221 protein-coding genes and 5 pseudogenes (2 of these 226 running past the window's edge) are annotated in these 225738 nt (G+C 68.4%); 87 read left to right on the forward strand and 139 right to left on the reverse strand.

Annotation, left to right across the window (positions count from 1 at the left end; all coding sequences use genetic code 11):
* The 3 genes from recX to K3G64_RS23385 form a co-directional block, all read right to left on the reverse strand.
* On the reverse strand, positions 1–351 hold the 5' portion of the coding sequence (gene recX / locus K3G64_RS23375; RefSeq protein WP_238887703.1) for a recombination regulator RecX. 174 nt of this gene lie to the left of the window's left edge; 351 of the gene's 525 nt are visible here — the first part of the coding sequence; its start codon is at positions 349–351; the stop codon falls past the left edge of the window.
* Entirely contained in the window at positions 317–1369 is a 1053-nt protein-coding gene (gene recA / locus K3G64_RS23380; protein ID WP_238887705.1) for a recombinase RecA, read from the reverse strand. The genes recX and recA overlap by 35 nt, the downstream gene beginning before the upstream one ends.
* 168 nt (positions 1370–1537) lie before the next feature.
* Positions 1538–2014, reverse strand: coding sequence for a VOC family protein (locus K3G64_RS23385; protein WP_238887706.1), 477 nt, complete (start codon positions 2012–2014; stop codon positions 1538–1540).
* A 120-nt stretch (positions 2015–2134) separates the two neighbouring features.
* Here K3G64_RS23385 and K3G64_RS23390 point away from each other — a divergent pair, with 120 nt between their 5' ends.
* The 21 genes from K3G64_RS23390 to K3G64_RS23485 all read left to right on the forward strand — a co-directional run bounded on the left by K3G64_RS23390 (position 2135) and on the right by K3G64_RS23485 (position 21096).
* Positions 2135–2464: a hydrogenase maturation nickel metallochaperone HypA/HybF gene (locus tag K3G64_RS23390; protein ID WP_238950961.1), complete on the forward strand. Its 330-nt coding sequence runs from the start codon at positions 2135–2137 to the stop codon at positions 2462–2464.
* A gap of 2 nt (positions 2465–2466) precedes the next feature.
* On the forward strand, positions 2467–3297 hold the full coding sequence (hypB, locus tag K3G64_RS23395; protein WP_238887708.1) for a hydrogenase nickel incorporation protein HypB: 831 nt from the start codon (positions 2467–2469) through the stop codon (positions 3295–3297).
* Positions 3298–3449: 152 nt separating this feature from the next.
* Positions 3450–4505: a hydrogenase expression protein HypE gene (locus tag K3G64_RS23400; RefSeq protein WP_238887710.1), complete on the forward strand. Its 1056-nt coding sequence runs from the start codon at positions 3450–3452 to the stop codon at positions 4503–4505.
* Positions 4506–4578: 73 nt separating this feature from the next.
* The gene (locus K3G64_RS23405) at positions 4579–6375 is read left to right on the forward strand and encodes a nickel-dependent hydrogenase large subunit (protein ID WP_238887711.1); all 1797 of its coding nucleotides are present in this window, start codon (positions 4579–4581) and stop codon (positions 6373–6375) included.
* A gap of 3 nt (positions 6376–6378) precedes the next feature.
* On the forward strand, positions 6379–7329 hold the full coding sequence (locus K3G64_RS23410) for a NifU family protein (RefSeq protein ID WP_238887712.1): 951 nt from the start codon (positions 6379–6381) through the stop codon (positions 7327–7329).
* Positions 7326–7958 carry a DUF5947 family protein gene (locus tag K3G64_RS23415; RefSeq protein WP_238887714.1) on the forward strand — a complete coding sequence of 211 codons (633 nt, stop codon included), beginning with the start codon at positions 7326–7328 and terminating at the stop codon, positions 7956–7958. The genes K3G64_RS23410 and K3G64_RS23415 overlap by 4 nt, the downstream gene beginning before the upstream one ends.
* Complete coding sequence (locus K3G64_RS23420; protein ID WP_238887716.1) at positions 7955–8593, forward strand: DUF6084 family protein; 639 nt, start codon at positions 7955–7957, stop codon at positions 8591–8593. The genes K3G64_RS23415 and K3G64_RS23420 overlap by 4 nt, the downstream gene beginning before the upstream one ends.
* Positions 8590–9927 carry a hypothetical protein gene (locus K3G64_RS23425; protein WP_238887717.1) on the forward strand — a complete coding sequence of 446 codons (1338 nt, stop codon included), beginning with the start codon at positions 8590–8592 and terminating at the stop codon, positions 9925–9927. Before K3G64_RS23420 ends, K3G64_RS23425 begins: the two co-directional genes overlap by 4 nt.
* Positions 9918–10037, forward strand: a complete 120-nt coding sequence (locus K3G64_RS25750) for a DUF6893 family small protein (RefSeq protein ID WP_441338861.1) — start codon at positions 9918–9920, stop codon at positions 10035–10037. Before K3G64_RS23425 ends, K3G64_RS25750 begins: the two co-directional genes overlap by 10 nt.
* A gap of 12 nt (positions 10038–10049) precedes the next feature.
* On the forward strand, positions 10050–10526 hold the full coding sequence (locus tag K3G64_RS23430) for a hydrogenase maturation protease (RefSeq protein ID WP_238950963.1): 477 nt from the start codon (positions 10050–10052) through the stop codon (positions 10524–10526).
* A gap of 3 nt (positions 10527–10529) precedes the next feature.
* Positions 10530–10784, forward strand: a complete 255-nt coding sequence (locus K3G64_RS23435) for a HypC/HybG/HupF family hydrogenase formation chaperone (protein ID WP_238887724.1) — start codon at positions 10530–10532, stop codon at positions 10782–10784.
* Positions 10781–13093, forward strand: a complete 2313-nt coding sequence (gene hypF, locus K3G64_RS23440; RefSeq protein ID WP_238887726.1) for a carbamoyltransferase HypF — start codon at positions 10781–10783, stop codon at positions 13091–13093. Before K3G64_RS23435 ends, hypF begins: the two co-directional genes overlap by 4 nt.
* Positions 13090–13812 carry a DUF6390 family protein gene (locus K3G64_RS23445; RefSeq protein WP_238887727.1) on the forward strand — a complete coding sequence of 241 codons (723 nt, stop codon included), beginning with the start codon at positions 13090–13092 and terminating at the stop codon, positions 13810–13812. Before hypF ends, K3G64_RS23445 begins: the two co-directional genes overlap by 4 nt.
* Positions 13809–14546 (forward strand): HypC/HybG/HupF family hydrogenase formation chaperone, encoded by a 738-nt coding sequence (locus K3G64_RS23450; protein ID WP_238887729.1) that lies wholly within the window; start codon positions 13809–13811, stop codon positions 14544–14546. The genes K3G64_RS23445 and K3G64_RS23450 overlap by 4 nt, the downstream gene beginning before the upstream one ends.
* Complete coding sequence (locus K3G64_RS23455) at positions 14546–15220, forward strand: D-sedoheptulose-7-phosphate isomerase (RefSeq protein ID WP_238887730.1); 675 nt, start codon at positions 14546–14548, stop codon at positions 15218–15220. Before K3G64_RS23450 ends, K3G64_RS23455 begins: the two co-directional genes overlap by 1 nt.
* An 8-nt stretch (positions 15221–15228) precedes the next feature.
* Complete coding sequence (gene hypE / locus K3G64_RS23460; RefSeq protein ID WP_238887732.1) at positions 15229–16311, forward strand: hydrogenase expression/formation protein HypE; 1083 nt, start codon at positions 15229–15231, stop codon at positions 16309–16311.
* A gap of 13 nt (positions 16312–16324) precedes the next feature.
* The gene (locus tag K3G64_RS23465; protein WP_238887734.1) at positions 16325–16597 is read left to right on the forward strand and encodes a HypC/HybG/HupF family hydrogenase formation chaperone; all 273 of its coding nucleotides are present in this window, start codon (positions 16325–16327) and stop codon (positions 16595–16597) included.
* Positions 16598–16607: 10 nt separating this feature from the next.
* Positions 16608–17735: a hydrogenase formation protein HypD gene (gene hypD, locus K3G64_RS23470; RefSeq protein ID WP_238887736.1), complete on the forward strand. Its 1128-nt coding sequence runs from the start codon at positions 16608–16610 to the stop codon at positions 17733–17735.
* 52 nt (positions 17736–17787) lie between these two features.
* Complete coding sequence (locus K3G64_RS23475; protein ID WP_238887744.1) at positions 17788–18078, forward strand: hypothetical protein; 291 nt, start codon at positions 17788–17790, stop codon at positions 18076–18078.
* A 330-nt stretch (positions 18079–18408) separates the two neighbouring features.
* On the forward strand, positions 18409–20595 hold the full coding sequence (locus K3G64_RS23480) for an MMPL family transporter (RefSeq protein ID WP_238887746.1): 2187 nt from the start codon (positions 18409–18411) through the stop codon (positions 20593–20595).
* Between the two features lie 69 nt (positions 20596–20664).
* On the forward strand, positions 20665–21096 hold the full coding sequence (locus tag K3G64_RS23485; RefSeq protein WP_238887756.1) for a DUF3060 domain-containing protein: 432 nt from the start codon (positions 20665–20667) through the stop codon (positions 21094–21096).
* Between the two features lie 37 nt (positions 21097–21133).
* Here the strand turns inward: K3G64_RS23485 and K3G64_RS23490 are convergent, their stop codons facing one another.
* Positions 21134–21328 carry a DUF3046 domain-containing protein gene (locus K3G64_RS23490; protein ID WP_238887757.1) on the reverse strand — a complete coding sequence of 65 codons (195 nt, stop codon included), beginning with the start codon at positions 21326–21328 and terminating at the stop codon, positions 21134–21136.
* Positions 21329–21338: 10 nt separating this feature from the next.
* Positions 21339–22511, reverse strand: a complete 1173-nt coding sequence (locus K3G64_RS23495; RefSeq protein ID WP_238887759.1) for a glycosyltransferase — start codon at positions 22509–22511, stop codon at positions 21339–21341.
* Between the two features lie 42 nt (positions 22512–22553).
* Here K3G64_RS23495 and K3G64_RS23500 point away from each other — a divergent pair, with 42 nt between their 5' ends.
* Positions 22554–22994 carry a limonene-1,2-epoxide hydrolase family protein gene (locus tag K3G64_RS23500; protein WP_238887761.1) on the forward strand — a complete coding sequence of 147 codons (441 nt, stop codon included), beginning with the start codon at positions 22554–22556 and terminating at the stop codon, positions 22992–22994.
* 5 nt (positions 22995–22999) lie between these two features.
* Here K3G64_RS23500 and pspM read toward each other — a convergent pair whose 3' ends face one another.
* From pspM to pgsA, 4 genes are all read right to left on the reverse strand, one after another.
* Entirely contained in the window at positions 23000–23830 is an 831-nt protein-coding gene (gene pspM, locus K3G64_RS23505; RefSeq protein WP_238887762.1) for a phage shock envelope stress response protein PspM, read from the reverse strand.
* A gap of 29 nt (positions 23831–23859) precedes the next feature.
* Positions 23860–24678: a phage shock protein PspA gene (pspA, locus tag K3G64_RS23510; RefSeq protein WP_238887764.1), complete on the reverse strand. Its 819-nt coding sequence runs from the start codon at positions 24676–24678 to the stop codon at positions 23860–23862.
* A gap of 108 nt (positions 24679–24786) precedes the next feature.
* Positions 24787–25107 (reverse strand): transcriptional regulator ClgR, encoded by a 321-nt coding sequence (gene clgR, locus K3G64_RS23515; protein ID WP_238887766.1) that lies wholly within the window; start codon positions 25105–25107, stop codon positions 24787–24789.
* Between the two features lie 101 nt (positions 25108–25208).
* The gene (pgsA, locus tag K3G64_RS23520) at positions 25209–25805 is read right to left on the reverse strand and encodes a CDP-diacylglycerol--glycerol-3-phosphate 3-phosphatidyltransferase (RefSeq protein ID WP_238887768.1); all 597 of its coding nucleotides are present in this window, start codon (positions 25803–25805) and stop codon (positions 25209–25211) included.
* 41 nt (positions 25806–25846) lie between these two features.
* On the opposite strand from pgsA, the gene K3G64_RS23525 reads away from it, so the two are divergent.
* Entirely contained in the window at positions 25847–26356 is a 510-nt protein-coding gene (locus K3G64_RS23525) for an amino-acid N-acetyltransferase (protein ID WP_238887769.1), read from the forward strand.
* Between the two features lie 94 nt (positions 26357–26450).
* Here K3G64_RS23525 and K3G64_RS23530 read toward each other — a convergent pair whose 3' ends face one another.
* Entirely contained in the window at positions 26451–28937 is a 2487-nt protein-coding gene (locus tag K3G64_RS23530; RefSeq protein ID WP_238887770.1) for an FtsK/SpoIIIE family DNA translocase, read from the reverse strand.
* Between the two features lie 144 nt (positions 28938–29081).
* On the opposite strand from K3G64_RS23530, the gene K3G64_RS23535 reads away from it, so the two are divergent.
* Together K3G64_RS23535 and K3G64_RS23540 are read left to right on the forward strand one after the other, a co-directional pair.
* Positions 29082–29396, forward strand: coding sequence for a putative quinol monooxygenase (locus K3G64_RS23535; RefSeq protein ID WP_238887772.1), 315 nt, complete (start codon positions 29082–29084; stop codon positions 29394–29396).
* Entirely contained in the window at positions 29396–30208 is an 813-nt protein-coding gene (locus K3G64_RS23540; RefSeq protein WP_238887773.1) for a mycofactocin-coupled SDR family oxidoreductase, read from the forward strand. The genes K3G64_RS23535 and K3G64_RS23540 overlap by 1 nt, the downstream gene beginning before the upstream one ends.
* Before the next feature lie 34 nt (positions 30209–30242).
* On the opposite strand, the gene K3G64_RS23545 is transcribed toward K3G64_RS23540, so the two are convergent.
* The 3 genes from K3G64_RS23545 to thyX are packed head-to-tail and all read right to left on the reverse strand — an operon-like array spanning position 30243 to position 33606.
* Entirely contained in the window at positions 30243–31919 is a 1677-nt protein-coding gene (locus K3G64_RS23545; protein ID WP_238887775.1) for a ribonuclease J, read from the reverse strand.
* Complete coding sequence (dapA, locus tag K3G64_RS23550) at positions 31919–32821, reverse strand: 4-hydroxy-tetrahydrodipicolinate synthase (protein WP_370647023.1); 903 nt, start codon at positions 32819–32821, stop codon at positions 31919–31921. The genes K3G64_RS23545 and dapA overlap by 1 nt, the downstream gene beginning before the upstream one ends.
* Positions 32822–32844: 23 nt before the next feature.
* Positions 32845–33606: an FAD-dependent thymidylate synthase gene (gene thyX / locus K3G64_RS23555; RefSeq protein ID WP_238887778.1), complete on the reverse strand. Its 762-nt coding sequence runs from the start codon at positions 33604–33606 to the stop codon at positions 32845–32847.
* 138 nt (positions 33607–33744) lie between these two features.
* On the opposite strand from thyX, the gene K3G64_RS23560 reads away from it, so the two are divergent.
* Positions 33745–34044 carry a DUF4193 domain-containing protein gene (locus tag K3G64_RS23560; protein ID WP_238887779.1) on the forward strand — a complete coding sequence of 100 codons (300 nt, stop codon included), beginning with the start codon at positions 33745–33747 and terminating at the stop codon, positions 34042–34044.
* Between the two features lie 67 nt (positions 34045–34111).
* Here K3G64_RS23560 and K3G64_RS23565 read toward each other — a convergent pair whose 3' ends face one another.
* From K3G64_RS23565 to K3G64_RS23575, 3 genes are read right to left on the reverse strand one after another with little or no spacing between them, the layout of a single operon-like run.
* Positions 34112–35326, reverse strand: a complete 1215-nt coding sequence (locus tag K3G64_RS23565; protein WP_238887780.1) for a winged helix-turn-helix domain-containing protein — start codon at positions 35324–35326, stop codon at positions 34112–34114.
* 29 nt (positions 35327–35355) lie between these two features.
* Positions 35356–35844 (reverse strand): dihydrofolate reductase, encoded by a 489-nt coding sequence (locus K3G64_RS23570; RefSeq protein ID WP_238887782.1) that lies wholly within the window; start codon positions 35842–35844, stop codon positions 35356–35358.
* Between the two features lie 22 nt (positions 35845–35866).
* Positions 35867–36724, reverse strand: a complete 858-nt coding sequence (locus K3G64_RS23575) for a thymidylate synthase (RefSeq protein WP_370647024.1) — start codon at positions 36722–36724, stop codon at positions 35867–35869.
* Between K3G64_RS23575 and K3G64_RS23580 the strand changes: the two genes are divergently transcribed.
* Positions 36723–37463, forward strand: coding sequence for a dienelactone hydrolase family protein (locus K3G64_RS23580; RefSeq protein ID WP_238887785.1), 741 nt, complete (start codon positions 36723–36725; stop codon positions 37461–37463). The two genes, K3G64_RS23575 and K3G64_RS23580, sit on opposite strands and share 2 nt — an antisense overlap.
* 36 nt (positions 37464–37499) lie before the next feature.
* A complete protein-coding gene (locus K3G64_RS23585; RefSeq protein WP_238887786.1) occupies positions 37500–38423 on the forward strand; it encodes an HpcH/HpaI aldolase/citrate lyase family protein in 924 nt (307 codons plus the stop codon).
* Here the strand turns inward: K3G64_RS23585 and K3G64_RS23590 are convergent.
* From K3G64_RS23590 to dapB, 4 genes are all read right to left on the reverse strand, one after another.
* Positions 38417–38878, reverse strand: coding sequence for a hypothetical protein (locus K3G64_RS23590; RefSeq protein WP_238887788.1), 462 nt, complete (start codon positions 38876–38878; stop codon positions 38417–38419). The genes K3G64_RS23585 and K3G64_RS23590 overlap by 7 nt on opposite strands.
* A complete protein-coding gene (locus K3G64_RS23595; RefSeq protein ID WP_238887789.1) occupies positions 38879–39337 on the reverse strand; it encodes a flavodoxin family protein in 459 nt (152 codons plus the stop codon).
* A complete protein-coding gene (locus K3G64_RS23600; RefSeq protein ID WP_238887796.1) occupies positions 39334–39801 on the reverse strand; it encodes a hypothetical protein in 468 nt (155 codons plus the stop codon). The genes K3G64_RS23595 and K3G64_RS23600 overlap by 4 nt, the downstream gene beginning before the upstream one ends.
* Before the next feature lie 63 nt (positions 39802–39864).
* Positions 39865–40599 (reverse strand): 4-hydroxy-tetrahydrodipicolinate reductase, encoded by a 735-nt coding sequence (gene dapB, locus K3G64_RS23605; protein WP_238887798.1) that lies wholly within the window; start codon positions 40597–40599, stop codon positions 39865–39867.
* 64 nt (positions 40600–40663) lie between these two features.
* On the opposite strand from dapB, the gene K3G64_RS23610 reads away from it, so the two are divergent.
* Together K3G64_RS23610 and K3G64_RS23615 are read left to right on the forward strand one after the other, a co-directional pair.
* The gene (locus K3G64_RS23610) at positions 40664–42043 is read left to right on the forward strand and encodes an HNH endonuclease signature motif containing protein (protein WP_238887799.1); all 1380 of its coding nucleotides are present in this window, start codon (positions 40664–40666) and stop codon (positions 42041–42043) included.
* Positions 42044–42066: 23 nt separating this feature from the next.
* Positions 42067–42969, forward strand: coding sequence for an NAD-dependent epimerase/dehydratase family protein (locus K3G64_RS23615; RefSeq protein WP_238887806.1), 903 nt, complete (start codon positions 42067–42069; stop codon positions 42967–42969).
* 2 nt (positions 42970–42971) lie between these two features.
* On the opposite strand, the gene K3G64_RS23620 is transcribed toward K3G64_RS23615, so the two are convergent.
* The gene (locus tag K3G64_RS23620) at positions 42972–43487 is read right to left on the reverse strand and encodes an Lrp/AsnC family transcriptional regulator (RefSeq protein WP_238887808.1); all 516 of its coding nucleotides are present in this window, start codon (positions 43485–43487) and stop codon (positions 42972–42974) included.
* A gap of 91 nt (positions 43488–43578) precedes the next feature.
* On the opposite strand from K3G64_RS23620, the pseudogene ald reads away from it, so the two are divergent.
* Positions 43579–44707: pseudogene (gene ald, locus K3G64_RS23625) on the forward strand (alanine dehydrogenase).
* Between the two features lie 198 nt (positions 44708–44905).
* Here the strand turns inward: ald and K3G64_RS23630 are convergent.
* The 4 genes from K3G64_RS23630 to K3G64_RS23645 form a co-directional block, all read right to left on the reverse strand.
* Positions 44906–46183, reverse strand: a complete 1278-nt coding sequence (locus K3G64_RS23630; RefSeq protein ID WP_370647025.1) for a M16 family metallopeptidase — start codon at positions 46181–46183, stop codon at positions 44906–44908.
* Positions 46184–46223: 40 nt separating this feature from the next.
* A complete protein-coding gene (locus tag K3G64_RS23635) occupies positions 46224–48494 on the reverse strand; it encodes a polyribonucleotide nucleotidyltransferase (RefSeq protein WP_238887817.1) in 2271 nt (756 codons plus the stop codon).
* Positions 48495–48810: 316 nt separating this feature from the next.
* Positions 48811–49080: a 30S ribosomal protein S15 gene (rpsO, locus tag K3G64_RS23640; RefSeq protein ID WP_238887819.1), complete on the reverse strand. Its 270-nt coding sequence runs from the start codon at positions 49078–49080 to the stop codon at positions 48811–48813.
* A gap of 122 nt (positions 49081–49202) precedes the next feature.
* Entirely contained in the window at positions 49203–50183 is a 981-nt protein-coding gene (locus K3G64_RS23645; protein ID WP_238887821.1) for a bifunctional riboflavin kinase/FAD synthetase, read from the reverse strand.
* An 80-nt stretch (positions 50184–50263) separates the two neighbouring features.
* On the opposite strand from K3G64_RS23645, the gene mntR reads away from it, so the two are divergent.
* Positions 50264–50968, forward strand: a complete 705-nt coding sequence (gene mntR / locus K3G64_RS23650; RefSeq protein ID WP_255727856.1) for a manganese-binding transcriptional regulator MntR — start codon at positions 50264–50266, stop codon at positions 50966–50968.
* A 10-nt stretch (positions 50969–50978) separates the two neighbouring features.
* On the opposite strand, the gene truB is transcribed toward mntR, so the two are convergent.
* The 3 genes from truB to K3G64_RS23665 form a co-directional block, all read right to left on the reverse strand.
* Positions 50979–51818, reverse strand: a complete 840-nt coding sequence (gene truB, locus K3G64_RS23655) for a tRNA pseudouridine(55) synthase TruB (protein ID WP_238887822.1) — start codon at positions 51816–51818, stop codon at positions 50979–50981.
* A gap of 65 nt (positions 51819–51883) precedes the next feature.
* Positions 51884–52564 carry a 4'-phosphopantetheinyl transferase PptT gene (gene pptT, locus K3G64_RS23660; RefSeq protein WP_238887824.1) on the reverse strand — a complete coding sequence of 227 codons (681 nt, stop codon included), beginning with the start codon at positions 52562–52564 and terminating at the stop codon, positions 51884–51886.
* Positions 52561–53514: a metallophosphoesterase family protein gene (locus tag K3G64_RS23665; RefSeq protein ID WP_238887826.1), complete on the reverse strand. Its 954-nt coding sequence runs from the start codon at positions 53512–53514 to the stop codon at positions 52561–52563. Before K3G64_RS23665 ends, pptT begins: the two co-directional genes overlap by 4 nt.
* Positions 53515–53645: 131 nt before the next feature.
* Here K3G64_RS23665 and K3G64_RS23670 point away from each other — a divergent pair, with 131 nt between their 5' ends.
* Positions 53646–54215 carry a DUF3558 domain-containing protein gene (locus tag K3G64_RS23670; RefSeq protein WP_238887828.1) on the forward strand — a complete coding sequence of 190 codons (570 nt, stop codon included), beginning with the start codon at positions 53646–53648 and terminating at the stop codon, positions 54213–54215.
* Here the strand turns inward: K3G64_RS23670 and K3G64_RS23675 are convergent.
* Both K3G64_RS23675 and K3G64_RS23680 read right to left on the reverse strand, forming a co-directional pair.
* On the reverse strand, positions 54212–55273 hold the full coding sequence (locus K3G64_RS23675; protein WP_238887829.1) for a hypothetical protein: 1062 nt from the start codon (positions 55271–55273) through the stop codon (positions 54212–54214). The genes K3G64_RS23670 and K3G64_RS23675 overlap by 4 nt on opposite strands.
* A complete protein-coding gene (locus tag K3G64_RS23680) occupies positions 55270–56394 on the reverse strand; it encodes a sulfotransferase family protein (protein WP_238887831.1) in 1125 nt (374 codons plus the stop codon). The genes K3G64_RS23675 and K3G64_RS23680 overlap by 4 nt, the downstream gene beginning before the upstream one ends.
* A gap of 43 nt (positions 56395–56437) precedes the next feature.
* Between K3G64_RS23680 and K3G64_RS23685 the strand changes: the two genes are divergently transcribed.
* Together K3G64_RS23685 and K3G64_RS23690 are read left to right on the forward strand one after the other, a co-directional pair.
* A complete protein-coding gene (locus tag K3G64_RS23685) occupies positions 56438–57055 on the forward strand; it encodes a TetR/AcrR family transcriptional regulator (RefSeq protein ID WP_238887833.1) in 618 nt (205 codons plus the stop codon).
* 10 nt (positions 57056–57065) lie between these two features.
* A complete protein-coding gene (locus K3G64_RS23690; protein WP_238887835.1) occupies positions 57066–58727 on the forward strand; it encodes a CocE/NonD family hydrolase in 1662 nt (553 codons plus the stop codon).
* Here K3G64_RS23690 and K3G64_RS23695 read toward each other — a convergent pair.
* A pseudogene (locus K3G64_RS23695) lies at positions 58716–59275 on the reverse strand (DUF1802 family protein). The gene K3G64_RS23690 and the pseudogene K3G64_RS23695 sit on opposite strands and share 12 nt — an antisense overlap.
* Positions 59272–59547 (reverse strand): DUF2277 domain-containing protein, encoded by a 276-nt coding sequence (locus K3G64_RS23700; protein WP_238887843.1) that lies wholly within the window; start codon positions 59545–59547, stop codon positions 59272–59274. Before K3G64_RS23700 ends, K3G64_RS23695 begins: the two are co-directional and overlap by 4 nt.
* A 22-nt stretch (positions 59548–59569) precedes the next feature.
* On the opposite strand from K3G64_RS23700, the gene K3G64_RS23705 reads away from it, so the two are divergent.
* Positions 59570–60322, forward strand: a complete 753-nt coding sequence (locus tag K3G64_RS23705) for an enoyl-CoA hydratase (RefSeq protein WP_238887845.1) — start codon at positions 59570–59572, stop codon at positions 60320–60322.
* A gap of 103 nt (positions 60323–60425) precedes the next feature.
* Here the strand turns inward: K3G64_RS23705 and K3G64_RS23710 are convergent, their stop codons facing one another.
* From K3G64_RS23710 to rimP, 7 genes and pseudogenes are all read right to left on the reverse strand, one after another.
* Positions 60426–61739, reverse strand: coding sequence for an MATE family efflux transporter (locus tag K3G64_RS23710; protein WP_238950967.1), 1314 nt, complete (start codon positions 61737–61739; stop codon positions 60426–60428).
* Between the two features lie 16 nt (positions 61740–61755).
* Positions 61756–62754, reverse strand: a complete 999-nt coding sequence (locus K3G64_RS23715) for a DHH family phosphoesterase (protein ID WP_238887846.1) — start codon at positions 62752–62754, stop codon at positions 61756–61758.
* On the reverse strand, positions 62729–63235 hold the full coding sequence (rbfA, locus tag K3G64_RS23720; RefSeq protein ID WP_238887848.1) for a 30S ribosome-binding factor RbfA: 507 nt from the start codon (positions 63233–63235) through the stop codon (positions 62729–62731). The genes K3G64_RS23715 and rbfA overlap by 26 nt, the downstream gene beginning before the upstream one ends.
* A 60-nt stretch (positions 63236–63295) precedes the next feature.
* Positions 63296–65991: pseudogene (gene infB / locus K3G64_RS23725) on the reverse strand (translation initiation factor IF-2).
* A 78-nt stretch (positions 65992–66069) separates the two neighbouring features.
* Positions 66070–66462, reverse strand: coding sequence for a YlxR family protein (locus K3G64_RS23730; protein ID WP_238887850.1), 393 nt, complete (start codon positions 66460–66462; stop codon positions 66070–66072).
* 57 nt (positions 66463–66519) lie between these two features.
* A complete protein-coding gene (gene nusA, locus K3G64_RS23735; RefSeq protein WP_238887851.1) occupies positions 66520–67563 on the reverse strand; it encodes a transcription termination factor NusA in 1044 nt (347 codons plus the stop codon).
* Positions 67564–67566: 3 nt separating this feature from the next.
* Positions 67567–68100 carry a ribosome maturation factor RimP gene (gene rimP / locus K3G64_RS23740; protein WP_238887853.1) on the reverse strand — a complete coding sequence of 178 codons (534 nt, stop codon included), beginning with the start codon at positions 68098–68100 and terminating at the stop codon, positions 67567–67569.
* A gap of 133 nt (positions 68101–68233) precedes the next feature.
* On the opposite strand from rimP, the gene K3G64_RS23745 reads away from it, so the two are divergent.
* Positions 68234–68743, forward strand: coding sequence for a hypothetical protein (locus K3G64_RS23745; RefSeq protein ID WP_238887855.1), 510 nt, complete (start codon positions 68234–68236; stop codon positions 68741–68743).
* Complete coding sequence (locus K3G64_RS23750; protein WP_238887857.1) at positions 68740–69207, forward strand: ferritin-like domain-containing protein; 468 nt, start codon at positions 68740–68742, stop codon at positions 69205–69207. Before K3G64_RS23745 ends, K3G64_RS23750 begins: the two co-directional genes overlap by 4 nt.
* A 76-nt stretch (positions 69208–69283) precedes the next feature.
* Here K3G64_RS23750 and K3G64_RS23755 read toward each other — a convergent pair whose 3' ends face one another.
* The 9 genes from K3G64_RS23755 to mqo all read right to left on the reverse strand — a co-directional run bounded on the left by K3G64_RS23755 (position 69284) and on the right by mqo (position 81494).
* On the reverse strand, positions 69284–71038 hold the full coding sequence (locus K3G64_RS23755; RefSeq protein WP_238887859.1) for a proline--tRNA ligase: 1755 nt from the start codon (positions 71036–71038) through the stop codon (positions 69284–69286).
* Between the two features lie 23 nt (positions 71039–71061).
* On the reverse strand, positions 71062–72588 hold the full coding sequence (locus tag K3G64_RS23760) for an MFS transporter (RefSeq protein WP_238887861.1): 1527 nt from the start codon (positions 72586–72588) through the stop codon (positions 71062–71064).
* Between the two features lie 42 nt (positions 72589–72630).
* Positions 72631–74178 (reverse strand): MFS transporter, encoded by a 1548-nt coding sequence (locus tag K3G64_RS23765; protein WP_370647253.1) that lies wholly within the window; start codon positions 74176–74178, stop codon positions 72631–72633.
* Between the two features lie 65 nt (positions 74179–74243).
* A complete protein-coding gene (gene cobA / locus K3G64_RS23770; RefSeq protein ID WP_238887864.1) occupies positions 74244–75449 on the reverse strand; it encodes a uroporphyrinogen-III C-methyltransferase in 1206 nt (401 codons plus the stop codon).
* Positions 75446–76912: a cobyrinate a,c-diamide synthase gene (locus tag K3G64_RS23775; RefSeq protein ID WP_238887866.1), complete on the reverse strand. Its 1467-nt coding sequence runs from the start codon at positions 76910–76912 to the stop codon at positions 75446–75448. The genes cobA and K3G64_RS23775 overlap by 4 nt, the downstream gene beginning before the upstream one ends.
* A 160-nt stretch (positions 76913–77072) precedes the next feature.
* Positions 77073–77711: a cob(I)yrinic acid a,c-diamide adenosyltransferase gene (gene cobO, locus K3G64_RS23780; protein WP_238887868.1), complete on the reverse strand. Its 639-nt coding sequence runs from the start codon at positions 77709–77711 to the stop codon at positions 77073–77075.
* 32 nt (positions 77712–77743) lie between these two features.
* Complete coding sequence (locus K3G64_RS23785; RefSeq protein ID WP_238887869.1) at positions 77744–79567, reverse strand: magnesium chelatase subunit D family protein; 1824 nt, start codon at positions 79565–79567, stop codon at positions 77744–77746.
* On the reverse strand, positions 79564–80010 hold the full coding sequence (locus tag K3G64_RS23790; protein WP_238887871.1) for a GNAT family N-acetyltransferase: 447 nt from the start codon (positions 80008–80010) through the stop codon (positions 79564–79566). Before K3G64_RS23790 ends, K3G64_RS23785 begins: the two co-directional genes overlap by 4 nt.
* Complete coding sequence (gene mqo, locus K3G64_RS23795; RefSeq protein WP_238887872.1) at positions 80007–81494, reverse strand: malate dehydrogenase (quinone); 1488 nt, start codon at positions 81492–81494, stop codon at positions 80007–80009. The genes K3G64_RS23790 and mqo overlap by 4 nt, the downstream gene beginning before the upstream one ends.
* Before the next feature lie 139 nt (positions 81495–81633).
* Here mqo and K3G64_RS23800 point away from each other — a divergent pair, with 139 nt between their 5' ends.
* Positions 81634–82644 carry an alpha/beta hydrolase gene (locus K3G64_RS23800; RefSeq protein ID WP_238887874.1) on the forward strand — a complete coding sequence of 337 codons (1011 nt, stop codon included), beginning with the start codon at positions 81634–81636 and terminating at the stop codon, positions 82642–82644.
* 4 nt (positions 82645–82648) lie between these two features.
* The gene (mtr, locus tag K3G64_RS23805) at positions 82649–84064 is read left to right on the forward strand and encodes a mycothione reductase (RefSeq protein ID WP_238887875.1); all 1416 of its coding nucleotides are present in this window, start codon (positions 82649–82651) and stop codon (positions 84062–84064) included.
* A gap of 15 nt (positions 84065–84079) precedes the next feature.
* Here the strand turns inward: mtr and K3G64_RS23810 are convergent, their stop codons facing one another.
* From K3G64_RS23810 to K3G64_RS23870, 13 genes are all read right to left on the reverse strand, one after another.
* Entirely contained in the window at positions 84080–84811 is a 732-nt protein-coding gene (locus K3G64_RS23810) for an energy-coupling factor ABC transporter ATP-binding protein (protein ID WP_238887877.1), read from the reverse strand.
* Entirely contained in the window at positions 84808–85581 is a 774-nt protein-coding gene (cbiQ, locus tag K3G64_RS23815) for a cobalt ECF transporter T component CbiQ (RefSeq protein WP_238887878.1), read from the reverse strand. The genes K3G64_RS23810 and cbiQ overlap by 4 nt, the downstream gene beginning before the upstream one ends.
* 2 nt (positions 85582–85583) lie before the next feature.
* The gene (locus tag K3G64_RS23820) at positions 85584–85973 is read right to left on the reverse strand and encodes a PDGLE domain-containing protein (RefSeq protein WP_238887880.1); all 390 of its coding nucleotides are present in this window, start codon (positions 85971–85973) and stop codon (positions 85584–85586) included.
* Complete coding sequence (locus K3G64_RS23825; protein WP_370647254.1) at positions 85970–86647, reverse strand: energy-coupling factor ABC transporter permease; 678 nt, start codon at positions 86645–86647, stop codon at positions 85970–85972. The genes K3G64_RS23820 and K3G64_RS23825 overlap by 4 nt, the downstream gene beginning before the upstream one ends.
* 95 nt (positions 86648–86742) lie before the next feature.
* Entirely contained in the window at positions 86743–87579 is an 837-nt protein-coding gene (locus K3G64_RS23830; RefSeq protein WP_238887882.1) for a class I SAM-dependent methyltransferase, read from the reverse strand.
* Between the two features lie 93 nt (positions 87580–87672).
* Positions 87673–89145 carry a hypothetical protein gene (locus K3G64_RS25580; protein WP_305071267.1) on the reverse strand — a complete coding sequence of 491 codons (1473 nt, stop codon included), beginning with the start codon at positions 89143–89145 and terminating at the stop codon, positions 87673–87675.
* A 116-nt stretch (positions 89146–89261) separates the two neighbouring features.
* On the reverse strand, positions 89262–92093 hold the full coding sequence (locus K3G64_RS23840; RefSeq protein ID WP_238887889.1) for a BTAD domain-containing putative transcriptional regulator: 2832 nt from the start codon (positions 92091–92093) through the stop codon (positions 89262–89264).
* Positions 92094–92170: 77 nt separating this feature from the next.
* Positions 92171–92500 carry an ArsR/SmtB family transcription factor gene (locus K3G64_RS23845; RefSeq protein ID WP_238887891.1) on the reverse strand — a complete coding sequence of 110 codons (330 nt, stop codon included), beginning with the start codon at positions 92498–92500 and terminating at the stop codon, positions 92171–92173.
* Between the two features lie 713 nt (positions 92501–93213).
* On the reverse strand, positions 93214–93945 hold the full coding sequence (locus tag K3G64_RS23850) for a FadR/GntR family transcriptional regulator (RefSeq protein ID WP_238887897.1): 732 nt from the start codon (positions 93943–93945) through the stop codon (positions 93214–93216).
* 4 nt (positions 93946–93949) lie between these two features.
* The gene (locus tag K3G64_RS23855; protein WP_238950969.1) at positions 93950–94726 is read right to left on the reverse strand and encodes a 3-oxoacyl-ACP reductase; all 777 of its coding nucleotides are present in this window, start codon (positions 94724–94726) and stop codon (positions 93950–93952) included.
* On the reverse strand, positions 94723–96099 hold the full coding sequence (locus tag K3G64_RS23860) for an aldehyde dehydrogenase family protein (RefSeq protein ID WP_238887899.1): 1377 nt from the start codon (positions 96097–96099) through the stop codon (positions 94723–94725). The genes K3G64_RS23855 and K3G64_RS23860 overlap by 4 nt, the downstream gene beginning before the upstream one ends.
* Positions 96096–96860, reverse strand: a complete 765-nt coding sequence (locus tag K3G64_RS23865) for a gamma-glutamyl-gamma-aminobutyrate hydrolase family protein (RefSeq protein WP_238887901.1) — start codon at positions 96858–96860, stop codon at positions 96096–96098. The genes K3G64_RS23860 and K3G64_RS23865 overlap by 4 nt, the downstream gene beginning before the upstream one ends.
* Positions 96847–98214: a glutamine synthetase family protein gene (locus tag K3G64_RS23870; RefSeq protein ID WP_238887903.1), complete on the reverse strand. Its 1368-nt coding sequence runs from the start codon at positions 98212–98214 to the stop codon at positions 96847–96849. Before K3G64_RS23870 ends, K3G64_RS23865 begins: the two co-directional genes overlap by 14 nt.
* A gap of 194 nt (positions 98215–98408) precedes the next feature.
* Here K3G64_RS23870 and K3G64_RS23875 point away from each other — a divergent pair, with 194 nt between their 5' ends.
* The 3 genes from K3G64_RS23875 to ngg are packed head-to-tail and all read left to right on the forward strand — an operon-like array spanning position 98409 to position 103624.
* Positions 98409–99977 carry an amino acid permease gene (locus K3G64_RS23875; RefSeq protein WP_238887905.1) on the forward strand — a complete coding sequence of 523 codons (1569 nt, stop codon included), beginning with the start codon at positions 98409–98411 and terminating at the stop codon, positions 99975–99977.
* A 57-nt stretch (positions 99978–100034) separates the two neighbouring features.
* Positions 100035–101840, forward strand: coding sequence for an N-acetylglutaminylglutamine amidotransferase (locus K3G64_RS23880; protein WP_238887907.1), 1806 nt, complete (start codon positions 100035–100037; stop codon positions 101838–101840).
* A complete protein-coding gene (ngg, locus tag K3G64_RS23885; protein WP_238887908.1) occupies positions 101837–103624 on the forward strand; it encodes an N-acetylglutaminylglutamine synthetase in 1788 nt (595 codons plus the stop codon). Before K3G64_RS23880 ends, ngg begins: the two co-directional genes overlap by 4 nt.
* A gap of 3 nt (positions 103625–103627) precedes the next feature.
* Here ngg and K3G64_RS23890 read toward each other — a convergent pair whose 3' ends face one another.
* The 4 genes from K3G64_RS23890 to map form a co-directional block, all read right to left on the reverse strand.
* Complete coding sequence (locus tag K3G64_RS23890) at positions 103628–104191, reverse strand: alpha/beta fold hydrolase (RefSeq protein WP_238887910.1); 564 nt, start codon at positions 104189–104191, stop codon at positions 103628–103630.
* Positions 104192–104252: 61 nt separating this feature from the next.
* On the reverse strand, positions 104253–104915 hold the full coding sequence (locus tag K3G64_RS23895) for a hypothetical protein (protein ID WP_238887912.1): 663 nt from the start codon (positions 104913–104915) through the stop codon (positions 104253–104255).
* Positions 104912–106396: a cobyric acid synthase gene (locus K3G64_RS23900; protein ID WP_238887914.1), complete on the reverse strand. Its 1485-nt coding sequence runs from the start codon at positions 106394–106396 to the stop codon at positions 104912–104914. The genes K3G64_RS23895 and K3G64_RS23900 overlap by 4 nt, the downstream gene beginning before the upstream one ends.
* 70 nt (positions 106397–106466) lie before the next feature.
* The gene (map, locus tag K3G64_RS23905; protein ID WP_238887916.1) at positions 106467–107327 is read right to left on the reverse strand and encodes a type I methionyl aminopeptidase; all 861 of its coding nucleotides are present in this window, start codon (positions 107325–107327) and stop codon (positions 106467–106469) included.
* Between the two features lie 41 nt (positions 107328–107368).
* Here map and K3G64_RS23910 point away from each other — a divergent pair, with 41 nt between their 5' ends.
* Entirely contained in the window at positions 107369–107842 is a 474-nt protein-coding gene (locus K3G64_RS23910; protein WP_238887919.1) for a nuclear transport factor 2 family protein, read from the forward strand.
* Between the two features lie 8 nt (positions 107843–107850).
* Here K3G64_RS23910 and K3G64_RS23915 read toward each other — a convergent pair whose 3' ends face one another.
* The 3 genes from K3G64_RS23915 to K3G64_RS23925 form a co-directional block, all read right to left on the reverse strand.
* Positions 107851–108429, reverse strand: coding sequence for a DUF1707 SHOCT-like domain-containing protein (locus tag K3G64_RS23915; protein ID WP_238887921.1), 579 nt, complete (start codon positions 108427–108429; stop codon positions 107851–107853).
* Between the two features lie 36 nt (positions 108430–108465).
* Positions 108466–110268 (reverse strand): penicillin-binding transpeptidase domain-containing protein, encoded by a 1803-nt coding sequence (locus tag K3G64_RS23920; protein ID WP_238887923.1) that lies wholly within the window; start codon positions 110266–110268, stop codon positions 108466–108468.
* Between the two features lie 79 nt (positions 110269–110347).
* Complete coding sequence (locus tag K3G64_RS23925) at positions 110348–111004, reverse strand: GNAT family N-acetyltransferase (protein ID WP_238887925.1); 657 nt, start codon at positions 111002–111004, stop codon at positions 110348–110350.
* 71 nt (positions 111005–111075) lie between these two features.
* Between K3G64_RS23925 and K3G64_RS23930 the strand changes: the two genes are divergently transcribed.
* Positions 111076–111630, forward strand: a complete 555-nt coding sequence (locus tag K3G64_RS23930; RefSeq protein ID WP_238887926.1) for a peroxiredoxin-like family protein — start codon at positions 111076–111078, stop codon at positions 111628–111630.
* On the opposite strand, the gene K3G64_RS23935 is transcribed toward K3G64_RS23930, so the two are convergent.
* The 4 genes from K3G64_RS23935 to dxr are packed head-to-tail and all read right to left on the reverse strand — an operon-like array spanning position 111627 to position 116093.
* Positions 111627–112481: a GNAT family N-acetyltransferase gene (locus K3G64_RS23935; protein WP_238887927.1), complete on the reverse strand. Its 855-nt coding sequence runs from the start codon at positions 112479–112481 to the stop codon at positions 111627–111629. The genes K3G64_RS23930 and K3G64_RS23935 overlap by 4 nt on opposite strands.
* 46 nt (positions 112482–112527) lie before the next feature.
* Complete coding sequence (gene ispG, locus K3G64_RS23940; RefSeq protein ID WP_238887928.1) at positions 112528–113688, reverse strand: flavodoxin-dependent (E)-4-hydroxy-3-methylbut-2-enyl-diphosphate synthase; 1161 nt, start codon at positions 113686–113688, stop codon at positions 112528–112530.
* Between the two features lie 9 nt (positions 113689–113697).
* Positions 113698–114924 (reverse strand): M50 family metallopeptidase, encoded by a 1227-nt coding sequence (locus K3G64_RS23945; RefSeq protein ID WP_238887930.1) that lies wholly within the window; start codon positions 114922–114924, stop codon positions 113698–113700.
* The gene (gene dxr, locus K3G64_RS23950; protein ID WP_238887937.1) at positions 114921–116093 is read right to left on the reverse strand and encodes a 1-deoxy-D-xylulose-5-phosphate reductoisomerase; all 1173 of its coding nucleotides are present in this window, start codon (positions 116091–116093) and stop codon (positions 114921–114923) included. The genes K3G64_RS23945 and dxr overlap by 4 nt, the downstream gene beginning before the upstream one ends.
* 164 nt (positions 116094–116257) lie before the next feature.
* Between dxr and K3G64_RS23955 the strand changes: the two genes are divergently transcribed.
* The 3 genes and pseudogenes from K3G64_RS23955 to K3G64_RS23965 all read left to right on the forward strand — a co-directional run bounded on the left by K3G64_RS23955 (position 116258) and on the right by K3G64_RS23965 (position 119321).
* Positions 116258–116944: a fasciclin domain-containing protein gene (locus K3G64_RS23955; protein WP_238887939.1), complete on the forward strand. Its 687-nt coding sequence runs from the start codon at positions 116258–116260 to the stop codon at positions 116942–116944.
* 89 nt (positions 116945–117033) lie between these two features.
* Positions 117034–118646 (forward strand): annotated as a pseudogene (locus tag K3G64_RS23960) (cytochrome c biogenesis protein DipZ).
* A 93-nt stretch (positions 118647–118739) separates the two neighbouring features.
* Positions 118740–119321, forward strand: a complete 582-nt coding sequence (locus K3G64_RS23965; protein WP_238887941.1) for a fasciclin domain-containing protein — start codon at positions 118740–118742, stop codon at positions 119319–119321.
* A 99-nt stretch (positions 119322–119420) separates the two neighbouring features.
* Here K3G64_RS23965 and K3G64_RS23970 read toward each other — a convergent pair whose 3' ends face one another.
* The gene (locus K3G64_RS23970; protein WP_238887943.1) at positions 119421–120296 is read right to left on the reverse strand and encodes a TIGR03619 family F420-dependent LLM class oxidoreductase; all 876 of its coding nucleotides are present in this window, start codon (positions 120294–120296) and stop codon (positions 119421–119423) included.
* 39 nt (positions 120297–120335) lie between these two features.
* Here K3G64_RS23970 and K3G64_RS23975 point away from each other — a divergent pair, with 39 nt between their 5' ends.
* Positions 120336–121628, forward strand: coding sequence for a cryptochrome/photolyase family protein (locus tag K3G64_RS23975; RefSeq protein WP_238887944.1), 1293 nt, complete (start codon positions 120336–120338; stop codon positions 121626–121628).
* 3 nt (positions 121629–121631) lie between these two features.
* Here K3G64_RS23975 and K3G64_RS23980 read toward each other — a convergent pair whose 3' ends face one another.
* Positions 121632–122459, reverse strand: coding sequence for a mycofactocin-coupled SDR family oxidoreductase (locus K3G64_RS23980; protein ID WP_238887946.1), 828 nt, complete (start codon positions 122457–122459; stop codon positions 121632–121634).
* Between the two features lie 114 nt (positions 122460–122573).
* On the opposite strand from K3G64_RS23980, the gene K3G64_RS23985 reads away from it, so the two are divergent.
* Positions 122574–122828: a DUF2631 domain-containing protein gene (locus tag K3G64_RS23985; protein ID WP_238887947.1), complete on the forward strand. Its 255-nt coding sequence runs from the start codon at positions 122574–122576 to the stop codon at positions 122826–122828.
* Here K3G64_RS23985 and K3G64_RS23990 read toward each other — a convergent pair.
* Positions 122825–123376, reverse strand: a complete 552-nt coding sequence (locus K3G64_RS23990) for a hypothetical protein (protein WP_238887949.1) — start codon at positions 123374–123376, stop codon at positions 122825–122827. The two genes, K3G64_RS23985 and K3G64_RS23990, sit on opposite strands and share 4 nt — an antisense overlap.
* A gap of 116 nt (positions 123377–123492) precedes the next feature.
* Positions 123493–124920: a WS/DGAT/MGAT family O-acyltransferase gene (locus K3G64_RS23995; protein WP_238887951.1), complete on the reverse strand. Its 1428-nt coding sequence runs from the start codon at positions 124918–124920 to the stop codon at positions 123493–123495.
* Positions 124921–125028: 108 nt separating this feature from the next.
* Here K3G64_RS23995 and K3G64_RS24000 point away from each other — a divergent pair, with 108 nt between their 5' ends.
* Positions 125029–125712: a DUF427 domain-containing protein gene (locus K3G64_RS24000; RefSeq protein WP_238887952.1), complete on the forward strand. Its 684-nt coding sequence runs from the start codon at positions 125029–125031 to the stop codon at positions 125710–125712.
* Positions 125713–125769: 57 nt separating this feature from the next.
* Here K3G64_RS24000 and K3G64_RS24005 read toward each other — a convergent pair whose 3' ends face one another.
* Positions 125770–126687 (reverse strand): LLM class F420-dependent oxidoreductase, encoded by a 918-nt coding sequence (locus K3G64_RS24005; protein WP_238887954.1) that lies wholly within the window; start codon positions 126685–126687, stop codon positions 125770–125772.
* 114 nt (positions 126688–126801) lie between these two features.
* Here K3G64_RS24005 and K3G64_RS24010 point away from each other — a divergent pair, with 114 nt between their 5' ends.
* A complete protein-coding gene (locus K3G64_RS24010; RefSeq protein WP_238950971.1) occupies positions 126802–127734 on the forward strand; it encodes an LLM class flavin-dependent oxidoreductase in 933 nt (310 codons plus the stop codon).
* Here K3G64_RS24010 and K3G64_RS24015 read toward each other — a convergent pair.
* Positions 127731–128888 (reverse strand): acyl-CoA dehydrogenase family protein, encoded by a 1158-nt coding sequence (locus K3G64_RS24015; protein ID WP_238887956.1) that lies wholly within the window; start codon positions 128886–128888, stop codon positions 127731–127733. The genes K3G64_RS24010 and K3G64_RS24015 overlap by 4 nt on opposite strands.
* A 67-nt stretch (positions 128889–128955) precedes the next feature.
* Between K3G64_RS24015 and K3G64_RS24020 the strand changes: the two genes are divergently transcribed.
* Complete coding sequence (locus K3G64_RS24020; protein ID WP_238887958.1) at positions 128956–129423, forward strand: SRPBCC family protein; 468 nt, start codon at positions 128956–128958, stop codon at positions 129421–129423.
* Between the two features lie 2 nt (positions 129424–129425).
* Here the strand turns inward: K3G64_RS24020 and K3G64_RS24025 are convergent, their stop codons facing one another.
* The 7 genes from K3G64_RS24025 to K3G64_RS24055 are packed head-to-tail and all read right to left on the reverse strand — an operon-like array spanning position 129426 to position 136218.
* Positions 129426–130337 carry an alpha/beta hydrolase gene (locus K3G64_RS24025; protein WP_238887960.1) on the reverse strand — a complete coding sequence of 304 codons (912 nt, stop codon included), beginning with the start codon at positions 130335–130337 and terminating at the stop codon, positions 129426–129428.
* 4 nt (positions 130338–130341) lie between these two features.
* Positions 130342–131868: a flavin-containing monooxygenase gene (locus K3G64_RS24030; protein WP_238887962.1), complete on the reverse strand. Its 1527-nt coding sequence runs from the start codon at positions 131866–131868 to the stop codon at positions 130342–130344.
* Positions 131850–132575 (reverse strand): SDR family NAD(P)-dependent oxidoreductase, encoded by a 726-nt coding sequence (locus K3G64_RS24035; protein ID WP_238887964.1) that lies wholly within the window; start codon positions 132573–132575, stop codon positions 131850–131852. The genes K3G64_RS24030 and K3G64_RS24035 overlap by 19 nt, the downstream gene beginning before the upstream one ends.
* Entirely contained in the window at positions 132572–133318 is a 747-nt protein-coding gene (locus tag K3G64_RS24040; protein ID WP_238887966.1) for an HpcH/HpaI aldolase family protein, read from the reverse strand. The genes K3G64_RS24035 and K3G64_RS24040 overlap by 4 nt, the downstream gene beginning before the upstream one ends.
* A complete protein-coding gene (locus K3G64_RS24045) occupies positions 133315–134283 on the reverse strand; it encodes a zinc-binding dehydrogenase (RefSeq protein ID WP_238887967.1) in 969 nt (322 codons plus the stop codon). Before K3G64_RS24045 ends, K3G64_RS24040 begins: the two co-directional genes overlap by 4 nt.
* A gap of 1 nt (position 134284) precedes the next feature.
* A complete protein-coding gene (locus K3G64_RS24050; protein WP_238887969.1) occupies positions 134285–135517 on the reverse strand; it encodes a cytochrome P450 in 1233 nt (410 codons plus the stop codon).
* Positions 135514–136218, reverse strand: a complete 705-nt coding sequence (locus K3G64_RS24055; protein WP_238887971.1) for an NIPSNAP family protein — start codon at positions 136216–136218, stop codon at positions 135514–135516. The genes K3G64_RS24050 and K3G64_RS24055 overlap by 4 nt, the downstream gene beginning before the upstream one ends.
* Positions 136219–136299: 81 nt before the next feature.
* On the opposite strand from K3G64_RS24055, the gene K3G64_RS24060 reads away from it, so the two are divergent.
* The 3 genes from K3G64_RS24060 to K3G64_RS24070 all read left to right on the forward strand — a co-directional run bounded on the left by K3G64_RS24060 (position 136300) and on the right by K3G64_RS24070 (position 138906).
* Entirely contained in the window at positions 136300–137118 is an 819-nt protein-coding gene (locus K3G64_RS24060; RefSeq protein ID WP_238950973.1) for an SMP-30/gluconolactonase/LRE family protein, read from the forward strand.
* Positions 137115–137930, forward strand: coding sequence for a thioesterase family protein (locus K3G64_RS24065; protein ID WP_238887973.1), 816 nt, complete (start codon positions 137115–137117; stop codon positions 137928–137930). Before K3G64_RS24060 ends, K3G64_RS24065 begins: the two co-directional genes overlap by 4 nt.
* 106 nt (positions 137931–138036) lie before the next feature.
* A complete protein-coding gene (locus K3G64_RS24070; protein WP_238887975.1) occupies positions 138037–138906 on the forward strand; it encodes a hypothetical protein in 870 nt (289 codons plus the stop codon).
* Between the two features lie 46 nt (positions 138907–138952).
* Here K3G64_RS24070 and K3G64_RS24075 read toward each other — a convergent pair whose 3' ends face one another.
* The gene (locus tag K3G64_RS24075) at positions 138953–139144 is read right to left on the reverse strand and encodes a ferredoxin (protein ID WP_238887977.1); all 192 of its coding nucleotides are present in this window, start codon (positions 139142–139144) and stop codon (positions 138953–138955) included.
* Between the two features lie 8 nt (positions 139145–139152).
* Positions 139153–140394, reverse strand: coding sequence for a cytochrome P450 (locus K3G64_RS24080; protein ID WP_238887978.1), 1242 nt, complete (start codon positions 140392–140394; stop codon positions 139153–139155).
* Between the two features lie 38 nt (positions 140395–140432).
* Between K3G64_RS24080 and K3G64_RS24085 the strand changes: the two genes are divergently transcribed.
* A complete protein-coding gene (locus tag K3G64_RS24085; RefSeq protein ID WP_238887979.1) occupies positions 140433–140969 on the forward strand; it encodes a TetR/AcrR family transcriptional regulator in 537 nt (178 codons plus the stop codon).
* On the opposite strand, the gene K3G64_RS24090 is transcribed toward K3G64_RS24085, so the two are convergent.
* Positions 140950–142116 (reverse strand): CaiB/BaiF CoA transferase family protein, encoded by a 1167-nt coding sequence (locus K3G64_RS24090; protein ID WP_238887980.1) that lies wholly within the window; start codon positions 142114–142116, stop codon positions 140950–140952. The genes K3G64_RS24085 and K3G64_RS24090 overlap by 20 nt on opposite strands.
* A gap of 44 nt (positions 142117–142160) precedes the next feature.
* Here K3G64_RS24090 and K3G64_RS24095 point away from each other — a divergent pair, with 44 nt between their 5' ends.
* Genes K3G64_RS24095 through K3G64_RS24110 form a run of 4 tightly spaced genes read left to right on the forward strand, consistent with a single transcriptional unit; the run spans position 142161 to position 145792 of the window.
* Entirely contained in the window at positions 142161–143264 is a 1104-nt protein-coding gene (locus K3G64_RS24095; RefSeq protein ID WP_238887982.1) for an ecdysteroid 22-kinase family protein, read from the forward strand.
* Positions 143265–143311: 47 nt separating this feature from the next.
* Complete coding sequence (locus K3G64_RS24100; protein WP_238887984.1) at positions 143312–143857, forward strand: TetR/AcrR family transcriptional regulator; 546 nt, start codon at positions 143312–143314, stop codon at positions 143855–143857.
* Positions 143858–143889: 32 nt separating this feature from the next.
* Entirely contained in the window at positions 143890–145377 is a 1488-nt protein-coding gene (locus tag K3G64_RS24105; RefSeq protein WP_238887985.1) for an aldehyde dehydrogenase family protein, read from the forward strand.
* Positions 145370–145792 carry a nuclear transport factor 2 family protein gene (locus K3G64_RS24110; protein ID WP_238887987.1) on the forward strand — a complete coding sequence of 141 codons (423 nt, stop codon included), beginning with the start codon at positions 145370–145372 and terminating at the stop codon, positions 145790–145792. The genes K3G64_RS24105 and K3G64_RS24110 overlap by 8 nt, the downstream gene beginning before the upstream one ends.
* Here K3G64_RS24110 and rlmN read toward each other — a convergent pair.
* The 5 genes from rlmN to K3G64_RS24135 all read right to left on the reverse strand — a co-directional run bounded on the left by rlmN (position 145783) and on the right by K3G64_RS24135 (position 149937).
* Positions 145783–146916 (reverse strand): 23S rRNA (adenine(2503)-C(2))-methyltransferase RlmN, encoded by a 1134-nt coding sequence (rlmN, locus tag K3G64_RS24115; protein ID WP_238887988.1) that lies wholly within the window; start codon positions 146914–146916, stop codon positions 145783–145785. The two genes, K3G64_RS24110 and rlmN, sit on opposite strands and share 10 nt — an antisense overlap.
* A gap of 39 nt (positions 146917–146955) precedes the next feature.
* Positions 146956–147834, reverse strand: a complete 879-nt coding sequence (locus tag K3G64_RS24120) for a phosphatidate cytidylyltransferase (protein WP_238887990.1) — start codon at positions 147832–147834, stop codon at positions 146956–146958.
* Entirely contained in the window at positions 147834–148391 is a 558-nt protein-coding gene (gene frr / locus K3G64_RS24125; RefSeq protein ID WP_238887992.1) for a ribosome recycling factor, read from the reverse strand. Before frr ends, K3G64_RS24120 begins: the two co-directional genes overlap by 1 nt.
* A gap of 15 nt (positions 148392–148406) precedes the next feature.
* A complete protein-coding gene (gene pyrH, locus K3G64_RS24130; RefSeq protein WP_238887993.1) occupies positions 148407–149174 on the reverse strand; it encodes a UMP kinase in 768 nt (255 codons plus the stop codon).
* Positions 149175–149259: 85 nt separating this feature from the next.
* Positions 149260–149937 carry a class I SAM-dependent methyltransferase gene (locus K3G64_RS24135; RefSeq protein WP_238887995.1) on the reverse strand — a complete coding sequence of 226 codons (678 nt, stop codon included), beginning with the start codon at positions 149935–149937 and terminating at the stop codon, positions 149260–149262.
* Positions 149938–149973: 36 nt separating this feature from the next.
* Here K3G64_RS24135 and K3G64_RS24140 point away from each other — a divergent pair, with 36 nt between their 5' ends.
* Positions 149974–150408, forward strand: coding sequence for a MarR family winged helix-turn-helix transcriptional regulator (locus K3G64_RS24140; RefSeq protein WP_238887997.1), 435 nt, complete (start codon positions 149974–149976; stop codon positions 150406–150408).
* A gap of 19 nt (positions 150409–150427) precedes the next feature.
* Entirely contained in the window at positions 150428–151555 is a 1128-nt protein-coding gene (locus K3G64_RS24145) for a glycerate kinase (protein ID WP_238887999.1), read from the forward strand.
* Here the strand turns inward: K3G64_RS24145 and K3G64_RS24150 are convergent.
* Complete coding sequence (locus tag K3G64_RS24150; protein ID WP_238888000.1) at positions 151552–152361, reverse strand: YhjD/YihY/BrkB family envelope integrity protein; 810 nt, start codon at positions 152359–152361, stop codon at positions 151552–151554. The genes K3G64_RS24145 and K3G64_RS24150 overlap by 4 nt on opposite strands.
* Before the next feature lie 45 nt (positions 152362–152406).
* On the opposite strand from K3G64_RS24150, the gene K3G64_RS24155 reads away from it, so the two are divergent.
* Positions 152407–153084: a CDP-alcohol phosphatidyltransferase family protein gene (locus K3G64_RS24155; RefSeq protein ID WP_238888002.1), complete on the forward strand. Its 678-nt coding sequence runs from the start codon at positions 152407–152409 to the stop codon at positions 153082–153084.
* Here K3G64_RS24155 and K3G64_RS24160 read toward each other — a convergent pair.
* Both K3G64_RS24160 and K3G64_RS24165 read right to left on the reverse strand, forming a co-directional pair.
* Entirely contained in the window at positions 152993–154537 is a 1545-nt protein-coding gene (locus K3G64_RS24160) for a phytoene desaturase family protein (RefSeq protein WP_238888003.1), read from the reverse strand. The two genes, K3G64_RS24155 and K3G64_RS24160, sit on opposite strands and share 92 nt — an antisense overlap.
* Positions 154534–155541, reverse strand: coding sequence for a glycosyltransferase (locus K3G64_RS24165; protein ID WP_238888005.1), 1008 nt, complete (start codon positions 155539–155541; stop codon positions 154534–154536). Before K3G64_RS24165 ends, K3G64_RS24160 begins: the two co-directional genes overlap by 4 nt.
* Positions 155542–155733: 192 nt before the next feature.
* Here K3G64_RS24165 and K3G64_RS24170 point away from each other — a divergent pair, with 192 nt between their 5' ends.
* Positions 155734–156525 (forward strand): carotenoid biosynthesis protein, encoded by a 792-nt coding sequence (locus tag K3G64_RS24170; protein ID WP_238888007.1) that lies wholly within the window; start codon positions 155734–155736, stop codon positions 156523–156525.
* Positions 156522–158078, forward strand: coding sequence for an FAD-dependent oxidoreductase (locus K3G64_RS24175; RefSeq protein ID WP_238888008.1), 1557 nt, complete (start codon positions 156522–156524; stop codon positions 158076–158078). Before K3G64_RS24170 ends, K3G64_RS24175 begins: the two co-directional genes overlap by 4 nt.
* On the opposite strand, the gene K3G64_RS24180 is transcribed toward K3G64_RS24175, so the two are convergent.
* The 3 genes from K3G64_RS24180 to rpsB form a co-directional block, all read right to left on the reverse strand.
* Positions 158075–159481, reverse strand: a complete 1407-nt coding sequence (locus K3G64_RS24180) for an amidase (protein WP_238888010.1) — start codon at positions 159479–159481, stop codon at positions 158075–158077. The genes K3G64_RS24175 and K3G64_RS24180 overlap by 4 nt on opposite strands.
* 112 nt (positions 159482–159593) lie before the next feature.
* The gene (tsf, locus tag K3G64_RS24185; RefSeq protein WP_238888012.1) at positions 159594–160409 is read right to left on the reverse strand and encodes a translation elongation factor Ts; all 816 of its coding nucleotides are present in this window, start codon (positions 160407–160409) and stop codon (positions 159594–159596) included.
* Positions 160410–160421: 12 nt separating this feature from the next.
* Entirely contained in the window at positions 160422–161285 is an 864-nt protein-coding gene (rpsB, locus tag K3G64_RS24190; RefSeq protein ID WP_238888014.1) for a 30S ribosomal protein S2, read from the reverse strand.
* A gap of 288 nt (positions 161286–161573) precedes the next feature.
* On the opposite strand from rpsB, the gene K3G64_RS24195 reads away from it, so the two are divergent.
* Positions 161574–162062, forward strand: a complete 489-nt coding sequence (locus tag K3G64_RS24195) for a M23 family metallopeptidase (RefSeq protein ID WP_238888016.1) — start codon at positions 161574–161576, stop codon at positions 162060–162062.
* Between the two features lie 93 nt (positions 162063–162155).
* Positions 162156–163121: a TIGR03621 family F420-dependent LLM class oxidoreductase gene (locus K3G64_RS24200; protein ID WP_238888018.1), complete on the forward strand. Its 966-nt coding sequence runs from the start codon at positions 162156–162158 to the stop codon at positions 163119–163121.
* Here K3G64_RS24200 and K3G64_RS24205 read toward each other — a convergent pair whose 3' ends face one another.
* The 6 genes from K3G64_RS24205 to K3G64_RS24230 all read right to left on the reverse strand — a co-directional run bounded on the left by K3G64_RS24205 (position 163122) and on the right by K3G64_RS24230 (position 169384).
* The gene (locus K3G64_RS24205) at positions 163122–164024 is read right to left on the reverse strand and encodes a tyrosine recombinase XerC (protein WP_238888019.1); all 903 of its coding nucleotides are present in this window, start codon (positions 164022–164024) and stop codon (positions 163122–163124) included.
* A 32-nt stretch (positions 164025–164056) separates the two neighbouring features.
* Positions 164057–165217 carry a lactate 2-monooxygenase gene (locus tag K3G64_RS24210; protein WP_238888021.1) on the reverse strand — a complete coding sequence of 387 codons (1161 nt, stop codon included), beginning with the start codon at positions 165215–165217 and terminating at the stop codon, positions 164057–164059.
* A gap of 25 nt (positions 165218–165242) precedes the next feature.
* Entirely contained in the window at positions 165243–166097 is an 855-nt protein-coding gene (locus K3G64_RS24215; protein ID WP_238888023.1) for a siderophore-interacting protein, read from the reverse strand.
* A gap of 273 nt (positions 166098–166370) precedes the next feature.
* Positions 166371–167507, reverse strand: coding sequence for a DNA-processing protein DprA (gene dprA, locus K3G64_RS24220; protein WP_238950974.1), 1137 nt, complete (start codon positions 167505–167507; stop codon positions 166371–166373).
* Positions 167507–169015, reverse strand: a complete 1509-nt coding sequence (locus tag K3G64_RS24225; RefSeq protein WP_238888025.1) for a YifB family Mg chelatase-like AAA ATPase — start codon at positions 169013–169015, stop codon at positions 167507–167509. The genes dprA and K3G64_RS24225 overlap by 1 nt, the downstream gene beginning before the upstream one ends.
* The gene (locus K3G64_RS24230) at positions 169016–169384 is read right to left on the reverse strand and encodes a YraN family protein (protein WP_238888026.1); all 369 of its coding nucleotides are present in this window, start codon (positions 169382–169384) and stop codon (positions 169016–169018) included.
* 217 nt (positions 169385–169601) lie between these two features.
* Here K3G64_RS24230 and K3G64_RS24235 point away from each other — a divergent pair, with 217 nt between their 5' ends.
* The 3 genes from K3G64_RS24235 to K3G64_RS24245 are packed head-to-tail and all read left to right on the forward strand — an operon-like array spanning position 169602 to position 173227.
* Positions 169602–170624, forward strand: coding sequence for an iron ABC transporter substrate-binding protein (locus tag K3G64_RS24235; protein WP_238888027.1), 1023 nt, complete (start codon positions 169602–169604; stop codon positions 170622–170624).
* Positions 170625–172196, forward strand: coding sequence for an ABC transporter permease (locus K3G64_RS24240; RefSeq protein WP_238888029.1), 1572 nt, complete (start codon positions 170625–170627; stop codon positions 172194–172196).
* Positions 172193–173227, forward strand: coding sequence for an ABC transporter ATP-binding protein (locus tag K3G64_RS24245; RefSeq protein WP_238888031.1), 1035 nt, complete (start codon positions 172193–172195; stop codon positions 173225–173227). Before K3G64_RS24240 ends, K3G64_RS24245 begins: the two co-directional genes overlap by 4 nt.
* Before the next feature lie 2 nt (positions 173228–173229).
* On the opposite strand, the gene K3G64_RS24250 is transcribed toward K3G64_RS24245, so the two are convergent.
* Positions 173230–174852 carry a lysylphosphatidylglycerol synthase domain-containing protein gene (locus K3G64_RS24250; RefSeq protein ID WP_238888033.1) on the reverse strand — a complete coding sequence of 541 codons (1623 nt, stop codon included), beginning with the start codon at positions 174850–174852 and terminating at the stop codon, positions 173230–173232.
* A 60-nt stretch (positions 174853–174912) separates the two neighbouring features.
* Here K3G64_RS24250 and K3G64_RS24255 point away from each other — a divergent pair, with 60 nt between their 5' ends.
* Both K3G64_RS24255 and K3G64_RS24260 read left to right on the forward strand, forming a co-directional pair.
* Complete coding sequence (locus K3G64_RS24255) at positions 174913–175803, forward strand: NAD-dependent epimerase/dehydratase family protein (RefSeq protein ID WP_238888034.1); 891 nt, start codon at positions 174913–174915, stop codon at positions 175801–175803.
* Positions 175800–177194, forward strand: coding sequence for a hypothetical protein (locus tag K3G64_RS24260; RefSeq protein ID WP_238888036.1), 1395 nt, complete (start codon positions 175800–175802; stop codon positions 177192–177194). The genes K3G64_RS24255 and K3G64_RS24260 overlap by 4 nt, the downstream gene beginning before the upstream one ends.
* Here K3G64_RS24260 and K3G64_RS24265 read toward each other — a convergent pair.
* From K3G64_RS24265 to K3G64_RS24295, 7 genes are all read right to left on the reverse strand, one after another.
* Entirely contained in the window at positions 177144–178556 is a 1413-nt protein-coding gene (locus tag K3G64_RS24265) for a protoporphyrinogen/coproporphyrinogen oxidase (RefSeq protein ID WP_238888037.1), read from the reverse strand. The two genes, K3G64_RS24260 and K3G64_RS24265, sit on opposite strands and share 51 nt — an antisense overlap.
* Positions 178557–178582: 26 nt before the next feature.
* Positions 178583–179386, reverse strand: a complete 804-nt coding sequence (locus tag K3G64_RS24270; RefSeq protein ID WP_238888039.1) for an acyl-CoA thioesterase — start codon at positions 179384–179386, stop codon at positions 178583–178585.
* Positions 179383–180603 carry a CoA transferase gene (locus K3G64_RS24275; protein ID WP_238888041.1) on the reverse strand — a complete coding sequence of 407 codons (1221 nt, stop codon included), beginning with the start codon at positions 180601–180603 and terminating at the stop codon, positions 179383–179385. The genes K3G64_RS24270 and K3G64_RS24275 overlap by 4 nt, the downstream gene beginning before the upstream one ends.
* Positions 180604–180657: 54 nt before the next feature.
* Positions 180658–181434, reverse strand: coding sequence for an HAD-IIA family hydrolase (locus K3G64_RS24280; RefSeq protein WP_238888042.1), 777 nt, complete (start codon positions 181432–181434; stop codon positions 180658–180660).
* Between the two features lie 42 nt (positions 181435–181476).
* On the reverse strand, positions 181477–181821 hold the full coding sequence (locus tag K3G64_RS24285) for a heme-binding protein (protein ID WP_238888043.1): 345 nt from the start codon (positions 181819–181821) through the stop codon (positions 181477–181479).
* Between the two features lie 42 nt (positions 181822–181863).
* A complete protein-coding gene (locus tag K3G64_RS24290) occupies positions 181864–182163 on the reverse strand; it encodes a hypothetical protein (protein WP_238888045.1) in 300 nt (99 codons plus the stop codon).
* 116 nt (positions 182164–182279) lie between these two features.
* Positions 182280–183065, reverse strand: a complete 786-nt coding sequence (locus tag K3G64_RS24295) for a spirocyclase AveC family protein (RefSeq protein WP_238888047.1) — start codon at positions 183063–183065, stop codon at positions 182280–182282.
* A 180-nt stretch (positions 183066–183245) separates the two neighbouring features.
* Between K3G64_RS24295 and K3G64_RS24300 the strand changes: the two genes are divergently transcribed.
* Positions 183246–183905 (forward strand): TetR/AcrR family transcriptional regulator, encoded by a 660-nt coding sequence (locus tag K3G64_RS24300; protein ID WP_238888048.1) that lies wholly within the window; start codon positions 183246–183248, stop codon positions 183903–183905.
* Between the two features lie 4 nt (positions 183906–183909).
* Here K3G64_RS24300 and K3G64_RS24305 read toward each other — a convergent pair whose 3' ends face one another.
* Positions 183910–184788, reverse strand: coding sequence for a mycofactocin-coupled SDR family oxidoreductase (locus tag K3G64_RS24305; RefSeq protein ID WP_238888050.1), 879 nt, complete (start codon positions 184786–184788; stop codon positions 183910–183912).
* Positions 184789–185102: 314 nt separating this feature from the next.
* Here K3G64_RS24305 and K3G64_RS24310 point away from each other — a divergent pair, with 314 nt between their 5' ends.
* Together K3G64_RS24310 and K3G64_RS24315 are read left to right on the forward strand one after the other, a co-directional pair.
* Positions 185103–186371, forward strand: a complete 1269-nt coding sequence (locus K3G64_RS24310; RefSeq protein ID WP_238888052.1) for a TetR/AcrR family transcriptional regulator — start codon at positions 185103–185105, stop codon at positions 186369–186371.
* 152 nt (positions 186372–186523) lie between these two features.
* Complete coding sequence (locus tag K3G64_RS24315; RefSeq protein ID WP_238888053.1) at positions 186524–187333, forward strand: lysophospholipid acyltransferase family protein; 810 nt, start codon at positions 186524–186526, stop codon at positions 187331–187333.
* 6 nt (positions 187334–187339) lie between these two features.
* On the opposite strand, the gene K3G64_RS24320 is transcribed toward K3G64_RS24315, so the two are convergent.
* The 9 genes from K3G64_RS24320 to K3G64_RS24360 form a co-directional block, all read right to left on the reverse strand.
* Positions 187340–188722, reverse strand: coding sequence for a WS/DGAT/MGAT family O-acyltransferase (locus K3G64_RS24320; RefSeq protein ID WP_238888055.1), 1383 nt, complete (start codon positions 188720–188722; stop codon positions 187340–187342).
* 36 nt (positions 188723–188758) lie between these two features.
* On the reverse strand, positions 188759–190036 hold the full coding sequence (locus K3G64_RS24325) for a cytochrome P450 (protein ID WP_238888056.1): 1278 nt from the start codon (positions 190034–190036) through the stop codon (positions 188759–188761).
* 61 nt (positions 190037–190097) lie between these two features.
* The gene (locus K3G64_RS24330; RefSeq protein WP_238888058.1) at positions 190098–191315 is read right to left on the reverse strand and encodes a cytochrome P450; all 1218 of its coding nucleotides are present in this window, start codon (positions 191313–191315) and stop codon (positions 190098–190100) included.
* Positions 191315–192817 carry an aldehyde dehydrogenase family protein gene (locus tag K3G64_RS24335; protein WP_238888060.1) on the reverse strand — a complete coding sequence of 501 codons (1503 nt, stop codon included), beginning with the start codon at positions 192815–192817 and terminating at the stop codon, positions 191315–191317. Before K3G64_RS24335 ends, K3G64_RS24330 begins: the two co-directional genes overlap by 1 nt.
* On the reverse strand, positions 192810–193823 hold the full coding sequence (locus tag K3G64_RS24340; RefSeq protein ID WP_238888062.1) for an SDR family oxidoreductase: 1014 nt from the start codon (positions 193821–193823) through the stop codon (positions 192810–192812). Before K3G64_RS24340 ends, K3G64_RS24335 begins: the two co-directional genes overlap by 8 nt.
* Complete coding sequence (locus K3G64_RS24345) at positions 193816–194952, reverse strand: spirocyclase AveC family protein (RefSeq protein WP_238888064.1); 1137 nt, start codon at positions 194950–194952, stop codon at positions 193816–193818. Before K3G64_RS24345 ends, K3G64_RS24340 begins: the two co-directional genes overlap by 8 nt.
* Positions 194953–194956: 4 nt before the next feature.
* Positions 194957–196075 (reverse strand): ABC transporter substrate-binding protein, encoded by a 1119-nt coding sequence (locus tag K3G64_RS24350; protein WP_238888066.1) that lies wholly within the window; start codon positions 196073–196075, stop codon positions 194957–194959.
* 86 nt (positions 196076–196161) lie between these two features.
* A complete protein-coding gene (locus K3G64_RS24355) occupies positions 196162–197013 on the reverse strand; it encodes a CbbQ/NirQ/NorQ/GpvN family protein (protein ID WP_238888073.1) in 852 nt (283 codons plus the stop codon).
* Between the two features lie 150 nt (positions 197014–197163).
* Positions 197164–198810 (reverse strand): nitric oxide reductase activation protein NorD, encoded by a 1647-nt coding sequence (locus K3G64_RS24360; RefSeq protein ID WP_238950976.1) that lies wholly within the window; start codon positions 198808–198810, stop codon positions 197164–197166.
* Between the two features lie 175 nt (positions 198811–198985).
* On the opposite strand from K3G64_RS24360, the gene K3G64_RS24365 reads away from it, so the two are divergent.
* The 5 genes and pseudogenes from K3G64_RS24365 (at position 198986) to K3G64_RS24385 (ending at position 203793) form a co-directional block, all read left to right on the forward strand.
* The gene (locus K3G64_RS24365; RefSeq protein WP_238888075.1) at positions 198986–199960 is read left to right on the forward strand and encodes an SDR family NAD(P)-dependent oxidoreductase; all 975 of its coding nucleotides are present in this window, start codon (positions 198986–198988) and stop codon (positions 199958–199960) included.
* A gap of 11 nt (positions 199961–199971) precedes the next feature.
* A complete protein-coding gene (locus K3G64_RS24370) occupies positions 199972–201252 on the forward strand; it encodes an amidohydrolase family protein (RefSeq protein ID WP_238888076.1) in 1281 nt (426 codons plus the stop codon).
* Between the two features lie 9 nt (positions 201253–201261).
* Complete coding sequence (locus K3G64_RS24375) at positions 201262–201903, forward strand: nitroreductase family protein (protein ID WP_238888078.1); 642 nt, start codon at positions 201262–201264, stop codon at positions 201901–201903.
* 14 nt (positions 201904–201917) lie between these two features.
* Positions 201918–202451 (forward strand): nuclear transport factor 2 family protein, encoded by a 534-nt coding sequence (locus K3G64_RS24380; RefSeq protein WP_238888085.1) that lies wholly within the window; start codon positions 201918–201920, stop codon positions 202449–202451.
* A 129-nt stretch (positions 202452–202580) separates the two neighbouring features.
* Positions 202581–203793 (forward strand): annotated as a pseudogene (locus K3G64_RS24385) (cytochrome P450).
* A gap of 31 nt (positions 203794–203824) precedes the next feature.
* Here K3G64_RS24385 and K3G64_RS24390 read toward each other — a convergent pair.
* Positions 203825–205021, reverse strand: a complete 1197-nt coding sequence (locus tag K3G64_RS24390) for a cytochrome P450 (RefSeq protein WP_238888087.1) — start codon at positions 205019–205021, stop codon at positions 203825–203827.
* A gap of 212 nt (positions 205022–205233) precedes the next feature.
* Between K3G64_RS24390 and K3G64_RS24395 the strand changes: the two genes are divergently transcribed.
* Positions 205234–206343 (forward strand): NAD(P)H-dependent amine dehydrogenase family protein, encoded by a 1110-nt coding sequence (locus tag K3G64_RS24395; RefSeq protein WP_238888088.1) that lies wholly within the window; start codon positions 205234–205236, stop codon positions 206341–206343.
* A 16-nt stretch (positions 206344–206359) separates the two neighbouring features.
* Here the strand turns inward: K3G64_RS24395 and K3G64_RS24400 are convergent, their stop codons facing one another.
* From K3G64_RS24400 to rplS, 4 genes are read right to left on the reverse strand one after another with little or no spacing between them, the layout of a single operon-like run.
* A complete protein-coding gene (locus K3G64_RS24400) occupies positions 206360–206665 on the reverse strand; it encodes a DUF2469 domain-containing protein (RefSeq protein ID WP_059099649.1) in 306 nt (101 codons plus the stop codon).
* A 41-nt stretch (positions 206666–206706) separates the two neighbouring features.
* Entirely contained in the window at positions 206707–207429 is a 723-nt protein-coding gene (locus K3G64_RS24405; protein WP_238888090.1) for a ribonuclease HII, read from the reverse strand.
* Positions 207430–207461: 32 nt separating this feature from the next.
* Positions 207462–208295, reverse strand: coding sequence for a signal peptidase I (lepB, locus tag K3G64_RS24410; RefSeq protein ID WP_238888092.1), 834 nt, complete (start codon positions 208293–208295; stop codon positions 207462–207464).
* A 44-nt stretch (positions 208296–208339) separates the two neighbouring features.
* The gene (gene rplS, locus K3G64_RS24415; RefSeq protein ID WP_238888093.1) at positions 208340–208681 is read right to left on the reverse strand and encodes a 50S ribosomal protein L19; all 342 of its coding nucleotides are present in this window, start codon (positions 208679–208681) and stop codon (positions 208340–208342) included.
* Positions 208682–209006: 325 nt separating this feature from the next.
* On the opposite strand from rplS, the gene K3G64_RS24420 reads away from it, so the two are divergent.
* On the forward strand, positions 209007–209951 hold the full coding sequence (locus K3G64_RS24420) for a class A beta-lactamase-related serine hydrolase (protein ID WP_238888100.1): 945 nt from the start codon (positions 209007–209009) through the stop codon (positions 209949–209951).
* A 9-nt stretch (positions 209952–209960) separates the two neighbouring features.
* On the opposite strand, the gene trmD is transcribed toward K3G64_RS24420, so the two are convergent.
* The 5 genes from trmD to K3G64_RS24445 all read right to left on the reverse strand — a co-directional run bounded on the left by trmD (position 209961) and on the right by K3G64_RS24445 (position 212606).
* Positions 209961–210659 carry a tRNA (guanosine(37)-N1)-methyltransferase TrmD gene (trmD, locus tag K3G64_RS24425; RefSeq protein ID WP_238888102.1) on the reverse strand — a complete coding sequence of 233 codons (699 nt, stop codon included), beginning with the start codon at positions 210657–210659 and terminating at the stop codon, positions 209961–209963.
* Between the two features lie 3 nt (positions 210660–210662).
* Entirely contained in the window at positions 210663–211178 is a 516-nt protein-coding gene (gene rimM, locus K3G64_RS24430) for a ribosome maturation factor RimM (RefSeq protein WP_238888104.1), read from the reverse strand.
* 3 nt (positions 211179–211181) lie between these two features.
* Positions 211182–211424, reverse strand: a complete 243-nt coding sequence (locus tag K3G64_RS24435; RefSeq protein WP_003881089.1) for an RNA-binding protein — start codon at positions 211422–211424, stop codon at positions 211182–211184.
* An 8-nt stretch (positions 211425–211432) separates the two neighbouring features.
* Complete coding sequence (gene rpsP, locus K3G64_RS24440) at positions 211433–211975, reverse strand: 30S ribosomal protein S16 (protein ID WP_238888105.1); 543 nt, start codon at positions 211973–211975, stop codon at positions 211433–211435.
* A gap of 190 nt (positions 211976–212165) precedes the next feature.
* Entirely contained in the window at positions 212166–212606 is a 441-nt protein-coding gene (locus K3G64_RS24445) for a nuclear transport factor 2 family protein (RefSeq protein ID WP_238950978.1), read from the reverse strand.
* Between the two features lie 32 nt (positions 212607–212638).
* Here K3G64_RS24445 and K3G64_RS24450 point away from each other — a divergent pair, with 32 nt between their 5' ends.
* Both K3G64_RS24450 and K3G64_RS24455 read left to right on the forward strand, forming a co-directional pair.
* Positions 212639–213517, forward strand: a complete 879-nt coding sequence (locus tag K3G64_RS24450) for a D-alanyl-D-alanine carboxypeptidase family protein (RefSeq protein WP_305071268.1) — start codon at positions 212639–212641, stop codon at positions 213515–213517.
* An 84-nt stretch (positions 213518–213601) separates the two neighbouring features.
* Entirely contained in the window at positions 213602–214444 is an 843-nt protein-coding gene (locus K3G64_RS24455) for a D-alanyl-D-alanine carboxypeptidase family protein (RefSeq protein WP_238888107.1), read from the forward strand.
* On the opposite strand, the gene K3G64_RS24460 is transcribed toward K3G64_RS24455, so the two are convergent.
* A complete protein-coding gene (locus K3G64_RS24460; RefSeq protein WP_238888109.1) occupies positions 214434–215543 on the reverse strand; it encodes an amidohydrolase family protein in 1110 nt (369 codons plus the stop codon). The two genes, K3G64_RS24455 and K3G64_RS24460, sit on opposite strands and share 11 nt — an antisense overlap.
* A gap of 1 nt (position 215544) precedes the next feature.
* The gene (gene ffh / locus K3G64_RS24465) at positions 215545–217104 is read right to left on the reverse strand and encodes a signal recognition particle protein (protein ID WP_238888111.1); all 1560 of its coding nucleotides are present in this window, start codon (positions 217102–217104) and stop codon (positions 215545–215547) included.
* 122 nt (positions 217105–217226) lie between these two features.
* Here ffh and K3G64_RS24470 point away from each other — a divergent pair, with 122 nt between their 5' ends.
* Complete coding sequence (locus tag K3G64_RS24470) at positions 217227–219965, forward strand: helix-turn-helix transcriptional regulator (RefSeq protein WP_370647035.1); 2739 nt, start codon at positions 217227–217229, stop codon at positions 219963–219965.
* Between the two features lie 531 nt (positions 219966–220496).
* Positions 220497–220934 (forward strand): hypothetical protein, encoded by a 438-nt coding sequence (locus K3G64_RS24475; RefSeq protein WP_238888115.1) that lies wholly within the window; start codon positions 220497–220499, stop codon positions 220932–220934.
* Positions 220935–220939: 5 nt separating this feature from the next.
* On the opposite strand, the gene K3G64_RS24480 is transcribed toward K3G64_RS24475, so the two are convergent.
* The 4 genes from K3G64_RS24480 to ftsY form a co-directional block, all read right to left on the reverse strand.
* Positions 220940–223405 (reverse strand): [protein-PII] uridylyltransferase, encoded by a 2466-nt coding sequence (locus K3G64_RS24480; protein WP_238888117.1) that lies wholly within the window; start codon positions 223403–223405, stop codon positions 220940–220942.
* 79 nt (positions 223406–223484) lie between these two features.
* On the reverse strand, positions 223485–223823 hold the full coding sequence (locus K3G64_RS24485) for a P-II family nitrogen regulator (protein ID WP_003881099.1): 339 nt from the start codon (positions 223821–223823) through the stop codon (positions 223485–223487).
* A gap of 33 nt (positions 223824–223856) precedes the next feature.
* Positions 223857–225224 carry an ammonium transporter gene (locus K3G64_RS24490; RefSeq protein WP_238888119.1) on the reverse strand — a complete coding sequence of 456 codons (1368 nt, stop codon included), beginning with the start codon at positions 225222–225224 and terminating at the stop codon, positions 223857–223859.
* 196 nt (positions 225225–225420) lie between these two features.
* On the reverse strand, positions 225421–225738 hold the 3' end of the coding sequence (ftsY, locus tag K3G64_RS24495; RefSeq protein WP_370647036.1) for a signal recognition particle-docking protein FtsY. The gene runs 1056 nt beyond the window's last position; the window shows 318 of its 1374 coding nt (coding positions 1057–1374); its start codon lies off the right edge, out of view; it ends in the stop codon at positions 225421–225423.

The following is a 225738-nucleotide window of genomic DNA, read 5'->3' on the forward strand; positions in this document are numbered from 1 at the left end:
CCGTGACCGCTCGGCGTCGGCGTCGACGTCCGCCAATGCCGCGGTGATCACGTCCTTGTCCACGCCCTTGGTTCGCAGCTCGGCGGCTAACGCACGCTTGCCTTTTCCGGCATTCGCCTGACGCGAGCGGACCCACTGCTCGGCGAAGTCGGCGTCGTCGACGAGACCCACCTTGGTGAGCCGGTCCAGCACCCGGGAGCTGACGTCGTCCGGGTAGCCGCGCCTGGCCAGCTGACCCTCCAACTCCGCACGCGTGCGGGCCCTCGCGGTGAGCAGGCGCAGACAGAGGTTATGCGCCTGCTCCTCGCGAGAGACCTCAGAAGTCGACGGGGGCGGGCAGGGGCTCGACACTGTCGGACTCGTCGGTCAGCACGGCACCGATGCCGAGCTTTTCCTTGATCTTCTTCTCGATCTCGTTGGCCACGTCGACGTTCTCGATCAGGAACTTACGGGCGTTCTCCTTGCCCTGGCCCAGTTGCTCACCCTCGTAGGTGAACCACGACCCGGACTTGCGCACGAAGCCCTGCTCGATGCCCATGTCGATCAGTGAGCCCTCCTTGGAGATGCCCTTGCCGTAGAGGATGTCGAATTCGGCCTGCTTGAACGGAGGCGAAACCTTGTTCTTGACGACCTTGACCCGGGTCCGGTTGCCGACCGCATCAGTGCCGTCTTTCAGCGTTTCAATTCTTCTGACGTCCATGCGGACTGAGGCGTAGAACTTCAAAGCCTTTCCGCCCGTTGTCGTCTCAGGGCTGCCAAAAAAGACGCCGATCTTCTCGCGGAGCTGGTTGATGAAGATGGCGGTGGTGCCCGAGTTACTCAGCGCGCCGGTGATCTTGCGCAGTGCCTGACTCATCAGCCGGGCCTGCAGGCCGACGTGACTGTCACCCATCTCGCCTTCGATCTCGGCACGCGGTACCAGCGCCGCCACCGAGTCGATGACCAGGATGTCCAGCGCACCGGACCGGATCAGCATGTCGGCGATCTCCAACGCCTGCTCACCGGTGTCGGGCTGGCTCACCAGCAGCGCATCGGTGTCCACGCCCAGCTTCTTGGCGTACTCCGGATCGAGCGCGTGCTCGGCGTCGATGAACGCCGCGATGCCACCGGCGGCCTGGGCGTTGGCCACCGCGTGCAGGGCGACCGTGGTCTTCCCCGAGGATTCCGGGCCGTAGATCTCGATGATGCGTCCACGCGGCAGCCCGCCGAGGCCCAGCGCCACATCCAGGGCGATGGACCCGGTCGGGATGACCGAGATCGGCTGGCGAACCTCTTCGCCGAGCCGCATCACCGACCCTTTGCCGTGACTCTTCTCAATCTGCGCGAGAGCCAGCTCGAGGGCCTTCTCGCGGTCGGGTGCCTGCGCCATGGTGATCTCCGTCCTGGATGGTCTAGCTGTTCGGTGATCGGTGTCGATCAATTGGCCGTGACGCTAGAGGCAGCCACCGACAAGTCGCCTTGACCAGCATCTAGCCGTCGAACATCACCCACAGTAGCGAACGTGTGTTCGATGGCAAGGAGGCGCGCCGCAGGCGTGTCACTCCGCTGCCGGCCGCCAGAGCTCATCGGTCGTGGCCGCGCCGCCGGGCAGCTCGACCAGCTCGATCGGGGTGTCGTCGGGGTCGTAGACGAACATCATCCGCACGCCGCCGATCTCCACCGGCGGCAGGCACCGCACGCCGTCGAACGCCTGCAACTGCCGGTGCGCCGCGTCGACGTCGGCCACCCGCAGGGAGATGTTGGTGTACCCGATGTGCGGGCCCTCGGCATACCGCGGGACATCGCCGAGCGCCAGCAGCTCGACCATCATGCCGCCGATCAGGCCCCCGACCATGCGTCCGCTCTCCCCCGCACGCCCGGTCACTGCCGACAGGCTTGCCCCGTCGAGCGCCACGTCGAAGACGACGTCCATACCGAGCACTTCCCGGTAGAACCGCAGCGACCTGTCGATCTCAGACACCCCGACGCAGACATGGGAGAAGTTCTCGATACGGATCGGCCCTGGCTCGGTCATCAGACCTCCTCCCCAGCGAGTGTGCCGCAGCAGGCCCGGCCCGACGGCGAGATCGTCCGTCTCATGACGCACGTCGTTTCCGCGTCTATGGTGAAGACATCCCCAGAGGACGGGCTTCGCGTGCACGAAATGGCGATAACACAGAGTGTTGTCGACGCGGTGTGTGAGCACGCCGCGGGACGCCGGGTGCACAGCGTCAAGCTCGAAGTCGGGGCGCTGTGCGCGGTAGTGCCCGACTCCATGCTGTTCTGCTTCGAGCTGGCCACCGCGGGCACCGTCGCCGACGGCGCGCAGCTGCAACTCAATGTCGAACCGGGCGCGGCCCGATGCCGCACCTGCGGTGAGAACTTCGTGTTGCCCGACTTGATCTTGTTGTGCCCGTGCGGAAGTGCCGATGTGGAGGTCGTCGCCGGGCGCGACCTACGGATTCTTTCGATGGAAGTGAGCTGACCATGTGTGCCACCTGCGGCTGCGACGGCGACGGCGACGCGACGACTATCACCGCGCCCGGACCTGGACATGAGCACACACCCGACCACGTCCACGGCCATGTCCACGACCACGTCCACACCCACGACGACGACCACACCCACGACCACGACCACGACCACGACCACGAAGGGCACGTTCACACCGAGACGGTCACGCTCGAGCAGAAAGTACTCGCGAAGAACGACGAACTCGCTGAGCAGAATCGTCGCTGGTTCGCCGAACGCGGCATTCTTGCACTGAACCTCACCAGCTCGCCGGGCGCCGGCAAGACGACGCTGCTCGAGCGCACCATCCGTGACCTCAGCCACGATCGCCCGGTGGCGGTGATCGAGGGGGACCAGGAGACCCTGCTCGACGCCGAACGCATCAGGGCGGCGGGGGCCCGCGCCATTCAGGTCAACACGGGCGCGGGCTGTCATCTGGATGCGACCATGGTGCGCCGGGCGCTCGATGCCCTCAATCCTGAGTCCGACTCGACGCTGTTCATCGAGAATGTCGGCAATCTCGTATGTCCGGCCTTGTTCGATCTCGGCGAGCGCAGCAAAGTCGTCGTCATTTCCGTCACCGAGGGTGACGACAAACCGCTGAAGTATCCGCACATGTTCGCCGCGGCCGGGCTGGTGATCGTCAACAAGATCGATCTGCTGCCGTACGTAAGCTTCGATCTCGACAAATGTCGAGACGACCTGCGGTCGCTGAACCCCGACGCAGATGTTTTGCCGATGTCGGCGTTGTCGGGTGAGGGTAGCTCGCGTTGGTACGAATGGGTTGCGAATCGCGCAAACGCATGAATGTTCGAACCACCGTTGACAAGGCATAGCGCCCGGAGTAGACCGGGAAATAGCGCCGAGTGATCTGCGCCACAATGAGAATTGACGTTGGGAGCAATAGCCCGGCTCCCGGTCGTGAGGGCCCCAGCCCGGCCCCCAGAAAGCTGTGACCCATGCCAACTGAGGCAGCAGTCAAAGCAGAAGAGGCCTTGATACACGTTCTGTGGATCAACGCCGGATTGAGTTGTGATGGCGATTCCGTGGCGTTGACTGCCGCCACCCAACCCAGCATCGAGGAGATCGCCCTTGGCGCACTTCCCGGTCTACCCAAGATCGCCGTCCATTGGCCCCTGATCGATTTCGAGTGCGGACCGAACGGGGGCGCCGACGATTTCCTCGAATGGTTTTTCAAAGCCGACCGAGGTGAGCTGGAACCGTTCGTTCTGGTCGTCGAGGGGTCGATCCCGAACGAGAAGATCAAGGACGAAGGGTACTGGTGCGGGTTCGGCAACGACCCCGCCACCGGACAACCCATGACGACCAGCGAATGGCTGGACCGGTTGGCGCCCAAGGCCACTGCGATCGTTGCCGTCGGAACCTGTGCCACCTACGGGGGCATTCACGCGATGGCAGGCAACCCGACCGGAGCCATGGGGGTGCCCGACTATCTCGGCTGGGAGTGGAAGAGCAAAGCAGGCATTCCGATCGTCTGCGTGCCCGGCTGCCCGATTCATCCGGACAACCTCTCCGAGACATTGACCTACCTGCTCTACATGGCGACCGACCAGGCCCCGATGATTCCGCTCGACGACGCATTGCGTCCCCAGTGGCTGTTCGGCGCAACCGTGCACGAGGGTTGCGACCGAGCCGGTTACTACGAGCAGGGCGATTTCGCCACCGAGTACGGTTCGCCGAAATGCATTGTGAAGCTGGGCTGCTGGGGCCCGGTAGTCAAGTGCAACGTGCCCAAGCGCGGCTGGATCAACGGCATCGGCGGATGTCCCAACGTCGGCGGGATCTGCATTGGTTGCACGATGCCCGGTTTCCCGGACAAGTTCATGCCGTTCATGGACGAACCTCCCGGCGGCAAGGTCTCCACGACCGCATCGGGTTTGTACGGGTCGGTCATCAAGAGCCTGCGCAAGGTCACGGGTCGGACCGTCGACAAAGAACCCAAGTGGCGCCATCCCGGCACGCAACTGACGACTGGAGCGACTCGCACCTGGTAGGTGCGTTCGTCCCGGCGCACCTGCAGGTCGCTCAACATCCTGTGACGCTTCTCAATCGACGAAAGAAACTTCGATGACAACAACCATCCCCGAGCCGTCACACGTGAAGCGGGAGCCCGGCCAACTGGTGGAAATGGCTTGGGATCCCATCACCCGCATCGTCGGCAGCCTCGGCATCTACACCAAGATCGACTTCGACAACCGCGAAGTCGTCGAGTGCCACAGCACCTCGTCGATCTTCCGCGGTTACTCGATCTTCATGAAGGGAAAGGATCCGCGCGACGCCCACTTCATCACCAGCCGCATCTGCGGCATCTGCGGTGACAACCACGCGACGTGTTCGTGCTACTGCCAGAACATGGCCTACGGAGTGAAGCCGCCACACCTCGGCGAGTGGTTGATCAACCTCGGCGAGGCGGCCGAGTACATGTTCGACCACAACATCTTCCAGGAGAACCTGGTCGGCGTGGATTACTGCGAGAAGATGGTGGCCGAAACGAACCCGAGCGTGCTGGCCAAGGCCGAGAACACGCAGGCCCCGCACGCCGACATGCACGGGCACCGCACGATCGCCGATATCATGCGATCGCTGAACCCGTTCACCGGCGAGTTCTACCGGGAGGCGCTGCAGGTCAGCCGCTGGACGCGAGAGATGTTCTGCCTGATGGAGGGCCGCCACGTCCACCCGTCGACGCTGTATCCCGGCGGCATCGGTACGACTGCGACCGTTCAGCTGATGACCGACTACATGACGCGGCTGATGCGTTACGTGGAGTTCATGAAGAAGGTCGTCCCGATGCACGACGACCTTTTCGACTTCTTCTACGAAGCGCTTCCCGGTTACGACCAGGTGGGCCTGCGACGCACGCTGCTGGGCTGCTGGGGCTCGTTCCAGGATCCCGAGATGTGCAACTTCGAGTACAAGGACATGGAGAAGTGGGGCAACGCCATGTTCGTCACGCCCGGCGTGGTGATCGACGGCAAACTGCACACCCACTCGCTGGTGGACATCAATCTGGGCATCCGAATCCTGTTGGGCCACTCGTACTATGACGATTGGACCGATCAAGAGATGTTCGTGAAGACCGATCCGCTGGGCAATCCGGTGGACCGGCGACACCCGTGGAACCAGCACACGAATCCCAAGCCGCAGAAGCGCGATTTCGACAACAACTACAGCTGGGTGATGTCTCCACGCTGGTTCGACGGCAAGGACCATCTGGCGCTGGACACCGGAGGCGGTCCGCTGGCGCGGCTCTGGTCCACGGCGCTTGCGGGGCTGGTCGACATCGGCTACGTCAAGGCCACCGGCCGCAGCGTGCAGATCAACCTGCCCAAGACCGCGCTCAAGGGGCCGGTCGAACTCGAGTGGAAGATCCCCGATTACGGGAGCAACACCCTCGAGCGGAACCGCGCGCGCACGTACTTCCAGGCCTATGCGGCCGCCTGTGCCCTGCACTTCGCCGAGAAGGCGCTTGTGGAGATCCGCGCAGGCCGGACCAAGACTTGGGAGAAGTTCGAGGTACCCGACGAGGGCATCGGCTGCGGCTTCACCGAGGCGGTCCGTGGCGTCTTGAGCCATCACATGGTGATTCGCGACGGCAAGATCGCCAACTACCATCCGTATCCGCCGACACCCTGGAACGCGAACCCGCGCGACAGCTACGGCACGCCGGGACCATATGAGGATGCGGTCCAAGGTCAGCCGATCTTCGAGGAGAACGACAGAGAGCATTTCAAGGGGATCGACGTGATGCGCACCGTACGCAGCTTCGATCCGTGTCTGCCCTGCGGCGTACACATGTACCTGGGTGAAGGGAAGAAGCTGGAGCTTCTGCACTCCCCCACCCAGTCCATCACCGGGGAATAGGGTATGTCCCCGTCGACACTGCCGGGCCCGGAAGAGATCCAGGACGACGCGCAGTGGCGCACGGCGGGCGACCGGATACAAACCCTGCTCGACGCGTCGGCCGCGGGCGGCTTGGCCGCGCAGGAGCGCGCAGTGCAGCTCGTCGGAGAGGTGACCGACCTCTACGGTGCCGCGCTGGCGCGGATGATGCGCATCGCTACTCGCGCCGACCCGCAGCTGGCGGACGCGTTCGCCGGCGACGACCTCGTCGCAAGCCTGCTGCTGGTCCACGGACTGCACCCGCATGCCGTCGAGCGCCGAGTCGAGGAAGCGCTGGACGGCGTCCGGCCATATCTCGGGTCTCATGGCGGCGATGTGAGCCTGCTCGAAGTCGTCGACGATGTCGTGCGCCTGCAGTTCACAGGCAGCTGCAAGAGTTGTCCGTCCTCGGCGACGACCCTGGAGCTCACCGTCGAGGACGCGGTGCGGGCGGCGGCTCCAGAGATCGTCAGCATCGAGGTGGTCGCCGCCGAGAGCGCACCCGGTGTCAATGTGATTCCCGCGGATTCGCTGCTGCGCCGCGTTCACCAGGACGCTCGGCCGCCTGCGGACTGGCATCCGCTGCCCGATCTCGCCGATCTGGCACCGGAAGAAGTCGGCGGCTTCAGCGTGGCCGCAACGACGGTGCTGGCGTGCCGTGTCGGCGACGAGCTGTTCGTCTACCACGACCGGTGCGGCAACTGTGAACAATCCCTGGCCGGCGCCGTCCTGCACCGGCCGATGGGGTCGCCGGTCGGCGCGGCGATACTTCGGTGTCCGAAGTGTCGGGCGCATTTCGACGTCGTGCACGCCGGCACGTGCGTCGATCGAGATGCTGATCCGACTGCGCATCTGGAACCGATTCCCTTGTTGGTCCGTGACGGGAACCTGTCCATCGCGGTGGCAGGTGTGCGGACGGGAGCGGGCATGGCATGACAGGCGCGTACGACGTACTGGCGCGGATCCGAGCCAATCGCAGCGCTCCCCAGCCGGTGGGTGAGCGCTGTGAGATGTGCTCCGAGCAGATCGCCGACGAGCACCAGCATGTCGTCAATGTCGAGGGCCGACAGTTGATGTGCGTATGCCGAGGGTGCTATCTGCTCTTCACCGACACCAACGCCGAGCTACGCTTCCGTGCGGTACCCGATCGCTACCTGTCCTTTCCGAACTTCGCGCTCGGGCGACGGGAATGGCAGCTGCTGCAGATCCCGGTCGGGCTGGCGTTCTTCCTCCGCAACTCGGCGATGGACCGCACGGTGGCGTTCTATCCCGGGCCGGCGGGCGCGACGGAATCCGAGTTGGATCTCTCAACCTGGGACGGCATCCGGGTCGCGGACCCACGGGTGGAACTGCTCACCGCCGACACGGAGGCGTTGATCATCCGGGTCCCCGACGACGAATCCCAGCCGCCCGAATGCCATCTGGTGCCGATCGACGCCTGCTATGAGTTCGTCGGCCGGTTGCGGATCCTTTGGCACGGCTTCGACGGCGGCCAGGGAGCGCGTGAGTTCATCGACGAGTTCTTCGAGATCGTCGCTGCGCGCGGCAGGGTGGTGACGTCGTGACCGAGGTGACCTTCGCGGTGCTCGACGTGTCACCCGAACCGTATGCCGTGACACCGGTCCTGACCGCACGCGTCGGCATCGTCGCCGACGCCCCGGTTCATGCCATCGCGCTGCGGTGCCAGGTGCGAATAGAGCCGCTGCGCCGCGGCTACACCGACGAGGAGGCGGCCGGACTGCTCGATCTGTTCGGCCCACGCGAGCGCTGGAGCACCACTCAACGCAACTTCCTCTGGCAACACAGCAGCACGATGGTCCAGGGGTTCAGCGGAGCCACCCAGGCCGATCTCCCGCTCGAGTGCACCTACGACTTCGAGGTGACCTCGGCCAAGTACTTCCACGCCCTGCGTGACGGCACGATTCCGCTGCAGTTCTTGTTCAGCGGAACGGTTTTCGCAAAGGGTGAACGAAGCTTCTCGGTGCAACAGGTGCCGTGGGACCGCGAAGACCACTACAACCTGCCGGTATCGGCGTGGCACGAGCTCATGCGGCTGCACTATCCGGGCACCGGCTGGCTGCGACTGAACCGCGACACCATCGACAGGCTGGCGGAGTTCAAATCGGCCCGGGGACTACTGAGTCTCGACGATGCCGTCAGCTCGCTGCTGGCGACTCGTGCCGCGGAGGAGGTTCGATGAGCGCTGACTGGGATCGGGCGCGCGCCGTCGCCGACGCGGTGCTCTACGAGGGTTATCTCCTGTACCCCTACCGCGCCAGTTCGAGTAAGAACCAGTCCCGCTGGCAGTTCGGCGTCGTGGGCCCGCCCGGCGCGGCGGAAGCCGGCATCGGCGAGGACTCCTCGCTGTCGGCTGAGGTGCTGATCGCTTCGCACGGCGCTCCGATGGTGATGGGAGTGGTGCGATTCCTCCAGCTGCAGCACCGCAGTGCAGAACGCGATCTCGGCGGCGGCCGGTTCGAGCGGGTCACCGAACTGGTGACCGGGGCGGATGCCTGGGTCACCTGGGACGAGGCCGTGGAGTGTGAGATCCGGATCGACCCGTGTCCCGTCAGCAGTTTGCCTCGCTGCGTTGATATTTCGATCGCCGGGGGCAGCGAGGTCGAGACGGTCGATGGCGGCAGGCTGGTTCGCAGCCGACGCCAACTGCACGGTCGGCTCGACATCTCCGCTCAACCGGACGGTGAGCTAGTGCGGCTCGCCTTCGAGGTGCAAAACTCGGCTGCGCCCGCCGAGGACAAGGACGAGGCCATCGCGGTCTCGATGATCGGCACTCACCTGCTGCTGGAGGTCGCCAACGGGGAGTTCGTGTCACTACTGGAGCCCCCGGACACCGCGGCCGATGCGGTCGCGCGATGCACGCAGCACCGCTGCTTCCCGGTGCTCGCCGGCCCCGCGGGCGAGACCGACCTGGTGCTGGCGTCGCCGATCATCCTCTACGACCACCCGGAGATAGCCGAACAGAGCAAGGGCGCGCTCTATGACTCCACCGAGATCGACGAAATCCTCACCCTGCGGGTGATGACGATGACAGACGAGGAGAAGGCGCAGGCCCGGGCCACCGACCCGCGCGCCGCGACGATCATCGACCGGTGCGACTCGATGTCCCCCGAAGCGATGCTCGACCTCCACGGTGTGTTGCGCAATCCGCATGTGCCGACGAAAGAGCCGGGGCCGATCCCGGAGGTCCCCGCCGATGTGGACTGGTGGGATCCTGCGGCCGACAGTGCGGTGCGTCCGGATCTGGACGCCGTTCTCGTCAACGGCACCGCCGTCGCCCGCGGCAGCCGAGTTCGACTGCGACCGTCCCGGCGCGCGGACGCTCAGGACCTGTTCTACGCGGACAAGATCGCACGTGTCACCTCCGTGCACGAAGACGTCGACGGCGAACAGCACATCGGCGTGGTCATCGAGGACGATCCCGCCGCCGACATGCACGACTGGTACGGCCGATACCTGTACTTCGCGCCAGATGAAGTTGAACCACTCACCGAAGGGAGTTCGAGATGGACGTAGTGGGATGGGTTGCCGTCGGAGTCGTCGCGGCGGTCGTCGTCGGCGGCGTGGTCGTCGGCCTGGTCAATCTTCCGGACGCACGCCGCTACATGAAGATGCGCCGGATGTGAGGACGGAGTGAGATCACGTCTCGAATTCTGGTAGCCGGAATCGGCAACATCTTCCTCGGCGACGACGGCTTCGGTTCCGAGGTGCTTCGCCATGTACCCGAGTTGCCGAACGTCGAGTCCGTCGACTACGGCATCAGGGGCATGCACCTGGCCTACGACCTGCTCGACGGTTGTGATGCGCTGGTGCTCGTCGACGCGATACCCAGCAAAGGGTCGCCGGGCACCCTTCATGTGTTCGAAGCCGACCACGAAACGCTCAGCGCCGCTGCAGGTATCGACGCACACGCGATGGACCCCGGCGCGGTGTTCGCCAGCCTGACCGCACTCGGCGGTACTCCGCCCCACACGGTGGTGATCGGCTGCGAGGTCGACAACGTCGAGGAGCACATCGGCCTCTCGCCACCCGTCGCCGCGGCCGTTCCCGCGGCGGTGCACGCGGTCGCCGACGTCGTGGCCGACCTGCTGGCGCGACCGAAGGTGCAGGGCTGAGCGATGTGTCTTGGCATTCCCGGGCAGGTGGTTTCGATGCTGGAGGGCTACGGCGGTCAGCTCGCACTCGTCGACGTCGCAGGCGAGCACCGCAAGGTCAACGTCGGCATGCTGCCGGAGGAGAGCTTCGCGCCCGGCGACTGGGTGATCATCCACATGGGTTTCGTCGTCGACAAGACGGACAAGGCCGGTGCCGACGCGGCGATGGCGGGCCTGGAGCTGATGGGCAGAGGTCAAAACAACGAGGACCCGCCATGACGGGCCGGAGCCGCTTGCGTGTCTGCGTCCGCGGCGTGGTGCAGGGCGTCGGCTTCCGGCCCTTCGTCTACGCCGCCGCTTCTGCCCTGGGCCTGGCCGGCTGCGTGCGTAATGACAGCACAGGGGCTGTCGTCGAGGTCGAGGGCGACATGGCGGATCTCGACGAGTTCCTGCGCAGACTGCGCGATCAGCCGCCGCCCTTGGCGGTGATCGACTCCCTCGACATCCGCCGTCTGCCCGCCGCGGGCGGGACGGGGTTCGTCATCGGGGACACCACGCGTACTGACGGCGGACGCACCCTGACCTCGCCCGACGTCGCGATGTGTGCCCAATGCGCCGCCGAACAACGCGATCCCGCCGACCGGCGTTACCGGCACCCGTTCGTCAATTGCACCAACTGTGGTCCCCGGTTCACGATCATCGGCTCACTGCCCTATGACCGCGAAGCCACGACGATGGCGGGTTTCGCCATGTGCGCCGACTGTGCTCGCGAGTACCGCGATCCCAGCGACCGGCGATTCCATGCCCAGCCGGTGTGCTGCCCGAACTGCGGGCCGACGCTGACCTACCGTGACCGAACCGCCCGCCTCTCGGAGGGCGAGTCAGCATTGCGAATGGCACGCAAGCTGTTGCGCGACGGCGGCGTGCTCGCTGTCAAGGGCATCGGCGGCTACCACCTGGCCTGCGACGCCACCGACGAGCGCGTCGTCGCCGAACTGCGTGCGCGAAAGCGGCGCGGGGACAAGCCGTTCGCGGTGATGGCGCCGGACCTGTCGATCGCGCGTCGCATCGTCGAGGTCGGTGACGCGTCCGCGCGGATACTGTCCGGGCCCCAACGACCGATCGTGCTGCTGCCACGTCTTCGCGACGCCCCGGTCGCCGAGTCGGTGGCACCGCACAACGCCGACCTCGGTGTGCTACTTGCCTACTCGCCACTGCACACACTGCTGTTCGGACTGCCCGGCGACGAGCCGGGACCGGTGCTGCTGGTGATGACCTCGGGCAATCTGGCGGGTGAGCCGATCTGCTTCACCGACGAGGCTGCGTGCGAACGGCTTTCCGGCCTGGCCGATGGCTGGCTGATGCACGACCGCGCAATCCTGGTGCCGTGCGACGACTCGGTCGTGCGGGTGCTCTTCGTCGGCGAGGCCGACAATCGGGGCGAGGCCGTCGAAGTGCCGATCCGGCGCTCGCGTGGCTACGCACCTCTGCCCATCGCATTGCCGACGCCGGTGCCGCCGACGCTCGCGGTCGGCGCCGATCTGAAGAACACCATGGCCATCGCCGACGGCAGATACGCATGGTTGAGTCAACACATCGGCGACATGGACGACCTGGCCACGCTGTCGGCGTTCGACAAGGCTCAGGCGCACCTGCAGGAGCTGACGTCGGTCACAGCTGAAGTGCTGGTGGCCGACGCGCATCCGATGTACCGGTCCACCGGGTGGGCGAGGCGCAACGCGATGGGCCGACCGGTCAGGACGGTGCAGCACCATCACGCGCACCTCGCGGCGGTGATGGCCGAGCACGGATGTGACGGATCCACACCGGTGCTGGGATTCGCCTTCGACGGAACAGGATACGGCTCGGACGGGGCGGTGTGGGGCGGGGAGGTGTTGCTCGCCAACTACAAGGGTTTTCAACGGCTCGCACACCTGAAGTACGTGCCGCTGGCGGGTGGTGACGTCAGCGTCATGCGTCCGTATCGGATGGCGCTGGCACATCTATGGGCGGCGGGAATCGACTGGGCCCATGACCTCCCACCGGTATCGGCATGCCCGCCCGCCGAGCGAACGGCACTCGCGCACGCACTCGAAACCGGCTTCGGCTGTGCCCCGACTTCGAGCATGGGCCGACTGTTCGACGCGGTCTCGGCGCTCAGCGGTGTGCGCCAGGTGGTGGACTACGAGGCGCAGGCCGCCATCGAACTGGAGGCTCTCTCGCGCGACGTCGACTGCGGCGCAGACGCGTACGCGTTCGAGGTTGCACTCGGGGACCCGACGACGATCGACCCGGCCCCCGTGCTGCTGGCAGTGATCCGCGATCGTCGCGCGGGCGTTCCCGCAGGCGTGATCGGCGCGAGGTTCCACCGCGCGGTGGCCGATCTCATCGTCGATCTTGCCGTCGCACAGCGCGAGGCGGGCCGAACGGTCGCCCTTTCCGGCGGTGTGTTCCAGAACGCCATGCTGCTGCAACTGACGTTGACCGGATTGCGGGAACAAGGGATCGAGGCGATCTCGCACCGGGTGGTACCGCCCAACGACGGCGGTATCGCATTGGGCCAGTTGCTGGTGGGGAACTCCTCGTGAACGTCTCGAAGAGCGGGCAGACGCTTTTCGGCCGGTATGCCTACCCCCCTAACGAGCTCGGGTACTGCGGTCCCACCGAGCGCGGCGGGGCGGCCGGGCTGGCCTCACATGCACAGGAGTTCGACGGCGCATGGCCGTACCTGACGGCTATCGCCGACGCATGCGGCGCCGGGGATGCCCTCGACGAGGAAGTCGTCAACAGTTATTGGGTCGGCGGCCCGGCCCTGTACAAGGTCGATCCGGGACAACTGCTCGGCCGGCTTCGCGCGGCGTTCACCGGCCAGCTCACCGGTCTTCTCGATACCGTGCCCGCCAACGCGGATGTGCTGGCGCACCACAGCTTCCACGTCTTCGTCGTATACCCCTGGATCAGGTTCGTACGGCGGGACCCGCGAACCGCCTTGGGGGTCATGCAGGACTGCCGCATCCGGTGGGGAACCGTCGACTCGGTTTCCGGCGAGCACGCGCTGGTCTCGTCACGGCCGTTGCAACTCGACGACGGCATGCTGGTCCTCGGACCGCCGCGCTCCGAGGAGGTCCGGTGGCGCCAGGGTGACCTGTCGCTCACACCCGCCCCGTCGCCAGGGGCGACCGTCTCCGCCCATTGGGGCTGGCTGTGCGCAACCCTGACCGAGACCGACTGCGAGGCATTGGCAGCCGCCACACAGACCACGCTCGACCTCGTCAATTCATGTCTCGAACAGGGAGTCCGGTCATGACAGCTACCGCAGTACCGGGTGGGTCGTACGTCGATGCCGAGTTGTCGGCCGACGTCGCGGCCGCCGCCCTTGACCTCGCCCGCCGCTTCCATGACGGCGCTACGCTGTGGGTCGTCTCACCGCAGTGGGAACCACACGCCCATCACGTCGCCGTCGAGTTCGTCCACCCCGTGGTCATGGGGAAACGGGCCCTCCCGTCGGTGGCACTCGTCGGACCGGATCCGGTCGCGCAGGCGAGGGTCGCGAGTCAACCGGGCGACATACTGATCGCCGTCGCATCCGCCGACGAGCCCGCGGTGCTCGACGGCATGCGCCGCGCGCCGGCCTGGGGTGTGATGACCGTGTGGATCGGTTCGGGCCCGCGCCCTGAGGCGGGCGCGGCCCACCACATTCTGTGGATCGACTCGGGCGACCCGATGGTTCCAGCCACCGGAAGTTTCGTGCTGATCTACCACTTGCTGTGGGAACTCACCCACGTCTGCTTCGAGCATCCCGGCCTGCTGAAACCGGCGACGAAGCAGTGCGCCGACGACGTCTGCGTCACGTGCAGTGACGAAGGCCGGATCGGTGAGGTGCTGCTCGAACCCGCCGACGCAGGCGAGCCCGCACTGATTCGTACCGCAGGCGGCGAGGAATGGGTAGACGTCACGATGCTCGGTGGAGTCCGCATCAACGATCTCGTGCTCGTGCACGCCGGCGCGGCGATCACCCGGCTGGATGGTGAGGAGTACTGATGACCGAGCCCGAAAGCACCGCGTTCCTTTATCCGTTCATCGAGTCCGAGGAAACCGACGCGACGAGTCTGCTCGACGACCTGGCGGCCTCGGCACGCGGCAAGGCGGCCGAAAGCGCTCACCTACAACGTCAGTCCCTCGACGAGTACGGCGACGCATTGACGGCGGCGGGAACCCTGATGGCCGAGCGGTTCCGGCGCGGGGGCCGGCTGTACACCTTCGGCAACGGCGGCAGTTCCACGGACGCCGCGACGCTGGCGTCGCTGTTCAGCCGCCCGGCGCGGGGCCGTCCCGTCGCGGCGTGGTCGCTGGCCGCCGACAACGCCGTCGTCACCGCGCTGGGCAACGATGTCGGGTTCGAATTGATCTTCAAGCGCCAGATCATCGCCCACGCCCGTGACCGCGACATCGCCATCGCGCTGTCCACGTCCGGTAACTCCGACGATCTGATGACGGCGATCACCGAAGCCAAGAAGCGGGGCCTGCTGACCATCGGCTTCTCCGGGCACGACGGTGGGCGAATGGCGGTCGCCGAGGATCTCGACTTCTGCTTCACTGTGCACTCCCAGAGCATCCACCGCATCCAGGAAAGCCACGCCATGCTCGGCTACCGACTCTGGTCGGTGGCGCAGGAACACATGGCACGCAAGGTGAATGGAGCACACGCGACATGACACGAGCAATGAGCGCAGCAGAACGCGAGGACCGCGTGCTGGAGCGCATCGACAAGTTCCGGCAACGAAGGCCGCGACTGCTCGACGACGTGGTGACGCTCGCGCACGGAGCAGGCGGCAAGTCGTCGGCGGCACTGGTCGACGCGGTGTTCCTCGAGGCCTTCCGCAACGACGAACTCGAGCAACTCGGTGACGCTGCAGCACTGCGGACTCCGTCGGGCGAACGGCTGGCATTCTCCACCGACTCATACGTCGTTTCCCCGCGCCGCTTCCCCGGCGGCTCCATCGGCCACGTCGCCGTCCACGGCACGATCAACGACCTCGCCGTGTCGGGTGCGCGCCCGCAATGGTTGTCCGCCGCCTTCGTGATCGAAGAGGGATTCCCGATCGCCGAACTGCGCGAGATCGTCGCCGACATGAGCGAGGCAGCGCTGGGCGCGGGCGTGCAGATCGTCACCGGCGACACCAAAGTCGTCGGCAAAGGCGCTGCCGACGGTGTCTACATCTGCACCGCCGGGGTGGGTGTGATCCCCCACGGCAGGCAACTGTCGCGCGAACTCGTCGAGCCCGGCGACAAGGTCATCCTGTCCGGAACGATCGGAGAGCACGGCATGGCGGTCATGCTGGCGCGGGGCGACCTCGCCATCGACGCCGACATCGCCTCCGACACCGCACCGGTGCACGAATTGGTGGATGTCCTTCTCGGTGCCGCACCGTCGACGCGGTGGATGCGCGACGCGACGCGCGGCGGTGTCGGCACGGTCGCCAACGAACTCGTCAAGGACCGCCCCTTCGCCCTGATCCTCGACGAGGCGGAACTGCCGATACAGCCGCAGGTGCTCGGCGCTTGTGACATGCTCGGCATCGACCCGTTGTACGTGGCGAACGAGGGCAAGTTCGTCGCCATCGTGCCAGCGGACGAGGCCGAGGCGGGGATCGCCGCGCTGCGCGCACACCCGCAGGGCGCTCACGCCGCGGTCGTCGGCGAGATTGCCCCGGAGCCCCACGGAATCGTAGCCCTACGAACGTCTTTCGGCGGTAGCCGGATCGTCGACATGCTTGTTGGCGACCCGCTACCGCGGATCTGCTGAAAGGAGATTGACGATGTGTCTGGGCATTCCCGGCCAGGTGGTCGACATCGTCGACGCCCAACAATGGCTGACCAAGGTAGACGTCAACGGCGTCCGCCGCATCATCAGCGTGCGACTGCTGGCCGACGACAACCTGCAGGTCGGCGACTGGGTGCTGGTCCACGTCGGCTTCGCGATGGCCAAGGTCGACGAACACGAAGCGAAGCTGACGCTCGATCAGGTGCAGAAGATGGGCGCCGACTATGTCAACGAGATCGAAGCCTTCAACTCCTCCGAAATAGCTTGAGAGGTCTGCCATGAAGTTCGTCGACGAATTCCGCGACCCGGCGGCCGCACGCGCGTTGGTCAGATCGATCACCGAACTCGCGGCCGGTGATGAGTTCAAGTTCATGGAGGTCTGCGGCGGCCACACCCACACGATCTACCGCCACGGCATCGAGCACCTTCTGCCGAAGGCGGTGGAGTTGGTGCACGGCCCCGGCTGTCCGGTCTGCGTGATCCCGATGGGCCGCGTCGACGACGCCATGTGGCTGGCCGAACAACCCGACATCATTTTCACGACGTTCGGTGACATGATGCGAGTACCCGGTTCAAGGGGAAATCTCATCGAGGCCAAGGCCCGCGGAGCCGACGTGCGGTTCGTGTACTCGCCGCTGGATGCGCTCAAGGTGGCCGTAGACAACCCCGACCGTCATGTGGTCTTCTTCGCGGTCGGGTTCGAGACGACTGCGCCCTCGACCGCGGTGACGCTCGTGCGTGCCCGCGCCCTCGGCGTGACGAACTTCAGCGTGTACTGCAACCACGTCACGATCGTTCCGCCGATCAAGGCAATCCTGGAATCGCCCGACCTTCGGCTGTCCGGATTCCTTGGGCCCGGCCATGTCTCGACGGTAGTGGGGTTGCGACCGTACCGGTTCGTTCCCGACGTCTACGGCAAACCGATGGTGGTGGCGGGATTCGAGCCACTGGACATCCTGGCCTCGGTACATATGCTGCTGCGACAGATCCGCGACGGTCGCTGCGAGGTCGAGAACCAGTACACCCGCGTCGTGCGCGCCGAAGGCAACACCCAGGCGCTGAAGCTGATGGCCGAGACATTCGAATTGAGGCCGCACTTCGAATGGCGCGGGCTGGGGTTCATCTCGCAGAGCGCGCTCAAGGTGCACCGCGATTACGCCGACTTCGACGCGGAATTGAGGTTCGAGATGCCCGGGGTCCGGGTGGCCGATCCGAAGGCGTGCCAGTGCGGTGAGGTCCTCAAAGGCGTCATAAAGCCTTGGGAATGCAAGGTTTTCGGCACTGCCTGCACGCCGGAGACGCCGATCGGGACGTGCATGGTCTCCCCGGAAGGGGCATGCGCGGCTTACTACAACTTCGGTCGATTGCATCGTGAAACGGCGTTGGTGCTGGGCCGGCGCACCTAGCGCCCACAGTTGGAAGCGTCGCCGCAGCCCATGCGGCGGGTGAGGAGTAGTCATGACGAAACCGGAGAAACGGGGATCGCGCGACACCGGATCTGACGAGCCGTCTGGCGGGCCGGTGAACCGGCCGTCAGACTCGTACGAAGGCGACGAGTCCGTCCCCCAGCACGACGACGGCGGAAAGCCCGACTTCGAGACGGGCTTCACCACCGAAGCCCCCAAGGATGCCGAACCCGCAGTGCCGCCCTACGAAGGGCGTCAGACATCGGCCAAACCGCCCGACGGCGGGGACGAAGGCGGCGCCCGGACCGGTGGGGCGGTCAAGCCCGTCGACGACGGGGGGTGAAGGATCCCGCTCCAGGCAGCCCAGCGGCCCCTTGTTGAGCACACCAGAGACAATCCAGGTGCGGAACGCCTCGACCGTGCGCGGATGTTCATCAGCGATCTCGACGACGACGTCGCCGGGCCGCAGGTCCGCGTCTGCCGATGACACGTCAACCGGTCCGGAAGGCACGGATCGCTTCGCCGTTTGAGGGTAACCCGCTCGCAGCGGTCCCCGATGACGGCAGGCGGGCACGATGGCAGGACACCGAGTCAGGTGGGCGGTACCGACGCGCCGACTCGACGCCCGTCCGGCGATCGGGCCTGCGAGACGTCCGAGCCCGAGTGAGCCCACATGACGGAGCCCGAGAACGTCGGCAGACTCAGCCGGGCCTACGCCGTGTGGATCGTGCGGCTGCGGTGGTTGGTGGTCGTGGCGATGGCCGCCGCGGCGACCTTGGCCACCATGCATCTGCCCGGGCTGCAGAGTGACGCCGGACTCGAAGTCACACAACAGAATTCACCTGCAGTGCAGAGCGAGCAGCGGGTTCTCGAGGCATTCGGTCTCCCGCTGCTGAGCCTGGCCGCCCTGGTCCAGCACGACAGCGATGGGCTGAACACGACCGCGCTGGAAAGGTCTGCGCGCAGAGCCGTCGAGGTCAACGTCAAGACCTTCAACGAGGGCCTTCCGGCCACTGGCATCGCAGGCGCCCTGCCGATACCGAACGCGGTCCCGGTGCCACTGCGGCCCACGACCGTCGTGACGTACCTGTGGGGCGGCTCCACACTCAACAGCGGCGAACTCGTCGCGGCGGCACGACAGTACGGCGAGGAACTCGGCCCGCAGGCAGACGTCGTCGGGGTCACCGGCGTGGTTCCCGTCCAGGTCGAACAGGGTCTGGTGGTGAAGTCGCGACTGGGAGTGGTCGAGATCGCGACGCTGCTCGCCGTCGCGCTCATCCTCGCCATCTCCTGTCGCTCGTTGGTGGCACCGCTGATCACCCTGTCCGCCGCGGTCGTCGCTTACCTCATCACGATCCGCCTCATCGGCGCGGCCGCCGCGCAGCTCGAGATCTCCGCACCCAGTCAGCTCGAGCCACTGGTGGTGGCCCTGACCCTGGGCCTGACAACCGACTACGCGATCCTGTTCGTGACCGGTATGCGCTACCGTTCCTCACTCGGCTGGGACCATCGCGATGCCCTGCGGTCGGCGATCACCCACAATCTCCCGATCGTCTTGGTCGCCGGACTCATCGTCACGGCGGGGGTGGGGAGCATATCGGTCGCCGAACTGCCCCTCTTCCGCGCATTCGGACCCGGCCTCGCCATCGTGGTCGCTGTCGCGCTGCTGGTCTCGATCACCCTCGTCCCGGCCCTGCTCGCGATCTTCGGCCGGTTGGCCCTCTGGCCGGGAACACCGCGGCGCAGCGACGCCGAACGACGAAGCGCCCTCAAGAGCGAACGTTTCGCGCGGATGCTGACCAAGCGGCCCGTCGCCGCCGTCGCCGTGGCGGTGTCGCTTGCCGCACTGATCGCCGCCGGTTACCCGCTGACGGCGTTCCGCCCGGCGGTCTCGTCGCCGGATACGTTGCCGGTGGGCAACGAAGTGCGGGTGGCGGCCGACGCGGCCGCCGAGGGCTTCCCGGCCGGCGTGCTGGCACCCACCGAGATCCTGCTGGAGGAGCCGGGAATCACCGCTGAACAAGGCGAACTCGTCGCGCTGCAAGACAAGCTCGCCGCCCAACCGGGCGTCGCGGCGGTCGTCGGTCCGCAACAGCAGCCGATCGATGTCTCGTTGAACGGCGCCGGTCTGTTCCTGGCGCCGGGCGGAGACGCCGCCCGCTACCTGGTGATCTTCGACCAACCTGGACTCTCGGCGTCCGGCCTGCAGTCACTGATCGACCTGCAGAGCGCGATGCCCGTACTCCAGGAGGAAGCGGGTCTGGCCGGTGCCCGCGTCGAGTACATCGGTGCCGGGGCGTTGGGCGCCGAGTTCGTCAGCACCGCCCGCTCCGACTTCGTCCGCGTGGGAATCGCGGTCGGAGTGGTCAATCTCGTTCTGCTGATGGTGTTCCTGCGGGCGTTCGTCGCGCCGGTCTACCTGCTGGCGTGCAGCTATCTGTCTGTCGGCGCCGCGCTGGGCCTGACCACCCTGGTCTTCCAGCAGGGCGCCGGATACGACGGTCTGATCTTCTACGCGCCGTTCGCGGCGGCGGTGCTGCTGATCTCGTTGGGCTCCGATTACAACGTCTTCACGGTCGGTCAGATCTGGGACGAGGCGAGGTCCCGCTCGCTGCGTGACGCGGTTGCTGTCGGCCTACCGAGGTCGGCTCGGCCGGTCACCATCGCCGGGCTGGCTCTCGCGACGAGCTTCGCCTTCGTGGGATTGGTGCCGGTTGCGCCGTTTCAGCAACTGGCGTTCGCGGTGGCCGTGGGGGTGCTGATCGACACCTTCCTGGTCCGGTCGCTGCTCGTGCCGGGCCTGATCGTGTTGATCGGCCGGGTCAGCGGCTGGCCCGGCAGACGGCTGGTGACCCGCTGATCGGCGTATCAGGAAAGGCCGATTGGGTAATCGATCTGCTCATCGATATTGGAACAGAAAGAAGGAATCATGCGTGCGCATAGCCTACGGCTGACTGCCGGTTGCGGGGTCGCAGCGGCCGCGCTCGCTCTCAGCGGTTGCGGGGCGCAGGCCCCGGCTGCCGACCTGGTAGCGCAGACCGAAGCCACCGTCCAGGACAACGGGGCACAGGTGGAGGTCGGCAACACCATCTACTACGGATCGTTCGGCACCACTGCCGAAGTCGACTGCGGCGACGGCAAGACACTTAACGTCGGCGGTTCGAACAACACCCTCGACGTGAACGGCACCTGTTCGTCGGTGATCGTCGGCGGAGCCGACAACAAGATCACGCTGGCCACGGTGCAGGACGAGATCGACGTTGTCGGGGTCAACAACACCGTCACCTACGCCGACGGCGATCCGCGAATCGACGACGTCGGCAGCGGAAACACCGTCGAGAAGGCACCGGTCAGCGAGTAACCCCCGCGCGTCGCCCGCTTTGCCGTCGGCCGACGGCTCACCACTGATCGCGTGGGACGTCGAAGTCGGCGCACAGGGCCCGCCACACCTCACGCGGATCCACGCCGTCCTCGATCGCCTGCTCGGCGGTGCGCCCACCGAGGCCGGTGAGAACGTGGTCGACGAGTAGCGACGCACCGCGCACCGGGCCGAACCGGCCGTCGACGAGCTCACGGAATTCGGTCAACCGCACGAGTCCCAACCTACGCGGTGCGGATGAGCGCTTCCTGGCACACCCGTACCGGATCGGCGACTTCGGCTACCGACGCCCCGGCCCGTCTGGCCGCTTCTCGGTAGCCGGGCCCGGCCAGCACCTCGCGGACCGCCTCGGTCAGCGTTTCGGCGCGCAACGGCCGCACCAACTGCGCACTGCCTTGGCGCACAACTCGATTCGCGAGCTCCCATTGGTCGCCGCCGCCGGGCACGACCACCATCGGCACCCCGGCCAGCAGCGCCTTGGACACCAAGCCATGACCTCCGCCGCAGATCACCAGGTCGGCCTGCGCCAACAGTTCGTCCTGCCTGCCCAGCCCGACGACCGCCCACGACGGCACCAGTACCTGCGACCCGCCGAGCCGCGATACCGCGACCCTCGACCCGGCCGGCAGGGTCTCGTTCGGAATCAGGCTCCGCAGGGCGATTTCGGCCACGCCCTCCGCACCCGTGGTTGCGGTGGACGGCGCGACGACGACCAGCGGACCGGTGCCGGCCGGGATGTCGAGCGTCGCGGTCGTCGGTTCGAAGTGCAGCGGGCCCACCACCACCGCCTCGGCCGGCCAGTCCGGGCGCGGCACCTCCAGCGCGGGCAGCGTGGCGATCAGCCGCCGACGCGGCCCCGGGTCATCGGCCGGCAGACCGATGCCGACCCGGGCGGCCGCGCGCTGTTGGACACCCTGTCGCCACGAGCGGGCCGACAACGTTCGCAGCACCGCATCGCGGGCGCGGCCCCGCACGCCGACGCCGGGCGCCAGGCCACTGCCGATCGGCGGCAGCCCCTTCGACGGCCGGTACAGCGGGTGCGGGTTGAGTTCGACCCAGGGATACCCGAGCAATTCGGCACACAGCCCGCCCGCGCTGGTGATGACGTCCGAAACCACGAGATCCGGCGCGAGTCGCCGCAGCACAGGCGCGTTGAGCACCGCCATCCGGGCACCCCGTTGATGGATCTTGGCGCCCGCGTCGGTGTCGTCGTCGGCGCCGGTGGGATCCAGGCCCAGTAGTTCGACGGCGGGGACACCAACCGCGGCCGCCGTGTCGAGCCACTGGACACCGGTGAGCAGCGTCGGCGAGTCGCCGTTGGCTTGAAAGCGCAGGCACAGCGCGATGGCCGGAAAGGCGTGGCCTGGATCGGGGCCGGCGATCACGGCGACGCGCATTGGGCTACCCTGTCACAGCCGCTGGCCACTACGCTGAGGACCATGACCGACCAGGTTTCCGGTGTGCGCACCGATGTCGACAACGTCCGTGCGGTGGAGAACTTCCTCTACGCGCTGGCCGACGAGGACTTCGAGACCGCCGAGGCTCTGCTCGCCGACAATGTCGCCTGGCAGAACGTCGGACTACCGACCATCCACGGTCGCGAACGCATCGTCAAGATCATGCGTCGCGGTGAAGGCCGGATGCGTTTCGAGGTGAAGATCCACCGCATCGCCGGTGAGGGCAACACCGTGCTGACCGAGCGCACCGATGCACTGGTCTTCGGACCGGTGCGCATGCAGTTCTGGGTGTGCGGGGTCTTCGAGGTGCACGCCGGCCGAATCACGTTGTGGCGCGACTACTTCGACTTCGCCGACTTCACCAAGGCACTGCTGCGCGGGCTCGTGGCGACGCTGTTCCCGTCGCTGCGTTCCTCGATGTAGGGCGGTTACGCGCCGCGGGCGCGGCCGAGTTCGTCGAACGCCTGCGCCCAACCGGTGAGACGGTCGGTGGCGTTGGACAGTTCGTCGCGATAGCGCTGCTGCCACATCGGTGAGCTCGACATCGGCCCGGCGCCATTCGACTGGTTGGCCGCCGACACCAGTTGCGCTGCGGCGTTGACCATCTCGTTGTACTGGCGGGCACCCTGGTCGAGCTGGGCGGTGAACGCTTGGACGGTCGCGGTCAGATGCCCGCGCGACTGCGGCGCCGAACGCATCGCCCGCTCCATCGACATCACCTCGTTGGCGGTGGCGGCCATCGTCGCCGAGGTGTGCTGGGCCGCCGCGCTCAGCTCGCGCAGCTCGTCGGCGGGCAGCATCCGGCCGCGCTCCATGACGCCCAACAGCGAGTGCATCCCGCGTTCGGAAGCCGCCAGCGCCGCCATCGGCTGCCGGGCGGCCGATCCCCACGGCGGCAGCCGGCGGGCGAACCGCGACTGCTGTGGCGGCAGCGGTTCTCGCTTGAGCCAGCGGTAGCGCAGGAACGCCAAGGTCGCCAGGAACGCCGCCCCGACGGCGATCGGAGTCGGAATGAACAGTGCCCACCACGGCGTGCTCCACGCCGCCAGCAGCGCCGTCACGCCGATCCAGAACACGCTGGACACGCCGAAGAACAACGTCAGCCGCAATGCCCAGCGCCGCTTGCGCAGCAGCTTGGCGCGCGGGTCCGCCGCCGAGTTGAGCCTGGCGGCCAGCAAGTCGGACCATTCAGCGGCGGTGTCCACACCCCGCTGCAGCAACGAGCGCCAGGCCTCTGGCCGACTCGGTTGCGAATTCACGCCCTCTCTCCTGCCGATCAATCAGTCGGTTACTGCGACAACGGGTTTTCCGGAGTCGACTGCGGATTGGCCGCCGGAGTCGCGGGCTCGGTGGCCGGCGTGGCCGCTCCCCCTGCCGGCAACTGCTCGCCGCGCATCGAGGCGCGGATCTGCTCGAGCCGGGAATGTCCGGCCATCTGCACGCTGGAATGCTGGACCTCCATCATGCGGCCCTGCACCGAGTTCTGCGCGAGTTCGGCTGAGCCCAGCGCGTTGGCGTAGCGGCGCTCGATCTTCTCGCGCACCTCGTCGAGGCTCGGGGTCGTACCCGGCGCGGACAGCTCACTCATCGACCGCAACGACGCCGAAACCTGCTCCTGCATCTTGGCCTGCTCAAGCTGGGACAGCAGCTTGGTGCGTTCGGCAATCTTCTGCTGCAGCACCATGGCGTTCTGCTCGACCGCCTTCTTGGCCTGTCCGGCCGCGTTGAGCGCCTGATCGTGCAGACCCTTGAGATCCTCGACGCTCTGCTCGGCCGTCACCAGCTGAGCGGCGAACGCTTCGGCGGCGTTGGTGTACTCGGTGGCCTTGGCGGCGTCACCGGCCGCGGTCGCCTGGTCGGCCAACGTCAGCGCCTGCCGAACGTTGACCTGCAGCTTCTCGATGTCGGCCAGCCGCCGGTTGAGCCGCATCTCGAGCTGACGCTGGTTGCCGATCACCTGGGCGGCCTGCTGGGTCAGCGCCTGATGCTGCCGCTGCGCCTCCTCGATGGCCTGCTGGATCTGCACCTTCGGGTCGGCGTACTCATCGACCTTCGAGCTGAACAGCGCCATCAGATAGCGCCAGGCCTTGACGAACGGATTGGCCATGAATCACTCCGCCTTCGTGTCTTGAGGTTGTGTCGGCCTCGCCGGCAACCGGCTCACCGTGCTGCCCAATCTATCGGTTCGGCCCGCATCGCCACACCCACAACGGGCTCAGGCCACCGCCATCGAGACGACCTGCGGAATTACCACCTTCGTGGCCATGTCGATGTTCGCGGCGCCGGCGAAGGCCGCACGTTCCTCGCGCTCCATGTCCTGACCGGCGGCGGAGAGCACCCGCGACAGCGGGATGTCGAGCGCACCGCAGATGGCGTTGAGCAGTTCGCTGGAGGCTTCCTTGCGTCCGCGCTCCACCTCCGACAGGTACCCGAGGCTGACCCGGGCGGTGTCGGACACCTCGCGCAGGGTGCGGCCCTGGTCGGTGCGGGCACGGCGCAGCACGTCGCCGATCACCTCGCGCAGCAATGCCGTCATCGTGCTCTCCCTCCAGGGGGTCAGTGGGCGTCCAAGGCGTGTACTAGGGCAACGCCGCACGCCGCCGGGTTGGTTCCCGGGGACGCAAACTGCGTGGAAGGTCACCGACCAGCCGGGCGTGCACGAGAATCCCTGACCGCCGAGATCACGTAGTCGATGCCGGTGAGCACCGTCAGGACGATCGCCGCCCACATCACGACCCAGGCCCCCGACAGCCACGGACCCGACAGCGGCAGCACGAACAGCCCGATGGCCACCGCCTGGACCAGCGTCTTGAGCTTGCCGCCGCGGCTGGCGGGAATCACCCCGTGCCGGAGCACCACGAATCGCAGCACCGTGATGGCGAGCTCCCGCGTCAGGATGACGACGGTGGCCCACCACGGCAGGTCACCCAGGACGGACAACCCGATCAGCGCGGCTCCGATGAGGGCCTTGTCGGCTATCGGATCGGCCAACGTGCCGAACTCGGTCACCATGCCGTAGCTGCGCGCCAGGGCGCCGTCGAGCCGGTCGGTGATCACCGCAACCGCGAAGACGACGAATGCCGCCACCCGCCAGACCGTTTCGTGGCCACCGTCGGCGAAGAGCACCAGCAGGAACACCGGAACCAACACCATCCGCACGCCGGTGAGCACATTCGCGATGTTCGCTACCCGGGCGCGCGGTACCAGCGGATCGGTATGGGGTTGGCCCGACACCGCAACAGAATATCCGTTGCCCGAGCGGCTACCCTCCAGGTGTGAGTGCGGAGTCCCCGCAGCTCGTCGTCCGACGGGCGCGAACCTCGGATGTGACCGCGGTCAAGGGCCTGGTCGATATCTACGCCGGCAAGATTTTGCTGGAGAAGAACCTGGTCAACCTCTACGAGGCCGTTCAGGAGTTCTGGGTCGCCGAGATCGACGGCGAGGTCCTCGGTTGCGGCGCGCTGCACGTGCTGTGGTCGGACCTGGGCGAGGTGCGCACCGTCGCCGTGCATCCGAAGGTACGGGGACAGGGCGTCGGTCACGCGATCGTCGAACGACTTCTCGACGTGGCACGCGATCTGCACCTGGAGCGGATCTTCGTGCTCACCTTCGAGGTCGAGTTCTTCACCAGGCACGGCTTCGCCGAGATCGACGGCACGCCGGTCACCGCGGAGGTCTACGAGGAGATGTGCCGCTCCTACGACGTCGGCGTCGCCGAGTTCCTCGACCTGTCCTACGTCAAGCCCAACATCCTCGGCAACACCCGAATGTTGTTGACGCTCTAGCGACTCGTGCCCACCTTTCTGCGCCCAAACCGACATTTGGGTGCAGAATCGGGCGATATACGCACCCATGCGTCGGTTTGGGCGTCGAGGGGGGCTAGAAGTCGGAGGTGTCGTCCTCACCGTTCGCGTCACCGCCACCACGGATGAGCGCCAGTGTGCCGGCCAACTCGTCCGGTTTGACCAGCACCTCACGCGCCTTGGAACCCTCGGACGGCCCGACGATGTTGCGGGTCTCCATCAGGTCCATCAGCCTGCCGGCCTTGGCGAATCCGACCCGCAGCTTGCGCTGCAGCATCGACGTCGAACCGAACTGGCTCGACACCACCAACTCGACCGCCTGCAGGAAGACGTCCATGTCGTCGCCGATGTCGGGGTCGACGTCGGTGCGCTCACCTGTGGTCTTGGCGGTGGTGACACCCTCGGTGTACTCCGGCTCGGCCTGAGCCTTGGTCGCCTCGACGACGGCGTGGATCTCCTCGTCGGTGATGAAGGCGCCCTGCAGACGGATCGGCTTGTTGGCGCCCATGGGCAGGAACAGCCCGTCCCCCATGCCGATCAGCTTCTCGGCGCCCTGCTGGTCGAGGATGACGCGGCTGTCGGTCAGCGACGACGTCGCAAACGCCAGCCGCGAGGGCACGTTGGTCTTGATCAGGCCGGTGACGACGTCCACCGACGGCCGCTGGGTGGCCAGCACCAGGTGGATTCCCGCCGCGCGGGCTTTCTGCGTGATGCGCACGATGGCGTCCTCGACGTCGCGCGGTGCGGTCATCATCAGATCGGCCAACTCGTCGACGATCGCGACGATGTACGGGTAGGGCTTGTACTCGCGCTGGCTGCCCAGCGGCGCGGTGATCTCGCCCGAGCGCACCTTCTTGTTGAAGTCGTCGATGTGGCGCACCCGCGAGGCCTGCATGTCCTGGTAGCGCTGCTCCATCTCCTCGACGAGCCACGCCAGCGCCGCGGCGGCCTTCTTGGGCTGGGTGATGATCGGAGTGATCAGATGCGGGATGCCCTCATACGGCGTGAGTTCCACCATCTTCGGGTCGATCAGGATCATCCTGACCTCCTCGGGCGTCGCACGCACCAGCAGCGACACCAGCATCGAGTTGACGAAGCTCGACTTGCCCGAGCCGGTCGAGCCGGCCACCAGCAGATGCGGCATCTTGGCCAGATTGGCCGAGATGTATTCGCCCTCAATGTCTTTGCCGAGGCCGATCACCAGCGGATGATGATCGCCACGGGTAGCCGGATCGGTCAGCACGTCGGCCAGCCGCACCATCTCGCGGTCGACGTTGGGCACCTCGATGCCCACCGCGGACTTACCGGGGATCGGCGCCAGCATCCGGACGCTCTCGGTGGCGACCGCGTAGGCGATATTGCGTTGCAGGGCGGTGATCTTCTCGACCTTCACGCCGGGGCCCAGCTCGACTTCGTAGCGGGTGACGGTCGGCCCCCTGGTGCAGCCGGTAACGGCGGCGTCCACCTTGAACTGCTGCAGGACCTCGGTGATGGCCTCGATCATCCGGTCGTTCCCGGCGCTGCGCCGCTTGGGCGGATCCCCGGCGACCAGCAGCTCGAGCGACGGCAACGCGTACGGGCCGTCGACCACGCGGTCCAGCGAGAGCGCCTGCCTGGCCGTCTTCTTCCTGCGCGGCTTGGCGGTCGGCTCCGGGACGGTCGGCGACTCCTCCTCGATCGGGTAGTTCTCCATCGGCGTGGCGCCGTTGAACGTCGCGGTGCCCGACGGCCAGGCCTTCGATTCGTCGTCCGGCGGGAGGTGGTCGTAGTAGCCGTCGGAGAAGTCATCGTGGTCGAGCACGACGGTGTCCTCGTCGTCGTAGTCCTCGACGTCGTACTCGTCGTGCCACGCCCGCCCGGTGAACAACGTCCGCATAGTCGACGGGACCTCGCGGATCGTGGTGCCGGTCACCAGCAACACGCCGAACAGGACTCCGATGAACAGCAGCGGCGCGGCGATCCAGGGCGTCAACCCGTCGGACAGCGGACCGCCGATCGCGAAACCGAGGAAGCCGGCGGCGTGCTGGCGCGCGGTCGGATCGTGCGGCGAGCCGGCCCACAGATGCCACAGACCGAGCGCGGGCAGGGCGATCATCGCCGACCCGAGGAACAACCGGGGCCGGGAATCCGGGTCGGGTTCGGTCCGCATCAGCGTGACCGCGATGGCCGCTGACGCAATCGGCAATAACACCACCGCAGAACCGATGAGAACCCGCACGACGGTGTCGATCCACGCCCCGACCGGTCGGGCCGCGTCGAACCAGGAACTGGCCGCGATCACCACCGCGAGCCCGAGAAGCCCGAGCGCGATGCCGTCGCGGCGGTGGCCGGGTTCGATTTCGCGGGCGCGCCCGACCGACCGCGCGGTCGTCCCCGCCCCCTTGGCCACCATGAGCCAGCCCGCCCGCACGCCACGGCCGACGGAGGCCCCCGCCGCCGACACCGGGGAGGCGTTGCGGCGCGGCGCCGGCTTGCGCCGGGGTGCCGACTTCACGCCCGCCCGCGAACCAGCCTTTGACCTGCTCGAACGGGTGCCGGAACGGGCGGCGGTCTTATTGGGCATGCATGCAAGACTAGTCGCTTTGGCCCCAGAACCACCATGTGCCACACGGGTCACAAGTCGATATCGATCCCGCGGCCCGATCTTGGTGACGGCCCCGCAGTAGGCTGTGCACCCGTCCAGCAGCACTCACCGAGGAGTCGTCATATGCCCGTCGTCGTCGTCGCCACCATGACCGCCAAGCCCGAGTCGGTCGACACCGTCCGCGACGCCTGCAAGAAGGCCATCGAGGCGGTGCACGAGGAACCGGGCTGCGAGCTGTACGCGCTGCACGAGGCCAACGGCACCTTCGTGTTCGTCGAGCAGTGGGCCGATGAGCAGGCGTTGCAGGCCCACAGCACCGCGCCCGCCGTCGCGACGTTGTTCGGCACTGTCGGCGAACACCTCGACGGCGCACCGGACATCAAGATGCTGCAGCCAGTGGTCGCGGGTGACCGCAGCAAGGGCACGCTGCGGTCCTGATGGCAGGCCTCGCAGGCAGGGTCGCGTTCATCACGGGCGCCGCCAGGGGGCAGGGTCGGGCGGAGGCCGTCCGGTTGGCCGCCGACGGTGCGGACATCATCGCCGTCGACATCTGCGACCAGATCGCATCGGTGCCCTACCCCCTGGCCACCGCCGACGACCTCGCGGCCACCGTCAAGCTCGTCGAGGACACCGGCGCGCGGATCGTCGCGCAGCAGGCCGACGTACGGGATCAACAGAGCCTCGCCACCGCTCTGCAGACAGGGCTCGACGAGTTCGGCCGTCTCGACATCGTGGTCGCCAACGCGGGCATCGCGCCGATGCAGTCGGGCGCCGACGGTTGGCGCGACGTCATCGACGTCAACCTCACCGGCGTGCACCACACCGTCGAGGTGTCGACTCCGGCGATGATCGCGCAGGGCGACGGCGGGTCGATCGTGCTGACCAGTTCGGTCGTGGGCCTGGTCGGGATGGGCAGCGCCGATCCCGGTGCGATCGGGTACGTCGCGGCCAAACACGGCATCGTCGGGCTGATGCGGCTCTACGCGAACCTGCTGGCGCCGCACAGCATCCGGGTCAACTCCGTGCATCCGGCCGGCGTCGACACCCCGATGATCAACAACGACGCCACCCGGGCATGGCTGGGCAGCATCGAGGAGAAGTCGCCGCAGGACATGGGCAACGCGCTGCCGGTGCAGGTGCTGCAGCCCGAGGACATCGCCAACGCCGTCGCGTGGCTGGTGTCCGACGAGGCGCGTTACATCACCGGGGTGGCGTTGCCCGTCGATGCGGGGTCGGTCAACAAGCGGTGACCATCACGGCTCGCCGGGACCGCCTTGGGTCCGGCTAGACCTCGATGACCGTCGGCACGATCATCGGTTGGCGGCGGTAGGTCTCACCGACCCACTTGCCGACGACGCGGCGCACCGCTTGGGCGATCCGGGTGACTTCGGTGATGTTGTCCGCCGCAAGCACTTCCAGCTCTTCTTCGACCTTGCGCGCCACCGGCTCCAAGGCCTTCGGATCCTCGGAGAAGCCCCGCGAGTACAGCTGAGCGGGCGCGGCGGGCTTGCCGGTGCCGCGGCGCACGACGACGGTCACCGCGACGAAGCCGTTCGACAGGACCAACCTCTCCCCGAGCGTGACGTCGCCGACGTCACCGGTGATCAACCCGTCGACGAACATCTTGCCGGTACTGACCGCACCGGCGATCGACGCGCGCCCGCCGACCAGATCGACGCTCACGCCGTTCTCCGCCAGCATCACCGCGTCGGGATCGACACCGGTGCGGGCCGCCAAAGCCGCATTGGCCCGCAGCATCCGCCAGGTCCCGTGCACCGGCATCACGTTGCGCGGCCGTACGGCGTTGTACAGGAACAGCAACTCACCCGCATACGCGTGACCCGAAACGTGAATGCGCGCCTGCGCATTCGTCACCACCCGCGCACCGATCTTGGCCAGCGCGTCCAGCACTCCGAAGATGGCCTCCTCGTTGCCCGGGATCTGCGACGAGGACATGATGATCAAGTCGCCGGCGGTCAGCGTGATGCTGCGATGCTCGCCGCGCGACATCCGGGACAGCGCGGCCATCGGCTCGCCCTGGGTTCCGGTCGTGACCAATGTGACCCGCTCGGGGGCCATCATCTCGGCCGCCCCGATGTCGACCACGTCGTCGTCCCCGACGGTGAGGTAGCCGAGTTCCTTGGCGATCCCCATGTTGCGCACCATCGACCGGCCCACGAACGCGACCTTGCGGCCGAGTGCCACCGACGCGTCGACGATCTGTTGCACACGGGCGACATTCGAGGCGAAGCAAGCGACGATCACGCGGCCTTCGGCACTGCGGATCAGCCGATGCATGTTCGGTCCGATCTCACTCTCGGACGGACCCACCCCGGGAATCTCGGAATTGGTCGAGTCGCAGAGGAACAGGTCGACGCCGTTGTCGCCGAGCCGTGACATGCCGGGCAGGTCGGTCGGCTGGTCGTCGGGCGGGAGCTGGTCGAGCTTGATGTCGCCGGTGTGCAAGGCGGTCCCCGCGCCGGTGTGGATGGCTATCGCCAGGCACCCAGGAACCGAGTGGTTGACGTGGAAGTACTGACATTCGAAGACGCCGTGTGTGCTGCGTTGTCCGGCTGCGACTTCCACGAATCTTGGCTTGAGCCGGTGCTCGCGGCACTTCTCCGCGACCAGGGCCAGGGTGAACTTGGAGCCGACTACCGGGATGTCGGGGCGCAGCTTGAGCAGGAACGGGATGGCGCCGATATGGTCCTCGTGCGCGTGCGTCAGCACCAGCGCCTCCACCTCGTCGAGGCGGTCCTCGATGAGGCGCAGGTCCGGCAGGACCAGGTCGACGCCGGGCTCGTCGTGCGACGGGAACAAGACGCCGCAGTCGACGATGAGGAGCCGGCCGAGATGCTCGAAAACAGTCATGTTGCGACCGATTTCGTTGATGCCGCCGAGCGCGGTGACCCGCAGTCCGCCCGGAGCCAACGGCCCCGGTGGATTGAGTTCTTCGTTCACTACCGCAGCACCGCTGCGGCTCGCATATCTGCGGCGAGCGCCTCGAGTTGCTCGGGTGTGGCCGGCATTTGGGGTAACCGTGGATCACCGACCTCGAAACCCTTGAGCCGCAAACCCGCCTTGGACAAGGTGACGCCGCCCAGCCGGGTCTGGGCGTGGTTCAGCGGCGCGAGGGTGACGCTGATCTTGCGCGCCGTCGCCAGGTCTCCCGACGTGAAGGACGACAACATGTCTCGAAGTTGGCTCGCCGCGAGGTGACCCCACACGCTGACGAAGCCGACCGCACCCATGGCCAGCCAGGGCAGGTTGAGCGCGTCGTCACCCGAGTAGTAAGCCAGCCCGGTCTCGGCGATGATCTGTGCGCCACCGTGCAGGTCGCCCTTGGCGTCCTTGACCGCCACGATGTTCGGATGTTCGGCCAGTGTGCGCAGCGTGTCCCAGTGGATCGGGATGACCGAGCGCGGTGGGATGTCATAGAGGATGACCGGAAGGTCCGCGGCGTCCGCGATGGCGGTGAAGTGCGCCACCAGCCCGGACTGCGGCGGCCGAGAGTAGTACGGCGTCACCGCGAGAAGACCGTGCGCACCGGCGGCCGCGGCCCGCTTGGCGCCGTGGACGCTGTGGGCGGTGTCGTACGTGCCGACACCCGCCACGATGCGCGCCCGGTCGCCGACCGCCTCCACGACAGCGGTCAGCAGCGCGACCTTCTCGTCGTCGGTGGTGGTCGGCGACTCACCGGTGGTCCCCGAGAGCACGAGGCCGTCACAGCCCGAGTCGACCAGATGGGTCGCCAGCCGCGCGGCGGTGTCGGCGTCCAACGAGCCGTCGGGCTTGAACGGAGTCACCATCGCGGTCAGCACGGTGCCCAACTGGGCGGTGACGTCGATTCCGCTGGTGCTCACGCGCACAGATTACTCGCTCGGCCTCATACTTCGGTCGCCAGCGGGCTGGTCGCGACCTCCGTGCCGTCGGCGAGCGTATGGATCTCGAAATCAGAGAACGCCTGCGGAGCGACCTCGACGAGTCGGCGCAGGCAGGCGATGGCCAGCCGGCGGATCTCGACGTCGGCGTGCTCGCTGGCCCGCATCGCGATGAAGTGGCGCCACGCGCGGTAGTTACCGGTGACCACGATGCGCGTCTCGGTGGCGTTGAGCAGCACCGCCCGCGCGGCCTGCCGGGCCTGTTTGCGCCTGAGCGCTGATCCTCTCCCGGGCTGGTCGCCTGTGAGCTTGGCCTCGAGGCGGTCGAGTAGTTCGGTGTAGGTCGCGCGGCTGGCGTCGACGGCCGCGGCGAAGATCTCCGTCAGCTCGGGGTCCTCCTCGATGCCCGGCGGCACCACCACCTGGGCGTCACGTTCGGGGACGTAACGTTGCGACAGCTGCGAATAGGAGAAGTGGCGGTGCCGGACCAGCTCGTGCGTGCACGAGCGGGAGATACCGGTGATGTAGAAGGACACCGACGCGTGCTCCAGCACGGAGAAGTGCCCGACGTCGATGATGTGTCGGATGTAGGCGGCGTTGGTGGCGGTGCGCGGATTGGGCTTGGACCAGCTCTGGTAACAGGCGCGCCCGGCGAACTCCACGAGCGCGGGACCGCCGTCGGCGTCGGTGCTCCACGGCACGTCCGGCGGCGCCAGGAACTCGGTCTTGGCGATCAGCTGGACGCGCAGAGGCGTGGTCTCGGCCACGGCTCACCCTAACGTGGCAGGCGCTTCGGCCAGCGCCGGAGGCCGACGCGTCGAGCCATGTTTGAGCGTGGCTTTCTGGGGAACAAACGGGTTCCTGGTCGGCGTTACCCAATCGCTGATCTTCAAGGAGTGTGATCAATGGCCACCGATTACGACGCCCCTCGCGTCAAGGACACCGACGAGACCGCCGAAGAGTCGCTGGACGCCATCGCCGCCCGGCGACGCGAGGTCGACGTGGCGGTGCTCGACGTCGACGACGGTGATGCGGTCGATTCGATCGACCTGCCCGACATCGACCTCTCGGGCGAGGAGCTCACCGTCCGGGTGATCCCGAAGCAGGCCGATGAATTCACCTGCTCGAGCTGCTTCCTGGTGCATCACCACAGCCGGCTGGCACTGCAGTCCGGCGACCGAATGGTGTGCACCGACTGCGCCTGAGCCTCATCGACCGACGTCCCCCCGTCCGGTGTCGGGTTGCTTCACGCGTAGTCGCTGGAGACGTCGATCAACCCTTCACTCGGCGCAGGGCTGGCGCCAGGTCGCCCTTCTCTCCCACCGCCACCGTGCCCAAGCCCAGCCACGACGCCATCGACCACAGCTCACCCGCCAGAGCCCGGGCCACCCGCGCCCGCTGCTGGCCCGGCTCACTGAACGCGCCGACGACGTGTAGCACCCCGGCCGCGCGGTCGGCCTTCAGATCCACCCGGCCGACCAGTGCGCCGTCGAGCAGGAACGGCCACACGTAATAGCCGTAGCGGCGTTTGGGCGCCGGGGTGTAGATCTCGATGCGGTAGTGGAAGCCGAACAGCCGCTCCACCCGGGGCCTGAAGAAGATCAGCGGATCGAACGGACACAACAGCGCTGTCCCGCGGTCGCGACGCGGCACGATCTGCCCCGACCGAAGGTAGGCCGGCGCCGACCACCCGTCGACCTCGACGGGTTCCAGTTCGCCGTCGGCGACGAGTTTGGCGATCGCCGGTTTGGCCTGCTTCGGCGACAGCCGGAAGTAGTCACGGATGTCCGGTTCGGTGGCCACCCCCAATGCGCCCGCCGCACGCAGGGTGAGTTCGCGCACGGCCTCCTCGTCATCGACCTCGCGCGCCAACACCCGCGGCGGCAGCACCCGTTCGGAGAGGTCATAGTGCCGCGCGAAACCGACCCGCGTCGCGGTCGTCAGAACCCCCGATGCGAACAGCGCCTCGGTCACCCACTTGGTCTCGCTGCGGTCCCACCACGGGCCCTTGCGAGCGCGTTGCTCGGCGCCGAGGTGCGCCTCGATCTGGCCGGCCGTCGCCGGGCCCAGCTCCGCCACCGCGGCGACCACCTGCTCGGCCAGTTCGGCGTTCTTCCTCACGATCTCCTTGCCCCACCGCCCGTGCGTGTACTCGCGCATCCGCCAGCGCAGCAGCGGCCAGTCCTCGACGGCCATCAGCGCCGCCTCATGCGCCCAGTACTCGACGAGCAGGCGAGGGGATCGCGCCGAATGGCTCCACGCCGCGCGGTCGAGCACGTCGCGGTCGTAGGGTCCGAGCCGGCTGAACACCGGCGCGTAGTGCGCCCGCACCGCCACCGAGACCGAGTCCAGCTGCAGTACCTGGATCCGCGATATCAACCGCCGCAAGTGTGCGCGGGTGACCGCGCCGCTCGGCTTCGCTTCGGCGAAGCCCTGTGCCGCGACGGCGACCCGTCGCGCCTGGGCGGACGTCAGTCTCGTCGGCACCCTGCCATCGTGCAGGACAGCACCGACAATCAGCCGCGCCGGTAGCTGTGGAACCGGTAGCGCAGGCCGGAGGCGCTGGTGAGCCAGTCCCCCGACGTACCGGCCCACGATTCGTCGAGTACGGGCGCCATCACATCGCCGTCGTCGCGGTGCAGATCGATCTCGACCTCGGTGATCTCACACCGCGTCGCCAGCGGCAGCGCCTCCAGGTAGACCTGCGCACCGCCGATCACCCAGATCGGACCGTCGGCCAGGGCGTCGTCCAGCGTGGCGACCACCTCGGCGCCGTCGGCCTGGTAGTCGGGGCGGCGCGTCAGCACGATATTGCGACGTCCCGGCAGCGGCCGCACCTTCGCAGGCAGCGACTCCCACGTCAGCCTGCCCATCACCACCGCGTGGCCCGTGGTCAACTCTTTGAAACGCGCCTGGTCCTCGGGCAGCCGCCACGGGATGCCGCCGCCGCGACCGATCACCCCCGAGGTCGACTGGGCCCAGATCAGCCCTACAGTCCGCGTCATGGTTCGGACCTGCGAGCAGTCCTCACACCGCCACCGGCGCTTTGATCGCCGGGTGCGGGTCGTAGTTGAGGATCGCGACGTCGTCGTAGGTGTAGTCGAAGATCGAATCGCGCGGCGCGAGAACGAGTTCCGGATACGGGCGGGGTTCGCGGCTGAGCTGCTCGGTGACCTGCTCGACGTGGTTGTCGTAGATGTGGCAGTCACCGCCGGTCCAGATGAACTCCCCGACCCGCAGGCCGGCCTGGGCCGCCATCATGTGCGTCAGCAGCGCATAGCTGGCGATGTTGAACGGCACGCCCAGGAACAGGTCCGCACTGCGCTGATACAGCTGGCAACTCAACCTGCCGTCGGCGACGTGAAACTGGAAGAACGCGTGGCAGGGCGGCAGCGCCATCTGAGGGATCTCGCCGACGTTCCAGGCCGAGACGATGTTGCGTCGCGAGTCGGGGTCGGTCCTGAGCAACTCGAGCGCGGCGCTGATCTGGTCGATGTGCCGACCGGAGGGGGTGGGCCACGACCGCCATTGCACACCGTAGATCGGACCGAGATCCCCTGTCTCGCTTGCCCATTCATCCCAGATCGTGACACCGTGATCCTGGAGCCAACGCACGTTCGAGTCACCGCGCAGGAACCACAGCAACTCGTAGACCACCGACTTGGTGTGTACCTTCTTGGTCGTGATCAGGGGAAATCCGGCCGCCAGGTCGTAGCGCATCTGGTGCCCGAACAGGCTGCGGGTTCCCGTCCCCGTGCGGTCGGCCTTGGGCGTCCCCCGCTCCAACACCAACCGCAGCAGATCCTCGTACGGCGCGCTAACAGGTCCAGCGATGGGCACGCCGGTCAGCTTACTTGTCGAGGCGGCGAGTAGAACGGAAGCCATGCCGAGCATCTCCGCGACCGTCAGCACCCCCGACGGCACCTGCCCCGTCACCCTGCACACTCCCAACGGCACGGGTCCGTGGACCGGCGTGGTGATGTACGTCGACGCCGGCGGCGTGCGCGACACCTTTCAGGAAATGGCGGCGCGACTCGCCGGCTTCGGACACGCCGTGCTGCTGCCCGACGTCTACTACCGCCACGGTGACTGGCAGCCCTTCGACATGAGTACCGCCTTCACCGACGAACAGGAACGCAAACGCCTGTTCGGGATGATCTCCTCGATCACGCCCGACATGATGGCAGGCGACGCGACGGCGTTCTTCGACTTCCTGGCCGGACGGCCCGAGGTCAAGGGCGACACGTTCGGCGTCTGCGGATACTGCATGGGCGGCCGCACCTCGGTGATCGTGGCCGGCCGGGTACCCGACAGGGTCGCGGCGGCGGGGTCCTTCCACGCCAGCGGGCTGGTGGTCGATGACGCCGACAGCCCGCACCTGCTCGCCGACCGGATGAAGGCGACGGTGTACGTCGCAGGCGCCGCGAACGACCACGGCTTCACCCCGGAACACGCCGAGGCCCTCGACAAGGCGCTGACTGCGTCGGGTGTGGCCCACACCGTCGAGTTCTACCCCGCCGGACACGGCTTCGCGGTCTCCGACAACCCGCCCTACGACCAGGAAGCGGCCGAGCGGCACTGGATCGCGCTGCAGGAGCTGTTCGAGTCCGCGCTGCCGAATTGACGGCGGGCCCGCATGCCGATACGCAACGATGAACAGATGCCCGACACAGAACCCGGCAACCAGTCCGTCGACGGCGACGTCGGATTCCGCATCGACCCCGTCCTCGCCCGCAGCTGGCTGCTGGTCAACGGCGCGCAGTACGAGCGGTTCGCGCCTGCGGGGCGGTCCCGCGCCGACGTCGTGGTACTCGACATCGAGGACGCGGTAGCCCCCAAGGACAAGCTCGCCGCCCGCGACAACGTGGTCCGCTGGCTGAGCGACGGCCACACCGACTGGGTGCGTGTCAACGGGTTCGGCACCGCCTGGTGGGCCGACGACCTCGACGCGCTCGCCCCGACGTCGGTCGGCGGGGTGATGCTGGCGATGGTCGAATCAGTCGACCATGTGACCGAGACCGCCAAACGGTTGCCGAACGTGCCGATCGTCGCCCTCGTCGAAACGGCGCGCGGCCTGGAGCGCATCACCGAGATCGCAGCAGCCAAAGGGACATTCCGGCTGGCGTTCGGGATCGGCGACTTCCGCCGCGACACCGGGTTCGGCGAGAGCCCGACCACCCTCGCCTATGCGCGGTCGCGGTTCACCATCGCGGCCAAGGCCGCACACCTGCCCAGCGCCATCGACGGTCCGACGGTCGGCTCGAGCGCGCTCAAGCTCAGCGAGGCGACCGCGGTGTCGGCCGAATTCGGCATGACCGGCAAGATCTGCCTGATGCCCGAGCAGTGCCCGATCGTCAATGACGGGCTCTCCCCGTCGCTCGAGGAGATCGGTTGGGCGAAGGAGTTTTTCACCGAGTTCGAACGCGACGGCGGCGAGATCCGCAACGGGTCGGACCTACCCCGGATCGCCCGGGCCAGCAAGATCCTGGACCTGGCCCGCGCCTACGGCATCGAGGTCTCGGAGTTCGACGACGTCGACGACCCGGCGCACATCCCGGCGCCGTCGGACACCTACCACTACTGACTCTCGGCGCGCCGTCGCCGGCGGAGAGCACGCAGACTGCGGATCAGCCCGCGACTCGCATAGACGCCTGCGATGACCGTCAGGATGATCAGCACGATGAACATGACCAGCCAGTTCGACCGGCTGTGGCTGACGTGCCACCACACGATCGTGAAGAGGATCGCGCAGACGAACACCACGATGTCGCGCCAATTGCCTTCGTAGGAGGCGGCGGCCATGCGCAGTTGGCGGGTCTTCTCGGCGGTCGCGATCAGGTCGTCGATGCGCTGATCGATGGCCCGCTGCAGCCGTTCCCGGCGCTCGGTCTGCTCGGGTGGAATCCGTGCGAGCAGATCGAGGTCCTTGACGATGGCACCGCGGACGTCCGGCCCCTTGATGCTGCCCGCAGCAATGCCCAACAACGCCCCACCGGCGATCGGCGCTGCGCCCATGGCGATTTCAGCGATTCCCGGCATTCAGTCCTCCATCAACGTCGCGGCCAGCGTGCCGCCGAGTTCGTAGGCCCGCTCACGCACACCGGCGTCGACGCGGCCGACCACCTCGAGCACGTCGGCGGCCTTGGCCAGGGCCAGCCCGGTCGCAAGCTTTTCTACCGCGTCGACCGCACCCACGGTGTCGTTATTGCCATGCACCCATACTCCGTAAGGGCGGCCGGCGACGTGGTCGAGGCTCGGGTAGTACACCGTGTCGAAGAAGTGCTTGAGTGCGCCGCTCATGTAGCCGAAGTTCGCGGTGGTGCCGAACAGGTAGCCGTCCGCGTCGAGCATGTCGGGCAACGTGGCGGCCAGCGCCGGGCGGACCACCACGTCGACGCCCTCGATGTCGGGGTCGTTGGCGCCGTCGAGAACCGCCTCGAGCAGTTCCCGCGTCCCCGGCGACGGGGTGTGATGCACGACCAGCAGCGTCTTGCTCACCTGCGCTCCTCCATCTCGACCGCCTTGCGCATCGTCTCCCTGGCGCGGCTGCGGTCACCGGCGTAGTCGTAGGCCCGCGCCAGCCGGTACCAGCGCACCCAGTTGTCCGGGTCGTTCTCCAACTCGTCGCGAACCTTCACGAACAGCGCGTCGGCCGCCTCCCGGTCGATGCGTCCGGAAGCCCTGCGCGGCAACGCGCTGACGTCGAGCTCCATGCCGTGCTCGCGGGCGAGCCGGGCGAGCCGCTGATGGGCCAGCCCCGCGCGCAGCGTGCTGACCATAGCCCAGGCGCCGATCAGCGGCAGGATCATCAGCGCCAGCCCCAACCCGATCGCCGCCGGCTCCCCCGTGCCGACGAACGCCATCGCGATCCGGCCGAGCAGCACGAAGTAGACGACCAGCGCGACGCACATGAAGACGATGAGCACTTGGATGCGCACCGCGTTGCGTCCGTCGTCGGCCATCAACGCGCTCGGTTCTTCGCGCGAGCGCTCATCGGTGCCCTCGGTTCTTCGCGCGAGCGCTCATCACAGGTCGAGCAGGGGTTCGATTCCGACGGTCAGTCCCGGCCGCTCGGTGACTCGTCGCACGGCGAGCAGGACGCCGGGCACGAACGAGGTGCGATCGATGCTGTCGTGGCGGATCGTCAACGTCTCCCCCGCAGTGCCGAACAACACCTCCTGATGGGCGACCAGACCGGCCAGCCGAACCGAATGCACAGGGACACCGTCGACGTCCGCACCCCGGGCGCCGTCCAGGCCGGTGCTGGTGGCATCGGGGTTGGGCGGCATGTCTTTTCGCGCCTCGGCGATGAGCCGGGCGGTCCGTGCCGCGGTGCCCGACGGCGCGTCGGCCTTGTGTGGATGGTGCAGCTCGATCACTTCGACCGATTCGAAGTACCGGGCGGCCTGCTTGGCGAAGTGCATGCACAGCACCGCGCCGATCGCGAAGTTCGGAGCGATGAGGACCGAGACACCCGGCGCCTCGGTCAGCCAGCGCTCGACCTGGCTGAGCCGATCGTCGGTGAAGCCGGTGGTGCCGACGACGGCGTGTATCCCGTGCTCGACGAGGAACCGGAGGTTGTCCATGACGACATCCGGATGGGTGAAGTCGATGACGACGTGGGTGTCGGTGTCCACCAGTCGGTCGAGCGGCTCGTCGGCGTCGATCCCGACGGTGAAGGTCATATCGTCGGCGGCCTCGACGGCCTCGACCATCGTCGTGCCGACCTTGCCTTTGGCGCCCAGAACTCCGACTCGCATGCCGTCACCCTAGGCGATCAGGCATTACGCAGACTTGTCGGAGGTTCGAACTAGTGTTCGAGTTATGGCGATTGCGCGTGATTCGGTCGATGCGGTGGTCGCTCGGCTGCGTGCGGTGCGTGAGCAGATCTCCGGTCTGAACGTCGACGCATTGACCCCGGTCGAGCGCCTCGAGCTGCTCGGCGAGCTGGAAGTCGATCGGCGCAGTCAACCCGCTGCCGAGCACCGGTTGCTGCAAGCTCTGGTCAACCAGAGCACCGCCGGGGAGATGGGCGGTGCGAACTGGCCGCACGTCCTTACCGAGCGGCTGCGGATCAGCCGAGCCGAGGCGCGTCGGCGCCTGGCCGAGGCCGCCGACCTCGGCCCGCGCACCGCATTGACCGGTGAGGCGTTGGAGCCGATGCTGCCCGAGGTCGCCAAGCGTCAGGCCGCGGGCGAGTTGGGTGCCGAGCACGTGCGCATCATCCGGACCTTCTTCGCGGAGCTGCCCGTTGGCGTCGATCTGCCGACCCGGGAGTCCTGCGAACACACGCTGGCTGCACTGGCGGCCGAACACACCCCCGAGGTCCTGGCCAAAGCCGCCGCGCGGCTGGCCGCCTATGTCAACCCCGACGGCGAGTTCAGCGACCGCGACCGCGCCGCCAAACGCGGGCTCAGCATCGGGCCACAGGGCGCCGACGGTATGAGTGCGATCCGCGGGCGCCTCGACCCCGAGGCCCGCGCCACCCTGGACGCCGTGCTGGCCAAGCTGGCCGCCCCGGGCATGTGCAACCCCGACGACGAAAAACCCTGCGTCGACGGCGAACCCGACGAGGAGACCGTGCGCCGCGACTACCGCAGCCCAGCCCAGCGCAATCACGACGCGCTGACCGCGATGGGCCGAGCCCTGCTGGCCTCCGGCCGGCTCGGTGAGCACAACGGGCTGCCGGTGAGCCTGATCGTCACCACCACCTTGCAGGACCTCGAAGCCGGTATCGGCCACGGGATCACCGCCGGCGGCACCATGCTGCCAATGCGCGAGGTCATCAAGCTGGCCAGCCACAGTTACCACTACCTGGCCGTCTTCGACAAGCACACCGGCCAAACGCTCTACCTGGGCCGCACCAAGCGCCTGGCCAACCGGGCCCAGCGCATCGTCCTCTATGCACGCCATCGCGGCTGCACCAAGCCCGGCTGCCCGGTCCCGGCCTACTGGACACAGGCGCACCACGCCGCTGCGGACTGGATCGACGGCGGCGAAACCAATGTCGACGACCTCACGTTGGCGTGCGGGCCCGACAACCGGCTGGTCGAAACCGGCGGCTGGACCACCCGCATACGGGATGACGGACGCACCGAGTGGATTCCGCCACCGCACCTCGACCGCGGGCAATCCCGCGTCAACAGCTACCACCACCCCGAAGAACTCCTCGACTGCGACGGCCGAACCGGTGATGACCCGTGACGACGCGACCTACCATCAGCGCCATGCGTGGCTTCAAGATCTTGATCACCGGGGTGACCGGTCAGGTCGCCCTGCCCGCTGCGCGCGCGCTGGCCGCCGAGAACGAGGTCTGGGGCATCGCGCGGTTCACCGATGCCGGGGCCCGCGAGCGGCTCGAGAAAGCCGGTGTGCGCTGCGAGACCGTCAACATGGCCGCGGGCGACTTCGCATCCCTGCCCACCGATTTCGACTATGTACTCAATCTCGCGGTAGCCAAGAGCGGCCGGTGGGACAAGGACCTGGCGGCGAACGCCGAGTCGGTCGGTCTGTTGATGGCGCACTGCCGTGGCGCGAAGGCATTTCTGCACTGCTCCTCGGCCGCGGTCTACGACCCGCCGGACGACGAGCTCCGCACCGAACGGACGGCACTGGGCGACAACCACAGACCTCTGCTGCCGACGTACTCCATCTCGAAGATCGCCGGGGAGACGGTTGCCCGAACGATGGCCCGGGTGCTCGGTATGCCGACGACCATCGCGCGGCTCAACGTGCCCTATGGCGACAACGGCGGGTGGCCGTTCTTCCACCTGGAGATGATCCTGGGCGGCATGCCGATCCCGGTGCCCCCCGGCGGTCCCGCCCGCTACAACCCGATCCACGAGGACGACATCATCGCGATGATCCCGAACCTTCTTGCCGCCGCCTCCGTTCCGGCCACCACCGTGAACTGGGCCGGTGACCAGGTCATCAGCCTGCAGCAGTGGTGTGAGTATCTCGGCTCGCTGGTCGGCAGCGAACCGGTCTTCGAGGTGAGCCCAGAGGCGTTGCGCGGCAACCCCGTCGACGTGAGCGCCATGCGCGAACTGGCCGGTGGCACCACGGTGGACTGGCGCGACGGGATGCGGCGCATGGCGGCCACGTTTCACCCCGAGCTGATCGGGTCATAGCGTCACAGCGGCGATGCGCCCCGCAGGTGCTCGAAGATCAACGACGTCTGCGTACCGGCCACATCCGCGTCGGCGTTGAGGTTGTCCACCACGAAGGAGCGCAGATCGTCGGTGTCGCGCGCGGCGACGTGCAGGATGAAATCGTCGGCCCCTGCGAGGAAGTACACGTCCATCACCTGGGGCATGCGCCGGATCTGCTCGATGAAGCTGCTGATCTTGCCGCGGGCGCTGGACTGCAGGCTCACCGAGATCATCGCCTGCAGGTGCAGCCCGATCGCCGCCGGATCGATGTCGGTGTAGAACCCGCGGATCACGCCCAGATCCTGCAGCCTGCGCACCCGCCCGTGGCAGGTCGACGGCGCGATGCCCACCTGGTCGGCCAGCGTGTTGTTGGAGACCCGCGCGTCGCGATGCAGAACGGTCAGGATCCGGCGATCGACATCGTCGAGCGCGACCGGCCGAACATCCTTCAACGAGCCGGCCTGCCGACCCCTCGATGTTGACGATCTTTCGCTCATAACCCCAGAATATTGAACTTTACGCGGCCTCATTGCGCTATGTCCGAATTTTCTTCACAGTGGTTCAAGCCCGCGATTCGAGGAGCGGATCATGCGAGTCGGCGTCCCGACCGAGATCAAGAACAACGAGTACCGCGTTGCCATCACCCCGACGGGGGTCGCCGAACTGGTGCACCGAGGCCACGAGGTTCTCATCCAGTCGGGCGCGGGCGAGGGGCTCGTCGCTCTCCGACGCCGACTTCAAGCGCGCCGGCGCTCAGCTGATCACCAGCGCCGATCAGGTGTGGGCCGAAGCCGAGCTGCTGCTCAAGGTCAAGGAGCCCGTCGAGGCCGAGTACCACCGGATGCGCCGCGGTCAGACGCTGTTCACGTACCTGCATCTGGCCGCGTCCAAGGGCTGCACCGACGCGCTGATGGCTGCGGGCACAACCTCGATCGCCTACGAGACCGTTCAGACCACCGGCCCAGACGGATCACGTGCCTTGCCGCTGCTGGCGCCGATGAGCGAGGTCGCCGGGCGGCTGTCGGCGCAGGTCGGCGCCTATCACCTGATGCGCAGCCACGCCGGCCGCGGCGTGCTGATGGGCGGCGTCCCCGGCGTCGCACCCGCCGAAGTCGTGGTGATCGGCGGCGGTGTCGCCGGCTACAACGCCGCCCGGATCGCCAAGGGCATGGGCGCACACGTCAACGTGTTCGACGTCAACGTCAACACGCTCCGCAAGATCGACAACGAGTTCAACGGCAGCATCGAGACCCGCTATTCGTCGTTGCTCGACCTCGAAGACGCCGTCAAGGGCGCCGACCTGGTCATCGGCGCGGTGTTGGTGCCCGGCGCCAAGGCCCCCAAGCTGGTGACCAACTCGACCGTCGCACGGATGAAACCCGGCGCGGTGCTCGTCGACATCGCCATCGACCAGGGCGGATGCTTCGAGGACTCCCGACCGACCACCCATGACGACCCGACCTTCGCGGTGCACGACACCGTCTTCTACTGCGTCGCCAACATGCCGGGCGCGGTGCCGCGCACGTCGACGTTCGCGTTGACCAACGCGACCATGCCCTACGTGCTCAAGCTCGCCGATTTGGGCTGGCAGGACGCCTGCCGGGCCGATGCGGCGCTGGCCGAGGGCCTGTCCACCCACGACGGTGCGTTGTTGTCCGAGCAGGTGGCACGCGATCTGGATCTGCCCTGCACCGACCCGGTGTCCGCGCTTGCCTGACACCTCGCGCAGGCGACATTGACCGCTCCATGGGTCGCCGTCGGCAAACCATAGGGATTCGCCTGATTCCTTCCGACTCGGCCATCCCATACCGTTTAGTCCAGCGGCTGGCGCTGGGGGGCGCGTGGGGGGACAGCCGCTCACCAGTCGCCCCCGGCCACGGGGGGTGGTCGGGGCGACCTGGGGAAATGTCTGAGGTCAGCCCGCGATACTCCGAAGCGGTTGCGGCAACGCCCTTTTCGATGTTTGCGGACCGAGGACTGCACCGCCGAAGGGTCGGGTCAGCAGCCGGTGCGCGACGGCGTTCACCTCTTCGAGGGTGACCGCGTCGATCCTCGCCAGCGTCTGCTCGATGGTGCGGTGTTCGCCGTAGTGCAGTTCGCTGCGACCGATGCGGTGCATCCGCGAGCCGGAATCCTCCAGGCCGAGGACCAGACCGCCACGCAGGGAACCCTTGGCGATGCGGCACTCCGATTCGGTGAGCCCGTCGCGGGCCACGGTCTCCAGCACATCGGTGGTGACCCGGACGACCTCGTCGAACCGCTCCGGCAGGCATCCGGCGTACACCGACAGCGCACCGCCGTCGGAGAAGGTGTCGACCGTTGAGTACACGGAGTAGGCCAGCCCGCGCGTCTCCCGGATCTCCTGGAATAGACGCGAACTCAGCCCGCCGCCGAGCGCGGTGTTGAGCACCGACAGTGCCCAGCGATGCTCCCAGTGGCGGCCCGGCGTGCGGACGCCCAACGTCAGATGCGTCTGCTCGCAGTCCCGGTTGACCAGTTGCAGGCCCGGCTGCCCGCTCACCCGGCCCGTGCCTTTGCGCGGCGGCAACGGGGCACGATCACGCATCAGTCGCGGACCGAAGTACTCGCGCGCCAGCGACACCACCTCGTCGTGGTCGATGTTGCCTGCGACCGCGAGCACCATCCGCTCGGGCCGGTAGCGCCGGGTATGGAAGGACCGCAGTTGATGCCGCGTCATCGCCGAAATCGACTGAACACTGCCGATCACCGGCCTGCCGACCGGGTGACCGCCGAACATCGCCGACAGGAAAACGTCGCCCAGCGTGTCCTCGGGATCGTCGTCGCGCATGGCGATCTCCTCGAGCACGACGTCACGTTCCACCTCGACGTCGTCGGCTGCGCACCGGCCACGCAGCACCACGTCGGCGACCAGGTCGACTGCCAACTCCAGGTCGGAATCGATGACATGCGCGTAGTAGCACGTGTGCTCGCGTGCGGTGAACGCGTTGAGCTCACCGCCGACCGCGTCGACCGCCTGCGCGATGGCCACCGCGGTGCGCGTCGGGGTCGACTTGAACAGCAGGTGCTCCAGGAAGTGCGCCGCGCCCGCCACGCTGCGCCCCTCGTCGCGGGACCCGACGTTGACCCAGACGCCCACCGATGCCGAACGCACCGATGGGACGTACTCGGTGACCACACGCAGCCCACCGGGCAGCACGGTGCGGCGCACCATCGCTGACGAACCGTCGCCGCTGCCGGCGCGGCGCAATGCCCTAGCTGTTGGCCGCGGCGGCATCTGCCGGTGCAGTCTCAGGACTGGACGCCGACGCTCCGTCTTCCTGTTCGTCGACGAGGATCAGCGAGATCTTGCCGCGGTTGTCGATGTCGGCGATCTCCACGCGCAGCTTGTCGCCGACCTTGACGACGTCCTCCACCTTCGCGATGCGCTTGCCGCGGCCGAGCTTGGAGATGTGCACCAGCCCGTCACGGCCCGGCAGCAGCGACACGAACGCACCGAAGTCGGTGGTCTTGACCACGGTTCCGAGGAACCGCTCGCCGACCTTCGGCAGCTGCGGGTTGGCGATCGCGTTGATCTTGTCGATCGCGGCCTGCGCCGACGGGCCGTCGGTCGCGCCGACGAACACGGTGCCGTCGTCCTCGATCGAGATCGACGCGCCGGTCTCCTCGGTGATCGAGTTGATCATCTTGCCCTTGGGCCCGATCACCTCGCCGATCTTGTCGACCGGGACCTTGATCGTGGTGATCCGCGGCGCGTACGGGCTCATCTCGTCGGGGGCGTCGATGGCCTCGGCCATCACCTCGAGGATGGTCAGCCGCGCATCCTTGGCCTGCGCCAGCGCACCCGCCAACACCTGCGACGGAATGCCGTCGAGCTTGGTGTCCAACTGCAGGGCGGTGACGAATTCCTTGGTGCCCGCGACCTTGAAGTCCATGTCGCCGAACGCGTCCTCCGCGCCGAGGATGTCGGTCAGCGCGACGAACCGGCGCTCGGTCTTGCCGTCGGCGCCCTCTACCTCCACGTCGTCCGAGACCAGGCCCATCGCGATACCCGCGACCGGAGCCTTCAGCGGCACACCGGCGTTGAGCAACGACAGCGTCGACGCGCACACCGAACCCATCGAGGTGGACCCGTTGGAGCCCAACGCCTCGGAGACCTGACGGATGGCGTACGGGAACTCCTCGACACTGGGCAGCACCGGCATCAGCGCCCGCTCCGCCAACGCGCCGTGGCCGATCTCGCGGCGCTTCGGCGACCCGACGCGACCGGTCTCACCGGTCGAGTACGGCGGGAAGTTGTAGTGGTGCATGTAGCGCTTGCTGGTCTCGGGGCCCAGCGAGTCGATCTGCTGGGCCAGCTTCATCATGTCCAGTGTGGTGACGCCCAGGATCTGGGTCTCGCCGCGCTCGAACAGCGCGCTACCGTGTGCCCGCGGGATGACGGCGACCTCGGCGCTCAGCGCGCGGATGTCGGTGATGCCGCGACCGTCGATGCGGAAGTGGTCGGTCAGGATACGTTGCCGCACCAGCTTCTTGGTGAGCGAGCGGAACGCGGCACCGACCTCTTTCTCACGACCGGCGTACTGATCGGCGAGCCGTTCGAGCACCTCGACCTTGATCTCGTCGGTGCGGTCGTTGCGCTCCTGTTTGCTCGCGATGGTCAGCGCCTCAGAAAGCGCTTCGGTGGCCACCGAGGCCACCGCGTAGTAGACGTCGTCGCCGTAGTCGGGGAACACCGGGTAGTCGCCCACCGGCTTGGCGGCGCGGTCGGCCAGTTCCTGCTGCGCCTCGCAGAGCGTCTTGATGAACGGCTTGGCGGCCTCCAGACCCTCGGCCACAACGGCTTCCGTCGGTGCCTGGGCGCCACCGGCGATCAGCTCGACGACCTTGTCGGTGGCCTCGGCCTCGACCATCATGATGGCTACGTCGTCCTCATCGAGCACCCGGCCCGCGACGACCATGTCGAACACGGCACGCTCGAGCTGCTCGACTGTCGGGAACGCCACCCAGGTCCCGTCGATCAGCGCGACCCGCACCGCGCCGATGGGCCCGGAGAACGGCAGACCCGCCAGCTGGGTCGACGCCGATGCGGCGTTGATGGCCACCACGTCGTACAAATCGTTGGGATCCAGGCTCATCACGGTGACGACCACCTGGATCTCGTTGCGCAGGCCGCTGACGAACGACGGACGCAGCGGCCGGTCGGTCAGTCGGCAGGTCAAGATCGCGTCGGTCGACGGGCGACCCTCGCGGCGGAAGAACGAGCCGGGGATGCGCCCGGCGGCATACATGCGCTCCTCGACGTCGATGGTCAGCGGGAAGAAGTCGAAATGGTCCTTGGGGTTCTTGCTGGCCGTCGTCGCGGACAGGAGCATGGTCTCGTCGTCGAGGTAGGCGACGGCCGAGCCGGCGGCCTGCTGAGCGAGCCGGCCGGTTTCGAAGCGGATGGTGCGGGAGCCGAAGCTTCCGTTGTCGATCACGGCGGTCGATTCGTAGACGCCGTCTTCAATTTCAACTACAGACATGGGTGTCCGGTTGGCCTCTCTGGTTCACTGTTCAGCTGTTTCGCGTCGTCACAGCGGTCGAACCATCGGCCTCGATGCGGCTACGGCCGTCGATCGAAGCTGCCGGCAGTCAGATCCGGCAGCCACTACCGAAGACCGCGCGATCGAGCGGGGTCCGATATGACGCTCGCGGGAGCGGTACTCGCGGAACTGCGAAACCGCACCCGAGTCGTTCGCGCCGAGGCGGCTGACGAACCAGACCATCGTACTCTGCCGCAGGTACCGGGCCGAAATCCCGACGGGCCGGGGCAGGCCGCCCGGAATGGGTGCCTCGTCGTCAGCGACGCAGGCCGAGGCGCTCGATCAGCGAGCGGTAGCGCGCCACGTCGACCTGTGCGACGTACTTGAGCAGCCGGCGCCGACGGCCGACCAGCAGCAGCAGACCGCGCCGCGAGTGGTGGTCGTGCTTGTGCACCTTCAGGTGCTCGGTCAGGTCGGCGATGCGCCTGGTCAGCAGGGCGACCTGAGCCTCCGGGGAGCCGGTGTCGGTGTCATGCAGGCCGTACTCGCCCAGGATGGTCTTCTTCTGTTCGGCGGTGAGCGCCACGAAATCAACTCCGTCTGTTTCAGTCCGCGGGATCATCTGACGGCGTGGCCGCCGCGGACTGCAGCGCACACCAGGTCGGCCAGGAGTCTAACAGCGCGCCGGTGACGCGGTGAAATCGCAGCTCAGCGGGACAGGATAGTGCGGGCGTTCTCGGTATCGGCGCCCATCTGCGCGACGAGGTGCTCGACCTCGGCGAACTTCTCCTGCCCACGCAGGCGGGCCACGAAGTCGACCGCGACGTGCTGGCCGTACAGGTCGGCGGTGGTGTCCAGGACGAACGCCTCGACCGTGCGGGTGCGACCGGAGAACGTCGGGTTGGTGCCCACCGACACCGCGGCCTGGTAACGCTCCCCGGGGACGACGGTGCCGGTGATCGGGCCGTGGCCGAGCACGGTGAACCACGCCGCGTACACACCGTCGGCGGGAATCGCCGAGTACATCGGCGGCGCGACGTTGGCGGTCGGGTAGCCAAGCACCTTGCCGCGTCCATCGCCGCGCACCACCACGCCCTCGACGCGGTGCGGCCGGCCCAGCGCTTCGGCGGCGGCGACCACGTCACCGGCGTCCACGCAGGACCGGATGTAGGTCGAGGAGAAGGTGACGGACTCGTCCTGGTTCGTGTCGGCGACCTCCGAAACCAGCGTCATGCCCTCGACCGCGAAGCCGAACCGCTCACCGGCCTTGCGCAGCAGCGCGACGTTGCCCGCTGCCTTCTTGCCGAACGTGAAGTTCTCCCCCACCACGACCTCGACGACGTGCAGGCGCTCGACCAGCAGCTCGTGGATGTAGCGCTCGGGGGTCAGCTTCATGAAGTCCGAGGTGAACGGCACGACCAGGAACACGTCGATGCCCATCTCCTCGACCAACTCGGCGCGCCGCGTCAGCGTGGTGAGCTGGGCGGGATGGCTGCCGGGAAAGACCACCTCCATCGGGTGGGGGTCGAACGTCATCAGCACGGTCGGCACCCCGCGCGAGCGGCCGGCCTTCACAGCATGGTTGATCAGCTCCTGATGACCGCGGTGCACACCGTCGAACACGCCGATGGTGAGGACGCATCGGCCCCAATCGGTCGGGATCTCGTCCTGTCCCCGCCAGCGCTGCACGGGGCTAGCCTACGGCGCGAACACGGCCCGCCGCTTCGCTGGATGCCCAGATGAGGTGACCGTTGCCTAAACTTTGTCCTGTGAGTCCTGCCGGCGATGCGCGCGACCTGACGACGGTCGCCCAGGACTACCTGAAGGTCATCTGGACCGTGCAGGAGTGGTCGATGGAGAAGGTCAGCACCAAGCTGCTGGCCGAGAAGCTCGGCGTGTCGGCCAGTACGGCCTCCGAATCCATCCGCAAGCTGGCCGACCAGGGCCTGGTCAACCACGAGAAGTACGGCGCGGTGACGTTGACCGACGCCGGCCGGGCCGCCGCGCTGGCGATGGTGCGCAGACACCGGTTGATGGAGACCTTCCTGGTGCGCGAACTCGGCTACAGCTGGGACGAGGTGCACGAGGAGGCCGAGGTGCTCGAGCACGCGGTCTCGGATCGGATGCTGGACCGCATCGACGCCAAGTTGGGCCATCCGACGCGCGATCCGCACGGCGACCCGATTCCGGCCACCGACGGCCAGGTGCCGACCCCCGACGCGCGGCAGCTGTCGGTGTGCCGCGACGGCGACACCGGGGTCATCGCCCGCATCTCCGATGCCGATCCCGAGATGCTGCGCTACTTCGACAGCGTCGGCATCAGTTTGGATTCCCGCCTGCACGTGCTGGCCCGCCGTGACTTCGCCGGCATGATCTCGGTCGCCATCAAGTCCGCCGATGCCGGCGAGGACGACCCCGGCACCACCGTCGACCTGGGCAGCCCTGCCGCGGAAGCGATCTGGGTGGTCAGCTGAGCAGCGCGCGTCAGAGCGTGGCGGGCCGGATCACGACGACCGATTTCGTTCGCGTGCCGCGATCTTCGAGCAAGGCCACCACCCGGCCGTCGGAATCGGTTGCGGCATAGACGCCTTCGATCCCGGCAGGCGTCAGAGGTCGCCCGTGGCTGGCGCCGTCGGCCTCCTCGGCGGTCAGCACGCGCCGCGGGAAGGCCAGCAGGCACGCCTCGTCGAGCGAGTAGCTCAACCGGGGTTCGTCGGCCAGCTCCTCAAGCGTGCGGGCCTCCTCGAGTCCATACCGTCCCACGCGGGTGCGCCGCAGCGCCGTCAGATGCCCGCCGACACCCAGGGCGTCGCCGACGTCGCGGGCGAGCGCGCGGATATAGGTGCCGCTGGAGCAGTCGACCTCCACGTCGACATCGATGAGTGCGGAATGCCTGCGCACGGCCACGACGTCGAACCGGCCGATGCGTACCCGGCGCGCGGCCAGTTCGACGGTCTGTCCGTCCCGGGCCAATTTGTAGGCACGCTGGCCGCCGACCTTGATCGCGCTCACCGCCGACGGGATCTGGTCGATCTCGCCGCGCAGCGCTGACACCGCCTGCTCGATCTGGGTATCGGTGATATGCCTGGCCGACATCGTCTGCAGCAGCTCACCTTCGGCGTCCTCGGTCGACGTCGTCTGGCCCAGCCGGATGGTGGCCGCATACGCCTTGTCGGCCGCGGTGAGCAGGCCGAGGATCTTGGTGGCGCGCTCGATCCCGACGACCAGCACGCCGGTGGCCATCGGGTCCAGGGTGCCCGCGTGCCCGACCTTGCGGGTGCCGAAGAAACGTCGGCACCGGCCGACGATGTCGTGGCTCGTCATCCCGGCGGGTTTGTCGACGACGACCAGGCCTGGCCCTAATCTGCTCCTCGCGTGCGCGGCATCCGTCACAGCACGATCGCCGTCAACGCGATCCCGTCGCGTACCGACCAGCGACCACGCAACGTCTCCAAGGGCGGGCCGTGCTCGGCGGTCGGGTCGATCAGGACTCGCGACACGAACCCGCCCGCGGTGCCGCTGTCGTCGACGTCGAACACGATGTGGGCGTCCTCGAAGCCCAGCCAGCGCCGAGTGAGCGGGAACCAGGCCTTGTACGTCGCCTCCTTGGCGCAGAACAGGATTCGATCCCAATGCAGGCCCGGGGGTAACGCGCGCAGCTCGGTCCGTTCGACCGGCAGGCTGATGGCGTCGAGCACACCGTTGGGCAGTACCCCGTGGGGTTCGGCGTCGATGCCGACCGAGCGCACGCCTGCCCGAAGGCCCACCACCGCCCCGCGGTAGCCCTCACAGTGCGTCAGGCTGCCCACCACCCCGTCCGGCCAGCACGGTTCGCCCTTCTCCCCCTTCAGGATCGGCACCGGGCCGACCCCGAGTGCGTCGAGTGCCTGCCGCGCGCAGTGCCGCACGGTGATGAACTCGTTGCGGCGCTTGGGCACCGACCTGGCGATCAGCGCTTCCTCCTCGGGCATCGGCGCCAGATCCGGTGGGTCGCTGTACACCTCGGCCGCGGCCAGTGCATGTGTTGGGCCGGGCAGCACACCGGCCAGCAGCGCTGCGGCCGTGGTCACCGGTTAAGCCGTTCGGACACTCGCTGCTGCACCTTCTGAGCATGTTCGCGCATCTCCTGGGTGATCTCGAAGTGGCCGCCGAACTCGTTGAGGTAGCCGGGCGCGTACTTCGGATCGGGCAGGATCTGGCGCAGCCATCGATAGGGCCTGCGGCGCCGCCATTCCCGCGGATAGCCGACCGACACCTCCTCGAAGCGCACGCCGTCGTACCACGTGGTGCGCGGGATGTGCAGGTGCCCGTACACCGAGCAGATCGCGTTGTAGCGCGTGTGCCAGTCGGCGGTCGCGGTGGTCCCGCACCACAGCGAGAACTCCGGATAGAACATCGCTTCGCACGGTTCCCGCACCATCGGGAAGTGGTTGACCAACACCGTCGGCGTCATCCAGTCGAGATCCTCGAGCCGCTTACGGGTATAGGCGACGCGGTCGCGGCACCACGCGTCGCGGGTGGCATACGGTTCGGCCGAGAGCAGGAACTCGTCAGTGCCGACGATGTTGCGCTCCTTGGCGAGCGCGAGACCCTCGGCCTTGGTGGCCGTCCCCGCAGGCAGGAAGCTGTAGTCGTAGAGCAGGAACATCGGCACGATGGTGGCGGGGCCGCCTTCTTCGGTCCACACCGGGAACGGGTGCTCCGGGGTGATGATGCCCATCTCGTCGCACATGTTGACCAGGTAGTCGTAACGGGACTTGCCGAAGATCTGCATCGGATCGCGGTTGGTGGTCCACAGCTCATGGTTGCCCGGGATCCAGATCACCTTGGCGAATCGCTTGCGCAGCAGGTCGAGCGCCCACCGGATCTCGTCGGTGCGCTCAGCGACGTCGCCGGCGACGATCAGCCAGTCGTCGGGCGAGGCCGGATGCAGCGACTCGGTCACCGGCTTGTTGCCGGTGTGACCCGTGTGCAGGTCGCTGATCGCCCAGAGGATGGGCCGCCGGCCGTCGCGTGTCACAACCGACCAGCCTACTTAAGCGGCGGCGCGCGGCTCGCCCGGCAACTAGAACAGGTTCTCGTTTCCTCTCCAGCCCCCCGCCGGTGACCGCTACACTCCCCGCAGGGTCGGACCGACGAACAGGGGGCTTGATGCTCGCCAAGCTGCGCTTGGTCTCTGCGCTGTGCGCGTTGCTCGCGGCGGTGGTCGTGGGCTGGCACGCGACGCCGACCGGCGCCCCCCGGGTGGACGCCGACGACATCCCGATGACCAACGTCACCACCTCGATCAAGTGGCCCGTCATCGAGACCACCGATCCGTCGCCGTTCAACCCGTGCAAGCAGATCCCGCTCGACGCCGTCGCCGCCCTCGGGCTGGCGTTCACCCCACCGACCCCCGAGGATCAGCTGCGCTGCAAGTACGACGCAGGCAACTACCAGATGGCGGTCGAGGCGATCGTGTGGCGGACCTACGAGCAGACGCTGCCGCCGGACGCCGTCGAACTCGACATCGCCGGGCACCGCGCCGCGCAGTACTGGATCATGAAGCCGACGGACTGGAACAACCGCTGGTGGATCACCTGCATGATCGCGTTCGACACCGAGTACGGGGTGCTGCAGCAGTCGCTGTTCTACTCACCGATCTACTCCAATCCCGACCCCGACTGCATGCAGACCAACCTGCAGCGCGCTCACGAACTCGTGCCGTTGTACAAGTTCTAGCCTTCGATCCGGTCCATCGGGCTGGAGCGTTCGAGCATGCCGATCGCCTGTTCGCCGTCCCACCGGTAGCGGACCCCGGCCTGTTGCAGCGCGGGAAACGTCCAATTCGCCATCAGTGCCAGCTGATCGGCCGGGACCTCGCTGCGATCGGTGATGTCATGGGTCGACACCACCGTCTCGCCCTCGATCCGCACGGTGCCGCGGTCGGTGTCGAGCACCATGGACACGTCCTCGCCGCGGGGCCTCAGCCGGCGCAGCCACGGCGCCTCGACGACTCGGGCGGGCACCAGTTCGCCGTCACCGAAACACACATAGCCCTCGTTGTAGTTGGGCTCCCCGTCCGGGCGCGGCGGGTAGGCGATGTAACCGAACGCCCGGCCGCTGCCGAACAGCGCCGACTGCCAGCAATGGCCCCAGAACCCCTCGAGCTTGCGCACTCCCCGGCGCCGGATCCGCAACCCGCTGCCCGAGAACGACCGGTGCTCACCGGCGACCTCGACCGCTCCGGTGGCCCGGAACAGTTGCTCGTAGCGGGCGCCGCCCATCAGGTCGCCCACCACCGTCGTTCGCAACTGCTCGTCGGCGTCGGCGCGCATCGACCCCTGCACCCACGGCGGCACCGCCATCGTCGCCTCGACCTCGAACCGCACATCGACCAACGGACCGTCCTTGCGTCCCGCGGCCAGTGCCGCCGAGGAGGTCTGCACGGCCTGCCCATCGAAGGCCATGGTCCACACCGCGAAGGGCGCCACACACGCGAAGGCCAACGCGCCCGCGCCGAGCACCGTGGGTCTGCCGTCGGGTCCCTCGACCGGCTTGCTGGGGCCCTCTGTGCGCAGCCGGTACACCCGGCCGTCGGCGAAGGCGACGTTGACCTGAATGCCGTGCGTGTCCCAATTCGACGCGACGGCCTCGATGCCGATCCGCGGCAGGCCGAACTCACCGCGTTCGTCGAACACCCAGAAACTCACCGAGTCACGCATCTCTGGGTTGTCGGGCCTGCGCGCGAACATCAGCTCGCGGGCGGGGTCGATGCCGCCGGTCAGGTCGAGCTTCATGCGCTTCTGGCATACGTGTCGGTGTAGTCGGCGAACAACGGCCGAATCGCGTCGAAGTCCAGCCCGAAGGCCGCCGGTTCGGCTTTGGGGTGCGGCTCGCGGTGGTCGGCGTTGTCGGCCCACCAGGCCCGCATCCGTGCTTCGAACTCCTCGGTGACCGGTTCGCCCAGCCACGCGTACAGCCCCCTGACCTGCCCGATCGGATCGGCCTGCATGGCGCGGAAGTCGATGTCGTAGAAGCGGTCCTCGGCGCCGCCTGCGCGGAAGGCCATGGTGCGCCCGATACCGGTGGACCATTGAGCGACGTTCAGTTCCCCGAGATAGCGCCGGTCGAGGTGGTCGGTGAAGCCGCCGACGATGTCGGCGTAGACGTCGACCACCGACAACATCACGTCGGTGGGGTCGCGGTGTGTCATGACGAACCGGGCGTCCGGGAACGCGCGGTTCAGGTGCGGGAGCGACAGGACGTGCGCCGGGGACTTCAGCCGCCACGGTCGCGGCCGCTCGCCCCACTGCAGGAGCTTGAGCACGCGGCGCTCGTACAGATAGGTCGAGGTGAAATCGGCCTCCTCGCACAACCATTGGGAGTACGACGGGATCTGGGCGTAGGCCTGGAAGATCTGGGACTTGAAGTCCAGCGCCATCAGGTCCAGGCACTCCATCGGCCCGCGGATGTCGGTGGGCACATGGTGGCGACTGCCCACGACCAGCGGGCGCGCATCCGGCGGGACGCGGGGATCGTCGCCGGGCACGGTCGAAGGTGGCGGGCACGGCTGCGCCGACTCCCAGCTGCGCAGGTACCGCACGTCGGGGTCCTGTGCGAGCAGGAACGACAGCGCCGTCGACCCGGTGCGCGGCAGGCCCAGCCCGAACAGCGGCGCCGCGACGGTTTCGTCGCCGATCTCCGGATGCCTGCGGTACCAGTCCTCGACCTGCAGGCGCTGTGACAAGTGCAGTTCCAGGCGGCTGTAGACGAAACCCTCGCCGCGAGGGTTAAGCCGGGCCTCGTCGCGCAGCGCGCGGGTGAGGATCTCCAGACCTTCGCGGAACGCGTCGTCGCCGAAGTCGTCGAGACCGGTGCGTTCGACAGCGCGGGCCATCAGTTCAGTCGCTGACGCCACGCCGCACCTCCACCGCAATTGATGACAGTACACTGTCATCATTATGGGCGAGCCGTCAAGAGCGTCGAGGCGTCCCTACGACAACAGCGCCCGTCGGCGGAAGGCCGCCCAGACGCGCGACCGCATCGTGCGCGCAGGCAGCGAGTTGGTGCACGAGTTCGACAGCTGGGACTGGCGGGGACTGACGTTTCGCGCAGTGGCCGAACGCGCCGGCGTCGGCGAGCGAACCGTCTATCGGCACTTCCCCACCGAACGCCATCTGCACGCCGCGGTGATGCAGCGGCTCGAGACCGAGGCCGGAGTGTCCTACGAGGACGTGACACTCGACAATCTCGGCGCGGTCACGGCCCGGGTGTTCGCGTCGCTGCAGCGGTTCGCCGTCCGGGAGATGGTCCCGGCACCGAGCGACCCGGCGTTCGTCCGCTCCGACGAGCGCCGCCGCGAGGCACTGCTGCGCGCGGTGGCCCACGCGGCCCCGGCACTGCCGCAGGCACAGCGCCGCCGGGTGGCCGGCCTGCTCGACGTGCTGTGGAGCCCGGCCTCCTACGAACGGCTGGTCGGGGTGTGGGGAATCGAAGCCGACGCCGCCACTGCGACCATCGATTGGGCGATGACGGCGGTTGTCCAGGCGCTTGACCCCGACGGCGGATCGCCTGCGTAAATTCGACGGGGTGACCTCCGTCGACACTCAAGCCCGTCCACGATCCACGAAGTTCGCCGGACGCGCCCTGTCGCGCCTGCTGCGGCTGCCACCGCACAGGAACGACTTCGAGGTGCACAAGGTGTGCGTGCCCATGCGCGACGGGGTCGAGCTCAAGGCGGACCACTATGCCCCCCTGACGGACACGCCCGCGGGCACGCTGCTGGTCCGCTGCCCGTACGGTCGGCGCTTCCCGTTCGCGGCGCTGTACGCGAGTGTGTACGCCTCGCGCGGTTACCACGTCGTGTTCCAGAGCGTGCGTGGCACATTCGGCTCGGGTGGGGAGTTCCAGCCGATGGTCAACGAGATCGCCGACGGCGCCGACACCGTGGCATGGCTGCGCGAGCAGAACTGGTTCGCCGGGTCGTTCGCGACGATCGGGCTGTCGTATCTGGGCTTCACGCAGTGGGCCTTGCTGATGGACCCGCCGCCGGAGATGAAGGCGGCCGTGATCACCGTCGGCCCGCACGACGTCAGCGGCCCGCGATGGGGCACGGGCACCTTCGGCCTCAACGACTTCCTCGGCTGGAGCGATCTGGTGGCCCGCCAGGAGGAGCCCAGCCGGATTCGCGCACTGGTCGCACAGGTGCGGGCCCGCCGCGCCCTGGGCCGCGCGACCACCGGGCTGCCCGCGGGCGAGGCGGGCCGGAAGCTGCTCGGCACGGGTGCGCCGTGGTGGGAGTCCTGGCTCGAGCACCCGGAGGCCGACGATCCGTTCTGGACGTCGCTGAACATCTCCGAAGCGTTGGACCGCACCGAGATTCCGGTATTGCTCATCGGTGGTTGGCAGGATCTGTTTCTCGAGCAGACGCTCACCCAGTACCACCGGCTGGCCGCGCGCGGGGTGCCCGTCGGACTGACCATCGGCTCGTGGACGCACACCCACCTGATGACCAAGGCCGCGCCCACCGCGATCCGGGAGTCACTGGACTGGTTGGGCACCCATCTGAACGGGGACGTCGGGCGCCGGCGCCGTCCGGTGCGCGTCTTCGTCAACGGACACGGCTGGACGGAGCTGCCGCACTGGCCGCCGGAGATGCCCGAGCAGGTGCGCTATCTGCAGCCGGGCGGCCGGCTCGGGCAGGCGGTGCCGCCGGAGACGGCCCCGGCTGCAACCTTCACCTACAACCCGGCCAACCCGACGCCGACGGTGGGCGGCCGGCTGCTCTCGCCGGAGGGCGGCTACCGCAAGGACACCACGCTGGCCCAACGGGCCGACGTGCTGAGCTTCACCGCCGATCGACTGCCGAACGACCTCTACGTGGTCGGGTCGCCGGTGCTGGAGCTGTCACACTCCTGCGACAACCCGCACAACGACCTGTGGGTGCGCATCAGTGAGGTCGACGCCCGCGGCCGGTCCCGCAACGTCAGCGATGGTTACCTCGGCGGGGCGCCGGACTCCGGTCTGGTGCGGGTCGAGCTGGACGCCGTCGCGCACCGGTTCCGGGCCGGCTCACGGATCCGCGTGCTGGTGGCCGGCGGCTCGCATCCGCGGTTCGCCCGCAACCTGGGCACCGGCGAACCGCTCGGCACGGGCCGCAATGTGGCGTCGGCGACCCACAGCGTGCATCTCGGCGACGGTGTCTCGCGGCTGGTGCTGCCCGCGGGCCCGCGCCCGCCCTCAACCGACTGAGCGCCGCACCTCCTCGGCGACGTCACGCAGCTTGGCGTCATCGGTGACGGGCGGGCCCCATCGTGGGTCGACAGGCAGTTGCACCCAGCTGGTACAGCCCGCGTAGTCGGGAGTGCGTGCGATGCGCACCGGCTGTAGCAGCGGGCTGGTGCGCACGACCAGCGCGGTGAGCCGATGCCGGGCCGGAAGCCCAGCCGGTCGGTCTTCACCGACTCGTCGGTCCAGATGTGTTGGCGGGCAATGCCTTCGAGCCGGTCGGGCCGGGTGACTTCGATCGCCGCGACGACGTCGGCGCCGGCGCGGATCACCACGGCGTCCTCGGTGCTGTCACGCGCCGCAGCATCGAGCAGGTCGCGGTGTTCGGGGCGGACCCGCTCGGCATGGCTGTGCGCGACGGTGGGAAACAGCAGAAAACGCGACGCGCTGACGGCGAACCGCTTCTCACCGATGCCGCCCTTACGCAGCAACACGGTCTGCCTGCCGTCGAGCAGCGCGTGCACCGCCGCGCTCCACTCCTTGAGCGCGGGACGGGTCGGCGTCGCGGTTATGTCGCCGCCTTCGCCGCTATGCGGGCCCGCACCTCCGGCCTGCGCAGCGGCGGCACGGTCTTGGGCGGCTGACGCCGGGGCGGCAGCGTGGCCAACAGCCGCCGGGTGGCCGCAGTGACTTCGGCGACAGCGTCCTCGAAAGCGTCGGCGTTGGCCGCCGTCGGACGGGTGATGCCGCTGACCTTGCGGATGTACTGGCGGGCCGCGGCCTCGATTTCCTCGTCGGTGGCCGCCGGCTCCAGCCCGCGTAGCTCGGTGATGTTTCGGCACATGCGTCCACGATAGGTTCAACCGGTGACCGACACCTTGCTGATCGACACCCAGGACCGGGTACGGACGCTGACGCTGAACCGGCCGCAGTCGCGCAACGCGCTCTCGGCGGAGCTGCGCAGGCACTTCTACGCGGCACTGGGTGACGCGCAGGCCGACACCGAAGTCGACGTCGTGATCGTCACCGGAGCCGACCCGGTGTTCTGCGCGGGTCTGGATCTCAAAGAGCTCGGCGACACGACCGAGCTGCCGGACATCTCACCGAAGTGGCCGCCGATGACCAAGCCGGTGATCGGGGCGATCAACGGCGCGGCGGTCACCGGTGGCCTGGAGATCGCACTGTACTGCGACATCCTGATCGCCTCCGAGCGGGCGCGCTTCGCCGACACCCACGCCCGCGTCGGCCTGCTGCCGACCTGGGGACTCTCGGTGCGGCTGCCGCAGAAGGTCGGAGTCGGCATGGCCCGCCGTATGAGCCTGACCGGCGACTACCTGTCGGCCGAAGACGCGTTGCGCACCGGCCTGGTCACCGAGGTGGTGCCGCGCGACCAGCTGCTGGCGACCGCCCGGCGAGTCGCGTCCTCGATCGTCGGCAACAATCAGCGCGCGGTGCAGGCGCTGCTCGCGTCGTATCACCGCATCGACGAAGCGCAGACCAACGAGGGACTCTGGATCGAGGCCGCCTCGGCCCGCGAGTGGATGCGCAGCGCCAGCGGGGACGACATCGCCGCCAACCGCGAGGCCGTGCTCGAGCGGGGACGCTCCCAGGTGCGCTGAGTCACCGCGTCCGACCGCGAGCGCGCGCAAAGTGCTGAGTTTTCGCGGCGTGTCATGTGCAGACACGCACGCTCGCCGAAACTACGGGAGCTTGCGGCACGCATCAGGTGGTGCCGGGGATTAGCCAGCGTCCGGAGAAGGCGCGCCAGCCGACGAACGCCAGTCGCAGCACCATGAAGGTCGAAAGCCCGGCCCAGACGCCGAGCAACCCCCAGTCGAACAACAGCGACAACCAGATCAGCGGCAGGAAGCCGACCACGGCGCTGACCAGCGTCGCGTTGCGCATGAACGGCGCGTCCCCCGCGCCGAGCAGCACGCCGTCGAGCGCGAAAACGATTCCCGCGATCGGCAGTTGGGCCACCATGAACCACCACGGCACACCCATTGCGTCGAGTACCGCCCGATCGTCGGTGAAGATGGCCGGGAACACCGACGCGCCGAGCGCGAACACCACCGCCAGCACCGCCGCCGCCAGCGTCGAGAACACCGTGACCCGCCACGCCACCGTCTTGGCGTGGGCCACAAGCCCGGCACCGAGCGCCGCCCCGACCAGTGACTGCGCGGCGATGGCCAGCGAATCGAGCACCAGAGCAAGGAAGTTCCACAGCTGCAGCACCACCTGGTGCGCCGCGACGGCGGCTGCGCCGAAGCGGGCCGCGACGGCTCCGGCGGAGACGAAGCAAGCCTGGAAAGCCAGCGTGCGCAACACCAGGTCGCGGCCCATCACCACCTGCGCGCGCAGCACCGCCGGGACGACGCGCAGGGGCACCCGCTCGACCAACAACGCCCGGCAGAACAACAGCGCCGCCAACCACTGCCCCACGACGTTGGCGACCGCGGAGCCGGCCAGCTCCAGCCGTGGCATTCCCAACCAGCCGTACACCAGCAGCGGACAAAGCACCGCCGACACCGCGAAGCCGGAAACCACGTAACGCAACGGCCGCACCGTGTCCTGCACGCCGCGCATCCAGCCGTTGCCCGCCGCCGAGACCAGGATCGCCGGAACGCCGACGATGGCGATGCGTACCCACGGCAACGCCTCGTCGGCGATGTCACCGCCGTCGGAGGAACCCGCGAGGACCGACACCAACGGCACCGCGAAGGCTTGCACCGCAACGACGATCACGGCGCCCAGACCGAGCGCCAGCCAGGTCGCCTGCACCCCCTCGCCCACGGCTGCGGTTCGGTCGCCTGCGCCGAAGAAGCGGGCCGACCGCGCGGTGGTGCCATAGGACAGAAACGTCATCTGCGAGCTCAGCGTGGACAGGATCAACGCACCGATCGCCAACCCCGCCAATGCCAGAGCACCGAGGCGGCCCACGACCGCCAGGTCGAACAGCAGGTAAATCGGTTCGGCCGCGAGCACGCCCAGCGCAGGCAGTGCCAGGGCGGCGATCCGGCGCCCGGTGACCGGGATTTCCGGTGTCGGCCGCTCAACCAAGGGTGGTCAACAGCGCCTGCACCACGTCGTCGGCCGACCCGGTGGCCGAGTACCCGGCGGCCAGTCGGTGCCCGCCGCCGCCGAAGCCGCTGGCCACGGCGGAGATGTCGTAATTCTTGGCGCGCATCGACACCGACCAGTGCGACGGCTCGACCTCCTTGAGCACCGCGGCGACCTCGGCCTGCTGGGTCGTGCGGACGATGTCGACGATGCTCTCCACTTCCTCCGGCCGGGCGTTGGCCCACTCCTGGTGCGCCACAACGGCGTACACCAGACCGCGACCGCCGACCGCGTCGGGCAGCAGCTGCGCCGACCCCAGCACCCGCGAGAGCATCGGCAGCCAGGCGAACGGGTGCGTGTCGAGCAGTGCGCGGCTGATCTCGGCATTGTCGACGCCGAGTTCGACGAGGCGGGCGGCCAGCCGGTGCGCGCGGGGGGTAGCCCACCGGAACGAACCGGTGTCGGTGGTCAGACCGGCGTACAGGCAGTGCGCCACCCCGATGTCGATCGGCTTCTCCCACGCGTCGAGCAGGTCGGCCACCAGCATCGTGGTGGAATCGGCCGACGCGTCGACGTAGTTGGCGCTGCCGAACAGCTGATTGGAGGCGTGGTGGTCGATCACCAGGACCTCGCGGCCCGGCTCGGCGAGTTCGCGCAGCGCGCCCAGCCGGTTGATGCTCGGGATGTCGACGGTCACGACCAGGTCGGCGTCGCGTCGCACCTCGTCGGGGGCGACGAGCAGGTGACCACCCGGCAGCGACTGCAATGACTCCGGCAGTGTTGCCGGCGCGGCGAAGCTGACCTGCACCGTCGTGCCGGACTGATCGAGGATCAGCGCCAGCGCCAGACCGGCACCGATCGTGTCGGCGTCGGGATGCACGTGACACACCACGCTGACGACCTCGGCCGCTGCAAGCAGGTCCGCTGCTCCGCGCGCGTCGACGCGGAAGCCCGATTCGGGAACGTCAGTCGTCTTGTCGATCGCGGTCACGGCTGTCCTCGGAGTCGTCCGGCCCCACAGGAACCTCTTGGCCTTCTTCTCCCCCAGGGACACGGTACGGGTCGGCCTCGCCGGCGGGTTTGGCACCCTGCCGAACTCTCGCCAGGTCCTCGTCGGCGGCGCGCGCGCGAGCGAGTAGCTCCTCCATCCGGTGCGCGGAATCCGGCACGGTGTCGCGCTCGAACGACAACGTCGGGGTGAAACGCACGCCAAGGGCGGCGCCGACCTTCGACCGCAGCACGCCGTTGGCCGATTGCAGCGCGGCGGCCGCGCCGGCGTAGTCCGGCTCCTCGGCAAGCGAACTGCCGATCACCGTGTAGTACAGCGTGGCGTCGTGCAGATCGTTGGTGACCTTGGCGTCGGTGATCGTCACGCCTGCCAGTCGCGGATCCTTGATCTCGTACTCGATCGCCGAGGCGACGAGGGTGGAGATGCGTTTGGCCAGCCGGCGTGCCCGGGCCGGATCAGCCATGATGCTCCGCCCCTGCGCAGCGCGCGGGAGGTGCCCCCACCGACGAGCGGTCGCCGGCCATTAGGTCCGCTCTTTCTCGACCAGCTCGTAGGTCTCGATGACGTCGCCTTCCTTGATGTCGGAGTAGGTCAGCGTAAGACCGCACTCGTAGCCCTCGCGGACCTCGGTGACGTCGTCCTTCTCCCGGCGCAGCGACGACACGGTGACGTTCTCGGCGACCACCACGTTGTCGCGCAGCAGCCTGGCCTTCGCGTTGCGCCGCATGATCCCGGACTGGACCAGGCAGCCGGCGATGTTGCCGACCTTCGACGACCGGAAGATCGCGCGGATCTCGGCGCGGCCGAGTTCCTTCTCCTCGTAGACCGGCTTGAGCATGCCCTTGAGTGCGCTCTCGATCTCGTCGATGGCCTGGTAGATCACCGAGTAGTAGCGGATCTCCACACCCTCGCGGTTGGCCAGCTCGGTCGCCTTGCCCTCGGCGCGGACGTTGAAGCCGATGATGATCGCGTCCGACGCCGACGCCAGGTTGACGTTGGTCTCGGTGACTCCACCGACGCCGCGGTCGATGACGCGCAGCTCCACCTCGTCGTCGACCTGGATGCCCAGCAGGGCCTCCTCGAGCGCCTCGACCGTACCGGCGTTGTCGCCCTTGAGGATCAAGTTCAGCTGACTGGTTTCTTTGAGCACCGAATCCAGGTCCTCGAGGCTGATGCGCTTGCGGCTGCGCGCGGCCATCGCGTTGCGCTTGCGCGCGTTGCGCCGGTCGGCGATCTGCCGGGCGATCCGGTCCTCGTCGACCACCAGCAGGTTGTCGCCGGCACCCGGCACCGACGTGAAGCCGATGACCTGCACCGGCCGCGACGGCAGCGCCTCGTCGACGTCCTCGCCGTGCTCGTCGACCATCCGGCGCACGCGGCCGTACGCGTCACCGGCGACGATCGAGTCGCCGATCCGTAGCGTCCCGCGCTGCACCAGCACGGTGGCCACCGGACCGCGTCCGCGGTCGAGGTGCGCCTCGATCGCCACACCCTGGGCCTCCATGTCGGGATTGGCCCGCAGGTCCAGGGCGGCGTCGGCGGTGAGCAGCACCGACTCGAGCAACTGCTCGATGTTGACGTTGTTCTTGGCGGAGATGTCGACGAACATGGAGTCGCCGCCGTACTCCTCCGGGATCAGCCCGTACTCGGTCAGCTGGCCGCGGATCTTGGCCGGGTCGGCGCCCTCGACGTCGATCTTGTTGACCGCCACGACGATCGGCACCTCGGCGGCCTGCGCATGGTTGACCGCCTCCACCGTCTGCGGCATCACACCGTCATCGGCGGCGACGACCAGGATCGCGATGTCGGTGGCCTTGGCGCCGCGGGCACGCATGGCGGTGAACGCCTCGTGGCCCGGGGTGTCGATGAAGGTGATCGGGCGCTCGGCACCGTCGTGCTCGACCGAGACCTGGTAGGCGCCGATGTGCTGGGTGATGCCGCCCGCCTCGCCCTCGCGGACGTTGGCCTGGCGGATCGTGTCCAACAGGCGGGTCTTGCCGTGGTCGACGTGGCCCATCACCGTCACCACCGGCGGACGGAACTCCAGGTCGCCTTCGTCCCCGGCGTCTTCGCCGTAGGACAGGTCGAACGACTCGAGCAGTTCGCGGTCCTCGTCCTCGGGTGAGACGACCTGCACCTTGTAGTTCATCTCGTTGCCGAGCAACTCCAGGGTGTCGTCGCCCACCGACTGCGTCGCCGTGACCATCTCGCCCAGGTTGAACAGTGCCTGCACCAACGACGCGGGGTTCGCGTTGATCTTGTCGGCGAAGTCCGACAGCGATGCGCCGCGGGCCAGCCGGATGGTCTCGCCGTTGCCGTGCGGCAACCGCACACCGCCGACGACCGGAGCCTGCATGTTCTCGTACTCGGCGCGTTTCGCCCGCTTCGACTTGCGACCCCGCTTCGGCGCGCCGCCGGGACGGCCGAATGCACCGGCCGCGCCACCGCGCTGACCGGGACGGCCGCCGCCGCCGGGACGGCCACGGAAGCCACCGCCCGCGGGCGCGCCGCCGCCACCGCCGCCGCCGCCACGGTAGTTACCACCGCCGCCGCCACCGGGACGACCGCCCTGGCCTGCGCCGGGACGCGGACCGCCACCGGGACCGGGGCGCGCGCCGCCGCCGGGACGCGGCGGCCGTGGACCGCCGGGACGCGGCGGCATGTTGTTCGGTGACATGCCCGGTCGCGGCGCGCCGGGTCGCGGCGCGCCCGGGCGGGGAGCCTGCGGACGCGGCATCGGCCGGTCGACCGGTTGCTGCGAGGAGAACGGGTTGTTGCCGACGCGCGGGACGCGTGGGGCCGGCTTGGGCGCACCCGGACGCGGGCCGGGCGTAGGACCGGGGCGAGTGGGCGGCGCGGCGGGAGGGGCCGGGGCGCGGAGGCCGCCGGCGGAGGCGCGGCCGGTGCGACGGGCGGGGCCGGGGTCTCGACGACGGGCGCTGCCGGCTTGGGCGCCGGCGCCTTCGCCCCGGGCTTGGGGGCCGCTGCGGCGCTCTCGGTGGCCGCGCCGGCCGCCGAGCCGTTGCCTGCGGCCTTGGCCTTCTCGGGGGCGGCCTTCCCGCCGCCGAAGGATTCGCGCAGTCGGCGCGCGACCGGAGCCTCCACGGTGGAGGACGCCGATTTGACGAATTCGCCCTGTTCGCTCAGTCGGGCGAGCACTTCCTTACTGGTGACACCGAGTTCCTTGGCCAACTCGTGTACACGGGCCTTACCTGCCACTACTTCTCCATCTCTAGAGGCGTCAGCGGTGGTAGGCGCCGCGCCTCGGGTTAGCTATGACGCATGGTCATCGGGACTTCACGGTGTGCTCATGTTCTTCGCTACCTGTTCTCTTGCCGGGTGGATGGGCGCTTCGGCGCTGCTCACAGCGCTGACGTGCTCGACCACCGCGGTTACGTCCGGTGAACCGGTGATCCGCAACGCTCGAACGAACGCCCGCCGTCGGATTGCCGCGTCAAGGCACTGCGGATCGGGATGCAGCCACGCACCCCGCCCCGGCAGCCTTCTCGCTGAGTCAACGGTCACGACGCTGGGACCGTTCCCAGGGCCGTCAACAGCGTCGACAGCGACCACACGAAGCAGTTCGACGGCCAGCTCTCGCTTTCGACAGCCGACGCATGTCCGCACCGGTCCGACAGGCTCGTCGGGGCTGCGTCGATGCGCCGAGGCCGAAGTCTCGCGCTGGATCACAGCTGAGTCTACCGCCCCCGCCGCGCCGATCCGAACCGGCCGTGCAGGTCGCCGGCGCTACCGGTCGCGGACCGCCCCGTGCGCGGCGTCGGCGCCGGACTCGGCCCTCCCGGTGGGCACGGCGTCGCTGCGGATGTCGATGCGCCAGCCGGTCAACCGGGCGGCCAACCGCGCATTCTGGCCTTCCTTCCCGATGGCCAGCGAGAGCTGGAAATCGGGCACCACGACGCGGGCCGCGCGGGCCGCCTCGTCGATGACGGTCACCGAGACCACCTTGGCCGGCGACAGCGCGTTGGCCACGAACTTCGCGGGGTCGGGGTCGTAGTCGATGATGTCGATCTTCTCGCCCGACAACTCGCTCATCACGTTGCGCACCCGCTGGCCCATCGGCCCGATACAGGCGCCCTTGGCGTTGAGGCCGGACACCCTCGAAGTGACCGCGATCTTCGAGCGGTGGCCCGCTTCACGGGCGACCGCGACGATCTCGACCGACCCGTCGTTGATCTCGGGAACCTCCAGCGAGAACAGCTTGCGCACCAGGTTCGGATGCGTGCGCGACAGCGTGATCAGCGGCTCGCGGGCACCCCGCGTGACGCCGACGACGTAGCAGCGCAACCGGTCGCCGTGCTCGTAGCGCTCGCCGGGGACCTGCTCGGCGGCGGGGATGACACCTTCGGAGCCCTTCGACTCGCTGCCCATCCGCACAACGACCAGTCCCCGCGCGTTGGCCCGCGCGTCACGCTGGATAACGCCGCCGACGATGTCGCCTTCGCGCGCGGAGAACTCCCCGAAGGTCTTCTCGTTCTCGGCGTCGCGGAACCTCTGCAGCATGACCTGGCGCGCGGTCGTGGCGGCGACGCGACCGAACCCCTCGGGGGTGTCGTCCCATTCGCTGATCGGGTTGCCGTCCTCGTCGAGTTCGGTCGCGATCACCTTGACCTCGCCGGTCTTGCGGTCGATCTCGATGCGCGCGTCGGCCGCGTGTCCCGCGGTGTGCCGGTAGGCCGTCAGCAGGGCCGACTTGATGGTCTCGACCAGCTCGCCCACCGGAATGCCGCGGTCCACCTCGATGGCGTGCAGCGCTGCCATGTCGATGTTCACGCCTCAGGCCTCCTTCCCAGATCGGCCGACCAACTCCAGCTCTCGCGGATTGGGAGGTGAGAACTCGACTTGGACAACGGCTTTGGTGATCGCGTCCAGGGGCAGCTCGCGGACGCTGAAGCTGGGCTGGCGGCCCTCGCGCACCACCAGTCGGACGACACCGTCGTGGGTCTGGCCCAGTCGGCCTGACACCTGCGACCCGTCGGACAGCGTCAGTTCCACCTTGCGGCCACGGGCCCGGCGATAGTGCTTCTCGGTGGTCAGCGGCCGGTCGACGCCCGGCGAGGTGACCTCGAGGACGTAGGGCGCGGCGCCGGCGTCCACCTCGTCCAGCAGCGCGGAGGCCGACCGCGACAACTCGGCGATCGCGTCGAGGTCCAGACCGCCGTCGGCGTCGGCGACCACGGTGATCCGCGGTGGCTGCGCGGCGGCGTCGATGAGGACGTCCTCGATGTCGTAACCGGCACGCGCGAAGTGGCCGCCGAGTAGCTCGATCACCTGATCCTGCGACGGCAATCCCGCAGAATGCTCCGTCACGGCGAGCTCCTCGTCTTGAATTGTCCGGACCCGATTCCTCGCGGCACCACATGGAATCAATTCCCCACGATACGCCAGCGGTGCCGCCGCAATCGCCGAACGCGCACCGGGGCTGCGCTGCCGCAGTGGCAAGATGTTGCTCGTGCCGAGCCGACCGCCGACCCTCAGCAGGAGACGGGTACTGGCTTCGGCGGCGGCGCTGGCGCTGGTCAGCGTGACCGCGGCCGGCTGTGCATCCCCGCCCCCGCCGCCGGAGGTCGACGAACTCGCCGCGCAGCTCGAGCGGGCCCGCACCGACAGCCGGCTGGCCACCGACGCCGCCGCACGCGAGCGCGGTCCGATCGTCGCGGCCCTGACCGCGGTGGCCGCGGAGCGATCGGCACACGCGCAGGCGCTCTCCGACGAGCTCGTGCGGATGCGCGGTGCGGAGGCGCCGACCGGAACACCAACCAGCACCACGGCCGCACCGGCCAGGCCGCCCACCGCCAAGGACGCCGTCAACGCCCTGCGGGCGTCGGCGGAGAGCGCCGCGGAGCTGGCGGCCACCCTGTCCGGCTACCACGCGGGGCTGGTCGCCTCGATCGCGGCGGCGTGCACAGCGGCCTACTCGGTCGGCCTCGTGGTCCCCGGTAGGGCGCGATGACGTCGGCCGAACCGACCCCGACCCGTCCGGACAACGCCGCCGACGGCGCGCTGTTCGACGCGATCGCCACCGAGCACGCCGTCATCTACGGCTACGGCGTCGTGTCGGCCCGCTCGGCCCCCGAGGACAACTACCTGGTCGCCGAAGCAATCTCCGAGCACCGGGAACGTCGCGAGGCCGCACTGACGATGTTGGAGGAGCGGTCGATCGCCGTGCCCCTGCCCGCCGCGGGGTATCAGCTTCCGCTGACGATCAACTCCCCGGCCGACGCGGAAACGCTCGCGGTGCGGATGGAGGAGGACACCGCCGAGGCGTGGCGGGCGGTCGTGGAGCAGGCGAGCACCGAGCAGGACCGGGCGTTCGGTGTGACCGCGCTGTGCCAGAGCGCCGTGATGGCCGCCCGCTGGCGCCGGCTGCTCGGTGTCTCCCCCGTCACCGTCGCGTTCCCCGGGGGCAACGAGTAAACGCGCCTGGCGCGAACGGGACGCTGCCGTCCCCATCGCCGGAGGGGGTGACTGCGGCGTCACGTTCGCGGTCGCATCAGGTACGCAGGGCGGTCGAAATCTCGGCAGCCGCAGTTCCGATCGTGTCGCCGACCGCGATCTCGCGTGTCTCTCCGCTGAACCGGTTGCGCAGTTCGACCACACCGTCGGCCCAGCCGCGGCCGACCACGACGATCCACGGCACACCGAGCAGTTCGGCGTCCTTGAACTTGACGCCCGGCGAGGCGGCGCGGTCGTCGAGCAGCACATCGAGACCCAGCGCGTCGAGTCCGTTTGCCAACTGCTCGGCGCCGGCGCGCGCGGCGTCGTCCTTGTTGGCGATGACCAGGTGGACGTCGAACGGCGCCACCGACGACGGCCAGCGCAGCCCGATCTCGTCGTGATGCTGTTCGGCGATCACCGCGACCAGCCGCGACACCCCGATGCCGTAGGAGCCCATCGTCAGCCGCACCGGCTTGCCGTTCTCGCCGAGCACGTCGGCGTCGAACGCGTCGGTGTACTTGCGCCCCAGCTGGAAGATGTGGCCGATCTCGATACCCCGCGCCGACACCAGCGGCCCCGCCCCGTCGGGCGACAAGTCACCGTCGCGCACGTCGGCGGCCTCGATAATGCCGTCGGGCACGAAGTCGCGTCCGGCGACCAGCCCGACGACGTGCCTGCCCGGTTCGTCGGCGCCGGTGATCCAGGACGTGCCGTCCACCACGCGTGGATCGACGAGATAGCGAACACCGTTGGCCTGGAGGGCTTTCGGGCCGATGTAGCCCTTGGCCAGGAATGGGTATCCGGCGAAGTCGGCGTCATCGAGCAGTGCGTACTCGGCCGGTTCGAGCGCCGCCCCCAGGCGTTTGTCGTCGACGTCGCGGTCGCCGGGGACACCGACGGCCAACAGTTCCCACTCCCCGCCGGGCAGGCGGGTCTTGAGCATCACGTTCTTCAGCGTGTCCGCGGCGGTCACCTCGCGGTCGAGGGTGCGGTTGGCCCAGTCGACCAGCGTGGCGATCGTGGGAGTCCCGGGGGTGTCGTAGACCGTGGCCTCCGGGCGGCCCTCGATCGGCAGGGCGGCGGGCACGGCGGTCGTGACGGCTTCGACGTTGGCGGCGTAACCGGACTCCAGGCACCGCACGAAGGTGTCCTCGCCGATGTCGCTTTCGGCCAGGAATTCCTCTGACGCGCTGCCGCCCATCGCGCCCGACACCGCCGAGACGATGACGTAGCGGACGCCGAGCGTGTCGAAGATCCGCTGGTAGGCCTCGCGGTGACGCTGGTACGCGGCAGCGAGGCCGTCGTCGGACACGTCGAACGAATACGAGTCCTTCATGACGAATTCGCGGCCGCGCAGGATGCCCGCCCGCGGCCGCGCCTCGTCGCGGTACTTGGTCTGGATCTGGAACAGCAGCAGCGGGAAGTCCTTGTAGCTGCTGTATTCGCCCTTGACCGCCATGGTGAAGAACTCTTCGTGCGTCGGGCCCAGCATGTAGTCGTTACCGCGGCGGTCCTGCAGCCGGAAGACGCCGTCGCCGTACTCGGTCCAGCGGTTGGTGGTCTCGTAGGGGGCCCTCGGCAGCAGCGCCGGGAAGAGGATCTCCTGACCGCCGATCGCCGCCATCTCGGCGCGCACGACGTTCTCGATCTTGCGCAGCACCCGAAGCCCCAGGGGCAACCAGCTGTACAGGCCCGGGCCGATGGGTCGGATGTAACCGGCGCGGATCAGCAGCTTGTGGCTGGCCACCTCCGCGTCGGCCGGGTCGTCACGCAGGGTGCGCAGGAACAGCTCCGACATGCGGGTGATCACAGCCGATCACCTTACTGATCGGGCTAAAGCTCGCCTGCCTCCACCGCCTCGCGGGTGTGCTGCGCCCTGGCGATCTGCCGGGCCGAGAAGCCGATCCAGAACGCGACCACGCCCACGATCACCGCGACGCCCGCCACCCACAGCAGCGAATACGTGTAGCCGGCTCCCAGGGCGTCGAGCTGGGCGGGCGTCATGTTCTTCACCGGCCCGGTGGTGCCGCCCAGATACAGCGTGCGCGACGTCTGCACCGCCTGGATCACCACGAGCACCACGGGCCCGCCCAGGTTCTGCACCATCAGCGTGATCGACGCGACGGGGCCGATCTCGCGCGGGCCGACTTCGGCGACCGCGCACAGCGGCAGGATCACCGCGATCGCACCGATGCCGAACCCGCCGACGACGATCGGGGCGAACAGGTCGGGGAAGTACGGGATGTGGCGGTCCAGCGTCGAGCCGTAGAGCATCGCGCCGAGCACGAACAGCCCGGCACCGATGAGCAGCCAGCGGGGGGCGATGACCGGCGCCAGCCGCGCGGCGACCGCGGTGCCCACGCCGAACGCGAGCGCGAAGGGGATGAAGCCGACACCGGCCTGCAGCGCCGAGTAGCCCAGGACGTCCTGCACCAGCAGCCCGATCATCACGGTCAGCGTCAACAGCACGCCGCCGGCCAGGAAAAGCGCGATGAACGTCATGACGCGGTTGCGGTTGTCGAACACCGAGAACGGCACGATCGGGTGCACGGCGGTGCGCTCGACGATCAGGAACGCGATGAAGAACAGCGCCGACGCGACACCTCCGCCGATCACCCACGGATCGATCCAGCCCCGCGGCGGTCCCTGGGTGAACACGAACACCGCCGACGAACAGCCCAGGGTGGCCAGCAGCGCGCCGGTGACATCGAGTTTGAGGCGCTCGTGGTGGGTCTCTGCCAGCTGGGTGGCCGCGATGGCGACGATCACGATGCCGATCGGAATGTTGATGAGAAACGCCAGCCGCCAGGAGATCACGGTCAGCGCACCGCCGAGCACCAGGCCGAGTACCGAGCCGATGCCCTGCATGGCCGCCGAGATGGCCAGGGCGCGGTTGCGCGCCTGGCCCACCGCGTATGTCGTCGCGATCAGCGCGAGCCCCGTCGGCGCCGACACCGCGGCTCCCACACCCTGCACGGCACGGGCGGCGATCAACGTCGTCGGGTCAGTGGCGAGCCCGCACACCAGGGAGGCGATGGTGAAAACGCCGACGCCCGAAAGGAACGCCCGCTTGTGTCCGATCGCGTCGCCGACACGCCCGCCCAACAGCAGCAGCCCGCCGAACGCCAGCACGTACGCGGTGATGACCCAGCTCTTGCTCGCGTCGGTGAGGCCGAGGTCGGCCTGCATGCGCGGCAGCGCGACGATCACGATGGTGCCGTCGAGCGTGGACATCAGCTGCATGCCGGTGATCGCGAAGATCGCCGGGCCGAGCACGGACTTCGCGAGCGGCGGGAACGCCGACCCGGCCGGCGCGGTGAAGCGGTCCGTCGAATCCGAGGAACCACCGACCGCAGACATGGACAGCCAGCCTACCGAGTGCGGTTCCGGTGCAGGCTCGAGCTACAGCTCTCCGGAGTCGATCGCGTCCTTGACTTCCTGCGCGTGCGCCACCTGCGATGCGGTGTAGCCGATGAACAGCGACACGCAGCCGACGATCACGGCCACCGCTGCGACCCAAAGCAGGCCGTAGGTGTAGCCCTGGTCGAGCGCGTGCAGCTGGGCGGCGTCCATGTCCTTGACCGGACCGTTGGTGCCGCCCAGATACAGGGTGCGCGAGGTGATCACGGCCTGGATGATCGCCAGGACCACCGGTCCGCCGAGGTTCTGCAGCATCAGCGCGATGGCCGAGACCGGACCGATCTGGTCGAAGCCCACCCCGGCGATCGCCGACAGCATCAGCGGCACGACGATCATGCCGATACCCATGCCGCCCACCGTGATCGGCAGCACCAGGTTCGGGAAGTACGGGATGTTGGCGTCCAGCGTCGAGCCGTAGATCATCGCGCCCAGGACCAGCACGCCGCCGGCGATCACCAGCACCCGCGGCGGGAACCGCTGCACCAGCTGCGATGACAGGCCGAGTCCGATGCCGAGCGCGATCACGAACGGGATGAACCCGACGCCGGCCCGAAGCGGGCTGTAGCCCATGACGTCCTGGACGTAGAGGCCGATCAGCACGGTCAGGGTGAACATCACGCCGCCGGCCAGGAACACCGCCGCGAACGTCGCGACCCGGTTGTGGTCCTTGAACAGGTCGAACGGCATCACCGGGTTCTCGGCGGTCCGCTCGACGTAGAGGAAGGCCAGCAGGAACGCCGAGGCGGCCAGGCCAGAACCCAGTGTGGCCGGCGAGATCCAACCCTGCTCGGGGCCCATCGAGAAGGCCAGCACCGCCGCCGTGCAACCCAGCGTGGCCAGAATCGCCCCGGTGGCGTCCAGCTTGAGCGGCTCGCGATGCGTCTCGCGCAGCGTCTTGCGGGCCAGGTAGATCATCAGCAACCCGATCGGGATGTTGATGAGGAACGCCAGCCGCCACGACACCTCGGTCAGTGCGCCGCCGACGATCAGGCCCATCACCGAGCCGACGCCGGTCATGGCCGCGAAGATTGCGGTGGCCGCGTTGCGGGCCGGGCCCTTCGGGAACGTCGTGGCGATCAGCGCGAGCGCGGTCGGCGAGGCGATCGCCGCGCCGACACCCTGCAGCAGCCGCGCGATCACCAGCGTGGCCTCGTTCCAGGCCAGCCCGCACAGAACCGAGGCGATGGTGAACAGCGCGACGCCGACGATGAAGGTGCGCTTGCGCCCGATCGTGTCGCCCAGGCGGCCGCCGAGCAGCATCAGCCCGCCGAACGTCAGCACATAGGCGGTGATGACCCAACTGCGGCCCGCGTCGGACAGGCCGAGTTCGTCCTGGATCTTAGGAAGCGCGACGATGGCGACCGTGCTGTCCATGGTCGCGAGCAGCTGCATGCCGCCGATCGCGATGACCGCGGCGATGAACCGCCGCGACGGCAGCCAGGCCGGGTACCTGCCGGTTCGCTCAGCCGCGGACTGTCGCATGTGCACCGGAGACGATTGGTTTGCCCCACCCTCGGCGTCACGGCGCATGGCAGCACGCTCTGCGTCATTGAGAGCCGTCATGCGGGTTACCTTACAGTAATCTTAAGAATCCTTTAACCGCCGAACGCGGCCACGGACCCGATCACGATGATCGCCGGGGGCCGGATTCCGTCTTCCCGGATGCGTTCTGCGGCGTCGGCGAGCGTTGCCCGCAAAGTCCGCTGCGCGGCGGTCGTTCCGTGCTGCACCACCAGCACCGGCGTATCTGCAGGTCGTCCCCCGTCCAGCAGGGCGCGCGCGAAAAGCTCGATGCGTTCGACGGCCATCAGCAACACGATGGTGCCGGAAAGCGCGGCCAGGGCATTCCAATTGACTAACGATTCGGGGTGGTCCGGCGCAACATGGCCGCTGACCACCACGAACTCGTGTGTGACGTGCCGGTGGGTGACAGGGACGCCGGCCAACGCGGGCACCCCTATGGCACTGGTCACACCGGGCACCACGGTGACCGGTATCCCCGCCTCGGCGCACGCGATCACCTCCTCGTAGCCGCGCGCGAACACGAACGGGTCGCCGCCCTTGAGCCGAACCACGAACTTGCCCGCCCTGGCGCGGTCGACGAGTACGTCGTTTATCGCGTCTTGGGCCATCGCCCGGCCATACGGGATCTTGGCCGCGTCGATGACCTCGACGTGCGGGGGCAGTTCGGCGAGCAGTTCCGGTGGCGCCAGCCGGTCGGCGACCACGACGTCGGCGTTGGCCAGCAGCCGGCGGCCCCGCACGGTGATCAACTCGGGGTCGCCGGGTCCGCCGCCGACCAGCGCGACACCGCCGGGAACCACGCCCGGGATCGTCGAAGCCTCCTGCCCGATGAGCCCCTGCTGCAGCGCTTCGTGAATGGCCGAACGGATCGCCGCCGATCGCCGGTGATCGCCCCCGGCCAGCACGCCGACCGACAGGCCTTCGTAGTCGAAGGAGGCGGGCGTCACCGCCGTGCCCTCGCGGGCGATGTCGGCGCGGACGCAGAAGATGTGGCGGCGTTCGGCCTCTGCGACGATGGCGGCGTTGACGGCCGGGTCGTCGGTGGCCGCGATCGCATACCAGGCGCCTTCCAGGTCGCCGTCGCGGAACTCCCTGAGCTGCAGTGTGATTCCGCTCATACCCTCGACGGCGGGAGTGGCTCGGCGGGTGATGACATGAACGTCCGCGCCGTTGGCCACCAGCAGCGGCAGTCGGCGTTGCGCGACGGTGCCACCCCCGACGACGACGACCTTCTTACCTGCCAGCCGAAGGCCGACCAGGTAGGCGTTCTCGGTCACTGCGCCCGATCCTCTTCGCGCAAGCGGCTCATCGGCGCCCGATCCTCTTCGCGCAAGCGGCTCATCGGCGCCCGATCCTCTTCGCGCAAGCGGCTCATCGGCGCGAGCTTAGAGGTCGCCGCCGCGGCGACGAAGCGCGAAATGGCGCGCGCGTGCGCGGCCGGGTGGATGTGCAGGTACCCGGCGTGCACGCCGCCGGACACCGCACCGTCGTACCGGCCGGCGGCGTCTCGACCGCGGAACACCCAGGCGGGCGGGTAGTCGCCGGTGAATGTGACTGTGGTGCGGTGGAATTCGTGGCCCATGGTGCGGTCGCCGATCGAGTGCATCGGCGAGTCGGCCACGACGATCGCCTCGCGGTAGCCCAGCGTGAGGCGATCGGTGAAACGCGCCGAGCCCCCCAGCACACCGCACATGGGGTGTCCGTCGAGCTCGTCGAGTAGGTAGGTCAGGCCCGCGCACTCGGCGTGCACCGGCGCACCGGTCGCGGCGAGCGCCTTGATCTGGCGCCGCACCGGCTCGTTGGCCGACAGCTCGGCGACGAACTCCTCGGGGAAACCGCCGGGAACGACGAGCGCCGAGGTGGCGGGCGGCAGCGGGTCGGTCAACGGATCGAACTCGACCACGTCGGCGCCCGCGGCGGAGAGCACCTCACGGTGTTCGGCGTAGCCGAAGCTGAACGCCTTGCCCGATGCCAGCGCCACCGCGGGTCGGTCGGCCACCGGGGCGGACACCGCCGGATCCCACGGCTCGGCGGCCACGCTGCTGCGGGCCAGCCCTGCGATGCCGACCAGGTCGACGTGGCGGCCGACCAGGGCGGTCATGGCCTCCACGGCCGCCCGAGCCCGGGCACCGTGTTCGACGGCGGTGATGAGGCCCAGATGCCGGGACGGGACCACTAATTCGTCGGTGCGCGGGATCGCCCCGTAGACCGCGACGCCGGCCTGCTCACAGGCTTGACGCAGCACCTGCTCGTGGCGCTGCGAGCCGACGCGGTTGAGGATCACCCCGGCGATGCGCACCTCCGGGTCGAACGTCGAGAAGCCGTGCAGCAGCGCGGCGATGCTGTGGCTCTGGCCGCGCGCGTCGACGACCAGGATGACGGGCGCGCCCAGCAGCGTGGCGACGTGGGCGGTGGACCCGAATGCGGTGCCCGAGCTCTGTTCGGCGATACGGCCGTCGAACAGGCCCATCACGCCCTCGATCACGGCGATGTCGGCGCTGGCGCTGCCATGCCGGTACAGCGGTGCGATGAGGTGTTCACCGGCCAGCACGGGGTCGAGGTTGCGGCCGGGTCGCCGCGTGGCCAGGGCGTGGTAGCCGGGATCGATGAAGTCGGGGCCGACCTTGAACGGCGCGACGGCCCGTCCCGCATGTCGCAGCGCGCCCATCAGGCCGGTTGCGACGGTGGTCTTGCCGCTGCCCGAAGCCGGCGCGGCGATCACGACGGCCGGCGCGCTCATCCCACTCCCACTCCCACTACCCGCGAGAGTGCGTGTCTGCACAGGAAACGCCGCGATACCCCGACACTGTGCGCACGCTCGCACCGCTGCGAGCGTGCGCCGGTGCAGACGAATGCTCGGCGTGTCGGCGGCAGACACGCACGCTCGCCGAAGGGGGCCCCTACCACTCGATGCCCTTCTGGCCTTTGCGGCCGACGTCCATCGGATGCTTGACCTTAGTCATCTCGGTCACCAGATCGGCGGCGTCGAGCAGCGCAGGCGGGGCGTCGCGACCGGTGATGACGACGTGCTGGGTGCCCGGCCGCGAGCGCATCACCTCGACGACGTCGTCGACGTCGACCCAGCCCCACTTCAGTGGATAGGTGAACTCGTCGAGCACATAGAAGTCGTGGCGTTCGTCGGCCAGCCGCTGCGCGATCTCCGCCCAGCCGTGGGCCGCCGCGGCGGCGTGATCCAGTTCGCTCCCGCCTCTGCGCGACCTGTCCGTTGCTTTATCCCTGGTCCACGACCAGCCCGAGCCCATCTTGTGCCATTCGACGGGGCCGCCGACGCCGTGCTCGTCGTGCAGCCTGCCCAGCTCGCGGAAGGCCGCCTCCTCACCCACCTTCCACTTCGCGCTCTTGACGAACTGGAACACCGCGATGTCGAAGCCTTGGTTCCAGGCCCGCAGCGCCATGCCGAACGCCGCCGTCGACTTGCCCTTGCCCGCACCGGTGTGCACGGCGAGCAGCGGCGCGTTGCGACGGGCACGGGTGGTCAGACCGTCGGCGGGGACGGTGCGCGGCTGGCCCTGCGGCATACGAATCTCCCCTTCTCTCCCGTGGGTCCGGTTCAGGCGGCGGTGCGCACGACCGCGGTCAGGTTGTCGGCCCGCAACTGCGCCAGCCGCACCGCAGGCGCACCGAGTTGACCGGCCAGCTGTTGCGCCAGCCCCAAGCGCACATAGGAAGTCTCGCAGTCCACGACGACCGCCGCCGCGCCCTCGGCGACCAGCATCGCGGCGGCCTCCCGCGCCCGCCCGAGCGGATCGGGACCACCGGTCGCGCGGCCGTCGGTGAGCACCACCACCAGGCTGCGCCGTGCGGGGTCGCGCGCCTTCTCGCGCACCACCACATCGCGGGCGGCCAGCAGGCCCTGCGCCAGCGGCGTCTTGCCGCCGGTGTCGAACCTGGCCAGCCGCCGCGAAGCGATGTGCACCGACGACGTCGGTGGCAACAGCAGGCGGGCCTCCTGCTGGCGGAACGTGACGACGGCGACCTTGTCCCGGCGTTGATAAGCGTCGCGAAGCAGCGAGAGCGTCGCCCCGCCCACCGCGGACATGCGGTCCCGTGCGGCCATCGACCCCGACGCGTCGACGACGAAGATCACCAGGTTGCCTTCGCGGCCCTCGCGGATGGCACCGCGCACATCGACGGGCTGCGGCCGCGGTCGACCGGGCCCGCGCTGACGCTCGGCGGCCGCCAACACCGTCCCGAACACGTGCACGCCGTGCCCGGTTTCGCGATCGGCGGTCGCCGCGATGGTCTTGCCCGTGCGGTTGCGGGCCCGCGACCGTCGACCGGGTGCACCATCCCCCACCCCCGGCACCACCAGCGAACGGGTCCGGAACACCGCCGACGGCGGCGCACTGGGGCGAGTCGCGCCACCCGAAGACCCTCGCGGCCGCTCATCGTTCGACTCGGTCTCGGACGACCCGCCACCACCGTCGGGCGGATCGGGTCGCGGGCCCTGCTCGTCGGCGGACTCTCCGGCCTGCGCCATCGCCTCGTCCAGCTGGCCGGAATCCAGGCCGGGGTCGTCGAACGGGTCCCGGCGCCTGCGGTGTGGCAGCGCGAGTTCCGCGGCGACCCGGATGTCGTCCTCGGTCACCGTGTCGGCCCCGCGCCAGGCGGCATGGGCGACAGCGGTTCTGGCGACCACCAGGTCGGCGCGCATCCCGTCGACATCGAAGGCCGCGCACAGCGCCGCGATGCGACGTAATTCGCTGTCGGGCAACAACACCGAGCTCACCGCCGATCGGGCGCCCGCGATCCGGCGCGCCAGCTCGGCATCGGCGTCGACGTAACGCTCGGCGAAACGGGCGGGGTCGGCCTCGTAGTCCATCCGCTGCCGGATCACGTCGACGCGCACGTCGACATCGCGGGAGGCGCGCACATCGACCGTCAGCCCGAACCGGTCCAGCAGCTGCGGCCTCAACTCGCCCTCCTCGGGGTTCATCGTGCCGATCAGCACGAAGCGAGCGTCGTGGCTGTGAGACACCCCGTCACGCTCGACGTGCACCCGGCCCATGGCCGCGGCGTCGAGCAGTACGTCGACGAGGTGGTCGTGCAGCAGGTTGACCTCGTCGACGTAGAGCACGCCGCCGTGTGCGCGCGCCAGCAGGCCCGGGGAGAACGCGTGCTCGCCGTCGCGCAGCACCTTCTGCAGGTCCAATGAGCCGACGACGCGGTCCTCGGTGGCGCCGATCGGCAGTTCGACCAGCGACGCCCCGTCGACGGCATGCAGCACCGCTGCCAAGCCGCGCACGGCCGTCGACTTCGCGGTGCCCTTCTCGCCGCGGATCAGGATGCCGCCGATGTCGGGGCGGATCGCACACAGCAACAGCGCCAGCCGCAGGCGGTCGTGCCCGACGATCGCGCTGAACGGATAGGTCACGGCTTCAGCATAGGGACGTGCGGAACGCCGTCCTCGAGGAACTCCTCGCCGTCCGCCACGAACCCGAGGCGGGCGTACATGCCCGACAGGTAGGTCTGGGCGTCGATCCGACAGGGATAGTCGCCCACCTCGGCCAGCGCGGCCTGTAGCAACCGGGTGCTGTGCCCGTGGCCGCGCGCCTCGCGTTTGGTGCACACCCGTCCGATCCGGAAACCCTTGTGCCCGCCGGGGTGTTCCTCCATCAGGCGCAGTGTCGAGATGACCTCGCCCCCAGGGGTTTCCAGCCAGAAGTGGCGCGTCTCGGCGAGCAGGTCGCGCCCGTCGAGTTCGGGATACGGACAGGCCTGCTCGACGACGAAGACCTCGACCCGCAGCTTGAGCAGTTCGTAGAGCATCGCGGCGTCGAGGTCTCGAGACCAGCTGCGGCGCAGCGCGATCGTCATCTACCGGCTATCGCCGCCGGCTCGTCGAGCCGCAGCACCCGGGTGCCGTGTGACCACACCTCGTCGAAGAGCGCCGGCTCGGACGACAGTTCACGCCCCAGCGAGGGCACCATCTCCTTGAGTTCGGGCAGCCACGCGTCGTAGCGCTGCGGGAAACAGCGTTGCAGCACGTCGAACATCGCGGGCACCGCCGTCGACGCTCCCGGCGACGCGCCGAGCAGTCCGGCGATGGTGCCGTCGTCGGCGGTCAGTACGGTGGTCCCGAAATCGAGAACTCCCTTGCCGCTCTTGCCGCAGATGACCTGCACCCGCTGTCCGGCGACATTGAGTTCCCAGTCGGCTTCCCTTGCGGTTGGGACGAATTCGCGCAGCGCGTCGATGCGTTCCGCCTCCGAGAGCATCAGCTGACCGACCAGATACTTCAGCAGCCCGAACTGGGTGAGCGCCACGTTGACCAGCGACGCGAAGTTGTTCAATGTGATCGACTCCGGTAGGTCCAAGACGTCGCCCTGCCTGAGGAACTTGGGCGACCAACCGGCGAACGGCCCGAACAGCAGCCAGGACTTGCCGTTGATCACGCGGGCGTCGAGGTGCGGCACCGACATCGGCGGTGCGCCCACCGGCGGCTGGCCGTACACCTTGGCCCGGTGCCCCGCGGCCAGCGCCGACACGTCGGAGCGCAGGAACTTGCCGCTGACCGGGAAGCCGCCGAAGCCCTTGGCTTCGGCCATGCCCGCCTTCTGCAGCAGGTTCAACGCCCCGCCGCCTGCGCCGACGAAGACGAACTTGGTTTGCAGCTTGCTGGTGCGTCCGGTGCGCAGATTGGCCACCTTCAACGTCCACGAGCCGTCGGACTCCTTGCGCAGATTGCGCACCTCGTGACCGAACCGGGTGATCATGCCGCGCTGGGCGACGTAACCGATAAGTTGTCGCGACAGCGCTCCGAAGTCGACGTCGGTGCCCTGCTGCGTCCAGTTCAGCGCCACCGGATCGGAGAAGTCACGCTGCTCGGCCATCAGCGGCAGACGCCGGGAGAACTCGTCCTCGTCGTCGATGTACTCCATCGAGCTGAACAGCGGGTTCGCCGACAGCGCGTCGTACCGACTGCGCAGGTACTTCACGTTCTCCGCCCCGTGCACGAAGCTGACATGCGGGATCGGGTTGAGGAAGCTGCGGGGGTCGGCGATGACGCCGTTCTGGACCGCATACGCCCAGAACTGGCGCGTCACCTGGAATTGCTCGTTGACCCGGACCGCCTTGCTGATGTCGATGCTGCCGTCGGGCTTCTGGGGGGTGTAGTTCAGCTCGCAGAGCGCCGAGTGCCCGGTGCCCGCGTTGTTCCATGCGTCGCTGCTCTCCGCGGCCGCGGCGTCGAGCCGCTCGATGAGCGTGATCGACCAGTCCGGCTCGAGCAGCCGCAGCAGGGCACCGAGCGTCGCGCTCATGATGCCCGCGCCAACAAGTACGACGTCGGTCTTCGTCATTTCCTCAGACACGGAACTCGATTGCCCTTCGCATCGCCGACATGGTCGCTGTCAGGTTAGCCCGCGAAGCACCGTCTCAATCCCGACAGCGCTCGCTCGTTGCCCGGCGCGGTCGACGGCGGCGACTAGGGTTGCTGTCGTGCCTGAATGGGAGGCGGACGTGCTGCCGGGATACCGGAAGCACACGATGGCGCTCGGCACGGATCCCGACGGGGAGGGTGATCTCGTCGCCACGCTGGTGAGCCGGGAGACGGTCGACCGGTCGGCACGACGCGCGGTCCTGCTCGTGCACGGGTTCACCGACTATTTCTTCAACACCGAGCTCGACGATCATCTCAGGGCGCGCGGGTTCGCCGTCTATGCAATCGACCTGCACAAATGCGGGCGTTCCTGGCGCGACGGGCAGACTCCGCACTTCACCACCGACCTGACGCGCTACGACCTCGAGCTCGAGCGTGCGCTCGACGTGATCGCCGACGAGGCTGCCGCCGACGTGCTGGTGTGCGGGCACTCGGCGGGCGGGCTCATCGTCTCCTTGTGGCTGGATCGGTTGCGTCGCCGCGGTCTGACCCGGCGCAAGCGGGTCACGGGGCTGGTACTCAACAGCCCGTGGCTGGACCTGCAGGGCCCCGCGATCCTGCGGACCGCACCGACTGGTGCCGCGATCCGGGCGGCTTCACGGTTTCGCAAGCGGATGGTGGTGCGCGCACCGACCGAGGGCGGCTACGGCACGACCCTGCATCGCGACTTCCACGGTGACTTCGACTACGACCTGAACTGGAAACCGGTCGGCGGATTCCCGGTCACGCTCGGCTGGATCCACGCGATCCGGCGCGGTCACGCGGTACTGCACCGTGGCTTGGACGTCGGCGTGCCGAACCTCATCCTGCGCTCGGACCGCAGTGTGCGCGAAGTGAGGAATCCGGACCAGATCCAGCGCGGTGACGCGGTGCTCGACGTCCACCAGATCGCCCGCTGGGCGGGTTGCATCGGGAACCGCACCACCGTCGTTCCGGTCGCCGACGCCAAACACGATGTGTTCCTGTCGGTCACCGCGCCGCGGCAGGCGGCGTACCGCGAACTGGACCGCTGGCTCGACTGGTACATCACCGAAACGTCCGACGCATCCGAGCAATTCGGGGGAGGCTGACACCGTGGCGCACTTCGACATTGCCATCATTGGCACCGGATCGGGCAACATCATCCTCGACGAACGCTACGTGGACAAGAAGGTGGCGATCTGCGAACAGGGCGTCTTCGGCGGTACCTGCCTCAACGTCGGCTGCATCCCGACCAAGATGTTCGTCTACGCGGCGGGGGTGGCCCACCAGGCTCAGGAGGCGACGCGGTACGGCGTCGACGCCCGTGTCGACGGCATCCGCTGGCCCGACATCGTGTCGCGGGTCTTCGGGCGCATCGATCCCCTGGCGATGGGCGGCGAGAACTACCGCCGCGCGTCGCCCAACGTGGAGGTATTCACCGGCCACACCAGATTCGGGCCGACGAGATCGGACGGCCGCCACACCTTGCGCACCGATGCAGGCGAGGAGTTCACCGCCGATCAGGTGGTCATCGCGGCGGGTTCGCGCCCCGTGGTCCCCGACGCCGTCACCGAATGTGGAGTGCCGTACCACACCAACGACACCATCATGCGGATCGCCGACATCCCCGAGCACCTGATCATCATCGGCGGCGGATTCATCGCCTGCGAGTTCGCCCACGTGTTCTCGTCTTTCGGTAGCCGTGTGACGCTGTTGCTGCGTGGCGGCGCCCTGCTGCGCGGGCACGACGACGACATCGTGATGCGGTTCACCGACATCGCCGCCAAGAAGTGGGAGATCCGCAACCACCTGGAACTGGCCGACGCGCGGGCCGTCGGCGACGGAGTCGAGATCACCTGCACCGACGGGACCACGGTGCGAGGTGACGCGCTGCTGGTGGCCACCGGTCGGGTGCCCAACGGCGATCAGCTCGACGCCGAACAGGCCGGGGTCAAGGTCACCGCCGGCGGCCAGGTCGTCGTCGACGAGTTCCAACGCACCACGGCGCGCGGCATTTTCGCGCTCGGTGACGTGTCCTCGGACTACCAGCTCAAGCACGTCGCCAACCACGAAGCCCGCGTCGTCAAGCACAACCTGCTGCAGGACTGGGACGACACCGAGGCGCTGGTGCAGTCCAACCACCGGCACGTGCCGTGGGCGGTGTTCACCGAGCCGCAGATCGCCAGCGTGGGGTTGACCGAGAACCAGGCCCGCGCACAGGGCTATTCGATCAAGGTCAAGATCCAGGACTTCAGCGACGTCGCCTACGGGTGGGCGATGGAGGAGACCGAGGGCATCGCCAAGATCATCGTCGACGACGAGTCCGGTCTCATCCTCGGTGCGCACATCATGGGCCACCAGGCCTCGTCGCTGATCCAGCCGGTCATCCAGGCGATGGCCTTCGGTCTGCCCGCGCAGGACATGGCCCGCGGGCAGTACTGGATTCATCCGGCGCTGCCTGAGGTCATCGAGAACGCGCTGCTGGCGCTGTGCGGCGAACCGGCGTGGCCGCCGTCGCGACGGCATTAGCGCGTCGGTCCGCGGTCAAGGGACGACCGAGAAACCCCACGGCAGCTCCAGCCGGTGCGCGGCAAGCAGTTCCGCGTCGGCGAGGATCTCGGCGATCGGCCCGTCGGCGACGATCACCCCGCTGTCCATCACCACCGCCCGGCGGCACAGCTGCGCGGCGTACGGCAGGTCGTGCGTGACGATCAGCATCGTCGCGTCCAGTCCGGCCAGCGTGTCGGCGAGTTCGCGGCGCGCCACCGGGTCGAGGTTGGCCGACGGCTCGTCGAGCACCAGGATCTCCGGCTCACAGGCCAGCACGGTGGCCAGCGCCGCGCGCCGCCGCTGTCCCGCCGACAGGTGGGTCGGGCTGCGGTCGGCGTCGCCGGTCAGCGACACCACCTCGAGCGCGTGGCGCACCCGCGCCGCGAGCTCGTCACCGCGCAGACCGAAGTTCGCGGGTCCGAACGCGACATCCTGGGCCACCGTCGGCATGAACAACTGATCGTCGGGGTCCTGAAACACCAGCCCGACGCGTCGGCGGACGTCTCTGAGGGTGCCGCGGTCGAGCGTGACATCACCGATGCGGATGACACCCGACGTGGCGGTGAGGACCCCGTTGAGGTGCAGCATCAGCGTCGTCTTGCCCGCGCCGTTGGGGCCCAGCACCGCGATCCGCTCGCCGGGTTCGACGGCCAGATCGACGCCGTCGAGCGCGACGCGGCCGTCCGGATAGACGTAGCGCACCGCCTCGACTGCGATGGCCGTCATCGCAGCACCCAGGCCGACGCGGCGACGCCGACCGCCGCGGCGGCCGGGATCATGACCAGCGCCCACTGCCCGGCCGCAGCCCGCGGCGGCGCGCCGATGACAGCCAGATCCGGTGCGTCGCCGTCGAATCCGCGCGACAGCATCGCCACGTAGACCCGTTCGCCCCGCTCATAGGAGCGCAGGAACAGCGCACCGATCCCCCGCGCGATGGCACTCGCCTGATGCAGCGCGCGCGGTGAGTCGCCCCGCGAGATGCGTGCCATGCGCATCCGTCCGGCCTCGGCGGCGAGCAGGTCGACGTAGCGCAGCATCAACACCAGCACCGAGGTGACCATCGCCGGAGTGCCGAGGCGGGCCAGCGCGGTGGGTAATTCGGTGGTCGACGTGGTGGCGGCGACCGTCAGCGCCGCCGCCACCCCGAGTGTGCCCTTGACGACGATGCCCCAGGCGGCCCACAGTCCGGTGACCGAAAGTTGCACTCCCGCAACATCGATGCTTTCACCCCCGTCGGCGAACGGCAGGAGGACGGCAAGCACCACGAAGGGCGCCTCGATGAGCATTCGGGGCAAGACCCAGCGCAGCGGAATCCGCGCCAGCCGCCAGACGACGACGATGATCACGGCGTAGACGGTGTAGGGCCAGAACATCTCCCTAGGCGTCGCCACGACCGCCAGCACGAACACCAGCAGGCAGACGATCTTCACCTCGCCTGGTGCGCGGTGCACCAGCGAATGGTCGTGGCGGTAGAGCGGGTGGGCGCCTGCGCCCATGGCTATGTTCGGCCCGTGTTCTGGTCGGCCCGCCTGCCGGAGCCCGATCCGCCGGCCCGCCGGCCGGCGGCGATCAGCCAGAACAACGCACCGGCAACGGCCGCGGTGGCCAGCACCCCGGCGATTCCGGCGACACCGCCGGTGCCGTCACGGCCACCCACCGCATAGTCGGCCAGCGGGGAGGCGGCCAGCGCGTGCTCCTCGGAGTGCTGGGCGATGCAGCTGCCTGCCAGTTCTTCACCCCCTGGTGTCTCGACCACCTCACAGCCCTGCAGCGTGGCCGAGTCCAGCCCGTCGGGGCTCGAGCTCGCGAAGTACGACACCCCACCGGCGATCAGCAGGATGACGACGGTGAACCCGATCCAGAACAGCCGACGCGATCCGGTGCTCATGCGGATACCTCCTCGCGGACGCTGCGCAGCAGGTAGACCAGGTCGGGTCTTGACTTGGCGACGGCCATCACCGTCACGGCGGTGATCAGTCCCTCCCCGACGCCGATTAGCACGTGCGTGCCGAACATGTAGCCGGCCACCGCGCCCACCGACGTGGAAGCTGCGCCCCCGATCGCGTATTCGAGAACGAAACCCATTGCCGCGCATATCGTCCCGATCACGGCGGCAACGAACGCGATGACGCCCAGTCCCGCCACCGGCGGCTTCCCGCGCCTGCGGGCCACCGCGTACAGCAGCGCCGCCGTCCCGTAGCCGGCCGCGACGCCGATCACCGCCATGTTGACGATGTTGGTGCCCAGCGCGGTGACGCCGCCGTCGGCGAACAGCAGCGCCTGCACCACCAGCACGATCGAGATGCACAGCGCGCCGGTGTACGGGCCGACCAGTATCGCGGCCAGCGCACCGCCCAGCAGGTGACCGCTCACCCCGGGCAGGATCGGGAAGTTGACCATCTGCACGGCGAAGATGAACGCCGCGACGAGACCGGCCAGCGGGACCGTGCGTTCGTCGAGTTCGTCGCGCGCCTTGGCCGCACACAAGGCGACGGCGACGACGGCGACGACGCCGAAGACCACGGACGTCGGAGCGTTGATGATCCCGTCGCTCATGTGCATGGCGACGTACTCGTAGGTCACCACCCGACCCTAGAGCCGAACCTCGATATCTGTCTAGGTGAACAGATGGTCATGCGCGCCCGGGGGCCGGCAGGTCAGCGCTTGGTCGCCGTCACCAGCAGGTACTCCGCGTCGTATTCCGTCCGACCCGGTTCGCCGGCGCGGTTCCAGTCGACGAGGAAGCGCAGGAAGTCCTCATCCAGGGCGGCCAGCCGGTCCGGCCGGTCCTGGTTGAACCGGTACGCGGCGATGGTCGGCCCGTAATTGCGCTTCCAGTACTCCCGAAACTCGACCGGGCTCGGACTGCGGTCGAAGCGCACCGTCTGCCGCCGCATCGTGAGGTCGGCGACGCGGTCGGCGAAGAGCTCGCGGACGTGGTCTTCACTGCCCCACAACGGTGGCGCGCTGGCCCCGGGCGGCGGGGGCGGCGCGTACGGCTTCATGGTCTTGAAGAGATTGCCGATGAAGCCCTCTGGCGTCCAGTTGATCAGCGCGATCGTCCCACCGGGCCGGACCACCCGGACCAGCTCGTCGGCGGTCGCCTGATGGTGCGGGGCGAACATCACGCCGACACAGGACAGCACGACGTCGAAGCCGTCGTCGGCGAACGGCAACGCCTCCGCGTCGGCCTCGACCCACTCGAGTTCCACACCGCGCTCGGCGGCGAGGCGACGGCCGGCGTCGAACAGCTCCGGCGTCAAGTCGCTGGCCGTGACGGCGGCCCCGGCCGCTGCGGCCGGGATGGCGGCGTTACCTGAGCCGGCGGCGACGTCGAGCACCCGGTCACCCGGTTCGATGGCGCAGGCGCGCACGAGTTCGATTCCGAGGGTGGGAATGAGGTCGGCCGCGACGGCCGGGTAGTCGCCGGAGGCCCACAGGGCGCGGTGCTTGGCCTTGAGCGCCCGGTCGGCTTCGAGGTCGGTAATTGTCATTTCGGAAACTCCTTCGTTGTCATGGTGATACTTCGCAGGGTGGTTGTCTGCCTTTCGGCAGTCGTTCGGGGACCGTGAAATCGCCTCGTAGGCTCATCCATCACTGCCATCGGAACCACTGCTGCCCGCGCTGGTGGTGCCTGTCCCGCCGGCGCCGCCCGTGCCGCCCTGGCCGCCGGCACCCGCATCGCCACCCTGGCCGCCGCTGCCGCCGTTGCCGTTGCCGGTCTTGCCGGTGGCTACCCGGCCGGTGCCGCCCGTGCCGCCGTCGCCGCCGTCGGAGTTGAATCCGCCGGCGCCCCCGGCGCCGCCGTGGCCGCCCTGCGCCGAACCGGACACCGTGGTGCTGCCAGAGCTCGCCGCGTTGCCGCCCGCACCGCCGCGGCCGCCCTCGCCGCCGAGCACGCCACCGTCGCCGCCGGCACCGCCCTCGCCGCCGTAGCTGACGTCTTTCGTTCCGTTCACTGTGCCGCCCGCACCGCCGTTGCCGCCGGCTCCGGAGACGACGGAGTCGCCACCGTCCCCGCCGGTGCCGCCGACACTCGCGCCGTCGTTGCTGATCGCGTATCCGCCCTCTCCGCCGTTGCCGCCGACGCCGAAGACCGCGGTCCCGCCGGCGCCCGCATCACCGCCGAGGGCCGTGCCTTTGGCAGTGAAGGCGTTTCCGCCGCGGCCCCCGTTGCCGGCATGCCCGAAGACGCCGGCGTCGCCGCCGTCGCCGCCCTTGCCTCCCGTGGCGGTGCCGGACTGGCCGTCGGCGACGCCACCCATACCGCCGTCCCCGCCGTGACCGAACAGCAGACCGCCGCGGCCACCGCTGCCGCCGCCTGCCGCAGTCGGGGCGACGCCGCCCGCGTTGCCGCCGTTGCCGCCCGCGCCGCCGATACCGAACAGGCCGGCGTCACCGCCGTTGCCGCCTTTCTGACCCGCCAGCCCGTCACCGCCTCGGCCACCATTGCCGAACAACAGACCGCCCCGGCCACCGGCCTGGCCGGGTGCGCCCGGCGCGCCGTTGCCGATCAGCAGGCCACCATTCTCGCCGGGCTCGTCACCGTTGCTGACGAACACCGCCACCAGCGCCGTCAGGAAGTCCGTTCCGGCGACCGGTTGCAGGCCGGCGATCGGTGATGCGGCACCGGAACCAATGTCGCGGTGAGCCACGGCGGCCGCCCCCAGCGGCGTCGCGATCGGCGTAGTCGTCCGCCGGGTGGGAGATCCCGTCAGGATCCGCAGCGGCGAGGCGGTTTCGTCGGCAGCGACAGTCGCTGCGACGCGGTGGCGGTCCGACGCACCGCCGACACGGTGCGAGTGAGCACCCGACCTCGCGGACGGGGCCGGGGCAGCGGAGTACACGGTGAACACGGCGGTCTTCTTCGGTGCAGCAACGGGTCTCGCAGTCAGAGCGACGAGTGTGCTCGATTGCCCGACGTCCTGCGCCGTCACCGCTTGGGCGGTTGCGGCCTGCTCGGCCGTGGTCGGGGTCGCGGCCGCCGGGACGACGACGCCGCCGACACCGAGGACAAGGGCGAGCGCTCCGACACGCCCGATAGCGGGATAGCGGTTCATGGTCAGCTCCGTAGATCAAGGGGACAACCCCGGTTGGTCAATGACCCGACCGTCGTCCGAGGTGGTGTCACAGGGCTGAAGGACTTCTGAAATCCACAGCTAGAGAGCTATACGGCTCAGACCCCCAGCAACACCTCTCGAGCGTGGGCGACGGCTTCGACACCGCTGACGGCGGCTGCGTCAGGGCTGTCAGGGACTTCGACCGGCGACTGTCGGCCCGCACCGACCAGGGCCCGGTGCAAGACCATCGCGTCCTCCGTCGCACCGATGCGGATCAAGAATCGCGTGATGTAGCGGAGATTGAGCCACTGCTGGCTCCAGTCCCCCACCTTGTCCCAATGGTCCAGCACGACAACCAGATCCCTTGCCGCGCACGCTGGGTCGCCAGCTACGGCGCGTGTCGACGCCGCCTCCATCAGCGCGATTCCGTGCCACCAGAAATTCTGAACGTCCGCCGCAAGCGCGGCCGCCTCGTCGAACAGCGCCAAGGCAGTGGCCGGGTCGGACTTCTTGAGCACCAGACCCAGCGCATAGCGCGCCATCGACCGCGCCGTCGGGTTGTCTGTGGCGTCGGCGACCCGCACCGCCTCCTGCGCTGCAGCGTGTCCCGCCTCGGGGATGCGCAGCGCAGCGTGACAGATCGCGACGTAGAACAGCGTCCAGACCAGCCGGATCGGGTCGTCGTCGGCGCGGGCGCGCCCCATCTCGGACTCGTAGTGGGCGAGCGCGGTGGCCGGATCCCCGTCGTAGAGGGCCACATCGGCGAGCACGTCGCCCGGGTAGGCCACCCGGCCGGTGCCGCGGCCGGGGCGGCGACCACCCGCGAGCGAGGCCAGCGCTCTGGCCCGAAACTGGTCCCCGCGGTTCCATGCACCGCGAGCGGCGAAACCGACGGTCGCGGCGAACAGTGGGTGTTGCGGCGAAACGGCCTCGAGCACCCGCTCGGCCCATGCCGACGTCTCGAAACCGATGCGCAGGTGGACGGTCTCGGGCAGCGAAGTGACCAGCCGCACCGCGGATTCGACGTCGCCGACCGCCACGGCGTATTCGACTGCGGTCCGCAGGTTGTCGTAGTCGGGCAGTATCCGGTCCACCCACGCCTTCTCCTCGGCGGTGTGCATACCGACGGCCGCGGCCTGGGCCAGCGCGACGAAGTAAGCCGCGTGCCTACCGTCGATTTGCGATTCGATTCCCCACTCCCGCAACCGCTCTCGCCCGTAGGCTCGCAGCGTCTCCAGCACCACGTAGCGAGTGCGGTCCGTGCCGCCGCGCACCGTGACCATCGACTTGTCGACCAGGCCGGTGAGCAGATCGAGCGTGTCGTCCTCCGTCGCATCGTCATCACCGCACACTCCGTGCGCGGCCTCCAGATCGAACCCGCCCGCGAAGACCGTCAGCCGCGCGAACAGCGCCTGCTCCGAGGGCGAAAGGAGCCGGTAGGACCAATCGATCGTCGCGGAAAGACTCTGCTGGCGGGGCGCTGCGCCCCGGGCACCGCCCCTGAGCAGACGCAGACTGTCCAGCCGACGGGCGACATCCAGGCTGCTCATGACGCGAATCTTGGCGGCCGCGAGTTCGATCGCCAGCGGTATGCCGTCGAGCTGCCTGCAGATCTCGGCCACCGCCCCGACCGGCTCGCTGTCCGGGTCGAAGTCGGGCCGCCCGGCGCGGGCGCGGTCGGTGAACAGCACGGCGGCATCGTGCAGGCTCAACGGAGGCACCGCGACGAGACGCTCGCCGAGTACACCCAACGCCTCACGGCTGGTGGCCAACACGGTCACCCGCGGACAATGCCTGACGATCCGGTCGATGAGCGCCGCGGCGGCCTCCAGCAGATGTTCGCAGTTGTCAACGATCAGCAGCACCTCACGAGCGCCCAAGTACTCGATGACGGTCGCTTCGATGTCGAGCCCTTGGCGCTGCTGCAGGCGCAGCGCTGCGGCGATCGCATGCCCCACCGCGTCGGCGTCGTTGAGCGGTGCCAGCTCGCAGACGTACACGCCGTCGCTGAATCGCCGGTCCAGGCGCGCTGCGGCCTCGAGAGCCAGTCGGGTCTTGCCGACGCCGCCGACTCCGGTCAGGGTCACAAGTGGACCGTCGGCCAATCCAGCGTCGATCCGCTCCAGTTCCTTGCGGCGCCCGATGAAGGTCGTCAATCGGCGCGGCAGAGCAGCGGCGGGCCGCTGCCGGAGAGGCGGTGCAGCGGCGGGGGTCGACGGGCCGTCCGGGTCGGCCTCGAGGATCCGCTGATGGGCATCGCGGAGCGCCCGGCCAGGATCCACCCCCAGTTCCTCGACGAGCCGGTCACGTATCTGCCGGAAGGTCTGCAGCGCCTCGGCCTGCCGACCGCTGCGGTACTGCGCGAGCATCAGCTGGGCGGCCAAGCGCTCGTCGAGCGGGTAGGCGGCAAGCGTAGCCGTCAGACCCGCGATGATCTGGTTGTGGCGGCCCGCGGCCAGCGCGGCGTCGTTGCGGTCGAGCGACACCGAGAAATGCTCGAGCTCCAGCGAATGACGAAGCTCGTCGACCCAGGGGGTGTCCAGCGGGGCCAGTGGGACGCCGCGCCACAGCTGCAGGGCCTCGTCGAACAGCGACGCGGCCTCGGCGGGATCACCCGCGTCGCGCGCGCTCGACACCAGTCGGCGGAACCGGTGCAGGTCGATTGCGGATGCGTCGGTAGACAGCTGGTACCCGCCGGACCGGCGGAGTATCTCGACATCCCCGAACAGCGTCCGCAGTCGAGATACATAGGCCGCCAGCGCGTTACGTGCATTGTGCGGGGGCGCATCGGCCCACACCCGGTCGATGAGCTGATGCGTCGTCACCGAGTGGTTGACGTCGACCAGCAGCGCGACCAGGACACAACGCTGCCGCGCGTGGCCTATCTCGAGACGCTGCCCGTCTAGGCAGGCCTCGACGTCACCGAGCAGCCGGAATTCCACCGCCACGGGTCCAGCGTTCACCAGTGGACGCGGTGTGTCCACGAAACGGCCGCGGTCCGGCGGCACTCACTGTGGCCGTCCGCTCAGCCGTGGCGGGCACCGATCCAGTGCAGAAGGTCGTGCACGATCTCGTCCTCCAAGCGGTAGCTGACCGCACGGCCGGCCCGAGAGGAGGTCACCCAGCCCTGCTGGCGTAGCACTCGGAGTGCCTGCGAGACAGCATTTTCTGACCGGCCCAGCGCACTGGCGAGATCGCCGACGCAGATACCCGGGGCACGGTGGAGAACCAGGAGAATCTCGAGCCGGTGGGGATCTGACAACAGGTCGAAACGTTGAGACCAGCTCGCAGTGTCGACGTCTGTCAACGCCGAGGTAACGCCCCTCGCGTGAACATGATCGCCGGGCCGGGCCATGCGCGCAGTTTAGCGAGGAAGCGCACGACGCGGGGGCACGCGGCACCCACCGTGGCGTTGTGCGCAGACTGCTCATTTCACGATCTCGTCATCGACCTCGAACGTCCTCGTCGCAGGCTTCGACACGTCATCAGCTGAGCCCACAGCGGCTCACGAACGAAGGATCGAAAATGAACCCACGCAACACCATCGCAGCGCTCATCGGCGGCGCCGCCGCACTCGCCGCCGTCGGCCTGGCCGCTGAACCGACCCTGGCGGCGGCAGCGCCCAAGCCAACCGGCGCCACGATCGACATCGTCGACGACCCGACCAACGCTGCCAACTACATCGTCGTGGTCAACGGTGCCTACCCGATGGAACAGGCCGACGCGCAGGGCTATATCAACAACATCAACACCGGTACGTGCGGTGAGAAAGGATACTCGGGCCTGACGTACTCCATCCTCGGGGACGACGGCGGTGCGCAGAAGATCGAAGCCCGCCAGTTCCCCGGCGCCGCGCTCGACAGCGGGGGGCGGCTGTCAGCAGTTCCCCGAGGTCTCGAGTACAGCCGGGCTCTCTCGATCGAGAAGAGGCTCCTGGACGAGGATCGCGGCAACGAGGTCGACGAAATATGTCGAGGTGTACTTCGTGGACGCCGATTGCGGCTCACGGATCCACTACAGCCAGGTCGTCAGCCGCGCCTTCTGACCGACGACCGGCGAAACCGGTGGTCAGTCGAGGAAGCCGTGCAACAGGGTCGCCGAGCCGGCGACGTGGACGCGCATGGCATCGGCCGCGCCGTCGTGGTCAGCGGCGAGGATCGCGATGACGACGGCCTCGTGCTGCTCGTCGGAGTGCGCGATGTTGCGCGACAGCAGCGGGATCGCGTCGAGCAGGGCGTTGAGCCGCATCCGGTTCTCGGCGACCAGCGGCACCAGCGACGGCGAACCCGCCGCCTCGGCGATCGCCAGGTGCAGCCGGGAGTCGAGCCGCCGGTAGTCGTCGGGCGTCGCGCCCCGCACGTCGGTGAGCCGCGACCACAGCACCTCCCGTTCGGCGGCGGTCAGCGTGCGGGTGGCCGCCATCCGCGCCGCACCCACCTCGAGGATCTCCCGCAGCCGCAGCGCGTCGTCGATCTCGGCACGGGTGACGGCAGCCGCGGTGCCGGTGTGGCGCGGCAGTTCGTCGGCCAGGAACGTGCCGCCGTAGCGGCCGCGCCGCGACACCAGGTACCCCGCGTCGGCCAGTGACTTGATGGCCTCGCGCACGGTGTCGCGGCTGACGCCGAGCCGCGCGGCCAGTTCCCGCTCCGGTGGCAGACACTCACCGGGGTGCAGCACGCCGAGCCGGATCGTCTGCAGCAGGCGACTCACCGTGTCCTCGAAGGCGTTACCGGGCCGCACCGGGCGCAGCAGGGCGTCACTCGCCTCGGGCGAGAGTGGGCTGCCCGGATCGGCCGACATGGGTTTACAGCGGCGTGACGTAGTGGCCGCTGATGCCGCCGTCGACCAGGAACGAGGAGGCGGTGATGAAGGAGGCGTCGTCGCTGGCGAGGAAGGCGACCGCCGCGGCCAGCTCCTCTGGCTCGGCGAATCGCCCGACCGGAACATGCACCAGCCGGCGCGCCGCACGCTCGGGGTCCTTGGCGAACAGTTCCTGCAGGAGCGGCGTGTTCACCGGTCCAGGGCAGAGCGCGTTCACGCGGATGCCTTGGCGCGCGTACTGCACGCCGAGTTCCCGCGACATCGCCAGCACGCCGCCCTTCGACGCGGTGTAGGAGATCTGCGAGGTCGCCGACCCCATCACCGCCACGAAGGACGCCGTGTTGATGATGGCGCCCTTCTGCTGGGGCACCATGTGCCGCAACGCCGCCTTGCAGCAGAAGAACACCGACTTGAGGTTGATGTCCTGCACGCGCTGCCACGCATCGATGCCGGTGTTCTCGATCAGGTCGTCCTCGGGCGGGCTGATGCCCGCGTTGTTGAACGCGATGTCAACCGCGCCGTGGGCCTCGGCGGCGGTGTCGAACAAGGCGTCGACCGCGACCTGGTCGGAGACGTCGACCTGGACGAAGGTGCCGTTGAGATCGTCGGCGACCGTCTTGCCCGCCGCGGGGTCGATGTCGCCGATGACGACGGTGGCGCCTTCGGCCGTCATCCGCCTGGCGCTCGCCAGGCCGATGCCGCTGGCGCCGCCGGTGACCACGGCGACCTTGCCCGCCAGCCGTCGAGTCAGATCCATCAGGTTCCTCCGATCGCGTTCGGGACTGCGAAGAAGACGTTCTTGGTCTCGGTGAACGACAGCGGCGCATCGGGTCCCAGTTCCCGGCCCAGACCCGACTGCTTGAACCCGCCGAACGGCGTGGTGTAGCGCACCGACGAATGCGAGTTCACCGACAGGTTGCCCGCCTCCACCGCCCGCGAGACCCGCAGTGCCCGCGCCAGGTTCTCGGTCCAGATCGACCCGGACAGCCCGTAGGCGGTGTCGTTGGCCAGCGCGATGGCGTCGGCCTCGTCGTCGAACGGCAGCACCGTGACCACCGGCCCGAAGATCTCCTCGCGCACAGTGCGATCGGTGCGTCGCGGGGTGAGCACGGTGGGCGGATACCAGAACCCCGGACCCGTCGGCGCGGCGCCGCGGAACGCGACAGGCGCGTCATCGGGCACGAACGCGGCGACGGTAGCCCGGTGCGACTTGGACACCAGCGGGCCCATCTCAGTGTCCTTGGCGCGCGGGTCGCCCACGACCACGCCCTTGACCGCCGGCTCGAGCAATTCCATGAAGCGGTCGTAGACGTTGCGCTGCACAAGGATCCGGCTGCGCGCGCAGCAGTCCTGGCCGGCGTTGTCGAACACGCCGTAGGGCGCGGTGGCCGCGGCCTGCTCGAGGTCGCAGTCGTCGAACACGATGTTGGCGCTCTTGCCGCCCAGTTCGAGGGTGACGCGCTTGACCTGAAGGGCGGCACCCGCCATCACACCAGTGCCGACCTCGGTGGATCCGGTGAACACGATCTTGCGCACGTCGGGATGGCTGACGAAGCGCTCCCCGACCACCGACCCCTTGCCCGGCAGCACCCGGAACAGGTCGGCGGGCAGGCCGGACTCGACGGCCAACTCCCCCAACCGGACCGTGGTGAGCGGTGTCCACTCGGCGGGTTTGACGAGCACCGCGTTCCCTGCCGCCAGCGCGGGCGCGAAACCCCACGACGCGATGGTCATCGGGAAGTTCCACGGGGTGATGACGCCGACCACCCCGAGCGGTTCGTTGAACGTGACGTCGAGACCACCGGCCACCGGAATCTGCTTGCCCGACAAGCGCTCCGGTGTGGCGGCGTAGTACTGCAGCACATCGCGGACGTGACCGGCCTCCCACCGGGCGTTGCCGATCGGATGCCCGGAGTTGGCGACCTCGAGCGCGGCCAGTTCGTCGACGTGCGCGTCCACGGTCGCGGCGAATGCCCGCAGCGCGGCGGCCCGATCGGCCGGCGTCAGCCGGGCCCACGCCCGTTGCGCGATCCCGGCGCGCGCGACCGCCTCGTCGACGGCCGCCTCGTCGGTCTGCTCGACGGTGCCCAGCACCTCCTCGGTGGCGGGATTGATGACCTCGGATGCGCTCAAGCGCCCGCTCCCTCCTGTGCGTATGCGGTTGCAGCCTCGACGACGGCGGCGAACAGCCGCAGATCGTCGAGGCGCTCCTCGGGATGCCACTGCACGGCCAGCACCCACTGTTCTGGGTGCGTTTGCGGGTCGATCTCGACGGCCTCGATGACGCCGTCGTCGTCGCGCGCGCTGACGATCAGCCCGTCACCGAGCGTGTCGATGGCTTGATGGTGATAGCACTGGGCGTCCGACGATTCGCCGATCAGTCCGGCCAGCCGGGTGCCCGCGACGGTGCGCACCGTCGACGTGGTGAACATCGCGTTGCCCTGCTGGTGCCGGGTGTGGCCGAGAACGTCGGGCAGGTGTTGGTGCAACGTGCCGCCAAGCGCGACGTTGAGCACCTGCGCACCACGGCAGATGCCCAACACCGGCATGTGACGCCGTAACGCGCCGCGCACCAGCGCGAACTCCAAGGCGTCGCGGCGGCGGTTGTCCTCGGTCGCCTCGTCGGTCGCCGGGTGCGGGTCCTGGCCGTAGCCGGCGGGCACGACGTCGCGCCCGCCGGTGATGACCAGCCCGTCGATGCCGTCGAGGATCCGCTCGGCGACGACGTCGTCGACCGGCTGCGGCGGCAGCAGCACCGAGATGCCGCCGGCCAGCTCGACGCCCTCCAAGTAGATCGCGGGCAGGAAGCTCGCCCGCACGTCCCACACTCCGGTCTGGGCCTGCTGCAGATAGGTCGTCAGCCCGATGACGGGCCGCACCCTAGAGCCGCTCAAAGCCACGAGTCCTCTCCCAGTCGGTGACCGCCGAATTGAACGCGGCCAGTTCGACGCGGACGTTGTTGAGGTAGTGCTCGACGACGTCCTCGCCGAACGCCGCACGCGCCACCTCCGACTGTTCGAACAGCTTCGCGGCCTCGGCCAGCGTCGTCGGAAGCCGTTCGGCGCCACTGGTATAGGCGTTGCCTTCCATGGGCTCGGGCAGGTCTAACTCCTCGTCGATGCCGTGCAGCCCGCCCGCGATCAACGCCGCCACGGCCAGGTACTGGTTGACGTCGCCGCCGGGCGCCCGGCATTCCATCCGCATGCCGTGGCCGTGGCCGACAACGCGCAGCGCGCAGGTGCGGTTGTCCATCCCCCAGGCGATCGCCGTCGGCGCGAAGCTGCCGTCGACGAACCGCTTGTAGGAGTTGATGTTCGGCGCGTAGAACAGGGTCATCTCGCGCAGCGTCGCCAGTTGGCCGGCGACGAAGCTGCGGAACATCGGCGACATGCCGAGCGGATCGTCGGCATCAGCGAACACAGCCGAACCATCCTCACCGCGCAGCGAGATGTGGATGTGGCAGCTGTTGCCCTCGCGCTCATCGAATTTCGCCATGAAGGTCAGGCTTTTGCCGTGCTGGTCGGCGATCTCCTTGGCGCCGTTGCGGTAGATGGTGTGGTTGTCGCAGGTGATGCGCGCATGGTCGTAGCGGAACGCGATCTCCTGCTGGCCGAGATTGCACTCGCCCTTGACCCCTTCGCAGTACATGCCCGCCCCGGCCATGCCCAACCGGATGTCGCGCAGCAGCGGTTCCATGCGCGTCCCGGCGTGTATCGCGTAGTCGACGTTGTAATCGCTGGCCGGCGTCATGCCCCGGTAACCCTTTGCCCAGGCCTCGCGGAAGCCGTCGTCGAAGACCATGAACTCGAGCTCGGTGCCGACGTAGGGCACCAGCCCGCGTTCGGCCAGCCGGTCGATCTGACGGTTCAGGATGCTGCGCGGCGCCTGCCGGACCGGGTCGCCGTTCGTCCAGGACAGGTCGGCCATCACCAGCGCCGTGCCCGGCAGCCACGGCAGCAGCCGCAGCGTCGAGAAGTCCGGGGTCATCACCATGTCGCCGTAGCCGGTCTCCCAGCTGGAGATCGAGTATCCGTCGACGGTGTTCATGTCCACGTCGACGGCGAGCAGGTAGTTACAGCACTCCGCGCCGTGCTCGGCGACGTCGTCCACGAACAGCCGGGCCGCGACCCGCTTGCCGGTCAGCCTGCCCTGCATATCGCAGAACGCGACGATCACCGTGTCGACGTCGCCTGCGGCCACCATGCGTTCGAGATCGGCCTGCGACACCATGCCCGTTTCGGTGTTCATTTGCTGGTCCTTCTCGATGTCGGGGACGAGTGCGCGAGACGACGCGAGAGTGACGAATAGTCAACCATTGCAGCCTCTCCGGTCCGGCGTTCGCCCAAGTGTTTTACCCAATCGTCACTCCCAAAGGTAGGACATCAGACCTTTGGCCAGTTTATTCTCCGAATGCCGCATTTCCGCGAGAAGGAGCGAACGCCATGGCCGACGACAAAGCCCGCGAGAAGGCTCCCGACAAGGCGCAGGAGAACAGGAAGTCCTCAGGAGGGGTCACCTACCGGCAAGCCGGCGCGGAGTACTTCGAACAGCGCAAGCTGCTGCGCACGGCAGGATTCTGGGGGCTGTGGGGTATCGGCGTCGCGGCGGTGATCTCCGGCGACTTCTCCGGCTGGAATTTCGGCATCGGCGAAGCCGGCTGGGGCGGGCTGGCGATCGCATCGGTGGTCATCATCGTCATGTACTTCGGCATGCTGTTCTCCATCGGCGAGATGTCGGCCGCGATGCCCCACACCGGCGGCGCCTACAGCTTCGCCCGCGCGGCGATGGGCCCGTGGGGCGGCTTCGTCACCGGGTTCGCCGAGACGATCGAATACGTCTTCACCACCGCGGTGATCGTGTACTTCTCCGCCAGCTACGCCGACGCGGTGACCGCCGAACTGTTCGGCTTGTCGATGCCGACCTGGGTGTGGTGGATCATCCTCTACGCCATCTTCGTCGGACTGAACGCGGTGGGCGCCGAGGTGTCCTTCAAGTTCGCGATCACCGTCGCCGTCATCTCGATCGGCATCCTGGTGCTGTTCGCCGTGATGGCGGTCGTCAACGGCGCCGTCGACTTCTCCAGGCTCTTCGACATCGCGGCGGACCCCAACGCGGCGGGCTCGAGCACCTTCCTGCCCTACGGTGTTCTCGGCATCCTGTACGCGCTGCCGTTCGCCATCTGGTTCTTCCTCGGCATCGAGGAACTGCCGCTGGCCGCCGAGGAATCGCACAACCCGAGCAAGGACATCCCCCGGGCCGGCATCTGGGGGCTGATCACCCTGATCGCCACCGGCTCGATCGTGTTCTTCCTCAACCCGGCGGTGACCGGCGCCGAGGCGCTCGGCTCGTCGGACGAGCCGCTGCTCGACGGCTTCCGCGCGTTCCTGCCCGCCGGATGGGCGGCGGTGCTCTCGGCGTTCGCGCTGATCGGCCTGCTGGCCAGCCTGCAGGGCATCATGTACGCCTACGCCCGCAACATGTACTCGCTGAGCCGGGCCGGCTACTACCCGAAGCAGTTGTCGCTCACGGGTTCTCGGCAGACGCCCTACGTCGCACTGATCACCGGCGCAGTGATCGGCTTCGTCGCCCTGCTGATCGTGAACTTCAACGAGGGAGCCGGTGACGTGGTGCTCTACGTCGCGGTCTGGGGCGCGGTGTTGGCCTACGCGTTGCAGATGATCTCGTTCCTGCTGCTGCGCCGCAAGTTCCCCGACGCTCGCCGGCCGTGGGTGAGCCCGACCGGCAATGCGGGCGCGATCGTGGCGCTCGTCATCGCGGCGCTGGCGTTCGTGGGGGTGCTGTTGAACCCGGATTATCAGACCGCGGTCATCGCCATCATCGTGTTCTACGCCATCGGGTTGCTGATCTTCGGGCTCTACACCCGCCACCGGCTGGTGCTGTCGCCCGAGGAGGAATACGCGGTTACCGGCGGCCTGCACGGCTACGACCCGGCGGCCGAGGGTCTGGGTGGAACGATCGAGGACGAGATCCTCAAGGGCCGCACCGACTGACGCGGTTCACACCGGTCACCCGGTTTCGGGAACGTCAACTCGGGTACTGTCGATCTTGTGTGTGGAGCCACCGGCGAGGTGCGGCTCGACGGTCTGACACCTGATGTGACGGCCGTCTCGGCGATGGCCGAGGCGATGACGCCGCGGGGTCCCGACTCGGCGGGCGTGTGGTCGCAAGGCAGGGTCGCGCTCGGGCATCGCCGCCTCAAGATCATCGATCTGACGGAAGCGGGCGGTCAGCCCATGGTGGATCCCGAACTGGGGTTGGCCGTGGCCTGGAACGGCTGCATCTACAACTACAAGCAACTGCGCCGCGAGCTGTCCGAGCAGGGCTACCGGTTCTTCTCCCACAGCGACACCGAGGTGCTGCTCAAGGCCTACCACCACTGGGGCGACCGGTTCGTCGAGCGCCTCTACGGCATGTTCGCCTTCGCGATCGTCGAACGCGACAGCGGCCGTGTGCTGCTGGGCCGCGATCGGCTCGGCATCAAGCCGCTGTACCTCACCGAGACGGCCGAGCGCATCCGCTTCGCCTCTTCGCTGCCTGCACTGCTGGCCGGCGGGTCGGTGGACACCCGGATCGACCCCATCGCGCTGCACCACTACCTGACCTTCCACTCCGTGGTGCCCGCCCCGCGCACCATCCTGCGCGGCGTCACCAAGGTGCCGCCCGCCTCGCTCGTAGCGATCGAGCCCGACGGACGCTGCATCACCAGGACGTACTGGGAACCCGACTTCACCCGCCGCGACGACCGGGCCGATTGGACCGAGCAGGACTGGGAGGACGCGGTCCTCGATGCGCTGCGGATCGCCGTCGACCGCCGTCTGGTCGCCGACGTCCCGGTCGGGTGCCTGTTGTCGGGCGGCGTGGACTCCAGCCTCATCGTGGGACTGCTGGCCGAGGCGGGTCAGCACGGGCTCGCGACCTTCTCGATCGGCTTCGAGTCGGTGGGGGGCGTCAAGGGCGACGAGTTCAAGTACTCCGACATCATCGCCGAACGCTTCGGCACCGACCATCACCAGATCCGGATCGGCACCGAGCGGATGCTGCCCGCCCTCGACGGCGCGATCGGCGCCATGAGCGAGCCGATGGTCAGCCATGACTGCGTGGCGTTCTACCTGCTCAGCCAGGAGGTGGCCAAGCACGTCAAGGTCGTCCAGTCCGGGCAGGGCGCCGACGAGGTGTTCGCCGGCTACCACTGGTATCCCCCGATGGGCGCGCCGGACGCGGCTTCGGTGGACGGTTCGGTGGCCAGCTACCGCAGGGCATTCTTCGACCGGGACCGCGCCGGCTACGAGGCGATCGTCGCGCCGTCGTTCCTCGCCCCCGACGATCCCAGCATGCGGTTCGTCACCGAACACTTCGCGCGGGAGGGCGCCGCGACCGGCATCGACCGCGCCCTGCGGCTCGACAGCACGGTGATGCTCGTCGACGACCCGGTCAAGCGGGTGGACAACATGACCATGGCGTGGGGGCTGGAGGGCCGGGTGCCGTTCCTCGACCACGAGCTCGTCGAGCTGGCCGCAACCTGTCCGCCCGAGCTCAAGGTCGCCCACGAAGGCAAGGGTGTGCTCAAGCAGGCGGCCCGCAAGGTGATCCCCGCCGACGTCATCGATAGGCCGAAGGGCTACTTCCCGGTGCCTGCGCTCACCCACCTCGAGGGGCCCTACCTCGACCTGGTGCGCGATGCGCTGTACGCGCCCGCCGCCAAGGAGCGCGGCCTGTTCCGCCCGGAGGCCGTCGAACGGCTGCTGGCCGACCCGAACGGCCGGCTGACCCCGCTGCGCGGCAACGAGTTGTGGCAACTCGCCCTGCTCGAACTCTGGCTGCAGCGGCACGGCATCAACGGGCCTGCGGCATGACGGCCGCCGGTCCGGAGGCAATCAACCCCGACTCCGACCACACCGAGGCGATCACGCTCGGGCTGCACCACGCCTCACCCCAGCACCTGGTCGCCGAGATGGCCGACAATGTCGTCGTCGAAATGGGTTGGGGGCGTTTGATCTTCGGGCAGACCTTCGCCGATCCGGCGAAGCTGGCCGAAGTGCTACGGCACGAGCGGACGGGCCGCCGCGACATCTGCATCTACGCTCGCGAGCCGCATGTGCTGGTGTCGATGGCGCCGGCGGAACTGTTCATCGACCCCAGCCACACCTATCGGTTGAGGTTCTCCGAGGACGACTTAGCTGACCCCTCGCCCACCGGTTTCTCGGTCCGCTCCCTGCGCAGCGCCGACGACGCCGAGGAGATGAACCGCGTCTACGTGCGGTGTGGGATGGTGCCCGCACCCGTCGACGTCCTGTGGGACAACGACCAGCACCAGAACGCGGTCGACTATCTGGTGGCCGTCCGCGACGACGACGACACCGTGGTCGGCACCGTCACCGGCGTCGACCACAAGCGGTTGTTCAACGACCCGGAGGACGGTTCGAGCCTGTGGACGCTGGCGGTCGACCCGACCACCAGCCTGCCCGGCGTGGGCGGTTCGCTCACCAGGGCGCTGGCGTCGCTGTACCGTGACCGCGGCCGGGCCTACATGGACCTGTCGGTCACCCACGACAACGCCGCGGCGATCTCGCTGTACGAGAAGCTGGGCTTCGAGCGGGTGCCGGTCATGGCCGTCAAGCGCAAGAACGCGATCAACGAACCGCTGTTCACCCACCCGCCGGAGACCATCGAGGACCTCAACCCCTACGCGCGGATCATCGCCGAGGAGGCCATGCGCCGGGGAATCTGGGTGGAGGTGCTCGACGCCGGTGCGGGCGAGATGCGGCTGTCGCATGGCGGCCGCAGCGTCATCACGCGAGAGTCGTTGTCGGAGTTCACCTCTGCGGTCGCGATGGCACGCTGCGACGACAAGAGGCTGACGCGCCGCCTGGTTTCCGAGGCCGGCATCGCGGTGCCCAAGGGCAGGTTGGCGACCTTCGACGAGCGAGACCACGCGTTCCTCGAGGAGGTCGGCGACGTGGTGGTCAAGCCCACCCGCGGCGAGCAGGGCAAGGGCATCACCGTCGGGGTCAGCGGCGCAGAGGAACTCGATGCCGCGCTGGCCCGCGCCCGCGAGGAACATCCGAACGTGCTCATCGAGCAGCGAGCCGAGGGTGACGACCTGCGGCTGGTGGTGATCGACGGCAAGATGGTCGCCGCCGCGCTGCGCAAGCCCGCCGAGATCGTCGGCACCGGGCACCACACGATCCGCGAACTCATCGAGTCGCAGAGCCGAAGGCGGGCCGCCGCAACGGGTGGCGAGTCGCGCATCCCGATCGACGCCGTCACCGAGGCGACCGTCGCCGAGGCCGGCTGGTCGTTCGACGATGTACTGCCCGAGGGTGAGCGGCTCCGGGTTCGCCGCACCGCGAACCTGCACCAGGGCGGCACCATCCATGACGTCACCGCGAAGGTGAACCCGCACCTGTGCGAGGTCGCCGTCAAGGCCGCCGATGCGATCGGCATCCCGGTGACCGGCATCGACCTGCTGGTGCCCGACGTCACCGACTCGGAGTACGTGTTCATCGAGGCCAACGAACGGCCGGGGCTAGCCAACCACGAGCCGCAGCCGACGGCCAAGGCGTTCATCGACTTCCTGTTCCCGGGCAGCCCGGCCCTGCCCCAGGCCTGGACCCCCGAAGAGGCGCCGGAGGCCTGAGGCCTACCAGATGCTGGTCCGCAACACGATCTCGGCGGCCAGTTGTGCCGTGGACTCGTGTGCGTTTCGGCGGCCCAGCAGCTCGACGAGCCGGTAGTCGCCGTACACGTAGCGCTGGCTTGCCCTGGCGACTGCACGGGAGGCGGGTGTGCTGACCAGTGCGGTGGTGTTCATCTCCACCGGCGGACAGTGCTCGTCGCGGATGACGCCGGACATGTCGGCGACGCGCGGATGCCCCCGGTCGATGACCACCAGCCCGATGAACCGGTCGAGGCGGGTCGCGGCCAGCTCCCACGCCAGCTCGCCGCCGACCCGATCACCCACCAGCAGCGCCCATTTCACTTCGAGCGCGTCCAAGACACCGATCACCGTCTCGGCCGTCAGCCGCGGGTCCGGACCCACGACGACCGTGCGCAGCGACGCGGTGTGCAGCCGCTGACACACGGCGTCGTAAGCCGACAGCGACTGGTGGGCCGCGCCGAGCACCACCACGACCGAACCCTTGTCGGGTCCCGCCACGTCGACAGGCACCTTCACGCCGTCGACGCTGAGCATGGTGGAAGGCATTCGGTCACGGTAGCGCGGGCGAGGTGACGGTGTAGCGGTTTCGCTCAGCGCCGACAGGCCGTCACACCGATTCGGCGCGCTCGACCTGTTTCGCCACGATGTCCAAAAACGTCTGCGGCAGCGAAGCTTTGGCGGGTATCGACGGGTCGGGCACCGGCAGGGCGATGCCGTAGACCGCCATGGTCCCGACATTCTCGAAAGCGAAGTAGACGCTGTTGTCGACGTCGCCGAGGCGCATCGTCTGTTCGTAGACGAGTGTGTCCCGGCGCCCGGTGTTGAGCCGCGTCGTCGTCATCGGGATGCCCGGGCTCGACCGGTCGAAGAACACCTCGAAGCGCGCGCACCGCTCGGCTGTGGCGGCCAGCCGCTCGAGGTCCAGCTTCCAGGTCAGCACGGTCATCACGATGCGGGCACCGTCGTAGCCGACGACGTACTCGGCGGCGCTGCCCGGCCCGCGCTCTGCGGAGTCGGCGATGTCGCGGGTGAGCCCATCGGAGCAGCCTTTCGGTCGCGACAGCATCGCGGGCGGAGGGCCCAGTCCGCCCTCGCTCTCACCGGCGTCGCGCTCGATGCGGTCGAATTGCGCGTCCGGCGGCACGTCGGCCGCCGTCAGCACCACCTTCTCCAGGCGTGCGCCCGGCCACGTCGGGCTGCCCTCGACGGTCGAGCCGCATCCGGTGAGCACAATCGCCAGGGCCGCGGCGACCGGCCGGCGCCAGTTCACCGCGCCAACCCCCGCACCACCGCGGGCCGGTCCGGCGCGCCGTCGGCGAGCAGTGCGAGCATCGCGTCGACGTCGAGGTGGCTGGTCAGCAGATCAGCCATCGCGTCGAGTCGCGCGTCGCGGCGGGCCTGCACGTCGACGTCGTCGGCGACGACGAAGTCCCGGCCCGCGGCCGCCGCCGCCTCGCCGAGCCACCGGCGCCGGACGCCGTCGTTGTCGAGCAGTCCGTGCCAGTGCGTGCCGTACACCGCGCCGCGCCGGATTCCCACCCCGAGCCAGTCGTCCTCGGCGGCCCCGACCAGCTGACCGTGGTGGATCTCGTAGCCGTGCAGCGGATGCTCGTGGCACAGCAGGGTCTTGTCGGCCGCGAACTCGATCTCCGCCGCGAGCAGGTCCAGCCCGGCAACCGACCCGGCTCGCGATTCCACCGCATCGTCGATGCGCTTGCACAGCATCTGGAAGCCGCCGCACACGCCGAGCACCGGCTTGCCGCGCGCAGCGTGGCCGACTACCGCGTCGGCCAGACCGCTGCGGCGCAGCCAGTCCAGGTCGGCGACGGTCGCCTTGGTACCCGGGAGCACCACCGCGTCGGCGTCGGCGACGTCGGCGGGATCGGACACCCAGCGCACCAGCACACCGGGTTCGCACGCCAGCGCCTCCACATCCGTGGAGTTGGAGATTCGCGGCAGCCGGATGGCCGCGACGCGCAGCCACTCGGCTCCGCGCGGCGACTGCGGCTCGCCGACGACGCGGTGGGCCAGCACCGACACCGAGTCCTCGGTGTCCAGCCACAGCCCGTCGGAGTAGGGAATGACGCCGTACGTGGGCCGGCCGCTGAGTTCCTCGAGCTGAGCCAGCCCGGGCGCCAGCAGCGCCGGGTCGCCGCGGAACTTGTTGACCACGAAGCCGGCGATCAGCCGCTGATCGTCGGGGTCGAGCACCGCGACTGTCCCGTACAGGTGCGCCAGCAGGCCGCCGCGGTCGATGTCGCCGACGACGATCACGGGAAGACCGGCGGCTCGTGCCAGCCCCATGTTGGCCAGGTCGGTTGCGCGCAGGTTGATCTCGGCGGGCGAGCCGGCGCCTTCACAGATCACCGCGTCGAATTCGCTTCGCAGCTGCCGCAGTTCGTCGGCCACGATGCCGGCGAGGCGGTCGCGGTGGGTGAAGTAGTCACCGGCGCGGACGGTGCCTGCGACCTTGCCACGCACGACCAGCTGGGAGGTGCGGTCGCTGCCGGGCTTGAGCAGCACCGGGTTGAACCGGGTGTGTGGGGCGAGGCCTGCCGCGCGGGCCTGCATCGCCTGCGCCCTGCCGATCTCGCCACCGTCGACGGTGACCGCGGAGTTGTTGGACATGTTCTGCGCCTTGAACGGCGCCACGCGAATGCCCTTGCGCGACAGCAGTCGGCACAGCCCGGCCACCAGCGTCGACTTGCCGGCGTCCGAGGTGGTGCCTGCCACCAGCAGTGCCCCGTTCATCTTTTTGCCGATGGTGAATCCGGCGCCGGAAATCCGCGCCTTGACGTCGTCGGATTCACAAGCGAGCGTCCTACTCGGCGACGGTCAGGATCTCGGCACCGTCGTCGGTGACCACCAACGTGTGCTCGAACTGCGCGCTCCACTTCTTGTCCATGGTGGCCACGGTCCAGCCGTCGTCCCAGATCTCGTAGTCCAGTCCGCCGATGTTGATCATCGGCTCGATGGTGAACGTCATTCCGGGCTCGAGCACGGTCTCCACAGCCGGCTGGTCGTAGTGCAGCACCACCAGGCCGTTGTGGAAGGTGGAGCCGATGCCGTGACCGGTGAAGTCCCGCACGACGTGGTAGCCGAAGCGGTTGGCGTAGGACTCGATGACGCGGCCGACGACCGAGAGCTGGCGTCCCGGCTTGACGGCCTTGATCGCGCGCATGGTCGCCTCGTGGGTGCGTTCGACGAGCAGCCGGTGCTCCTCGGAGACGTCGCCGGACAGGAAGGTCGCGTTGGTGTCGCCGTGCACTCCGTCGATGTAGGCGGTCACGTCGATGTTGACGATGTCGCCGTCCTCGACGACCGTCGAGTCGGGGATGCCGTGGCAGATGATCTCGTTGAGCGACGTGCAGCACGACTTGGGGAAACCCTTGTAGCCCAGCGTCGACGGGTAGGCGCCGTGGTCGAGCATGTACTCGTGGGCGATGCGGTCGAGTTCGTCGGTGGTCACGCCCGGCGCGACGGCCTTGCCCGCCTCGGCGAGCGCACCCGCCGCGATGCGTCCGGCCACCCGCATCTTCTCGATCACCTCGGGTGTCTGCACCCAGGGCTCGTCGCCTTCGCGTGCGGTCGGCTTGCCCACGTACTCGGGGCGCGCGATCGAGTGGGGCACCGGCAGCATCGGTGACACCACGCCGGGACGAAGAGCGGTGCGAACAGGCATGTGATCAGGGTAGTCGCCCGAAGCCGCTAGTCTCTTCGGCCATGACGGATTCATCATCGGCTGCAGGCGCGGGCGGCGACGAGGTCGACGACGCGTTCGCCGCCCGCTTCGCCGAGCGGTTCGCCGACACCTGGCGCACCCCTGACCTGGCCAAACACGAGGCGCTCTGGAGCGACGACATCGTGCTGATCCAGCCGATGATGGGCACGCTGCGCGGCAAGCAGGCCTGCCGGGAGTCCTTCGCGCGGCTGTTCGGGCTCATTCCCGACCTGCACGCCGATGTGCACCGGGTCGCGCGCGGGCGCCATGAGGTTTTCATCGAGTTCACGTTGAGCGGGACCTATGGCGGCAAGCCGATCGCCTGGGACGCCGTGGACCGCTTCACCTTCACCGACGGGCTCATCGCCGAGCGGGTGTCCTACTTCGACTCCGCGCCGCTGCTCGGGAAGCTCGTCGCCCGGCCGGCGGGCTGGGACCGCCTGGTGCGCATCGGTTCGCAACTGTTCCGCCGCTAGCCGACTACTCAGCCGCCGCGCTTGAGCCAGGACTTGCGCGGACCGCGGATGTCCACCGAGCCGCACACCACCTTGCCGGTGAGGATCACGTGCGGCTTGCCCTCGGCCGGCGCGTCCCTGCGATGGTCGCGGGCACTGCCGACGTTGACCTCGACGTCGTCGATGGACGCGCTCGCGCCGTCGGGCAGCCGCAAGTCCAGCCCGCCGAACCTCATGTCGAGTTCGATCACGACGATCGGCCCGGCGAACCGCGCCCTGGTCAGGTCGAGATCGACCGATCCGATCCGTCGGTGCAGGGCCAGACGCGTCGGCACGATCCACTCGCCGTGCCGCTTGAGGGAGCCGAGCACGCCGCGCAACTCCACCCGGTCGGCGGCCGAGGTGACGATCGCGCCGGGCCCCGGCAGGTCGCCGACGAGCGCGTCGAGGTCGGAGTGCAGCCGCGCCCGCGACACCGCCGCCGAGCGCTCCTCGAACTCTTCGATGTCGATCAGGCCCAGAGCGACGGCGTTGTGCAGCCGCCGCAACGTGCCGTTGCGGTCGGCGTCGGAGACGCGCATCGCGGCGTGGTCGTCGATCCCGGTCATGCTGGCCTCTACGGTACCGCCGGTCCGCCACACGCCTCAGGCCGCGTAATCCGGCGGTAGGCCGTCGAGCATTCCCTTCAGCATCCGCACCGCGTACTCCGACGAGCCGCCGCCCACGATCAACGCCGCGAAGGCCATGTCACCGCGGTAGCCGGCGAACCACGAATGCGAACCTCCGGCGAATTCCGCCTCCCCGGTCTTGCCCCGCACGTCGCCGGCACCTTGCAGGTCTTCCGCGGTCCCGTTGGTGACCACCAGTCGCATCATCGGCCGCAGGCCGTCGAGGATCTTCGGGCTGATCGGTGCCTGGTCCCCGTTGACGGCCGTCGGCCTGCCCTGAATCAGTTGCGGCACCGGTGTTTTCCCGGCCGCTACGGTCGCGGCGGCCATCGCCATGCCGAATGGGCTGGCCAGCACCTTGCCCTGGCCGAACCCGTCCTCGGTGCGCTCGGCCAAGTCGACGGTCGGGGGCACCGAACCGGTCACGGTCGTCAGGCCCTCGATCTCGTAATCCGTGCCGATGCCGTACTTGGCGGCGGCCATGGTCAGCCCGCGGGGCGGCATCCGGCTGGCCAACTCGGCGAACGTCGTGTTGCACGAACTGGCGAACGCGCGCGACATGGGTACCGTGCCCAGATCGAAGCCACCGTAGTTGGGCACCGTGCGATGGCCGATGTCCATGGTGCCGGGGCACGGCAGCAGCGTGTTGGGCGTGGCCATGTCTCGCTCGATCGCCGCGCCTGCGGTCACCATCTTGAACGTCGACCCCGGCGGATAGAGACCCGTCGTCGCGATCAGGCCCTCCGAATCGGCCGACGCGTTCTGCGCCACGGCGAGGATCTCCCCCGTCGACGGCTTGACCACCACGATCATCGCCTTCTTGCCGGTGACGTCGACCGCACCCTGCGCGGCGGTCTGCACCGCCCGGTCCAGGCTGATCTTGATCGACGGCGCGGGCTGCCCCGGCACTTCGTTGAGCACGTCGACGTCGACACCGTTCTGATTGACGGTGACGACGCGCCAACCGGCCTGGCCGTCGAGTTCGTCGACAACCGCCTTCTTCACCTCGGTGATGATCGCGGGCGCGAAATCCTCGTCGGCGGGCAGCATCTCGGCCTGCGGCGTGACGACCACCCCTGGCTGGCCGGCCAGGAACGCCAGCCGGTCGTGGTCGGCCTGGCGCAGAGTGACCAGGTAGTGCGGTTGCTTGGCGGAGCTCGCCTGCTCGGCGAGCCGCTGCGGGTCCAGCGTGTCGTCGAACGGCCGCAGGGCGTCGACGACGGCGCGCGCCGTCGGCATGAGCGCGCCCCCGGCGGCCTCGGCGTCCAGCGAGTAGTTGTAGAGGTGGCCGGGCACCAGCACCTCCGTGCCACCGCGCTCGATCACCGACGCACGTGGCGGCGCGTCGGCGCGCAGTGCGAACGTCTGGTTCTCGCCCAGCCGCGGATGCAGGCCGGTGGCGCTCCACCGCACCTCCCAGCGGCCCTCGTCACGGACCATGTTGAGCTGCCCGTCGTAGGTCCAGGTCCGGTCTTTGGGCAGATGCCAGGTGTAGCGGTAGGTGATGGCACCGGTGTCCTGGGCGTACTTGGAGCCGACGATCTGCGTGTCCAGGCGGGTTGCCTGCAGTCCGGCCCACGCCTCGTTGAGTGCCTGCCTCGCCTCTGCGGGCCGGTCGCTGAGCTCCGCGGCGCTCGCCGTGTCACCGGTGGCCAGCGCGGCGAAGAACTTCTCGGCGGTCGGCTCGGGTCCGGCCGGTTTCGGGGTGCACGCGTTGAGGCTGACCGCCACCGCGCCGACCGTGAGCACAGCCGTCAGACGTGTTACTGAAGTTGCCATTGAGGCAGATGTTACAAAGCCGAGACCTCCGGTCTGCGGAGGCGCACCGAGTGCTACGGGTGTTTACGGCGCCGGATCGTCATCCGGCCGCCGGCGCCCGCACCACCAACGGCGCGGCGGGGAAGTACGCCGCCATCTCAGAGCGTGACTTGCGCAGGGTGGCGGTGCCGTAGCCCTGCTTGCGATAGTCGGGATGAATCCAGATCCGCACGTTGACCTCACCGCCGATCAGATCCCCGAAGACCATCCCGACCTTCTGCGGCCCGTGCACCGCGACCAGCCAGGCCGCCTCCTCGGCGTCGACCTTGCGCAACCCGGCACGGATCTCGTCGTCGAGGTCACCGGCCGGAGCGCCGGAGCCGTCACCGGCCGCGCGGACGTCCTGGGTGCGCAACGCGAAGATGTCGCGGTCGTCGTCGGGGACGAAGGGCCGCAGCACCACGCTGTCGGCCGACGGAGCGGGCTCACCCATGGTGAAGCTCAGCTGATTGTTGAGGTCCTCGAGTTCGGCGGCGATCCGGCGCCGCGACACCTTGGTCAGTCGGTCGAAGGACAGCCGCAGCACGGCTTCGGCGGCGATCGGCGACGCGCCCAGCATCGTCGCGACCGCCTCGATCGCCGCGTCGTAGTCCTCGGAGTCCACCACCACGTCGAGCAGTTCGTGGCGCCGTTTGAGGGCACGCATCATCGTGTCGGCGATCTCCCTGCGCGCGATTGTGCGATCGTCGTCGGCCATGACCGAAGCGTAGCGATCCCGCCGGAGTCGTAGGCTGGCTTTGCGAACGCACACTTCGGTGGAGGAGTCCGATGGCCAAGCCGGCGGCGAATCAGGTGGTCGACTGCGAGTTCGTCGCGGTGACCGGGGAGAAAGTCCGGGTCCCGGACTCGAAGCGCCTGACGCACTTGCAGTTTCGGCGCTTCGCCGGCTGCCCCATCTGCAGCCTGCACCTGCAGTCGATCGTGCGGCGGCACGACGAGATCGAAGCCGCCGGTGTCCGCGAGGTGGTGCTGTTCCACTCGTCGGCCGACGACCTGGCCCCGCACACCGCGGACCTGCCGTTCGCGACGGTGGCCGATCCGCAGAAGCGCTACTACCGGCAGTTCGGGGTCGAGTCGAGCCCGCGCTCCCTCCTGCACCCCAAGGCCCTTGGCGCCGCGATCCGCGCCGGCGCGATGACCGCCGCAGGCCGGTTCCGGGCACCGGCGGTGCATCAGGACGGCGGCCACCTCGGACTGCCCGCGGATTTCCTCATCGACACGACGGGGCGAGTCGTCGCCGAGAAGTACGGGACACACGCCTACGACCAGTGGTCGGTCGACGAACTCCTGGCACACGCCGACGGCGGCCGACACACGTCTTAGTCGAGCAGGACGGTGGCGAACGTGCCCACCTGTTCGAAACCTATGCGCGCGTAAGTGGCCCGGGCGACGGTGTTGAAGCTGTTGACATACAGGCTCGCGGTGCGCCCGGAGCGGACCACCGCAGACGCCAGCGTCGCGGTGCCCGCGGTCCCGAGCCCGTGGCCACGCCACTCGGGATGCACCCATACACCCTGGATCTGTCCGACGGCAGGCGACTGTGACCCGATCTCGGCCTTGAACACCACCTGTCCCCGCTCGAAGCGGGCCCACGCGCGGCCCGCGGCGATGAGCCCGGCGACCCGGCGCCGGTATCCGCGGCCGCCGTCGCCCAGGCGCGGGTCGATGCCGACCTCGCCGATGAACATGTCGATGGAGGCAACCAGGTAGGCGTCGAGTTCGTCGGCGCGGACCTGCCGCACATTCGGGTCGACGGCACATTGCGGCGCCGTGCTCAACGCCATCAGCGGCTGATGCTCGCGCACGTCGCGCGCGGTGCCCCAGGCGTGTTCGAGGCGCCGCCACATCGGCAGCACCAGTTCGGCGCGGCCCACCAGCGACGAGCAGCGCCGTGCGGTGCTCATGGCCTTGTCGGCGAAAGCGGTCAGATCGGCCGCCTCACCGCGCAACGGGATCAGGTTGGCTCCGGCGTAGCACAGCGACTCGGTCGATCCGCGCCGCGTCCACAGCTCGCCGCCGATCGCCGACGGTTCGACTCCGTGCTCGGCCACCCGGCAGGCCACCATGCACGAGCCCACCGGATCCTCTTCCAGCACCCGCATCACGGCTCCGATGTCGCGCACCACGGAAACCCGTCGCTCGTCGACGAGACGAAACAGCGGCGGAGCCGACATGCGAACTCTTTCTAACCGACGCCGAGACCAGTGCCAGGGATCACCCTCAGCTTACGGTCACAACCGGGGAACCGCTCGCATCTGTTCCACGCTCTTCTGCGATTCGCAGTGCCTCTTCGATCAGCGTCTCGACGATCTGGGCCTCCGGCACGGTCTTGATGACCTCGCCCTTGACGAAGATCTGGCCCTTGCCGTTGCCCGACGCGACGCCGAGATCGGCCTCGCGCGCCTCGCCGGGACCGTTGACGACACAACCCATCACGGCCACCCGCAGCGGCACGTCCATTCCTTCCAGCCCCGCGGTCACCTCGTTGGCCAGCGTGTAGACGTCGACCTGGGCGCGCCCGCACGAGGGGCACGACACGATCTCGAGGCCGCGCGGCCGCAGGTTCAACGACTCGAGGATCTGGTTGCCCACCTTCACCTCTTCGGCCGGCGGCGCCGACAGCGAGACCCGGATGGTGTCGCCGATCCCCTTGGACAGCAACGCGCCGAAAGCGACCGCGGACTTGATCGTGCCCTGGAACGCCGGGCCCGCCTCGGTGACGCCAAGGTGCAGCGGGTAGTCGCACTGGGCGGCCAGCTGTTCGTAGGCGGCGACCATGACGACGGGGTCGTTGTGCTTGACGCTTATCTTGATGTCGCCGAAACCGTGCTCTTCGAACAGCGACGCCTCCCACAGCGCCGATTCGACGAGCGCCTCGGGCGTGGCCTTGCCGTGCTTCTCCAGGAACCGCTTGTCAAGCGATCCGGCGTTGACCCCGATGCGGATCGGGATGCCAGCGGCCCCAGCGGCTCTCGCGACCTCCTTGACCCGGCCGTCGAATTCCTTGATGTTGCCGGGGTTCACGCGCACCGCGGCACAGCCGGCGTCGATGGCGGCGAAGATGTACTTGGGCTGGAAGTGGATGTCGGCGATGACCGGGATCTGCGACTTCTTCGCGATGGCGGGCAGCGCGTCGGCGTCCTCCTGCCGCGGGCAGGCCACCCGGACGATGTCGCAGCCGGACGCGGTCAGCTCCGCGATCTGCTGCAGCGTCGAGTTGATGTCATGGGTCTTGGTGGTGCACATCGACTGCACCGCGATGGGATGGTCGCTGCCGATCCCGACGTCGCCGACCATCAGCTGCCGGGTCTTGCGTCGCGGCGCGAGCACGGGCGCGGGAGGTGCCGGCATCCCCAAGCCGATTTGTTGGCCGGTGGCCATTGGTGTCTCCTATTGGAAGGGTCTGATCGGATTGATGAAGTCGGCTGTCACGGTCACCGCCATGTAGCCGACGACCACGAACAGGATCACGTAAGTCGCGGGCATCAGCTTGAGGTAGTTGACCGGAGCCGCGGCCACCATGCCGCGCGCCGACCTGATCATGTTTCGGATCTTCTCGAAGAAGGCGATCGCGATGTGACCGCCGTCGAAGGGCAGCAGCGGGATGAGGTTGACCGCACCCAGCACGAAATTGAGCTGCGCGAGGAAGAACCAGAACGCCACCCACAGACCCGCGTCGACGGCGTCGCCACCGATGATGCTGGCGCCGACCACGCTGATCGGTGTCTCCGGGTCACGCTCCTCGCCACCGATCGACCGCACGAGAGCGCCCATCTTGGTCGGGATCTTCGCCAGCGCCTTGCCCAGTTCCACGGCCAGGTCGCCGGTGAACGCGAACGTGGCCGGGGCCGCCGAGAGCACGTTGTACTGGGTCGGCCCGAACCGCGCCGCGGAGATGCCGACGGTGCCCACCTGGGTCGGCTGGGCGGCATCACTCCCCTCGGCCACGAAGCGCTGGGCCGGCACGACGTCGACGACGGTGGTGAACTCGCGGCCGTCACGCTCGACGGTGAACGGCGTCGGCCCGTCGAGCTCGCGCACGGCGCCGACCAGCTCGTCGAAGTTGGCGACCGGGGTGTCACCGATCCTGACGACGGTGTCCCCGGCTTCGATGCCTGCCGCGGCGGCCGGCGACGGCGCCAGGCAGTCGCCCAGGGTGCCCTCTGTCACCTCGGATTTCACGCACGAGGTCTCGCCGACGATCGCGGTGGTCGGCGGGTTGAGGTTGGGCAGTCCCCACACCACCGCGATGGCGTAGATCAGCACCAGGCCGATCGCGAAGTTCATGCCAGGGCCTGCGGCCAGGACCGCGGCCCGCTTCCAGGTCTTCTGCTTGTACATCGCGCGGTCGCGTTCGTCGGGAGCGAGTTCCTCCACCGACGTCATGCCTGCGATGTCGCAGAACCCGCCCAGCGGGATCGCCTTGACCCCGTACTCGGTGCGATCACCGAGCTTGTTGGCACGCCAGGTGGACCACAGAGTCGGGCCGAAGCCGACGAAATAGCGGCGCACCTTCATTCCCGTGGCGCGCGCCACCCACATGTGCCCGCACTCGTGCAGGGCCACCGACAGCAGGATGGCCAGTGCGAACAGCACGACACCGATGACCCACATCATTTGGTGGTGATTACCTCCCGCTCGACCGCGCGCCTCGCGCGGTCACGCGCCCACTGCTGGGCGTCAAGTACGTCTTCCACGGTAGCTGGTTCGGCCGCCCACTGGTCGGCAGCGCGCAGCACCTCGGCGATCGTCTCCACGATCACCGGGAACCGGATCCGTCCGTCGAGGAACGCTGCCGCGGCCTCCTCGTTGGCCGCGTTGTAGATCGCGGTAAGGCAGCCGCCCGCCTCACCCGCGCTGCGGGCCAGGGCGACGGCCGGGAACACCTCGTCGTCGAGGGGCTCGAAATCCCAGGTCGACGCGGTCGTGAAGTCGCATGCCTGCGCGGCACCGGCGATGCGCTCGGGCCAGCCGAGCGCCAGCGCTATCGGCAGCTTCATGTCGGGCGGGCTGGCCTGCGCCAGCGTCGAGCCGTCGGTGAACGTCACCATCGAGTGCACGATCGACTGCGGGTGCACGACGACCTCGATGCGGTCGTACGGCACGCCGAACAACAGGTGCGTTTCGATCAGTTCCAGGCCCTTGTTGACCAGTGACGCCGAATTCAGCGTGTTCATCGGGCCCATCGACCAGGTGGGATGCGCGCCCGCCTGCTGCGGGGTGGCCAGTTGCAGCTTCTCGGCGGTCCAGCCGCGGAAGGGGCCGCCCGAAGCCGTCAGCACGATCTTGGCGACCTCGCCTGCGGCGCCGCCGCGCAGACACTGGGCCATCGCCGAATGCTCGGAGTCCACAGGCACGATCTGGCCCGGCGCGGCGGCCCTGAGCACCAGCGGCCCACCGGCGACGAGGGACTCCTTGTTGGCGAGCGCGAGCCGGGCGCCGGTGGCGAGCGCAGCGAGCGTCGGCTCCAGACCCAGCGCGCCCACCAGCGCGTTGAGCACGACGTCGACTCCGGTCGTTTCGGCGGCGGCCTCGACCAGAGCGGTCACCGCGCCGGGTCCGCAGTAGGTGACATCGCCGATGCGGGCGGCCGCGGCCTCGGACGCGACGGCGACCTGCGTGACCCCGGTCTCGGCGCGCTGACGCGCCAGCAGTTCGGCGTTGCCGCCGCCGGCGGCCAGGCCGACCACCTCGAAGCGATCGGGATTGGCGGCGATGACGTCGAGCGCCTGGGTGCCGATCGATCCGGTGCTGCCGAGGATCAGCACCCGACGTCTTGCGTTCACCGATTCATTGTGCCGCGTCGCGGCGGTGCCCCGCGGTGACGGGATCGGACCGGCTCAGTTGTGACGCGAGTGTGACGCAATTCATCCGCCGGACGATTCGGTCCGAATCCCTGATGTCAGTGCACTGGGCGGGCGTGGCCCCGTCCCCGACAAGGGAGACAAGAGTGACCAAGACCGACTATCGCAAGGTGATCAGCGCGGCGAGCCTCGCCGCGGCCGCCATCCTGACCGTCTCGGCGTGCTCGAACGACGACTCGACCTCGGCGACCACGGCAGCCGAGACGACCTCAGCCGCTGCGACGACCACGACGTCCCAGGCGTCCCCGACGACCAGCGCGATGGCCGACCCGGCAGCCAACCTGGTCGGGCCCGGCTGCGCGGCCTACGCCGAGCAGGTTCCGGAGGGTCCGGGTTCTGTGACCGGGATGTCGCAGGACCCGGTGACGGTCGCCGCGTCGAACAACCCGATGCTCACGACGCTCACCCAGGCGCTGTCCGGCCAGCTCAACCCCGACGTGAACCTGGTCGAGACTCTCAACGGCGGTGAGTTCACGGTGTTCGCGCCGACCGACGAGGCCTTCGGAAAGCTCGACCCGGCCACCATCGAGACGCTCAAGACCGACTCCGAGCTGCTGACCAGCATCCTGACCTACCACGTGGTGCCCGGTCAGGCCGGTCCCGCGCAGGTGGTCGGCGACCACGAGACCGTGCAGGGCGCGACGGTCACCGTGACCGGTGAGGGCGACAATCTGCGGGTCAACGACGCCGGTGTGGTGTGCGGTGGCGTCTCGACCGCCAACGCGCAGGTCTACCTGATCGACACCGTCCTGATGCCCCCGGCCGCCAACTAGCCCATCCCCCAGCGGAGCCGGCGCGGAATCGTTTGCGAACTCCACATGCACGATTCCGCGCCGGCTCGCGCCGCTTCTGAGGACCGCCCGTGACGACCCTGGTGCTGATCGGCTTCGTGGGAGGTCTGATCACCGGCATCTCGCCATGCATCCTGCCGATGCTGCCGGTCATCTTCTTCTCCGGCGCCCAGAGCGCCCGCGCCGCATCTCCGACGGGCGCGCACACCGCCACCGTGACTGCGGCGGCGCCGCCGCTGACCGAGACGCTGCGGCCCTACCTGGTCATCGCCGGGCTCGTCGTGAGCTTCTCGACGGTGACGCTTCTCGGTTCGGCGGCGCTGTCGCTGTTGCGGTTGCCCCAGGACGCCGTCCGGTGGCTGGCGCTGGGCGCACTGGTGGCGATCGGTGTGGGACTGATCATCCCGAAAGTCCAAGAGCTGCTGGAGAAGCCCTTCTCCCGGCTGCCGCAGAAGCAATTCGGTTCGGGCCGAAGCGGTTTCGGCCTCGGACTGGCGCTCGGTGTGTTGTACGTGCCATGCGCGGGGCCGGTGCTGGCCGCCATCGTCATCGCAGGCGCCACCGGCACCATCGGCCTGGACACGGCGGCGCTCACCCTGTCGTTCGCCATCGGCGCCGCACTGCCGCTGCTGTTCTTCGCGCTGGCGGGCCGCCGCGTCGCCGAGCGGGTGGCGGCGTTCCGCAACCGTCAACGCCAGATCCGCGTCGTCGCCGGCGTGGTGACGATCCTGCTGGCGTTGGCGTTGGCGCTCAACCTGCCCGCGGCACTTCAGCGTGCCATCCCCGACTACACGGCAAGGCACCCGATCTCACCGGCATCACCGGCTGGCTGAACACGCCGGGCGGCTCGGCGGTCGATCTGGCGACGCTGCGCGGCAAGGTGGTGCTCGTCGACTTCTGGGCCTATTCGTGCATCAACTGCCAGCGCGCGATTCCGCACATCGTCGACTGGTACGACGCGTATCGTGACGCCGGCTTCGAGGTGATCGGTGTCCACACACCGGAGTACGCGTTCGAGCGGGTGCCCGACAACGTCGCGAGCGGCGCCGCCGACCTGGACATCACCTATCCGGTGGCGCTGGACAACAACTACTCGACGTGGACGAACTACCGCAACCGGTACTGGCCGGCGAAGTACCTGATCGACGCCGGCGGCACGGTGCGTCACATCAAGTTCGGGGAAGGCGACTACGCGACGACGGAAAGACTTCTGCGGCAGCTGCTCTCGGACGTCAACCCAGCCGTGGCACTGCCACCACCGACCGAGAAGACCGACGTCACTCCCCCGCCCGAGCTGACGCGCGAGACGTATTTCGGCGTCGGCAAGCAGATCAACTACGGCGGCGCAGGCACCTACGACGAGGGCAGCTTCACCTTTGAATACCCGGATCGCTTGCCGGAAAACAGCTTTGGCTTGCGGGGCGAGTGGGCGCTCGATTACCAGGGCGCGACCGCCCGGGGCCCTGGCTCGGCGATCCGGCTGTACTACCGCGCCCGCGACGTCCACCTCGTCGTCGGCGGTACCGGCACGGTGACGCTGACCCGCGACGGTGAGTCGCGTCAGATCCCGGTGGCGGGCCCGCCGACGCTGCGCACGCTGGTCGACGGGGACGAGGTGCGCCGCGGGCTGCTCGAGGTGCAGCTGAGCGAAGGATTGCAGGTTTTCTCGTTCACCTACGGGTGAGTCGCGACCCATCCGAGACCGGATCGGCTCCGAATAGTGATTGCAAGCAAGTTCCGGCGGCAACAGCCGTCCCGTCCGAATGGAGACCGATAGATGAACGCCAGGAAGAAGTTGGCCAGCGCAGGCGTGGCCGCATTGGGAGCCGCCGGCCTGCTGCTCGGCACCACAACCACCGCACAGGCCGAGATGGTCGGTCCGGGTTGTGCGGGCTATGCCCAGCAGGTGCCGATGGGACCCGGCTCGGTGATGGGCATGGCCCAGGATCCGGTGGCGGTGGCCGCGTCCAACAATCCGTTGCTGACCACCCTGACGAAAGCCGTCTCGGGACAGCTCAATCCGGAAGTGAACCTCGTCGACACGCTCAACAGCGGCCAATTCACGGTCTTCGCGCCGACCGACGCGGCGTTCGCCAAGATCGATCCGGCGACGATCGAGAAGCTCAAGACGGATGCTCCGCTGCTGACCAGCATCCTCACCTACCACGTGGTGCCGGGGCAGGCCAGCCCCGCTGAGGTGGTCGGCACGCACAAGACGGTCCAGGGCGCCGACCTCACGGTCACCGGCCACGGCGGCGACCTGCAGGTCAACGACGCCTCGGTGGTGTGCGGCGGCGTTCAGACCGCCAACGCGACCGTCTACCTGATCGACTCGGTTCTCATGCCGCCGATGAATTGATCTGAGCCATACCGAATCCGGAGGGCAGCCCGGCAACCCCCCTGCCGGGCTGCCCTCCTTCGGTATGTTCAGGCGCCGGTCAGCTGTCCAGGCGACAGGTCATGACCGCACCTTGTCGATGACCGTCTCGGCGAACCGCTCGATCGGTTGCCGGTAGCGCTCGACGTCCTCGCAGTCCATGCCCGCGGCGCCCATCCACGGTGCGCACATCACGGCGGTGATGCCGATGTCTTCTGCCCGCTTGTACAGATCGACTGTCGGCGGCTCGAGCAGCGCGAGCATGATGTCGAACGGCTCGTCGGCCCGGCCGTAATCGCGCCGCAGCGCGTGCAGCCTCTCGACGTAGCGTGCCGCGTCGTCCCACGCGTATGCGTAGCCGACCCAGCCCTCACAGGCGCTCGCGGCGCGCCGCAGCGCCGCGTCGGATTCACCACCGCACAGGATCGGCACCTCGGTTTCGGGATGGGGCTCGATCATCATCTCGGGAACCTGGTAATGCGTGCCGCTCCAGGACACCCAGCCGCCCTGCCATAGGGCGCGCAGCGCCGGAATCATCTCGTCGAGCCGCTTGCCCCGCGTCGAGAAGTCCTGGCCCATCAGCTCGTACTCCTCGCGCATCCACCCGACGCCCACCCCAAGGGACACCCGGCCGCCCGACAGCACTGAGGCGGTGGCCACCAGCTTGGCGACCTCCACCAGCGGCCGGCTGGGCGCGATGTACACCGCGTTGGAGAACCGCAGGCGCCTCGTCACCGCGGCCATCGCACCGATCAACACCCACGAGTCCGGCCACGGGGTCTCCGGCGGCCAGCCTGGCTTCCCCGAAGGCGAGTCCGGATACGGCGAGCTCAGCTCGCGCGGATACACCATGTGGTCGGCGCTGATCACGCCGTCGTAGCCGGCTTCGTCGAGCATCCGCGCCACCGGCAGGATTTCTGACGTTTTCATGAAGGGAGTGCCCGACCAGAACTGCATCTAGTTTCTCTACCGCGAATTTCGGGCAGCATCAATGCCATGCCAACGCTGCTGTGGTTCCGGCGTGACCTGCGGCTGCACGATCTGCCCGCGCTGCTCGACGCCGCGGCATCCGACGGCGAGGTGCTCGCCTGCTACGTGCTGGACCCGCGGCTGCAGAAGTCGTCCGGTCCGCGCCGGCTGCGGTACCTCTACGACGCACTGCGCGATCTGCGCGACCGGCTCGACGGCAGGCTGCTGGTCGCGCAGGGCCGCCCCGAACAGCGGATCCCCGAGATCGCCCAGGCCGTCGATGCCTCGGCGGTGCACGTCTCGGCGGATTTCACACCGTTCGGGCGACGCCGCGACGACGCCGTGCGGACCGCCCTCGGCGACACCCCCTTGGCGGCGTCGGGCTCGCCGTACCTGGTGTCACCGGGCCGGGTCACCAAGGGCGACGGCACCCCCTACAAGGTCTTCACCCCGTTCTTCGGCGCCTGGCGCCAGCACGGCTGGCGGGCGCCCGCCAAGTCGGGGCCCGAATCGGCCCGGTGGATCGACGCCACCGCAGTTCCGGGCGGTGTCGGCATCCCCGACGGAGACGCCGAATTGGCCCTGCCCGCCGGGGAGAGCGCGGCCGGCAAGCAGTGGAGGGCGTTCCTCCGGGACGGGATCGACGGTTACGCCGACGACCGGAACCGTCCCGACCTCGACGTGACGAGCCGGATGTCGGCGCACCTGAAATTCGGCGCGATCCATCCCCGGACGATGGCCGCCGACCTGGGCCGTGGAAAGGGCGCCCAGGCCTACCTGCGCGAGTTGGCGTTCCGCGACTTCTACGCCTCGGTTCTGCATGAGTGGCCACGCAGCGTGTGGTGGAACTGGAACTCCTCATTCGATGACATGAAGTTCGACGACGGACCCGAGGCGAGGAAGCGGTTTCAAGCCTGGAAAGAGGGCAGGACGGGCTATCCGATCGTCGACGCGGGGATGCGCCAGTTGGCCGAGACCGGCTGGATGCACAACCGGGTGCGGATGGTCGTCGCCTCCTTTCTGGTCAAGGACCTGCACCTGCCGTGGCAGTGGGGCGCCCGCTGGTTCCTCGAGCAACTGGTCGACGGCGACATGGCCAACAACCAGCATGGCTGGCAGTGGGCCGCGGGCACGGGCACCGACGCCGCGCCGTTCTTCCGGGTGTTCAACCCGACGACGCAGGGCGAAAGGTTCGATCCCGACGGCAGCTATGTGCGCCGCTGGGTGCCCGACGTCGACGACGACGGCTATCCCGACCCGATCGTCGACCACGCCGCCGAGCGCAAGGAGGCGCTGCGGCGCTACGCCGCCCTCGGCTGAGGGCTACTTGACCACCAGGCCGGCGTCGATCGGCAGCGCGACCCCGGTCACGTAGCGACCGGCCGCACCGCACAGGTAGACCATCGCTTCGCTGACCGCCTCGGGCGTCACCAGCCCGTCGGGGAGCAGCGGAGACTGCGACTCGCCGAATCTGGGGTGGTCGGCGACGTAGCCGGCCACCACGTCGTTGAGGATCATCGGCGTGGCAACTCCCCCCGGATGCACGGAGTTGACGCGGATGTTGCGTTCGGCCAACGACGTCGCGTAGTACCGCATGAGCCCGACGACGCCGTGCTTGGCGGCGTTGTAGCCCGCCGCGCCGTGGCTCATCGTCTCCGGGCCGGGGCTGATCGACTTCAGGCCCGCCGCGGAGCTGGTGATGACGATCGCTCCGCCCTCGCCGTGCTCGAGCATGGCGGGCAGCGCGGCCTCGATCGTGAAGTGCACGCCCTTGAGCATCACGTCGACGGCGTCGACGAACGCCGCGACACCGGTCCGACGCTCCCCCATGGCGGGCAACAGGCCCGCGTTGGCCAGCACGAAGTCGACGCGGCCGAACTCCTCGGCGCCGCGGGCCACGATGTCGCGCAACCGGTCGAGGTCTCGGACGTCGCCGCGCTCGGCGACGATCCGCCGCCCGGTCTTCTCCACCAGGTTCACCGTCTCGTCGAGGTCCTCCGGCCTCGCCATCGGATAGCCGATGCTGTCGATCTGCTCGCAGATGTCGACGGCGATGACGTCGGCGCCCTCCTCGGCGAACCGGACGGCGTGCGCGCGGCCCTGGCCGCGGGCGGCACCGGTGATGAACACGACCTTGCCCTCGAACTGCATCTGCCCCTGTGCTCCTCACGTCTGCGGTGTCGTGACGCATCACCCTACGGCGACGCGTAGTAGAGCTGTGGAAGAATGTCGGGCAGATTCCCGCCCCGACCGTGAGGAGCAGCCGTGGCCAGCACTGAGGTAGAGCGACACACCGGTGTCGACGTCGAGGACGTGCCGTCCGCGGAGTGGGGCTGGTCGGGGGAGAACTATAAAGCCCTCCACATCGGCGGGATCCTGGCGGCGCTGTTCCTGCTCAGCCTGATGCACGGCAACCACGTCGGCGCCATCGAGGACCTCTTCCTCATCGGCTTCGCCGTGCTCATCCTGGCCGCGGTCGCTCGCGACTGGTGGCTGCGCCGCCGCGGCTGGATCCGCTAGACCGGGTACAGGGGCCGCAGCGCCTGCGCGCGGACTTCGTACAACGTTTCGGTGGCGGTGACGCCGCCGTCCACGGCCGCCGCGGCCAGCGCGCGGACCTTGAACGCCTGCGCCGCGACGCTCAACTGGTGCCGGGCGGGCTCCAGTGGGCCGCCGAGTTCGGCGGGCCACGAGCCGAGCACCGTGATCTTGGCGCCCGCGCGCTTGACCGAGTCGAGCAGCCACGCGCGCACATTCACGTCGATGCGCAGCAGTTCGGCGGTGACGGCCACCGCCCCGGTGTCGGGTATGCCGCTCAGTAGCGTTTCGCACTCCGCGCCCAGTGCGCCCGCGCCCAGAATGGTCAGTGGCCGCCGGTCGGCCGGACCCGCCACCCGGACGTTGACGTCCCAGCCCGCTCTGGCCTGGTCGAAGAGCCATCCACCGGCCACCTGCACGACCTCGGCCGGACTCGCGGCCAGCACGGTGAGCTGATGACGGTTCAGCCGCCCGGCGTCGGCGGCGGCATAGTTGACAACGGCATCGGCAGGGAAGGGTCGGGTTGCCATTAGAGTCCTATCCGATCGAGATCGACGACGCTCCGAGAGGCTGAAGAGCAGCTCTCCTCAAGCGTGACACTATCGGATAGATCTGTAAAGGTCGGTTTCCGAAGCGGCCGGTGCGCTCAGATGAGCGCGGCGGCCCGCGGCAGCGCGGCCCCCACTGGTTCCAGATTCTCCGACAGTCCGGCGGCCCGCCGAATGTCGACGAACGCGTCGAGCAGCGCGTCGGTCGCCTCGTGCGGGTCGTCGAGCGTGCGGTCGTCGGTCAGCACCGAGATCGCGAGCTGATCGACGTAGCTCCAGACGGTGATGTTCATGCCGCTGCCGGTGACGACGGGCCCGACCGAGTAGATCTCGCTGACCACCCCGCCCTCGATCTCGCCGCGTACGCGCGGTCCCGGCACGTTGGAGATCGTCAGGTTGAACACCCTGCCGGACTCCAGCTTGTTGGCCTGCGTACGGAACAGACCCGGGGCCAGCCCTGGCGGCAGGTAACCCATCCACGCCGGCAACACGGTCGGTCCGAGCAGTTGATGGTTCTCCTTGGCGATCCGGGTGGCGACCGCGGTGAGCCGGACCCGTTCCAACGGGTCGTCGATGTGCACGGGCAGCGAGGGCGTCATGTAGCTGAACTCGTTACCGGTCAACCGGTCCGGCGACGGGTCGGTGCTCACGGGCACGCCGGCGATGATCGGCGCGTCGGCGTGCCCGTCATAGCGCAGCATCAGTGTCCGCAGCGCACCGGCGGCGGTGGCCAGCACGATGTCGTTGAGCGTGACTCCGAGATGCCTGCCGGTCTCCTTGACCTCGGCGAGGCTCAGCGGCGCCGTCGCGAAGCGCCGGCCAGGCGTCACGACGTGGTTGATGAACGTCTGTGGCGGCGCGAAGGGGCGGGCGAGGTCGGGGTTCGGGCCGCGTTCCTTGGCGCGTCTACGCACCCGCGACACGCCGGCGGCCGTCTCCCCGAGAAGCCGGGGCAGCCTGCGGATCAGCACGGCGTGATCGCGGCCCACCGCCTTGAGCAGTTCGAGCTGCGACCGCAGGAGAGGATCGGTGACGGCGACGGAGGCAGGCGGCTGATCGAGGTCCATGGCCTTGGCGATCTGATTCGCCGAGGCGACCCCGTCGGCCAGCACGTGGTGCACCTTGTGGATGATGGCGATGCGGTCGTCGGCCAGACCGTCGGCGACGTACATCTCCCACAGCGGGCGGCTGCGGTCCAATGGCGTGCTGGCGATCTCGCCGATGAGCTGATCGAGTTCCCGACGGCCGCCGGGGGCACGCACGCGGACCGGCCGGAGGTGGTAGTCGAGGTCGATGTCGTCGTTCTCGCACCACATCGGATGGTGCAGCTTGAGGGGAATGTCGACCAGCTGGTAGCGCAACGCCGGAAGCGCCAGCAACCGCGGATACGCCACCTGCTTGAACAGGTCGAAGCTGTAACCGGCGACCCCCGACACGTCGAGGATGCCGATCTTCAGCGTGTGCATGTGGATCGAGGATGTCTCGCTGTAGAGCATCAGCGCGTCCACCCCGTTGAGTCGCTTCATCTGTAAACCCCTTGCGCCGGCTCTCTCTCCTATCCCCAATTGCACTCATCGTCAAGCAGGTTCGCCGAAGAAGTGACGGGGCCGCATCGATTTGTAAAGTGGGGTGCCATGAGCCTCGTCGCCGGCCGCGGTCCGCTGAGCCACGATCCCGCGGGCTGGTTCACTCCGCCGCTGCCCGCCGAGGCGGTGTTCGTCGAGCCGCACCCGCGACGGATCCAGGCGGTGCGCGGCGGCCGCATCGTCCTCGACACCGAGCAGGTGCTGCTGGTGCACCGGCGCGACCACCCGCTCAGCTACGCGTTCCCCGCCGGGCAGGTCGGCGACCTGCCCGGCGAGCCGGTGCCCGAGGCATCCGGTTTCGTGCGGGTGCCGTGGGACGCTGTCGACACCTGGCTGGAGGAGGGCCGCGAGCTCGTCCACTATCCGCCCAACCCGTATCACCGGGTGGACTGCCGGCCGACGCGGCGCAGCCTGCGGGTGACGGTGGCCGACACGCCGCTGGTGGACACCACCGACACCGTGATCGTCTTCGAGACGTCGGTGGAGGCGCGGCTGTACGTCGACCCGTCGCACGTGCGAACCGAACTGTTGCGCCCCTCGGCCACCACCAGCTACTGCAACTACAAGGGCCGGGCGAGCTACTGGTCGGCGGTGGTCGGCGACACCGTCGTCGAGGACGTGGCGTGGAGCTACCCGGACACGCCGCCGGAGACGTCGCCGATTCGGGGCTTCCTCAGCTTCGACGCCACGCGGGCGGAGGTGTCGGCCGAGCTGCCTGTCCCCTGGCGTTGACTCTGCGGTGAGGGCGCAGTTGCGGTCGGAGATCGCGCCCTGAGCGCAGAGTCAACCTCACCTCGCGGCGATCACCGACTTGCCGAAGTCCTCGACGGTGTCGAGCACATGCGCGAGGCTGTCGCCGGGCAGGCCGACCTGGACCCAGGTGACGCCGACCGCGGCCAGCTTTTCCAGGCCGCACAGGTACTCGTCGGCGTTGAAGGCGTCGGTGCCGGGACTGCCGCCGTCGGGATTGCTGAAGGCGACATCCAAGGCCGCCGGATCCCGGCCCGCATCCTCGCAGCGCCGACGCAGGTCCTCGATGCCCGCCGCCAGCCCGTCGGCGTCCAGCTGGGCGGTGCGCGCCGTCTGCGCCAGCACGGCGGGGGCCGCGAACGGGCACCAACCGTCGCCGTACTTGACGACACGCCTGCGGGCCGCGGCGGTGTTGCCGCCGATCCAGATGGGTGGGTGCGGTGCGCTCACCGGCCGGGGGTGCGCGGTGATGCCCTTGGCGGTGAAGGTCTTCCCGTCATAGCAGAAGTCGTCGGTGGTCCAGATTCCGCGGATGACTTCCAACGCCTCTTCGAACAGCGCGGCCCGGTCGTTGAAATCGACTCCGAGCGCAGCGAACTCCCGTTTGAGGTAGCCGACGCCGACTGCCAGGGTGAACCGCCGATTCGACAGCAGGTCCAGCGTCGCGCCGGCCTTGGCCACAACGAAGGGGTTTCGGTACGGCAGCACCACGATGTTCGGGATGAGCCGCAGGGTCGACGTGCGTGCGGCGGCGAAGCCCATCGCCACGAACGGGTCCACGGCGTCGTGCCCGCCCGCCTCCAACCACCGCTGCGTCGGCGCCGGGTGATCGGTGAACCCCAAGCCGTCGAAACCCGCCGCCTCGGCCGCCGCCGCCACCGTCGCGATGCCCGAACCGGTGACCAGTTCGGGGTTGTAGGGATGGCTGTGCATCGGGTGGGTGAACGCGAACCGCATATCAGTGCTCCGTTCAGAACATTCTTCTCGTTTTCTGAGAATGTCGTTACCATGCGAATCACCGAAAGTACAGGGTTCCGTCCGGAGGGGGCACCGATCTTGGGCCAGATCGCGATGACCAGACCCGAGATCGGCGTGTACCTGCCCCAGCTGGGCTTCACCTACGAACAGCTTCTGCACCGCGCGCAACGGTGCGAGGTGCTGGGCATCGACTCGCTGTGGCTCTACGACCATCTCTACGGCCCCGGCATGCCGGATTACCCGTCGCTGGAGGCGTGGACGCTGGCCTCGGCGCTGTTGGCCCGAACCGAACGCATCGAGATCGGGCACATGGTGCTGTGCAACCAGTTCCGGCATCCGGCCGTACTGGCGAAGATGGCCACCACCCTCGACCAGATCTCCGGGGGCCGACTGCAACTGGGCATCGGCAGTGGGTCGATCGAAGACGAACATCACCGCGTCGGCCTTCAGTGGGGCAGCTTCCGCGAACGCTCCGAACGACTCGGCGAGACGCTGGAGATTCTCACGCAGGCGTTCGCCGACGAGCGAATCGATCTGCAGGGCAAACACTTCACCGTGCACGACTTTCCGGTCAAGCCAGGGCCGGCGCGACGGCCGCGCCCGCCGATCGTGGTGGGCGGCGTCGGCGAGAGGTATACGCTGCCGCTGGTCGCCCGCTATGCCGACGTGTGGAACGTGCCGACCTACGCACTCGGCGACCTCGAGCGCAAAGTCGCTGTGCTGCGGTCGATCTGCGCCGACATCGGCCGCGACCCGGCATCGATCGTGTTGTCCGTCGAGGCGGTGATGGCGCTCGCACCCGACGACGCGGCGCTGCCCTCGGTGCGCGAACTGGCCGAAAAGCGCTTCGGCATGCCCGCTTTCGGCCTGCACGCGGGCGGGCTGATCGGAACGCCGTCGGCGATCGTCGACCGGATCCGCGAGCTCACGGAGCTGGGCTTCGGACAGATCGTGCTGTTCACCCACGACCGCGGCTCCGACGAGACGCTCGACCTGCTGGCCTCCGAGGTCGTCGCCCGCCTCTAGTGCCTCACCGGCGGCGCATACGCCGGTCGCCCGAGGCCCAGCGCCTGCTGGGCGATCATGTTGCGGAACACCTCGAGGGTGCCGCCATAGATTCCGGTCGGCCCGGCGAGCCGGAAGACGTACTCCGCTCCCCCGTTGTCCGCGGCGTCGACGACGCCGACGGGCAGGCTGGCCGCCGTGCCCAGCAGATCCATCAGCTCCGGCGTCACGTCGCGCATCGTCTGCGCGATCGCCACCCGGCCGAACATGTCGGGAGTGCTCATCGCGGCCTCCATGCGGGCGACCGCGCGGCCGAGGCGATACCGCGCCGAGTCCTCGTCGCCCGCGACAGCCGCTACCCCATCGAGCGCCTCGGCGAGCAGCAGCAGGTGCTCGGACATCGCCGCGAGCTTCTGCAGCCCGTCGTCCGACCGCGCCACCGTGCCGTGCTCGGCGTTGAGCGCCTCCCGCAACACCTGCCAGCCGCCGTTGACCTCGCCGACGCGGTATCGGTCCTCGACCCGCACATCGCTGTAGAAGGTGATGTTCGTGCGGTCGCCGTCGACGGTGCGGAGAGGCTGGATCTCCACACCCGGCCGGTCCAGCGGCACCAGGAACATCGTCAGGCTCTGGTGTTTGGGTGCGCCGGGATCGGTGTTGGTGATCAGGAACACGTAGTGGGCGTTATGCGCGTTGGAGGTGAACATCTTGGCGCCGTTGATGATCCAGCCGTCGCCAGCGCGCACCGCGCGGGTCTTGCACGTCGCGACATCCGAACCACCCTCCGGTTCGGTGTAACCCAGACACAACCGGTAGTGCCCCGACAGCACGCTCGGCAGTACCTCCTCGGCGAGGTCTGGTGATCCGAACTGCTCCACCGCGCGCGCGACCATCGCCGTCGTCCCCCAGTGGAACCAGGGGGTGTGGGCGCGGCCGATCTCGAGTTCCCAGATGCGCCGACGCACCCGGCTGAACCCGCCGTCGGACTCGAGTCGGTAGTCGGCGGCCAGATATCCGTGCGCCCCGAGCGCCAGATGCACACCCTCGTCGAAGTTGTCGCCGGTCTGCCGGTCGCGGGCGATGACGTCGTCGGTCACGATCGCGCGGAGGAATCCGCGCAACCCGTCGCGGAAGGTCAGATCTTCTTCACTCAGTTCCACGCGGGAGAAGTCCACCACCCAACCGTGACACTTCAACTAGATTTTGTAAAGATGGGCCGCGTACCGACCGAAGGGCACGACAGTGGGCATCGTCACCACCAGTTCCGAGACCGCGTTCACCCATGCACCGGAAATCCTCTACGACTTCGTCACCAACCCCGCCAACTGGACCAAGACCTACCCCGGCAGCGCCCACATCGGCGGGCTGCCAGCGCAATTGCCGCTCAAGGTCGGCGACACGTGGACCGAGTCGGGTCCGGACGGTGACCGCATCTTCACCTGGCATCTCACGATCGCCATGCGCCCGAAGCTCTGGATGTTCAACTCCGTCGGCCGGCTCGGGCACGACGCCGGGGGCAACGGTGGGATGGAGGGTCGGATCACCGTGCAGTACCACTTCACGGCGCCGGGCGAGGGCATCACGTTGTTCACCAGAACGATGACGATCGAGGCCTACAAGCACGCACCGCTACCCGATGCGTTGTTCATGCAGACCAATCCGGCGAAGATCGACGCCTACCACGCGGCGATCGCGCGCGAACTCGGCTGAGGTCATCCGTGCAGTGCCCGCCGCAGCGCGCTGCCCTGCAGGTCGAACAGCCGCACGCTGGTGTCCCACTCGGGCAGCAGGGAGTCGAACCCGTGAATGGTGCCCGGAAATACGTGCAGTCCCGTGGTGACCCCCGACCGCATCAGGCGCAAGCCGTATTCGACGGCCTCGTCGCGCAGGGGGTCCAGTTCGGAGCAGGTGATGAGGGCGGGCGCCACCCCGGAGACGTCGGTGGCCCGCGCGGGCACCGCGCCGTCGGGATCGGCATCGCCACCGAGGTAGTGCCGCCACATCTGCTGGGTCGCAGGTCCGTCGAAGCCCGGGGTCGCGACGAACTCGTCCTTGGACGGCGTCCGACGATCGTCGAGCACCGGCTGGTGCAGCAACTGGAACACCACCGGCGGTGCCGATCCCGTGGCCGAGCGGTGCGCGAGCCCCGCGGCCAGCGCCGCGCCGGCGCTGCTGCCCGCCACGGCGATCCGGTCGGTGTCGACGCCGAGTTCGGCCGCACTGGCCACCGCCCACCGCAGTACGGTCAACGCGTCGTCGACCGCGGCGGGATACGGGTGCTCCGGCGCCAGCCGATAGTCCACGGAGATCACCGTGCAGGCGGCGCGGCGGGCGAGCTCGATGCACTGCAGGTGATCGGTGTCGAGGTTGCCCAGCACGAACGCGCCTGCGTGGCAGTAGATCGTTGTCGGCGACGGCGGCGGGCCGCCCCGGTAGATGCGCACGGGCACCGAAGGCGCATCGCGGTTCTCGAACTCGATCCCGACCGTGCTGAGGTGCCTGGCCGTCTCGGCGCGCCGCTGGTTCAGCGAGTCGCGGACGACGCCGAGCAGGTTCGCCGACAGATCGGTGCGCGCATCGGCAAGATGGCGCAGCGCCGGGTCGAGGCGATCGACGACGTCCACTTCCCTATGCCCTGCTCGCCGCTCGCGTCTCGGCCGACCGGGCCCGCGACCGCGGCGGCCCGAACATGTAGTCGGCGGGTCTGAATCGTCGGGTCATCCCCCAGAACGCCCGGGCGCTGCGCGGCCACTGGGTGACGACCCGGCCGTTGGCGGCACGAAAGTAGTTGCTGCACCGCGTTAGCCACACGGTGCCCTGCATCCACTCGTCGACCTTCGCAAGGAATGCGGTCATGGCCTTCGGCCGAACGGCGACGTATCCCTTGCGCCTGCGCCGCATGTACTTCAGCGCGCGCACGATGTAGTGCGCTTGGGCCTCGAGCATGAAGATGACGCTGTTGGAGCCGACGTTCGTGTTGGGCCCGTACAGCATGAAGAAGTTCGGGAAACCGGGCACCGCCATCCCGAGGTAGGCATACGCGCCGTCGGCCCAGGTCTCGCGAAGTGTCACGCCGTTCTCGCCGACGACGTCGAGCTGCCCGAGGTAGTCGGCGGCCGCATAGCCGGTCGCGCAGAGCACCACGTCCACGCCGAATTCGGTGCCGTCCGCGGTGACCAGCGACCGCGCGCGCAGCGACTTCGCCGGGCTGGAGATCACCTCGACGTGCGGTTGGGTGAGGGTCTGCAGGTAGTCGGTGGCGAACACCAACCGCTTGCAGCCGAGCGGATGGTCCGGGGTCAGCTTGCGGCGCAGTTCTTCGTCGGGGACCGTCGCTTCGAGCACCGCAAGCGCGATGCCCTTGAACTCCTCGGTCTTGTCGCTGCCGTGCTCGATGACCGAGATGTTCGACTCGCTGCGCAGCCACAGCCGCGTCCGATAGATCTTCTTGGCGAGCGGGATGTTGCGGAACACCCACTTCTCCCGTTCCGTGTACGGCCGGTCGGGCTTGGGCAGGATCCACGTCGGTGAGCGCTGCACCGAGTACACCGTCGCCGCGGCCCTGGCGACCTCCGGAACCAGTTGCGCGGCAGTCGATCCCGTTCCCAGCACGGCCACCCGGGCGCCGGTCAGGTCGACGGAGTGGTCCCAGCGCGCGGTGTGCATCAGCGTCCCGGTGAACGGTTCCTCCTCGACGAGGTCCGGCATGACCGGTCGGGTGAACAAGCCGACCGCGGATATCACGATGTCGAAGGTGTAACGCTCGCCGTCGGCCGTCGCCAGCTGCCATGTGCCGGCTTGCCCTTCCCAACGGGCCGACACGATCTCGGTGTGCAGCTTGAGGTGGGCGCCCAGGTCGTAACGCTGCGCACAGCGTTCGAAATAGTCGAGGATCTCCGGCTGACCGGACCACAGTCGCGACCAGTCGGCGTTCAGGTCGAACGAGTAGCTGTACAGGTGCGACTTCACATCGCAGGCGAGCCCTGGGTAGGTGTTGATCCGCCAGGTTCCGCCGACGCCGTCCTCGCGGTCGAAGATCGTGAAGTCGGTGAAACCCGCCTTGCGCAGGAAGATTCCGAGTGCGAGACCGCCCGGTCCGGCGCCGATGATGCCGACCGACAGGTTCATCCGATGCCTCATCCAATCCGAAGGCATTGCCCTCCGTCCACGACGAGTTCGGCGCCTGTCATGAACGACGCCTGGTCGGAAACCAGGAAGGCGACGACATGGGCCACCTCCATCGGCTTGCCGAGCCGGCCGAATGAGGCCGTGATCCGGCTTCTGGCCGCCTCGTCGAGCATCGGGGTCTCGATCGGGCCGGGAAACACCGCGTTGACCCGTATCCCGTCGGCCGCCAGTTCGGTGGCCGCGATCTGGGTGAGCCCGCGCAGCGCCCACTTCGACGAGCCGTACGCGGCGTGGTTCGGGAAGGCCCGGATCGCACCGGTACTACAGGTGTTGACGATCGATGCGCCGTCGGCCCGCCGAAGATGCCCGATCGCGGCCGTGATGCCGAGAAACGGCCCGTAGCAGTTGAATCGCCAGCTGCTCTCGAAACCCTCGGGTGTCTCCTCGCCCAGCGCGGTGCGGTGCAGCACGCCGGCGTTGTTGACCAACGTGCTCAGTGCGCCGAAGCGGTCCACGATCTGGCCCACCGCGGCGCGCCACTGCTCTGGCGAGGTGACGTCGAGCGGCAGCGCGATCACACCATCGTCACCGAGTTCATCGACGCCCGCCTGAAGTTCGTCCATCCGGACGTCGCACGCGGCCACCCGGAAACCGTCCTCGTGGAGCCGCCGGACGATCGCCGCGCCCTGGCCACGTGCGGCGCCCGTCACCAGCGCAACGCGGCCCCCTGTCATTGCGCATCCTTCAAGAACTCGGCCGCGCCGCGGCGCAGCGCCTGCGACTCCGACGCGAGCGTGAGCATCCGGAAACCCAACTCGGCCATCGCCTTCGCGGGCTTACCGGCACCCACATGAATTCCCGTCACCAGTCCGGCCGTCGCCGCTGTGGCCTGGACCCGGGCGACGGCGTCTGCCACCACCGACGCGGTCCACGCATCGGCCGGGGCGACGCCGAGCGAAATGGCCAGATCCGCCGGGCCGACGTAGACGCCGGTCACCCCGGGAACGGCGCAGATCTCGTCGAGCGCCGCCAGCCCTCGCGCGCTCTCCAGCATCACGAACACCGCGGCCCGCGCCTCGTGCTCGACCGGATCGCGGCCGAGGTCGGCGCGCAACGGCCCGTAACTGCGCACCCCGGCGGGGGCATACCGGGTGGCGGCGACCGCCGCCTCGGCTTGTTCGGCAGTCTCGACCATTGCGACGATCACGGCATCGGCGCCTGCGTCGAGCACGCGCCCGATCGGCGCCGGATCGGGTGACGCCAACCGCACCGCCGTCGCGATCGGGACATGTTCGAGTCGGCGCAACAGCAGCGCGACGTCGGCGTCGTCGAGATATCCGTGCTGGACGTCGAATCCGACGTAGTCGTAACCGGCGGCGGCGAACTCCTCCGGACCGATGATGGTCGGGCCGACGACCCATCCACCCCAGATGCGGTCCCTGGCGGCCAGCGCCTGCTGCAGTCTGGTTGTCGTCATCCGCTGATCGCTATCTTGATGCGGTCCGGCGCCGGCCGGCATGCGAAGTCGAACGCGGCCTGGGCGTCCTCGACGCCGAAGGTGTGCGTGACGTATGCGGGCAGCAGGTCGGGATGCCGACGAGCAAAGTCGTCGGCTGCGGCCAGGACCCGCCGCCGGTCCAGTGTCACACCGGATTTCAGCGTCAGGTTGTTGCGCAGCATGGTGTGCATGCTGATCGGGTAGCTGTCGTCATCGGGTACCCCGAAGTAGAACACGGTGCCGCCCGGCGCGGTGGCCTCGATGGCGTGGTTCAGGGTGGCGACCTGATGGCCGACGGCTTCGATGACGACGTCGGGCCGGTCGCCGGAGTCGAGGTGGCTGACCCACCGGTCGCTGGTGGCGCGCACGATCGTGTCGACGCCGAACTCCTTGGCGACCGCGTCCCGGTCGAGGGGATCGACGCCGGTCACGTGCCGGGCGCCGAATGCCTTGGCGGCGTAGGAGAACAACAGGCCGATCGAGCCCTGCCCGAGCACCGCGACGTGCAGTCCGTGCAGGGCGGGCAGTTGTTCGACCGCGTAGAGCACGCATGCCAGCGGTTGCAGCGCCACCGCGTGCTGCGGGCTCAGTTGCGGATCGTAGGACATCAGGCCGTCGCCGTCGGCGACGACCTGTTCGGACAGGCCGTCGAACCCCGAAGCCCAGCCGACCACGAGGTCTGCCGGCGCGTGGTCCGGGTGACGGCTGGCGATCACCTCGCCGACCACCTCGTGGATCGGGAAGCCCGGCATCTCGGCGGCACTCAGGCCACGGTCGCCCGGGATCTTGCCGCGCACGCCCCGGAACGGTGGAAGGTCGCTGCCGCACACGCCGGCGGCGCGGAAGCGCAGGAGCACCTGGCGATCCTCCAGAGAATCCGGGGTCGGTTCGGCGACGTCGGTGCGCTCGAAGGTGTACGGCGCGACGAGTCGGTACGACCACACGTCACACCTCCACCGGGACGCTGTTGTAGCCCCACTGGAAACTCGACGGCGGGCGCAACGCCGCCTCGCGGTCGATGCGCCAGTCGCTGACGCGTCTGAGCCATTCGGTCACCATTATGGTGATCTCCAGTCGCGCTAGGTGTACTCCGAGGCAGAAGTGCTGGCCGCGGCCGAACGCGAGCAGGCGCTCGATGGGCCTGTTCCAGAGGAAGTCGTCGGGGGCGGGGTACTCGCGCTCGTCGCGGTTGGCCGAGGCGAGCAGTGTGATGACCCGCTGACCGGGGCGGAACGTGGTGTCGTGCAGGGTGAACGGCCGGCGGACGGTACGAGCGAACCACTGCGCGGGCGCGCAGTAGCGGATCATCTCCTCACGGGCGACGGGCACGTTCGCATCCAAGTCGTCTGCCACGGCGGACATCTGGCCCGGTCGCAGGCCGAGTTCCCACAGGCCGTGCGCAACGATCTTCGGCACGGTCTCCGTGCCGCCGATGAAGATGCCCAGCAGTTGGGTGGCCGCCTCGACGTCCTCGAGCGCGGACCCGTCGGGCAACCGGTAGGCGATCAGGTTGTCGATGATCGGATTGCCGCCCGGTTCGGTGCGGCTGCGCTGCACGAGCGGGACGAGGTACTCCAGATATCCGGGGCGGGCGTTGGCGACCTCCACGCCGCTGCCCGGCCGAGCCAGGCTGCCGGCGTTGACCGTGGCCAGCACCTCGGATGCGAGATCGACCGGCAGGCCGAGCAGTTTGCACACCACCGACGAGGCGACGATACCGCCGTAGTCCTGGGTCAGGTCGAAGGTGCCGCGCGGCAGCAACTCGTCGAGGCGCTCGTTGGCCAGTGCGCGGATGCGGTCGGCCAGGTTGGTCACCGACCGTGGCCGGAACGGGCCCGAGGTGCAGCGCCGCACGGTGTCGTAGACCGGTGCGTCGAAGTTGGCGTGAAACGGCATCGGGTGCAGCGGCGGATCCTGCACGGGCCCGTCGTTGTGACGGCCCAGAACCGTTGCCGCGGGCAGCGTTCCCTCCGACGCGACGAACGTGCCGTCGTTGACCACCAACACCCGCCAGATGTCCTCGAAACGCGACAGCGCGTAGGTGTCCCACCTGTCGACGTAGTAGACCGGATGGTGGTCGCGCAAAGTCCGGTAGTACGGCAGCGGGTCGGCCATAACCGCCGGGTCGAACGGATCGTAGGAGAAGTCCTGCACCACTTCTGACTTCGGAGCCTTCATTGCAGTGGGGATGGCGGTAGGGCCTGCAGGATCGAGTCCTCCCAGCCGTCGCGCAGCGCAGGCGCGACGCTCATCCAGGTGACGATCTCGGCCGGCGGGCTGTCTTTCCACGACGGGTAGTGGTTGGCGAAGCAATCCCAGTCGCCGTCGAGCGCCCAGTAGTGGATGACCTCGTTGAACCGGAACGTGGTGATGAACGAACCGAGCCAACGCTTCCCGGTGCGCTCCGACCACGGGACATAGAGGCGCTCCAGCTCCCGGATGTAGTCGTCCTGGCGGCCGGGTTTGGTCTGCATGATCTCCTGGATCACCAGGCCGGCGCCGAATCCCTCGGCCCGCAGCTGCGCAAGGGTTCTGTTGAACTTGCCCGCGTACATGATGCGGCCCTCGCCCGTCGCGCCGAGTTCGGCCAAGAACGCCGCCCATATCGCGGCCGCGGCCCGGTGGGAACCGCCACGGGCCTGGGCCTTGCCGATGCGCGCGTAGTCGGCGAAGGTGTCGATCTCCCAGATCGCCGTGACCTGTGGCCAGTGGCCGTTGTACGGGGTGGTCTCCCACAGCGCGAACAACCGCGCGCCGAGCTCGGTCATCATCGGTTGGTAGACGTCGGTGAACACCTCCGTGAATCGCTCTTCGCGGCCCGATCCCAGATCGATCGTCTCGTGCAAATACAGCAGCGTATGGCCGTAGAACTTCTTCATGGCCTGCCCTCGGTTGACACTGGCACCCTGCGAGCGTGACACTTGTCGCGTGTTTTGTAAAGGTGTGGGAGCGGCCGCATGATGACGCTGACGCCGCTGGCGGACGGCTTCTGCTTCGGGGAGGGCCCGCGGTGGTTCGAAGGCCTGCTGTGGTTCTCCGACATGCTCGGCGAAGCGGTGCACACCGTGAACCTCCACGGCGACATGACGACGCTGCAGCTGGGCGGCCATGCGCCGTCGGGTCTCGGTTTTCGTCCCGACGGGTCGCTGCTGATCTCGTCCACCGAGAAGCGCCAGGTGCTCCGCTATGACGGCGAATCCCTCACTGTCCTGGCCGATCTGGGCGATGTGGTGCCTGCCGCGCTGGGCGACATGGTCGTCGACGAGGCCGGTCGCGCCTATGTCGGATCGCAGGCCCGCGAAGGCGGTGTCATCGTGCGCGTCGATCCCGACGGAGCGGTCACCGTCGTCGCCGACGAGCTCGCCTTCCCGAACGGCATGGTGATTACACCGGACCGCGCGCGGCTGGTCGTCGCCGAGTCGATCGGCCGGCGGTTGACCGCGTTCGCCATCGGCGGTGACGGGTCGCTCACCGACCGCACGGTGTTCGCCGAGGGACTCGACGGCCCGCCGGACGGCATCTGCCTGGACGCCGAGGGTGCGGTGTGGGCGGCGATGACGCTGGCCCACCGGTTCGAGCGGATCACCGAAGGCGGCACCGTCACCGACCGAATCGATGTCGGCGAAAGAACGGCCATCGCGTGCGCGCTCGGCGGTCCCGAGGGACGCACGTTGTTTCTCGTCACCACCACCGACGCATATCCGCAGCGGCTGGTCGGTACGAAGCTGTCGCGGATCGACGCGACGACCGTCGACATCGGTGGAGCGGGCCTGCCATGAGCGACGCCTATTACGAACTCGTCGACCCCGCCGATTCGCACGGCGAGAAGTTCCGCGCCACCGACCTCGTCCGCAGCACCTGGTCGGCGGCGATCCAGCACGGGGCGCCGGTGTCCGCGTTGCTGGTGCGGGCGCTCGAACGCTGCGCCGCCCGAGACGACACCCGGTTGAGCCGGGTGCTCGTCGACCTGCTCGGCGGTGTCCCGGCCGAGGGCGATCTATGGGTGCGGTCGCGAATCGACCGCTCCGGCAAGCAGATCGAGTTGGTCAGCGCCGAGATGCTCGCGCCCGGACCCGACGGCGCACCGCGGCCCGTCGCGAAGGCAAGCGGATGGCGGCTGAAAACCATCGACACCGGCGAGGTGGTGCACGCGCCCGCGCCGCCGCTGCGCCCGCTCGCCGAGGCCAAAGACCGTGACATGAAGAAGGACTGGGACCGCAACTACGTCCACAGCCTCGACTGGCGGTGGCTGACCGGGCCGATGAGCGAGGGCCCCGGCGAGTCCTGGATCCGGCCGGAGGTCGACCTGGTCAGCGGCGAGTCGATGACGCCGCTGGAGCGGCTGTTCGCGGTCGCCGACGATGCCAACGGCATCGGCTCCAAGCTCGACATCCGCCGGTGGACCTTCATGAACACCGATCTGGTGGTCCACGTGCACCGGATCCCCGAGGGGCAGTGGATCGGCATCCGTGCCGAAACCAGCTACGGCCCGGATGGAATCGGGACGACGCTGGGCACGCTGTTCGACCAGTCCGGTGCCGTCGGCGCGATCCAGCAGTCGGTCCTCGTCCGCCCCATGCCCGGCCGCTGACCTTCCCACTCCTCGCCGAAATGGAATTCCCGGCCATCAAGGCGGGCTGTTGATAACCGTCGCTTCCTGCTCGCTGGATGTCGGCCCTTATACGCACGATTCGGTGATGAGAACCATCTTTGTTGGAAGTCAAGCGCTCGCTCGGGGCGAGGTCACGCGCGCCGGGCTGCGAACGGCGTTTCAGGCCCTGTACCCCGATGTGTACATGCCCAAGGTCGGTGATCCGTCGCTTTACGACAGGACGGTTGGCGCGTACCTCTGGTCAGGGGAACGCGGCGTCATCACCGGCCGTGCCGCTGCCGCACTGCACGGCGCGCGATGGGTCGACGACGATTCACCGATCGAGCTCCTGTGGAACAACAACCATCCCCCGCCCGGCATCGTCACGCGGAACGAACGGTTTTCCATCGACGAGGTGGTGGAGCTCTACGGGATGCCCGTGGCAAGTATCCAGAGGACCGCATTCGACCTGGGACGGCACTTGATGAGGTCGAACGCCGTTGCCCATCTGGACGATCTGGCACGGGTGACAGGAGCGTCGGCCGAGCATGTGCTGCCCTTGGTCGAGCTCTACAAGGGAGCCCGTGGGGTCCGCCGGCTGACCGAATGCCTCGAGCTGATGGATCCGGGTTCACAGTCACCGAAGGAGACCTGGCTGCGACTTCTGCTCGTCGAGGCGGGGTTTACCCGTCCCGCTACCCAGATTCCGGTATTCGCCTCGGCTGCAAAGCCTTTCGCCTACCTCGACATGGGGTGGGAACACCTCAAGATCGCGGTGGAGTACGACGGTGATTACCATCGCGCCGATCGAAGCCGTTATGCGTGGGACGTCCGAAGACTCGCGATGCTTCATCGTCTCGGATGGCTGCACATCCGCGTCATCGCCGAGGACCGCCCCGGTTATATCGTCGATCAGGTTCGGCGAGCGTTCTCGGTTCGCGAAACAGAAGGAATGGTCATCAAGCAGCCTGCCTGACGACCTGGAATTCCATTTCGGCGAGGGGAACAAGCGAGAGGAACAACTAGTCGACGAGCCTCAGGGCCGCGGCGGGACACTGGGTGACGGCCTGTTGCATGCGCTGCCGATCGGACTCCGGCCGCTCGGCGCCGTGGATCTCCACGATGCCGTCCTCAGTCACCTCGAACACGTCGTCGGCGATCGACTCGCAGATGCCGTGACCGGTGCACTTGTCGAGATCGACTTCGACGCGCATCAGCCCTCCTATCGAACGACCGCGGGCAGCCGCTTCACGCCGTTCACGAAATTGCTGTACAGCAGGTCGGGTTCACCGAACTCGATGCTTGTCAGCCGGGTCAGCAACTCGCGGAACAGGTTTCGGAGTTCCGCCTTGGCCAGCTGGCTGCCGAGGCAGAAGTGCGGTCCGCCCCCACCGAAACCGAGGTGCGGGTTCGGTGAGCGTCGCAGGTCGAACGTTCCCGGATCGTCGAACACGCTCTCATCGCGGTTCGCCGAACAGTAGAACAGCCCGACCTTGTCGCCGGCCGCGACGGGCTGCCCGTTGATCTCGGTGTCCTCGGTCGCGAAGCGGGCGAACTGCAGCACCGGCGACGACCACCGGACGAACTCCTCGATCGCCAGTCCGATCCGGCCCGCGAAGTCGGCCATCAGCCAGTCCAGTTGCTCGGGGTGCTCGACCAGCGCCATCATCGTGTGCGTCGTCGCCTGCTTGGTCGTGTCGTTACCCGCCGACGCCAGCAGGATCAGAAAAGCGCCGACCTCCTCGTCGGTCAACCGGTGCCCGTCCACTTCGGCGTTGACCATGCTGGTCATCAGGTCGTCGCCGGGGTTGTCGCGCCGGAACTTCGCCAGGTCCACGCCGGTGCCGGAGAGCAGCATGATCTCGTTGACGGTGTCGGCGGCCCGCTCCTCGAGCGTGCTGTACTCGTCGTCGCTCATGCTGAACAGCTTCTCGGCGGCCTTGGCGACCCTCGGCTGATCGGCCGCGGGCACGCCGAGCATCTTCATGATGGTCAGCATCGGCAGCCGCGCCGAACACGTGGCGACGAAGTCGATCTCGCCGGCGCCGACCAAGTCGTCGACTATGGCCACCGCGTCGCGGTGAATCTGTTCCTCGATCTGACGCACGTGGCGCGGCGTGAACGCCGAGCTGATCAACCGGCGGTAAACCGAATGCCGCGGCGGATCCATGGTGAGGAAGAACGAGGCGAACTGCTGGACCTCGGCCGGCATGGGGTCCAGCGCCACGCCGCGGGCCGAGGTGAACAACTCGGGTTGCTGGCTGACATAGGCGATGTCGGCGCGTCGCGTCAGCGCCCAGAACCCCGGCTCCTCCATGGGAAACAACGACGGCAGCGGCTCGTGCCAGGTGAGCCCCTCGCCGGCGCGCAGCAACGCGAAGCTCTCATCCCGCTGTGCGAACGGCCGGCTCCAGAAGCTGTGCGACGTGATGTCGATCGGACTGAACTCACGAGCGGATGTCACCGATTGAGCGTGACACTTCGAGAAAAATTTGTAAAGCTATGACGATGCAGGCCGCCGAAGCCGACCAATCGACGCGGGAGCGCATCCTCGCCGCGACGGCGGAAGTGCTCGGGCGCCACGGCATGACGAAGCTGAGCCTGTCGGAAGTGGCGTCGCAGGCCGGTGTCTCGCGCCCCACGCTGTACCGGTGGTTCGCCTCCAAGCGCGACCTCCTCGACGCCTTCGTGGTGTGGGAGCGTCAGTACTACGAGCGCGCGGTGACCGCGGCGACGGCCGGGCTTCCGGCGTGTGAGCGGCTCGATGCGGCGCTGCGGGTGATCGTCGAGTACCAGCAGTCCTATCCCGGTCTGCGCATGATCGACATCGAACCCGAACAGGTCATCAAGCGGCTGTCGCGAGTGATCCCGCTGATGCGCCACCGGCTCGAAAAGCTCGCCACCGGACAGGATCCCGCTCTCGCCGTCGCCACCGCGGTGCGCGTCGCGGTGTCGCACTACCTGGTTCGCAGCGACGACGACGACAACTTCCTCGACCAGCTACGCCACGCCGCGCGGGTCAAGCATTTCGCCCCCTGAGCTCGCCCAACACCTCCTCGGTGTGCTCGCCCAGCCGCGGCGCGACCGACCGCGGCGCCCATGGCGTGCCGTGGAAGTCGGCGGGCGTGGCGACCATCGGTGCGCCGCCATCAGCGTCGGGGACGTCGACCATGCCGCCGGCGGCGTGGAACTGCTCGTCGGCCACCACGTCCTCGACGGTGTTGATCGGTGACCAGAAGAAATCCGGCTCGGCGGCAAAGGTTTTCGCCCACTCGTCGAGGGCCCTGGTCGCGAAGATCCGGTCCAGCGAGGCGATCAGCTCGACCGCGTTGGCGGCACGCGCCTGCGGGGTGTCGAAGCGGGGATCGGTCAGCCAGTCGGGCCGGCCGACCGCGCGGCACAGCGGGGGCCAGTGCCGGCCGGCCTGCAGGCCCACGATCCAGAACCGGCGCCCGTCGGCGGCGGTGTAGTTGTTCATGCACGGGTTGCCCATGGTCTCGCGTTGGCCGACCGCGATGGAGTGGCCCGTCAGCAGGAAGGTGTTCAGGTCGAAGCTCACCGTGTAGGCGCCCTGGCGGTACAGCGAGGTGCTGACCAACTGTCCTTCGCCGGTGCGGGCCCGCGCGACCAGCGCGGCACACACCGCGCCGGCCAGCGTCATGCCCGCCATGTGGTCGCCCATCCCGCCGCGCTGGAAGGGCGGCGTCTCGCCGGGACGGGTCAGCAGGTGCGCCAGGCCCGCTCGCGCCCAGAACGCGGCGACGTCGTAGGCGGCGCGGTCGGCGTCGGGTCCGCGCTCCCCGTACCCGGTGATCAACCCGTACACCAGGCGCGGGTTGCGTGCGGCCACGGCGGCGAAGTCCAGGCCGATCCGGGTGAGCGCGCCGGGGCGGACGTTGGTCAGGAAAATGTCTGCGCCGTCGATCAATTCGAGCGCCGTCGCCCGGTCGTCGGGCGTCGTCACGTCGAGCACGACGCTGCGCTTACCGCGGTTGTCCATCTCGAACGGCGGGCTCACCCCGCCCTCGATGCCCAGCATCCGGCCGAACATCCGCCCCGGATCACCGCTCGGCGGCTCGATCTTGACGACGTCGGCGCCCCAGTCGGCGAGAATGCCGCCCGCCGCCGGCCCCGCCACCCACACGCCGAGTTCGACGACCCGCACACCCTCCAGGGGCCCCGCCATCGATACCTTCTTTACATTACGGCGCTGATTTGTAAACTGGCCGGGTGAGTGACGCTCCCCCGGTCGTCGGCCTGGCGGCCCACCTCGGCCGCGGCGTACAACGTATCGCCGCCGACGCCGTCATCGGGCGCCTCCGCTCATTTCCGCGCACCGCCGCCGACCTGGATGCCCAGACACTGTCGCGCATCATGGGCCGTCGCGTCGCCGAGGTATCCGTGCTGGGCGGTGATGCGGGCACCTCCGCGCGGGTTCGGCTGGCGCTGACCGGCGACGACGTTCCGGCGTCGGTGTTCGTCAAGATGGCCGCCGAGACCGTCGCGACCCGCCTAATGGGTGAGATGGGCAGGCTGGGCGCGACGGAGACACGCTTCTACCGCGAACTGTCGCCGCAGTTGACCGGCGTGCCGACGTGCCACGGCGCGGCCTTCGACTCGATGACGGGCCGCTATGTCCTCGTGCTGGAGGATCTGCCGGCTGACAAGTGCGAGTTCCCCGACACGCTGCACCCGATCAGCGCGGATCGGGCCGCTTCGATCGTCGAACTCCTGGCCCGCCTGCACGCCACGTTCTGGTGCCGGGTGCCGGCATGGTTGTACACGGCATCGGGCGACACCGCCGCGTTGCTGACCGGCCCGCTGTTGAAGACATCGGCTCGCCGCATCGCCGAACGCACCGACATCGGGGTCGGCGCCGGCCGATTCATCGACGACAACTACCGCACCGTCGCCCGCCTCATCGACGAGCCGCCGCACACAGTCATGCACGGCGACGCCCATCCGGGCAACACCTACTTCCGCAACGGCGCGGCCGGTCTGCTGGACTGGCAGGCGGTCCGGCGCGGGCACCCCAGCCGCGAACTGGCCTACACCCTCGTCACCAGCATGACGCCGGCCGAGCGCCGGGACCATCAACGCGACCTGCTCGACGTCTACCGCCAAGCCCTGTCCGCAGCCGGTGGCCCGCAGCTGGATCGCGACCACCTGTGGCAGCGCTACCGGCAGGGCGCGCTGTACGGCTATGTCGCCGCAATGATCACCGCCGGAATTGGCGGCATGCAGGCCGAGGGCATCGCACTGGAAGGGCTGCGGCGCGGCGTCGCGGCGCTCGAGGATCTCGACACCGTCGCCGTACTCCGGAAGTCACTGTGATCGAGGCTCTACCATCATCACCAACCCGACCGTGAAGGCCTGACACTGTGAACGAACCGCTGCGCGACGCATCCGGAGGCGAGGACACCTCGACACGCCACCGAATCCTGGTCGCGACGGCGGAGGTCCTCGGCCGCAGTGGGCAGACCAAGCTCAGCCTGTCCGAGGTCGCCCTTCAGGCCGGCGTTTCCCGGCCGACACTCTATCGCTGGTTCGCCGACAAGCAGGAACTTCTCACGGCGTTCGGCGTCTACGAGCGCGACCTGTTCGACAACGGCATCAGCAAAGCGACCGCAGGTCTTCGGGGCGCCGAGAAACTCGACGCCGCACTGCGCTTCATCGTCGACTACCAGCACTCTTACTCGGGTGTGCGGCTCGTCGACATCGAACCCGAGGTGGTGATCGCGCAGTTGGCGAAGATCATCCCGATCATGCGGGCGAGGCTTGAGAAGCTGCTGGCGGGGCCCAACGCAGCGGTCAAGGCCGCCACCGCAATCCGGGTCGCCGTCTCCCACTACATCGTCCGCAGCGATGACGACGACCAGTTTCTGGCGCAGCTGCGGCACGCGGTCGGAATCAAGTCGAACGGCTGACACTCGGTCCAGAATTTGTAAAGCTGGTCAGCATGACGCAAGTGCAGAGTGAGACCGGCGTGCTCGCTGGCGACGAACGGATGCTGATCGACGGAGAGCTGCGGTCCACGACCAGCGGCGCGACGTTCGACGTCGTCCATCCGGCCAGCGAAGAAGTGGCCGGCCGAGCCACCGACGGAACGGTCGAGGACATGGCGCGTGCCGTCGGCGCGGCCCGCCGGGCGTTCGACGAGACCGACTGGTCGCAGGATCTGGACTTCCGCCACCACTGCCTGACCCAACTGCACGAGGCGTTCGAACGTAACAAGGAACGGTTGCGCCGCATCCTGATCACCGAGGTCGGCTGCCCGGTCTCGGTCAGCGGTAGCCAGATCGAGAGCCCCATCGAGGAGGTCAGGCACTGGGCAGCACACGGCAAGGCGTTCGACTATCTGGTCGACAACGGCGTGCACGAAACGCCGCTCGGACCCGCGCGGCGGAAGATCCACTACGAGCCGGTCGGTGTGGTCGGCGCGATCACTCCGTGGAACGTGCCGTTCTACCTGAACGTCGCCGAGACGGTACCCGCGCTGATGGCCGGCAACACCGTCGTGCTCAAGCCCGCTCAGCTGACGCCGTGGTCGGGCACGGAATACGGGCGCATCGTCGCCGAGGAGACCGACATTCCCGCCGGCGTGTTCAACGTCGTGGTGTCCAATGCCAACGAGGTCGGCGCCGCGCTGAGCGCCGACCCCCGGGTGGACATGATCACGTTCACCGGGTCGACGGCAACCGGGCGGGCGATTCTGGCCGCCGCCGCTCCGACGGTGAAGAAGACACTGCTCGAACTCGGCGGCAAGTCGGCCCACATCGTGCTCGACGACGCCGATTTCAATGCGGCGCTGTCGATGGCCGCGATGATGGCGTGCGTCATGTCTGGTCAGAGCTGCATCCTGCCGAGCCGGATCCTGTTGCCGCGCAGCCGCTATGACGAAGGCCTGGAGATCCTCAAGAACATGATGGAGAACTTTCCGATCGGCGATCCGTGGACACCGGGCAACATGCAGGGCCCACAGATCAGCGAGACCCAACGGCAGAAGGTGCTCGGCCTCATCAAGAGCGGCGTCGACTCGGGTGCCCGGCTGGTCACCGGCGGCGGCATCCCGCAGAACCTGCCCGTGGGTTACTACACGCAGCCGACGCTGCTGGCCGACGTCGACCCGAATTCGCAAGTGGCACAGGAGGAGATCTTCGGTCCCGTACTGACCGTCACCCCGTTCGACACCGACGCCGAGGCGGTCGCGATCGCCAACAACACCATCTACGGCCTGTCCGGTGAGGTGAGCAGCGGCGATGTCGACCGTGCGTTCGAGGTCGCCAAGCGGATGCGCACCGGCAACGTCACGATCAACGGCAAGAGCCACTTCGGAATCAACAGTCCCTTCGGTGGCACCAAGCAGAGCGGCCTGGGCTACCGCAACGGCGAGGAGGGCTACAAGGAGTATCTGGAGGCCAAGACCATCGGCATGCCGAATGAGTGACGACGCCGAGATCGCACGGCTGCTCTACCGCTACGCGCGCGCCGTCGACACCAAGGACTGGGAGCTCTACCGCTCGGTGTTCACCGAAGACGCGGTGATCGACTACTCGTCGGCAGGAATCCCGCCGGGGTCGCGCGACGAGATTGCCGAGCTGTTCGGCACCGCGTTCGCCACGATCCCGTGGAGCATGCACTACATCACCAACATCGAGGCGGAGGTCGAGGGCGACACCGCGAAGGTGCGTGCGATGTTCTACAACCCCATGCAGCTGCCCGGCATGGCCGAGCAGAGTTCCTGCGGCGGCTACTACTTCCACGATCTGGTGCGCACGCCCGACGGCTGGCGCAGCCGGCAACTGCGCGAGGACAACGTCTGGTTCGTCAACCGCCCGGACGGTCTCGGCGATCACCCCTGAGCGGCCAATTGCCCACAGGCGGCGGCGATCTCGCGACCGCGGGTGTCGCGAACCGTGCAGGACACCCCGCGCCCGCGGACCCGCCTGACGAACTCCCGCTCCGCCGCTTTGGGACTGGCGTCCCATTGGCTGCCCGGGGTCGGGTTCAGCGGAATCAGGTTGACATGGGCGAGCGGGCCCAGCGCGCCGTGCAACCGCTTGCCGAGAAGGTCGGCCCGCCAGGGCTGATCGTTGACGTCGCGGATGAGCGCGTACTCGATGGAGACGCGCCGCCCGGTGACGTCGGCGTAGTACCGCGCCGCGTCCAGTACCTCGGCCACCTTCCATCGGTTGTTGACCGGAACCAGCGTGTCGCGCAGTTCGTCGTCGGGCGCGTGCAGCGACACCGCGAGCGTGACACCGAGCCGTTCGTCGGCCAATTTGCGGATCGCAGGCGCCAGGCCGACCGTCGACACGGTGACCGCACGCGCCGAGATCCCGAACCCGTGCGGCGGTGCGGACGTGATGCGACGCACCGCGGCCAGCACGCGGTGGTAGTTGGCCAACGGCTCACCCATGCCCATGAACACGATGTTGGACAGTCTGCCGCTGCGCGCGGGGGGCGCGATCCCGTCACCGTCGCGGTCGCGCAGTTCCACCGCCGCCGCACGGACCTGCTCGAGGATCTCGGCTGTCGACAGGTTGCGTTTGAGCCCGCCCTGGCCCGTCGCGCAGAACGGGCAGGCCATACCGCAGCCCGCCTGCGACGAGATGCATACGGTGTTGCGCTCGGGGTACCGCATCAGCACCGACTCGAACGTCGTGCCGTCCCCCCCGCGCCACAGCACCTTGCGGGTCTCACCCGCGTCGCACTCGATCTCCCGCACGGCGTCGAGGAGCTTCGGGAACAGCGCGTCGGCGACCTGATCGCGCGCGGCGGCAGGTAGGTCGGTCATCTGGTGCGGATCGGCGATCAGCCGCCCGTAGTACTGATTGGCCAACTGCTTGGCGCGGAAGGCCGGCAGCCCGAGATCGGCAACGGCCGCGGCGCGGCCTGCCTCGTCGAGGTCGGCGAGGTGCCGCGGCGGCATTGCGCGTCGCGGCGCGTCGAATACGAGCGGCAGGGCCACGGGAGAGTCGGACATGATGCCCTTCCAGTATGCCGGGCGGGGCCGGGTGTACTGCTAGGCCAACAGGGTCAGCACGATCCAGCCGGCGACGGCCGAGGGCAGCATGGCATCGATGCGGTCCATGATGCCGCCGTGACCGGGCAGCAGCGCGCCCATGTCCTTGATGCCGAGGTCGCGCTTGACCTGTGACTCCACCAGGTCGCCCAACACGCCCGTGACCACCAGCATCAACCCGAGTGGTATCCCCACCCAGGCGGGTTTGTCGAGCAGGAACACCACCGACACGACGGCGGCGGTGGTGCCGAACACCAGCGAGCCGCCGAATCCCTCCCACGACTTCTTCGGGCTGATCGCGGGCGCCATCAGGTGCTTGCCGAACAGCACGCCCGCGACGTAGCCGCCGATGTCGGCGAACACCACGCTGGCGATGACGGTGAACACCCGGCCACCACCGTGGTCCTGGAAGACCAGCAACGCGCTGAAGCTGGCGAACAGCGGCACCCACGTAGCCACGAGCACCGCCGCCGAGATGTCGCGCAGATAGTTGACGGGCTGTTCGCGCAGTCCGTGCCCGACGAGGCGCCATACCATGCACACGACGATCGTTCCGCCGTAGGCACCGAGCAGGCCGACGGTGCCGAACGGCCACGTCAGCCAGATCATCGCCTGTCCGCCGACCAGCAACGGGACGGCAGGCAACGCATAGCCCGCCTCCCGCAGCCGGCGGATCACCTCGTGGGTGGCGATCGGGATGAAGACCGCAAGCACCGGCAGCCATCCGATCGGGGCGAACAGCAGGATGCCGATGGCCATTGCACCGAGCAGCACGCCCACACCGATGGCGGCGGGCAGGTCACGGCCTGCCCGCGACTTCTTCTTCTGCGGTTCGTCGACCGGCTTGTCTGTCACGGGTTTGGGGTGCTGCTCGGTCACTAGACCTCCAGCAGCTCGCCTTCTTTGTGCTTGACCAGCTCGTCGATCTGGGTGGTGTAGGTGTGGGTGGTCTTGTCGAGGTCCTTCTCCGCGCGGGCCACCTCGTCTTCGCCCGCCTCGCCGTCCTTCTTGATGCGGTGCAGCTCCTCCATCGCCTTGCGACGGATGTTGCGCACCGACACCCGGGCATCCTCGCCCTTGGCCTTGGCCTGCTTGACCAGGTCGCGGCGGCGTTCCTCGGTGAGCTGCGGGATGGACACCCGGATGACGTTGCCGTCGTTGGTCGGGTTGACGCCGAGGTCGGAGTGGCGGATCGCGTCCTCGATGTTGCGCAGCTGATTCGTCTCGTAGGGCTTGATCACCACCATCCGGGCCTCGGGCACGTTGATACTCGACAGCTGCGTGATCGGCGTGGCGGCACCGTAATAGTCGACGTTGACGCGCGCGAACATGCCGGGATTGGCCCGGCCGGTGCGGATCGAGGCGAGGTCGTCGCGCGCCACAGACACGGCCTTCTCCATCTTCTCTTCGGCGTCGAAGAGCGTTTCGTCGATCAAGGCAGCTTCTCCTCGTCAGGTGGTGACCAGCGTTCCGATCTTCTCACCCGCCACGGCGCGCGCGATATTGCCGTCGGTGAGCAGGTTGAACACCAGGATCGGCATGCCGTTGTCCATGCACAGGCTGAACGCGGTGGCGTCGGCCACCTTCAGGCCGCGGTCGATGACCTCGCGGTGGCTCACCGAGGTGAGCAATTCGGCGTCGGGGTACTCGCGCGGGTCGGCGGTGAACACGCCCTCGACGGCCTTGGCCATCAACACGACATCGGCGCCGATCTCCAGCGCGCGCTGAGCCGCGGTGGTGTCGGTGGAGAAGTAGGGCAGCCCCATGCCGGCGCCGAAGATGACCACCCGGCCCTTCTCGAGATGCCGCACGGCGCGCAGCGGGATGTAGGGCTCGGCGACCTGACCCATCGTGATGGCCGTCTGCACCCGCGTCGCGATACCCTCACGCTCCAGGAAGTCCTGCAGCGCAAGGCTGTTCATCACGGTGCCGAGCATGCCCATGTAGTCGCTGCGGGTGCGTTGCATACCGCGCTGCTGCAGTTGCGCACCGCGGAAGAAGTTGCCACCACCGATGACGACGGCCACCTGCACGCCGCTGCGGACGACCTCGGCGATCTGGCGCGCCACCAGGTGAACGACGTCGGGGTCGAGGCCGACCTCCCCGCCGCCGAACATCTCGCCACCGAGCTTGAGCAACACCCGGGTGTACGGCCGGTGGGGATGAGGGGAAGCCTCGGCTCCGTTGGGGCTGGTTGGCCGGCTGCTTGGCTCTGCCATCCGACTCCTTCGGGGTCCTCGCTGAGATTCCCCTAATCCTGCCTCATGACGGCCGCGCCGCCGGTCCGGGGTCGGCGTGTCGCGCTCAGCTGGGCAGATGGGCGCTCAGCAGCCAGGCCGGCACCGACTTGCGTCCGTTCGGCTCGTCGCGCACGCCGGTCACCGGGAAGTGCTCGGCGAAGCCCTCTGGGAAGATCGCGTGGATGCGAGCGGGCCGGATCTCGTCGATCGTCCAGTACTGCGACACGACCCCACGCAACTCGTCCGCTGTCACCGGGTGGGCCGGACCCTCGGGCATGCCGCCCTTGTCGAACACCAGCACGAAGTAGGAGGCTCCGGGCGCCGCGGCCCGAACGATCGAGCGCTGGTAGCTCTCACGCAGTTCCACGGGCATCGAGTGGAACAGCGTGCTGTCGACGATCGTTCCGAACCGGCCGTCGTAGCCGGTGAAGGAGCTGATGTCGGCCACCTCGAAGGTGGCGTTGGCCAGTCCCCGGTCGGCTGCCTCCCGCCGGGCCAGTTCGATCGCCGTCGCCGACTGATCGAGGCCGACGGTCGTGAACCCCCGCTCGGCCAGGTACATGCTGATTGCCGCCTCGCCGCAGCCCGCGTCGAGCACCTCACCGTGGAATTTGCCCTGCTTGATGAGCGCGGCCAGTTCGGGCTGCGGTTCGCCGATGCTCCACGGCGGCTTCGCGCCGGCCATCTCCGGGGCCTCGCCCTTGTAGGCGCTTTCGAACATCTCGTCCATCGGTTGGGTCATGCCTCGTGTTTATCAACCTGGTTGATATGTGTCAACATGCTTGATATGGACGGGCCGCCCGAGGATCAGCCACTGGGTTTCCTGTTGGCACGGGTGGGCAATGCGCTGCGCGCCGAGGTCACCGCGACGGTGCTCGACCCGCTGGGCGTGGCGTTCCCGCAGTACCTGTGCATGCGGATCCTGTCGCAGTATCCGGGGCGGTCCAACGCCGAGCTCGCACGCGATCTCAACGTCTCACCGCAGGCGATGAACACGGTGGTGCGGGTCCTTGAGGAGCGCGGCCTTCTCACCCGGCCTGCCAGCGTGTCCGCCGGCCGGTCATTGCCCGCGGAGCTCACTGCCGATGGTCGAGAGTTGTTGGCACGTACCGACTCCGGAGTGAGCGCCGCCGAGCGCAAACTATTGGCGAACCTGACCGGCGACCAGCAACGGGAGTTCAAGCGCGTCCTGGCCACGCTCGGCTCGGACTGATCTCTGCGAGACTGCGTCGATGAAGATCGTGCTCGCACCGGATTCTTTCAAGGAGTCGATGACGGCCTCCGAAGCGGTGGCCGCCATGCGCGCCGGTGTGCTCTCGGTGCTGCCCGATGCGGCCTGCGTCGGCGTGCCGATGGCCGACGGCGGCGAGGGCACCGTCGACGCGGTCGTCGACGCACTGCACGGACAACGCGTCGATGCCGAGGTGACCGATGCGCTGGGCCGTCCGATCCTGGCCCGGTACGGCTACGTGCAGTTGCGTCAACTGGCCGTCATCGAGACGGCCGCCGCCGCCGGCCTGGAGCTGATCGAGCCTGACGAGCGAGACGTGTTGCGGGCCAGCACCTTCGGAGTGGGACAACTGATCCGCTCGGCGCTGGACCGGGGCGCCGAGGAGTTCCTCGTCGGGCTGGGCGGGTCGGCCACCAACGACGGCGGAACCGGCATGCTGACCGCCTTGGGGGCGGCCTTCCTCGACGCCGACGGCAATCCCCTGCAGCCCGGTGGCGCGGCGCTGCAGCGGCTGGCGCGCATCGACCTGTCGGGTCTTGACGCACGGCTGCGCGACGTCCGGATCCGTGTCGCCTCCGACGTCACCGCCCCGCTGCTCGGCCCGACCGGCGCCAGCGCGGTGTTCGGGCCGCAGAAGGGCGCCACCCCAGCCGACGTGGAACTGCTCGAGGCGGCGCTGACGCGGCTGGCGGGCGTCACCGCGGCGACGCTCGGGGATGCCGAGCCGCAGCGCCGCGGCGCAGGGGCCGCCGGCGGAGCGGGTTTCGCCCTCGCCGAGTTCCTCGGCGCGGTGAACCGACCCGGCGTCGACGAGGTCGCCGAGACGGTGGGACTGGAGCGGGCGCTGCGCGGCGCCGACTGGGTGTTCACCGGCGAGGGCAGCGTCGACGCGCAGACCGTCATGGGCAAGACGCCGTTCGGTGTCGCGCAGCTGGCCCTGCAGGTGGGCGCGCGCGTGGTGATCTTCGCCGGCCGGGTGGCTCCGGACGCCTCAGTGCTGCTGGACCACGGCGTGCAGCGGCTCGTCGCGATCACCGCCGAAGCCACGCCGCTCGAGCAGGCGCTGCGCGAGGGCGCCGAGTCGCTGACGCGCGCGACGGCCGAGGTCTGCCGGGAGCTCGTCGGCTAGAACGCCGTCCGCATCACATCATCGAGCGCCACGGTGGCGCGAAAGCCCAGCAGCACGAGGATGTGCAGCAGGTACAGCCACAGCGCCAGCGCCGTCACCGCGCCGACGATCGGCAGCCCGCCGAACGGCGCCGACCACTCGATGGGGATGGCGAGGAACAGAATGAAGCCCTGCAGGAATCCGGCGAGGACCGCCCCTGTGCTGAATGCGCCGATCAGCAAGGAGCGCCAGCCCAGCCGGCCCGGACCGATGAGACCGAACACTGCCAGCAGCGCGGTCGACACCGTCAGCCAGACGATGTGGAAAGCCACCACGATGCCCCACACCAGCGACCAGCTCCCCGCTTCGTACAGCGGGGCGACGTAGGGCGCCGAGGCGAGCACGGCGAGCACCAGGAACGGCGCGACGACCGCCACGCCCAACAGACCGATCCGGCCCCGCCACCCGGTGAGCGTGTCGGGCGCTGCGGACATCTGGACGAACGCCCGTCGCAGGCCTTCGCCGTACAGGCTCGCCGGGAACAACACGACGAGGGCCTGCCACCACGACATCGACAGGGCCACCGACGTCAACGTGCGCAACGCCGCCGGGGTGCCGTGCCCGTCGGGCAGGCCGCCGATCGCGGTGTCCATCGCCGCGGTGACGGTGGCGTGGCCGACGAGCCCGCCGACCGCCCACAGCGACGCCAGGGCGAGTGGGGCGATACCGATCACGCCGAAGAAGGTGGCACCGGCCGCCCACAGCGACAGGTCGCTGCCGGGAAACGTCTGCCGCACCTCCGTGGTCAGTCGGCGGATCCGGCTCATCGAGTCCCCCACCGAAACCGCCCCCCGAACTGGCAGGCTGAACTCATGACCTCGAACAGCGATGCCGACGACGAGGGCTGGTCGGCGCTGCACGACGGGGTGCGGCCGTCGGCGGTGGTTCGCGGTTGGCTGCGCCTGGTGCGCGCGCTGGCGGCCGGTCCGGTCCTGCGGCTGCCGCCCGACCTGTTGTCGGCGGCCGGGGTCCTCGCGCTGGCGGCGGCATGGGCGGTCGTCGCGGGCCCCGGATGGCCGGCCTTGGCGGTGCCGCTGATCATCGCCGCGGGCGTGCTGGACGGCCTGGACGGGGCGGTCGCGTTGCGGGCCGGACGTGCCCGGCCGTTGGGTGCGGTCGTCGACGCGGTCGCCGACCGTCTCGGCGATCTGCTGCTCGGCGGCGTGCTGCTGGCGTTGGGAGCCACGCCGCAGTGGGTGGCGGCGGCCCTGGTCCTGGTCTTCGTCCACGAGTACGTCCGGTCGCGCGCCCAGGCGGTCGGGATGCCGGGGGTCGGCGCGGTGACCGTCGCCGAGCGGCCGACACGGTTGATCGTCGTCGCGATGGCCGCCGGCGGGGCCGCGGTGTTCCCCGCGGGGCTACCGCCGGTGGGATGGGGTTGGGGCACGACGTTCGCGATCACGTGGACCGCGGCCGGCGTCGTCGGGACGGCTCAGTTGCTGGCCGGGGTGCGGCGTTCGATACCGCCGCACTTCCCGCAGGCCCGATGAGCTTCGCGACGATCTCGGCCGACATCAGCACCAGCGGGATCCCGCCGCCGGGATGCGCCGAGCCGCCCACCAGATACAGCCCACGGACCCGGCTGCGGTTGGCCGGTCGGCGCAGCGCGGCCCGCGGCCCGTGCGAGGCGCTCCCGTAGATCGCCCCGCCGGGGGCACCGGTGCGGCGCTGCAGGTCCGCCGGCGTGATCGTCTCGGCGAACCGGATCCGGTCGCCGATGTCGGCGCCGCGAAGGGCCAGCAGGTCGAGCACGTGCCGGGTGTAGTGCTCACGCATTCCGGGGGCGTCCCAGTCGACGCCGCGCTCCGGGTCGTGCGCCGGGGCGTTGACCAGAACGAACCAGCCTTCGGAGTCGTCGTCAGGGCGCAGCAGCGGATCGTCGGGCGCGTGCACGTAGATCGTGGGATCGGCGACCGGCTGCGGCGAAGGGCCGAAGATCGCGTCGAACTCGGCGGCGTACTCGCGGGGGAAGTACACCCGGTGCGCGGCGCCGGGGCGGCGTCCGGACAGCCCCAGCAGAACCACGAAACCGGCCATCGACGGCCTGCGACGCTGCAGGCGCCTGCGCATCGTCCTGGCCACCCCGGCGGGCAGCAGGCTGTCGTGCAGCACCGCGGCGTCGATGTTGCTCACCACGGCGTCGGCGGCGACGTCGCGTCCGTCGACCCGCACCCCGGCGGCGCGGCCGCCCGAGAGCAGGACCGACTCGACCGTCGAACCGGTCTGCAACTCGACGCCGCGTTCGACGCAGCGGGCCGCGACCGCCTCGACGATGCGCCGCAGCCCGCCCGGCACGTACCACGCCCCGAACTCCTGCTCGACGAACGCGGTCACACTCAGCACCGCCGGGGTGCGGCGGGGATCCGAACCCGAGTAGGTGGCGTAGCGGTTCAGCCAGGTCCGCAGCCGCGGATCGGGCAGCATCGCCCGGCCCAGCCCGTCGATGGTCCGCCACGGCGCCACTGACCGCAGGTCGGCGGGGCACGCGCTCATCCGGACCAGGGCAGGCACCGAGACCGGCCGGCGCAGCACCGGCTCGCCGACGAGTTCCCACAGCCGCCTCGACCGGGTGTGCAATCGCCGCCACGCCTCGCCGGCGCCGGGGCCGAGCTTGTCGTCGAGGGCCGCCGGGATTCGCGCCGCCTCGTGCGGCAGCACCAACTGCGTGCCGTCGGCGAAGCGGTAGGCGACGGCCGGGTCCACCGGTGTCACCGCGAGATCGGCCGGGCCGCCGGTGTCGGCGAACAACTGCTCGAGCACGGCGGGCATGGTCAGCAGCGAGGGACCGGTGTCGAAGGTGAACCCGTCGCGTTCGAACACGCCCAGCTTGCCGCCCACACTCGGGGCGCTTTCGAACACGGTGACGCGGTGACCGGCCGCGGCCAGGCGGGCCGCGGTCGCCAAGCCACCCAGTCCCGCACCGATGACGACGGTTCGGCTCATACCGGGCGGCCCTTCCATTGCAGCGAACCGCGGCCGCGGCCGATCCACGACGCGGCCAGCAGCTCCAGCAGCACCAGCACCGAGACCGGGTGTGCCAGCGCGTCGAGCGGCCTGCCACCCCATCGGGAGGCGGCGGCTCGGCCGACGACGGCGGCGGCGTAGCCGAGCGCACCGACCCGGGAGCCGGTCAGCGCGGCAGCCGCGGGCAGGACGTAGACGACGGCCAGGACCGTCGCGACCGCCAGCGCCCCGGCGGGTGATCCGAACGCCGCCCACAGGGACTTTCGATAGCCCTCACGCAGTTCGTGGCGGTTGCTGTACATCCTGCAGGTGGCCAGCGCCGAACCGTCGGCAAGGCCTGTGCGCCCGCCCGCCGAGCGCACCGCGCGGGCCAGCCCGATGTCGTCGAGCACGGCCCCGGCCACCGAACGCCATCCCCCGGCCTGCGCCAGCGCCCCGGCCTCGACCAGGAGGAACTGGCCGTTGGCCACCGCCATGGACGGGCGTCTCGAGCGTTCGGCCAGCCGTAGCGGCAGGGTGGTCAGCCACGACCAGGCCAGCAGTGGCTGGACGAGTCGCCCGGACACACCGGTCGGCAGCTGGCGTGGCCACGGCGACAGCAGATCGAGCGGGCGGGGCCCTCGCAGCACCGCCACCGCGGCCGCGACCGCGTGCGGGGCCAGCACCACGTCGGCGTCGACGAACACCAGGATCTCGCCGCGCGCGGCGGCCGCCAGTTGGGCGCAGGCGTGCGGCTTGCCGAGGAACCCCGGCGGTGGCGGGCTGCCGGTGAGCACCTTGACGCGCGGGTCCCCGGCCGCCGCGGTGCGGACCGCGTCGGCGGTGCCGTCGGTCGAGCCGTCGTCGAGCACCAGGATCTCGGCATCGCCCAGCCGCTGTTGGCCGAGCAGCGAGTGGACCGTCGGCGTGATGCGGTGCGCCTCGTCGCGCGCCGGGACCAGGATCGACACCGCGGCGCTGACCGGCGCCGGGTCGTCGGGCAAGCGGCGTAGCAGACGCTGGTTGAGAAGTTGATGCGCGGCGCCGACGCATGCCAGTGACGATCCTGTGACGACAAGCGCGCGTAAAGTGTCGGCAAGACGCGCATGGGGCACCTTGGAGACTCTACGAAGTTTCGTCCTGCCCGCGCACCGACGGGTGCAGGCGCCGCCCACCCTGAAGCGGAGGTAGCTCGCGTGGCGTTGGCCTTGCCGGTGGCCCGGACGCACACCACCCCGGTGGTGTGGGCGCTGGTCGCCGCCGCGGTCCTGGTGCAGATCGCCTATCCGTTGACGCCCGACGGTTGGCGCACCGAGGTGACGGTGGCCAGCGTCCTGGTGTTCTTCGTCGCCAGCGTCGCCGATGTCGCGCGGGTGCACGGTCGGGCGGGCGCCGCGGCGTTGATCGTGGTGGCCGGCGGCGGTGGCCTGCTCGCCGAGGCGGTCGGGGTGACCACCGGCCGGCCCTTCGGGCACTACGCCTACACCGGCACGCTCGGTCCCGAGTTGCTCGGTGTGCCGGTCGTCGTGCCGCTGGCCTGGGTGATGATGGCGTGGCCCGCACTGGTGGTGGCGCGCACCCTCGCGTCGCGGGGCGCGGCGGTCGTCGCCGTCGGCGCGTCGGCGTTGACGGCCTGGGATGTGTTCCTCGACCCGCAGATGGTCGCCGCCGGACACTGGGTGTGGTTCGACTCCGCGCCGGGCCTGCCGCTGATCCCCGGCATCCCGTGGACGAACTACCTGGGCTGGTTGCTGGTGTCGGCGGCGCTGATGGCGATCCTCCACGCGGTGTTGCACACCGAGCACGCCCCGTCGGCGCCCGCGTCGGCGCTCTATCTGTGGGTGTACGTCTCCTCGGTGCTCGGCCACGCGGCGTTCTTCGGCTTGCCGGGTTCGGCGGTCACCGGGGGCGTGATCATGGGCGCGGTCGCTTTGCCGTTCGCGATCGCGCTGCTGCGCCGACACCAAACGGAACCGGTGGCCGGATGAGCGACGCGCTGCGGAGCCGGGCCGCACCGCTGCGGATGCGGCCCCGCCGCCTGGTGGTCCCCGACCCGTTGCTGACCCGTGAAGTGGAGCCGGGAGCCGACGCGGTGGTGGTCGGCGGCGGCATCGCCGGGATCTGCGCCGCCGTCGTACTGGCCGAACGAGGCGTCGCGGTAACCGTTGTGGAGGCCGCCGATCACCTCGGCGGTCGGCTGGGCGCCTGGCCCGAACGGCTGCCCGACGGCACCGAGCAGTACGTCGAGCACGGCTTCCACGCGTTCTTCCGGCATTACTACACGTGGCGGGCGATCCTGCGCCGCGTCGACCCCGATTTGTCGTTCCTGCAGCCCGCGGCCGGCTATCCGGTGATCTCGGCGACCTGGCCGGCCGAGGACCTGTCGGGCCTGCCCGCCGCACCGCCGCTGAACCTGGCCGCGCTGGCCCTGCGCTCGAAGAGCCTGAGCCGCAGGGATTTCACCAACGCCGACCCCGATGCCGGACGGGCGCTGCTGGCCTATGACCGTGCCGCCACCATCGCCGAGCTCGACGACGTCGACGCCGCGACGTTCCTCGACCGGCTCGGAATGAGCGAGCGCACGCGCAGCATGTTGTTCGAGGCGTTCGCGCGCTCGTTCTTCTGCAACCAGGGCGAGCTGTCCGCAGCGGAGCTGGTCGCGATGTTCCACTACTACTTCCTCGGCAACCCCGAAGGAATCGGCTTCGACGTGCCGGCCACCGACCATGCGACCGCGATATGGCATCCGTTGCGCGAGTACCTGTCCCGTCTCGGCGCCGAGGTCAGGACCGCGACACCGGTCACCGGTGTGGAGCCCGACGGGCAACGCTGGCGTATCGGCACCGATGCCGGTGAACTCGTCAGCCGGCACGTCGTGCTGGCCGTCGACCCCGGCTCGCTGAAGGGGCTGATCGCGGCGTCACCCGGTACCGCCGCGGCTGCTCCCCTGCTCGCACGGCGGTGCGAGAACCTCTGTGTCGCACCGCCGTTCGCGGTCAGCAGGATCTGGCTCGACCGCGACGTCGCCGCGCACCGTGCCCCGTTCAGCGCGGTCACCGGCCAGCCGACCCTGGACTCGGTCGCGGTGTACTCGCGACTGGAGGAGCCCAGCAGGCGGTGGGCCGCAGCAACCGGCGGCTCGGTGGTCGAAACGCATTCGTACTCATGCGCTTTCGACGATGCCGACGCTGCAGCACATGCGCTGCGCAACGAGCTGATGAGGTTGTGGCCCGAGATCGGCGACGCCACCATCGTGCACCGCCACGACCGACTCGAGGCGACTGCGCCCGCGTTCCCGCCCGGCTCCGCCGGAACCCGACCCGGCGTCCGCAACGACGCCCGCGGCCTACGCGTCGCCGGCGACTTCGTCGAACTCCCTTACCTGGCCGGGCTGATGGAACGCTCGGCAATGTCTGGTGTGCTCGCCGCCAACGACGTGCTCGCCGAACTCGGCGCGGCGGCGGAGCCGATCGACGGCGTTCCGCAGCGGGGTCTGCTGGCCGGGCTGCCGCGCATCGGAAAGCCGCAGCGTCGGCGCTAGCGGTGAATGCGCCGCCACGGCTGCGCTTCTTCGAGTTCGTAGGCCAGGTGCAGCAGCCGCGCCTCCTGACCCATCGGCGCCGCGAACATCATGCCGACGGGCAGACCGGACGCCGATTCAGCCAGAGGCAGGGAGATCGCCGGCTCTCCGGTGGCGTTCTGCAGCGGGGTGAACGCCACCCATTCGATGAGACGGTCGATGATCTGCTGGTATTCGTTGGACGGATCCAGGTGGCCGATGCGCGGGGTGACATCGGCCAGCGTCGGCGTCAGCACCACGTCGTAGGTCTGGGTCAGCCGTGCGGTGATGCGGCGCACGCGCGACAGGCGCGCGGTCGCCATCGGGAGCCGGTGCAGGTTGCGCGCGGCGTGCCGCTCCAGGCCCAGGGTCAGGTTGTCGAGGCGGTCGCGGTCGAAGCTCGGGCCGAAGGTGCGCCGGCCGCCGCGCACGAGCGCGAACGCGAGAAACGACCAGTACAGCAGGAAGTCGGTCATGAAGTGCTCGGGCACCGGATTGTCGATCATGGTGACGCGGTGGCCGAGTTCCTCCAGCAGCGCGGCGCTCTTGAGCGTCAGCTCCCGCATCTCGGGGCTGGCTTCGCGCGCGATGGAGTGTGTACAGACCGCCACCTGCAACCGCTGGGTGCTGGGCCCCGTCACGTCGCCGACCTCGGGCAGCCGCGGATTGTGGGTGACCCGCTCCATCTCGCGGTAAAAGGCGGCGGTGTCGCGCACCGAACGGGTGACGACACCGTTGGCGACGATGCGCAGCGGCATCTGTCGCATATCCCGGTCCAGCGGCAGCCGGCCGCGCGACGGCTTGAGGCCGACCAACCCGTTGCACGCGGCGGGAATCCGGATCGAGCCGCCGCCGTCGTTCGCGTGTGCGATCGGTACCACCCCGGCCGCGACGAACGCCCCCGAACCGGATGACGACGCTCCGGCCGTGTGGTCGGGGTTCCACGGATTGCGCACTGGTCCGATACGGGGATGCTCAGCCGATGCGCTGAACCCGAACTCCGACAGCTGCGTCTTGCCCAGCGGCGTCAGGCCGGTCGCCAGAAACGAGCGAGCGAAGTCGCCGTGCGCCCGCTCGGGGCGGGGTTGCCAGGCATCGGTGCCGCTCATCGTCGGCATGCCCGCCACCGCGACGTTGTCCTTGATCAGCGCGGGCACCCCGTCGAAGTAGCCGCCGAACCGGCGCGCGGCGGCGCGGGCACGGGCCCAGTCGAACGCCTCATGCGCCAGGCCGTTGAGGGTCGGGTTGACGGATTCCAGGCGCGCGATCGCGGCCTCGACGAGTTCGGCGGGCGACACGTCTCCGGTCCGCATGGCCGCGACGAGGCCGACCGCGTCGTGCTCGCCAAGGGCGTCGTCGTCGTCGAAGGCGTGAACGGGACTCATGCCGACGACGGTACCAACTCGTACCAGTGTGGGGGCGCGGAACGCGAGCGCGCACCGTTGTACGGTTTCAGGCCGTCATGGCGTACAACGGTGCGCGCTCGCGTGGAAAGACCTAAGCCTGGCCGACCTCGAAGCGGACGAAGCGGGTGACGGTCACGCCGGCCTCGTCGAGCAGTGCCTTCACCGTCTTCTTGTTGTCGGACACCGACGGCTGGTCCAGCAGCACGACGTCCTTGTAGAAGCCGGTGACGCGGCCTTCGACGATCTTGGGCAGCGCCTGCTCGGGCTTGCCCTCGTTGCGCGCGGTCTCCTCGGCGATGCGACGCTCGTTGGCGACGATGTCGGCGGGTACGTCCTCACGGGTGAGGTAGCGGGCCTTCAGCGCGGCGATCTGCAGCGCCACCGCGTGCGCGGCCTGCTGGTCGCTGCCCGTGTACTCGACCAGCACACCCACGGCCGGCGGCAGGTCCGCGGCGCGCTTGTGCAGGTACGTCTCGACGTTGCCGTCGAAGTAGGCGACGCGACGCAGTTCGAGCTTCTCGCCGATCTTCGCCGACAGGTCCGCGATGGTCTGCTCGACCGTGGTATCCCCGACGTTGGCGGCTTTGAGGGCATCGACGTCACCGGCCTTGGCCGCGGCCGCGGCCGCGACGATCTGGTCGGCGACCGCCTGGAACTCGGCGTTCTTGGCGACGAAGTCGGTCTCGGAGTTCAGCTCGATGAGGGCGCCGTCCCTGGCGGCCACCAGGCCCTCGGCGGTCGCGCGCTCGGCGCGCTTGCCGACGTCCTTGGCGCCCTTGATGCGCAGCAACTCGACTGCCTTGTCGAAGTCGCCCTCGGCCTCGACCAGCGCGTTCTTGCTGTCGAGCATGCCTGCGCCGGTCATATCCCGCAGTCGCTTGACGTCGGCAGCGGTGTAGTTAGCCATTTCGACCTTCTCTTACGGGTTCTGGGATGGTTTCGGTTCGGTCTGGATGTCGGCCTCCGGGGTGCCCGGTGCCGCACCGGCGGCGGTCGGCGAAGCGGTGGCGGTGGCACCGGCCAGCAGCTCCTGCTCCCACTCGGCGAGCGGCTCGGCGGCGCCGGCATCGGGCTTGTCACCGTCGCGGCCGGCGCCGGCGCGGGCTTGCAGGCCCTCGGCGACCGCCGCAGCGATCACCCTGGTCAGCAATGCCGCGGAGCGGATCGCGTCGTCGTTGCCCGGTATCGGGTAGTCGACGAGGTCGGGGTCGCAGTTGGTGTCGAGGATCGCGATGACCGGGATGCCCAGCTTGCGGGCCTCGCCGACGGCGATGTGCTCTTTGTTCGTGTCGACGACCCACACCGCCGAGGGCACCTTCTGCATGTCCCTGATACCGCCGAGGCTGCGCTCGAGCTTGTTCTTCTCGCGGGTCAGCATCAGGATTTCCTTCTTGGTGCGACCCTCGAACCCGCCGGTCTGCTCCATCGTCTCGAGTTCCTTGAGACGCTGCAGCCGCTTGTGCACGGTGGAGAAGTTGGTGAGCATGCCGCCCAGCCAGCGCTGGTTCACATAGGGCATGCCGACGCGGGTCGCCTCTTCGGCGATGGACTCCTGCGCCTGCTTCTTGGTGCCGACGAACATGATCGTGCCGCCGTGCGCGACGGTCTCCTTGACGAACTCGTACGCCTTGTCGATGTAGGTCAGCGTCTGCTGCAGATCGATGATGTAGATGCCGTTGCGGTCGGTGAAGATGAACCGCTTCATCTTGGGATTCCAGCGACGGGTCTGATGCCCGAAGTGGGTGCCGCTGTCGAGCAGCTGTTTCATGGTCACAACAGCCATGCTGGTGCCTCACTTGTGTCGGTTGTCGCCCGGCATCGGGTGACGCCGGGCCCTGGTGACTGCGGGAATGCCGAACCTGCCTAAAGGCTCCGAGACAGGACCGACGGCATCCGGTACGACCTAGTGAAACGGGCCGAGGGTGCAGACACGCGAAGTCAGCCCGCTCGAGCGAGCTGCGAGTAGCAGTTTACACCCCGCACAGGGGTGCTTTTTCCACAGCGACCTGCCCATCCACAGATCGGCGCCGGGCCGTGGCGCCGTCCATGCCCGGCGAGCTGAGCTGGACGTATGCGATGGGTCGCGGCAGTGGTCGCCGCGTTGGTCTGCGCAGCGCCCGCGGCGGCCGTAACCGACCGGCTTCAGTGGCCGCTGCGGCCCGAACCCGCCGTTGTGCGTGCGTTCGACGCGCCGTCGCCGAAGTGGCAGCGCGGCCACCGCGGCGTCGACCTGGCGGGAAGCGCGGGTCGACAGGTCTATGCGGCGGGCCCCGGTACGGTCATGTTCGCCGGCCTGCTGGCGGGCAGGCCGGTCGTGTCGATCGCACACCCCGGCGGCTTGCGGACGAGCTACGAACCGGTCGACCCGTCGGTGCGCGCGGGTCAGCGGGTCGGCGCGGGTGCGGCGATCGGTGTGCTGCAGAGCGGCCACGCCGGCTGTCCGGTGCCGGCGTGCCTGCACTGGGGCGCGATGTGGGGACCCGCCGCGAACGCCGACTACGTCGACCCGCTGGGTCTGCTGGCCGGCACCCCGATCCGCCTCAAACCCACCGACAGTTAGCGCGAGCGTGCGTGTCTGCACATGACACGCCGCGCCTTCTCCAGCATCCGTGCACGGTCGCCGCCGACCGAGCGTGCGCATACCGTCGACATCGTGACCACCGCCGCGCACCGGGCCCGCCGCCCGCGCTTCGGTCTGACGACGGCCGCGCCGCGCACCGGAGAGCAGACTCGGCAGTTCGCCCGCGACGTCGAGGCCGCGGGGTTCGACGTGCTGACGTTCGCCGACCACCTGGTGCCGCTGGCGCCGCCGTTCACCAGCGCGACCGCCGCGGCGATGGCGACCGAACGCTTGCGCGTGGGAACCCTGGTGCTCAACAACGACTTCCGGCATCCCGTCGAGACGGCCCGTGAGACGGCCGGGCTGGCGTTGGTTTCGGGCGGTCGTTTCGAACTCGGCATCGGCGCCGGGCACATGAAGTCCGAGTACGACGCCGCCGGGCTGACGTTCGACGGCTCAGGCGTGCGAGTGTCGAGGCTCGAGGAGGCGGCCGAGCTGATCCGGTCGCTGCTCGACGGTGCGGCCGTCGACTTCGACGGCAGCCATTACCGCGTGCACGCCGACGCCGGCCAACTCCTGGCGCCGCCGCCCGGGCATGTGCCGATGCTCATCGGCGGCAACGGGATCCGAGTGCTCCAGCTGGCCGGTCGCCTCGCCGACATCGTCGGTCTGGCGGGCCTCACCCACAATCGCGACGCCACGCAGGTGCGGCTCAGCCACTTCGGCTCCGCGGGACTCGAGAATCGCATCGCCGTGGTCCGCGATGCGGCCGGCGCCCGGTTCGAGCAGATCGAGATCAACGCCCTCATCCAGGCCGTCGTCCGCACCGACGATCCGAAGCGGGCTGCCGCCGAACTCGCCGCGACCATCGGCGGCGTCTCCCCCGCCGAACTCCTCGACTCGCCGTTCATCCTGATCGGCACGCATGAGCAGATGGCCGAGCGACTGATGCAGCGGCAGCAGCGCTTCGGCGTCAGCTACTGGACGGTGTTCGACGAACTGCCCGGCCGACCCTCGGCCATGCCGGACCTCGCGGAAGTCATTGCGCTGTTGGGCTAGCTACGCGCGCGGATGCGCCTGGTCGTGGACGGCCCGCAGCCGCGCGACCGTCACGTGCGTGTACAGCTGAGTGGTCGCCAGGGTGGCATGGCCGAGCAGCTCCTGCACCACCCGCAGGTCGGCCCCGCCCTCGAGCAGATGCGTTGCGGCGCTGTGCCGCAGCCCGTGCGGACCGATGTCCGGGGCACCGTCGACCGCCGCGACGGTCTGGTGCACGACGGTGCGCGCCTGGCGCGGGTCGAGCCGACGGCCGCGCACGCCCAGCAGCAGGGCCGGACCCGACGTCGCGGTCCTCAACTGCGGCCGCCCCTGCGACAGCCAGGCCGTCAGCGCCGCCTGCGCCGGTTCGCCGAACGGCACAGTGCGTTGCTTGTTGCCCTTGCCGGTCACCCGCAACAACCGTCGTGGCATGTCGATGTCGTCGACGTCGAGCCCACACAGCTCGCTGACGCGAATACCGGTGGCGTACAACAACTCGACGATCAGCTGATCCCGCAGCGCAAGCGGATCACCCTGCTGGGCACCGGATTTCGCGGCGGCCATGGCGTCAAGCGCCTGGTCCTGGCGCAGCACAGCCGGCAGGTTGCGCCGGGCCTTCGGCACCTGCAGCCGGGCCGCGGGGTCGCTCGCCGTGATGCCGCGCCGCGCCGCCCACGCGGTGAACGTCTTGACCGCCGAGGTTCGGCGCGCCAGCGTCGTACGGGCCGTGCCCGATGCGGCCTGCGCGGCCAGCCACGACCGCAGCACCGGCAGGGTCAGCTCGCTGACCCCGGCGTCTTTCCCACGCGTGGCCACGAACGCGAACAGCGATCGCAGGTCACCGAGATAGGCACGACGAGTGTGCTCGGAGCGACCGCGTTCGAGTGCGAGGTACTCGTCGAACTCCGCCAGCAGTGCGTCCACCGCACTACCGTCGCAGACGGCTTCTGCGTCGCTCAGATGACGCGCCGCAGCGTATCCGGAGTGAGATCGGCCAGCGTCGGATACCCGTCAACGGCCATCGTGAGGTCGGCCTCGGCCAGCAGGGAGCGCAGCACGTGCACCAGGCCGTCCACCCCGCCCAACGCCAACCCGTATGCGTACGGGCGGCCGATCCCCACCGCGGTGGCCCCGAGCGCGAGCGCCTTGACGATGTCGGAGCCGCTGCGGATGCCGGAGTCGAACAGCACAGGCAGCCCGTCGGCCGCCTCGACCACACCGGGCAGGCAGTCGATGGCCGCGAGCCCGCCGTTGGCCTGCCTGCCGCCGTGGTTGGAGCAGTAGATGGCGTCGACGCCGCCGTTCTTGGCGCGCCGGGCGTCGTCGGGGTGGCAGATGCCCTTGACGATGAGCGGCAGATCGGTCAGCGACCGCAACCACGGTAGGTCCTCCCACGTCAAAGGGTTGCCGAACAGGCCAACCCAGTGCAGCACCGCGGCCTGCGGGTTCTCCTCGGGTGGCTGCTCGAGCGCGGCGCGGAACACCGGGTCACTGGTGTAGTTGGCCAGACACTTGCCGCGCAACTGCGGGAAGTTCGACGTCGACAGGTCGCGCGGGCGCCAACCCGGTACCCAGGTGTCCAGGGTGACGACGATGCCCTTGTATCCGGCGGCCTCCGCCCGGCTGACCAGGCTGGCGGCCAGCTCCCGGTCGGTCGGGGTGTACAGCTGGAAGAACCCCGGGGTGTCACCGAATTCGGCGGCGACGTCCTCCAGCGGATCCTCGGTCAGCGTGGAAACGACCATCGGCACGCCGGTGCGCGCCGCGGCACGGGCGGCGGCCAGGTCGCCGTGGCCGTCCTGCGCGCAGATGCCGATCACACCGATGGGCGCCATGAACACCGGCGAGGGCAACGTCAGACCGAACAGGTTCACCGACAGGTCGCGGTCGCGCGTGGCGCGGAACATCCGCGGCATCAGTCCCCAGTTGTCGAAGGCGGTTCGGTTCAGCCGCTGGGTGCGCTCGTCGCCTGCGCCGCCCGCGAGGTAGGAGTACACCGACGGCGGCATCGCGGCCTCCGCCTTGGCCTCCCAGTCGGCGAACGTCATCGCCATGGTGGGCACGACGCCGGACAGGCCCTGCAGGTAGATCTCGAACTGGTAGTTGCCGAAGGTCATGACCGTCAGCGTGCCAGGCCGACCCTCACGCGTTCGCCTGTTCCTCCACCTTGACCAGTTCGGCCTTCCACACACGGAAGGTCTCCTCGGTGCGGCCGCGCCGCCAGTAGCCGGAGATCGACGACGCCCACTTGGCCCCGACCCCGCGTTCCTTGCGGATGTAGGGCCGCAGGTTGTGCATGACGGTCTGCGCCTCGCCGTGGATGAACACCTGCACCTGCCCCGGCAGCCACGGCGTCTCCTTCACCGCGGCGATGAGGGGCGCGTGGTCACCGGCCTGGTCCTCGGGTACCAGGTCGGCGCGCCCGCCGCGGTAGATCCAGCGCACCTCGACACCGTCCGGCTTCTTCAGCGGGATCTCGTCGTCGGAACCCGCGACCTCGATGAACACCCGGCCGATCGCGTTGTCGGGCAACGCTTCCAGCGCGGCACTGATGGCGGGCACGGCCGCTTCGTCGCCGGCCATGAGGTGCCAGTCAGCCGTGGGATCGGGCGCATAGGCACCGCTGGGCCCCATCAGGTAGGCGGGTTGGCCCGGCGTCGCCGCGGCCGCCCAGGGACCGGCCACCCCGTGGTCGCCGTGGACCACGAAATCGATGCAGATCTCCCGGCGCCGGGTGTCGACCTGGCGGACCGTGTAGGTGCGCACCGTCGGTCGCTGCTCGGCTGGCAGCGGCGAGAAACTGTCGAGGGTCAGCGGCTGCGGGAGTGCGGCGACGTCGATGCCGGGTTTGACGATCACCACCTTCACGTAGGCGTCGGTGAACTCGTTGGGCGTGAACGTGTCGAAACCCGCACCGCCCAACACCAACCTGATCAGGTGCGGTGTCAGTTGCTCGGTACGCACCACTTCGAAGGTGTGTATCGGACGCCCAGCCACGTTCTACCTCCCACTCCCTGCCGGCTGATTGTTAGCCGACCTTAACGATGATACGGGCGGGAACCGCCCGCCGGAGTCCTACCCGGCCAGCACCGTGGCCGCGACCTTGGGGCGCCAATCGGTGGCCAGCACTCCGGAATTGTCCTCAACGGTTGCTCTGGTCGGCGGTGTCGGAGTCGCGAATGCAGTAGATGCACGCCGGGCGCTGTAGCTGGCTTCGGGCGCACGGCGCAGGCCGTCGGGTCCTGCTGGCTCACGCCTTCGGCCGTAGGATCAGTTCACGCGCTGCCGCGGTCCTGGCGCCAGCTTCCATCGCCCTTCGGCGCACACGACCAACCCGAGCAGTTCGAGATTGGCCAGCGGGCCGAGCACCTGACGCTCCGGCAGCCCGGAGGCCACCGCGATCTGCTCGGCCGTGCGTCCGCCGCGGCGCGGCAGCGCGTCGTACACCCGCTTGTCCTCGTCGGTGAGGTCGTCGAGCGGTGACGCCGGCCGCACCTCTTCCGGTGCGAATTCGCCTGCGCGGCCGACGAGTTCAACGACCTCTTCGGCCCGTGTCACAACATACGCCCCGCCCCGGAGCAGAGCGTGGCATCCGGTCGACGCCGACGAGGTCACCGGGCCCGGCACTGCACAGACCGGACGGCCCAGCGCTCGCGCCCATGCTGCGGTGTTCGCCGCACCGCTGCGCGCCCCGGCCTCGACGACCACGGTGGCACCTGCCAGCGCGGCCACCAGCCGATTACGGGTCAGGAACCGATGCCGCGCGGGCCGCACGCCCGGCGGATACTCGCTGAGCACGAGACCCCGCTCGGCGATGCGACGCAGCATCGCGGTGTGTCCGGCCGGATAGGGAACGTCGATACCACCGGCGAGTACGGCGACGGTCACGCCGTCGCCGGCCAAGGCGGCGCGGTGGGCCGCACCATCGACGCCGTACGCCCCGCCCGACACCACCGCGACATCACGGTGCACCAGGCCGGCGGCCAGGTCACCCGCGACGTGTTCTCCGTAGGCCGTCGCCGCCCTCGTACCGACCAATGCGGCCGCTCGAGACGCCACCTCGTCGAGCATGGCCGGTCCGACCGCCCACAGCACCATCGGTGCATCGGCCCGCGCGCGGTCGGCGACACCGCGGAACGCGGTGAACGCCAGCAGCGGCCACTCGTCGTCGTCGGCAGAGACCAACCGTCCGCCGAGCCGGTCGAGCGTCTCCAAGTCGGCTTTGGCGCAGTCGATTTCGCGACGCGCTTCGACATCGGACCACACCGCGTCTCCCGCACGGCCACGCCGCACCCGGTCGGCGGCCTCGACCGCGCCCACCAGCGTCACCAGCGCCGCCAGTTCGGCGCTCGGGGGCTCGGCGACCCTCGACAGATACGCCCACGCCAGTCTCAGTTCGTCGGTTATCACAACGGCCCTCCCTGCCGAAAACTCAACGCCGTGGTGACGTCCTCCCGCACCGGCGACGTGCGTCCCTCGAGATCACACAGCGACCACGCGACCCGGATCGTGCGGTCCGCGCCCCGCACGCTGAGCGACTTGCGGTCCAGGGCGTTGTGCAACGGCGCCATCGCCGTCGGCGAGAGCCGGAACTTCCGCCTCAACAGCGATCCGCTCACCTCGGCGTTGGTCCGAATGCCGTATGGGCGCCACCGGTCGGCGGCCGCCAAGCGAGCGTGGGCCACCCGTTGACGGACCACCTCCGTGCACTCACCGTCCTGCGCGGTGATCGCGCCCGCCCCCAATGAGTGCATCTCCACCCGCAGGTCCACCCGGTCCAGCAGCGGACCCGACAGCTTGCCGAGGTAGCGTCGCTTGTCCAGCCCGCTGCAGACGCACTCGCGGGGATCAGGACGCGCGCAGGGGCACGGATTGGCGGCCAGCACCAGCTGGAACCGGGCCGGGTACCGGGCTACCCCGTCGCGGCGGGCAAGACGGATCTCGCCGTCTTCGAGCGGCGTTCGCAGCGCTTCGAGCACACTGACGCCGATCTCGGCGCACTCGTCGAGGAACAACACCCCGCGATGCGCCCGGCTCACCGCCCCCGGCCGGGCCATCCCGGTGCCGCCACCGACCATGGCGGCCACGCTCGACGTGTGATGCGGCGCGACGAACGGCGGCCGGGTGATCAACGGGGCATCGCCGGAGAGCAGGCCCGCCACCGAGTGGATCGCCGTGACCTCGAGGGCCTCGTCCTCCGACAACGGCGGCAACAATCCTGGAAGGCGTTGTGCAAGCATCGTTTTGCCGATGCCCGGCGGCCCGGTCAGCATGAGATGGTGACCACCGGCGGCAGCGACCTCGACGCCGTAGCGGGCATGGGCCTGGCCGAGGACGTCGGCGAGGTCGGCAACCGGCGCCGGACGGGGCGGTGGTGAAGCAATCCTGGGCTCGAGCGCGCCCCTGCCCGTGATCCACTTCTGCAGCTGGGTCAGCGAGCCCACCCCCCACACGTCGATCCCCTCGACGAGGCTGGCCTCAGCGAGGTTGTCGACCGGAACCACCACCGCGGGCCACCCGTCGCGCCGTGCCGCCAACACAGCGGGGAGCACGCCCTTGACGGGGCGGACCCGTCCATCCAGCGCCAATTCACCGAGCAGGACGGTCTTCTCCAACCGCTCCCACTGCTGCTGCTTCTCTGCCGACACCACGGCCAGCGCCAGCGCCAGGTCGTACACCGAACCGACCTTCGGCAGCGTCGCCGGTGACAATGCCAGCGTCAGCCGGGTCTGGGGCCAGGAGTTACCACAGTTGGTGATCGCTGCGCGGACGCGGTTGCGTGACTCCTGCAGGGCCGTATCGGGTAGCCCGACCAGATGTACCCCCGGCAGACCCGAGGAGATGTCGGCCTCGATCTCCACCGTCTGCCCATCGAGGCCACGCACTGCCACGGAGAACGCCCGCCCCAACGACATCTACCCCACCCCCTGCAGGTGACGGATCTCCGGCGTCCGTTGCCTGCCGATGCGGACACCGACGACGTCGATGCGAACCTGCGACCAGGTGTCGTCGCGACCGGCGAGCCACAAGCCTGCGAGCCGACGCAGGCGGCGCACCTTCTGCGGCGACACCGCCTCCTCGACTCCGCCGAACCGATCGCTGGTGCGCGTCTTCACCTCGACGAAGACCGCGATCCGCCCGGCCCGATCGGTGGCGATCACATCCAGCTCGCCGTACCGGCACCGCCAGTTGCGCTCCAGCACCCGCAGCCCCAGCGCCTCGAGGTGCTCGACGGCGAGTTGTTCCCCTAATGCGCCGATCTCGGCTCGTGTCCAGGAAGTCATGCCCACACCGTGGGCCCCGGCGCCGACATCACGACGGCCAACACGACCCGCCATCCCCAACCGCGGATTCATCCCCAACGTTGCGCGACGCGGAAACCCCACAACAGCCGAAGCGGCCGGCGACGCCGCCCATAAACCCGTGGCCAGCGCGCGAAGTGTATCTTTCGTTAGGTAACGCTCAGCTAAGCCGCCAGCCGCGTGGCGTGGAAGGACCTCGATGCGACCCCGGATGCGACTTTCCCGCCGGATCGCCGCGGTTCTGTCCGCACACGCCCTCCTCGCAGGCGCCACCGCCTGTTCGGGCTCCGCCGACGACAAGCTGTTGATTTACAACGCCCAGCACGAGTCGCTGACCAAGGAGTGGATCGAGGCGTTCACCAACGAGACGGGTATCGAGGTCGAGTACCGCCACGGCAACGACACCGAGATGGGCAACCAGTTGGTGGCCGAGGGCGGCGCGTCGCCGGCCGACGTCTTCCTGACCGAGAACTCGCCCGCGATGGCCGCCGTGGAGCGGGCCGGCCTGTTCTCCGATCTCGAACCCGACACCCTTGACCAGGTTCCGCAGCAGTACCGACCGCCTACCGGGAAGTGGACCGGTGTCGCGGCGCGCACGACGGTGTTCGTCTACAACACCGACAGACTGCAGCCCGACCAGTTGCCGAAGTCGCTGCTGGATCTGCAGCGCCCGGAATGGAAGGGGCGGTGGGGCGCCCCGCCGGCGCGGCCCGACTTCCAGGCCATCGTCGCGGCCCTGCTGGAGCTCAGGGGCGAGGCCGCGACGGCGGAATGGCTGGCGGGCATGAAGGCCAACGCGGTGCTGGAGGACAACAACATCTCCACACTGGAAGCCGTCGATTCCGGCGAGTTGGACGGCGGAATCATCTACCACTACTACTGGTACCGCGATCAGGCGGAGACCAAGGAGATCAGCGGCAACACCGCGCTGCACTACTTCCGCAACCAGGATCCGGGCGCGTTCATCAGCGTCTCCGGCGGCGGCGTGCTGGCCTCCAGCGACAAGCCCGCGCAGGCCCAGCAGTTCATCCGGTTCGTCACCAGCAGGTCGGGGCAGGAAGTGCTGCGGAAGGGCACCTCCTTCGAGTACCCGGTCGCCAGCGGGGTGTCGGCCAATCCCGCCCTGCCGCCACTGGACTCGTTGCAGGCGCCCAACGTCGATCCCTCGAATCTGAACGCGCAGAAGGTGAACGAGATGATGACCCAGGCGGGCTTGCTGTAGGTGGTCGCCCTCGAGTCGCCTCCGGCCGCACCACCGTCGCAGTCGCGCCGGGGTTCCCGCCCCGGTCCGCTGGTCGGTACCACGGTCGCGATTCTGGTCGCGGCGACGTTCATTCCGCTCGGATATGTGGCCTGGGGCGCCGTCTCGGTCGGCTGGACCCGCGCCTACGAACTGGTGGTGCGACCCCGCGTCGGTGAGTTGCTGACCAACACCGTGGCCCTCGTCGTGATCACGGTGCCGCTCTGCGTGGTGATCGGCGTCGGCGTCGCCTGGCTGGTGGAGCGCACCGACATCCCGGGTCGGGCCTTCTGGCGGCCGTTGTTCGTGGCGCCGCTGGCGGTCCCGGCATTCGTGAACAGCTATGCGTGGGTCGGTGTGGTTCCATCGCTGCACGGGCTGTGGGCCGGAGTGCTGATCACCACCCTGTCCTACTTTCCGTTCATGTACCTGCCCGTCGCCGCGACATTGCGCCGGCTGGACCCGGCGGTTGAGGAGTCGGCACGCGCGCTGGGGTCGCACTCCGTCGGCGTGTTCTTGCGCGTGGTGCTGCCACAATTGCGGCTGGCGATCCTGGGCGGCGGACTGCTCATCGCCGTGCACCTGCTCGCCGAGTACGGAGCCTTCGCGATGATCCGGTTCACCACCTTCACAGTCGCGATTTTCCAGCAGTTTCAGGTCACCTTCGATGGTGCTGCGGGAAGCATGCTGGCCGGCGTGCTGGTGCTGCTGTGCCTGGTGCTGCTGGTCTCCGAGGCCGCGGCGCGCGGTCCGGTCCGGTACGCCAGGATCGGCGCGGGTGTCCCACGAACCTCTGCACCGCTTCGGTTGGGACGCAATGCGATACCGGCCGTCGTGATCCTGACCGGGCTGGCCGCGTTGGCCCTCGGCGTTCCGCTGTGGACGATTCTGCGGTGGTTGTGGCTCGGCGGCGCCGAGGTGTGGTCGGTCGACGACATCGGCGCCGCGCTCGGCCAGACCGTCGCCCTGGCGTCGATGGCGGCGGTCGCGACGACAGCACTGGCCTTTCCCGTCGCCTGGGTGGCGGTGCGGTCCCGCGGCGTCCTCGCCCGCGCGGTGGAGGGCGCCAACTACATCACCAGCTCGATGCCCGGCATCGTCACCGCACTCGCGCTGGTCACCGTGGCCATCCACGCTGTCCGGCCGCTGTATCAGAGCGTGGCCCTGATCGTGTTCGCCTACGTACTGCTGTTCATGCCGCGTGCGTTGATCAACGTCCGCGCCGGGCTGGCTCAGGTGCCACCGGGGCTGGAGGAGGCCTCGCGATCGCTGGGCAGTTCACCGACGGCGACCTTCCTGCGCGTGACGCTGCGCCTCACCGCCCCCGCGGCCGCGGCGAGTGCGGCGCTCGTATTCGTCGCGGTGTCAACGGAATTGACGGCTACCCTGCTACTCGCGCCGACCGGCACGCGGACCCTGTCCATGATGTTCTGGTCGTACAGCAGCGAATTGGACTACGCCGCCGCCGCACCGTACGCGCTTGTGCTGGTACTGCTGGCGATTCCCCTGACCGTGGTGCTTTTCCGGCAGTCGACGAAGGCGGCTGCGCTGTGAACGCGCCAGTGCTGGAGATCCGGGGCCTGGCCAAGTCGTTCGATGGCAACGTCGTGCTGGACGACATCGACCTGCAGGTCGAGAAGGGCGCCACCACCGCCGTCGTCGGCGCGTCGGGGTGCGGCAAGACCACGCTGCTGCGAGTGGTGGCCGGCTTCGAGGCCCCCGATGCCGGGACGGTGACGATCGACGCTCGCGAGGTCTCCGGTGCCGGGAAGGCGGTGCCGCCGCACCGCAGGAGCGTCGGGTATGTCGCCCAGGACGGCGCCCTGTTCCCGCACCTGACGGTCGGGCAGAACATCGCCTACGGAATCCGCGGCGGATCGAAGTCGAAGAGGGTCGACGAACTCCTCGAAACCGTATCGCTCGACCCGTCTTTCGCAGCGCGCCGGCCGCATGAGCTCTCGGGCGGCCAGCAGCAGCGCGTCGCGCTGGCGCGGGCGCTCGCCCGCCAGCCGGTGCTGATGCTGCTGGACGAACCGTTCAGCGCCCTGGACGCAGGCCTGCGAGCCGCCACCCGCAAGGCGGTGGCGAAGCTGCTCAGTGATGCGGGGGTGACGTCGCTGGTCGTCACCCACGACCAGGAGGAGGCGTTGTCGATCGCGGACCAGGTGGCGGTCATGCGTGACGGGCGCTTCACCCAGGTCGGGTCTCCTCAGCAGGTCTACCGGCACCCGCGCGACCGCTTCACCGCCGAATTCCTCGGCGACTGCATCGCGTTGCCGTGCACCGTCTCCGCCGGAGTCGCCGACTCGGCGCTCGGCCGGGTTCCGGTGCAGGGCGCCGACGGACCGGCCACCCTCATCCTGCGTCCCGAACAGCTTGTGGCCACGGTGGTTTCGGATAACGAGCAACTGGACGGCGTCGGCACCGTGCTGGCCGTCGAATTTCTCGGCCACGATGTGCTGCTGACCATCGACACCGCAGGCGCCGGCGCCCCCATCGTGGTGCGCCAGCACAGTCTGCAACCGCCGCCGGTCGACGCCAAGGTGCGCCTGCGGGTCAACGGCAGCGGCGTCGCGCTGCCCTGACGTCACGCCGAGTTCAGCTCCCGGTGGACGGCGGGAACGACGCGCCGCAGATAGCGCCCCAGCCGGACGAACGACCTGCCGGTGTCGCGGAACGAGTAGCGGATCGGCACCTCGGTGTAGCGAAACCCCTTGGCGAGCAGGTCAAGCGTTAGGACCTGTGCGTAGTTGTAGTCGTGCACGATCTCGGCGGCGTTCGCGGCCGACGGACTGAAGGCGCGGTAGCCACTCTGCCCGTCGGTGATGTCGCGGCGGCGGGTCAGCCAGCGCACCCAGCGGGTCAGGACGCGGTTGCCGAACCGGCGGTGCGGCAGCATGCGTCCGATCCGGCCCGCGAACCGCGAGCCGACGACGTAGTCGGCGTCTCCGGCGAGGATCGGGGCCAGCATGCGCGCCGCGTCGGCCGGCGCGTACTCACCGTCGGCGTCCAAGTACAGCACCGCGGCGGGGCCATGCGTCATCGCCTCAGCGAGGCCGCGGCGCACGGCGGCCCCCAGTCCGAGGTTCCTCGGCTGTGCCACCACGATCGCGCCCGCGGCTTCGGCCTCCGCGGCCGACGAGTCGGTCGAGCCGTCGTCGATCGCGAGCACCACCAGCGGACGACCCAGGTCCTGGGCGCACAATCCCGCCACCACCCCCGCGACGGTGGCCTCCTCGTTATGCATCGGCAGGATCGCGACCACGGGTGCGTCCGCGGCGACGGGCAGGGGCGGTGGCGCGGGGGGCAGCGCGCGCGGCAGGCGCCACCGGCCGAAGTACGAGGGGGCCGGAACGGCGAGCGCGACGCCGCCGACCACCAGCGAGTAGACCGTCTTGACAGCGTGTGTGGTCAGCGCGATCGCGAACGCCGGCGCCGCAGGCACGCCGACGGCCACCATCGCCGCCGTGGCGGCGGCCTCGTACGTGCCGAAACCGCCCGGGGTCACCGCGACCGCCTGGGCCACGATCGTCACCGCCGTCACCGCGATGGCCTCCGCGAAGGTCAGCGGATGCCCTGCCGCCCGGGCGATTTCGTAGACCACCACTGACTCGAGAAGCCATGCCGCCACCACGGCCGCACATGCCGGCAGGGGCGGCAACCGCACCTGCGATCCGCCGGCGGCCAGCCGCTTCGACCAGACCAGACCCGTCACCACCACGGCGGCCGCGAGCCCGGCGAAGACCCACCACCACGGCCCGACCAGACGCGGTAGCAGACCCGGCACGGCGACCACGGCCAGTCCGGCCACGGCGAGCAGGTCGGCGGCGCGCAGCGTCACCGCGGACGCCACCACCGGCCGGGCGGGCAGGTCGGTGCGCCGCAGCACGCTGGTGACGCGCAGTACCTCACCGAGCCGCATGGGCAGGACGTGGTTGCCGAGCAGGCTCACGTGCAGGGCCGCCCACCCCTGTCCGATGCTCAGCCTGGGAAGCGCGGCCCGCCACGCCAGCGTCCGCAGCACGAACGCCGTTGCGTAGCAACCGAGCGCGATGGTCAACCCCAGTGGCGTCTCGATCAGCGACCGCACCACCCGGCCGAGGGCGTCGACCGCCTCACCGTCGAGCACGGCGGCGAGATACCAGACGGCCACCGCGAGGACGACCAGTCCGGCCACGGTACGCACGCGCCGTCCCAACCCAGCCTCCATCTGGTTAGATTTGCGCCAAGCCTAACCTTACGAACGCCTTCGGATGGCAGAGGAGCACACGTGGTCGCAGTGGTCACCGGGGGCGCCGGGTTCATCGGGCGGGTGCTGGTGTCGGACCTGGCCGAACGCGGACCGGTGATCTCGATCGACCGCGAACCGGTGGCCCCGTCCGACGGCGTCACCGCGATCACCGCCGACCTGCTCGACGAGTCGCCGCAGGTGCGGGCGGCCCTGACGGAGGCGCAAGTCGTGTATCACCTGGCCGGCTGCCCCGATGTGCGCGATCCGCGCCCGGACGCCGACGAGCGGCGCCATCGCGACAACGTCGTGGCCACCGCGGCCGTCCTGAGCGCGGTCCCGCCCGACGTCCCGCTGGTGGTGACGTCGTCGTCGTCGGTGTACGGCGGCACGGTCGCCGGCCGCGGCTGCCTGGAGAGCGACGTGCTCGACCCGCGCGGCGGCTACGCCCGCAGCAAGCGCGCGGCCGAGCGGCTGTGCGAGGAGAGGCTGCAGGCCGGGGGGCTGGTGTGCACCGCCCGCCCGTTCACCGTGGCCGGCGAAGGCCAGCGTCCCGGCATGGCGGTGTCGCGGTGGATCGCGGCGGTGCGGGCGGGGCGGCCGCTGCCGCTCTACGGCAGCCCGCGCCGCAGCCGCGACATCACCGATGTGCGCGACGCGGCGCGCGCGCTGGCGGGTCTCGGCGCCGCGGGGGCGCGCGGGCTGGTCAACATCGGCACCGGTGTGGGGCACACCATCGAGGTGATCGCGACCGCCGTGTGCCGCACCCTCGGCGTTGCGCCGCACTTCGTCATCGAGTCCGGCCACCCGGCCGAGGTCGAGCACACACTCGCCGACACCACGCGGTTGCGCGAGCTGCTTGGGTGGGTGCCGCACACCGACCTCGATGAGCTGGTGGCCCGCCAAGTCGAGGCCACCCTCGTCGGCGCATGACCGCGTGGCTGCGGTGGGCCATGGCCGGGGTTGCGGTGCTGGCTTTCGTCGCGGCGGCGTCGGGCATCGCGGTCCCCGCCACGCCAAACGAGCCCGTCGCGGTCGACGAGCCGCAGTACCTGATGACCGCCCAATCGTTGTGGGAAGACGGCGACCTGGACATCGGCAACCAGATCGCCCAGCAGAGCTGGCGGGACTACACGCCGGTTGAGCCACCGGCCGAGACGGTGGTTCAGCCCGGCGGTCAGCAGATCAGCCCGCACGATCCGCTGCTGCCGATGCTGCTCGCCGCACCGGTCGGCATCGCCGGCTGGTGCGGGGCGAAGCTGACGATGAGCCTGCTGGCCGGCGCTCTGGCCGCGCTCACGCTGTGGGTCGCGGTGCGGCGGTTCGCGATACCGCCCACCCTCGCCGCGTCCGGTACCGCCGTCGCCGCCGCGTCGGCCCCCCTCGCCGTCTACGGCCAGCAGATCTACCCGGAACTGCCGGCAGCGCTGGCGTGTCTGGCCGGTGTCGCGGCGGTGACGGGTCCCCGGTCCCGGACGTCGCTGGCGGTGGTGGCCTGTGCCGTGCTCGCGTTGCCGTGGCTGTCGATCAAGTACGTCCCCGTCGCGGGCGCACTCGCGATCGTCGGCCTGGTCCATGCGCGGCGGGCTGCGGTATGGCTCGCCGGCGTGCTCGCACTCGGCGCTGCGGTCTACGCGCTGATCCACGTCGTGCTGTGGGGTGGGCTCACCGTCTACGCCAGCGGCGACCACTTCACGCAGAGCGGCCAGCTCGGGGTGATGGGAGCCGACCCGGACTTCTTCTTCCGGTCGTGGCGCCTGGTCGACCTGCTGGTGGATCGCACCTTCGGGCTGGTGCCGTGGCAACCGGCGTGGCTCCTGCTGGTCCCCGCACTGGGCGCGCTGGCGGCAGCTCGGCTGAGCGCGCCGCTGGGCCGCGCGGCGCTGGCCCTGCCGTTGGCCGCCGGTTGGCTGGTGGCCACCTACCCGGCGCTCACCATGCACGGCTACTGGTGGCCCGGACGTCAGGTCGTGGTGGTGCTGCCGTTGGCGTTGCTGATCATCTTGTGCTGGCTGGCCCGCGCCGGACGGATCGTACGCACGCTGGCTGCGGCGCTGGGGGCGGCCGGGGTGTTCACCTACGGCTGCCTGCTGGTCGACGGCTACACCGCAGAAGTGCACTGGGTCAACGGCTTCCAGCAGGCCGATGCGCCGGTGTACCACTTCCTGCATCCGTGGCTGGCCTACTACGGTACGACCACCAGCAACGTCGTCTGGGCCGGGCTGACGCTGCTCCTGCTCATCGCGGGGTACTACACCGTTCGCCGCGCGGGGTCAGTCCTCGACGACGTGGTCGCGGAACCGGTCGCGAGCGGCCGACCATAGGCCGGCGTCCCAGCCGCCGGCGCCGAGCGCGTCGACGGCGGCGTACGCCATGGCGAACGCATGGTGGGTGTTGTCGTGGGCGAACAGCCCCAGCCGCCCGAACGTCGTCACCGACGGCAATGCAGACGCCCATTCGTCCAGTCCGCGTAGGCGTTCGGCGTAGCCGTGCTCGTATACGGGGTAGACGTGCCGGATCCGACGCACCTGGACGGCGTCCGGTCCGTCGAGGCGCAGCGGCGGCAGCCCGAGCCGGGCCAGGGTGTCGCGGGCGAGGTCAGCGAGCTGCTGTGAAGTGGCCGACCACACCGGATCGGCGGAGTCTGCAGCGCAAGGGATCTCGCAGCACAGCACCGTACGGTCGCTCGGATCTTCTTTCGACACACGGTAATTGGCCGGTTCGGAGATTCGGCTGATCGGAGTGTCGGCGTCCGGCAGGTAGGTGGCGTCGAACTCGGTCCACCGGGACCGGGCCGAGTGCACCAGATACACCAGCACCATCGCGCGGAAGGTCAGACCCGCCGCGTCGGCGACGGCGCGAGCGGGGGCGTTGGGGACCACGAGGGCGGCGAGCCGGGGCAGGGGCGCCGTGGTGAACAGGTGCCCTGCGCTCAGCACATCGCCGTCGGCGGTGCTCACCTGCACGTGGTCGCTCTCCGGACGGATCGCGGTCACCTCGGCGCCCGTCTGCAGCTGCGCCCCGGCCGAAACGGCGGCCTCGGCTACGGATTCGACGATCTGGCCGAAGCCGCGGCGCGGATAGTGGAACGTGCGTCCCGATCCGCCCGTCGAACCCCGCACCATCCTTGCGGCGATCTTCGTCGGGGTGTCGGCGCGTACTCGGACCCGCGCCTGCTCGGGGTCGATCCGCTCACCCGGAATGCCCCACAGTTTCACGGCGTAGGGCCCGTACAACCGGTCGTAGAGCGTCGGCCCGAGCCCGCGGCGCAACGCGTCGGCGTAACTGGCCACCGTCTTTCGGCGACGCAGCGGGGCGGTGATCGCCTCGGCGCCGATCCGTGCGATGGTCGACGCCGGTAGTGCGCGCGCCAGGTCCTTGGGTCGCAGCGGGAACCCGACCCACCTGTCGTCCACCCGCAACCGGCCGTGCCTGGGTCGAGTCTGCAGATCGTCGCCGAGCAGGCCGCACAGGTCCGCCATGATCTCCGGTGCCGTACTCGGGTGCAGTCGATGGCTGCCGTGGTCGACGCGCACCCCGGCCACCGGGAAACTGGCGGCCATTCCGCCCACGACGTCGGCGCGTTCGAGCACGATGACCGAGCGTCCGGCCCTGGCGGCGCGCCACGCGGCCATGAGTCCCGCGGGTCCGGCACCGAGCACGATGAGGTCAGCCGAAGTCGTCACGGGGTAGACCATACGGCGGACGGCTGTCAGTCCCGCTCGGCGATGAGGCCTTCCTGTGCCATGGTGGCGGCCACGACACCGTCGGCGCGGATCAGGCTGCCGGTGACCACGCCCCTGCCCTGTGCGGCGGCGGGCGACGTCGTCTCGAGCAGGTTCCACCGGTCGGCGCGAACGGGTCGATGGAACCACATCGCCGAATCGGTGGTCCCGCTGCGATGCGTGCGCGCCCGCATCGAATGCCCGTGCACCTGCAACGCGGGGTCGATCATGTACACGTCGCTGACATAGACCGCGATCAGCGTGTGCAGCTTCGGATCATCGGGCAGCCGCACCGCGGCGCGCCACCACAACCGGCGCACGAACCCCTCCCCCGAGCCCTCGTCGGCGATACGAATGTCGAGTTCGTCGAGCGGCATCGACGGTGCCGGACCTGCAGGGCCGGTGCGCGGCAACGACTCCGGGTCGAGCGTCACCGGGGGGCGTCGACCGTGTTCGGGGCCGGGCATCGGTACGGCGAACGAGACCGTGGCCGTGGTGAGCAGCCGGTCCTGTTGGCGGGAGTCGACGCGTCGGGACGACGCGGTGCGGCCGTCGAACACCCGCGCGACGTCGTACTCGACGTCGTCACCGGCCTCTCCCCCGCGCAAGAACTGCAAGTGCATGTTGGTCGGCCACCGGCCGGCGTCGACGCTGCGCCATGCCGCTGCGAGACTCTGGGCGACGAACTGCCCGCCGTAGGAACGCTTTCCGCTCGGCCCGCTGGCCGGTCCGACCCAGCTGTCGGTGCGCTCACCGACACGCAGTTCGAGTAGCCCGAGCAGTGTTCTCACGGCGCGTCACCCGTCGCCACGGCCCCCGTTTCGACGAGGCGCGCGACTTCGTCGGCGGTCAAGCCGAGCCACTCGCTCAGCACGCCGGTGGTGTCGTCGCCCAGCGCGGGCGACGCGACGGCGGGCGGATAGTTACCGCCGACCGACACCGGCAGTCCGGGCGCCAGATACGTACCGATCCGCGGTTGCTCCAGCGGCGTGAACAATGGGTTCGCGGTCACCTTGTCCTGCTCGGCGACTTCGGCGAAGGTGCGGTAGCGCTCCCACAACACCGAGGTGGCCGACAGCGCGGCGGTCACCTCCTCGGCGCTATGGGTGGTGAACCACTCGTTGAACAAGCCCGACAGGGCATCGCGGTGAGCGAAGCGCTGGCCCTCGTCGGTGAAATCCGCGCCCAGCGTATCGGCAAGTGCAGCAACGGCTTCCGTGGTGCCGGTCAGTTCGGACAGGTCGCGGAAGTGCCTGCCGGTCAGCGCGACGACCATGAACGCCACGCCGTCGCTGCTGGTGAAGTCCTGGCCGTACTGCCCGTACACCGAGTTGCCGATCCGCTCGCGCGTGGTCCCGTTGACCATTGCCTCGGTGAGGAAGCTCAGGTTGCCCGCCGTCGCCAACGCGACGTTCTCCAGCGGGATGCTGACGCACTGCCCGTCTCCCGTGGCGTCGCGGTGGCGCAGCGCGCTCAGCACGGCCAGCGCCGCGTAGATGCCGCACGTGACATCCCACGCCGGCAACACATGGTTGACCGGGGCGGCCAGCTCCGACGGACCGGTCACCATCGGGAACCCGATGCCTGCGTTGACGGTGTAGTCCACACCGGTGCCGCCGTCCGCGCGTCCGGACACCTCCACGTGGATCAGGTCGGGCCGCAGCCGTGCCAACGTGTCGTACGAATGCCACTCGCGTCCAGCCACATTCGTCATGAAGATGCCGCTGTTGGCGATCAGCCGCTGAATGACGTCCTGGCCTTCACGGCTGCGCATGTCGGCCGCCACCGAGCGTTTACCCTTGTTCAGCCCCGCCCAGTAGATGCTCTCGCCGTCACCGGTCAGCGGCCAGCGGCGGTAGTCGGCCGCGCCGCCGACGGGATCGATCCGGGTCACTTCGGCGCCGAGTTGGCACAGCGTCATCCCGGCCAGCGGGACGGCGACGAAGCTGGAGATCTCGACGATGCGCACGCCGGCCAGCGGCCGGGCGGGGTCGGGTGTGCCGGTCATCGCGATCAGTGTAGGCAGCGGGCCGCGCCGACCTGCGCGGTCGGGGCCGTTCGATCACACCAGGTCGATGGCCTCGGCGATCGACGGCAGGATGCGACTGGGTCGAAACGGATAACGCTCGACCTCGTCGACCGTCGTCGACCCGGTGAGCACCAGGATGGTCTCCAGTCCGGCCTCGATGCCCGCCACGACGTCGGTGTCCATCCGGTCGCCCACCATGACTGTGCTCTCCGAATGGGCCTGAATGCGATTCAGCGCGCTGCGGAACATCATCGGGTTCGGCTTGCCGACGAAGTAAGGGTCGCGTCCGGTCGCCTTGGTGATCATCGCGGCGACGGACCCGGTGGCGGGCAACGGCCCTTCCGCCGACGGACCGGTGACGTCGGGGTTGGTCGCGATGAAGCGGGAGCCGTTGATCACCAGCCGAATCGCCTTGGTGATCGCTTCGAACGAGTAGGTCCGGGTCTCACCCAGCACGACGAAGTCGGGGTCTACGTCGGTGAGCGTGTAACCCGCCTCGTGCAACGCCGTGGTCAGGCCGGCCTCACCGATGACGTAGGCCGATCCGCCCGGCAGCTGATCGGTGAGGAACGAGGCCGTCGCCAGTGCCGAGGTCCAGATCGACTCCTCGGGCACCATCAGCCCCGACCGCATCAGCCGGGCCGCGAGGTCGCGCGGCGTGAAGATGGAGTTGTTGGTCAGCACCAGGAACGGCCGCTCGCGTTCCATCAGCCGCTGCAGGAACTCCGCTGCGCCGGGCAACGCATGCTCCTCGCGGACCAGGACCCCGTCCATGTCGGTGAGCCAGCACTTCGGCTTGTCGTCGCGCATGCTCCCAGTGTGTCAGCTAGGAGCAAGGCAGTGCGGCGGCGTTCAGCCCATGGGCATGTCGGGCAGCGGCGCGTTGCAGCGATCCCGGAAGTCGATCGCGGGCTGCCTGACCGCGCGCAGTTCATCGCGCACCTGCGGGTTGGCGTCCAAGTAAGCCCGGACCTCCGTCATCATCTGATCCCTGGGCTTGCCCTTGAGGCCGGTGAAGAAGGCGTTGACGTCCGGGTGGGTGAAGAGGTACGACGACGTGCCTGCGGACACCCCGGCCATGACGCCGGCGAGGTCGGCGGCCGTGCAGTTGGGTGGCTCGGCGGCGGCGGTCGCGGCGGTGCCGAAAAGCAGCGCGCCGGCGATCACACCGGTGCCGATAACGTTGCGAGAGAACATGAATGGCTCCTTACTTCGATGCGGCAGACTACCCGACGACACTTAGCGTGGGCCAGGACGCCCGGGGCGGCCGATGTCGATAGGCGGCCGCGGCGGGCCCGGGTCGAGGACGATGTCGAGTCCCCAGTCATCGCTGCAGTACCAGGGGTCGGCGCAGTAACCCGGGTAGACCGGCCCGGCCGTCGGAGCGTCCGGTCCCCCACCGCGCACTGAGCCCTGGGCGCACACGGTGGCAGCACCGGCGTTTGTGCATTCGGCCGACACCGGTGGTGCGGTGAGCAGGGTCGCCGGGATCGCGGCGAGCGCGACGACCCGACCCCAGTTCCCGACCTTCGTGAGCACTGCTTCCCCTATCCGATGCGGGAACGAACCCGTGTGTCGAGAGAATACGACGACCGTGGTTCGTTTTCCGGCTGTTGGCCGGATAGCCCGAGATCTTGCCGGCCGTCGTGTCCGCGTCAGCGCGGTTGGTTCGGCACACCCGGGAACAACTGCACGTCCGGTCCGGCGGTCACGTAGCCGAGCTGCTTGGTCACCAGGTGTGGCGCGAAAACAGCCCCGTAGAGCACGTTTCCGACGACGATGACGGACACGACGGACACGATCACCGACTGTGCGCGGGTCTTCGACACCTTCTCGGCGAACATCTCGATGACGTTGCGGCCATTGGCGTCCGTGCGGCCGAGCAGGTAGGCGAAGACCATCATCTGGATGCCCATCGCGATGGCGTCGTAGACGGGGTACTGGTGAATGCTGCCCTCGAAGAGGGCGAGTCCCGGAATCACATAGCCGTAGTAGAAGACGCCGACCTGCGCACCGAGGCCGCCGTTGAACAACAACGCCCAGCAGAAGCCGACCACCAGGCCGACGATCAGCAGTGTGATCGGTCGCCGCCAGTTGAACCGATCGCTGAGATGCCGCCCCAGTGCGGCCCCGGTGACGGCGGGGATGCAGAAGTAGCCGATGTATCCCAGCGGCACCGACGACGGCAGCCCACCCCAGGTCATGTTCAGCGGCCACCACGAGGGCATCCGCGGCAGGCCAGGCGGGAACTGCGCATACATCGCCCAGTCGTAGGGCGCCTCGATCCACGAGAACGAGATGGCGCAGATACACAGCAGGAGCAGAGGATGCAGGCGGCGGCCGCGCACGCTCAAGTAGATGCCCGCCGCCGTGAAGCAGATGCCACTGAGCCATCCGAAGGCGTTGGCCGCGGCCAGCAGTGGCGTCAACTCGGCGTTCACCGGTCGCGCGATTCCGGGTCGAACCGGATCACGACGGCGAAAATCGCGGCGATCAATCCGAACAACGTTCCGAGCATGATGAGTTGGCCCACCGCCATGTCCCCTCTGCGTGCCCTCCGAACAGTAATAGTGGATACTATTACAGCCGCCACGGTCGAGGGACGACTATCGTGATTTCCCGTGTCGCAGCGAGGATCATCGAAGAAGGGCGTACCCCGCGCAGTGCCCGCGACCCGGCGGCCGCGCGGCGAGGCCCGCCGACTCCTCCTCGCGGCGGCCCGCGACCTGTTCAGCGGCCGCGACTACCGCAGTACCACCACGCGCGAGATCGCCGAGGCCGCAGGCGTCAGCGAGTACCTTCTGTTCCGTCACTTCGGTTCCAAGGCAGGGCTGTTTCGGGAGACCCTGGTGGTGCCGTTCACCACGTTCCTCGACGAGTTCGGCAAGACCTGGCAGGCCGTCGTTCCCGAGCAGACCGACGAAGCAGAATTGACGCGGCAGTTCGTCGGCCGCCTCTACGACGTCCTCGTCGACAATCGGGGCCTGCTGCTGACGCTGGTGGCCGCCGACGGTCTGAGCGAGGAGGACATCGAGGCGACCGGGCTGGCCGACATCCGGCGGGCGCTCAGCCTGCTCGGCCGGATCAGCGCCGAGGGCATGCGTATGCGCGGGATGCGGCCGAAGCAACCGGATCTACCCGCCCACTCCACGGTGGCGATGATCGTCGGCATGGTGGCACTGCGCTCGACGTTCTTCGGCAATCGCCCACCATCCCGCGAGGAGATCGTCGAGGAACTCGTCCAGGCCGTCTTGCACGGGTTCCTGCACCGTCCCGACTGACGGATCAACCGCCGGGTCCGTTGGGCCACTTGAGCAGTGAGCCGGCGTCGACCCGAATGTGCTGTCCGGTGATGTAGCGGCTGTCGTCGCTGGCCAGGAACACACCCAGGTGGGCCATGTCCTCGGGTTCGACATACGGGATGGGCATGGCCTGGAAGATGGTGAACACCGGTTCGGCATCCTCACGGGTGGGCTTCTTGCCCTCGGCGATGAGGTCCGGACGGAAGACGCCGTACATTCCCTCGTTCTGCAGCAGGCGGGTGTTGCAGTTCGTGGGATGGATCGCGTTGATGCGAATCATCTTCGGCGCCAGGTGAAGACACATCTCATCGACATACTCCATCACGATCCGCTTGCTCCATCCGTAACCGGCACCCCCCGGTCCCATGTCCGGGCTGGTGGTCGTCCCGCGCATCATGCCCGCCGTTGACCCGGTGACGATGATCGACGCACCGCCTGCAAGATGCGGGATGGTGACCGCGACGGTGTTCATCACACCGAGCAGATCGACGTCGGAGGCGTCGACGAAACCCATCGGATCGGGATTGCCCATGGCCATCGGCAGGATTCCGGCGTTGGCGACGACGATGTCGATCCGGCCGAGATCAGCCAGGCCGGCCTCGACCGCGTCACGCAGCTCGTGTCGTTCGCGGACGTCGGCGATCCGCGCCACCACCCGCCGTCCGAGCTCCTTGACCGAACGCTCGGTCTCGGCAAGATCGTCCGGCGTCGCCAACGGATACGGGTTGGAGGCGATGTCGCGGCAGATGTCGAGGGCGATGATGTCGGCGCCCTCCCTCGCCATCGCAACCGCGTGGGCGCGTCCCTGGCCCCGTGCCGCGCCGGTGATGAAGGCGACCCTGCCGTCGAGCTTTCCGGTCATGTCGTGCTCCGATGTCGTGGGACGCGAGCCGATCCCACGCCCGAACAAAGACCGAAACTATGCCACGCGAGTGGATTGGGGCAATAGGTAGTGGGACAAACGTTTGGTACGACGGGCCGCCGTGAGCGCCTCAGTGCGGGCGACGGTCACCGGTCGATTCCCCGGGGAGATGAACGACCCCTCCCAAACAGATCTTCCAGATCGAAACCGCGCGCCGATGTTTCAGCAGGCAGGAGCCGCTTAACCGGCCTAGTGTCTGGTAAGGTTCACCAAATATTGGGTCAGCGACAAAACCCTGTAGGGAGTCGAGGTAATTGGCGCAGTCGTGGGGCAACGCGTATGACGACGGCACGCGCCGCACCGAGATCCTGCAGACCGCGGCACGGCTGATCGCGACATCGGGTCTGCGTACCTCGCTGCAGGAGATCGCCGATGCCGCCGGGATACTGCCCGGCAGCCTCTACCACCACTTCGAATCAAAAGAGTCGATCCTCGTCGAACTGTTGCGGCGTTACCACGCCGATCTGGACCGGATCGCGGAGCAGGCCGAGATCAAGCTGGACGACCCGTCCTCCCAGTCCGCCTTCGACCGGATCGTCGACCTGAGCTCTGCCATTGCTCAGTGCGCGGTGACGCACCGCGCCGCGCTGCAGATGTCGTTCTACGAGGGGCGGAGCTCCAATCCGGAACTCAGAGCCCTGGCACAGCGGCGCCCGAGGGGGGTGCTTCAGGCGATGCTGCAGACGCTGCGCGCGGCCAGGTGGAGCGGGTACCTGAGATCCGACGTCGACCTCCCCGTACTGGCGGACCGCATCGTGCAGACGATGCTGCAGGCGGGGCTCGACGTCATCCGCCAGAACGCGCCCGCCGAGAAGGTGGCCACCCTTCTGAGCCGCATTGTGCTCGAAGGACTGGCCGCCAGCCCTCCGACCGACCAGGAACTCGACGGATCCGCCGCGTTTCTGGCCGCCGATGCGGTTGTGCAGTCGTGGACCGAGGACAGCGAGGCCGAGCCGGACGATAAAGCGACGCACGTGCGTGCCATCGCGCGGGCGGAGTTCGGGCGTAAAGGCTACGAGGTGACCACCATTCGCGACATCGCCTCGGCGGCCGGCATGGGAACCGGCACGGTGTACCGACTGATCGGCTCCAAGGACGAGCTGCTGGCGTCGATCATGCGCTCGTTCGGCGAGAAGGTCGCGATGGGTTGGACGGAAGTGCTCGGTGCCGATGCCTCAACCATCGAGAAGCTGGACGCGCTCAGCTGGATCAACACCAACGCGCTGGACCGCTTCGGTGACGAGTTCCGCATTCAGTTGGCGTGGATGCGGCAATCACCTCCGGGCACGCCGAACCCCGGGTGGCTGTTCACCGAACGTGTGCGGCAGATGAAGAACCTGTTGGCCGCGGGAATGCGGTCCGGCGACGTGCGCATCGACAGTCCAGCCAACGATCTGCTGGCCCGGTGCGTGATCGGAATCGGCTGGGTTCCCGAGATCATTCTTCGCGACCTGGGGACCCGTCGGGCCCTGATCCATGTGCGCGATACGACACTTCGCGGTGTCGTCGACCGCACCGCCTGACGCACCGGTTCTCACAGTCTGGAACGCATCGCGGACCCATTCTCAAGTTGAACCAAATACTTGTTCTGTCATAGCATGGATGCTCGAGCCCCGCGCCCGCTCGGCGAGAAGGGCCTCACTCGTGGGGATGACGATGACCGACAGGGATTCAGATGGACGACGCCAGTGCTGAAACGCGATACGACCCGTCCGGCTGGGATCCTGCCTCGACCCGAAAACTGTTGGCCGCCGCGCGGCCGGTCGGCAAGCTGTGGTTCCGCTGGGAGGTCCGCGGTATGGAGACATTCCCGCACACCGGGGGTGCGCTGGCCGTGTCCAACCACTCGGGCGGCATTCTCACCCTCGATACGGTGACCTTCAGTAGCGCGTTCTACGACCGGTTCGGCTACGACCGACCCGTGCTCACGCTGGGGCACGACGCATTGTTCGCCGGCCCGCTCGGCGACTGGGTGTCACGTATCGGACTCGTTCCCGCCCACCGGGCGGTCGCCACCCAGGCGCTGCAATCGGGCGCGGTCGTGTTGGTCTTCCCGGGAGGTGTCTACGACGCCTATCGACCGACGCTGAAAGCGAACGAGATCGACTTCAACGGCCGCACCGGCTATGTGGCCACCGCCGTGGCGGCGGGCACGCCCATCGTCCCTGTCGTGTCGATCGGGGGTCAGCAGAGTCAACTGTTCCTCACCCGCGGCACTCGGCTGGCGAAACGGCTCGGCCTCAAGCGGTTCCGCTCGGACATCCTGCCGATCTCCGTGGGGTTCCCGTTCGGAGTCAGTGCGGTCGTTCCGGTCAATGTCCCGTTGCCCACGAAGATCGTCACGCAGGTGTTGGAGCCGATCGACGTGATGGCACAGTTCGGCCGAGACCCTGACATCGCCGAGGTGGACATCCACGTTCGAGCGGTCATGCAGCGCGCGCTGGACGAACTCGCCGAACAACGGCGACTTCCGGTGCTGGGATGACAGCCCTCAGACTCCGGCCGCGGAACGTATTTCGTGGTACGCCTCGAGCAGAGCGTCGGTTGCCTCCGAGGTGTCTGCGAGTGTCACATCGTCGGTGATCACCGAAAGGTTCAACTGATCGATATAGCTCCATACAGTGATGTTCATGCCGCACCCGGGCGGCAACGGACCCACCGAATAGATCTCATCGACGCGTGCTCCGTCGAAGTGACCAGGGTTGCGCGGTCCCGCAACATTCGAGACCGGGATGTTCATGAGGCGGCGGGAGGTGTCGTGTTCAGCCACCCACTTCAGGGCCCGAGTGGCGACGGCTGGGGGCACGTATCCCATCAGCCGCCCGTACAGCTCCTGGTCGAACAATTCCCGACTGTCCTTGGCGATCGTGGTCGCCTCGGCGACCAACCGGAGACGCTGCAACGGGTCGCTGATGTGCACCGGGAGAGACACCGCCAGCCCACCGATTTCGTTACCGGTGACTCGGTCGGTCGACTGGTCGGTGCTGAGCGGAACCGAGGCGACGATGGGTTCGTCGGCGGCCCCGTCGTAGCGCAGCGACAATGTGCGCAGCGCTCCGGCCGCCATCGCCAGCACGAGGTCATTGACCGTGACATTGAGGTGCTTGGCGGTGATCTTGACGTTCGCCAGCGGAAGCGTGTCGCTGGCGAACGTGCGCGCAGGCGAGATCACGTGGTTCAGAAATGTTGCCGGAGCGCGCATCAGCTGCGCGAAGTCGGGCTGCACGCCGCGTTCGCGTGCGCGCCGGCGCAGCCGCCAGGAGCCGAGAGCGACGTCGCGGACCGTCGAGGGCATCTCCGCGAACTGTCGCACATGATCGCGACCGGCGGCGCGCAGTAGTTGCACAGGCGACGGCGGCGCACACGGTTCGTCGGCTGCCGGCGCGGCCTGGCCCACCCCGTCCACGTCCAGTAGTCGCGCCAGCAGGTTGGCTGATGCCACGCCGTCGGCGAGCGCATGGTGCACCTTGCCGATCAGCGCCCACCGCCCGTCAGCCAGGCCCTCCGCGAAGTAGAACTCCCACAACGGGTGACGCCGATCCAGTTGCGTACTGGCGACCTCGCCGACGACACGGTCGAGGTCCCGCCTCCCGCCGGGTGCCGGAACCCTCACCCGCCGCAGATGATAATCGAGGTCGACCGTGCAGTTCTGCAGCCACATCGGATGATGGAGGCGCCCCGGTATCTCCACCAGTTTGTAGCGCAGCGGCTCCAGAAGCGGCAAGCGTCGTTGGAAGCTGCGCCGGAACGCCTCGAAGTCGGCGCCCGAAGCCGGGTCCGCTGTACTGAGGATCGCGATCTTGAGCGTGTGGCTGTGAACGTTCGGAGTTTCGCTGTAGAGCAGAAGCGCGTCCATTCCGTTCAGGCGCTTCATCGCCGTTTCCCACTGGTTGCGAACACGGCTCTTCGGTCAGTCGTCAGGCAGCGCGTCGTACTCCACATGAAGCGCCGTGAGGCCGCGCATGATGAACGTCGGCTCGTAGTCGTACTTCCGGCTTTCGGGTGGTCCGTGCATCGCCTCGGAGATGCGGATGTCCGCCATCCGATCCAGGATCCGATTGATGGCGATACGGCCCTCGGCACGGGCCAATGGTGATCCCGGGCAAGAGTGCGGACCTCGCCCGAAAGCCACGTGTTCGCGCACATTGCTGCGGTCATACCTGAATTCGTGCGGGTTCTCGAATTTGCGCGGATCGCGATTACTCGCGCCGGGAAGCATCATGAGGATGGTGCCTGCCGGAACTCGGTGGTCACCGATCGTCGTCGACGTCCGCGCCAACCGGAAATGACTCTTCACGGGGCTTTCCATCCGCAGGCACTCCTCGAGGAAGGCCGGAATTCGGGAGCGGTCACCTCGAAGTGACTCCTGGATATCCGGGCGCTCCCCCAGCATGCGCATCGCGGTGCTGACGAGCTTGGTCGTCGTGTCGGTACCGGCGGCGAAGAGGAACGTGGCGAGCTTGACGACCTCGTCGACCTCGGGCGTCGACCCGTCGGGATAGGTGGCTGCTGCGAGTTCGGTCAGGACATCCGCACGTGGGTGCCGCCGCCGATCGCTGATGTACGACGTGAACTTCTCGTCGAGCCACGCAAGCGGATTGTGTGCGACGGTTTCGCCGCTGTTACCGTCGACCTCCCCGAGCGGCTCGGCTCCCATCATTTGTTTGAACTCTTGATGATCCTCGGTCGGCACACCGAGCAGATCGGCGATCACCAGCAACGCAAGCGGTTTGGCGAATTCCTCCATGAATTCGCATGATCCGCGGTCGACGATCTTGTCGAGTTGCCGATCGACCAGCCGCCACATGAAGTCTTCGTTCTCGCTGAGTCGCTTGGGGGTGATGAGCTTGCTGAGGAGTCCCCGCGTTTTCTGGTGCGCCTCGGCGTCCATCGTCACGATGTGTTCGGCCATCGGAATGACGGCGCGGTGCTGTTCGATCTGGGCACTGATGTCATCACCCTCCGGTGTGAAGGGCAGTGGAGGGAATGGCCCCGCCACGGCCACGCACGACGACATCGCCGGGTCCTTATACGCAGCAAGCGCCTCCTGGTGTCCCGTAACGGCCATCACACCATACGGCGTCGCGGTGTGAACGGGGCACTGTGAACGCAACTGGTCGTAGTAGTCGTACGGGTCGGGGACCAGCGACATGTCGGTGAAGTAGTCGACTGACTCCAGATCGCTCACGAACAGCTCCTCGCTAGGATGGCTTTCAGCTTGACATGCGACATCGGGCCGTTCCGATCGATCACGCAGGATCGAACAGCACCGGCAACGACGTCGGCGACCGGAACACCTGTCCGCGGATGTGCGGGTCGTCACCGTCGGGGTCCATCCGCAGGTTCGGCAAGCGATCCAGCAGAAGGTTGACCGCGGTACGCATCTCGAGGCGGGCCAGGTGCATGCCGAGACAGACATGGACGCCGTGTCCCCAACCGAGGTTCGCCTTCGCCTGCCGAAAAATGTCGAACGTGTCGGGATCCGGGTAGCGGTCTTCTTGCCTGTTGGCCGAACCCAGCATGGGCATCACCGTCGCGCCGGCCGGAATCTGCACCCCGCCGAGTTCGGTGTCTCTTGTCGCGACGCGCGTGATGGTGAGCAGGGGCGGTTCCCACCGCACACCTTCCTCGATGGCCTGCGGCAACAGCGACCGGTCCTCACGAATAGCGTTGAGCTGCTGGGGATTCGACAACAGTGCGAACAGAAGGCTGCCCAGTGATCGATACGTCGTCTCGACACCTGCGGGCAGCAACAGCCGTAGGAACGAGTAGATCTCCTCGTCTGCGAGTTTTGCCCCGTCGATTTCCGCTGCAGCGAGCCGACTGATCAAGTCGTCCTTGGGCTCCGCCCGGCGCGCTTGCAGGATAGGCGCGAAGTAGTCGCACAAGGCGGCCGATGCGGCCAGTCCGCGTTCGGGGTTCATGATCCAGCTCAGTAATGAGATCGACCAGCGTTGGAACTGGGGATAGTCCTCCCGCGGCAGGCCCAGCAGTCCGGCGATGATCTGGCTCGGATAGTCGAAGGTGAACTCCTTCACCAGATCGGCCTTGCCGGTGGGAGCGAACTTGTCGATCAGGGAGTTACCCACGGGTCCGACCAGGTCGTCCTCCCACTTGGCCAACGCCTTCTGGGTGAACGCCTTCGACACCAGCGAGCGCAGCCTGCCGTGGATCGGCTCGTCCATCCCGAGCATCACGCCCTCGCCGAGCACCGGACCGAACGCATCGATCACGCCGCGCGACGAGAAGGTCTCGTTGTCGCGCAGCATCTGCTGGACGTCCTCGTGGCGGTAGACGATGAACATCGGCAGCGATTCCTCGTGCGGCAGCATCCCGGAGGTCTCCAGCCGCTGTACGGGTTCTTCGCGCCGTAGCCGCGCCAATTCCGTGTAGGGGTCACGAACGTCACCGGATATCGCGTCGTCGAAGGTCCCGAAGTCGTCGAGGTCGTCGAATAGCTGTTCCATCACTGCTCCTTGCGCAAGTGTTGGTCGGCCGGGTAGGCGACCGACTTGACTTCTGTGTACTGGCGGAACCCCTCGATGCCGTTCTGGCGTCCGACGCCACTGTCCTTGTATCCCCCGAAGGGGGTGTCCGCGCCGTAGCCCGCCGTCCCGTTGAGCCCGATGAAGCCGGCGCGCAACCGCCGTGCGACGGCAAGCGAACGATGAAGTGAACCGGACATCACGTTGCCGGCGAGTCCGTACACGCTGTCGTTGGCGATCCGGATCGCGTCCTCGGTGTCCGCGTAGGGGATCACGGCCAGCACCGGGCCGAAGATCTCCTCCTGGGCGATCGTCATCGCGTTGTCGACGTCGGTGAAAAGCGTTGGGCTGACCCAGAACCCCTTGTCGAATTCCTCGGGCGGCTCGGTGCTGCCCACCAGCAGGGTCGCGCCCTCGTCGACACCCTTCCGGATGTAGCCGAGGATGCGGGACTGCTGCTTTCCGGAGATGACGGGACCGCAGATCGTGTCCGGCTTCTGCGGATCGGCGGCCTTCATGTTCTCGTAGATCGCCTTCAGTATCGCCACGCCCTCGTCATACCTGGACCGCGGCAACAGCATCCGGGTGGGTGCGGCACAACCTTGGCCGGCATGCATGAGCGGTCCGATGCCGATGAGGCAGGCGGTGTTGAAGTCGGCATCGTCGAGGACGATCGTCGCCGACTTGCCGCCGAGTTCGAGAAAGAGCCGCTTCATGGTCGCGGCGCCCTTCTCCATGATCCTCTTGCCCACCGTGGTTGACCCGGTGAACGAGATCATGTCGACCTTCGGCGAGATCGTGAGTTCCTCGCCGACGAAGTGATCGGAGGCCGTGGCGACGTTCACGACCCCGGCTGGGAAGTCAGTCTTCTCGGCGATCAGCCGCCCCAGCCGCGTGGCGTTGAACGGAGTGTTCGGCGCCGGCTTGAGCACCACGGTGTTGCCCGTCGCCAGGGCCTGTCCGAGTTTGTTGATGGTGACCTCGAACGGGAAGTTCCACGGCACGATGGCGCCGACAACGCCAACCGGTTCGTGCCACACCTTGCGCCGGGTGTTGACGCCGGTGACAGAGACGACCTTGTCGCCGAGGTCGGTTTCCCAAGGGAATTCATCGATCAGCCGGGCGGGGTACTTCAACCCGTCCTTGAGCGGTGCGTCCAGCTGCGGTCCATAGGTCACCGCGCGCGGCGCGCCCACCTCGAGGATGAGCTCCTCGCGCAGCTCCTCGCGCTCGCTCTCGATGGCCTCGTGCAACTGCAGCAGGCAGCGCTTGCGTAGTTCACCGTTGGTCGACCAGTCCGTCTCGTCGAACGCCCGGCGCGCAGCGTCGATCGCCCGGAGTATATCGCCCTTCGATGCGTCGGCGACCTCGCCGAGCACCTCCCCGTTCGCCGGGTTGATGTTGACGAACGTGCCCGCCTCACCGTCGACGAGCTTGCCGTCGATCAACATTCTCGACTCGAACGTCACCTGCCCGTCAGCCATCGTTTGCACTCTTCTCTTGTTCCTGCGCGGCGGCTGACCGCCGCATCGCCAGCGACGTCAACCGGGTGAGGACCGGCTGGGGAAGCACTTTGGCGGCGAACACCATCGCCTTCTGGGTGATCGTCAGTGGGTAGGCTCCGCCCCGCATGGCGCCCTGCCGGGGAATGCCGAGAACGACCCGCGACATGTGATGCATGCCCGACGCGGGCAGCATCCTGTTGGCCGCCAACAGCATCGAAGCATCGGGTCCGACACCGCGACGTACGAACGGAGCGCTGTCGTTCAACGCTTTGGCTACGCCGTCGGTGAACTTCTCCGGCGGCCTGGCGAGCTTCATCGCCAACCGCCCGCGGCTGTCCATCGTCTGATGCAGGCGCGCGTAGGGCCCGTTGAAGTCCCGGTCGTCGGTGGTGCCCGCATCGGTGATGATGTCGGTGTCGTAGGTACCGGTCACCAAGACGGTCACGCCGAGCCCGAACGGGGAGATCTCGCCTGCCAGCGATTCCCCCCAGCGTTCCATCGCGGCCTTGCTCGCCGAGTACGGTCCGGTCCCCGGCTGCCCGCGCACCCCTGCCGAACTGCACACCAACACAATGCGACCCTCCCCTGCCGCGCGCATCGACGGCAGCAACGCCTTCGTCAACGCGACGGGGCCCATTACATGCGTGGCGAACATGTTCTGCCACAACGCCATGTCGGTTTCCTCCACCATGCCTGCGGCGGAGATGCCTGCGTTGTGCACGAGGGCGTATGGCGCCCCGACGCTTTCCTCGACCACTTTGGCGGCAGCCGAGATCGACGCGGCATCTGCCAGGTCGAGCTGGACACCGAGCAGTCTCTGGTCGTCCGCACCTGCTCCCGTCGCATCGCGCAGCAACGGCATCGCCCGATCGGGCGTGCGCATCGCTGCGATCACACGCCAGCCCTCGCGATAGAGACGCACGGCCGAAGCGAAGCCGAGCCCGCGCGATGCGCCCGTGATGATGACGCTGCGCGGCTCACCCATTCTGGTTCTCTGGTGCGCAGGCGCCCTGACCCGGCGGAGGTGGCGTCACCTCGGGTCGTCCGTCCGGCTGGCCGCTCATCCAGGTCGACCAGATGCCCACCGAGTACGGGCCCCGGGCGCCCGCCTCTTCGTAGTAGCCCTGCGGGTCATAAACTTTGGCCTCCGGATAGGGCCATGGGCAGGCGACCGAGGTGGCCAACCCGCTGGCCTTGATGGCCGCGAACCACGCGCCGTAGGTGAAGTAGGACACGTTGATGATGGCGAACATCACCAGGAACGTGCCGAGCACCGGACGGCTGGGGACGAGCCTGGCCTTCGCGGCGAGCTTCTCGGCCACCGACTTCCCGGTGTCGTCGCGGTAGACCAGGATCGCCGCGGGCACCATGACGAAGCACACCGCGAACGACTCCCAGATCAACGGAAACTGGAAGGTCGTACCGGCGAACACCGATCCGAACGGAATGACCTGCGAGTAGATGTACATTCCGGTCCGTACCAGGAAGATCTCCAGGCACGCATCGAAGATGAACCCGATCACCAGTGTCAGGAGCCCGAGACTCCACAGCGGATGTCGCGAGACGAAGGCCTCCGGGCCTTTGCGCGCCTGCAGTCGGCGCAGGATTGCGACGGCCGGAAAGTACGGCGCGAAGTAGAACATCACGTACCCGAAGACCAGGAACGGCTCCACCGTCGGCGACAACGACACCAGCGGCCAGGACTCGGGCCAGTGCAGCAGTTCGGGGTTGTACACCGCGAACGGCGCCCAGTTCATGATCGGGTCCTGCCACACGATCAAGGTGGTGCACAGGAACATCAGCATGATCGGGCTACCGGGGTGCCGTTTCCATCCGACGATGAAGATGACGATCAGGGCGATCAGCGCGATGACGGTGCCGACCTCGTGCAGATAGATCCAGTCTTCCCAGCCGAAGATGAAATCGACCGGTCGCGGCCTGCCGTCGACGTCGGGATTGGCGATACGCGGATCGAGATACCTGCGTGACGACAGCGCGAAGAAGGCCAAGAACGCCACCAGGGCGCCGAAGGCGATGTACCCGCCCCAGTTGTGTTTGCGTCCGGGCTTCGGGCGAGTCGGCTCGTCCGCCACCAGCGGATCCTTGGTGGTCATCTAATCAGCCGTCCTCTCCGAAGCGATCGACCAGGTGCGACGTGGTGCCGTCGGCGTCGAGGGTGCGCGCCACCAGATATCCGGCACCCATCCAGGCCCGGCGAGTCCACTTGCCCAACGAGATCCGCGTGCCCGGTGCCCCCGAGGCCGCAGGCAGCATCTTGACGCGCTCCAGCGCCTCCTTGACTCCGCGGGGGCTGAGCGGATGGGCGTCGGAGAAGGCCCGCACCAGCGTCGCGGCGACGTCGCGGTTCACCACCGACACGCAGTATTCGGGTCGGCTGCCGTTGTACTTCGCCGCGTAGCGGTCCAGGAAGTCCTGGCCGATCGGATTGCCTTCGTCGTACTGGTCGATCCCGGTCCAGCCCAGAAACGCCTGCCACATGATCGGATTGACCCACGCATTCTGGAACGCCGTGGTGGTGAAGCGCGGAGGATCCCAGTCGACGGCCTCCAGTGCCGGATTGATGAAGACGATCCCGAACCCGAACCCGAGGTGCACGATGGCCTCGGCCTTCGCGTCGTGCAGGGTGCGCACCGCGTCGCTGATGTCCTGCGCGGTCTGGGCGATCGCCGCCTCCGCGACGATGCGAACGCCTTTGCGGACGGCAGCACCTCGAAGGTTGCGCAGGTAACTCTCGCCGATGAGGTTCTGCTCGACCAGCACGCCGATCTCGGTCAACCCGCGCTTGGCGATGAGATCGACGAGAAAGATCGGTTCGTCGGTCATCGACCCCTGGGGGAAGGCGAATGTCCACTCGCCCAACCAGTCGTCGGTGCCGGTGACACTGATCGCGGGCACCTTGAACCGCTCCTCGATCGCCTCGCGCATCGGGACGCAGTTGTCGGTGATGTGCGGCCCGAAGACCACCAGGCAACCCTCCTCGACGAGTTCGCCGTATGCGTCGATCACGGCCTTGACCGATCCCTTCGGCAGGCCCTCGACCTCCCGGTAGATCATCTGCACCGGCCGATCCATCAGACCCTGCTCGTGGGCCTCTTCAAAGACGAGGTCGAAGCACTGGGTGAACGAGGCCATCAGTTCGTCGGGAAAGCCGGGCGGCAGTGTGAAGTCCATCAGATACCCGACCTTGATCGGCTCAGCGGTGCTCTCGTAGGACAACCTGACCTCCCGACGGCTGCAGTGTTCGGGTTTGCGATACGAAACCTAATATTTGTTCAGACCCTAGCGGGGAGCGTCCCACCGCGTCAATCACCGGTTCTGGCCGGTCCGGCGAGGTAGACGTCGATCATCTCGTTGAGCCCCCGCGCCACCTGCGAGTCATCGGTGAGCGGTCCCGCGATGGCTGCCCGCGCCGCCTCGGGCATGGCCAGGCCTTCGGCGATCAGCCGGCCGGCCGCGATGAGCACGCGCGTCGAGGCGACTTCGCGCAGCCCCCCCGTTTCCAGGCGACGGATCGCCTGGCCGAAACGGACCAGTTCGGCCGCCGTCGCCGGGTCCACCCCGGCCTCCCTGGCGACGATCCCTTCCTCGATCTCGGGAGGCGGGAACCCGAACTCGATGGCGACCATTCGCTGCCGCGTCGAGTCCTTGAGGTCTTTGAGGACGCTCTGGTAGCCGGGGTTGTAGGAGACGACCAGCCCGAACCCCGGTGCCGCGTCCAGCGTGACCCCGAGGCGCTCGATCGGCAGTTGGCGCCGGTAGTCCGCCAGCGGATGCAATACCACGGTGGTGTCCTGGCGCGCCTCGACCACCTCGTCGAGGTAGCAGATCGCTCCTTCGCGGACGGCCCGGGTCAGCGGCCCGTCCACCCAGACGGTCTCGTCGCCCTTCAGCAGGTAGCGGCCGACCAGGTCAGCGGTGGTGAGGTCGTCATGGCAGGCGACGGTGATCAGCTCGCGATCCAGATCGTGGGCCATGGCTTCGACGAAGCGGGTCTTGCCACACCCCGTCGGGCCCTTCAAGACCAGCGACAGACCCTGGCGATAGGCCGCCTTGAAGACCGTCTCCTCATTGCCCAACGGTTGGTAGAACGGGCGCGGTGACCCGGCCTGCGGCGTGGCGCCGTTCTGACACGCAAGCCCTGAGTCGGTGGCCATGGCGTCCCTCTCCCTCGTCATTCCCTGCGTGTGCATGCAGCCTAGCCGGAACAGATGTTTGTTTCAAGCATGGTCAGCCGTTGTCGAACGAATTCCAGGATCGCACCAACCCTGTTCTGCGCCTTGTGATCCGCACGACGGAACCGTCCGCTATGCCACACGACGCCGGGTCTCGGCCGAACGGATGGCCGACCGGAACAAGGGCCCGATCACGCCGGCGAGCTGGTCGGGGCGACCGATCGTCGCGTGGGCCGCGCTGCCGAACACCCGCCGCAACGCCGCCACGTCGGTGCTCGCGCCGACGGTCAGGCACACACATCCGGTTCCGCGGCGTCGGGCCTCGGTCAGTGCTCGTCTGGAATCGGCCGCTCCGTAGGCGCGTTCGTACCCGTGGTCGTACGCCAGCCCGTCGGAGATGACCACCAACAGCCGGCGGGATGTGCCGCCGCGGGCCTCCAGCACCGCCGCGCCGTGGCGGATCGCGGCCCCGAGTCGCGAATAGGCACCCGGTTCCAGGCTGTTGAGCCGCTGGATCACGCGGGCGTCGAGGTGATCGTCGAATCGCTTGACCGGGACGATGTTCACCGTGGTGCGCCCTTGCGAGTAGTAGCCGAACAGGGCGACCCGGTCCCCCAGGTCATGCAGCGCCACGCAGAGATTCGCGGCCACCGTGCGCTGCTGCTGATGGACCGTTCGGCCGAGGGTGCCGGCCTCGGCGGCGGAGCCCGAGACATCGAGCAGCAGGAGGACGGAAAGATCGCGACGCCTGCGCAGGCTGTCGAGGTACACCGCCTCGTCGGGTACCGCCCCGGCCCTGACCTCCACCCGTTCCTCGACAGCGGCATCGATGTCGATGTCGTCGCCCTGCGACTGCCGGTGCCTGCGGTGCAGGCCCATGCCGAGCCGCGCCAACGGTCGTCGCACACCGATGGCACCGTCGATCGACTGCGGTGCCGACGCCTTGATCGGCGCCTCGACTTCGCGGACTGTGCACCAATCGGCCCGATATGCCTTGCGATTCGCATCCCATTCGGGGTACTTGAATCCGTGCTGCGAGACGTCGGCCACTTCTTCGGCCGCCGTCGTGGCCGCCGACGACACCGCGTAGGCGCCGCGGTTCGCCGATGCGGTGCGATGAGTGGGTGAGTCGGCCCCGGGCGGGCCCGCACCGTCGCCGCCCGACTTCCGTGCCGACGACAGCATCTTCTTCAGCCATTTACCGATGGCTCCACCGCCGCCGACGGGACTGGTGAACAGGTCCGGGTCGTCGGTGTCGTCGACTTCCCCGTCGTCGAGTTCTTCCAGCGCTTCCTTGCTCTCGCGACGCGGTACGTGGCCCACCGTCTCATCGTCCACCGCCGTACCGGGCCGGTCGCCCGCCGCGATGACCTTCTTGGCGCGGATGACACCGAACGCTGCCGGCGAATCGCCGACAGCGTCTTTACCGGAAGCGATGGTCAACGACTCCGCGGGCGAACCGCTGCGGCGCGCCACCTCGCGATCAGCGAGCATGGACAGCGCGCCGGGCAGCAAGGCGCCGTTGGCCAGCAGTGCACGATGGCCTTCGATCACCAGATACCGCCTCGCCACCCGCGGACGGCGGACCAGCGGGCCGACGGCCTCGGGGTCCAGGCTGCCCGCGGCGATCAACGAGGCCTGTACCGCAATCGAATCGACGTTCGCCCGGCCACCGGCGGTCGGATCCAGGAACACCGTCTGCCCGTCCGTCCAGGACGGTTCGCCGGGGTCGAGTGGGGCCACCGCCATGGGGCGGCCCGCGAGCGCCGAAGCCAGCATCCCGAGGCTCTGCAGGCGGTCGTCTGCGGCGTCGCAGGCCACCCTCCACCTCCTGCCACATCTGGTTGACCAAATATCTGTTCCACCGTAGAGTTCGCTCCGCTGGGAGTCAATCTTCCGCTCCCCACCGGACTGCGCCCGTGGCGCGCACGCATCGAAAGGCAGCCTTCTCAACATGATCGACTTCACCGGCCAGGTGGTGATCGTCACCGGTGCCGGCCGCGGCCTCGGCCGGCTCTACGCCCTCGACATGGCGCGGCGAGGCGCGGCGGTCGTGGTCAACGACCTCGGCGGCACGATGCACGGCGACGGATCCGACACCCGTGTCGCCGACGAGGTGGTCGAGGAGATCACCCGAGACGGCGGGCGTGCGGTGGCCTCCTACGACTCGGTCGACAGTCCCGAAGGCGGGCAGGCCATCGTCGATGCCGCCGTCTCGTCGTTCGGCCGCCTCGACGCCGTGGTGAGCAATGCGGGCATCTTCAACAGCATCCCGTTCGAGCGCCTCACCGCCGACCAGTGGCGTCGCATGCTGAGCGTGCATCTTGACGGCGGCTTCTACCTCAGCAGGGCCGCGTTCACGGTGATGGCGAAGCAGAAGTACGGCCGATTCGTGTTCATCTCCTCGTCAGCAGGCAACTTCGGCCAACCGATGGAGGCGCACTACGCGGCCGCCAAGACGGGACTGGTCGGATTGTCCAACGTGATCGCGATCGAGGGTGCCGAACACGGGATTGTCTCCAACACCGTTCTGCCGACGGGCTTCTCGCGGATGGTCACCGAGACCGTCGGGGACGAGAAGTTCCTCGCCGAGTCCGGATTCATGCAAGCGATCCGGGCCGAACTCGTGGTTCCCCTGGTGGTTTTCCTGGCGAGCAAGGCATGCGACGTCACCCATCACAACTACTCGGCGTGTGCCGGACGCTACGCACGGGTGTTCGTCGGGCTCAGCGAGGGCTGGTTGGCGGACGCCGGGAGCGAGCCGACCGCTGAAGACATCCTCGAGCACATCGACGAGGTGTCCAGCACCGAGAAGTTCATCGTGCCGGAGTCCATCGTCGACGAAGTGCTGGAAGTCTGCGACCGCCGCGGCATCAGCCCGATGCCGGACAACGCCGAGGTTGCGTTCCCCGACGCGACCGACAGTTGAGGAGACATCAGATGGATATGAACGACTTCGTCCTCGTATCGGTCGACGACCACATGGTCGAGCCACCGGACATGTTCGACGGTCATATCCCGGCCAGGTACAAAGACGACGCACCGAAACTCGTTCAACGCGAAGACGGCACCGATGCATGGGTCTTCGAGGGACAGGAGGCCACCAACGTCGGCTTGAACGCCGTCGCCGGACGCCCACCCGACGAGTACGGCGCGGAACCGACCAAGCTCTCCGAGATCCGCGAGGGCTGCTACAACATCCACGAGCGGATCCGCGACATGAACGCCAACGGCGTCGCCGCGGCGTTGTGCTTCCCGTCCTACCCGCAGTTCTGTGGTCAGTACTTCGCCCGTGCCCGCGACAAGGACCTCGGCCTCGCCGTGTTGCAGGCCTACAACGACTGGAACATCGACGAATGGTGCGGCACCTATCCGGGCCGCATGATTCCCCAGGCGCTGCCACCGATCTGGGATCCCGGGCTGATGGCCGACGAGGTTCGACGGGTGGCCGAGAAGGGTTGTCACGCCGTCTCCTTCTCCGAGAACCCCACCAAGATCGACTACCCGTCGATCCACGACCCGCACTGGGATCCCTTCTGGCGCGCCTGCAGCGACACCGACACCGTGGTGAACCTGCACATCGGTTCGTCGTCGAGCGTCGTCATCACCTCGATCGACGCTCCGGTGGACACCATGATCACCTTGCAGCCCATGAGCATCGTCCAAGCCGCCGCCGATCTCATCTGGTCACCGATGCTGCGCAAGTTCCCCGACCTGACGTTCGCTTTGTCCGAGGGGGGAATCGGTTGGGTGCCCTACTTCCTGGAACGCATCGACCGCACCTACAAGATGCACCGTGCGTGGACCCACCAGGATTTCGGCGACAAGCTGCCCAGTGAGGTGTTCCTCGACCGGGTCGCGCTCTGCTTCATCGATGACGAGTTCGGCATCGAAAGTCGCCACAGACTCAATCTCGACATGGTGACGTGGGAATGCGACTACCCGCATTCGGATTCCACCTGGCCGCTGTCCCCCGAGACACTGGCCCTGTACCTCGACGGTGTGCCGGATGACGAGATCGACAAGATCACCCATCTGAACGCCATGCGGCTCTATTCGTTCGACATGTTCGACCATCTCCCCAAGGAGCGGCTGACTGTCGGGGCGCTTCGCGCGCAGGCCGCCGATGTCGACCTCGGCTTCCGCTCGTCGGACCGGCTGAAGAAGACCGGAACGGACACCGTGACGGTGCTCGACCTCGCTTCGAAATTGTCCACGTAAGGCACCGCCGTGGATGTCGAGCAGCTACTCACTTCGACACGGTCCGCGCGCAGATCGTTGGACCTGGACGCCGGCGTCGATGTCGAGGAGCTCCGCGACTGCCTACGAATCGGGCTGCAGGCAGCCAACGGCTCGAACCAGCAGTCGTGGCGCTGGTTGATCGTGACCGATGCCGGGCTTCGCGAACGGATCGCCGCCCTGTACCGGGATGCGTACCTGACGAAGGTCGGCGGCCAGTTGATCGCTGGATTCATGCCCGCGGGCACTGGCGAACACCGGTTGATGTCGTCCACCGAATGGCTCGTCGAACACCTGGCACACGTGCCGGTACTGGTGATCCCCTGTTACGAACTTTCGATGCCGCGAACCGACGGTGACGAATCCTTCTATTTGGCGACGCTGTACGGATCGATATTTCCCGCCGTCTGGAACTTTCAGTTGGCGCTGCACACACGCGGCTACGGTACGTGCATCACGACGCTGCATCTGCATCACGAGAAGGCCGTGGCCGACTTGCTCGGCATTCCCGAGGAATTCGTCCAGGGCTGTCTGCTGCCGGTGGCGCGTATCCGCGGCGGACGCAGGTTCGTGCCCGCACCGCGCCGACCGATTGAGGAGGTCATCGGCATCAACGGATGGGAGAACCGATGAGGCACGATGCCGCCTTGGAAGCACGGGTTGCCGACCTCGAGGCGCGCGCCGAGATACTGCAGTGCGTGCAACGCTACGCGCGCGGCATGGATCGGCGCGACCGTGCGCTTCTGCGGTCCGCCTACCACGATGACGCTGTCGACGATCATGTCGGGTTCGTCGGGCCGGTGGAGGAATTCATCGATTGGGCATTCGCCTATCACTCCACCCAGACGCGCTACCAGCACTACCTGCTGAACCACACCGCAGAGGTGAGCGGTGACGAAGCCCATGCCGAGACCTACTATCTCTTCGTCGGCACGGATCGTGAGCCGGCCGATCACATCACCCTTTCTGGGGGTCGCTACATCGATCGGATGGAGCGGCGCGACGGTCACTGGGCGATCGTGGACCGGGTCTGCGTCGTCGAATGGAATGCCGAGTCGACCAACCAGATCACCGACGAGGTCATCGCGATGCTCACCGACGTCAAGTGTGCTGCGCATGACCACAGCGACCCGTCGTACCTGAGGCCTCTGGTGGCCGAGCGACGCGGCGCGGGAGCGTGAACGCAGTGCATATTTCGGCGGAGCTGTCTCTGTGGGGATGAGCTTCGGGAGGAAGCCCGACCGCGAATTGATTCGCCGCAGTCGCTGATGAGCGCCGCGGAATCGCTGACATCCTGAAAGGGCTTAACATTGACCACAGCATCCGGGGACCGAGCCGAGCTCCCCACCGTTCCGCTGCCGCGCGACGCCGGTTGCCCGCTCGAGCCTCCTCGGCGATCTCGTGAATGGCGGGAAGCCGAGGGCCTGCAGTTGGCCCTCTGGCGGCATGAGCCGACGTGGGTGATCAGTCGCTACGAGGACATTCGCGCTGCCCTGACGGATCCTCGACTCAGCGCCGAGACGCTTCCGGACAGCATGCGGGCACGCACCGCTGACGACAGCATTCCCGTGATCTTCGCCCGCATCGATGATCCCGAGCACAATCGGTTGAGGCGAATGATGACGCGCGACTTCACCTTCCGCCGGGCCGAGTCGATGCGACCGCAGATCCAGGCGCTGGTCGATGGTCTCCTGGAGAAGATGATCGAAACCGGCCCTACAGCCGATCTGGTCCATGACTACGCGCTGCCGGTGCCGTCGCTTGTCATCTCGTTGCTTCTCGGAGTGCCATACGAGGAGCACGACTACTTCCAGTACCACAGCACGAAGGGACTCGACTCGCGATCCACCGACGAGGAGAAGGCGGCCGCGATCGGAGCGCTGTTCGAATTCATGTGGAAGCTCGCCGCGCTCAAGGAACGCGAGCCCGGCGATGACCTCATGAGCAGATTGATGACCGACTACGTCGCAACCGGTGAGCTCAGCCGAGAGACCGCGGTCATGAACGGCGTCATCCTCCTGCAGGCCGGGCATGAGACGACCGCCGGAATGATCTCACTGGCAACCGTTGCGCTCCTCCAACACCCAGACCAACTCGACAGACTGCGGACCTCCGATGATCCGGCGTTAATCGCCAATACCGTTGAGGAGCTGATGCGTTACCTGTCGACCGTGCACAGCCAGGTCGATCGCGTCGCCGTCCAGGATCTCACCATCAGCGGTCAACTGATCCGTGCCGGTGAACACGTTCTGATGAACCTACCGGCGGGAAACTGGGATCCCGCGTTCGTTGACGACCCGGATCGCTTCGACATCGAACGCAATCCGCGCGGACATCTCGGTTTCGGCTTCGGAGTACATCAGTGCGTGGGGGCAGAACCTTGCTCGAGTCGAGCTGCAGGTTGCCCTTGCCACGTTGTTCCGCCGCCTCCCCCACCTCCAGTTGGCCGTTTCACAGGACGAACTGCGCTTCGCCGGCGAGCAGGAGATCTACACGATGCACGAGTTGCCGGTCAGCTGGTAAACCGACGTCGGTGATCGTCCGCCTCGCCTGATCAGCCGACGATCATCGGCAGCGTGCCCCACCCTCGCACACTCGACGTGTGGGCCATCGCCGCGTTCTCGAGGTCGACCTCCCATTCCGGCCACCGCCGAAGTAATTCCTCGAGGGCGACCCTGGCCTGCATGCGAGCCAGCGAGGAACCGAGGCAGAAGTGCAGTCCCTGACCGAACGACAGATGAGGTCCGGTGCGATGGATGTCGAAGGTCTCACCGTTCGGGAACTGGCGCTCGTCACGGTTGGCCGACCCGTTGAGCAACAGCATGATTGACCCCTCGGGGATCGTCTGGCCGCGACATTCGGTGTCCCGCGCGACATAGCGCCCTTGCACCGGCGAGGGCGCCTGGAACCGCAACACCTCTTCGATTGCGCCGGGGATCAATGAGAAGTCGTCGACGAGTTCCCGACGCTGATCGGGATGTTCGGCGAGCAGTTGAGCGATGAAGCCGATCAGTCGGGTGGTCGTCTCGTTGCCGGCGCCAGCGATCATGCTGGTGTAGGTCAGCACCTCGACCCGTGTCAGCGGACGCAGCTGCCCGTCCTCCCCGATCTGCGCATTGAGGAGTTGGGTCATCAGGTCGTCGGAGGGATGGTCGGCCCGCCACTCGATGTAGTCGGCGAAGAGTTGATAGGCGTTCTCGAATGTGGCGGCGGACACCGACTGGAAGCTGCCCTCCTTCAGACCGATAGCCGCATCCGTGTTGTCGCGAATCTGCTGCTGGCCCTGTTTGGGAATCCCCAGCAGGTATCCGATGGTGCGCATGGGGATCAGCGCGCCGAAATCGGTGATCACGTCGAACTGCGAAGCACCGTCGAGCGAGTCGAGCGCCCGGACGCAGAACTGTCGGGTCAGCGGTTCGATCGCCTCCATCCGCCGCGGTGTGAAGACCTTGGACAGCACCCGGCGATGCAGGTCATGCAGCGGCGGGTCCTCGAACAAGATCACGCCCGGCGGCACTTCGACGCCGCTCATGATGACGTCGATGGTGGTACCCCTGCCCGACCGATAGGTATCCCAGTTGTGCAGTTCCCTCGCCACGTCCTCGTAGCGACTCAGGGCATAGAACCCATACTTCTCGTTGTGGTAGAGCGGGGCCTCGTCCCTCATCCGTTTCCAGATCGGGTACGGGTTGTCGTCGATGTCGAAATCGAAGGGGTCGTAGTAGATGTCGACGGCGTCAGCTTCAGTCATTCGTTGGTCCCCTGCTCGGCCGGCACACAGCGGTACCGGGTTGAGTAAGCCGCCCACCGGAAGTCGTTGCGCGCATGTCGAACCGCAGCGAGAACATCAGCGCCGCATCCGGCGCAGGGTGGTCACGCCGACAGACTCTAACCTAAAGTTTGTTCTCATGTAATAGTGCTTGCTATTCTTTAGTCGACATCCAGATCGCTCGAGGAGGCACGATGGCGGACAAGCATCGAGTGGTCGTCTGGTCCACCGGCGGCATCGGATCGATCGCGATCCGGACCATCGACCAGCGCCCGAACCTGGAACTCGTCGGAGTGTGGGTGCACTCACCGGAGAAAGCGGGCAGGGACGCAGGCGAACTCGCCAACGGTGAGCCGATTGGCCTGCCGACCACCGCCGATGCCGACGCATTGATCGCCCTCAAACCGGACTGCGTGGTCTACGCGGCCAGCGGTCCCGAGCGCGACGCCCTGGCGATCCCCGACTACGTCAGATTGCTCAGCGCGGGCATCAATGTCGTCACGACCAGCACGACGCGGCTGGTCAATCCCCATGCATACGAACCCGTCGAATGGCGCGACCAGATCGCCGGCGCCGCCGAGGAGGGGCAGGCCACCCTCTACGCCTCGGGCATCGAACCGGGTTTCGCCGCCGACTACCTGCCATTGGTGCTCAGCACGCAGTCGTCGCAGATCGAGAAGATCCACGCCTATGAGATCGGTCTCTACGACGACTACGGCGTGCCCGACATCATGGGCGACGCACTGGGTTTCGGCAGGCCGCTGGACTACCAGCCCTGGATCGGCTTTCCCGGCGCGATCGCCGGCGAGTGGCAGGGGCAGATCCGGATGATCGCCGATGCGCTGGGCGTCGAGGTCCAGGAAGTGCGCGAGACATTCGACCGTGCGGTGACGGACCGAGCCTTGGACGTCGCGATGGGTACGGTCGAGGCGGGCACGTGCGGGGCGTTGCGGATGCAGGCCATCGGCGTCGTCGACGGCCGAGAGGCCATCGTCATCGAACACGTCACGCGGCTGGCGCCCGATGTCGCGCCGGACTGGCCGACGCTGCCCAACGCGCTCGGCTACCGTGTCGTGATCACCGGCGTACCCGACATCGACTGCACCATGGATGCGACAGTGCGCGACCGCAAGAAGGCAGCCATCGAGCAGATGACCTCTGGTGCGGGCGCCATGGTGGTGACCGCGATGCGCGTCGTCAACGCGATCCCGTACGTCGTGGATGCCCAACCCGGCCTGGTCAGTTCGGTCGACCTACCGCTGACCATCCCGACACACGCCTTCCACCCATCCGGGTCGGCCTGAACGGCGTCTCGAGTCGCTATTCGGGGAGCCGCAGTTCGGGCTTCTCGACCTCTTCGATGTTCACGTCTTTGAAGGTGATGACTCGGACTTGTTTGACGAAGCGGGCCGGCCGGTACATGTCCCACACCCAGGCGTCGGCGAGCCGCAGCTCGAAGTAAACCTCGCCCTCGGAGTTGCGCGGCACTACCTCCACGCTGTTGGCCAGATAGAACCGGCGCTCGGTTTCCACGACGTAGCTGAACTGGCCGACGATGTCCTTGTATTCGCGGTAGAGCGAGAGCTCCATCTCGGTTTCGTACTTCTCGAGATCTTCGGCACTCATCGGCTCATTCGTCCTTCACGTTGGTTCCGCCCCATTGTCCCCTACCCCACTTCGCCACGCTGATCCGGTGCTCCCCCGCTGACCAACTCCGTCACCACCCGGACACCACCCGCGGTGGCCACCCGCCGCACGTTGATGAATGAGTACCGGTGCTCGCTACACGGTCCGAATTGCCGCAGCGCCGCACTGTGTGCAGGAGTGCTGTATCCCTTGTGGTCGGCGAACCCGTAACCGGGGTGCTCGGCCTCCATCTTGACCATCAACCGGTCCCGGCTGACCTTGGCCAGCACGCTGGCCGCTGCGATACACGCCGCGGCCGCGTCTCCACCGACCACCGGGAGGGACGGTACCGCAAGCCCGGGCACCCGAAACCCGTCGGACAGCACGTACCCGGGCCGCACCGACAGCCCGGCCACCGCCCGACGCATGCCCTCGATGTTGGCCACGTGCACTCCCCGCCTGTCCACCTCGCCGGACGGGATGAACACGACGTGATAAGCCAGGGCGTAGCGACGGATCAACGGGTACAGCCGCTCGCGTTCGTTTTGGTTGAGCTTCTTCGAGTCGTCGAGCGCGGCCAGGCTCTCGAGCCGGTTGGGTCCGAGGACACATGCCGCGACCACGAGCGGTCCCGCGCATGCGCCGCGACCAACCTCGTCGACGCCGGCGACCGGACCGAGACCACTGCGATACAGCGCGGACTCCAGCGTGCGCAGACCCGAGGACTTGCGGATCACCGTGCGGGGAGGCCATGTCGCCGGCAAGAAGAACTCTCCTACAGGGGTCTGGCTGGCTGTCAGGTCTGCGGATTCGGGCTGCTGATGCCACCCCACCGCGACGGCGGCCAGGCGATGAACCGTGCCTTACCGATGACATTGTCCACCGGGATCGTGCCGGCCACGGGATCGCCCGTGCATAACAAACCTTTCTGCGCGTCGGCGGGCGAATTGGTGCAGTGTGCGCGCGAATCGGCCGAGTGGGTGCGGTTGTCGCCCATCACCCAGAGCCTGTCCTCGGGCACCGTGACCGGCCCGAACTCGTTGCCGAGGCAGGGATAGATCGCGGGGTCCACGCGCATGGTGTCGGCGTCGAGATACGGCTCGTCGAGGCGCTTGCCGTCAACCGTCAAACCCGTGCCGGCTCGGCATTCGACGGTCTGGCCGCCGACCGCGATCACGCGTTTGACGAGGTCGTTCTGGTCGGGCGGTACGAAGCCGATGAACGACAACGCGTCCTGCACCCAGCGCACCGCCGGGTTGTCCGAGCGGATCGAGCGGTAGTTGATGCTCCAGTTCGGCGGACCCTTGAACACGACCACGTCGCCAGGTTCGGGCTCGGAGAAGTCGTAGGTGAGCTTGTCGACCATGATCCGGTCACCAGTGCAGCCCGGACAGCCGTGCAGCGTGGGTTCCATCGACTCGGACGGAATGAGGTACGGACGGGCCACGAACGTCAACATGACGTAGTAGAGCACCAGGGCGATCGACACCAGGATCGCGAACTCGCGCAGCGCGCCGCCCTTTTTCTTGGGTTCGTCGGCTGTCTTGCCGGCTGTCTCGTCCGCCGCCTTCGGATCGTCGTCCGTGGCCTGTTCGGCTGCCGACTCGTCGGGTGCGGTGGATCCGGTCACCGCATCAGGGTAGCCAGCACGCTCGTCGCCACCGGACGGGAAGGTCAGCGCTTCTCCTTGATCTTGGCCTTCTTGCCACGCAGTTCACGCAGGTAGTACAACTTGGCGCGCCGCACGTCACCGCGGGTGACGACGTCGATGTGGTCGATGTTGGGCGAGTGCACCGGGAAGGTCCGCTCGACACCGACGCCGTAGCTCTCCTTGCGCACCGTGAACGTCTCCCGCACTCCACCACCCTGGCGACGCAGCACCACACCCTTGAAGACCTGGATGCGTTCCTTGGAGCCCTCGATGACCTTGACGTGCACATTGACCGTGTCGCCGGCCCCGAAAGTCGGGATGTCGTCGCGAAGCGACGTCTGGTCGACGAAGTCCAGCGTGTTCATCGGTGACACTTCCTTGCGGTTGGTGGCTGCGGCCTGCCGTCATTGTGGACGCCACGACATGGGACTGCCGAGCCGAGCTGTTGGGGCTTATCGGGATCATCTCGCAGCGGGCGGGGATAGCCGGACCGGAGTCCTGCGCGAGACAACTGCTCAATTGTGCCAGACGGGCCGTGGTCCAGGGAAATCGCACCGGCCCGCTTCGCGACGATTTGTAAGCTTACCTAAGCAGGCGGTCCGGGTATTCCAGCGATTAGGCTGGAAACCGGGCCGGAGCAACGCGGCAGGCCCCGATTTCTGCGATTTGTGCGACGTTCGAGGAGGGGTCATGCGACGGCGGCCGACAAGGCTGGTCACAGCTGCCGCGATCATCGCCATCGCGGTTCCGGTCGCGGTCGGATGCGAGGCCCATGTGCACGGCAAGCCGCCCGACCCGGCCGCAAGTCCGCTGACCGTCGTCGTGCCGCAGGGCACCATGGCTCCCGTGCCGGAGGCGCCGCCCGACGAGCCCTCCGCATCGTTCAGCGGCCTCGACGAACGCGTCCGCCAAGCCACCGCGGACGCCGCCAAGGCCGGCGCCGACATCACCGTCACGATCCTCGACCGCAACACCGGCCAAGTCGTCGCCCACGGCAGAAACGACGCGATGCCCATCGCGTCGGTGGTCAAACTGTTCATCGCCGACGACCTGCTGCTGCAGGAATCCCGCGGGCAGGCCCGGCTGTCCCCCGAGGACCGCCGGTCCCTCGACGCCATGTTGCGCTCCTCCGACGACAGCGCGGCCGAGGTGTTCTGGAACCGCAGCGGCGGCAGCGAGATCGTGGCGCGGGTGAAGGCACGGTATGGACTGGGTGCGACGTCTCTGCCCTTCGACGGCCGCTGGTACACCACCCTGAGCACGCCCGGGGACATGGTCCGGTATTACGAGAAGTTGTTGTCCGGCACAGGCGGGCTGCCGCAGGACAAAGCGGAGATCATTCTGTCCAACCTGGCGAAGTCGACGCCGACCGCCCCGGACGGCACCGTGCCCGGCGGCGTCTACCCCCAGCGGTTCGGCATCCCCGACGGACTTCCCGCGGCGCCGGTGGCGGTCAAGCAGGGCTGGTTCTGCTGCTGGAACGGCGGCAACTGGGTGCACCTGTCCACCGGTGTGATCGGCCCGGATCGCCGATACGTGATGGCGATCGGTTCCCTGCAGGCCACCGACGACGTCACCGCCCGCAACACGATCACCCAGGCCGTCAGGACCATGTTCCCCAGCGGCCGGATCTGACGGGTCGCCTCAGTCGAGCAGATCCGGCCGACGCTCGCGGGTACGGTGCAGTCCTTGTTCCCGGCGCCACGCCGCGACCTTCGCGTGGTCGCCGGACAGCAGGATCTCGGGCACATCGAGGCCGCGCCAGCTCGGCGGCCGGGTGTAGCTCGGCGCCTCGAGAAGACCCTGGTTCTGCTCGGAGTGTGAATCGTCGCGGTGTGAAGCGGGATTGCCGAGCACGCCGGGTAGCAACCGCACCACGGCCTCGATCATCACGACCGCCGCCGACTCGCCGCCGGGCAGCACGTAGTCACCGATCGACACCTCGGCCACCCGCATCCGCCGGGCGGCGTCGTCGACGACACGCTGGTCGATGCCCTCGTAGCGGCCGCAGGCGAACACCAGGTGTGCCTCATGGCTCCACGCCTGCGCGTCGGCCTGCGTGAACAATCGTCCCGCCGGCGTCGGCACCACCAGAAGTGTCTCTGCAGAGCAGACCTCGTCGAGTGCCTCGCCCCACACCGGGGCTTTCATCACCATGCCGGGCCCACCGCCGTACGGGGCGTCGTCGACCGACCGGTGCACGTCGTGGGTCCAGCGCCGCAGATCGTGGACCGCCAGTTGCACGATGCCCGAGTCGATGGCCTTGCCCGGCAACGACTGTCGCAACGGATCCAGACATGCGGGAAAGATCGTCACCACGTCTATGCGGAGGTCGGTGCGCATGATTCAGAGCTCCAGCAGACCGTCCGGCGGGTCGATCTCGACGAGTTGATCGTCGAGCGACACCGACGTGACGATCGCGCTGACGAACGGCACCAGCACCTCGCGATCGCCGCTGCGGACGGCGAGCAACTCGCCCGCCGCGGTGTGCAACACCTCAGCGACGGTGCCGACGTCGGCGCCGCCGGTGGTGCGAACCCGCAGCCCTTCGAGTTGATGGTCGTAGTACTCGTCGGGGTCGTCGATCGGCGGCAGGTCCTGCGAGTCGACCACGAACACGGTGCCGCGCAGCGAATCGGCGCCGTTGCGGTTGGCCACCCCGGCGAACCGCACCAGCAGCCGTCCGCTGTGCTCACGCACCGATTCGACGGTGTACGGGCGCTCCGAGGAGTCCTTGGCACGCCTGCCGCGCAGCGTGGCTCCGGGCGCGAAGCGGTCGTCGGGGTCGTCGGTGCGAACCTCGACGACCACCTCGCCGGCGATGCCGTGCGCCCTGACGACCCGCCCGACAACGAGGTCCATCGTCTACTGGTCGGTGTCCACCACGTCGACGCGGATGCCGCGACCACCGATTCCCGCGACCAGCGTGCGCAGCGCGGTCGCGGTGCGACCTCCGCGACCGATCACCTTACCGAGGTCATCGGGGTGCACATGCACCTCGACGGTGCGCCCGCGACGGCTGGTCACCATGTCGACACGGACATCGTCGGGGTTGTCGACGATTCCGCGGACCAGATGCTCGACGGCGTCGACGACGACAGAGCTCACGGCCTCCCTCAGCTTTCAGTGGCGCCGGCGACGGTGGCGTCCTCGCCCTCGGCTGGCGGTTCGGACTGGTCCTTGGCGGGCGCCGGATCGGCGGTCGCCTCGGCCGCGACGGCGTTGCGGTCCGACTCGTCGGAGACCTTCTCGGCCGCCTTCTTGGCTGCGGGGGCCTTTTTCTTCTTCGGCTGGGTCGCCTCGGTGGCCGGGCCGCCTTCGGCGTCGGCCAGTGCGGCGTTGAACCGGTCCAGCTTGCTGAGCTTGGGCTCCTTGACCTTCAGCGTGCCCTCTGCACCGGGCAGGCCCTTGAACTTCTGCCAGTCACCGGTGATCTTCAGTAGCTGCAGAACGGGTTCGGTGGGCTGAGCGCCGACGCCGAGCCAGTACTGGGCGCGCTCCGAGTCGATCTCGATGAGGCTCGGGTCTTCCTTCGGGTGGTACCGGCCGATGATCTCGATGGCGCGGCCGTCGCGGCGGGTGCGCGCGTCGGCGACGGCGATGCGGTACTGGGGATTGCGGATCTTGCCGAGCCGCGTGAGCTTGATCTTGACAGCCATGGTTGAGCTAGTTCTCCTGAGGTTGCCACGCTGCAATTCAGCGGTCGCGGCGGGATGCCTCGACCCGGTTTTGCCTTACGTGTGTGACCGCCGCGGGGCCGTGGTCCTGCGGCAGACAGCCGCCCATTGTGCCAGAACAGCCACTTCCGGGAGAAATCCGCTCGACGGACGAGGCTCGCACGGTCGCGGCTCAGGTGAGCTTGTCGAAGCACTTCTCCTCGACCCGCTTGCTCATCCGCCATCCCTCGGCGGTGCGGACGAACTCGTCGACGTACCAGATCCCGACGAAGTAGATCTGTGCCCCTTTGTTCGGGTCGCCGCCCATCACCATGGGGTTGAAGCAGATGGCCCGCGACGCCGCGGTGTCGCCCGCGGGATCGTAGGAGATCCGGACGTCGACGTTGCCCAGCATGTGGTAGTAGGCAGGGAAGTTCGGCAACACCTCCTTCAGCCAGGTCTTGACCTGCGGAAAAAAGCCGTCGATTCCGCCCGTGACGGTGTAGTCGATGTAGGCGTCCGGGGTGAACACCCGGTCGAGGTCGTCGAACCGCTTCTGGTCGATCGCCGTCGAGTAGTCGATCAACAACTGCTGGATCTCCAGGCGGTCCGAAATCTCCTCCAGGCTCAACATGGCTCGATTGAACACGACTAGGCTGCCTCCTCATGCGCAAGCTGTTCATCTGCATGGTGGCCGCCGTCGCACTGGTGGCCGGAGGGACCGCCACCGCGACCGCCGCGCCGCTGGACATCAGCCAGCCGTCGGGTTCGTTGCCGATCCCCGCTGGTCCCGCCCAGGCGTGGATCGTGGCCGACATGGACACCGGTGCGGTGCTCGCCGCCCGCGACGAGTACGGCCAGTACGCGCCCGCCAGCACCATCAAGGTGCTGCTGGCGCTCACCGTGCTCGACGAGTTACCGCTGGACATGACCGTCGTCGCCGACGAGGCCGACACGCAGGTCGAGTGCAACTGCGCCGGGGTGACACCGGGAATGGTGTACACCACCCGCCAACTCCTCGAGGCGATCCTGTTGGTGTCGGGCAACGACGCGGCCAACACGCTGGCCACCATGCTCGGCGGCCGCGAGGTCGCGGTGACGAAGATGAACGCCAAGGCCGCCCTGATCGGGGCGTACGGCACCAACGTCGCGTCGCCGTCGGGACTCGACGGCCCGGGCATCGACATGTGGTCCTCGCCGCACGACCTGGCGGTGATCTTCCGGGCCGCGATGGCCAACCCGGTGTTCGCCGCCATCACCGCCCAGCCGAGCGCGGTGTTCCCCACCAAGAGCGGGGACAAGGTGCTGGTCAACCAGGACGAGCTGCTCAAGCGTTACCCCGGCACACTCGGCGGCAAGACTGGATTCACCGACCGTGCGCAGAAGACGTTCGTCGGCGGCGCCCAGCGCGACGGACGCCGCCTGGTCATCGCGTTGATGTTCGGCATGGACAAACCCGGCCAACCGACCTACTGGGATCAGGCGGAAAGCCTGCTCGACTGGGGCTTCGCGGTGAGTCCGGGCGCCAGCATCGGCACGCTCTAGACCAAACGGCGGCATCGGTAGAGTTGCGCAATCGCAATGCATCCGAGACCGCATCGGGGAACGTGACCGATACGCTCGGCGGTCATGCGAAAACCGCTGGCTGCGTTGGCCATCGCGCTGGTCCTTGCGGTGCCCCAAGCCATCGGCGTCGCTCCCCCCGCGCCCGCCCAGCCGGGGGGTGAACCGTCGGGCGCCGTCGCGCTGCCCGACGGACCCGCGAAGGCGTGGGTGCTCGCCGACCTCGACTCGGGACGAATACTGGCCTCGCGCAATCCCTATGAGCCGCACGCCCCCGCGAGCACCATCAAGGCGTTGTTGGCGATCGTGGTGCTCGACCACCTTCCGCTCAACGCGGTGATCGCGGCGCGCCCGGCCGCCGCCGATGTCGAATGCTCCTGCGCCGGAGTGACAGCCGGCCGCGCGTACACGGTGCGCCAACTGCTCGACGGTCTGATGCTGGTGTCCGGTAACGACGCGGCCAACGTGCTGGCCGACGGGCTCGGTGGTTACCAGGTGGCCGTCTCGAAGATGAACGCCAAGGCGGCGGCGCTGGGAGCGCGCAGCACCCGGGCCTCGTCGCCGTCAGGCCTGGACGGACCGGGAAAGGAGGCGTTCACCACGGCCAACGACCTCGCGCTGATCTACCGGGCGGCGCTGCGCTACCCGGCCTTCGCCGCGATCGTCGCCCAACCGTCGTCCCTGTTTCCCACCGATGACGGCCCGAAGACCATCACCAACCAGAACCAACTGCTGAAGCGCTACCCGGGCACACTCGTCGGCAAGACCGGCTACACCAACCTGGCCCGCAACACCTACGTCGCCGCGGCGCAGCGCAACGGCCGTCGGCTGGTGGTGGCGCAGTTGTACGGCACCGGCGACCTGTACGGCCAGGCGATCAATCTCTTCGACTGGGGCTTCAGCCAATAGGCCGTCCCCGGTACACCCGCCCCCGCAACACGACCAGGTCAGGATTATCGACGACGGCGGCCCCGAGGCGCGGATCCTCCGAATAGCAGACCAGGTCCGCGGACGCCCCGTGCTCGAGTCCCGGGCGGCCCAGCCACGCGCGGGCGTTCCAGCTGGCCGCTCCCAACGCGTCGATCGGGCTCATCCCGATGCCGGTCAACGCGTCGATCTCGTCGGCGATGCGTGCATGGGCCACCATGCTGCCCGCATCGGTGCCCGCGTAGATCGGCACGCCGGCCTCCCTGGCGGCGGCGATCCGCGCCGTACAGTTCCGGTGCAGGTCGCGCATGTGCCGCGAGTACTTCGGATACTTCGCGGCCGCGTCCGCGATGCCGGGGAAGTTGGCGACGTTGATCAACGTCGGGACCAGCGCGGTACCGTGCTCGACCATCAAGTCCACGGTGTCCTCGGTGAGCCCGGTGCCGTGCTCGATGCAGTCGATGCCCGCCTTGATCAGCCCGGGCAGCGCCTCCTCCCCGAACACGTGAGCCGTCACGCGCGCACCATTGTCGTGGGCGGCCTTGATCGCCTGCCGCAGCACATCGTCGGACCACAGCGGGGCTAGATCGCCTGCGTCGCGGTCGATCCAGTCGCCGACCAGTTTGACCCAACCGTCGCCGAAGCGGGCCTGCTCGGCCACCGCGTCCGGCAGCTGCGATTCGTCGTCGAGTTCGGCCGCGAACCCGCGCTGATACCGCTTGGGTCGGGCGAGATGGCGGCCCGCGCGGATGATTTCGGGCAGGTCGTCGCGGTCGGCAAGAGCGCGCGTGTCGATCGGAGATCCGCAGTCGCGCAGCAGCAGCGCACCGACGTCCCGCTCGGCCTCGGCCTGCGCGACGCAGTCATCGAGATCGTCGAGCGGACCGTGCTCGCCGAGTCCGACGTGACAGTGCGCGTCGACCAGACCGGGCACGACCCAGCCGTCGGCGCCGTCGGCACCGAACACCGTGTCAGCACCGCCGACGGGCTCCGAGCTGAGAACACCGTCGACGATCCACCACTGAACGGGCTCGCCGTCGGGCAGCCCGAGGCCACGGACATGAAGAGCCGGGTGGGGCACGCTACTTCTGACCCGGGAACTTCAGCTTCGACAGGTCGATGTCGGCGAGCCCGGGTGGCAGCTCGTCGAGGCCCTTGGGCATGTCAGACAGGTCGGGGAAACCCGGCGGCATGCCCGCCATCCCGGCGCCGAGCGGATTGCGCGTCTTCGGCGGCGTCGGTCCTCGCCCACCCTTCTTGCCCTTCTTCTTGTTCTTCGTGTTCTTGCGAGACGACTTGCGCCCGAACGGCATCCCCATCTGACCGGCCATCTGCGACATCATCTTGCGAGCCTCGAAGAACCGTTCGACGAGCTGGTTGACCTCACCGACCGTCACACCGGAGCCGTTGGCGATGCGCAACCGCCGTGAGCCGTTGATGATCTTCGGGTCGGCGCGCTCCTCGGGCGTCATGCCCCGGATGATGGCCTGAAGCCGGTCGAGTTGCCTGTCGTCGACGGCGGCCAGGGCGTCCTTCATCTGGCCCGCGCCCGGCAGCATGCCCAGCAGGTTGCCGATCGGACCCATCTTGCGGATGGCCAGCATCTGTTCGAGGAAGTCCTCGAGCGTCAGCTCGCCGCTGCCGATCTTGGCCGCGGCCTCCTCGGCCTTCTGCGCGTCGAAGACCTGCTCGGCCTGCTCGATGAGGGTGAGCACGTCGCCCATGCCAAGGATGCGGCCGGCCATCCGGTCGGGGTGGAAGACGTCGAAGTCCTCGAGTTTCTCGCCCGCGGACGCGAACAGGATCGGCACCCCGGTGATCTCGCGCACGGACAGCGCGGCGCCACCGCGGGCGTCGCCGTCGAGCTTGGTCAGCACCACGCCGGTGAACCCGACACCCTCGCGGAACGCCTCGGCCGTGGTGACGGCGTCCTGGCCGATCATCGCGTCCAAGACGAAGATGACCTCGTCGGGGCTGACGGCGTCGCGGATCGCGGCCGCCTGGCTCATCAGCTCGTCGTCGATGCCCAGCCGGCCGGCCGTGTCGACGATGACCACGTCGTAGTGCTTGCTCCTGGCCTCGGCCAGGCCGGCGGCCGCCACCGCGACGGGATCACCGGGGCCGGCGTCGGCCGATCCGGCGTCGGAGACGCCGGGGTGCGGCGCGAACACCGCGACGTCGGCGCGCTGACCGACGATCTGCAGCTGGGTGACCGCCCCCGGGCGCTGCAGATCGCAGGCCACCAAAAGCGGTGTATGACCTTGGCCGCGAAGCCATCTCGCCAGCTTGCCGGCCAGCGTCGTCTTGCCGGAGCCTTGCAGGCCGGCGAGCATGATCACCGTCGGCGGAGTCTTGGCGAAAGCCAGTTGGCGGGTCTCGCCGCCGAGGATCCCGATCAGCTCGTCGTTGACGATCTTGACGACCTGCTGAGCCGGGTTGAGCGCACCGGACACCTCGGCACCGCGGGCGCGCTCCTTGATCCGGTTGACGAACTCCCGCACGACGGGTAGCGACACGTCGGCTTCCAGCAACGCCAGCCGGATCTCCCGGGCGGTCGCGTCGATATCGGCGTCGGTCAACCGCCCCTTGCCGCGCAGCCCCTGCAGGGCGCCGGTCAACCGGTCGGACAGGGATTCAAACACGGCTGCCACATTACTGGCCTCGAACCGGGCTACACCTGCGCGGGCGCATCAGTGCGGCGTGGTCGCGGACCCGCCAGCCGCAAAACGCCAGGATAAGATACCGGTCAATGAACGGGCGGGTCGTGAGCCGTGCGCTCGAGCTGGGGGCGGTTGCCGAGCTTTTGGCGTCGGCCCGGATGAGTCCGTCCACTCTGATATTCGAGGGCGAGCCGGGTATCGGCAAGACAACAGTGTGGACCGCCGCACTGGAGTCGGCACGCCGAGGTGGCTTTCGGGTGCTGTCGACGCGCCCCGCCGCGGCGGAGTCGGTGCTGGCCTACTCCGCCATGGCCGACATGTTGTCCGGCGCCGAGCCCGCGGACTGGACAGATCTTCCTCTTCCGCAGCGGCTCGCACTCGACGCGGTGACGTTGCGCGCCAGTCCGAGCGACATCGCCACCGATCCCAGAGCCGTGGCCACCGGCTTCTTGTCGGTCGTGACCCGGCTGGCCACCGGCTCACCCGTGCTGCTGGCGATCGATGACCTGCAGTGGCTCGACTCATCGAGTTCGGCGGCGTTGGCGTTCGTCGCGCGGCGGCTCACCGGGTGCGTCGGTCTGCTGTTCACCCACCGCGCCGGTTCGGCCGGCGCCACCGTTGCAGGACAGATCGCGGTGGACGGGAGTCGTCACGTCCGACGTATCCGGTTGAGTCCGCTGGACCTCGCCGGCACCCGAGCGGTGGTCGCCCATAGTTCGGCTCGAGTGTTCCCGCGACCGACGATGGTGCGCATCCACGAGATCTCAGGCGGTAACCCCTTCTACGCGCTGGAGTTGGCGCGCGCCGTCGACGACGACCACGACGGTCAACTCGGGTTGCTGCCACCGACGCTGTCCGGACTGGTTCGGGCCAGGGTCGACGGGCTGTGTCCCGACGTCCGGGCAGTGCTACTGGCGGCGGCTTCGGCGTCGTCCCCGACGGTCGATGTGGTGGCGCGCGCTGTGCGCAGCAGCGCCGCACGCGTGACCTCGTTGGTCGAGTCGGCCGAGGCCAACAACCTCGTCGAAATCCGGGGTGCTGCACTGCGATTCACACATCCACTGCTCTGCTGGGGTGTCTACACCGACGCAGACCCGGCTGCGCGTCGGACCATGCATCGACGCCTGTCCGAGATCATCGACGACCCCGAACCACGCGCCCGTCATCTCGCGCTGGCCGCCACCGAGCCCGACGACCAGACCATCGAGGCACTGGACACCGCCGCTGAGTTGGCCCGCATCCGCGGAGCGCCTGCTGCGGCCGCCGAACTCATCGAGATGGCTGTTGCGCTGGGCGCCGATACGCCACAGCGCCGGATAGCGTTGGCCAGCAACAGTTTCACCGCCGGTGACAGCACAGCGGCACGCGCGCAACTCGAGGAGGTCGCCGCCGCGCCGGCCCCGGGTGCGCATCGCGCGCAGGCGTTGACTCTGCTCGCCGTGATCGAGCTGACCGACGGCAGCTGGGCAGCGGGCATCGACCGGCTGGTCCGGGCACTCGTCGAGGCGGGGGCCGACGCCGAACAGCGGGCGCGAATCCTGGTGCCGCTGGCGCTGGCTCAGCTCAACGCGGGCCAACTCGAGGCGGCGGCGCGCAGTATCGCCGACGCTGTCGGCGAGGCGACGACGCTCCACCAGGCGCAGCTGTCTAGCTCGGCGCTCAGCATGCAGGTGATCGTGAATTTTCTCCTCGGAGACGGTGTCGACGACGAGGCGCATGCGCGGGCGGTGTCGATCGAGCCGCACGACGTGCCGGTGTGGGTGCAGCTTCGCCCGACCGTACACCGTGCCTCGCTGCTGGCGTGGACCGGTCAGCACGACGCCGCGCACCACCTGTTTCGGGCCATCAGGAAGGATCTGATCGAGCGCGGCGAGGAGAGCGAGCTGATGTTCGTGGCGTTCCTCAGCGTCCTCAACGAAACGTGGCGCGGCGACTTCGCCAACGCCGGTTCGATCACCGCGGATGCGCTCGAGCGGGCCTCGCACCTCGACGGTTGGCTGCCGATGGGTGTGGCCCTGATGCTGCGGGCGCTGCTCGACGCGTACGCGGGCCGCGAAGCGGATGCGCGTCGACACATCGGGCAGGCCACCGAGGCGATCCGGCGCAGCGGTTCGACCTATCTGATCACCTGGTTGCACTCGACGGCGGGGTTTCTCGAGGTATCGCTCGGCCGTTTCGACGCAGCGCTCGACGTACTCGAACCCGTCCTGCGCAGGGTTGAACAGCACCCCCGCGGCACGGAGATCTTCGTCGCGTGGTTCCTTCCGGATGCCGTCGAGGCGCTGCTCCACACAGGGCGGCTGGACGACGCCGAAGCACTGGTCGAGATCCTCGAGGGCAACGGACGCCGCCTGAACCGCGAGTGGATGCTCACCGCGAGCGCACGGTGCCGCGCGATGCTGCTGGCCGCCCGAGGTGACGTCGACGCCGCCTCGGAGGCGGCCAATCGGGCGCTTACCGAACATGACCGACTGCCGATGCCGTTCGAACGGGCGCGAACCCTGTTGCTGTGGGGCCAGATTCAGCGTCGTCAGCGAGACAAAAACGCCGACGCCACCTTGCGGGAAGCGCTCCGCGTGTTCGACGAGCTCGGCACTGCGCTGTGGGCAGATCGCGCCCGAGCCGAATTGAACCGTCGCACTTCTGGTGTCGTGGCGGCTGCCGAGTTGACGCCGTCAGAGCGACGAGTCGCCGAACTGCTCGCGTCGGGCATGACGCGCCGGGAGGTCGCAGCGGCGCTGTTCATCAGTCCGAAGACGGTCGAAGCTCACCTCGCGCGCATCTACCGCAAGCTCGGCATCCGCTCGCGGGCCGAACTCGGCCGCTACATGGCCAATCCATAGGCGAACGCCCTATTCCTTGGGCGGTTCGGGCGAGCTAGCGTCGGGACTTCAGTGACGGTCGGGGACCCGTTGAGGAGGAACAATGCCAACCCGCGTTCTCCGAGCCGCCCCGTTGCCGTTGCGTCGCATACTGCCCGCGGCGATCATCGCAGTAGCGGCCACGCTCGCCAGCACTGCACTGGTCGACCCCGCAACCGCGAACGCCGAACTTGATGTCGGATACTACGACCAGTGCCTAGCCGACGTAAACCAAAGGTTCCGAGAAGGAGACATCCCCGTCGAGTTCGCTGAGAACGAGTACCGTTTCTGCTGTTACGCCGCAGGCGGTCGGTGGGAACCCGGAGAATTCTTCGGCGACTGTGCCGCCCCTCCCGCAATCGCAGCCAGCACCCCGTCCGCCCCGCCGTCCGAGGCCGCGCCCGACGTTCCTGCCGGCCCCCCGCCGACCAAGCCCGGACCGAAACCGTCAACGCCGAAGACGTCTCTCACGCTCGCGCCCCTTACGCCAGTCACGCCGGTTGGATGACCGCCATGCCTTTCCGTGTTACCTCGTTGACCGTGCGTCGCCTATTGCCCGCCGTCATGCTCGCGGCGGCGGCCACGCTCACGGGCAGCGCCGTCGGCGAAACTGCAGTAGCGTGCGCGTCGCCCGCTTGGAACCCGGGCAAGTTCAACGAGTGCTATGACCCCGTCAGCGACCAATTCCTCCATGGCGACATCACCGTCGAACAGCACGACAGTCTGCTCGAGGGATGCTGCCTGACTCACGGTGGCAACTACGATCCGTCGACACACCTCTGCACTGCGCCCGCCATCGCCGCGTCCAACACGCCGTCCGCACCGCCGTCAGAGGCGGCCAACCCCGACGTTCCCGCCGGACCGCCATCGCCGACGAAGCCCGCGCCGACGCCTGGCCCGAAGGCTCCGAAGACCACCTTCACACTGGCGCCGGTCGCACCCGTCGGCTGAGCAGGCTAGCTGGCCTCCGACACCGGCTTGCGCGGCGGCGGCGCGGGCAGTACCGCGTACAGGTCCCGTTCGAGCTCCTCGCGGATGTCTGCGCTGGCCGTGATGCCGAAGACGTCGACCACCGACGAGCCCATCGTGGTCACCTTCGCCCACGCGATGTCGACGCCGTCGCGCTCGAAGACCGCGGTCAGACGGGCCAGCAGGCCGGTCCGGTCGGTACTGCGGACCTGCACCACCTGTTCACCGGTCGCGGCACCGTCCGACCACAGGATGCGCGGTGGGGCGGCGACGTGGTTTATAGGTACCGCCGCGGGCACCTCGCCTGCCCTGCCGCTGCCGTGGGCAAGCGCGTCCCGATCACGTTGGTCGAGCGATTCGAGGACGTCCAGCTCGCCGTCGAGCGCCAGGATGAACTGCTGACGCAACAATTCCGCCGCGGGCGGCGTCCCGAAGTGCGGCGAGACGACGAACGTGTTGATCGCCGAGCCCGCGTGGCCATTGACCGACGCCGAATGCACCCGCAGGGAATTGAGCGCCAACACACCCGCGGCCTTGGACAGCAGGCCACGCCGGTCGGGCGCGATCATCGTGACGTGGTAGATGTGCGGGCTGTCGCCCGACGTCAGCTCGACATGCACGCCGACCTCGGCAGCGAGCGAAAGATAGTGCGGGTCAATGGGATCGGGCTGTGGCAGGTCCTCACCGGCCATCACCATTCGGCAGCGGCGCACCAGATCCCCGATGAGCGAGGCCTTCCAATCGCCCCAGACGCCGGGGCCGGTGGCCAGCGAATCGGCCTCACACAGCACCGAGAGCAGTTCCAGCAGCACCAGGTCGCCGTCGATGGCGTCGACCACCGCGGCGATCACGGTGGGGTCCTGCAGGTCGCGCCGGGTTGCGGTGTGCGCGAGCAGCAGATGGTGGCGCACCACCTTCGACAGCACCTCGACGTCCGACGGCCACAGTCCCAGTCGGGTGCCGATCTGCGTGGCCAGTTCGGCCCCTATCACGCTGTGGTCGCCGCCGCGGCCTTTGCCGATGTCATGGCACAACGCACCCAGCATCAGCAGGTCCGGACGGGACACCCGCGTGGTGAACGCGCTTGCCCGCGAGACCGTTTCGACGAGGTGCCGATCCACGGTCCAGATATGCACGACATCGCGCGGTGGTAGGTCGCGCACCGCTCCCCATTCCGGGAAGAGCCTGCCCCACAGGCCTGTTCGGTCAAGCGCCTCGATGGTGGCCACCGTTGCCGGCCCGGCGGCCAACATCACCAGCAGGTCCTTGAGCGCCTGACGCGGCCACGGAGTGCGCAATTCGGGCGCGGTCTCGGCCAACCGCGCCAAAGTGGATGCCGCCATCGGCAGCCCGGTGGTCGCCGATGCGGCCGCGACTCGCAGGATCAGACCCGGATCGCGCCCCGGGCGGGCGTCGCGCGCGAGTATCACCTCACCGGTGAACTCGATGACACCCTCGTCGAGGGGGCGACGCGGCGGGCGCCGCAGTGCGGCGAACCCGCGCCGCGGCAACGCGTTGGCAGCCGTGCGGATGCCGGAGTCGACGTAGAAGCTGATGGTGCGTGCGGCGTCGGACAGCATGCGCGCCAGATCGAATCGGTCCCCGATGTGCAGCGCGGCCCCGATCTCGTCGGCATGCTGGGCGAGCAGGAGTTCGCGACCGCGCCCGGCGACACGGTGCAGTTCGGTGCGCACGTTCAGCAGCCCGAGATGCGCCTCGCCCAGCGTGCTCAGCGGTGAGGCCGACGACCGGTTCGGGTACACGTCGGTCAGCTGCGCGATCGCCAGCGCGTTGAGCAGTTGCACGTCGCGCAGGCCCCCGCGGCCGCACTTGAGGTCCGGCTCGGCGCGGTGGGCGATCTCGCCGCTGCGTTGCCACCGGGCCCTTGTGTGTTCGACGAGATCGTCGAATCGTGATGCGATGCCGGTGCGCCATTGTCGTCGGGCTCCGGTGATCAGCAATGTCGAGAGATCCGAATCGCCTGCGATGTGGCGGGCTTCGAGCATGGCCAGGCCCGCAGAGATGTCCTGACCGGCCACCTGAAGCGCCTCAGGCACCGTACGAACGCTGTGGTCGATCCGAATGTTGGCGTCCCACAACGGATACCACAGTAATTCGGCGACCTGGGCGACCACCTCGGCAGGCATGTTGTCGTGCAGGAGGGTCAGGTCCAGGTCGGAATGCGGCACCAACTCGCCGCGGCCCAGACCACCGGTGGCCACGATGGCGAAGCCGCTGGTCGGCGTGATACCGATCTCGGTGGCTTTGGTGGTCAGCCAGAAGTCGTGCAGGTCCTGCAGGGCGTGCCGCAGTGCCGCCGAATCGAGTTGTCGCTTGGCGCCCGCCAGCAGCTTCTCGCACGCTGCAGCCAGATCGGTGGCAGGACGAGACGAACCCGCCGCCGGAGCCTTCCATCTGGTGGCTCCGGTGGCGGGATCTGTCTGGTCTGTCATCTCATGTCCTTTCCCGGCCTAGGGATCAACGCTCGTGGTTCTTCGGCCGGGAAACGACCTCGTCAGTCGGTCAAGCAGCTCAAAGGGCGTCGGCTCCCCGCTCGCCGGTGCGGACCCGCACCACGGTGTCGACCGGGCTGACCCACACCTTGCCGTCGCCGATCTTCCCGGTCCGGGCGGCCTGGACGATGACGTCCACCACCTTGTCGACCGCGGAGTCATCGACTACCACCTCCACCCGCACCTTCGGCACGAAATCGACGGAGTACTCGGCACCGCGGTACACCTCGGTGTGCCCCTTCTGGCGTCCGTAACCCTGAACCTCGCTGACGGTCATACCGAGGATGCCCGTCTGCTCCAGGCCGGTCTTGACGTCTTCCAGCGTGAACGGCTTGACGATCGCAGTAATCAGCTTCATGTGGTTGATCCCTTCCGATGAAATTCTTGCCGATCAGACGAGTTCATAAGCCGTTTCGGCATGTTCGGTCTCATCGATGCCGGTGTCCTCGTCTTCCGTGCTCACTCGCCACCCCATCGGCTTCACCAGGAAGGCGATGATGGCCGTCATGATGCCAGTGAACGCCACTGCCACCAAAGCGATCACCACCTGGACCACCAACTGCTGAACACCACCGCCGTAGAACAGCCCCGTTTCGGTGGCCAGGAACCCGATACCGACCGTGCCCCAAAGGCCTGCGACGAGGTGTACCCCGACAACGTCGAGCGAATCGTCATAGCCCAACTTGTACTTCAGTCCGATCGCCAGTGCCGACAACACGCCGGCGATCGCGCCCAGGATCAGTGATCCGATCGCGGAGAGGGAAGCGCAGGCCGGCGTGATCGCGACCAAGCCGGCGACGACACCCGAGGCGGCGCCCACGCTGGTGGCGTGGCCGTCTCGGATGCGTTCCACCAGCAACCAGGACAGCATCGCCGCCGCTGTGGCCGCAGTGGTGTTGACCCACACCTGCCCCGCCAACATGTCCGCCGCACCCTCGGATCCCACGTTGAAGCCGAACCATCCGAACCAGAGGATGGCGGCGCCGAGCATCACGAACGGGATGTTGTGCGGACGGAACGCCATCCTGCCGAAGCCGCTGCGCCTACCGATCAGCAGCGCCAGCACGAGCGCGGCCATGCCCGCGTTGATGTGTACGACGGTGCCGCCGGCGAAGTCGATCGGCGAGACGTTCGCCGCACCCGCCTCAGAGTCGTAGCCGAACAGCCAAGAGGCGATGCTGTTCTCGGCGCCCGACAGCAGGCCTCCGCCCCAGACCATGTGGGCGAGTGGGAAGTACACGAGCGTGACCCAGATGCCGCCGAAGAGCAACCAGGTGCCGAACTTCATCCGCTCCGCGACCGCCCCGCTGATGAGAGCGACCGTGATCACCGCGAACGTCAGCTGGAAGCCCACCCAGACGATCGCGGGCACCGTACCGAATCCGCCCAGGACGTAGAGGGTCTGCTCGCCGACTTCCCTGGTTTCGGTGAGTTGACTGACCCCGAACAGCGCGAAGGGGTTGTCGAAGATACCGAGGATGTCGCTCTCACCGGTGTGGGCCGATGCGAACGACATTGAATAGCCCCACAACACGTAGATGACGCTGACGACACCCATGGCGCCGAACGACATCATCATCATGTTGAGAACCGACTTCTGGCGCGACAGCCCGCCGTAGAAGAACGCCAGACCCGGGGTCATGAACAACACGAGAGCGGCGGCGGTGAGCACCCACGCCGTATCGCCCGAGCTCAACCCGTCTGGGCCGAACGGCGCGAACGCATCGTCCGGTAGGGCTAGGGGTAAGGCTGAAACCACTTTGTGTGAACCTCCTTGGGGAAGTGCGCCGATCGGATCGGCCTCCCGAAGAGACTCTTCGGCTGACGTTTCACCGGTGATTCTGATCCGTTTCCACTACGTGAACGGAAACGCCGAACTCGTTACGCTCGTGTTTCGCCGTCTTACGCACGGCGCAACCTGCGACCGCGTGCGAGACTGCGGAGTTCGAAGCCGGTCAGCCCAGCAGCGCGTCGACGAATGCCGCCGGCTCGAACGGGGCCAGGTCATCGGCACCTTCACCGAGGCCGACGAGTTTGACCGGCACGCCCAGCTCCTGCTGCACGCGGAAGACGATACCGCCCTTGGCGGTGCCGTCGAGTTTGGTGAGCACCACACCGGTGATGTCGACGACCTCGGCGAACACCCGCGCTTGCGGCAGACCGTTCTGCCCGATCGTGGCGTCGAGTACCAGCAGCACCTCGTCCACTTCTGCGCGACGACCGACCACCCGCTTCACCTTGCCGAGCTCGTCCATCAGGCCGGTCTTGGTGTG

It is taken from the genome of Mycobacterium sp. IDR2000157661, from assembly GCF_022317005.1.
In the GTDB taxonomy this organism is placed as follows: Bacteria; Actinomycetota; Actinomycetes; order Mycobacteriales; family Mycobacteriaceae; genus Mycobacterium.

What these genes read in the sequence shown, in the direction of transcription:
- recA (WP_238887705.1), bottom strand. Translation starts at nt 1,369, where the DNA reads ATGGCGCAGGCACCCGACCGCGAGAAGGCCCTCGAGCTGGCTCTCGCG.
- K3G64_RS23385 (WP_238887706.1), bottom strand. Translation starts at nt 2,014, where the DNA reads ATGACCGAGCCAGGGCCGATCCGTATCGAGAACTTCTCCCATGTCTGC.
- hypB (WP_238887708.1), top strand. Translation starts at nt 2,467, where the DNA reads ATGTGTGCCACCTGCGGCTGCGACGGCGACGGCGACGCGACGACTATC.
- K3G64_RS23400 (WP_238887710.1), top strand. Translation starts at nt 3,450, where the DNA reads ATGCCAACTGAGGCAGCAGTCAAAGCAGAAGAGGCCTTGATACACGTT.
- K3G64_RS23405 (WP_238887711.1), top strand. Translation starts at nt 4,579, where the DNA reads ATGACAACAACCATCCCCGAGCCGTCACACGTGAAGCGGGAGCCCGGC.
- K3G64_RS23410 (WP_238887712.1), top strand. Translation starts at nt 6,379, where the DNA reads ATGTCCCCGTCGACACTGCCGGGCCCGGAAGAGATCCAGGACGACGCG.
- K3G64_RS23415 (WP_238887714.1), top strand. Translation starts at nt 7,326, where the DNA reads ATGACAGGCGCGTACGACGTACTGGCGCGGATCCGAGCCAATCGCAGC.
- K3G64_RS23425 (WP_238887717.1), top strand. Translation starts at nt 8,590, where the DNA reads ATGAGCGCTGACTGGGATCGGGCGCGCGCCGTCGCCGACGCGGTGCTC.
- K3G64_RS25750 (WP_441338861.1), top strand. Translation starts at nt 9,918, where the DNA reads ATGGACGTAGTGGGATGGGTTGCCGTCGGAGTCGTCGCGGCGGTCGTC.
- K3G64_RS23435 (WP_238887724.1), top strand. Translation starts at nt 10,530, where the DNA reads ATGTGTCTTGGCATTCCCGGGCAGGTGGTTTCGATGCTGGAGGGCTAC.
- hypF (WP_238887726.1), top strand. Translation starts at nt 10,781, where the DNA reads ATGACGGGCCGGAGCCGCTTGCGTGTCTGCGTCCGCGGCGTGGTGCAG.
- K3G64_RS23450 (WP_238887729.1), top strand. Translation starts at nt 13,809, where the DNA reads ATGACAGCTACCGCAGTACCGGGTGGGTCGTACGTCGATGCCGAGTTG.
- K3G64_RS23455 (WP_238887730.1), top strand. Translation starts at nt 14,546, where the DNA reads ATGACCGAGCCCGAAAGCACCGCGTTCCTTTATCCGTTCATCGAGTCC.
- hypE (WP_238887732.1), top strand. Translation starts at nt 15,229, where the DNA reads ATGAGCGCAGCAGAACGCGAGGACCGCGTGCTGGAGCGCATCGACAAG.
- K3G64_RS23465 (WP_238887734.1), top strand. Translation starts at nt 16,325, where the DNA reads ATGTGTCTGGGCATTCCCGGCCAGGTGGTCGACATCGTCGACGCCCAA.
- hypD (WP_238887736.1), top strand. Translation starts at nt 16,608, where the DNA reads ATGAAGTTCGTCGACGAATTCCGCGACCCGGCGGCCGCACGCGCGTTG.
- K3G64_RS23475 (WP_238887744.1), top strand. Translation starts at nt 17,788, where the DNA reads ATGACGAAACCGGAGAAACGGGGATCGCGCGACACCGGATCTGACGAG.
- K3G64_RS23480 (WP_238887746.1), top strand. Translation starts at nt 18,409, where the DNA reads ATGACGGAGCCCGAGAACGTCGGCAGACTCAGCCGGGCCTACGCCGTG.
- K3G64_RS23485 (WP_238887756.1), top strand. Translation starts at nt 20,665, where the DNA reads ATGCGTGCGCATAGCCTACGGCTGACTGCCGGTTGCGGGGTCGCAGCG.
- K3G64_RS23495 (WP_238887759.1), bottom strand. Translation starts at nt 22,511, where the DNA reads ATGCGCGTCGCCGTGATCGCCGGCCCCGATCCAGGCCACGCCTTTCCG.
- K3G64_RS23500 (WP_238887761.1), top strand. Translation starts at nt 22,554, where the DNA reads ATGACCGACCAGGTTTCCGGTGTGCGCACCGATGTCGACAACGTCCGT.
- pspA (WP_238887764.1), bottom strand. Translation starts at nt 24,678, where the DNA reads ATGGCCAATCCGTTCGTCAAGGCCTGGCGCTATCTGATGGCGCTGTTC.
- clgR (WP_238887766.1), bottom strand. Translation starts at nt 25,107, where the DNA reads ATGACGGCATTGCTGCGCGAGGTGATCGGCGACGTGCTGCGCCGTGCC.
- K3G64_RS23530 (WP_238887770.1), bottom strand. Translation starts at nt 28,937, where the DNA reads ATGCCCAATAAGACCGCCGCCCGTTCCGGCACCCGTTCGAGCAGGTCA.
- K3G64_RS23535 (WP_238887772.1), top strand. Translation starts at nt 29,082, where the DNA reads ATGCCCGTCGTCGTCGTCGCCACCATGACCGCCAAGCCCGAGTCGGTC.
- K3G64_RS23540 (WP_238887773.1), top strand. Translation starts at nt 29,396, where the DNA reads ATGGCAGGCCTCGCAGGCAGGGTCGCGTTCATCACGGGCGCCGCCAGG.
- K3G64_RS23560 (WP_238887779.1), top strand. Translation starts at nt 33,745, where the DNA reads ATGGCCACCGATTACGACGCCCCTCGCGTCAAGGACACCGACGAGACC.
- K3G64_RS23570 (WP_238887782.1), bottom strand. Translation starts at nt 35,844, where the DNA reads ATGACGCGGACTGTAGGGCTGATCTGGGCCCAGTCGACCTCGGGGGTG.
- K3G64_RS23580 (WP_238887785.1), top strand. Translation starts at nt 36,723, where the DNA reads ATGCCGAGCATCTCCGCGACCGTCAGCACCCCCGACGGCACCTGCCCC.
- K3G64_RS23575 (WP_370647024.1), bottom strand. Translation starts at nt 36,724, where the DNA reads ATGGCTTCCGTTCTACTCGCCGCCTCGACAAGTAAGCTGACCGGCGTG.
- K3G64_RS23585 (WP_238887786.1), top strand. Translation starts at nt 37,500, where the DNA reads ATGCCCGACACAGAACCCGGCAACCAGTCCGTCGACGGCGACGTCGGA.
- K3G64_RS23590 (WP_238887788.1), bottom strand. Translation starts at nt 38,878, where the DNA reads ATGCCGGGAATCGCTGAAATCGCCATGGGCGCAGCGCCGATCGCCGGT.
- K3G64_RS23600 (WP_238887796.1), bottom strand. Translation starts at nt 39,801, where the DNA reads ATGGCCGACGACGGACGCAACGCGGTGCGCATCCAAGTGCTCATCGTC.
- dapB (WP_238887798.1), bottom strand. Translation starts at nt 40,599, where the DNA reads ATGCGAGTCGGAGTTCTGGGCGCCAAAGGCAAGGTCGGCACGACGATG.
- K3G64_RS23610 (WP_238887799.1), top strand. Translation starts at nt 40,664, where the DNA reads ATGGCGATTGCGCGTGATTCGGTCGATGCGGTGGTCGCTCGGCTGCGT.
- K3G64_RS23615 (WP_238887806.1), top strand. Translation starts at nt 42,067, where the DNA reads ATGCGTGGCTTCAAGATCTTGATCACCGGGGTGACCGGTCAGGTCGCC.
- K3G64_RS23620 (WP_238887808.1), bottom strand. Translation starts at nt 43,487, where the DNA reads ATGAGCGAAAGATCGTCAACATCGAGGGGTCGGCAGGCCGGCTCGTTG.
- K3G64_RS23630 (WP_370647025.1), bottom strand. Translation starts at nt 46,183, where the DNA reads ATGGTGCGCCGCACCGTGCTGCCCGGTGGGCTGCGTGTGGTCACCGAG.
- K3G64_RS23635 (WP_238887817.1), bottom strand. Translation starts at nt 48,494, where the DNA reads ATGTCTGTAGTTGAAATTGAAGACGGCGTCTACGAATCGACCGCCGTG.
- truB (WP_238887822.1), bottom strand. Translation starts at nt 51,818, where the DNA reads ATGACGAGCCACGACATCGTCGGCCGGTGCCGACGTTTCTTCGGCACC.
- K3G64_RS23670 (WP_238887828.1), top strand. Translation starts at nt 53,646, where the DNA reads ATGCTCGCCAAGCTGCGCTTGGTCTCTGCGCTGTGCGCGTTGCTCGCG.
- K3G64_RS23675 (WP_238887829.1), bottom strand. Translation starts at nt 55,273, where the DNA reads ATGAAGCTCGACCTGACCGGCGGCATCGACCCCGCCCGCGAGCTGATG.
- K3G64_RS23685 (WP_238887833.1), top strand. Translation starts at nt 56,438, where the DNA reads ATGGGCGAGCCGTCAAGAGCGTCGAGGCGTCCCTACGACAACAGCGCC.
- K3G64_RS23700 (WP_238887843.1), bottom strand. Translation starts at nt 59,547, where the DNA reads ATGTGCCGAAACATCACCGAGCTACGCGGGCTGGAGCCGGCGGCCACC.
- rbfA (WP_238887848.1), bottom strand. Translation starts at nt 63,235, where the DNA reads ATGGCTGATCCGGCCCGGGCACGCCGGCTGGCCAAACGCATCTCCACC.
- K3G64_RS23745 (WP_238887855.1), top strand. Translation starts at nt 68,234, where the DNA reads ATGTTGCTCGTGCCGAGCCGACCGCCGACCCTCAGCAGGAGACGGGTA.
- K3G64_RS23750 (WP_238887857.1), top strand. Translation starts at nt 68,740, where the DNA reads ATGACGTCGGCCGAACCGACCCCGACCCGTCCGGACAACGCCGCCGAC.
- K3G64_RS23760 (WP_238887861.1), bottom strand. Translation starts at nt 72,588, where the DNA reads ATGTCTGCGGTCGGTGGTTCCTCGGATTCGACGGACCGCTTCACCGCG.
- K3G64_RS23765 (WP_370647253.1), bottom strand. Translation starts at nt 74,178, where the DNA reads ATGCGCCGTGACGCCGAGGGTGGGGCAAACCAATCGTCTCCGGTGCAC.
- K3G64_RS23775 (WP_238887866.1), bottom strand. Translation starts at nt 76,912, where the DNA reads ATGAGCGCGCCGGCCGTCGTGATCGCCGCGCCGGCTTCGGGCAGCGGC.
- cobO (WP_238887868.1), bottom strand. Translation starts at nt 77,711, where the DNA reads ATGCCGCAGGGCCAGCCGCGCACCGTCCCCGCCGACGGTCTGACCACC.
- K3G64_RS23790 (WP_238887871.1), bottom strand. Translation starts at nt 80,010, where the DNA reads ATGACGATCGCGCTGCGCCGCAGCTGGTCTCGAGACCTCGACGCCGCG.
- mqo (WP_238887872.1), bottom strand. Translation starts at nt 81,494, where the DNA reads ATGACGAAGACCGACGTCGTACTTGTTGGCGCGGGCATCATGAGCGCG.
- K3G64_RS23810 (WP_238887877.1), bottom strand. Translation starts at nt 84,811, where the DNA reads ATGACGGCCATCGCAGTCGAGGCGGTGCGCTACGTCTATCCGGACGGC.
- cbiQ (WP_238887878.1), bottom strand. Translation starts at nt 85,581, where the DNA reads ATGGGCGCAGGCGCCCACCCGCTCTACCGCCACGACCATTCGCTGGTG.
- K3G64_RS23820 (WP_238887880.1), bottom strand. Translation starts at nt 85,973, where the DNA reads ATGAGCACCGGATCGCGTCGGCTGTTCTGGATCGGGTTCACCGTCGTC.
- K3G64_RS23825 (WP_370647254.1), bottom strand. Translation starts at nt 86,647, where the DNA reads ATGCACATGAGCGACGGGATCATCAACGCTCCGACGTCCGTGGTCTTC.
- K3G64_RS23830 (WP_238887882.1), bottom strand. Translation starts at nt 87,579, where the DNA reads ATGACAATTACCGACCTCGAAGCCGACCGGGCGCTCAAGGCCAAGCAC.
- K3G64_RS25580 (WP_305071267.1), bottom strand. Translation starts at nt 89,145, where the DNA reads ATGAACCGCTATCCCGCTATCGGGCGTGTCGGAGCGCTCGCCCTTGTC.
- K3G64_RS23845 (WP_238887891.1), bottom strand. Translation starts at nt 92,500, where the DNA reads ATGGCCCGGCCCGGCGATCATGTTCACGCGAGGGGCGTTACCTCGGCG.
- K3G64_RS23850 (WP_238887897.1), bottom strand. Translation starts at nt 93,945, where the DNA reads ATGTCGGCCGATCCGGGCAGCCCACTCTCGCCCGAGGCGAGTGACGCC.
- K3G64_RS23870 (WP_238887903.1), bottom strand. Translation starts at nt 98,214, where the DNA reads ATGAACACCGAAACGGGCATGGTGTCGCAGGCCGATCTCGAACGCATG.
- K3G64_RS23875 (WP_238887905.1), top strand. Translation starts at nt 98,409, where the DNA reads ATGGCCGACGACAAAGCCCGCGAGAAGGCTCCCGACAAGGCGCAGGAG.
- ngg (WP_238887908.1), top strand. Translation starts at nt 101,837, where the DNA reads ATGACGGCCGCCGGTCCGGAGGCAATCAACCCCGACTCCGACCACACC.
- K3G64_RS23890 (WP_238887910.1), bottom strand. Translation starts at nt 104,191, where the DNA reads ATGCCTTCCACCATGCTCAGCGTCGACGGCGTGAAGGTGCCTGTCGAC.
- K3G64_RS23900 (WP_238887914.1), bottom strand. Translation starts at nt 106,396, where the DNA reads ATGAACGGGGCACTGCTGGTGGCAGGCACCACCTCGGACGCCGGCAAG.
- map (WP_238887916.1), bottom strand. Translation starts at nt 107,327, where the DNA reads ATGCCTGTTCGCACCGCTCTTCGTCCCGGCGTGGTGTCACCGATGCTG.
- K3G64_RS23910 (WP_238887919.1), top strand. Translation starts at nt 107,369, where the DNA reads ATGACGGATTCATCATCGGCTGCAGGCGCGGGCGGCGACGAGGTCGAC.
- K3G64_RS23915 (WP_238887921.1), bottom strand. Translation starts at nt 108,429, where the DNA reads ATGACCGGGATCGACGACCACGCCGCGATGCGCGTCTCCGACGCCGAC.
- K3G64_RS23920 (WP_238887923.1), bottom strand. Translation starts at nt 110,268, where the DNA reads ATGGCAACTTCAGTAACACGTCTGACGGCTGTGCTCACGGTCGGCGCG.
- K3G64_RS23925 (WP_238887925.1), bottom strand. Translation starts at nt 111,004, where the DNA reads ATGGCCGACGACGATCGCACAATCGCGCGCAGGGAGATCGCCGACACG.
- K3G64_RS23930 (WP_238887926.1), top strand. Translation starts at nt 111,076, where the DNA reads ATGGCCAAGCCGGCGGCGAATCAGGTGGTCGACTGCGAGTTCGTCGCG.
- K3G64_RS23935 (WP_238887927.1), bottom strand. Translation starts at nt 112,481, where the DNA reads ATGTCGGCTCCGCCGCTGTTTCGTCTCGTCGACGAGCGACGGGTTTCC.
- ispG (WP_238887928.1), bottom strand. Translation starts at nt 113,688, where the DNA reads ATGGCCACCGGCCAACAAATCGGCTTGGGGATGCCGGCACCTCCCGCG.
- K3G64_RS23945 (WP_238887930.1), bottom strand. Translation starts at nt 114,924, where the DNA reads ATGATGTGGGTCATCGGTGTCGTGCTGTTCGCACTGGCCATCCTGCTG.
- K3G64_RS23965 (WP_238887941.1), top strand. Translation starts at nt 118,740, where the DNA reads ATGAACGCCAGGAAGAAGTTGGCCAGCGCAGGCGTGGCCGCATTGGGA.
- K3G64_RS23970 (WP_238887943.1), bottom strand. Translation starts at nt 120,296, where the DNA reads ATGCAGTTCTGGTCGGGCACTCCCTTCATGAAAACGTCAGAAATCCTG.
- K3G64_RS23975 (WP_238887944.1), top strand. Translation starts at nt 120,336, where the DNA reads ATGCCAACGCTGCTGTGGTTCCGGCGTGACCTGCGGCTGCACGATCTG.
- K3G64_RS23980 (WP_238887946.1), bottom strand. Translation starts at nt 122,459, where the DNA reads ATGCAGTTCGAGGGCAAGGTCGTGTTCATCACCGGTGCCGCCCGCGGC.
- K3G64_RS23990 (WP_238887949.1), bottom strand. Translation starts at nt 123,376, where the DNA reads ATGGCAACCCGACCCTTCCCTGCCGATGCCGTTGTCAACTATGCCGCC.
- K3G64_RS23995 (WP_238887951.1), bottom strand. Translation starts at nt 124,920, where the DNA reads ATGAAGCGACTCAACGGGGTGGACGCGCTGATGCTCTACAGCGAGACA.
- K3G64_RS24000 (WP_238887952.1), top strand. Translation starts at nt 125,029, where the DNA reads ATGAGCCTCGTCGCCGGCCGCGGTCCGCTGAGCCACGATCCCGCGGGC.
- K3G64_RS24005 (WP_238887954.1), bottom strand. Translation starts at nt 126,687, where the DNA reads ATGCGGTTCGCGTTCACCCACCCGATGCACAGCCATCCCTACAACCCC.
- K3G64_RS24010 (WP_238950971.1), top strand. Translation starts at nt 126,802, where the DNA reads ATGACCAGACCCGAGATCGGCGTGTACCTGCCCCAGCTGGGCTTCACC.
- K3G64_RS24030 (WP_238887962.1), bottom strand. Translation starts at nt 131,868, where the DNA reads ATGCCTTCGGATTGGATGAGGCATCGGATGAACCTGTCGGTCGGCATC.
- K3G64_RS24035 (WP_238887964.1), bottom strand. Translation starts at nt 132,575, where the DNA reads ATGACAGGGGGCCGCGTTGCGCTGGTGACGGGCGCCGCACGTGGCCAG.
- K3G64_RS24040 (WP_238887966.1), bottom strand. Translation starts at nt 133,318, where the DNA reads ATGACGACAACCAGACTGCAGCAGGCGCTGGCCGCCAGGGACCGCATC.
- K3G64_RS24050 (WP_238887969.1), bottom strand. Translation starts at nt 135,517, where the DNA reads ATGAAGGCTCCGAAGTCAGAAGTGGTGCAGGACTTCTCCTACGATCCG.
- K3G64_RS24055 (WP_238887971.1), bottom strand. Translation starts at nt 136,218, where the DNA reads ATGAAGAAGTTCTACGGCCATACGCTGCTGTATTTGCACGAGACGATC.
- K3G64_RS24060 (WP_238950973.1), top strand. Translation starts at nt 136,300, where the DNA reads ATGACGCTGACGCCGCTGGCGGACGGCTTCTGCTTCGGGGAGGGCCCG.
- K3G64_RS24065 (WP_238887973.1), top strand. Translation starts at nt 137,115, where the DNA reads ATGAGCGACGCCTATTACGAACTCGTCGACCCCGCCGATTCGCACGGC.
- K3G64_RS24070 (WP_238887975.1), top strand. Translation starts at nt 138,037, where the DNA reads ATGAGAACCATCTTTGTTGGAAGTCAAGCGCTCGCTCGGGGCGAGGTC.
- K3G64_RS24075 (WP_238887977.1), bottom strand. Translation starts at nt 139,144, where the DNA reads ATGCGCGTCGAAGTCGATCTCGACAAGTGCACCGGTCACGGCATCTGC.
- K3G64_RS24085 (WP_238887979.1), top strand. Translation starts at nt 140,433, where the DNA reads ATGACGATGCAGGCCGCCGAAGCCGACCAATCGACGCGGGAGCGCATC.
- K3G64_RS24090 (WP_238887980.1), bottom strand. Translation starts at nt 142,116, where the DNA reads ATGGCGGGGCCCCTGGAGGGTGTGCGGGTCGTCGAACTCGGCGTGTGG.
- K3G64_RS24105 (WP_238887985.1), top strand. Translation starts at nt 143,890, where the DNA reads ATGACGCAAGTGCAGAGTGAGACCGGCGTGCTCGCTGGCGACGAACGG.
- K3G64_RS24110 (WP_238887987.1), top strand. Translation starts at nt 145,370, where the DNA reads ATGAGTGACGACGCCGAGATCGCACGGCTGCTCTACCGCTACGCGCGC.
- rlmN (WP_238887988.1), bottom strand. Translation starts at nt 146,916, where the DNA reads ATGTCCGACTCTCCCGTGGCCCTGCCGCTCGTATTCGACGCGCCGCGA.
- pyrH (WP_238887993.1), bottom strand. Translation starts at nt 149,174, where the DNA reads ATGGCAGAGCCAAGCAGCCGGCCAACCAGCCCCAACGGAGCCGAGGCT.
- K3G64_RS24135 (WP_238887995.1), bottom strand. Translation starts at nt 149,937, where the DNA reads ATGACCCAACCGATGGACGAGATGTTCGAAAGCGCCTACAAGGGCGAG.
- K3G64_RS24140 (WP_238887997.1), top strand. Translation starts at nt 149,974, where the DNA reads ATGCTTGATATGGACGGGCCGCCCGAGGATCAGCCACTGGGTTTCCTG.
- K3G64_RS24145 (WP_238887999.1), top strand. Translation starts at nt 150,428, where the DNA reads ATGAAGATCGTGCTCGCACCGGATTCTTTCAAGGAGTCGATGACGGCC.
- K3G64_RS24150 (WP_238888000.1), bottom strand. Translation starts at nt 152,361, where the DNA reads ATGAGCCGGATCCGCCGACTGACCACGGAGGTGCGGCAGACGTTTCCC.
- K3G64_RS24155 (WP_238888002.1), top strand. Translation starts at nt 152,407, where the DNA reads ATGACCTCGAACAGCGATGCCGACGACGAGGGCTGGTCGGCGCTGCAC.
- K3G64_RS24160 (WP_238888003.1), bottom strand. Translation starts at nt 154,537, where the DNA reads ATGAGCCGAACCGTCGTCATCGGTGCGGGACTGGGTGGCTTGGCGACC.
- K3G64_RS24175 (WP_238888008.1), top strand. Translation starts at nt 156,522, where the DNA reads ATGAGCGACGCGCTGCGGAGCCGGGCCGCACCGCTGCGGATGCGGCCC.
- K3G64_RS24180 (WP_238888010.1), bottom strand. Translation starts at nt 159,481, where the DNA reads ATGAGTCCCGTTCACGCCTTCGACGACGACGACGCCCTTGGCGAGCAC.
- tsf (WP_238888012.1), bottom strand. Translation starts at nt 160,409, where the DNA reads ATGGCTAACTACACCGCTGCCGACGTCAAGCGACTGCGGGATATGACC.
- rpsB (WP_238888014.1), bottom strand. Translation starts at nt 161,285, where the DNA reads ATGGCTGTTGTGACCATGAAACAGCTGCTCGACAGCGGCACCCACTTC.
- K3G64_RS24195 (WP_238888016.1), top strand. Translation starts at nt 161,574, where the DNA reads ATGCGATGGGTCGCGGCAGTGGTCGCCGCGTTGGTCTGCGCAGCGCCC.
- K3G64_RS24210 (WP_238888021.1), bottom strand. Translation starts at nt 165,217, where the DNA reads ATGACCTTCGGCAACTACCAGTTCGAGATCTACCTGCAGGGCCTGTCC.
- K3G64_RS24225 (WP_238888025.1), bottom strand. Translation starts at nt 169,015, where the DNA reads ATGTCGTTGGGGCGGGCGTTCTCCGTGGCAGTGCGTGGCCTCGATGGG.
- K3G64_RS24230 (WP_238888026.1), bottom strand. Translation starts at nt 169,384, where the DNA reads ATGACTTCCTGGACACGAGCCGAGATCGGCGCATTAGGGGAACAACTC.
- K3G64_RS24235 (WP_238888027.1), top strand. Translation starts at nt 169,602, where the DNA reads ATGCGACCCCGGATGCGACTTTCCCGCCGGATCGCCGCGGTTCTGTCC.
- K3G64_RS24250 (WP_238888033.1), bottom strand. Translation starts at nt 174,852, where the DNA reads ATGGAGGCTGGGTTGGGACGGCGCGTGCGTACCGTGGCCGGACTGGTC.
- K3G64_RS24260 (WP_238888036.1), top strand. Translation starts at nt 175,800, where the DNA reads ATGACCGCGTGGCTGCGGTGGGCCATGGCCGGGGTTGCGGTGCTGGCT.
- K3G64_RS24275 (WP_238888041.1), bottom strand. Translation starts at nt 180,603, where the DNA reads ATGACCGGCACACCCGACCCCGCCCGGCCGCTGGCCGGCGTGCGCATC.
- K3G64_RS24280 (WP_238888042.1), bottom strand. Translation starts at nt 181,434, where the DNA reads ATGCGCGACGACAAGCCGAAGTGCTGGCTCACCGACATGGACGGGGTC.
- K3G64_RS24285 (WP_238888043.1), bottom strand. Translation starts at nt 181,821, where the DNA reads ATGTTCTCTCGCAACGTTATCGGCACCGGTGTGATCGCCGGCGCGCTG.
- K3G64_RS24305 (WP_238888050.1), bottom strand. Translation starts at nt 184,788, where the DNA reads ATGACCGGAAAGCTCGACGGCAGGGTCGCCTTCATCACCGGCGCGGCA.
- K3G64_RS24315 (WP_238888053.1), top strand. Translation starts at nt 186,524, where the DNA reads ATGGACGACGCCAGTGCTGAAACGCGATACGACCCGTCCGGCTGGGAT.
- K3G64_RS24320 (WP_238888055.1), bottom strand. Translation starts at nt 188,722, where the DNA reads ATGAAGCGCCTGAACGGAATGGACGCGCTTCTGCTCTACAGCGAAACT.
- K3G64_RS24330 (WP_238888058.1), bottom strand. Translation starts at nt 191,315, where the DNA reads ATGGAACAGCTATTCGACGACCTCGACGACTTCGGGACCTTCGACGAC.
- K3G64_RS24335 (WP_238888060.1), bottom strand. Translation starts at nt 192,817, where the DNA reads ATGGCTGACGGGCAGGTGACGTTCGAGTCGAGAATGTTGATCGACGGC.
- K3G64_RS24340 (WP_238888062.1), bottom strand. Translation starts at nt 193,823, where the DNA reads ATGGGTGAGCCGCGCAGCGTCATCATCACGGGCGCATCGCGCGGGCTC.
- K3G64_RS24345 (WP_238888064.1), bottom strand. Translation starts at nt 194,952, where the DNA reads ATGACCACCAAGGATCCGCTGGTGGCGGACGAGCCGACTCGCCCGAAG.
- K3G64_RS24355 (WP_238888073.1), bottom strand. Translation starts at nt 197,013, where the DNA reads ATGGCCACCGACTCAGGGCTTGCGTGTCAGAACGGCGCCACGCCGCAG.
- K3G64_RS24360 (WP_238950976.1), bottom strand. Translation starts at nt 198,810, where the DNA reads ATGCTGGCTTCGGCGCTCGCGGGCCGCCCCATGGCGGTGGCCCCACTC.
- K3G64_RS24365 (WP_238888075.1), top strand. Translation starts at nt 198,986, where the DNA reads ATGATCGACTTCACCGGCCAGGTGGTGATCGTCACCGGTGCCGGCCGC.
- K3G64_RS24370 (WP_238888076.1), top strand. Translation starts at nt 199,972, where the DNA reads ATGGATATGAACGACTTCGTCCTCGTATCGGTCGACGACCACATGGTC.
- K3G64_RS24390 (WP_238888087.1), bottom strand. Translation starts at nt 205,021, where the DNA reads ATGACTGAAGCTGACGCCGTCGACATCTACTACGACCCCTTCGATTTC.
- K3G64_RS24395 (WP_238888088.1), top strand. Translation starts at nt 205,234, where the DNA reads ATGGCGGACAAGCATCGAGTGGTCGTCTGGTCCACCGGCGGCATCGGA.
- K3G64_RS24400 (WP_059099649.1), bottom strand. Translation starts at nt 206,665, where the DNA reads ATGAGTGCCGAAGATCTCGAGAAGTACGAAACCGAGATGGAGCTCTCG.
- rplS (WP_238888093.1), bottom strand. Translation starts at nt 208,681, where the DNA reads ATGAACACGCTGGACTTCGTCGACCAGACGTCGCTTCGCGACGACATC.
- K3G64_RS24420 (WP_238888100.1), top strand. Translation starts at nt 209,007, where the DNA reads ATGCGACGGCGGCCGACAAGGCTGGTCACAGCTGCCGCGATCATCGCC.
- trmD (WP_238888102.1), bottom strand. Translation starts at nt 210,659, where the DNA reads ATGCGCACCGACCTCCGCATAGACGTGGTGACGATCTTTCCCGCATGT.
- rimM (WP_238888104.1), bottom strand. Translation starts at nt 211,178, where the DNA reads ATGGACCTCGTTGTCGGGCGGGTCGTCAGGGCGCACGGCATCGCCGGC.
- rpsP (WP_238888105.1), bottom strand. Translation starts at nt 211,975, where the DNA reads ATGGCTGTCAAGATCAAGCTCACGCGGCTCGGCAAGATCCGCAATCCC.
- K3G64_RS24445 (WP_238950978.1), bottom strand. Translation starts at nt 212,606, where the DNA reads ATGTTGAGCCTGGAGGAGATTTCGGACCGCCTGGAGATCCAGCAGTTG.
- K3G64_RS24450 (WP_305071268.1), top strand. Translation starts at nt 212,639, where the DNA reads ATGCGCAAGCTGTTCATCTGCATGGTGGCCGCCGTCGCACTGGTGGCC.
- K3G64_RS24455 (WP_238888107.1), top strand. Translation starts at nt 213,602, where the DNA reads ATGCGAAAACCGCTGGCTGCGTTGGCCATCGCGCTGGTCCTTGCGGTG.
- K3G64_RS24475 (WP_238888115.1), top strand. Translation starts at nt 220,497, where the DNA reads ATGCCTTTCCGTGTTACCTCGTTGACCGTGCGTCGCCTATTGCCCGCC.
- K3G64_RS24480 (WP_238888117.1), bottom strand. Translation starts at nt 223,405, where the DNA reads ATGACAGACCAGACAGATCCCGCCACCGGAGCCACCAGATGGAAGGCT.
- K3G64_RS24485 (WP_003881099.1), bottom strand. Translation starts at nt 223,823, where the DNA reads ATGAAGCTGATTACTGCGATCGTCAAGCCGTTCACGCTGGAAGACGTC.